Genomic DNA, 218,254 nt, shown 5'->3' with positions numbered 1-218,254 from the left:
AAACTCATGGAGATTGACTACCAAAGTCATGGAGATTGAGTGCCAAACTCATGGAGATTGGCCCCTAAAGTCAATGCTTTTGAAAAGCAAAACTTGAGAGGCTGAAATGAAAGGCCAGAAAGTCTACCTGACCAAGGGTGCGAGGTGCCTGGAGATGGCTTTACGCCAAGAATATCAAATAATTAAAAGAGAAGTGGCAAATTAACAAATTTTATTCGTAATTTTGCAACACATTATATAATAAGAAATAAACAAAAACAACCATAAAAGATGAATTTCAATAAATTCTTAAAATCATTGTTCGGCGACAAGTCAAGCCGAGACATGCGTCTGATACAACCGCTCGTGGAGACGGTGAAGAAGGCCTATCCCGACATTCAGAAGCTGAGCAACGACGAACTGCGTGCCAAGACCAAGGAGATACAGAAGTACGTACAAGACTCCGCCAAAGAACAAAAAGACAAGATTGCCGAACTGAAGAGCAAAATTGAAGAAACGGCCATCGATGAGCGTGAACCCATCTTCGAAGAGATAGACAAGTTGGAGAAAGAGGCGCTGGAGATTTACGAGAAAGCCCTGAACGAGGTGATGCCCACCGCATTCTGCATCGTCAAGGACACCGCACGGAGATTTGCCGAAAACGAGGAAACAATCGTTACCGCAACCGACTTCGACCGCGAGTTGGCCGCCGACCCTAACAAGGACTTCGTGACCATCGACGGCGACAAGGCCATCTATCATAACCATTGGACGGCGGGTGGAAACGACCTGAAATGGGAAATGGTACACTACGATGTTCAGCTCTTCGGCGGTATCGCCCTGCACCAAGGTAAGATAGCCGAGATGGCTACGGGTGAGGGTAAAACGCTGGTGGCCACCCTACCCGTGTTCCTCAACGCCTTGACGGGTAACGGTGTGCACGTTGTTACCGTGAACGACTATTTGGCCAAGCGTGACTCAGAGTGGATGGGACCGCTCTACGAGTTTAACGGCTTGAGCGTTGATTGCATCGACAAGCACCGCCCCAACTCACCAGAACGCCGCAAGGCTTATCTGGCTGACATCACTTTTGGTACCAACAACGAGTTTGGTTTCGACTACCTGCGTGACAACATGGCCGTTTCTCCAGACGACTTGGTGCAACGCGCGCACAACTACGCCATCGTCGATGAGGTAGACTCGGTGTTGATTGACGACGCTCGTACCCCATTGATTATCAGCGGCCCCGTTCCAAAAGGTGACGACCAGATGTTTGAAGAATATCAACCGCTGGTTGAACGATTGGTTGACGTGCAACGAAAACTGGCCACACAGTTCTTGGCAGAGGCCAAACAGCTGATTTCAGAGGGCCAAGCAGCCAAAGACCAGAAGAAGACTGAGGAGGGATTCCTCGCCTTATACCGTTCATACAAGTCGCTGCCGAAGAACAAGCCACTTATCAAATATCTGTCGGAAGAAGGCATCAAGGCTGGCATGCTCAAGACCGAAGAGTACTACATGCAAAACAACAACCGCGAAATGCCGAAGGCCGTGGAGCCACTGTACTTCGTGGTGGACGAGAAACTCAACAGCTGCGACCTGACAGACAAGGGTACCGAATGGCTCTCCAAACAGGTGAACGACAAAGAACTCTTCGTACTGCCTGACATCACAGCCGAACTTTCAGCACTGGAAAATGAGACTTCACTCTCTGACCAGGAGCGGTTGGACAAGAAAGACGAAATGCTGACACACTATGGTGTACAGAGTGAACGAGTACACACTTTGCAACAGCTGTTGAAGGCGTACACCATGTTCAACAAAGACGACGAGTATGTGGTAATCGACGGTGAGGTGAAAATCGTTGACGAGCAGACTGGTCGTATCATGGAAGGCCGCCGCTGGAGCGACGGACTACACCAAGCCGTTGAGGCAAAGGAACATGTGAGGGTGGAAGCTGCCACGCAGACCTTCGCCACCATCACCTTGCAGAACTACTTCCGCATGTACCACAAATTGGCTGGTATGACGGGTACCGCCTCTACCGAGGCCGGCGAGTTTTGGGATATCTACAAGTTGGACGTGGTGGAGATACCAACCAACCGTCCCGTGCAGCGCAACGACATGGACGACCGCGTATACAAGACGGCGCGTGAGAAATATGCTGCCGTGATTGAAGAGATTGAAGAAATGCGCAATAGTGGCCGTCCGTGCTTGGTAGGTACCACGTCGGTCGAGATTTCTGAGTTGCTCAGCAAGATGCTGAACATGCGAAAAATCCCACACAACGTACTGAACGCCAAGCTACACCAAAAGGAAGCCGACATCGTGGCACAGGCCGGACAATCGATAAACGGCCTTGGTGCGGTGACCATCGCCACCAATATGGCCGGTCGTGGTACCGACATCAAGCTGTCGCCCGAAGTGAAAGCGGCCGGTGGTTTGGCCATCATCGGTACCGAACGCCACGAAAGCCGCCGTGTAGACCGCCAGTTGCGAGGTCGTGCAGGCCGTCAAGGCGACCCAGGTAGTTCGGTATTCTACGTCAGTCTGGAAGATAAACTGATGCGATTGTTTGGTTCTGAGCGCATCTCCTCGGTGATGGATCGTCTGGGATTCAAGGATGGAGAGCGCATTGAGAGCCCGATGATTTCGAAAAGCATCGAGCGCGCGCAGAAGAAGGTGGAAGAGAACAACTTCGGTATTCGTAAGCATCTGCTGGAATACGATGACGTGATGAACAAGCAGCGCACCGTGATTTACGAGAAACGGCGCCACGCACTGATGGGTGAGCGTATCGGTATGGACATCGCTAACATCATTTGGGACCGTTGTGTCAACATCATCAACTCGAATGATTATGTGGGTTGCAAGGAAGACTTCTTGAAAACCTTGGCGATGGAATGTCCTTTCACCGAAGAAGAGTTCAACGCCGGCAACCCCGAAGATTTGGCCGAACGTGCTTTCCAAGATGCGATGGCGGCTTTCAAGCGTAAAACCGAACGGATACAAGCGGTTGCTTGGCCGGTTATCAAGCAGGTACAGGAGGAACAGGGCGAGCGGTTTGAGCGCATTGCCGTACCTATAACCGACGGAAAGCGTGTGTACCAGGTTTCCTGCAACCTAAAAGAAGCCTACGATACGGAAGCTAAAGACATCGTGAAACAGTTTGAGAAGAGCATCGTTCTGCATATCATTGATGAGAATTGGAAGGAGAATCTGCGACAACTGGACGAACTTCGCCACAGTGTACAGAATGCTTCGTACGAGCAGAAAGACCCACTGCTGATCTTCAAACTGGAGAGTGCGAAGCTCTGGGACAGCATGATTAACGACATGAACAACCAAACGACGAGCATCTTGATGCGCGGTCAGATTCCTGAAATGCAACAGGAGGAGGTTCGTGAGGCTGCTCCGGCACAGAGAAGTCAACGCTATAACGAGCAGAAAGATGACCTAACAGACCCCGGTCAGGCCGCAGCTGCCCATCAAGACACGCGCGAACAGGCACAACAGGTGAACCGTACGCCGTACATCAAGGACAAGATGCCACGTCCAAACGATCCTTGTCCCTGTGGAAGCGGCAAGAAATTCAAGAACTGCCACGGCAAAAATCTTCGATAAACATCAACGTATGAAAATGATAGATGGTTGGAATCGCTCACAAACACACCAGAAATGGGCGCACAACCGTCTATCATTTTTTTGATTCATTTGCACCCATGAACATTCAAATCAACAACTTAAAAAAGGCTTTTGGCGAGAAAATTGCCGTTGACATCCCCAACTTCGAGATTCATGATGGGGATATTCTCGGATTGGTAGGTAACAATGGAGCTGGAAAGACGACGCTATTCAGACTGCTGCTCGACCTGCTGAGGGCCGATGAGGGGCGGGTATTACTCACTTTCGGACACACCGACCCGCATCAGGAGCCTGCGTCAGAAACCCCAGTGGATTGCACACCGGCTGCTGAAGCTTTCACGGTAGACCCTTCCCAATCGGAAGAATGGAAACAATATACGGGCGCCTACATCGACGAGGGATTCCTCATCGACTTTCTGACACCAGAGGAGTACTTTGAATTCATTGCCAAAGTGAATCACATTGACAAGGAACGTCTTTCCACCTTCTTGGCTTCACTGTCCAAATTCATGAATGGCGAGATACTCGGTCAGAAGAAATTGATTCGCGATTTCTCAGCCGGAAACAAGCAAAAAATAGGCATCATCTCCGCTCTCATCGCACAACCAAAGCTGCTAATCCTTGATGAGCCTTTCAATTTCCTGGATCCTTCGAGTCAGAACTTCTTGAAACGATTGTTGCTGAACTATCATCAAACAACGGGAGCCACCATCCTCGTAAGCAGTCACAACCTGCAACACACGGTGGAAATATCCAATCGAGTGGCATTGATGGAGAAAGGTTCAATCATCAAGGATCTGCCCAACATACACGGACAGGCTGAAAAAGAACTGGAAGATTATTTCAATGGGACGCAGGATGCATCCGAATGAACACGAAAAATGTTGATTACATGATGCGCGAACGAACGTATGCTTGACGTAAATAAGATGCAACCCAGCAAACACAAACAATGATGACGTACATGAGTGCTAACTGCCAAACATTGATGTGAATGCCTTCAACGCTCGCTCCCGGCCAGTTTGCGAGGAAGGAAAGATAATGATTGAGCACACGGGTCATCCAAGTTAGCGCAACAGCCACGACACTTTGCAACAACGGTGCAAAGGACAAGGCGAACAAAAGACAGGAGGTATAAAGGATGAGGACGGTCAATGGGATGGCCAAGAGGTTGGTTAGGAGGAAATAACACGAAAAACGGCCGAAATAATAGGCCACCAACGGAGCCGTACCGAGTTGTGCCGCCAACGATACAGCCATCATTCCCCACAACTTTCTCACAACGGCAGACCTGACAAGGATGGCTTCAGGCATCCAACGCTCAATGGGTCGATAAAGCAACAGAATGGCCGCAACAGCCATAAAAGACAGTTGAAAGCCTACATCCCATAAGCTCAACGGATGCAGCAGCAACATCACGATGGCCGTAAGTGACAAGGCATTGAGCGACATCTTATCGCGGTTGAGCAGTGACACCAATGAATAAACGGTGAGCATGATGGCCGAACGCATGACACTTGATGACATTCCCGTTAAAAACACATAGACCCAAACGGTCAATACCACGAAAGCAAGACTGAAAACACGCCGCAACCCTCGCCCACCCAGCACCAAGACGAGCAATCCATAGATGATGCTAAGATGCAAACCAGAAAGGGCCAAGATATGCGAAGCACCCGAAATAGAAAAGATTTCCTTAGTCTGTTTGGACAAAAACGACTTTTCTCCCAACGTCATCGCAGCCAAAACGGCATAATCTTGATCATCAAAACCATGGGCAGCATAATGACTCAGCAGCTTTTCTCGCACCTTTTGCGCCTTCAAACGCAATCGTTCGAACCGAGGCATGCCTGTCAAATCAAGCTGACATTGCGCCCAATCACGGTGATAAATGAACGTTTGCGCCCGATAACCCCGTATCGCCATCCACCGTTGATAATTGAAATGACGGGCTGAAGGATAATTACGAATGGGCTGAAAGGCCGAACGAAACCTAACTCCATCACCCACCTTCAACGCCTCATAACGCCTCTCAACAGTATCGCGCAATATCGATGCCCTCACTTTTTGGTTGGATAAAGGTCCCGAAAGGACATACAAATCACACTGAACCACTTTACCTCTCACCATTGGAGTGGTCATCACGACGGCTTCAGACACATATTCTTCCTCGGGAATGGGTACAGTCAGACGGTTTTTCTGCATGGTCATGAGCAGAAAGCCAAAGCACATCACGGTGAAAAGGATGGCCACTCCCTGCGCTGTTTTCCATCGATAGCTCGCTAATACGATTAACAAGGCTGATGAAACAATGACCAGCCACAGCCATATTGGCACGAGAAACCCGAAAGAGTCGCCTGCAACAAGGCCTACAATCAATGCCAAGGCAACCCTAAAGAGGGGATAAAGTTGCAGCCAGTCACGCACTTTCATTCATCAACGCCCATCAAATTGATTCGTAGTTGTCGTCAGATTATTCATAATCATCAATCACACGATTAGTGAATTCCATCATGGGTTGAGCCACCTTAAATAACTCTGTCATGGGTTCTATCCAATCATTTCCTTCAAAGAAATCATCTTCAACCCGATGCCAGCAAGCATAATCTTTCATTCGAAGATAGTCGATGAACGCATAATCGGCAGGGAAACCCTTCGGACAAGTCTTCAACCGGCTGATTCCAAAGCCCTTGTCCGATGCCTGTTCATCACTCCACGAACCTTGATTGGCATAACCAAAGAAATGAACAAACTTGCCATTCTCCACACATCTTCGCCACTCGTCAATGTTGCCCATGATCTCATTGCGGCAAGAGGTCAAGATATGGGTGGGCAACCAATAGGCTCCGGCCGACAACAGACAATGGCCTGGCTGCACATGGATGTAGTAACCAGCATGTAACGACTTACGGCCTTTAGCACTGATGTATGCACCAAAATGTCTTTTATAGGGCGATTTGTCGGGCGAAAACCGTGTGTCACGATTAAAACGAAAGCATGCTTCCTTGGCTGTTACATGCGAAACGGAGGCATCAAACTTAGAGATGGCTGCGATAGCCTGCTCCACTCCCTCCTCAAAATCGTTGCGACAAGTCAAATATTCGTCTTTATGGGCTTGATACCAGTCACGATTGTTGTTCTTGGCAATGTGCTCTAAATATTTTAAAATGCGTTGGATGTTCATATAATCGATGTTTTGAAGATATACGATGCTAATTTCAAAGATGTTTTAGGCAAGATACAAAGATGTTTTAGGCGAGTTTCAAAGATGTTTCATGCAAGTTTGGAAGATGCCAATCGCTTAGGACAAATCTGCTCAAACTGGCACTTTTCACACTTGGGACGTTGACTTTGACAAATGTATCTGCCATGCAAAAGCAGCCAATGGTGCGCACTTGACACATCCTCTTCAGGGATATACTTCATCAATTCAAGCTCAACTTTCAAGGGAGTGTTGGCCTTTTGTGACACCAACCCCATGCGATGGCTCACTCTGTAGACGTGAGTATCAACCGCAATCTTTGCTTTTCCATACCAAACGGCTTGCACTACATTGGCCGTCTTGCGCCCTACGCCAGGCAATTTCACCAAATCGGCGGTGTTGTCTGGCACTTCTCCGCCGAAATCGCTTACTAACATTTGAGCCATCTCCACCAAATGTCGTGATTTAGCATTAGGATAACTCACGCTGCGCACATACTCCAACACCTCTTCGGGCGTTGCCTGTGCCATGGAACGTGCGTCAGGATAACGCAAAAATAAAGCCGGTGTTACCTGATTGATGCGCTTATCGGTGCATTGTGCGCTTAACAACGTGGCGACCAACAGCTGGAAAGCCGACCCAAACTCAAGCTCGGTTGTAACGATGGGCGTTGTTTTTCTGAAATAATCGAGAATATATTGATATCTTTCCTTTCGTGTCATATCACAAAAATACGAAACATTTCGCAATCCACCAAGCCCTGGAAGCGTTTTCACACACCGCAACATCAAAGTTATTCGATAAAAAAAAATGTGACCAAACTCAGGTTTCTCACCGAATTTAGTCACATTCTTCTATAATTTGATAAGCTTAATAAGCATCCCCATGTTTAATCTCTTCTTTCGTAATCTTCTTGCTATCCATGGCATGCCATACGTAAACGATATAAGCAAGGACGAATGGAATGAAGAGTGAAACAATGGCCATGGTACGCAATGTGAATTCACTACTACTACTGTTCATAATGGTCAGTGAACTCTGCAAATCAGCATTAGAAGGATAATAAGCTGTATTGTTCCAACCTGCAATGAGCAATAGAACCAAAACAACTAAGACTACGCCAATACCTGCCGGCCAAATACCTTTGATATAGGTGTTACTCAACACGGTCTTGACAATGCCGAACAGCAGCAATACCACGCCAACCAGCAACACAATAGCAAGATACCACATGTCTAACAGGTTGTATAGATACTTCATCGACTCCATAGAAATCACGCCAGTGGCTGGGTCATAGGCGAAACCATCCTTCAACAAGGTTCTAATTAAGAACGGAAGGAACAGCAACAAGAATGCACAAGTGTTATAAATAAGATGCTTACGGCTACGAGCGCGTAGCGTATCATCCGCCACATTATTAATAATGTAAAGCAAACCCAATATGCGAGCCAAGAAGAACACGGCCAAACCCAGCACTACATTCCATATATCCAGCAACGCATCCAGGCCATGACTGTAGTTAGCCCACCTGCTAATCACCGGTGCCATGCCATTAGTGATGTTAATCTTGTCGACCAAGAAGTTAGAACCGTTGAAGAATGTTGCAACGGCACCACCCACCAAAACAGGACCTAAAATACCATTGATGACCAAGCACCATTGGAAAGTCTTCACTCCCAAGATGTTTCCCAATTTGTTTTGAAATTCATAGCTCACCGCCTGAACAACAAATGAGAACAGAATAATCATCCACAACCAATATGCACCACCGAAGCTGGTACTGTAAAACAAAGGAAACGAAGCGAAGAAAGCACCGCCAAAGGTAACCAACGTCGTGAAAGTGGTTTCCCACTTGCGCCCCGTACTGTTGACAACCATCCTACGCTCATGTTCGGTCTTACCCAGATTGAACACCAAAGAGTTAGCACCTTGAACAAACATCAAGAATACCAGTAAGGCTCCTAACAAAGAAACAAGAAACCACCAGTAATGTTGTAAAAAACTATATGTAATCATTGTATTACCTTTCTTATTTATAATTCAACCTGATTTGACATTTCACTATTCTCAGGACCCTTCTTAATAGCCTTGCAAAGAATGTTAATCTCAACAGCCAACATGGCGGTGAAGAGAATCAAGAATATAAAGAAGGTGACAATAACCGAACTCGGTTTAATATCAGACACGGCAACCCATGTCGGCAACATATCCTGAATGGTCCACGGTTGACGACCAAACTCTGCCACTAACCAGCCTGATTGAGAGGCCAGGTAAGCACATGGCAACAGCACGATGCCAGAAATCAACAACCAGCGATGCTTGATGATGTCTTTCTTGTAAACGAAGAACAGCGAACAGATAAAGAACAAAATCAACAACATGCCGATGCCAACCATCACTCTGAATGCCCAGAAGTTCACCGGAATGAACGGAACAACTTGGTGGGGCGATTTTACATAGCCATAACCAAAATAAGGCATGTTGTCTTTCAGAATCTGCTTGGTGGCTTCATCCTTCTTACCTGAACGATAATCTTGCAGCGCTGCAATGGCCATCTGGCCTCGTTTCATTTTTTCTTCTACCGAGATAACCTTCGTGCCGTCTGGTTTAGTATAACCATTCAGAAGGTCATTCACGCCAGGCACATATCCATTGGGGTCTAAGGTTGCCAAGAATGACAAGCCATAAGGCACGGCCATCTTCATAGGTGGCTCTTGTTGGTTCACATAATCGGGCTGCTTAAATGGGTTAACTGCTGCAAAAACCGTCAGTCCCTGGCCGGTTCCACCATTGTAAAGAGCTTCCATCGAAGCCAGTTTCATAGGCTGTACTTTCCCTACCTGGATGGCAGAGCTATGCCCGGTAATCAATGTCAATGCCACAGCTACCAAGCCAAAGATACTACCTATCTTCATACTCTCGAGAGCCAACTTATGGTCACGCTTCTTAAGTAAGTACCAACTACTTACGGCCACTGTAAACACAGCACCGATAATCCATGAAGAGGTCACGGTATGGCAGAACTTGTCCACAGCAAAGGGCGACAAGGCCACGTCCATAAATGAGTTCATCTCAAAGCGCATGGTATCAGGATTAAACTCCTGTCCAACGGGCAACTGCATCCAAGCGTTGGCAACCAGAATCCACCAAGCAGAGATGGTTGCGCCCAACCCCGTGAGCCAGGTAGAAGCTAAGTGGAAACCAGGAGACACTTTCTTCCATCCAAAGAACATCACAGCCACGAAGGTAGCCTCCATGAAGAAAGCAATAATGCCCTCGATAGCCAACGGAGCACCGAAGATGTCGCCTACAAACCATGAGTAGTTGCTCCAGTTGGTACCAAATTCAAATTCCAAGATGATTCCCGTTGCCACACCCATGGCAAAATTAATACCAAAAAGTTTTTGCCAAAACCGTGCCGCATCCTTCCAAAAAGGGTCGCGGGTGCGATAGTAGCAAGTTTCCATAATTCCCATAACGACGGCAAGACCCAGCGTTAATGGAACAAAAAGCCAGTGATAAATGGCTGTTAAAGCGAATTGGGCACGCGACCAGTCGATCGTTTGTGCCGAAATGTCTAATAACAGATTGTGCATAATGTAATGTATTTAATGAATGTTTCGTTTAATCATCTCGGTAGATACGAATTCTGCTTCATCGCCTTTTTGGGTATTCTGCTTGATAAAATCAGGAAAGAAGAACACTTTCAGGATGGCGAACATGATGAAGAGTTTAATCAAAATGACAGCCCATAATGTTTTACCCACGGTCATGTGCTTAAAACCATCATAGTATAAATCAAAAGCTCGATAAATAAAGCTGTTTTTATTCATAGTAAAGTAGTTTTCGGGTGTAAAGGTAATAAAATATATGTAAAGTTGTACTTTTTCGTAAAAAAAATTATTCACAACGTTGGAAGAAACAAATTCAAGCCGACATGGGTGAATGATTTTTCTTGACAACAAGCCTCCAAATCCCGGTCGTATTTGCAAGTAACGTACCTTTAGCTGGCAAATACGGCAAGCACAAGACTCTTTCATACCACATTGTTACACAAACACTTACACACGCATGCACTCCATAACACTTCATAATTTAGACTTTCAGAAGCCAACAGCATAGCTTTTAAGCTGCAAAAGCCATGCTGTTGGCGGTGTATCTCCATGCTTTTAGCCCGTTAGAGCATGCAGATGACAAGACAAAAGGGTGCTTCTTGGCAGATGACGCCAAATTATTTGTGTAAAAAACCGCTTTTTCTTCCCAAATTGTTGCCTACTTGCACCCGCTGTGCCTATTGATTTTTTCCAGATAAACAGTTTTCAACAGCTGTTTTTGGGGCAAAAAGCAATGAAAATATTTGACATTTTCTTCTATTAAGCCTCTGCATCACAGCAGTGATGCAAGTTTGGCGCATACCTTTAACTCCCCATGCAGCATCCCCCTGAGCGCAAGGGGTCGCATCACATCCTACAACGAAATACAAAGCTCGAAACCCAAGAAAGCTACTTTGCAAAGTTTATTTTTCTCAAAAAACATTAAAAACAAGCCGAATGGTCATTTGCCTTTTATTTTTTTTTGCCAATCAACATTAAATATATAAATTTGCAAAAATATTAAAGTAAGTTATATTACCTATGAAGAAAAAGGTAGTCATTCCGATAATCGTTTTCATAATTTTACTTGTTGCAGGCATTGTATACCTTGCCTACAACTTGAACAAGCAGCAACAGCATAACCAGGAGATGCAAGAGTTGGCCGAACTGGACAAGCAGGAAATGGAAAACGAATATCAACGATTTGCCGATCAATATAGTGAGATGAAGACACAAATCAGCAACGATTCCATTGTGGCTCAGCTCACCAAAGAACAGGAAAAGACCGAACGACTCTTGAACGAGCTGAAGCAAGTAAAGAGCAATGACGCTCGTGAAATTGCCAGGTTGAAAAAAGAATTGGCCACCGTGCGCGCCGTCCTGCGCAGCTATGTGATGGAAATCGACTCGCTGAACCGGCTCAATCAAAACCTGACCAAGGAAAATACCCGCATCAAAGGAGAATACGAAGCAGCCAACCGACAAATAGAGGGATTGAGCACCGAAAAGGCAAACCTGTCTGAGAAGGTGGCCATCGCTGCACAGTTGGATGCCATAGGCATTAACCTATCCCTTCTTGACAAACGAGGCAAGGCAACCAGGCGAATGAAAAAGGCCAAGACCCTGCAAGTGGATTTCAGCATTGCGAAAAACGTTACCGCCACCAATGGCATGCGTACGCTGTATGTGCGCATCGTTTCACCAACGGGAAGTGTGCTGGGCGGAGCCGGTACATTCCCATACGAGAACAAGAATTTGCAGGCTACTGCCAAAAAAACCGTGGAATACGGCGGTCAGCAAACCAATGTCACAGCCTATTGGAACATAGACCAAGCCATGGTTTCGGGTATGTATCAGGTAAGTATCTTTGCAGAAGGCAACATGATAGGATCACGAAGTTTTACATTTGATTAGCAGCTGAATGAATCGATGATGAACAGACTATATACGATATTCGTTCTGATGGGCACGCTGTTGCCTGTTCATGCGCAAACAACGCTGTCACTTGACAGTTGTCGTTCAATGGCTCTGCGCAACAACAAGCAGCTGAATGTAGCCAAGCTCCAACAAGACGTGGCCAGAAACATACGAAAATCCCTGAGAACAAAATATCTGCCGAAAGTCGACGCGATAGGTGGATATCAATTTATCAGTAAGGAAATTTCACTACTCAACGACCAACAGAAAGCAGGATTTGCCAACTTGGGCACCAACATCAGCAACGGCTTGGGAGCCAATTTATCCACCATGATTGGCGGATTGGTACAACAAGGGGTTCTCTCCCCGCAAATGGCACAGCAACTGGGCTCGTTGATGGAAAACCTGGGGTCTGCCATCGGCCAAGCCGGAAACGCCATAGGCAACAGCATCAATGAAGCTTTGAAGACAGACACCCGGCAAGTATGGGCAGGAACGGTGATGGTTAAACAGCCCATCTACATGGGAGGAGCCATCATCGCAGCCAACAACATTGCAGACATCAACGAACAGATGGCCGCCAACGACCTGTCGCGACGTACACAAACCACGCTTTACGACATCGATCACGCTTACTGGCTGGTGGTGTCATTGAAACAAAAGCAAAAACTGGCCAACAGCTATCAGAATCTCGTCAAGAAGCTCAGCTCCGACGTTCATAAAATGATTGAGCAAGGTGTGGCCACACGAGCAGATGGTTTGAAAGTAGACGTGAAAGTGAACGAAGCAGACATGCAGGTGACACAGGCCGAAAACGGAGTCGCCCTCGCCAAAATGCTGCTCTGTCAATTGTGCGGACTACCCTTGGACGAGAACATCCAATTGGCTGACGAAAATGCCGAGTTGCTGACTGGGGGAATGACCATCGAGGCCGATCAGGCGATTGACATCACCACTACCCGACCGGAATTGCGCTTGCTGCAAAACGCTGTTGACATCAGCAAACAGAACACTCGGCTCATCCGGGCTGCCTATCTGCCACACGTGGCACTCACAGGTGGTTATTTCATCTCAAATCCAAACATGTTCAATGGCTTCCAGCGAAAGTTCTCGGGTGCATGGAATGTGGGAGTCATTGTTCAGGTGCCGGTGTGGAACTGGTTTGAGGGTGTTTATAAAGTGCGTGCCACCAGGACGGCCACCAGCATCGCCGAGCTCACCATGAGCGACGCACAAGAAAAGATAGAACTGCAAATCGCACAAAGCAGATTCAAGGTGAAAGAGGCCAACAAAAAACTGGCCATGGCCTTAAAGAATATCTCAAGCGCCGAAGAAAACCTGCGCAGTGCCAACTTAGGATTTAAGGAAGGGGTCATGGAATCAACGGAGGTCATGGCAGCTCAAACAGCCTGGCAGAAAGCCCAAAGCCAAAAAATAGAAGCAGAAGTAGAAGTTAAATTAGCCCAAGTAAACCTCAACAAGGCACTTGGCATCTTACAATAATAAATATCATGTCGGCAAAATCACAACATAACAACATTTTACTGGCGATCATCGGATTCGCTACAGTTGTCATTCTCGTGGCCATCATCGGTTTTTTCACCTTGGGAAAGACGCCCGAGATCGTTCAAGGCGAGATTGAAGTGTCAGAATACCGCGTTTCAAGCAAACTGCCTGGGCGCATTTTGGAATTAAGAGTCAAGGAAGGTGATTACGTCCGGGTGGGCGACACGTTGGCCATCCTGGAAGCTCCTGAGGTGAATGCACAGGAAAAGGCCGCCGAAGCCCAACAACAGGCAGCAGCAGCCATGAGCGATATGGCTGACAATGGAGCCAGGAAAGAACAGATTCAAGCTGCTTATCAATTGTGGCAACAGGCATTAGCGGCGGCAGATATCGCCCAGAAATCGTACGAACGTGTGCAAAATCTTTTTGACCAAGGGGTGATGAGTGCGCAGAAGCGCGACGAAGCCTTTGCCGGCTATAAGGCTCGCGAAGCACAAGTGAAAGCGGCCAAGAGCCAATATGACATGGCTAAGAACGGCGCTCGCGAAGAAGAGAAACGTGCTGCGAAGAAACAGGCTCAAGCTGCTGCGGGAGCCGCCAATGTGGTTCGGTCGCTACTGAGAGAAACCGTTCAGGTATCCAACGTAGAAGGTGAAATCAGCAGTGTATATCCTAAGGTTGGCGAACTGGTAGGAACAGGATCGCCCATCATGAGCATTTCCATCATGAAAGACATTTGGGGAACCTTCAACATCCGCGAAGACCAGCTCAAGGGCATGAAGGTGGGTGATACGTTCAAGGCATACGCACCAGCTTTCAACAAGGAAATCAACATGAAAGTGTTCTATATCAAGGATCAAGGATCATACGCTGTGTGGAAAGCCACCAAGACCAATGGACAATACGACTTGAAAACATTCGAGGTGAAAGCACGTCCTATCCAAAAATTCGAGGGTCTTCGTCCAGGAATGTCGATCGTCATCAAGGAGTCATAAGTGAGGTTTTCAGAATTGTGTAGATGTTGGTTCCAGTTCATTGCAGCTGAATCAGACCTGCACGAAAATCACAACACCTTCCCATGGTTCTTCACCACAACTGTCCATCACATAGGATTCATCACGTAGTTACATGTTAAAAAAAATAGTACAGATTGCCTTTCGCGAATGTGGAATATTACTACATAATCCCATTTATGGATTCTGCATGGTGATATTCCCCATCCTGGTCATCATCTTTTTTACATCCTTGATGAACGAAGGCCAACCCGTGGAGATGCCTGTCGGCGTGGTTGACTTGGACAACACGACCACCTCGCGCAAGTTGATTCGCAATCTGGACGCGTTCCAGACGACCCATGTCGTGGCACATTATCCCAACATGAACGATGCCCGGCAGGCTATCCAACGCAACGAGATTTATGCTTTTCTGCTCATCCCGAAAGGCATGACAAGCGACCTCACCAGTGCACGCCAGCCAAAAATATCTTTTTATTACAGCAGCGTGTCACTTGTGGCTGGCTCTACGCTGTACAAGGATTTGAAAACCATTACGACGCTCGGTTCGGCAGGTGTTGCTTCCGCAAAACTAACAGCCATGGGGAAGACCAATAACGAAATCAGAACGTTCCTGCAGCCCATCGCCATCGACCTGCACATGATTAACAATCCATTGGCCAACTACAATGTGTACCTCTCCACGACCATGATTCCAGGAGTGTTGCTCATCTTCATGTTTCTTATCTCTGCATATTCCATTGGCACCGAACTCAAGTTTAAAGAATCAAGGAAATGGCTATCCTTGGCCGACAACAATATTTATGTGGCCATGGCAGGAAAGATGCTGCCGCAAACCATCATCTTCCTAACCATTTTCTACGGCTTTGAATTCTACATCTACTATGTATTGGGGTTTCCTCACCCAGGCGGTATCTTTCGCATCCTATTGCTCGGACTACTCACAGTGCTGGCCGGACAAGGCTTTGGCATCTTCGCTTTTGGTCTGATACCCTCACTGCGCATGTCCATGAGTGTATGCTCACTATGGGCCGTACTGGGGTTTACGGCCAGCGGTGCCACCTACCCTGTGTTCTCCATGAGCCCGATGATTGAGGCGATGGCACAACTTTTCCCACTCAGGCACTACTACATGGTTTACCAACTGTGTATCTTTAACGGCTTTCCGCTGACAGATGCTTGGTTCAATCTCATGGCACTGTGCATCTTCATCGTACTGCCGGTATTCACTCTGCGCAACATCAAGCGAGCCATGCTCACCTATGTATATATACCTTAACAGGACGTAAGACAAACAAAGCGACCGAATAGAGTTAGAATACAAGAAACAAGCAAACATGAACGAAAGTTTCTTCCAGAGAATCAAAGAAGGCATCCAGGATATGTGTTATATCTGGGTCAAGGAGATACGCTCTTCCATAACCGATGAGGGCGTGCTGATTTTTTGCATCTTGGTGCCACTTCTCTATCCTCTCCTCTATTCTTGGGCTTACACGAACGAAGTGACGCGCGAGGTGCCGGTTGCTGTTGTTGACTTCTCCAAATCGCAACTTAGCCGTCAGTTCATTCGTTCGGTAGACGCTTCACCCGGCACCAAGATAACTTACCATGTCAACAGCTTGGACGATGCACGTGAACTGGTGGCCCGACAAGTGGTTCACGGCATCCTGTATTTCCCCGCAGATTTCTCGAATAAACTATACCGAGGGGAGCAATCTCACGTCGGCGTTTACTGCGACATGAGCCTGATGCTCACCTATAAAGCTATTTATCAAAGCACACAGGAGGTGGCCAGCATGCTGAACACCAAGCTGCAACTGCAACAGGCGGGCGGATATACCAACCGAGATGATGAGATTACGGCACAACCTCTGGCCGTAGACGAGGTTCAGATATTCAATTCGACGGGCGGATACGGCAATGCACTCATCCCCGGTGTGCTGATGATGATTATTCAGCAAACGCTGTTGTTGGGCATTGGCCTGGCTGCTGGAACGGCCAGAGAGAACAATCGCTACAAAGACCTCGTACCCATCAGTCGGCATTACAATGGCATATTCCGCATCGTCATGGGCAAATCCATGGCTTACTTCATGCTCTATGCAGTCATTGGAGCTTACCTGTCACTGATAGTGCCCAGGCTTTTCGGCTTTACCACCCTCGCTTCTGGAGCTGCACTGTTGGGTTTGCTCGTTCCATACATCCTGGCTTGCATCTTTTTCGGCATGGCCTTGTCGTGTATGGTACGCTATCGCGAGAACGTCATCCTGCTGGTTGTCTTCACATCCATCCCCCTAATATTCATGACAGGCATTTCATGGCCTCAACACAATATACCTGGAATCTGGCAAGGTGTGGCCTATCTGTTCCCATCTACCTTTGGCGTTAGGGGATTTTTGCGCATCAACGGCATGGGAGCCACGCTGGCTGACATCAAAACAGAATACCAAGTTTTGTGGGTACAGGTACTGGCCTATTTCCTTCTCACCTGTCTGGTTTACCGCTATCAAATCATCCATACTCGTCGTCATGCCCTGGAACGCATCGCACGATTGAAACAAAAAGCAAAGGAAGCCATAGAGAGAAAGGATAAACTGGCCAGCGAAAAGTCCGAATAAAGGTAAAAGGCTGTTCATCGGGCGGCCATGTCCTCCAATCTTTTCATAAATGCCGATGTCACATTTTTTAAGTCTTTCACCCCGCTTGTTTTAATAGTTTTTGCGTACCTTTGCAAATCATAGGTTGTTACGTTGACCAGCAATGAGTTTTTTGTCTACAAATAGCATAATAAGCAAAGACAGGACAGTCTATCAATAGAATACAAAATTATTATTCATCATTATATCAATGAAACAATTCAGATTAGTAGACAATGTGGTTGGATGGGTTGCCTTCCTCGTGGCTGCCATCACCTACTGTCTTACTGTAGAGCCGACAGCCAGCTTCTGGGACTGTCCAGAGTTCATCACCACAGGGTACAAACTGGAAATAGGGCATCCGCCGGGGGCACCATTCTTCATGCTTACGGCCAATCTCTTCACGCAGTTTGTCAGCGACCCTTCTAAGGTGGCCCTCATGGTCAACACGATGAGTGCGTTGCTGGGCGCCGCCGGAGTGCTGTTCCTGTTCTGGACCATCACGCACCTCACGCGCAGACTTATCCTGAAAGACTGGGACAGCCTGTCACTGGGCAAGCTCATCGCCATCGAGGCATCGGGCATGGTGGGCGCACTGATTTACTGTTTCAGCGACACGGCGTGGTTTTCGGCCGTCGAGGGCGAGGTGTATGCCTACTCATCGGCATTCACAGCTGTTGTATTCTGGCTCATCTTGAAATGGGAAGACCACGCTGACGAACCTCACAGCGACCGTTGGCTGCTGCTCATCGCCTACATGACGGGGCTATCCATCGGCGTACACCTGCTCAACCTGCTGTGCATCCCGGCCATTGTGCTGGTGTTTGTGTACCGCAAGTTCCCCGATATCGAGGTCAAGGGCTCACTTATTGCCCTGCTTGGCTCGTTTGTCATAGTGGCAGGTGTGCTGTACGGACTCATCCCAGGCATCATCACCGTGGGCGGATGGTTCGAGCTTTTCTTCGTCAACACGCTCGGCATGCCGTTCAACACGGGTACCATCGTGTACATCCTACTGCTGGTAGCCACCGTGGTATGGGCCATCTACGAGAGCTATGTGGGACAAAGCAACCGCCGCATGAATATTGCTTTCATGCTATCGGTGGGCATGTTGGGCATCCCGTTCTACGGCTATGGCTGGAGTGCGGTGTGCATCGGCGTGGTGATATTGGCCCTGCTGTGGTTCGTACTCAACTATACAAACAAGGTTGAAAAGAAGCGAGTGCCGCTCATCAGTGCGCGCATCAAGAACACTGTGCTGCTGGGACTACTGATGCTCATGATAGGTTACTCGAGCTATGCACTCATTGTGATACGTTCAGCAGCCAACCCTCCGATGGATCAGAATTCACCTGAGGATATTTTCACATTGGGAAAATACTTGAGTAGAGATCAATATGGCGACCATCCGCTACTCTACGGACAGGCTTATACCTCCCAAGTAAAGCTTGATGTGCAGGGCAACCAGTGCATACCCAGCATGAACGAGGGCGAACCCATATACGCACGGAAGGAAAAGGCAAGCAAGGACGAGAAAGACTCGTACTTCGTTGTGACACACAACTCCAAATACATCTACGCACAGAACATGCTCTTCCCGCGCATGTATTCGTCAGACCACGCCACGGCCTACGAGAGTTGGATGGGCGGAGTGGACGGTACGCAGGTGCCATACGACCGCTGTGGCGAGAACATCATGGTGAAAGTGCCAACGCAATGGGAGAACCTGCGCTTCTTCCTGAGCTACCAGTGCAACTTTATGTATTGGCGATACTTCATGTGGAACTTCGCTGGTCGCCAGAATGGCATACAAGGCAACGGCGAATTGGAACACGGTAACTGGATTTCAGGTATCCCATTGATTGACAATCCACGATTGGGCGACCAGAGTAAGCTGCCCGATGAGTTGAAAAACGACAAGGGACACAACGTATACTACATGCTGCCGCTGCTGCTGGGAATCATCGGACTGTTCTGGCAGGCATGGCGAGGCAAGCGAGGCATCCGTCAGTTCTGGGTGGTGTTCTTCCTGTTCTTCATGACAGGATTGGCCATCGTGATCTATCTGAACCAGACTCCGTTGCAGCCTCGTGAACGTGATTACGCCTACGCTGGCTCGTTCTACGCATTCGCTATATGGTGTGGCATCGGCGTGGCAGCCATCATCGACCTGCTGAAGAAGTATCTTAAACTCAACGAGACACTATTGGCTGCCATAGCAGGAATAGCCTGTTTGCTGGTACCGGTGCAGATGGCAAGCCAAAACTGGGACGACCACGACAGAAGTGGGCGGTACACCTGCCGCGACTTCGGGCAGAACTACCTCATGACCTTGCAGGATAAAGGCTACCCAATACTCTTCACCAATGGCGACAACGACACCTTCCCACTGTGGTACAACCAGGACGTAGAGGGTGTGCGGACTGATGCCAGGGTATGCAACCTGAGCTATCTGCAGACCGACTGGTATATTGACCAGATGAAGCGGCCGGCCTACGACTCGCCATCTGTACCTATCAGCTGGCCAAGATTAGACTATTGCTCAGGAACCAACGAGGCTGTGCCCATCCAGAGCGACTTGAAGAAAGAACTGGCGCAATACTACAAGGAATATCCCGAAGAGGCCAGGAAGCAATTCGGCGATGAGCCGTTCGAGCTGAAAAACATCATCAAGTACTGGATGCGGTCGAAAGATGAGGACAGGCACGTCATCCCCACCGACACGGTATATGTAACCATCGACAAAGAGGCCGTGAAGAAGAGCGGTATGATGATGGCATCCGACACCATCCCCGACAAGATGGTGATCTCACTGGCAGGCAAGCGAGCCCTGAACAAGCAAGACATGATGATGCTGGAGATGATTGCTGAATGCGGATGGACACGACCTATCTACGTCGCCACGACCGTTGCTGCCAGATACTACATGAACCTGGGCGACAACTTCGTGAGCGAAGGACTGGTGAACCGCATCACACCTTTCACCACCAACAAGCCCGGCGTGAAGAACTTCGACACCGAAAAGGCCTACAACAACCTCATGAACCGCTACAAGTACGGCGGATTGGAGAAGAAAGGCCTCTACATCGACGAAACGACTATGGGCATGTGCGTGACACATCGACGCCTATTCGCACAGTTAGTCACAGAACTACTCAAGGAAGGCAAGACCGACAAGGCCGCAAAGGCATTGGCTAAGGCCGAACGTGTGATACCTGAATACAATGTACCGATAAGCTGGAAGAGTGGTTGCCTGGACATGGCGCGTGCTTATGTGCTGCTGGGACAGAAAGCAAAGGCCAAGCATATCCTTCAAAAATTATGGAAAGACCATGTGCAATATGCAGACTGGTACCTAAGTTTGGATGGCAATAGATTCCTTGCATCACAAGAAGATTGCATGCTATACTTCCAACTCATGATGGAAGTGAACAAGATTACTTCGCTCTTCGACGCCGCATGGGCCAAGAAACAAATGGACGAATTGAACAAACGATACAACCTGTATGCGCGAAAAGGCGGTCGTACATCAGAGTGATTCATGATAAATGTTGATGCCGAGACACAAGCATGTCAGTCAGACTGGTTTGTCCCCGGCATCATTTTTTAAAGAAAAAGAAGTAAATAAAGCATGTTCATAGAGCAACCAGCCAAATGGTTACGGTGGCTATACCCTAACGCCTTGTGGCGCATGGATAAAAACGACCGTTCAGTCTACCTGACTTTCGACGACGGTCCGATACCCAGTTCCACGCCTTTCATCCTCGACACGCTGGCCCAATACAATGCCAAGGCTACATTCTTCATGGTGGGCGAGAATGTACTACGTTATCACGACCTGTACAACCGCATCGTAGAGGAAGGCCATCAAGTGGGCAATCACACTTTCAACCACATGGGGTCACTCAAACATTGGGCGCTGACCTATGGCATCAACATCCAGAAAGCCAACGAACTGATACACGCCCACCTCTTTCGCCCACCTCATGGATGGATGCGATGGTCTGCGTATTGGTGGCTGTCCAGACGCTATCAAATCGTGATGTGGGACCTCGTGACCCGCGATTACTCCAAATGGATGACGGCAGAGGACGTACTGAACAACGTGAAGAGATATGCCCGCAACGGCTCCATCATTACTTTTCACGATTCGACAAAGAGCATCGATAAGCTACGATACGCCTTACCAGAGGCATTGAGATGGCTGAAAGAACAAGGATATGAGTTCAAGACTTTCGAGTGAGCTGAAGGCTGAGGCATTAAACCTCGGCTTTTTTGCTTGCGGAATAGCACGCGCTGAAGCCGTTGACGCCACCACTGCCCAGCATGTAAGGCAGTGGATTAACGAAGGACGGCAGGCAGACATGGACTACATGCGCAACCATACCGACATGAGGCTGGATCCTCGGTTGCTCATGAAGGGCGTGAAAAGCATCGTATCGGTTGCCATGAACTACACACCCGCGCAGCATATCCCTGAGAACGAGCTGCAATTCGCCGCGTATGCTTACGGTGAGGACTATCATGACATCGTCAAGAAAAAGCTGAGACAGCTGGCATTGACATTTGATTTCAAGGAATTACGCATGCAGGATGAACAGAACAAGGAGAATGATGACACTTATTTTCGGGTTTTCTGCGACTCAGCACCGGTGTTGGAGCGTTATTGGGCCACTCGTGCAGGTCTGGGTTGGATTGGCCGTAACCACCAACTGATCATCCCAAAAGCTGGTAGCATGTTCTTCCTTGGCGAGCTGTTCTTGACCATTGAGTTAGACTATGATGAATCCATGCACAGCCGTTGCGGCAATTGTCATGCTTGCATTGATGCCTGCCCCACTGGCGCCATCACGAAAGACGGACCGCTCGACGCCAACAGATGCCTCTCCTACCAAACCATAGAGAATCGTGGAGACATCTCAAAAGACATCGCCGAGAAAATGGGAAATACGGTTTACGGCTGCGACCGTTGTCAGCAAGCATGTCCATGGAACCGCTTCTCCATACCCAACAACACACCAGAGTTGCAACCGAAGCCAGAGTTCTTGTCCATGACACGCGACAAGTGGATGCAGCTTTCAGAAGATGATTACCGCCAGTTGTTCAAAAAAAGTGCGGTAAAACGAGCAAAATACGAGGGATTGATGCGCAACATCCAAGCCATAGTTGACCTTTCGAAAGAACAAAAACAAGATCATTAAGACAGAAAGAACAATGAACTCGCAGGAAAGAAAAGAACAATTACGGAACAGCAGGCCATACCAGGCCATGAAACACATCACCATCTATCTGGACAATTACCACCTTGACGGCATCGCTGGTCTGGTTCCAGGAGGCATAGGTGACGCCGTGACTGCCTTTTTCGGCTTAACACATATCTACTTCGCCATGTTCAAGCTGCATTCAATTCCTCTCACCCTGGCAGTGCTGAACAACACTTTGCGTGACGTGCTGTTAGGACTTATTCCTTTCTACGTCGGCAATGTCATTGATTTTTTCCACCGTTCTAACAAGAAGAACATGGCGCTCATCGACGGATTCATCAACGACGACAAAGCCATCATCAAGGAAGTGAACAAACGGGCGTTGCAAGCTGCGGTCTTCCTTGTATTCTTTATCATCGCCATTGCCATGATGATTGCCCTGCTGATATGGCTGGCAAAAACACTGGGAACCATGATTTTCAGTTAAATCCCGATACAAGCATCAGGGAAAAGGTGTCCCGCATACTTAACAAAATCCCCAAGACGACGTGTTGCCTTGGGGATTTTGACGTTTAATGGTTGGCAGATGCCGACCAAGCAATACGTCTTATTGCATTTCATAAACTACATCCATGAGCTTACGACCAAGACTTTCAGCCTCTTCCATTGTCGCAGCCTCGCTGTAAACACGAATGATAGGCTCCGTGTTGCTGGCTCGCAGGTGAACCCATTTATCAGCGAAATCAATCTTGACGCCATCGATATCTGTCACTTTTTCATCCGCATACATCTCCTTGATACGATCCAAGACGGCACTGATATCAGTCTCTGGCGTCAGGTCAATACGGTTTTTCGCCATGAAATAGTTGGGGTAAGACTTGCGAAGCTCACTCACTTTACAGCCTTTATGTGCCAAAGAAGAGAGGAAGAGGGCAATTCCCACCAAGGCATCTCTGCCATAATGGCTCGCCGGATAAATCACTCCCCCATTGCCTTCACCACCGATGACGGCATTCACCTCCTTCATCTTTGTGGTAACGTTAACTTCTCCAACGGCTGAAGCCATGTACTGTCCGCCATGTTTCTCTGTTATATCGCGCAGCGCACGTGTAGAACTGAGGTTTGAAACGGTATTGCCAGGCGTATGACTCAGCACATAGTCAGCCACACTAACCAGCGTGTATTCCTCACCGAACATGGTACCATCTTCACAGATAAACGCCAAGCGGTCTACATCCGGATCAACAACGATACCCAGGTCGTAGCCTCCTTTGGACATTTCCTGCATAATACCCCCCAAATTCTTTTCTAATGGCTCTGGGTTGTGTGCGAAATCGCCCGTGGGTTCACCGTTCAGAAGCGTGTATTCAACGCCTAATTTGTTCAACAGTTTTGGCAGAATGATGCCACCCACACTGTTGATACCATCCACGGCAACCTTGAAATGAGCTTTTTTGATGGCCTCCCGATCAACTAACTTCAGTGCCAACACACTCTCAATATGGCGCTGGTCGAATGAAGAATCTTCGGTATAATGTCCCAAATGATCCACATCCGCATAGTTGAAATCTTCACTTTCAGCGATATCGAGTACCTCGTTTCCTTCCGATTTTGTCAGAAATTCGCCTTCATTGTTGAGCAATTTCAGTGCATTCCATTGTCTTGGGTTATGACTGGCGGTGATGATAATGCCCCCAGCCGCCTGTGTCATTCGCACAGCCAGTTCGGTTGTGGGCGTTGTAGCCAACCCAATGTTAATGACATCATAACCAATTCCCATCAACGTTCCACACACCACGTTCTTCACCATCTCACCTGAAATGCGCGCATCGCGCCCCACGACAATGGTATTGCTCTGCGACTTTCCACTTCTACGGATAAACGTAGCATAAGCTGATGTGAACTTAACGATGTCCAATGGGTTCAACGTGTCGCCCGAACGACCTCCAATGGTACCCCGAATTCCTGAAATTGATTTGATTAACGTCATGATGTTTCCTGTTTAATGTTAGTTTTTATATCAAGCTGTCCACAGGTTTTTCTCACCTACCTCGTTGATACGTAATGTCATACAAGCATGGATAGACACTCTGTCGCGCATAGTTATGCCCGCTGGTATGCGGAACTATCAACCGCACCTTCGCTATCTCGTCGCCTTCTTTGATGGGTCTGCCCACATGGATATAACTGAACGGAACCAGCCAACCAGCAGGAACCTCTGTTGTATTGAAAGCACTTGACATCACGCTCTCACCCTTTACAAACGAAGCCGTAAACGTTCCACTGGTATTACGAACCTTCATCTTATCCACCACGGCTGAATAAAACAGTACATCGTTCGAAAGTTGCAAGGAGTCGGTCATCAAGTTACGTTCTTTAAAACGACAAAGAACATCAACGGTCTCACCATTTTTGATTTTCTCTCCCACTCCATTTCGAATAATCTGCATATAAACGCCACTGCTGGAAATCAAGACAAACTCATTGCGTTGCACGTTTGTCGTGTAACCTTGCGCCGCAAACGTCTCTTCAGAAATGACATGCACGGCCGAATCGGCAATGTATTTGTTTATGGCACTGCGCTCCGCTGCCTTTTGATCTGCATAGGTCTTGTTGTCACGGCAAGATGCCAAAAAGCAGATGGACAACAAGGCGAATAGTGGAAATATAATTTTTTTCATCTGTTATGATATCTACAGTCTTCTGCAAAGATAGTGCGAGCCGAAGGCAATCAAGCTGGCTTGAAATTGCTGAGGCGAAGCCTATCTTCTGCAAAGATAGTTAAAGTCGGGAAAACGACAAAAGAAAAGCTTTGCTTTTATAGATTATTGACGATAGGAACAAGCTGCCGTGCGTCGGCTATTTTCGTTTTAACCGATCCTCATAATGTATGAAAGCCTGCCTAACCACCTTTTCAGCCTCGGCCAAAGAGCAATAAAGCCTACCGCCACTGGCATTGACATGCCCTCCCCCATTGAAGAATTCGGCCGCCATCTCATTGCAAGGAAAGTCATCCACCGAACGCAGGCTCACCCACACCAGGTTATCCTTACGATCGTCTTCACGCAATGAAACGGACAACTTCATGCCCTTGATGGAGAGCGGAACGTTGACCAAGCCCTCTGCATCGCCCTTCACAAAATGGAAATCGCGCATGTCACGACGGGAGATGGCAAAATAAGAAGCATGAAAATCCTCGAAGACATTTAACTTTTGCGACATCATATAGCCCCGCAACCGTATGGCCCACTGGCTATAATTGTTGTAAACATTGCGGTAAATCTTGTCCTTATCGAATCCCTTTGTCAGCAACTGACTGATGATAAAGAAGATGTCTGGACTGGACGAATTGTAGGTAAAGCCGCCCGTATCGGTCATCATACCACAATAGATGGGCACGGCACCCTGGCACGTCATCCGTTCAAAGCCACCCAACTGCCATATTATGCGGAAGATCAGTTCGCTGGTGCTACTGGCATCGGTTCTTGATATGGATAAAACCGTATCCATGTCGGCATTGGTGTGATGGTCTACCATCACCCTTTTGGCAGGACTTGCTTCCAGTACTGACTGCATTTCGTCTACCCTCCCAGTGCTGCCAAAGTCGAGACAAAACACCAAGTCGGCCTTCTGGAATAGTTGTTTCACTTCCTCCTGATGCTTGTCATAGCGTACAATACGATCGCTGTTGGGCAACCATTGCAGGAAATCGGGATAAGCATCCGGCATCACGACAGCGGGCTGTTTGCCACATTGGCTTTTCAGATAATCGCACCAAGCCAACGAAGAGCCCAGCGCATCACCGTCAGGCGACTTGTGTCCGCAGATAATAATATGTTGAGCATCAGCAATTAGTTGTCGCAACAGCTCCAACTCTTCTGGTGCTAAAATGTCTATGTTCATGTAACGAATGTACGTTGAGAATATCATCGTTTTCAAGTTGATGGCTGTTTGACACAAAGGCAATCACCCACCAACTTAAAAACGCAATAACTCAAAAACCTTAAAAACTTATAATCTCAAAAACTCATCCCTCAGAATAACTGATTAGGATATACGTCTTGGTCAATCAGCGACTGAATCCTGTCCACGGTATCTTGACGGTCTGCTGCATAAGTAACGCCAAACCACTTGCTGGTAGTGTCAAGCACCTTCACGGTAGCCGTTCCCTCATGAATCAACTTATTAACCATCAATGGGATGAAGAACTCAGCCTTGAGGTTCTCCATGTTCTTAGGATCAGAGAGAAATTCCTTGAAATAAGCATCGCTATATTTAAAATAATCGGGAGTAAAACCCCACATGTTCATTGATACGGGTGTGTTATCGTCTACAGCCACCCACTCGCCTTGCTCATCTTTGTAACATACGGCTCCGTTAACGCGCATGATTTCGGTACGTTCTACAACGGTGGTCAGGTTTCCTTGCTCGTTCTTTTCGCAAATACCGCGGGCCACGGTTCCATTCTCCGACAATGTATTGCCTACGCGGAAGCCCACCATGGCATAGTTGTTCTTTGAGCCTTCTGGAAGGTCGGCCAAGAATTTTCCCATCACCATGAACGCATCCCGATTGTAGAAGTCGTCACAGTTGATGACACAGAACGGTTCGTTAATCAAATCTTCAGCCATCATCACGGCATGGTTGGTACCCCATGGCTTTTCTCTTCCTTCAGGAACGGTAAAACCTTCCGGCAATTTGTCGATGGCCTGGAAACACACTTCGGCAGGAATATGTCCTGCATATTTAGACAACACCTTCTCTCTGAACTCGCCTTCAAAGTCTTTTCTGATGACAAATACAATTTTTCCAAAACCTGCTTTGATGGCATCATAAATAGAATAGTCCATGATGGTTTCCCCATTAGGTCCCAAACCGTCAAGTTGTTTCAATCCTCCATAACGGCTACCCATGCCGGCAGCAAGCAGTAATAATGTTGGTTTCATAATCAATTTTATTTTAATGATAATCAATGTTCAAATCAGTAGAGATTCAACAGGCGACGCCTATCTTTGCCAAAGATAGTGCGAGCCGAAGGCAGTCAAGCTCGCTTGAATTGCTGAGGCGATGCCTATCTTTGGCAAAGGTAATAAAAAACGATTAATAGCCGCAAGAAATCACATTCTTTTATCCTATGTTGAAGCTATGACCTGCTGAAATAAAACCTCTCTCCATCGCAAAACAAATCACGGACTTACAGGCAGACACATGGAAGTCCGCAAGTTCTTTATCGGCCAATTTGACACAATAAAACCGCCACATTGGCGCATCACTATACAAAGGCACACCTTTTGGACATCATGAAGCAGTTAAAGAAAAGATTAAAAAAGAAAGGAAAAAAGGACTATGACATTCGATAAATTTACAATTAAAGCACAAGAAACCGTTCAAGAGGCTGTGAACCTGGCACAAAACGCTGGGCAACAGACCATTGAACCCATTCACTTGCTGCTCGCCCTGCTGAACAAAGGGAAGGACGTGACAACGTTTATTTTTCAAAAGTTAGGCGTTAATCCTTCTCAGATAGAGGCATTGGCGCAGAGCGAGATTGAACACTTGCCCAAGGTATCGGGCGGACAACCCTACCTGAGCAATGACACCAACATAGTTTTGCAAAGGACTATGGATTTGTCCCAACGCTTTGGCGACCAGTTCGTGAGCCTAGAACCCATGTTGCTGGCTTTGCTCACGGTCAATTCTTCGGCCAGTCGTATTCTCAAGGATGCAGGCTGTACGGAAAAAGACATGACCAAAGCCATTGATGAGTTGCGACAAGGTTCGAAGGTACAGAGCCAGAGTGGCGACGAAAACTATCAGGCGCTTGATAAGTATGCCAAGAACCTGGTGCAGGAAGCTCGTGCCGGAAAGTTGGATCCCGTTATCGGACGGGATGAGGAGATACGCCGCGTGCTCCAGATATTGAGCCGCCGTACCAAGAACAACCCTATATTAATAGGTGAGCCGGGTACGGGTAAGACCGCCATTGTGGAGGGCTTGGCCGGACGTATCGTACGAGGTGACGTGCCCGAGAACTTAAAGAACAAGCAGATCTACTCACTGGACATGGGTGCATTGGTGGCCGGAGCCAAGTACAAGGGCGAGTTTGAAGAACGTCTGAAAAGCGTCATCAAGGAAGTGACTCACGCCGAGGGCGAAATCATCCTCTTTATCGACGAGATTCACACCTTGGTGGGTGCAGGTGGTGGCGAAGGTGCCATGGATGCCGCCAACATTCTGAAGCCGGCTTTGGCGCGTGGCGAATTGCGGGCCATCGGTGCCACCACGCTCAACGAATATCAGAAGTATTTCGAGAAAGACAAGGCACTGGAAAGGCGATTCCAAACCGTGATGGTGGACGAACCTGATGAGCTGAGCGCCATCTCCATCCTCCGCGGACTGAAAGAACGGTACGAGAACCACCACAAAGTGAGAATTCAGGACGACGCATGTATTGCTGCCGTAACACTGTCAGAGCGATACATCAGCAACCGATTCTTGCCAGACAAGGCCATTGACCTGATGGACGAGGCCGCAGCGAAACTGCGTATGGAACGCGACTCGGTACCGGAAGAGTTGGATGAGATTACCCGTAAGCTCAAACAATTGGAGATTGAGCGCGAAGCCATCAAGCGGGAAAACGACGAGGTGAAGATCAAACAACTGGACAAGGAAATCGCCGAACTGCACGAGGAGGAACAGTCGTTCCGGGCTAAGTGGGAAAGCGAGAAGAACTTGGTGAACAAGATACAGCAGGACAAGCAGGAGATGGAGAACCTGCGGTTTGAAGCTGACCGCGCCGAACGTGAGGGCAACTACGAACGGGTGGCCGAGATAAGGTATGGTAAGCTGAAAAGTCTGCAAGACGACATCGACAACATCAAGCTACAACTGAAGGCCACACAGGGCGGAGAAGCCATGGTGCGCGAGGAGGTGACGGCAGATGACATCGCTGAAGTGGTGAGCCGATGGACCGGCATTCCCGTCACACGCATGCTGCAAAGCGAGAAAGACAAGCTCTTGCATCTGGAAAGCGAGCTACACAAACGGGTGATTGGCCAAGATGAGGCCATCACAGCCGTGAGCGACGCGGTGCGCCGAAGCCGCGCCGGACTGCATGATCCGAAACGTCCTATCGCCTCGTTCATCTTCTTAGGAACCACTGGCGTGGGTAAGACCGAGCTGGCCAAGGTACTGGCTGAATATCTTTTCAACGACGAAAGCATGATGACGCGTATCGACATGAGCGAGTATCAGGAAAAGTTCAGTGTGTCACGGCTCATCGGAGCGCCTCCCGGATATGTAGGATATGACGAGGGTGGACAGCTGACCGAGGCCGTCAGGCGCAAGCCTTACAGCGTCATCTTGTTCGACGAGATAGAGAAGGCGCATCCAGATGTATTCAACATCCTGCTGCAAGTGCTGGACGACGGTAGGCTTACCGACAACAAGGGACGCACGGTGAACTTCAAGAACACCATCATCATCATGACCTCTAACCTGGGCAGCCAATACATCCAAGAGCAAATGGCTGGTATTGACGCACACAACCGTGAGAACAAGTTGAGAGAAACCAAGCATACTGTCATGGAAATGCTCAAAAAGACCATCCGGCCGGAGTTTCTCAACCGTATCGACGAAACCATCATGTTCTTGCCACTGACCCGGACTGAGATTGACAGCGTGGTGAAACTGCAGATGAACGCCGTGAAGAAAATGCTATCGGAACAAGGCTTTACCTTGGAATGGACACCCAATGCCATCGACTTCCTTGGCAAGGTGGGATATGATCCCGAGTTCGGTGCCCGTCCCGTGAAGCGCGCCATCCAACGCTATGTCTTGAACGATCTGTCCAAGAAACTGCTGGCCGGCGACGTAATGAACGACAAACCCATCATCATCGATGCCGATGACCATGGACTGACATTCAAAAATTAATGACCCGCGGCGGGCCTTTGTCGGCTCGACCGCATCCCACAGAGCATGCAGGGTGCGGGTACAGCTGCACAGCCGGTATGTCATAAAAACCTATCATTGGGGTATGTCCGTAAGGATGTACCCCATTTTTGTTTGACGGAGGGTGGTGGATCGCTCGCCCTAAATGTCCTATTTTTTGATTGTTTTTAGCCCCTAAAACGACCATTCAAAACTTTCAATCTAGAAAAAAACGATAGGCCTACGGGATGCACGCAGGCACTAATTTGACAAGAAAAAACACCTTTTTCACTTAAAGCAATGAGATGAGCCGGCAAGAAACATCACTTTGAGGTCCAATTTACATGCCTTTGCACGACAAAAGCATGTTAATAATCGGCTTAAAACTATGCTTTTGGCTCCCAAAGGACACCAACAACGGGCGCATCTTGGAACCAATACACACAACACACTGTATGTCAACAATATACAAAATCCTCCATATTCAGCGTATTTACGCATGGATGCAAGTTTGTTTGTCTACACGCAAATTATCAGCAGGATGGTTGTCAAAATAATTTTCAGTGTATTGATAAAAGAACAACCAATCTTAAACATTCACGTTCAGGTTGATATTGAATCTCTGTAGCCGATACGACTTGTTTGATGGATGTCATCATGTGAGCAGTACATTACCCGATTCATTGATGAAATTTTCAGAGAATTGCTTGCATACCTCAAGTATTTTGACGAATTTTGTATAAAGGTTGTGCATACGATGGTTTGAACTTAACGTTTTGAACTTCAATAAGTTGCTAAAAACTAACGACATGTGTAACTTTTTACGTATATTTATCAACTTAAATAAATTCCGCCAACGGGTTAATGGATATTATTTGAGTAAAGTCTTTGACACGAACAGTGGTCCGGAAATATATGATAATGAGGTCACTCGTAGGGGGCAGCCACATTACTACAAATATAATCATGAATATTCTGTTATATCGCGATGAAAAATATTTTAGCGTTTCTGATTGTAGGATTAGGCTTCCTTTGTTCCTGTGAAAGCAGGGATGGAGATTGGGATCCTATGGCTTGGGAGAGTAATGATGTAAGCAATATAAATAAAAACAAAAATATAGAAGTTCCACAAGCAGGCAACACTTATGTATTCACATGCAAAAATTATAAGATTTTTTGGGTATATGCTATTCAGGAAAATGGAAAACAAATTGGAGAGACCCAACTATCCATAGATTGCAAAAAATATGAAGATAACAATATATCTATCAGTATTGAGAAAAATAAAATGAATGTAACTGTTTTTCCTAATGAAGGATATCAAATCCGAAACATTTCAATAGGAGTAACCGCTGGGGATATTTTTAACTCTTTCATCTTTAAGCAAAAGGGAAAGGGTGATTTATATAGGTAGGTTCTATTAAGGGGTGTTCTATAAATTAACTTATTATTAATCAGCCAATTAGAGTCTGCTAATTTATTTTTTCATACAACCTTGTGGTGTGGGTAATACATCCTCCATGCTGTCAAGAAAGCGGTCTATCAGTTTGCTGCCGTCCTCCAAAAGGTTTGAGTCGGTCGGATAGCGAACCTCGGCATCGCAGCAGGTGGCGTCAACTCTCATCGTACCGCCATGGTCGTTGCCGTCCTCGTCCGTGCCCTCCCTCTTCGGCTTGCTTCCATCCACCTCTGCAAGCATCAAGGTAAGCATGTTGAAGAAATCATGGTCAAGACGCTTGCAGACAAGGACGAACAACTCGGGAACGAAAACCGGCTTTTCCGTGAACTTGTCAATCCTGAGAGGGACTCTTGGAGTTCAAACAAGTCGTGACTACGATATTGAGAGTAGTATTTCATTTTACGTCGTTAATATTTTAACAACCAAAGGTAGTCATTTTTGGTGAATTACACAAATAATATTAGGTATATATTATTGAATGTCAGTGGTTTATATTTATTTAGTAGACCCTACCTAATAATAAAATAAAAAAAATATTAATTTTTGTAGCATATTTCTTGGATTATTATTAACTTTACATCCGATAACAAAAAAAATGACTATTAGATTAATATTTGTATGAGTTTTAGAGCATAGTCATCTTGAGTGATTATCTTGAGGTGGCTAACGCAAAATCCGCATATTTATTAAAAATGTTAGGAAAATGAAGAAAAATGTTTTGAAAGTATTCGTGTCAGCGTTAATGGTGATGGCTGCCGTAGTGAATACAGGATGTAGCAACGAAGCCAGTCTTGCGAGCGATGTACAGCAAGAGCAGGCTGCAACAGAAGGTACAGCGCTTTCATTCAACTTTGATTTTGCTGGCTATGGCAAAGAGCAGTCAGTGGCAACCCGTGGTGTTGCAGGAGAGGCAAAGGGTCGTGTGATTGCCAGCTCTGTATCAAGTTTAGGTGATGGTCTTGAGGCTTACACAGAGGTAGTAGAGGATGCAAAGCCTCAGACACGCGCTACTTACACGTCAGCTCCAGCACAGAAGTACACTATCCTTGCTTATAATAAAGCAGATAGACAGAAGAAAGGTGAGTGGGTAGGCTCATACGATGGTTCGAAGTTTACGCCTAAGGCAGGTTTTTCTTCTGTTCAGGTGTTGCAGCCAGGTGAATACGAGTTCTTTGTCTTCAGTGAACAATTGACATACAAGGACGGTAAGATTATTATCGACATCAATAAGGGTTCTGCCAATGCACTCTTTAACAATCTGGATGTAAAAATCCTTCCACAGAAGAAGCAACAAGTTAACTTCCAACTTGAATCACCATACGCAAGAGTGAGAATGAAGATCAATGGTTTCTCAAGTCAAGCCTTTGAGGGTTCAATCAATGGTGCATTAAAGTATGATAAAGGCGGCGTTAATGGAACCTGTACTATTGATCCATCTGGGCCAACAGCTAATTATGCCAGCGTGACAGAGGCTGGTCAGCTTAAATATAAGCATTTTACTAATAATGTTGAGGGACCTCAACAGAATGGCGTTATAAAGACATCTTACATTATCACTCCAGAAGATGCAGGCGTTTACTTCTTGCCTCAGACATACTTAAATAAGTTGTCATTCCAGTTTGCTCCAGAGGCTTCTGGTACTATCTATAAGAAGCCAGTTGCTAACAAGGTGCTTCCTCTTAATCTTAAGGACGTAGAGTTGAAGAATGGAAAAAGCTATACTATCTGGCAGACTATCTATTATTCTGCAGATTATCTCTTCGAGGATGGAACAGTAGGTACATTGGTTCCTAACTTGAAACAACGCAAACCAGTAGCACTCGTAGTGGATAAGAATCGTAAGATATGTATGAGCCTTACAGAAATTAGAGAAAAGCAGTGGGCAACAAGTCCTGACGTAAAATGTAAGACTCATGAAAATCAAGACTTTGATGGTTTGAAAAATACGATTGCTAAATATGATGGGTATGCACAGACATGGAATACCAACACAACAGATGGACTTTATGGACTTCCTCGCGCCCGGTTTAAGGCGTATAACGAACGATGTCCGGCTTTTAAGGCTGTAGCTGACTTGGGGCAGGTAGGTTCAAAAAAGTTGAAGTGGTATGTACCTGGTGCTGGTGAGTGGGATTCTGCTCTTAAGTATCTTGGAGTAACTGACCCTACAAAAGACTTTGGGTATGGTGGTTCAGCAGCTCAACCGTGGGCTGGTAGCTTGGGTTATCGTCTTCAGGAGATTCTCTTCTATCAGGCAAATGGAGTTCCATTGACAGATTGGTATTGGGCTGCTAACGATTGGAAAACTGATGATCAGAAGAAGGGCGTCACAGTAATAGCTGGTTCTAAAGGTGCTCATTTCGGTGGTGCGGTAAAGACTGACCATACCAAGGTGAGACCATTTATCAACTACTAATCCTTACCAGAATACATTAAAAAAGTAGAAACTTAGAATTATATTTTATGAATAAGATAGAAGCAAAGAAAAGCTACTTAAAGCCAAGTGTAACATTGTTACACGTTGAGGCAATGAGTATAATCTGTACCAGCGTAGAGCCTGGTAAGATACAGAAAGCAGGATTTGAAGACGAAGGCGAGTTCAAGGCAGAGGATGTTGAGTGGTAAGAGGACTTAAGAAGATAGTCCCACCTCTAAAGCATCAAAACAATACGGAAAGTGTTCGTGATGGCTTTCCTATAAGCTGCAGAACGCTGACTGTTGTTTATAACTAAAGTTTCCCACCCTAATAAATAGATAGAAAAATAACAGTTTGTCGAATTTTCTTTGTAAATTAGTAATCGCTAAACAACTGATTTTAAAGACAAGACAACAAATCTGTTATGGAAACAAAATAGAGAAAATTAGTGAGATATCCAAACTTTTGAGTGTTAAAACTCGAATGAGTGATGATTTATTTCGGGTCTGCTAACTAATAGTACCCATGCAAGTTCGTGCTACGGCAAAAACTCCTGCAAGTCCATTGAATTTGACGATAATACTCTTTTTGAAGTCTCTCGACCCTGTTTTTTCAAAAAAGAAACAAAGAAGTCCCCTTAGGAACTTCATTATGTTTTTAGCGAAGAAGCAAGCTCCTATCCATGTGTCAGCCGTTTGGTCAAGTTTCGCTCGGATGTCATCATGTGAGCAGTACATTACCCAATTCATTGACGAGATTTTCAGAGAATTGCTTGCATATCTCAAGTATTTTGACGATTTTTGTATAAAGGTTGTGCATACGATGGTTTGAACTTAATGTTTTGAACATCACTAAGCTACTAAAACTAACGACATATGTAACTTTTTACGCATATTTATCAACTTAAATAAATTCCGCCAACGAGTTAAAATGAAGAAAAATATATTTTTTACGGTCGAATCAAATAATGTGCATCAATATAAGAAAGAAAAGCATGCGATTGATAATACTGCAAAAGATGAAGACGGTCGAAATTTATTACATATTGCAATAATATCAGATGCGAATAAAATTGCTCAGGATTTAATTTGTAATGGAATAGATATAAATGCAACAGACAGATATGGGCTAACGCCCCTACATTTATGTGCAGAATATGAAAACTATAGTATAGCAGAAATTCTGTTGCAAAAAGGAGCTGTTGTAGATCATGTTGATAAGTATGGCAATACTCCTCTTTGGGTAGCTGTATTTAATGAGGATTATAAGTTAGCACAACTTTTAATAAGTTATGGAGCAAATAAAGACAACAAAAATTTAAATAATAAATCACCTTTAGATTTTGCAAAGCAGACAGGAAATGAAGATATGATTAATATTTTGTCACAAGTGTCCATCAATAAATAATAAAAATCAGATGATGCATAAAACAGTAAAATATTTTGTAATTCTATTCTCTTTATATGTGCTATATTTAAGTATTGCTGTAATATTAAATGGGGTGGTTAATCTAAAATATAACGTGATGAGTATGGATGATATAAATCAAATCATTCATTATGCTCTGTTAGTAATAGTCTATGCAATAACTATTTTACTTGTATTAATACTCCCTTTTTTTATTAAAAAGAAGTAATCGGTAATGCTACAAACGGGAGTTGTCAAAATAATCATCTGATTATCAATTTATTTTTTAAAAGATTATGCGTAAAGGCAGAGATAGATTCTCTGCCTTTTGCTATATTTGTAGTCCAAAACAAAGAAGAATGAATATACGAGAACGCATCAGCACTTTGCACTCCAGATTGGAAGTGAAAAACTCAAGTTTTCAACACCAAACAAGAGTTTTATAAAATGATTGACTAATTTTGCACTTGCTGGTTGACTCTACGTGATATCATCCGCAAAGAATTTGTAAACATAAGCAAAGAAGAATACTCGCTAAATCCATTAAAACCAAATCATTGTGGTACAGCAGTACAGCGTAGTTTGCAAAAGGCAAAGATTGATACTAAGGAAACTAAAATTATTCCTGCGACATCTCAATTTTCACCTCCTATTTATAAACGTGAAGATCCTTACTTTCCATCTTCTGCATATAAAGCAATAAAGCGAAATAACCCAAAAGGATATGAAATTAGAAAAAGAAAATAAGAAAGAACTATTTCATCTTTATTGGATAATCCAAGGTATAATTTTGATGTTTGGTATAAAGGGAATAGGGAATCTACCTTTAATTGGTGGTAGTTATCTTATAACTATCACCATATTAAACGTTTTTTTTAATAATAAGTTTCTAAAAACGGTCATTATAAGCATGTATCTAATTTATTCATGTATATATATCTTGGCATCTATATATATTATGATGATGATAGATTTTAACATTATACCTCTTGCTATATTAATAATTGGATTTTTCAATTTTATTTATATTTTTATTATGAAAGATTTAGAGCCTTGACCCCCTAAGCCATACAAGGGCATATCTCAACACCCATATAAGGGTAACGGGCAATACCCTTATATGGATATTCATCATTACCTTTATATGGGTATTAAAAGCCGTAAGCAATAAACAGAAAAGAACGACGTTAAACAGTTGATAAACATTATCAATTGTAAGTTATGACAGAATTGAATGCAAAGAAAATAATAATACCAATGCCATCAGGACAGATAATTTAATTAGACGAATATTAGGGTTACCACAACGAGATGGCAGTGACCACGCAGGTGGAGCTAACGGAGGAATTGTTGACCCACAGAAATTACCACGTACCCAATAAAGTATTACAAGATGAAAGCAGCGTATTCCATAATTTTAATGCTATGTTTTTCGCTTGTGTGTAAAGCACAGGAAGATAGAGGGAACATAGCCGACTCAATGGCAATGGTCAGCAGGACTAAAGCAGATAAAGTATTGCAGCTTTTTGATACAATTGTAGCTCCCAAGCTTTTATATTCTTTGGACAATAAATATTTTTACGTCATTATTAAAAGTAATCTGTGCTATCAGGAATATTATGTGGCCTTAGACAGCTTAGGTCGAACAGATAAAATGCGCTCTGTAAAAGCAGAAACAAAAACCAGAAAGCAGAGGAAGCAACAGGAGCAATACCGGCAGTTACTATCAGAGGCAGAACCCATATTTGATTTAAGCAAGTACCACACGGATTTTATAACGAAAATGCCTGATACTAAATATACGAGTGGAAGATATTCTTATTTTGTTCTAAAGGATATTGATGGTAAAAGGTATGGCGAGTACCGATTGTTCGCAGTTACATCTCCTTTACCAATTAATGCAAGCCTATGGGCCTATTTAATTAGGCGATTATCAGATGAAGTATACAAAGACTATAAAACCAACAATTAGCGGGCAAGGAACAGCACGGGTAATGCTCCAGATTGGGAGTTGTCAGAATAACTGCCTGATAATCAACTTTGTTCTAAATAATTATGCACAAAGACAGGGATAAATTCTCTGCCTTTTGCTATATTTGTAGTCCAGAACAAAGAAAAATGAATGTACGAGAACGCGTCGGTACTTTATGCTCCAGATTGGAAGTGAAAAACTCAAGTTTTCAACACCAAACAAGAGTTTTATAAAATGATTGACTAATTTTGCACTTGTTGGTTGACTCTACGCACCATAGATGATTTTACCGAGTAGCAAATATTTATTAACTTTCCCCTCATTGATTCATTGGGAAAATTATACCATGAGATCAATGAAGGGGTAATAGAATATATTTATGAAATTATTATTAGTAGTATTATTTGTAATTTGCATGTATTCATGTGGGCTTCCATATTGTAAAAAAATAAAATTAACAAATCGTGATTTAGAATGGGTAAAACAATATACTAAAGGAGACAGTGTCTATTTCATTTTGAACGATATGAAAATTGATACGATGGTAGTCCAAGAAACTCGTGTCCTTAATCCCCAAAATACTTGTATTTTTGACACAGAGGGCTGCAACTGGCTCGAAGGCGACAATACCTTTTATGGTACGGCAATAAATATCATGACATTGAAACATAACGGCAATGATTTGGATGTATGGTTTGAAATAACAAAAAGGGAAAAGAACGGAGATTTACTATGTAATATTATTTTTGGGAGTTGGTCTTGGTCTGCTTTTCCAGGGATGAGACTTTCTCCCCAAAGCTATACAATAAAAAACAAAAGATATACTGATTGCATTGTTGTAGACGAAAAGGATATTCTTTTAAACAAGGTTGGGACTCCTATATTTAAGGTGACAAAATTGGTGTGGAGCAAACACTTTGGCCTTCTTATGTATGAGATAGACAATAGATATCGGTATTTCATAAGTAACTTATAGGTAATGCTCCAAATTTGGAGCTATCAAATTAATCATCTGATTATCAATTTATTTTTTTTAAAGATTAGGCATAGAGGCAGGGAAAGATTCTCTGCCTTTTGCTATATTTGTAGTCCAGAACAAAGAAAAATGAATATACGAGAACGCGTCGGCACTTTACGCTCCAGATTGGAAATGAAAAACTCAAGTTTTCAACACCAAACAAGAGTTTTATAAAAGGATTGACTAATTTTGCACTTGCTGGTTGACTCTACGAATATGAACAATAAAAGATATATATATTATATGCTTATAATATGCACATTATTTCTTTTTAGTTGCAATTACCGCCATAAGCAGGAAATTACTATTTTTTATTTTTGTGGTAATATAGAACCATATAGACAGTTTGATTGTACTGACCTCGATAGCATATGTAAGACCAATGAATACGATGATACAATATTTATAACCTCTACTATGTTCAAACAAATTAAAGACGATATAATAAATGCTAAACCAACTCATAATTATTCAAACTCATACACACCACTAATATATGTAAATGTTGGAAATCAGAATTTGTGTCTTAATGGAATAAATAATCAGTGTTGGATAAAACAGAGTGATAGAAAATATCACCCTTCTATTCTTAGTAATAAGACAGTGTATCTTCTAAAATGGAAATCTTTCTATTACAATTATTTGCCATATGATATTTTACAATTAGATAAGGGGATACGGCAATTTGGTATTCCTTCTGATTATAAAAAAGATCAGATAAATAAAATAATTAAAAAGAAAGAAATGTCTAAAGTCTTAGTAAGGGTAAAATAATAATGGCTGTGATTGCAAATCATCCTCTTTTATTCTATAAAAATCAATAGAAATGTAGCCTATCATACAGTTTTCCCACATTTTTATACTTCCCAAACGCAATTTTTCCTTTGGTTATACCGTGTTTCGAGAAAAAAACGCTATATTTACAGTGTAAAATATGATACCAATATCAAAAATAACACTCTAATATGATATTTGAACGTAAAATATGGGGCAGCACTTCATCGGTGAGATTAAAATAATTTTACGTTAAAAGTATTCGGAGTAACTGTGTATCAAGGAATAAATAAAGGAAAATAAAAAATCCCTAAGGTGTCGTAACTTAGGAATTTAAGCAATTAGATGATGCGGAAAGAGGGGGATTCGAACCCCCGAACCGCTTTAGGCGGTTACACGCTTTCCAGGCGTGCCTCTTCAGCCACTCGAGCACCTTTCCTTATTGTAAGCGGTGCAAAAGTAAGACTTTTATCTTGAACACGGATGGAATTCGACAAAAAGTTTCACTTTTTCACTCTGCCCATCCTTTAAAATAGCTTTACTCTTTCAATAACGCTGTGATTATAAATTGGAAGTGTTTGCTTTTTATGATTGAATCACCACCACCCCATTTGTTAAGGGCGGTTCTTTTCAAATGAGGAGGTGGAAACTTATTTTGACGGTTTGGCTTTCTTCGCTCTTCTACGTCCAAACAAATCCTTGAGATTGGTAAAGTCTTTCTTCAAAATCAAACCTACTCCTTGCGTGGTAAGACTATTGCGCGTAAAGTATCTGTCATTGGTTTGATTGTACACCTTGATGGCCAGATTGCCACTCGGCAAGAGCAGATATCGGATGTCGAAATCACCAATAAAGGTGGTCGTGGCGTTTGGGTTGTCCCTGTAACCAAACTGCCCGTTGATGAGCAGGCGGTTGTTCAGCAGTCGTCCACTGAGCAGTCCTTCATATTCGGCGTTATTGAATCCTTCGGTGCCGGTGGAGATATTGGCGCCAATGTTCCAGTTGGCGTTGTCGATGACGGTATTCAGTACGTTATTGATTTGCTGACTCAATGTTCCACTGAGGATGCTCTGCATGGCGAGGCTCGCCTGACTTTGTTGCGCCGTGCCGTCACTGCCGGCGTTGTTGTTGGTGCCTTGTGAATAGAACCGGCCTACCGCCAGCAGGTAAAGCACTTGCTGGTTCATCTCTTCTTCGCTGTTGATGAGGCTGTATACCATCTGCTTGGCATCGTTGTTCAAGGTAGGCATGTCGAGGTTGAAATCCACTCTCGGCGCCTGGGGCGTGCCTGTGATATTCATCAGACAATTGATGCGAACGTTGTTGTTGGTGAACGACCGCCCGATGTTCAAATCGGCCAAGCTCACACCATTGACGGTGTGTGTGGCGTTGAGGTTGAGTGCCGCATGATAAGGGTCGCCTCCAAAGGTGATGGTGCTGCCCTGCTGAAATAGGAAGTCCTTCTTAATGACGTTTTGAATGGTCAGTCCATAGATACCATGATCGACCACATAGTTGCCAAACATTTCAAAAGCACCCTTGTCGTAATAGTTGGCGCGCAGCACGCCGTTGCCGTTCAAGGCGATGTAGTCGCCCGTCTTGTTATCCATGAGCAGTTTGAGCGTGAGGTTGGGCGTGCAGTTGATGAGCAGGTTTAGATGTAAGTCGCCAGATACTTCGGGCAACTTTTGTGCGGCCAAATCGGTGGTATGTTGGCGTGGTGCGATACTATCTGGTTGCAGCGAATCGGTTCTTGTCGACCATCTGATGAAGTTCTGGGTACTGACCGCATCCAGGCCGGCCACATTGTACACGATTTGTGAGCCTTTTTGTGGTATGGCGTTAACGTCGATGTTTAAATCGTCACCATTGCCGGTGATGGCGCAGGTGCCATTGATGTAGGCCGTTCCATAGAAGGTATCTCCACCAAAAGTGTGCGTGTCGTAAGCCAAGAGGTTCTCTGCAGCGATGTGCAGGTCGTATCGCAGGTTGGTGAGGTTGTCGTGACGCAGGCTGCCATTGACGATGCCAATGTTCTCATTGCGGTCGTAGATGGTGTCGTTCTTGAAAACAATCTCATCGGGTGTCAGGGTAATCATGCCCCGCCTGAGCGTATAATGGGTGTTGAGGGGCGTGATGCCCAGAGAGCCGTCGGCGACAACCTGTCCGGTGAGGTTGAGATAGGACAAGTCGCCATAAAGACGCAGCAGTCCTGTTCCGCTTGCATCGACGTCTTGCATGAACGAACCACAGAAACCTTCGAGGAATTGCAAGCGTGTCTGCCGGGCTTGGATGGCCAAGTCGATGTAATGCTTGCTTGGCGAAACAAAGCCGTTAATCAAGGTTTGCCGGCCTTGGTCGTTGGCTTGGGCTTGGATGTCGATTTGCTTCAAGGGAGCGTTCCAGCTGACGTTGGCATCCAGGACTCCCATTTGTCCGATCTCGAATTCAAATGGACTGACCCGTACGTTCCCATGTCCCTGGGGGTTTCCAAAGACTCCCGATACGAATGCGCGTCCAGACAACCGTCCTCCGAATGTTACGGCATCGAATTGAAGTAGGTTCAGCACATAGTTTACGTCAATGCCCTTAAGGTCGAACACGAGGGTATCCATAGGATTTTTGGTAGCCAGACCTGCCACGATGATATGTTGGTCGTCGTGATGGATGGAGAAATGATCCACCGTGAGATGGTTCTTGCTGTACATGATGTCCGACGGTTCGATGTTCCAGATGCTGTCTTCAATCAATATCTCTGACGGATGTATGATTACGTGGGCTGCCGGCTCACCATTCTTTTTCTTGAAGAACTGTGTCGTGGTGTTCAGGGTTCCTTGAAACGGATGGGCGGCATGATTGTTAAACCACAGAGTGGTCAGAAGGTGGTCGTTGGCTGCGGAAGACCGCACGCGCCAGGTCCATCGCTTGTTCTCAGCATCCAGCTTGTTGGCTTCTGCGCTAAAGTGCAGCGTGTCGGTTGGTGTGGACAAGTGTAGGTGATTATCAAGATATCGGCTTCCGTCGTAAGTGAAGTCGGGCGCATTGACATTGATGTTCAGTTGGTTGTTGACGCTGTTGATGGTGCCACTGAGTTGCAGGGGTTGTTGCAAGGAGAGCGGGATGTCAAAAAGATAGTTTGCCCAATCGGTCTTGGTGATATCGGCATACAGGCGAACGTTAGTCCGTGGGGTGACGCGCCTTGTCATGGGCGTGAGCAGTTGGATGCCTGGAAGTTTGTCGATGATAACATTTTCGATGTTCTGTAGAATGGAATTGTAATCGAATGTGCCAACCACCAATGCGTTGCCAAAATCGCCATCGAGAGAAATGAAATGTTCTTGACGCTGGTCGTACCCTGTTTTTAACTCAAGTTTTGACAAAGAATAGGTTTGATTGGGATCGCGCATCATGACATCTGAAAGGACTATGCGGCCAATGACATCTTTCAACGAGTGACCTGACAGCTGAGAGCTTGCTTGAAGACTGACCATTCGGTTGGGCCATTTTTGTGTGAGACGCAAGGCCGAGAGGTTCACGTCTTTTGCCGTGAGGTCGAGCTCGGCTGCATAACGTGCTTGGTTTCGGTCAACCTTTCCTTGGATGTTCAATACGCCATTGACATCATTGAGTGTCGCCGTTCCATCAAAGTGATCCAAACGAGAATGTGCGTCCAATGTGCCGCGTCCGTTGATTGAAACGTTTTTGTATGGGTATCCCTTGTATTCTATTTTGGGGACATCGCCTTTGATGTTGAACACGGCTTGGCTGCCTTGTTTGCGAAATTCGTTGAGCTGAATTTTAGCAGTTAGCGCCCCCCAGTCTTGGTCGGACAACAAGGGAGCCAACTTAAAATCAAAGGTTTCCAACATTCCTTTGTAGATACCTTGAGCGGCCGTGGCATCAAACTTGATGTCGCCCAAATTAGATGAGAAGATTCCTTTGGAATAGATGTCTTTCCCCTCTCCCTGGAAATTGCCTGACAGACGGATGTAGTCAAATTTCGCCAGTGGCGTGTTCTGATATTCCTTGGGCAGATACTTTTTGACGGCTGCTTGTTGAAGGTTGAGCTTCTCCAGGTCAAGATTCCATTTTGGAGACTTGCTCCATCTTTGAATTGTTGCCTTGACGGAAAGCTCCAGTTCGTTCTTGGCAAGCAAATGGATGTTGTGTATGGACAAAGACGATGACGTTCCTGAAAGCGATGCCTGGATGTTGACAGGCGTATGGTATTCACTGAGCTTCGAAGAGATGAAAGCCAAGTCGGAGGGTGTGACGTGTGAGTTGTCGATGAGCCCATGATAGGATAGCGAGGGCATGAAGGGGGCACCATTCCTCATCCGGTAATTGGCGCGCACTTGATGTAACAACAGTTTAGAGTTTGGCAGTTCCAATTTGAAATCCTCTAAGATGGCATGGTTCGTGTTTGCCCGCAATTTTGACGAGAATGATTTTACCTGAAGCCCTGACCGTTCCTTGAAGCTCAGATTTTTCAGTTTGACATTCAACGAATCTTTTGACAATTCGCTGACAATGACATGTGCACTGACGTCTTTCAAATAGAGGTGCGCTGGTGAGAAGTGTCTTGTCTGCGGTTGGTCCAGCTGGTCGTATTTCACTGATCCGTGCCTTAACACGACAGAGGCGATGCGGATGGGCTTGGCCTGTGTTGTGGTATCTTTCGATGTCAAGGAGTCGATGACGAATTGAAAGTTGGGCTTGGCGTTTTTGCTACTTTTGTAAAGATTGGCTTGCATGCCGAACAGCTGAGCCGAGGAAATGGAAATCTCTCCGCGCGTTAGCGGAATGAAATCCAGTTTCACAGAGAACCTGGATGCTTGTAGCATGGGCTTGCCTTGTTGGTCAGTGACGTACAGACCGTCGATGATGATGCGATTGAGAAAGCCTATGTCAATGCGTTCGACCTTCACCTCGGTGCCAAGCCGCTTGGATAATAAAGATGCAACTTGCTGACCGCAGGCGTCTTGGATGGACGGTATTCGCAACAAAATGATGATTGTAAGATAAATTCCTACAATGCTCCAAATGATGATGTTGAGTATATTTTTAAACTTCTTCAGACAGCGTTCAGCTTTGTTTCATGCAAAAGTACATCATTTTTTGACACGGCTGAAATAAATGATTGCTTTTTCTTTTATAAATCAGTAAAAGTTACTAAATTTGCCAAACATTTGGATATGAACAATATCTTATACCCTCATTGGTTGGAAAAAAGTTTAATTTTATATATTCTATGGTAAATGTAATTAAGTTACGTAAGGGCTTGGACATTAATCTGAAGGGTAGAGCGAACGAACAAAAAACATCTTTAAAACAGAGTCATCAATATGCTCTTGTTCCTGACGATTTTGCCGGCGTAGTCCCTAAGCTATGTGTGCATGAAGGGGACGACGTGAAGGCTGGAGAGGCTCTTTTCGTTAACAAGAAGTTTCCAGAAGTCAAGTTCGCCTCACCGGTCAGTGGAAAAGTGAAGTCAATTGTCCGCGGTGAAAGACGTAAAGTGATGGCTGTTGTTGTGGAGGCGTCACAACAACAGGAATTTGTTGATTTTGGCAAGAAAGACGTGGGGAGTCTTTCTGGTGACGAAGTTGTAGAAGTTCTGTTACAAGCAGGTCTTTTTGGATATGTCAATCAGTTGCCTTATGCCGTTTCGACCCAACCACAGAGCAAACCTAAGGGTATTTTTGTATCTGCTTTCAGAAACATGCCTTTGGCTGGCAAGTTTGAGTTTGAGCTCAAAGGCAACGAAGAAGCTTTTCAAGCAGGTTTGACTGCGTTGTCGAAGATAGCAAAGACATACTTAAACATCCATGTCAATCAAACCGACAAGGCCTTGACACAGGCTTCTGATGTTGAGATTACGGCTTTTGACGGTCCCTGTCCCTCTGGCAATGTATGCGTGCAAATCAATCACCTGTCACCCGTGAACAAGGGTGAGGTGGTATGGACGGTCGAACCAACGGCTGTCATCTTCATGGGTCGTTTGTTCCTAACCGGTAAGGTAGATCTCACGCGGACGGTGGCCATCGCAGGCAGCAAAGTGAACAATCCTCAATATGTGGATGCTCTGGTTGGCACACCGATAGCTGACTTGTTAGCAGGACAGATAAGCGGTGAGCGCGAAGACGAACATGTGCGCATCATCAATGGCAACCCGTTGACAGGACGCAAATGTGAGTTGACCGACTTTCTCGGTGCGCACACCTCGGAAGTTTGCGTGATACCGGAAGGTGATCAGGCTGACGAATTGCTGGGATGGATCTTGCCTCGTACCAATCAGTTCTCTGTTTCACACAGTTATTTCTCGTGGCTTTCAGGAAAGGAAAAACAATACGACCTGGATGCGCGCATCAAAGGTGGAGAGCGCCACATGATTATGAGCGGCGAATACGATCGGGTGCTGCCCATGGATATTTATGGCGAATACCTCATCAAGTCGTTGATTGCAGGTGACATCGACAAGCAAGAACAGCTGGGGATATATGAAGTGTCTCCGGAAGATTTCGCCGTTGCCGAGTTCGTGGATTCTTCTAAGTTGGAACTTCAGAAGATTGTACGCAATGGCCTGGACATATTAAGAAAAGAAAACGCATAAGGACATGAGTTTAAAAAAATATTTAAATAAAATCAAGCCACACTTCGAAGAGGGCGGTAAGCTACATGCTTTCTGGAGTGTCTATGATGGTTTTGAGAGTTTCCTTTATGTTCCCAACACGACAGCCAAGACAGGGGTTCACATCCATGACGCCATCGACTCGAAGAGAATCATGAGTTTGGTGGTCATCGCTCTGCTACCTGCCTTGTTGTTTGGAATGTACAACATTGGATATCAAAATTTCGCGGCTGCTGGTGAGTTAGCCAACGCCTCTTTTTGGGAGATGTTCTTCTATGGCTTCTTGGCCGTGTTACCTAAGATCCTTGTTTCTTACATTGTTGGTCTGGGCATCGAATTCGCCTGGGCGCAGTGGAAGAAAGAAGAAATTCAGGAAGGTTATTTGGTAACGGGTATTTTGATGCCACTTATCATCCCCATCACCTGTCCGTTGTGGATGCTGGCATTGTCAGTAGCTATCGCTGTGATTTTCTGCAAAGAGATATTTGGTGGAACGGGCATGAACATTTTTAATGTGGCATTGTCTGCCCGCGCATTCCTTTTCTTTTCCTATCCTGGACAGATGACGGGTGATTCGGTATGGGTAGCCAACCATCAGATCTTTGGCTTGGGCAACACCCTACCAGATGCAACCACCATGGCTACTCCGCTTGGTGAACTGGCTCTCCATGTAGATATCCCCTACTCCATCTGTGACATGATGATAGGTTTGATACCAGGTTCCGTTGGAGAAACCAGCGTCATCGCTATCGCCATTGGTGCCTTGCTGCTGTTGGTTACAGGTATTGCTTCATGGAAAACCATGTTGAGCGTGTTTGTTAGTGGTGGTCTCATGGCTGCACTCTTCAGTGCACTCGGCATGACGTCTATAGCATGGTACGAGCATCTTATATTAGGCGGGTTCTGTTTCGGTGCCGTATTCATGGCTACCGATCCCGTGACTTCCGCACGTACAGAAAAGGGTAAATATATCTATGGAGCCCTCATCGGTGTGATGACAATCATCATCCGCGTGATGAATCCCGGTTATCCTGAAGGTATGATGTTGTCGATATTGTTTGCGAACATGTTCGCCCCATTGATTGACTATTGCGTCGTTCAGGGCAACATCAACAAGAGAATGAAACGTTTAACTGCTGATAATAAATAAGACAATGGCTGAAGAAAATAAAAAAGGATTGAATACCAATTCTAATTCCTATACGATTATATATTCAATCATTATCGTTGTTCTTGTTGCATTCCTGTTAGCTTTTGTATTCCAGGCTTTGAAACCTATGCAAGATGCTAACGTGGCATTGGACAAGAAGAAGCAGATATTAAATTCGTTGAATATTAGAGATTTGAATAATGAAGACGCTGCTGCAAAGTATCAAGAAGTTGTACTCGCTGATGAAATTATAGATGAGCAGGGTAATGTCCTTGAAAAAGGAGAACAGGGCGGAGAAAACAACGGTTTTAAACTCAATTCAGCCGACTTTAAGAATGGAAAGTTAGCACTCTTCGTTTGTAAGGTTAATGGACAGACTAAGTATGTGATTCCTGTTTATGGCATGGGACTATGGGGAGCAATCAATGGTTATGTTGCCATTAATGCAGATAAGTCGACTGTCTTCGGAACTTACTTTGACCATGAAAGTGAAACTGCTGGATTGGGAGCTGAAATTAAAGACAACCGCGCATGGCAAAACCAGTTTCAAGGTAAAAAACTATTTGCGCAAGATCCCCATCAAATCGCACTGGCTGTCAGCAAGAAGGTGGAAGACCCTTCCACACAAGTTGATGGTATAACGGGCGCTACGCTCACTTCCAACGGTGTGACCGAGATGTTGCAGACTTGTTTAGGTGCATATATGAATTTCTTGAAAGCTCATTAAATTGATTTAGTATTATGGCATTATTTTCAACACAAAATAAGAAAGTCTTTACAAGCCCTCTCAATTTGGATCATCCTATCTTGGTTCAGGTCTTGGGAATCTGTTCGGCTTTGGCAGTAACTTCACAATTAAAGCCAGCTATTGTCATGGGATTGGCAGTGACGGTTATTACTGCATTTTCAAATGTAATTATTTCGATTATTCGCAACACCATCCCAATGCGAATCCGTATCATCGTGCAGCTGGTTGTTGTGGCCGCATTGGTAACCATCGTGAGCCAAATCTTAAAGGCCTACGCGTATGATGTGAGTGTCCAACTCTCAGTATATGTGGCCTTGATCATTACCAACTGTATTTTGATGGGACGCTTGGAAGCTTTTGCTATGATGAACAAACCTTGGCCATCCTTTCTTGATGGAGTGGGAAATGGTTTAGGTTACGCAATGATTTTAGTGATTGTGGGAGCTCTTCGTGAATTATTTGGCAGAGGCACTTTATTAGGATTTACGATTATTCCATCGTCTTTCTACGACTTTGGTTATACGAATAATGGTATGATGGCCACGCCGGCAATGGCTTTGATTCTCGTTGGATGTGTCATTTGGATTCACCGTGCCTATTTCTATCAAGAAGAAAAGTAATTCATGCAATTTTAATCAATTAGAATTATTATGGAACATATCATATCATTATTTTTCAGATCGATATTTGTCGACAACATGATCTTCGCATTCTTCCTTGGAATGTGTTCATTTTTGGCCGTATCGAAGAATGTAAAGACCTCATTTGGTTTAGGCATGGCCGTGACATTCGTGCTGTTTGTCACCGTTCCGGTAGACTACTTGCTTCAAACCAAAGTTCTGGATCCGTTAGGATTAAGTTATCTGAGTTTCATTATCTTTATCGCCGTCATCGCCGGTATGACGCAATTGGTAGAAATGCTGGTCGAGAAATATAGTCCGTCACTTTATGCCTCGTTGGGAATCTTCCTTCCGCTGATTGCCGTAAACTGCGCCATCATGGGTGGTTCCATGTTCATGCAGCAACGTATCAATCTGGATCCAAGTAACACACAGTATATCGGTAATATCGCTGACGCGATTGCTTACGCTGTGGGAAGTGGACTGGGATGGACCCTTGCCATTGTCCTCATGGGGGCTATTCGTGAGAAATTACAATATAGTGATGTGCCAAAACCGCTTCAAGGTCTTGGTATCACCTTCATTACCGTAGGACTTATGGCCATTGCCATGATGTGCTTCTCTGGCTTAAAAATATAATCATCAATTATGGAATTTTCATTTATATTACAGAGCATTGCCGTATTCTTGACCGTCATTTTTTTGCTGGTCATCATACTGTTGGTCGCTAAAAAATATCTCTCGCCAAGCGGAAACGTCAATATCGTCATCAACGAAGATAAGACTCTCAGCGTTCCACAAGGTGCGTCTATCATGAGTACTCTAACTCAAAATGGAATTTACCTCCCCTCTGCATGTGGCGGAAAAGGCAGTTGTGGACAATGCAAATTACAAGTGATTGAAGGAGGAGGTGAAATCTTGGATTCAGAGCGTCCTCACTTTACAAGGAAAGAGATAAAGAATAATTGGCGTTTAGGATGTCAGTGCAAGGTGAAAGGTGACCTAAAAGTCAAAATACCTGAAACCGTTTTAGGTGTCAAAGAATGGGAATGCACCGTCATCAGCAATAAAAACGTGTCGAGCTTTATCAAAGAGTTCAAAGTGCAGTTGCCTCCTGGCGAGCACATGGACTTCATACCAGGCTCGTATGCTCAAATATCAATTCCCGCATACGATGTGATTGATTACGACAAGGATTTCGATAAGGATGATATTGGAGAAGAGTACATTGGCGCATGGAAGAAGTTCAACATTCTTTCTCTCAAGGCTCACAACCCCGAGCCTACTGTACGCGCTTACTCCATGGCTAACTATCCTGAGGAAGGCGACATCATCATGCTGACCGTGCGTATTGCCTCAACGCCATTCAAGCCACGTCCACAAGTGGGCTTCCAAGACGTTCCAACCGGTATTGCCTCTAGTTATATCTTCTCTTTGAAGCCAGGCGATAAGGTGAGGATGAGTGGACCCTACGGTGACTTCCATCCTATCTTCGACTCTAAGAAAGAGATGATTTGGGTTGGTGGTGGAGCTGGTATGGCACCATTGCGCAGTCAAATCATGTATATGTTGAAGACATTGCACACCCGCGATCGTGAAATGCATTATTTCTATGGTGCGCGCTCATTGAACGAAGCATTCTTCTTGGATGATTTCCACGAACTGGAGAAAGAATATCCCAACTTCCATTTCCATCTGGCTCTCGATCGTCCGGATCCATTGGCAGATGAAGCTGGTGTGAAGTACACAGCTGGCTTTGTTCATCAGGTGATGTATAACACCTATTTGAAAGACCATGAAGCGCCAGAAGACATCGAGTACTACATGTGTGGTCCTGGTCCGATGAGTGCAGCCGTACAAAAAATGTTGGATAGCCTTGGCGTTGATCCTGAATCTATCATGTTTGATAACTTTGGATAAGTTGAAACAAATCAACAACAACTTACATACAATTATAAAAAGTCGCTGAATATCGGCGACTTTTTTGTATTCGGTATTTCATTATTATAGCATGATTTCGTATGTGCTTCTATCGTATATTCTCAAGTAGAAATATTTCTCTCTTCCTCAAAAATCTATCGTTAACGTTTGGTGTGTCACGTTGTTTGTTTATCTTTGCATAAGTTTAATTTATTTATAATAAGTATCTTCTATGAAAAAAATTATTTTAAGTGCATGCGTTATGTTTATAACAATTGCAGCGTACGGACAGCGTGACAAAGGTACGGTTACTTTACAGCCTAAAGTAGGTTTAAACATGGCTACGCTTACAAACGATAATGATGCCGACTCAAGATTTGCGCCAGTTGTTGGTGCCGAGGTAGAAGTGCAGGCTACTGACATGGTTAGTTTCTCGGGTGGATTACTTTACTCTATGCAGGGAGCTAAGGGAAAGATAGGCAATGTAGATGGAACAGTAAAGTTAGACTATATCAATGTTCCAATTCATGCTAACGTTTATGTGGCTCATGGATTTGCCGTGAAGTTAGGTGTACAACCAGGCTTTTTAATCAACAATAAAGTCAAAGTTTCACAGAATGGTGTCAACGCAGAGGTTGATTTAGAGAAATCTCTTAAAGCTGCAGGAATTGATGCCAAACTGAATAAGGTTGATATCTCTATTCCCGTTGGTGTTTCCTACGAGTTCAGCAATATAAATATCGATGCACGATACAATTGGGGAGTAACCAAGATTATTGACGAAGACAGCAGTAAGAATAGTGTTTTCCAGATTACAGTTGGTTACAAATTTGCGCTGTAATGTGATATGAGCATGTCAAAAATATGCTCTATAATTCCGTATCTAACTATTATTTTAAGGAAAAAATGTGCCTCCTTTTGTATGGAGGTACATTTTTTGTTTGGCTAACATGTAATTGTCTAATGCGGACAAATCACTTATGAACCTCAATGGTGGAAATAGCCCACCCAGAAAGGAAAGAGCACCTGTAGAAATACGGAAAGGAAGGCCCTATAAGATAGTGAGGCATGACAAATCACTTGATTCGCATGCGAGTAGGGTAACTCAAGTTGTGCCTTCCCTTTGCTTTTCTACCAAGAAACTGTGATGCTGGTTAAGATTTGATCTCTTTTACCGTCAAATCAAGAAGATAATTGTCCAAGATTACCATCGCTGCCATTGCCTCTACAATGGGAACGGCGCGTGGAACGACACACGAATCGTGCCGACCACTGGCCTTGAAGGCAACCGGATGGCCCTCAACGTCTACCGTTTGTTGCTCCATCAAGATGGTGGCCACAGGCTTGAACGCTACGCGAAAATAGATATCTTCGCCATTGCTGGTACCTGCCTGGATGCCTCCATTGTGGTTGGTTGCAGTGCTGATGCGCCCATGGTCGTTGACAAACGGGTCATTCATCTCACTGCCTCGGTGGCTGACGCACGCAAAACCTTCGCCATATTCAAAGCCCTTAGCGGCATTGATGGATAGCATGGCAGCTCCCAGTTGCGCATGCAGCTTGTCAAACTCGGGCTCGCCCAGTCCTACGGGACATCCCTTGATGACACACGTTACGACTCCTCCCACCGTGTCACCTTCTACCTTGACCTGCCGGATGAGTTGTTCCATCTGCTTGGCTTTTTCCTCATCGGGACAGCGCACCACGTTGCTTTCGGTCTTGGACAAGTCGTATAAGCGATAATCACGTTGCAAGGCGATGTCACTCACTTGTGACACATACGCCTGAATGGTGATTCCCAACCGTCGCAACACCAGCTTAGCCAATGCACCAGCCACACATCTGCTCAAAGTGATGCGAGCCGATGAGCGTCCTCCACCACGATGATCGCGCAAACCATATTTCTGTTGATAGGTAAAGTCGGCGTGCGATGGACGATAAAGATGCTGTAGACTGTCGTAATCTTTTGAATGCTGATTGGTGTTTGTCACCATGAAAGCGATGGGTGCGCCAGTAGATTTTCCTTCATAGATACCACTCAAGAAGCTCACCTCATCAGCCTCCTTGCGATCGGTGGTGATGCTACTCTGCCCCGGCCGCCGCCGGTTAAGTTCGTTTTGCACAAACTGTACATCGATGTCGATGCCCGGCGGCATGCCATCAACAACCCCACCGACTGCCTCCCCATGGCTTTCACCAAAGGTTGTCAACGTAAAAATATGGCCAAATGTATTGCGCATCATCGTGTGTTAGGTTCGCTCTATGAAAGAAATGTTGAAAAATTTGGAGGCGTTGACCCTGGCTTAATGGCCGCAACCACATCCACCGTCATCTGAACTACCACAGCCTCCGCAACAACAGCCGCCATCACTGTGACCACCACAACCACATCCACCAGCCATTTGGTTAACCATTGCAGCAATTTCTTCGTTGGTAGCTTCGCGGTTTTCGATGACCTTTCCCTTAAAGTTGAGCGTTTTTCCAGCCAGGGGGTGATTCAAATCCACCTTCACCTGCTTGTCGTTCACCTCGAGAATGCGTCCCATGAAGCGCGTACCCTCCTCGTTTTGCAAGGGTACCACCGCTCCTTCATAGATGTTCTCTGCATCAAACGTCCCATCAACGGTGAAGACTTCCCGCTCGAGATCCAACACATGCTCTGGCTGAAAATGGCCATAAGCCTGCTCTGGAGCCAGTTGTACCTCAAACTCTTCGCCTGCCTGCAAGTTGACGAGGGCATCTTCGAATAAATCGAGTGTCAGCCCAAAGCCGCTGATAAACTGGTAAGGTTGCGCTTCTGTAGCTTCTTCAACCAACGTCATTTCTTCGTTTTCGGCAGCATGCAGTTGGTAAGACACAGCAATAAATTGATTGACTCGTTTTTTCATAAATAGTTTTTTGACTAATAGATTCATGTAGGCACACGCATCTCTGTGCTTATCTCATGTGCTGTTTATGCATCGCTAACGGCATCAAGCATGGCAGATATATCAGAGGCGCTGCCTATTTTGCGCAAAGGTAGCTAAAAATAAACGAATAATGTTTTGATTGTTCAAAAGAAAATGTGAATAAATCGTAACGCACCCATCCGCCATCGATGACCGGAAAACAACGATTATTTACTTGTGGTTGTCGATTATTTTAGCTTATTTTGCAAACAATGAAGAAATACCTGTTCATCCTATCTATATATATATGGTGTGCGGCCTCCCTGTATGGCCAGCGTACCGATTATGCAAAGATGTCTTCGCTGGTCAGGCAACTGGCTATTGAACAGACGCATCAACGACATCAAGGCGTGAGGAAATCGCCATCACCCATGAACAGGCCTCGTGTCAAACAGCCAGAACTATGCGCCTTTGTCCGAGTGACAAGTGATGCCCAACGTATTTTTAAGGAGAATGACTGTCGACCCTTGGCTCAATTCGGTGACATCTACATCGTGAGCGTGCCGTTGCAGCGGTTGGGACACCTGTCATCACTCAAGCAGGTGCAGCGCATTGAGGCAAGTCGAGGCAACTCCCTTCAGATGGATTCAGTGGCTTTTTGGCTCAACGCCAACCCAGTCTATCAGGGAGCAGACCCGCTGCCCCATGCCTTTACGGGGAAAGATGTGGTGGTAGGCGTGCAAGACGTTGGCTTTGACCTGACGCATCCCAACTTCTACGATTCAACAGCTACCCACTATCGCATCAAGCGGTTTTGGGATCAGTTGTCTGCCGACACCCTGGGCAGCACGCTCTACGTGGGTGCTGCCTATGAAGGACGTGACGCTTTGCTGGCCTACCAGCACTCGCGTGACGGACTCATACAGACACACGGCACCCATACGCTGGGCATTGCGGCCGGAAGCGGTTACGACAGCCCGTATCGGGGCATGGCCTATGAAAGCGACATCTGCCTGGTGAGCAATGCCGTGTCAGACGATAAACAGTTCATCGACTCGACTGATTACTATAAATATACCTATGCCACCGACGCCCTTGGCTTTAAGTACATCATGGACTATGCCCGAGAACGCAACCTACCCTGCGTCATTTCGTTCAGCGAAGGCTCCAACCAAGACTTCCATGGCGATGACCAACTCTACTACGCCATTCTGGACAGTTTGTCAGGCCCTGGCCGTATCATCGTAGCGTCTGCCGGAAACGAAGGAGCCAAGAAGTCGTTTTTCCGCAAACCAATAGGGAAAAAATCGGCCGGCACGTTCGTTTCCGACAGCAGAAACTCGCTTTATTTCACGCTGAAATCACCCCAACCCTTTACACTCCGCCTGACCAGCTATGGCCAGAACACCGAAACGCTGACCATACCAACGACGCAAGTGTTGGCCTGTGCCGACTCACTCTTCACCGACACCGTCACACTGGGCGGCAAAACCTATCGCCTGCGCATCATGGGCTATGCGTCCAGCTACCATTCAACAGAAACCGCATACGATGTCTTGGTGAAGACGGATGACGAGGTGGGACTGTCCATACCATTTTCATTTGAAGTAGTGGGGGTCGACTGTGAGATAGAAGCCTATCGCGGCAGTGGCAATTGGACCGATAACACCTTGGCTCCGCAACTCAACGCAGGCGAGCGAACACACAGCATCCTCTCACCTGGCAGCGCGCCATCCGTGATATGCGTGGGTGCCTCATCCTACCGAACGGCCATCACCAACTACAAAGGCGAACGACGCGTGTACGATCAGGGCACACAAGGGCAACGAGGCGAATACAGTTCGGTAGGCCCCACCTACGACGAACGCATGAAACCTGATGTATTGGCACCCGGCACAAACATCATCTCATCATACAGCAGTTATTACCTGGAGGCCAATCCCAACGCCTTTGACGTGCAGTCTGACGTTGCCCATTTCAACTTCAAGGGTCGGCAGTACGCTTGGAACAGCAATTCAGGCACCTCCATGTCAACCCCTGTCGTTGCGGGTGCCATCGCCCTGTGGCTACAAGCCAAGCCTACGTTGACGAGAGAAGAGATTATGAACGTACTGGCGCACACTTGTTCGCATACCGACCCGTCACTCACCTACCCCAACAATCAGTATGGCTACGGACAGATAGATGTCTACAAAGGTCTGCTATATATATTAGGTGTAAGTGGTATCGAAACCATCACGCAGCATCAACCCAGGGGAATCCGTTTTTCCGTACAGCATGATGGCTTGGTACAAATGCGGTTACACGATGTGGCTCCTCATCATTTCTCGGTATCTGTATACGCCGTATCAGGTGGGTTGGTAAAACAAATTTCCTTTCCAGCAGGTCAAACATCCTATTCGCTGAACTTATCAACCTTGCCAAAAGGCGTGTATGTGGTGCAGGTAAACAGCCACGCAGCATCCATGACCGGCTCAACACTCATCCGACGATGACGAAGATAGAACGTGACCAAGAAACCATCCGGTTGATGATAAACCTCTATTGTCGGCATCGCCTACACTTAAATGAGGTACCCGTAGCATACAGGCAGTTGGGCGATTATGCCTGTGAACGACTGCAACGGTGTAAGTTTGGCGAGCAAAAGCCCGCATGTAAAGACTGTCCCGTGCATTGTTACAGACCCGAGATGCGCCAAAAGGTTCGTGAGGTGATGCGCTGGGCAGGCCCTCGCATGGTATTCTATGCACCGGTTGCCACTTGTCGACATTTGATACAAATTCTTCGCTTTTCGTTTAAGGAGCATCCCCATCATTAGGTATTTAGTAAAAACCATTATTTTTAGGTATTGTCGGGTCATCAAATTGTTCATACCTTTGCATCGAACAAAAGTAAAAACGTAAAATTAAATAGAACAATCATGAAACCAACAGTAGTTATATATGGCTCATCGACAGGAACCTGTCAAGCCATCGCAGAGAAAATTGCCAAGAAATTGGGTGTTGAAGCCGTTGACGTAACCGACCTCACAGCTGACATTGTAAACAACAACGACAATCTTATTCTCGGAACATCCACTTGGGGTTCTGGCGACATGCAAGACGATTGGTACGAAGGTGTTGAGGTACTCAAAGGCGCAGGCCTGTCTGGAAAGACCGTAGCCCTGTTTGGATGCGGCGACTGCGAATCTTACTCTGACACATTTTGCAGCGGTATGTCTGAGCTATATCAAGCCGTGGAAGGCGCCAATATCATAGGTGCCGTATCAACCGACGGATACACCTTCGATGACAGTGATGCCGTGGTGGACGGAAAGTTTGTAGGACTGGCGCTTGACGACATCAACGAAGAAGACAAGACCGACGAACGCATCGACGCATGGATTAACGACATCAAGGGAAGTCTGTAAACGTGATGAAGAAACCATAACCCCGTTGGCCCGACAAGCATGAAAACCGCAGAAACCATACCAGGAGAGTTGAAGGTACTCATGAACCATATCTATGAGTACAAGAAGGGAGTGCGACAAATGGTGCTCTATACCTTCAACAAAAAATACGAGGAATTTGCGGTGAACCGATTGGAAAACCAAAACATCGACTATTTCATTCAGCCGGCGGGTAACCATACGCTAAATCTGTTTTTTGGCAGAGCAGCTTGCATCGATGCCGTTCGCCACATGATTGACAAACCGCTCAACAAGCTGACACCCGAAGAGGATTTCATCCTGGGTGCCATGTTAGGCTACGACATTCGCCTGCAATGCGAACGGTATTGTCAACGCAAATGTAAAAAATGTAATGGGACGTGCGCCGAGTGCGATACAGCTATCAAGCATGAAACCTCATAAAATTAAAATAAACTTTTTTTTAGATCTTGTTCGCTAAATAAAGTATTCATAATGTTTTTGTATAATATGTCAAAGCTGCCTGTGAAGGTGGCTTTTTCATTTTCATGCGGCATCGCAAACCGGTTCAGCACCCAGAACCGTCAATGCGGCAGCTGGTGCGCTCAGCCCTCCCCGACTTCAGTCCGGCCTCTTCAGGGTTCAGCGTCACCGTTCCGTCTTCCAAAACGAAGCACGGAATGCCCGCATATCCTTTTTTCTTAGCCTCGTCAAAGACCGGATTGTTGTCGCGTAGGCGCAAAAACTCTTTCAACAGCGAGACATGCTCACCGATGTCAATCACCTGATACCTGCTGTCGCCCTCCACCTGTCTGTCAACTGCCACGCAATCGGGGCACGACTTCATACCATAAATTTTAATCATACCGTCACTTTTTTATTTTATAAAACTATTGTCAAAACCACCTTCAATCTTTACTGAAACAGGTTTGCTTACCATGCAAATATAAGTTTTTTATCTTACAAAGTTACTACAAAAAAGTGGAATGCGGAAGAATGTAGTAATAGATTTGATTTACAGAGGTTTCATTTAAGCTGCCGATTATTTCCAACGCCACCATAATCCTTGCCGAAGCCAAGTCAAGACGTCGCTACGTTACTTGTTCGTAACCACACCATATAGGTAACAAAATGGGTGCGAATGGCAAAACAAGGCATTGTGATATAGTGAGTTACCGACAACTCACGCAACAAATCCGGTTACGGAAAAAGATTGCGTCGTTCCTCCGTGTTTTGCGTACTGACGAAGGATTCTTCACCGACTAATTTTGAACCTAAAAAAATTAAGGACGATGAAGAGTACATTTTCAGTTATCTACTACCTCAAACGTCAGGTAGTGAAAAAGGACGGGACAGTACCCGTCATGGGACGTATCACGGTGGACGGAAGCCAGACACAGTTCAGCTGCAAACTGACCGTCGATCCCAAGCTGTGGGATACCAAAGGTGGACGTGTCACGGGCAGAAGCACGGCTGCACTCGAAACGAACCGTATGCTCGACAAGATGCGCGTACGCATCAACAAGCACTATCAGGAAATCATGGAGCGTGACAACTTCGTCACTGCGGAAAAGGTGAAAAACGCCTTTCTCGGACTGGAACACCGCTACCACACGCTGTTGCAGGTGTTCCGGCAACACAACGAGGACTATGCCAAGCAGGTGGAGGCAGGCATGAAAGCCAAAGGCACGTTTGACAAGTACAAGATTGTTTACAAGCACCTGCAAGAGTTTCTCACCATCCGCTACCATGTGAAGGACATTGCCCTGAAAGAGCTTACACCCGCTTTCATTTCCGATTTTGAAATGTTCCTGCGCACGGACAAACATTGCTGCACCAACACCGTGTGGCTGTATGTCTGCCCGCTTCGGACGATGGTGTTCATCGCCATCAACAATGAGTGGCTCACGCGCGACCCGTTCCGCGAGTATGAAATCAAGAAGGAGGAAACGACCCGCAGCTTTCTGACGAAAGATGAAATCCGCCTGCTGATGGAAGGTAAGCTGAAGAATGCGAAGCAGGAACTGTATCGTGATTTATACCTGTTCTGTGCCTTCACGGGCTTGTCGTTCGCCGATATGCGCAACCTGACGGAAGAGAATATCCGCACCTACTTTGACGAACACGAGTGGATAAACATCAACCGCCAGAAGACGGGTGTGGTGTCCAACATCCGTATGCTTGACATAGCGAAGCGCATCATCGACAAATACCGTGGGCTATGCGAAAACGGCAGGATTTTCCCTGTTCCCCACTACAACACGTGCCTTGCCGGAATCCGTGCCGTCGCCAAGCGTTGCGGTATCACCAAGCATATCACATGGCATCAAAGCCGTCACACGGCAGCCACGACGGTGTTCCTCTCCAACGGCGTACCCATCGAAACGGTCAGTTCCATGCTGGGACACAAGAGCATAAAGACAACGCAGATATACGCGAAAATAACCAAAGAGAAGCTCAATCAAGACATGGAGCACCTTGCCGCAAGATTGAACCAAATCGAAGAATTTGCGGGTTGCACCATCTAAAAAAAGAGAAGCCATGAAACGTGACATAATCATTATAGAGGACAAGGCCGTCAGCGTAACCGGTAACGAGATATGGATGACCGCCGGAGAAATCGCCGGACTGTTCCACACGGGTGTCCCGACAGTGAACGCCGCCATCAAAGCCATCCTCAAAGCGGATGTGTTGAGTGACTACGAAGTATGCCGCTACATTCAGCTTGAAAACGGTCTGTATGCGGATGTTTACTCGCTTGAGATCATCATCCCCATCGCTTTCAGATTGAACACCTACTGCACGCACGTGTTCCGCACGTGGCTGGTGGGTAAAGCTCTCTCGAAAGAAAAGCGACAGGCATACGTGATGTTCATACAGAACGGGAAAGCCGGGTATTGCTGAACATACATATAGACGAAACAAAAGGAAACGGACAACTCGAAATGGGTTGTCCGTTTCCTTTTTTCGTTTTCATGCTTCTTTTATTCCAGCGGCTTGCGGTAATTCGCCTCCAACAGTTCACGCAATCCCGATTCGGGGTAAAGCACCTTTCCTCCTAAAAGGATAAAAGGCAGCACTCTGTTGTTGCGGTATTCCTGCAAGGTACGGCGGCTCACACGGAGCAGCTCCGCCACCTCTCTGTCCGTCAGGTAACGTTCCCCGTCCAGCGGCGGACGGTAACTTTCCAAAAATGTGGAGAGCCATTTAGAGCCTTTGCGCATATTCTGTACCACGGTGGCAAGCGGCTCGTTCTCCAGTGTAAAAACATCGTTGTTCTCGTTCATCATAACTTTGGATTCAGTGGGTGAATAATAAGATTACCTGCCGCCGGGATAGAGCGTGCCGATAAGCGGAATCAGCCTTCTGACTTCTTCCGGCTTGTAATAGAACCTGCGGTTTATCTGCGAGTAGCCGATAAGCCGCTTGTCGCGCAACGTCTGCAACGTGCGCGGGCTGATTCTCAACTGCCCGCAGACTTCCTCGCCCGTGAGCCACCTTTCCAGCCGCCCTCCGTCGCTCTTGCGCCTCAGGGCGGCAACCTTCTCCGAGAGGGCGTTGAAGGATGCCACCATCATCTCGAAGGTCTTTTTCTCGATAGATACAATTTCCATATTCAAAACATTTCAGATTTGCCGCAAAGGTAACGCTGTCCCCGTGAACACATATCGTTTCCCGCTGAAAGGCTGTATGTTGCGCCGTCTGTCCGGGTTACGGAGCCATTTCCGATAAAAATCTTACGTGAGACACGTAGTGAGCTGTTAAGGCCCCTTTTGTTTATTGCCGAATTTTGCCGCAGAAACCAAAAGAAAGGACTGAATATGAAAGTAATAACGATGGAAAGTTCCGCTTTCACCGTATTGACGGAACAGATAGCCGAGATAGCGGCACACGTGCGTGCCGTTTCCGGCGAAAGAAAGGAAAAATTCGCAGACAGGTTGCTCAACACCCGTGAGGCGGCGCACCTGTTGAACGTGAGTACCCGCACCCTCCAGCGTATGCGCAGCGAGCATCGCATCGGCTATGTGGTGCTGCGCGGCAAGTGCCGTTACCGCCAGTCAGAAATCGACCGCCTGCTTGCGGACTGCACCATAGTTGAGGATGCGGCAACACCTACGGAACTGAAACGCAACCATACGCTGCGCACGGGCGGCAGCAAACCCAAAGGAAGGAGGACGTGACGTATGGAACTGCTTACCCGAAACAATTTCGAGAGCTGGATGCAGAAACTGATGGAACGGCTTGACCGTCAGGACGAACTGCTGCTCTCCTTGCAGCCGTCCGGCAAAGCCCCGAACCCGATAGAACGTATCAGGATGTTCGACAACCAAGACCTCTGTATGCTGCTCCAGATCAGCAAGCGCACCTTGCAACGTTACCGCAGCATCGGCGCGTTGCCGTATAAGACGCTCGGCAAAAAGACCTATTACAGCGAGGAGGACGTGCTGACGTTCCTTTCCGGACACGTAAAGGACTTCAAAAAAGAAGATATAGCCTTCTACAAGGCTCGTATCCATAATTTCTTTCAAAAATAACCCATTAAAACATTTTTCAAATGGCAAAGAAAAAAAGCGAAAAGGACGTGCTGATAGTCCGTGACGAGAAGACGGGCGAAATCAGCGTGGTAGCCGGGCTGGATGCCGACGGTTCCCCCAAGCGTACCCCCGCGAAAGCGGAGAACGCGCAGAGTTTCCTGCAATTCGACCGCCACGGCGATGTGCTGGACAACTTCTTCAAAAACTTCTTCCGGCAGTGCAAGGAACCCAGCCGCTTCGGTTTCTACCGTGTCGCAGCAGACCAAGCCGACAAACTGATGGAGGTGATGAAAGACCTGCTGAAAGACCCCGAAGCCAACAAGGAACTGCTTGCGCCCCACAAGGTGGACACTTCCGGCTACGAAAAGCAGGTGAAGGAAGAACAGACCGCCGGAAAGACGGAGCAGACGGAACAAAAGCAGGAAGAGCAGCCCAAAGAAAACCAAAAACAGGAAGAAATGGAAAAGAAGCAGGAAAGCCCGCAACAGACGCAGGGCAGACAGGGCTACCAGCCCATCGACGAGAGCAAAATCAACTGGCAGGAGCTGGAAGAGAAATGGGGCGTGAAACATGACGACCTTGAAAAGTCCGGTGACCTTCAGAAGATGCTCAACTACGGCAAGTCCGATTTGGTGAAAGTGTCGCCCAAGTTCGGCGGCGAGGCTTTTGAACTGGATGCCCGCCTTTCCTTCAAGAAGGACGGTGAAGGCAATGTCAGCCTCGTGCCGCACTTCATCCGCAAGGAGCAGAAACTCGATGAATACAAGGAACACAAGTTTTCGGACGAAGACCGTAAGAACCTGCGCGAAACGGGCAACCTCGGCAGGGTCGTGGACATCGTGGACAGGGAAACGGGTGAAATCATCCCCTCGTTCATCAGCATAGACCGCAAGACGAATGAAATCACGGACATTCCGGCAAACAAGGTGCGCATACCGGATCGCATCGGAAAGACGGAAATCACCAAGCAGGAGCAGGATATGCTGCGTGCCGGGCTGCCCGTGCGCGACAAGCTCATCGAACGCAACGACGGCAGGAAGTTCGTCACCACACTTCAAGTGAACGTCGAGCAGCGAGGCGTGGAGTTCGTACCGGGAACCGGCAGGTCGCCGCGTACCGCCCAAACGCAGGAAGCCAAGAACAATCCCACGCAGGGACAGGCTCAGGGCATGGAAAATTCCGCAGCCCCACAGAAAGAGCAACGCCGCAACACGTGGACGAACGCCGACGGCAGCATCCGCCCCATCAGTAAATGGAGCGGCGTGAACTTCACCGACCAACAGAAAGCCGATTACGCGGCAGGCAAAGCTATCAAACTGGAGAACGTGACCGACAAGCAAGGTTTCCACGCCACGATGTACATCAAGTTCAACCCGGAGAAGGGACGTCCGTACCGCTACGACACCAACCCCGACAACGCGCAGAAGGTCGCCCCGTCCAACGAGAGCCGCACACAGGTGGCGGTGAACAGCGAAGGAAAGACCAACGAGGCGACCAAGAACCTGAAAGAGCCGTTGCAGAAAGGGCAGACCGCTCCGAAAGACGACAAACAGCAAAAGCTGCAGGAGAAGCCTCAGAAGAAAAACAACAAGGGCATGAAGATGTAACATCCCGTGTCCACCACTAAATCCAAAGTAACAATTCATAAAAAAGTAATCAGCATGAAGACAATCATTGCAGAAAAGCCATCCGTGGCACGTGAGATCGCCCGCATCGTGGGCGCGACAAAGAGAGAGGAAGGATATTTCGAGGGAGGCGGCTGTGCCGTGACATGGGCATTCGGACACCTTGTCCAGCTTGCTATGCCCGACGGCTACGGCATACGCGGCTTCGTCCGTGACAACCTGCCCGTCATCCCCGAAACCTTCACGCTCATTCCCCGTCAGGAAAAAACGGAGAAGGGTTACAAACCCGACAGCGGCGTGGTGTCGCAGATAAAAATCATCGCCCGTCTTTTCAAGGAAAGCGAGCAGATCATCGTGGCGACCGATGCAGGACGCGAAGGTGAGCTTATCTTCCGATACCTCTACCATTATATCGGATGTACTACGCCTTTCGTACGCCTGTGGATAAGCTCGCTCACCGACAAGGCTATCCGCGAGGGACTGCGCAACCTTGAAGCGGGAAGCAAGTATGACAACCTCTATCTTACTGCCAAAGCACGGAGCGAATCCGACTGGCTTGTGGGCATCAACGGCACGCAGGCACTCTCCATCGCTGCTGGACACGGCACATATTCCGTCGGACGGGTGCAGACGCCCACGTTGGCGATGGTGTGCGTACGCTATTGGGAGAACCGCCGCTTCACGGTGGAACCGTTCTGGCAGCTCCATATTGCCACTGACGGTGGCAACGGCGAAGTGGTGAAATTCTCTTCTTCTGAGAAATGGAAAGAGAAAGAGCCGGCGACGGAACTATACAATAAGGTAAAGGAAGCAGGCACAGCCACTGTCACGAAAGCAGAACGCAAGGAGAAGACGGAGGACACTCCGCTTCTGTACGACCTGACCACGCTCCAAAAGGAAGCCAACGCCAAGCACGGCTTCACGGCAGAACAGACGCTTGAAATCGCACAGAAGCTCTACGAGAAGAAACTCATCACCTATCCAAGAACAGGAAGCCGCTACATCCCAGAAGACGTGTTCGTGGAAATACCCAAGCTGCTCGCCTTCATCGGCAGCCTGCCCGAATGGAAAGGCAAAGTCAATCCGAAAGCCATGCCTACACGCCGCAGCGTGGACGGTGGCAAGGTAACGGACCACCACGCCCTGCTCGTCACGGGCGAGAAACCGCTGTTCCTCTCCAAAGAAGATAATACCGTCTATCAGATGATTGCCGGACGCATGATTGAGGCTTTCTCTGAAAAATGCGTCAAAGACACCGCCACTGTTACGGCGGAGTGTGCCGGAGCGGAGTTCGTGGCAAAAGGCAGCATCATCAAACAAGCCGGGTGGCGTGCCGTCTATGGCGAGGAAGAGAAAGAGGAAACCATCATCCCCGGCTGGCAGGAAGGCGACACGCTGACACTGAAAGCTGCCTCCATCACAGAGGGCAAGACCAAGCCTAAACCGCTGCATACCGAAGCCACCCTGCTGTCCGCTATGGAAACGGCAGGCAAGGAGATTGAGGACGATGCGCTGCGTCAGGCTTTGAAGGACTGCGGCATTGGCACGCCTGCTACCCGTGCAGCGATTATCGAAACGCTTTTCAAACGGGGATACATGGAACGCTGCAAGAAGTCGCTTGTACCTACCGAAAAGGGGCTTGCCCTCTACTCGGTCGTGAAGACGATGCGCATCGCCGACGTTGCCATGACGGGCGAATGGGAAAAGGAGCTGGCACGCATCGAGCGCGGGGAACTGCCTGCCGACACCTTCCGCAAGGAGATAGAGGCGTACACACGGGAAATCACTTCCGAACTGCTCTCGTGCGACAAGCTCTTCGGCAGCCGTGATTCCGGCTGCGCGTGTCCCAAGTGCGGCACGGGCAGGATGCGGTTCTACGGCAAGGTGGTACGTTGCGACAACACGGAGTGCGGACTGCCCGTGTTCCGGCAGAAAGCGGGACGCACCCTGTCCGATGATGAAATAAAAGACCTGCTCACTGACGGGCACACCAAGCTGCTCAAAGGCTTCAAGAGCAAGCAGGGCAAGAACTTCGATGCCATAGTCGCCTTTGACGGGGAATATAACACGACGTTCGTGTTCCCGGAAAAGAAATGCAAGTCTTCCTATCCGAAAAAAAGGAAATAATCACTAACTTTGCCACTTGTTCAGAGTAATGAATTGTTCTTCGATACCGGATTACACTCATACTTTGGATTTAGTGGTGGCACTCGGAGGGATACCGAGTGCCTTTTTCTTCCTTTTTTCAACCGATTATCCCGTTAAATATCAATCCACTAAACTTCAAAGTAATGAACAACAAGAAGAAAAACGAGGGTCAGGCCGACTTTTCCTATTACGGTCTGTACCTGCTGGACTATCTCCGCACGAACAAGTTTGAACAGGCTGATGACACTGCTTTCATACGGGAACGCGCCGACCGTGCCGCTGAAACGTATGAAAAGGCTCGGCTCGAAGGCTATCCCGCCGACGGTGCGCAGGAACTGGCTATGGACACGCTGCTGCGCGGGCTGCGTTATTCCCGTTACGCCATCCTCCGCGAAGTCGTGGAGAACGAGTTTTCCGATGAAGTGCCGGAAGAGAAGCGTGAAGCCTTTATCCATAAACTCCTGCCGCTTGTCGGCAACGTGTTCTCCGTCTATGACCTCTCGGACGACAACTTCGCCCTGTCTTCCGATTACGACCTGCTCTACACGGAGCTGACGGGGGCAACCGTCCTTTACCTGGACGAATATGGCGTTTAACCGCAAACAGAAACTGCGGGACAACATCGAGGCGATACGGACGGCATTCATCCTTGACAGGGAACAGAGAACGGCGACAACCGAAGAGCGTGCTATACTCCAAAGGTACTGCGGTTTCGGCGGTCTGAAATGTATCCTCAACCCTGCGAAGGAACTGACGGATGCCGTCCGGTGGGCGAAATCCGACCTCGAACTGTTCGCCCCGACGGTGGAGCTGCACAGGCTCATCCGTGAGAACAGCAAGGACGAAACGGAATACAAGCGGTTTGTGGATTCGCTGAAAGCGTCTGTGCTGACCGCTTTCTACACTCCCAAAGAGATAACCGACACCCTTGCGGACGTGCTGGCGGATTACAGCGTCCGCCCCGCCCGTATGCTCGAACCGTCGGCAGGTGCCGGCGTGTTCGTGGATTCCATGCTGCGGCACAGCCCGGATGCGGACGTGATGGCTTTCGAGAAGGATCTGCTCACGGGTACAATACTGCGGCATCTTTATCCCGACAAGAAAACGCGCACCTGCGGTTTTGAGAAAATCGAAAAACCGTTCAACAATTATTTCGACTTGGCGGTGTCCAACATCCCGTTCGGAGACATCGCCGTGTTCGACGCGGAGTTTGAAAAGAGTGGGTCCTTCGGCAGACGATCGGCACAGAAAGCCATCCACAACTATTTTTTCCTCAAAGGGCTGGATGCCGTGCGTGACGGCGGTATCGTGGCGTTCATCACTTCGCAAGGGGTATTGAACAGCACCAAGACCTCCGTGCGTAACGAGCTGTTCAGTCAGGCTGATCTGGTATCCGCGATACGCCTGCCCAACAACCTGTTCACGGACAACGCGGGCACGGAGGTGGGCAGTGACCTGATTGTCCTGCAAAAGAACCTCAGCAAGAAGGAAATGTCGCAGGACGAGCGGCTGATGACCGTGATACAGACGGACACGAAAACCGACCTGACCGACAACGCCTATTTCATCCACCACCCGGAACGCATCGTGCATACGATGGCGAAACTTGACACAGACCCCTACGGGAAGCCCGCTATGGTTTATCTGCACGAGGGCAAGGCAGCAGGCATCGCCGGGGATTTGCGCCGTATGCTCGACGAGGATTTCCATTACAGGCTTGCCATGCGCTTGTATTCGGGTTCAATCCGGCAGGCAGGAACGGAAGAAAAAGTTGCCGTTCAAAATAAAGTAGAGCGTCCTGCCATAAAATTGGAAACAGTATCCTCGGTGCAGACGGTGGAAACTCCGACAGAAAAGCCGCAACCCGCAGATGAAAAGCCGGAGATAGAACCGCGCCCGCAATATTCCGCAGGCGTGCAGCTCACCCTGCTTGACCTCTGGGGCATGACGGAAGAGGTCAGCCAACAGAAAACCGCCAAAAAGAAAAATACGGCGAAAAAGGGAAACCCGGCAAGGCGCACACCGTCCAAGCCAAAAACGGAGGCTGTACCGAAAGTTACGGCTGTGCCGACGGCTACCACCCCTAAGACTGTAACGGAGAACAAGGAGGCTAAAACGGAGAACACCGCCAAGCCTGCCGACCCGGACGACATCTATGCCACACTGGACTGGGATACCAATCCTCCCATCAACGGTTTCTATGAAATGATGATGGGTTTGACGCCGGAGCGTAGGAAAGAACTTCGGGAACTGGCAAGGCAGCATAACGAGAAACAAGTGGCGGAAAAGACGGAAGTGAAAGCCGTGCCGGAAACTTCCCGTGAGCAGCCACGACAGGAGGAAACACAGCCGGAGGCAGTCGCCGCACCTGCCGTTACAGATACCCCATCGGAAGCGGTGGGGACTTTCCTTTTCCCCGACATCGAAGCGGAAAAGCCGAAGGAGGAAGTCGTGGACCTTTCTCCGCGTGCCTACCACCGCACGCCGGAGATGCACCTGCGCGAAGGGTCGCTGGTGGCTAACCGGGGGCGTCATAACATCGGCTACCTGAAAGACATCACGCCATACGGGGCGACATTCCAGCCGCTCAACCTGAAAGGATACCAGAAGGAGAAGGCGTTGTTGTATGTGTCGCTGCGTGACGCCTACGAGCGTCTGTACCGTTATGAATCGCTCCGGCGCGAGGCAAATGTTCCGTGGCGAGAGCATCTGAACACCTGTTACGATGAGTTTGTCATGCGCTACGGCAACCTTAACGCCAAGCAAAACGTGAAGTTAGTGATGATGGATGCGGGCGGACGCGACATCCTTTCGCTGGAACGGACGGAGAACGGGAAGTTCGTCAAGGCGGACATCTTCGAGCATCCTGTTTCCTTCGCGGTGGAGAGCCATGCCAACGTAGGCTCTCCCGAAGAAGCCCTGTCTGCGTCGCTCAACAAATATGGTACGGTCAATCTCGACTATATGCGGGAGATAACCGACAGCACGGCGGAGGATTTGCTCACTGCCCTGCAAGGGCGCATCTACTACAATCCGCTCGTGACCGGTTACGAAATCAAAGACCGTTTCATCGCCGGAAATGTCATAGAGAAAGCGGAACGCATAGAGGCATGGATGGGTGACAATCCCGAAAATGAGCGTATGCCGGAGGTGAAGCAGGCGTTGGAGGCTCTGAAAGATGCCGAGCCGCAGCGCATCGCCTTCGAGGATCTGGACTTCAATTTCGGGGAACGCTGGATTCCGACGGGTGTCTATGCCGCCTACATGAGCCGGCTGTTCGACACGGAGGTGAAAATCGCCTATTCCGCAAGCATGGACGAGTTTTCGGTGGCGTGCGGCTACCGCACCATGAAAATCACGGACGAGTTTCTGGTGAAGGGGTATTACCGGAACTATGACGGTATGCACCTCCTAAAACACGCCCTGCACAACACCTGCCCTGACATGATGAAGTCCATCGGCAAGGACGAGCATGGCAACGACATCAAGATGCGCGACAGCGAGGGAATACAACTCGCCAACGCCAAGATTGACGAGATACGAAACGGCTTCTCCGAATGGCTCGAAGAGCAGTCGCCGCAGTTCAAGGAGCGGCTTGTGACGATGTATAACCGCAAGTTCAACTGTTTCGTGCGCCCGCGCTACGACGGCTCCCATCAGACCTTTCCCGACCTCAACCTGAAAGGGCTGGCAAGCCGGGGTATCAAGAGCGTCTATCCCTCACAGATGGATTGCGTCTGGATGTTGAAACAGAACGGCGGCGGAATTTGCGACCACGAGGTGGGAACCGGTAAGACGCTGATAATGTGCATCGCCGCACATGAGATGAAGCGTCTGAAATTGGCACACAAGCCGATGATTATCGGGCTGAAAGCCAACGTTGCGGAGATTGCAGCCACCTATCAGGCGGCATATCCCAACGCACGTATTCTGTACGCTTCGGAGAAGGACTTCTCGACCGCCAACCGTGTGCGCTTCTTCAATAATATAAAGAACAACGACTACGATTGCGTCATCATGTCGCACGACCAGTTCGGCAAGATACCGCAGTCGCCGGAGTTGCAGCAGCGCATCCTGCAAGCGGAGCTTGACACGGTGGAGGAAAACCTTGAAGTGCTGCGCCAGCAGGGAAAGAACGTGTCGCGGGCGATGCTGAAAGGATTGGAGAAGCGCAAGCACAACCTTGAAGCGAAGCTGGAGAAGGTGGAACACGCCATAAAGTCACGCACGGACGACGTGGTGGATTTCAAGCAGATGGGCATCGACCACATCTTCATAGATGAGAGCCACCAGTTCAAGAATCTGACTTTCAACACGCGCCACGACCGTGTGGCGGGATTGGGAAACAGCGAGGGAAGCCAGAAGGCACTTAACATGCTCTTTGCCATACGCACCATACAGGAGCGCACAGGAAAAGACTTGGGTGCGACCTTCCTCTCCGGCACGACTATCAGCAACTCACTGACTGAATTGTACCTGCTGTTCAAGTACCTGCGCCCGAAGGAGCTGGAACGGCAGGACATAAGGTGTTTCGACGCTTGGGCGGCGATATTTGCCAAGAAGACGACGGATTTTGAATTTAACGTGACGAACAATGTGGTCCAGAAGGAGCGTTTCCGCTACTTCATCAAAGTGCCGGAGCTTGCCGCCTTCTATAATGAAATCACGGACTACCGCACGGCGGAGGATGTGGGCGTTGACCGTCCTGCCAAGAACGAGATACTGCACCATATACCGCCCACGCCGGAACAGGAGGACTTCATACAGAAACTGATGCAGTTCGCCAAGACGGGCGATGCCACCTTGTTGGGCAGGCTGCCGCTTTCGGAAACGGAAGAAAAGGCGAAGATGCTCATCGCCACGGACTATGCCCGGAAAATGGCACTCGACATGCGCATGATAGACCCGAATTACGAAGATCATCCCGACAACAAAGCGAGTCACTGTGCCAAGATGATCGCGGAGTATTATCAAAAATACGACGCCCAGAAAGGCACGCAGTTCGTTTTCTCTGATTTGGGGACATACCAGCCGGGCGACGGGTGGAACGTCTATTCGGAAATCAAGCGCAAACTGACGGAGGACTACGGTATACCGCCAAGCGAGGTGCGCTTCATTCAGGAGTGCAAGACCGACAAGGCGCGGAAGGCGGTGATAGACGCCATGAACGCCGGGACGGTGCGTGTGCTGTTCGGCTCTACCTCTATGCTCGGAACGGGTGTGAACGCCCAGAAACGGAGTGTGGCTATCCATCATCTCGATACGCCGTGGCGACCGTCTGACCTGCAACAGCGTGACGGACGCGGAGTTAGAGCCGGAAACGAAATTGCCAAGCATTTCGCCGGGAACAACGTGGACGTAATCATCTACGCGGTGGAGAAGTCGTTGGACAGCTACAAGTTCAACCTCCTGCACTGCAAGCAGACTTTCATCAGCCAGCTCAAAAGCGGTGCTATGGGGGCGCGTACCATCGACGAGGGGGCAATGGACGAGAAATCGGGCATGAACTTTTCGGAGTATATGGCGTTGCTCTCCGGCAACACCGACCTGCTGGACAAGGCTAAACTTGAAAAGCGTATCGCATCTCTCGAAGGAGAACGCAAGTCGTTCAACAAGGGCAGACGTGATTCGGAGTTCAAGCTGGAGTCGAAGATAAGTGAGCTGCGCAACAACACGGCTTTCATTGATGCCATGACGGAGGACTGGAACCGCTTTCTTTCGGTGGTGCAGATCGACAAGGAAGGCAACCGCCTTAATATGATAAAGGTGGACGGAGTGGATTCCGCCGACGAGAAGGTTCTCGGTAAGCGTTTGCAGGAGATAGCCAAGAGCACCACTACGGGCGGGCTTTACACACAGGTCGGAGAGCTTTACGGCTTCCCGATAAAGGTGGTCAGCGAAAGGATACTCAAAGAGGGATTGGAGTTCACCGACAACCGTTTCGTGGTTGAAGGAAACTACAAGTACACCTACAACAACGGGCATCTGGCGATGGCTGACCCGGTGGCCGCCGCCCGAAACTTCCTCAACGCGATTGAGAGAATCCCCTCCATCATCGACCAGTACAAGGCGAAGAATGAGGTCTTGGAACGTGAGATACCGCAGTTGCAGGATATAGCGGGCAAGGTTTGGAAGAAGGAGGACGAGCTGAAGCAGTTGAAGTCCGAACTTGCCGCCCTCGACCGCAAGATACAGCTGGAGCTTGCTCCGCCTACACCAGAAGTCGCCGAAAAAGAGAATGATGGGCAACAGGTCAAACCGGAAATGGAAGATGTGCGGAACGGGCAGCCGCAATATCACGGAGTTACACCGCCGCAGATACGCAGTCCGGCGGATAGTATCGTTGCCAACCATGTCATAATCGGGCGTCCAGGGCTGTATGCCAAGGAGGAAACCCGGTCCAAAGGATTGAAAATATAACCTTAGGAATTTTATCTGAAGTATTAATAGGGGCTATCCCAAAAGGTCTAAAAGTAAATTTTATCCTCTCTGCAAGTATCTGCAGGATGGCAACTGCATTTTTTTCTTTTTGGGCAGCCCTTATTAAAATTTATTCTTATTTTAGGTTATATACATTCATGTCCATTTATGTAAAAAAATTCCTGCTGACCTTGTTTATGTCTTGTCAGTCACCATTTGCAAAACCATATTTGACCCTCAAAGAGGCTGAATTTGATAAGTAACTTGCTACATACTCATAATAAGGAGCTAAATAGAACACGAATGGGAAATACACAAATGCCAAACTAAAGAAGATATTGGCCAAAATAAACGCTATACCGAGAGAGAAACTTGATTTTTCAACTTCCTAAAACGGTGTTGTTTAAACATTTCTACTTATTTGTACTTGCCAGTTGAACCTACGCTTCCCTAATAAAATGTCTATGGTAAAAAGTTAAAAAATCCTCCCACTTTTGTTAGATATATTTTTTTGTGTAATTTTGTAATCGTTATGCGGCAGTAATAATATACATATTAATACGAGTTAGTAATCCTGTAGTTCTCACATGCTACGAGGAGGTATTAAAAGGTGCGTTTCGACAATGCATCTATTGTAGTATATTATTGCTTAATCCAAATGAATATTATAAATTTAGGAATTCTTGCTCACATTGATGCAGGAAAAACTTCCGTAACCGAGAATCTGCTGTTTGTCAGTGGAGCAACGGAAAAGTGCGGCTGTGTGGATAATGGTGACACCATAACGGACTCTATGGATATAGAGAAACGTAGAGGAATTACTGTTCGGGCTTCTACGACATCTATTATCTGGAATGGAGTGAAATGCAATATCATTGACACTCCGGGACACATGGATTTTATTGCGGAAGTGGAGCGGACATTCAAAATGCTTGATGGAGCAGTCCTCATCTTATCCGCAAAGGAAGGCATACAAGCGCAGACAAAGTTGCTGTTCAATACTTTACAAAAGCTGCAAATCCCGACAATTATATTTATCAATAAAATTGACCGTGCCGGTGTGAATTTGGAGCGTTTGTATCTGGATATAAAAACAAATCTGTCTCAAGATGCTCTGATTATGCAAACTGTTGTCGATGGATTGGTTTATCCGATTTGCTCCCAAACATATATACAGGAAGAATACAAAGAATTTGTATGCAACCATGACGACAATATATTAGAACGATATTTGGCGGATAGCGAAATATCACCGGCTGATTATTGGAATACGATAATCGCTCTTGTGGCAAAAGCCAAAGTCTATCCGGTACTACATGGATCAGCAATGTTCAATATCGGTATCAATGAGTTGTTGGACGCTATCTCTTCTTTTATACTTCCTCCAGCATCGGTCTCAAACAGACTTTCATCCTATCTTTATAAGATAGAGCATGACCCCAAAGGACATAAAAGAAGTTTTCTAAAAATAATTGACGGAAGTCTGAGACTTCGAGACGTTGTAAGAATCAATGATTCGGAAAAATTCATCAAGATTAAAAATCTAAAGACTATTTATCAGGGCAGAGAGATAAATGTTGATGAAGTGGGTGCCAATGATATCGCGATTGTAGAAGATATAGAAGATTTTCGAATCGGAGATTATTTAGGAGCTAAACCTTGTTTGATTCAAGGGTTATCTCATCAGCATCCCGCTCTCAAATCCTCCGTCCGACCAGACAAGCCCGAAGAGAGAAGCAAGGTGATATCCGCTCTGAATACATTGTGGATTGAAGACCCGTCTTTGTCCTTTTCCATAAACGCATATAGTGATGAATTGGAAATCTCGTTATATGGTTTGACCCAAAAGGAAATCATACAGACATTGCTGGAAGAACGATTTTCCGTAAAGGTCCATTTTGATGAGATCAAGACTATCTACAAAGAACGACCTGTAAAAAAGGTCTATAAGATTATTCAGATCGAAGTACCACCCAACCCTTATTGGGCCACAATAGGGCTGACTCTTGAACCCTTACCGTTAGGGACAGGGTTGCAGATCGAAAGTGACATCTCCTATGGTTATCTGAACCATTCTTTTCAAAATGCCGTTTTTGAAGGGATTCGTATGTCTTGCCAATCGGGATTACATGGATGGGAAGTGACAGATCTGAAAGTAACTTTTACTCAAGCCGAGTATTATAGCCCGGTAAGTACACCTGCTGATTTTAGACAGCTGACCCCTTATGTCTTCAGGCTGGCTTTGCAACAGTCAGGTGTGGACATTCTCGAACCGATGCTCTGTTTTGAGTTGCAGATACCCCAGATGGCGAGTTCCAAAGCTATTACAGATTTGCAAAAAATGATGTCTGAGATTGAAGACATCAGTTGTAATAATGAGTGGTGTCATATTAAAGGGAAAGTTCCATTAAATACAAGTAAAGACTACGCCTCAGAAGTAAGTTCGTACACTAAGGGCTTAGGCGTTTTTATGGTTAAGCCATGTGGGTATCAAATAACAAAAGGCGATTATTCTGATAATATCCGCATGAACGAAAAAGATAAACTTTTATTCATGTTCCAAAAATCAATGTCATCAAAATAATGGAGCGGTCAGGAAATTTCTATAAGGCAATACGGTTGGGATATATACTTATCTCCATTCTTATCGGATGTATGGCATATAATAGCCTCTATGAATGGCGGGAGATAGAAGCATTAGAACTTGGCAATAAAAAAATAGACGAGCTCCGAAAAGAAATAAACAATATCAATATTCAAATGATAAAATTTTCTCTATTGGGTGAAACAATACTGGAATGGAACGATAAAGATATCGAGCATTACCATGCACGGCGTATGGCAATGGACAGTATGCTCTGCCGTTTCAAGGTCACCTATCCAGCAGAGCGCATCGATAGTGTGCGCAGTCTTTTAGAGGATAAGGAACGACAGATGTTCCAGATAGTCCGGTTAATGGATGAACAACAATCTATTAACAAGAAGATAGCTAATCAAATTCCGGTTATTGTGCAGAAAAGTGTGCAGGAACAGCCCAAAAAGCCAAAACGAAAAGGTTTCTTGGGCATCTTTGGCAAAAAAGAGGAAACACAGCCAACGGAAACCACGTCCATGCTTTATTCACTCAATAGAAACGTAATCAGCGAACAGAAAGTACAGGGTCGCCAATTGTCGGAACAAGCCGACAGCCTTGCAGCTCGTAATGCAGAACTTAACAGACAACTGCAAGAATTGATTTGCCAAATAGAAGAAAAGGTACAAACCGACCTGCAAAGCCGGGAAGACGAAATAGTTGCCATGCGTGGAAAATCGTTTATGCAAGTAGGCGGTTTAATGGGATTCGTTCTTCTATTGTTGTTAATTTCCTACATCATCATACATCGTGATGCAAAAAGCATTAAACAATACAAGCACAAGACAACTGATTTGATAAGGCAACTGGAACAATCCGTACAACGGAACGAGGCACTGATAACGTCAAGGAAGAAGGCGGTGCATACTATCACCCATGAACTGCGTACACCGCTGACAGCAATAACAGGCTATGCCGGACTGATACGGAAAGAACAGTGTAAGGATAAGTCCGGGCAGTATATCCAAAACATACTGCAATCCTCCGACCGTATGCGGGATATGCTCAACACTTTGCTTGACTTCTTCCGCCTGGACAACGGCAAGGAACAGCCACGTCTGTCACCCTGCCGGATTTCTGCAATCACGCACACACTTGAAACGGAGTTCATGCCTGTTGCCGTGAACAAAGGGCTGTCCTTGTCCGTGAAGACTGGACACGATGCCATTGTATTGACCGACAAAGAGCGAATAATACAAATCGGGAATAACCTGCTGTCAAACGCTGTCAAGTTCACAGAAGAAGGCGGTGTTTCTTTGATTACTGAATATGATAATGGAGTTCTCACACTGGTCGTTGAAGATACAGGTACAGGCATGACAGAAGAGGAACAGAAACAAGCGTTCGGTGCGTTTGAACGTCTATCAAATGCCGCCGCAAAGGAGGGTTTCGGGCTTGGGCTTGCCATAATGCGTAATATTGTGTCGATGCTTGGCGGAACAATCCGTTTAGACAGCAAGAAAGGGAAAGGCAGTCGTTTCACAGTTGAAATTTCTATGCAGGAAGCTGAAGAACAGCTTGGATATACAAGCAATACACCTGTTTATCATAACAATAAATTCCATGATGTTGTCGCCATTGACAATGATGAGGTATTACTTCTGATGCTGAAAGAGATGTATTCCCAAGAAGGAATACACTGCGACACTTGCACCGATACTGCGGAACTGATGGAAATGATACGCCAGAAAGAATACAGCCTGTTGCTGACAGACTTGAATATGCCCGGTATAAACGGTTTTGAATTGCTGGAACTGTTGCGTTCGTCCAACGTGGGCAATTCACCAACAATCCCGGTGGTTGTGGCAACCGCTTCGGGCAGTTGTAACAAAGGGGAACTATTGGCAAAAGGCTTTGCCGGATGCCTGTACAAGCCGTTCTCCATATCGGAGTTGATGGAGGTTTCCGACAGGTGTGCCATAAAAGAAACACCGGACGGGAAACCGGATTTTTCAGCCTTGTTGTCCTACGGCAATGAAGCCGTTATGCTGGAAAAGTTGATGACGGAAACTGAAAAGGAGATGCAGACAATACGGGAAGCGGCAACAGAAAAAGACCTGCAAAAGCTGGATTCCCTGACACACCACCTGCGCAGCTCGTGGGAGGTGCTACGTGCCGACCAACCGCTAAATGTACTTTACAGATTGCTTCATGGCGATGTACTCCCGGATGGTGAAGCGTTAAGCCATGCCGTGACTGCCGTGCTGGATAAGGGAGCGGAAATAATACGGTTGGCAGAAGAGGAAAGGAGAAAATACGAAGATGGATAAGACAAAAATAATTGTGGTGGAAGACAACATCGTGTATTGCGAGTTTGTCTGTAACCTACTGGCACGGGAGGGATTCCGTACCGTGCAGGCTTTCCGTCTCTCAACAGCAAAGAAACTGCTGCAACAAGCGACAGAAAACGACATCATAGTTTCAGACCTGCGTCTTCCTGAAGGCGATGGTATCGACTTGTTGCGCTGGATGCGCAAAGAAGGCATGAGGCAGCCGTTCATTATCATGACCGACTACGCCGAAGTGCATACGGCAGTCGAAAGTATTAAACTCGGTTCGCTGGACTACATACCTAAGCAACTTGTAGAGGATAAACTCGTCCCTCTGCTCCGTACCATATTAAAAGAACGGAGTATCGGAAGAAACCGTATGCCTGTGTTCTCTCGTGACGGCTCGGCATTTCAAGCCATCATGAAACGAATAAGGCTGGTGGCTCCTACTGACATGAGCGTGCTGATATTCGGAGAGAACGGGACTGGTAAGGAGCATATCGCACACCAACTGCATGACAAAAGCAAACGGGCAGGAAAACCGTTCGTTGCGGTGGACTGCGGTTCACTCTCCAAAGAGCTTGCGCCATCGGCTTTCTTCGGACACGTCAAAGGAGCGTTCACAGGTGCTGACAGTGCCAAGAAAGGTTATTTTCACGAGGCGGAAGGTGGCACACTATTTTTAGACGAGGTTGGTAATCTCGCACCGGAAACCCAACAGATGTTACTCCGAGCTATACAGGAACGGAGATACCGCCCGATAGGTGATAAGACGGATAAAAGTTTCAATATCCGCATCATCGCCGCCACCAACGAAGATCTGGAGGCGGCTGTGAACGAAAAGCGATTCCGGCAAGACCTGTTATATCGTCTGCACGACTTCGAGATAACCGTCCCGCCGTTGCGCGACTGTCAGGAGGACATCATGCCACTGGCGGAATTTTTCCGTGAGGCAGCGAACAAAGAACTGGAATGCGACGTTATCGGATTTGACGGGGAAGCCCGTAAAACATTGTTGACCCATGTTTGGCCGGGCAATGTCCGTGAGCTTCGACAGAAAATCATGGGTGCGGTGTTACAGGCGCAGACCGGACTTGTCACGAAAGAACATCTGGAACTTGCCGTGACGAAACCGACTTCACCCGTCAGCTTCGCCCTGCGTAACGACGCGGAAGATAAGGAACGGATTTTGCGTGCGTTAAAGCAAGCGAACGGGAACCGCAAGGTTGCCGCCGAACTGCTCGGAATAGGACGTACAACGCTGTACAGCAAGTTGGAAGAGTATGGGTTGAAATACAAATTCAGGCAATCATAGCCGGTAATTCACTGAATTTAGCTATCTTTGCATGAACATTTGAAGGTAAACGGCGATAGGAGAGCCTTTCGCCGCCGATATATAACATAAGACCGCAAGGCGTTTCGAGCGAAAATCTGGTAAATTGACACTACGGAGACGATTGCGTGATGCTTATGCTATGCCTACGCATAGCGTGCATTCACGTACTCTCCGTAAAAGGCTTTACCAGAGCCGTCGCTTGAAAGTAGTGTGGATTGCACGCTACTTTTTTGCACCTTGCCCAACGAAAGGAAAAAGACTATGGGTAAAGTTCAGATTCTTGCCGTCCTCACGATGGACGGGTGTCATTCTTCAGAATTATATGGCAAAGCGTATGAGGATTTACGCCTTGACCGCTGCGATATTGACAAAATAAGGGAAAACGCGCTTTACCATGTCACGCCGGACTACTCCATCTCCATGTTGGACGAATGGCGGAAAGACAATACAAACATCTGCTATCTCGCAGAAGCCACTCCCGATAATTCGGACTATATCAACGGGCTGTTGCGTATGCGGGTGGTGGATGAGATTATCCTATATACCGTGCCTTTCATATCGGGAACGGGACGGCATTTTTTCAAGTCGGCACTGCCCGAAGCACGCTGGACACTCTCCTCACAAAAGAGTTATTCCAACGGTGTGTACCGGAGCATCTACACACGCATGGAAACCATGAAATAGCCGGGATGTTCCATAGAAGAACACTTTTATAATCCGTTTAATAAAGCAATGTTCTGAAAAAGAACATTTTAAGACAGCCATAATTCATGCCGGATAAAAAATATCAATTATTATTGCGCTGAAATCCAGTACGTTGTAAAGACCGTGCCGGATTTTTTGCTTTTTGGTCGCGATTTTTGCCAATACTATTCATGTGCGCATACCGAAAACAGAGTGTAAAATTTCAAAATTGACAGGACATGAATTATTTTTTATTGGCGGAAACCGATTTCTTCCGCCGGATAAACGAAGCCGGGGACTGCAATATGGAAAAAGCATACACGGCTTTCGCCACCCAAGTGATTGAACTGTGTATCGGCAGCCCGGACACGAACCGGACCATCATCGCATTGGCTTACATCGAAATCGAGTTACAGCATCATCCCGTGCATAACCTTCCCGAAGAAAAGAAGGAAATAGCCAACTATGTCAGCAAGGCTCTCTCTTTCGTAAGGAAGATGCAGAAGTTTCTTGCCGCTCCCCAAGTGCCGCCACTAATCCCTATCCAAACATCCACCGACAACACAAACGATAATACCGCCTCACCCTTGCAATGGACAGGCAACGCCATCGACCTCGTGGAGCTGATATACGGCATCAACGAGATGGGCTGTATCAACAACGGCAATATGCCGCTCAAACAGCTTGCCCCACTTCTGTACAAGATATTCGGTGTGGAATCAAAGGACTGCTACCGTTTCTACATCGACATCAAACGCCGGAAGAACGAGAGTCGCACCTATTTCCTTGACAAAATGCAGGAAAAACTGAACGAGAAGATGCTCCGTGACGAAGAGATGGAGCGCATGAGAAGATAGCAAGTATACATATACGAAAAGACAGGATGGAGCATTCCTGTCTTTTTCGTTTACATTTGATTACATGCTAATTAGTTCGATATGAAACCTTTCAACCTGCTAATGATATATTGTAAAGTATTATGTCTGGTAAATAATAGAACCATTCGTGCTATCAAAATTAATAATTACTACGAACGGTGAAAGAAGCGCTTTAAGATTGGAGTTGTAAAAATCGCCATTTCATAGTCTGTTTTTTATATAAAATTCGCCAATTAAAAAAATATGATTATCTTTGCACTATAATTTATCAAGGTATGGAGACAGTAAATAGAATACTTCAAGAGAAGATTACAGCACGAATCGCGCCTAATAAAGCAGTATTGATTTTTGGTGCTCGCCGTGTTGGTAAAACGGTAATGATGCGTAAAATTGTGGACAACTATTCAGGTAGGACGATGATGCTCAACGGCGAAGACTACGATACATTAGCACTGTTGGAGAATCGCTCAATTGCCAATTATCGGCATTTATTGGATGGTATCGATTTGCTGGCTATTGATGAGGCACAGAATATACCACAAATCGGTAGTATTCTGAAGTTGATAGTTGATGAAATACCGGGAATAAGTGTCTTGGCAAGTGGCTCATCGTCATTCGATTTACTGAATAAGACTGGTGAACCGTTGGTTGGTCGCAGTACGCAATTTCTACTTACCCCTTTTTCGCAACGGGAAATAGCGCAAATAGAAACCCCATTTGAAACTCGTCAGAATCTCGAAGCCCGTTTAATTTACGGTTCATATCCTGAAGTAGTAATGATGGAGAACTATGAACGAAAAACAGACTACCTACGCGATATTGTTGGTGCATACCTGCTTAAAGATATCTTAGCAATTGACGGCCTAAAAAATTCGAGTAAGATGCGCGATTTGCTACGATTGATAGCTTTTCAGTTGGGCAGCGAAGTTTCTTACGATGAGTTAGGTAAACAGCTCGGTATGAGCAAAACGACGGTTGAAAAATATCTTGACCTCTTGGAAAAAGTATTCGTTATATATCGTCTTGGGGCTTACTCGCGTAACCTTCGCAAGGAGGTGACAAAAGCCGGAAAGTGGTATTTCTACGATAATGGCATTCGAAATGCGATTATAGGTGCTTTTTCACCATTGGCCATTCGACAGGACGTCGGTGCATTGTGGGAGAACTACATCATCGGAGAGCGTCGTAAGGCGAATTTCAACGAAGGACTGCATAAGGAGTTCTATTTCTGGCGCACTTACGATAAGCAAGAAATAGACTTGATCGAAGAGTGTGCAGACAGTTTGACGGCTTTGGAGTTCAAATGGGGAAACAAGATGCCCAATGCTCCGAAAGTGTTTCAAGAAGCATATCCCCATGCCGAGTTCCATGTTGTAAACAGGGAGAATTATTTGGAGTTTGTATAAAAACAAAAAAATATAGAAACATGTATTTGAGTAGTTTGCATATCAGACAGTTTAGAGTATTTGATGATATTACTCTCTATTTCAAGAATGGAATAAATATTCTGATAGGAGAAAATAATTCAGGTAAGACTGCAATTATAGATGCTCTGCGCATATGTCTCGGATGTGGAAAACCAGACAATTATATCTATATTCAAGAAAGCGATTTGCACGTCAATTCCACAGTTCCAACTGAAAACAATACGACAATACAATTTGACTTGACATTTGAATTTGGAGATGCTCTGATTGAAAGAGAATGTTTCTATGATTTCATATCGCAAGATAAAGAAGATCCAGCCAAGCAAACAATACAATTACATTTGAAATTCATCCAAGAAAATAATGGGAAGAAAAAATATTTCAAACGGATGATATGGGGTGGAGATAATGAAGGACAGCAGGTTCCTTACGAATCTTTGCAAGAAATCTTTTATACATATTTAAGTCCACTAAGAGATGCTGTAAGCTGTCTACGTCCTTATTCTTACGACAATAAGACATCTCAATTATTTAATCAACTTACAAAATACAATAAAGGAGAGGAAGAGATTGAGTTAAATGAAGAAAGAAAAGATTTGCTCGCTAAAAACTTGTACCATGTTTTTGAAGATGACGCTTCGGATTGGAAACATATTCTAACAACAGGAAAAAGTAAGGTCAACGCCCATCTTGAAGGGACGGGAATAACTCGCAAACATCCTAATATAGAAATGCGTTATGTTGGGCGGAAATTTTCCGATGTGGTACGAGGTGTCGAATTAAAATGTCCGGTGTACAAAACGATCGAGGATGGTCAAGAACAAAAATATTTTGAATTGTATCAAAATGGATTGGGCGAAAATAATCTTATTTTTACGTCTGTGGTGTTAGGTGACCTTATCAATAGATGCGAAGATAATGCGCTGGAAATCTATAATGCATTGCTGGTAGAAGAACCCGAAGCACATTTGCATCCACAATATCAGAATACGTTTTTTGAATATCTGAATGAACTACAAAGCAAAGGACTTCAAGTATTTGTAACATCGCACTCTCCGACGATTACGGCGAAATCGGATGTTAATAATATTTCGGTTTTACAACGAAAACAAAACATCGTACAATCATTTTCATTTGGTAAATTAACGGAAAGTGATTATCCGGCTGAGAGCAAACGGCATCTGCGAAAGTTTTTAGATACAACAAAAGCACAGTTATTTTTTGCTAACGGTGTATTATTGGTAGAAGGTGTCGCAGAAGCGATTATTATACCAATTCTTGCTAAAAAATTTCTCTCTGAGAAAATAGACTTGTGTAAAAGTGGAATCGAATTAGTTAATATTGGAGGGGTCGCATTCAATCATTTTGGGTTATTATTCAACAATGATGATGAGAGCAAGCGACTTTTGTCAAAATGTGCGATTATTACAGACAGCGATCCCGAAGAAGATAAAGACAAATCCGACAGAGCGCAAAAAGCTAAAGATTTAGAGGGACAAAACCTGAAAGTATGTTTGGCTCCACATACCCTTGAATATGACTTGTTTGAGCAATCGGAACACAACAAGAGTATAATGCGAGATGTATATCGAAAAATGCACGCTCAAACAAATGATTTAAGAGGTGATTTTAATGCCTCTACTTTAATGAAAAAACTCAAATCTAATAAGGATAAAGCGGAATTTGCCTTACAACTCTGTGATAGATTAGAAACTGAAGTAGCGTTCGATGTACCTGATTATATAAAGGATGCTATTTTGTTTGTAGCACCCTCAGAATAAAAGTATGGATATTCAATTATCAGCACAACAACAAGCTGTTGTTGATTGTAACGAGCCGAGAATTGTCGTGAAAGCTTGTCCGGGAAGTGGAAAGACTTTCTCTGTGGCTGCGCGTATGGCAAAACTTTTACAAGAGAATAATCTATCGAGACATCAAGGAATTGCAGCCATATCTTTTACCAACACCGCATGTGAGGTTATACAAAAAGAACTTAAAGAGACATTCGGTTGTCGAAATATAGATTATCCTTCATTTATAGGGACGATTGATAGTTTTATAAATACGTACATATTTTTGCCTTATGCTCATTTAGTCATGGGATGCAATTATCGTCCTGAAATAGTAGGAACCACGTTTAACAAATGGTTCGATTATGATCCGACCCAAACAAGATATATTAGAGGTAAGCTTGGTGAACGAATAATTACATCTCGTGATGCCAACTACTATTTCGATCTCATATCGTTTGGGCTTAATGATCAATTATTGCGATTGGCCCCATATCAGGCATATCATTTCGGAAAAGCAGATTGGGATAATCCCAATAAGAAAGATGGTTCACCCAAAAAGGTTATATCTGAATTGAAAGAAATGAAATGGAAACATTTCAATGCAGGCAAGGTCAATCAGGCAGATGCAATATATTTTACATTCAGAATATTAGATAAATATCCTTCAATAGCACAAAATATTGTTCGTCGATTCCCGATTTTAATAATTGATGAAGCTCAAGACACAACAGAGTTGCAAATGGCTATAATTGATAAATTATCTCAGTGCGGAGCAGAATCTATTATGTTGATTGGGGATCCTGACCAAGCTATTTTTGAATGGAATACTGCCAATCCACATTTATTTATGGAGAAATACAATAGTCCAGATTGGCATTCATTAGATCTGTCGGAAAATAGACGTAGCTCCGAAAAAATATGTCAATTAGCTAATCATTTCTCTGGAAATGAAATGTGTTCAATAGCAAGCGACAAAGATTACACAGACGAGCCATGTATTAAAGGTCATCTCGACACTCCAGAATCAGTCAATCAAATTACGAATCATTTCATCGAAAAATGCAATGAGATGGGATTGGATGAATCTGAATATGCAGTTGTATTTCGAGGACAAAAGTTTGGCGAGACAAACTTTGGATTAGTAAACAATGATAATTCATCAAGACAGAATAGTCCGTGGATAAACGGGCATTACGGCGTTAGAGATATTGTATATGGAAAATATTTGATTGATCATGGGAAATATACTGACGGACTATCTCTTATAGAAAAAGGCTGCTATAAAATCACAAAGCGAGTTCGGTATGTTTCCTCAAGTACTATGCGAAGAGAAATAGCGGAAGTAGGGTTTAGAAGACATAGAGCAGAGATGTTTGATTTTATTCAAAAATTACCTTCAACGAATGATACACTGTCTAATTGGATTACGAAACTTCAACAAATGGGCATAAATCTAACTGTTGATTTGGGAAAGGCTAATGTCCGTATTGAATCCCTTTTTAGAACAGTAAATCATCAATTTCGGCAAGAACGACCTTACCTGAAAACAATTCATTCGGTAAAAGGTATGACATTAGAGGCTATTTTAGTATTTCTGTCTAAAAAAGCTGTCCACACGAACTATACAACGATTTTGAATAATCCTGCAAAGTATTCTGTTGACAATAATGAAGAACTCCGCATTGTGTATGTTGCATGTACACGACCTAAGAAATTGTTATGGATAGCCGTTCCATCAGACGATATTGATTGTTGGAGAAATAAATTGTTCTAAGCAAAAACAGTTGCTGACAAACAATATCGCATCATCTGTTTTTGCTTTATATTTAGCGACTTGGTAATAATCTACTTAATATTGGGCGGAACAAGTTTGACACTTTGCTCCGCCCGTTTTCATTGTACCCCGTCAGCTATGTTATTTCTGCTGTAACAGATGTTTCAGATTTTCGTCGTTGGCAATCCGTTCCAGTTCCTCCTGAACAATCTGCTTGACTTCCTCCTTGATTCGCCTGTAATTCTCCTGCACCGTTTCCTTCATGCGGTCGTTACCGTTTTCGTCCGTGAAGTCGGTAATGACGGGTATCTTCTTGTAGGCTTTTTCCTCGCGTTTCACCTTCTCTGCATCCACGACAATCTCGCAGTGAAAAATCTTCTGTTCGATACGCTCGTTGAAGTTATCGGACACAGAACCGACAAACATACCCTGCGTCAAGCCGGAAATCTTGCTTGGCGGGATAAGCGCGTCCATCTGCGTATTGATGGAGGTGGAAACATCCTGCCGGTTGATGGATATGGACTGCCGTTTCTGCAAGACCTTTCCGAAGCGTTCGGATAGCGTCTTGGCAGTTTCGCCTACCACCTGCCCGGAGAAGATATTGCCGACGGTGTTCATCACGACTTTGGCTTCCTTATCGCCATAGTCGCGTACCAACTGGCTGAAATCCTGAAAGCCCAGACACACGGCAACCTTGTTGCTTCGTGCGGTGGCGATAAGGTTGTCCAGCCCCTTGAAATATATCGTCGGTAGTTCATCTATAATAACCGACGACTTCAGCATCCCCTTCTTGTTGATGAGCTTTACGATACGGGAGTTATACAGACCGAGAGCCGCACCGTAAATATTCTGACGGTCGGGATTGTTACCCACGCACAGGATTTTCGGCTCTTCGGGATTGTTTATGTCCAGCGTAAACTCGCTGTCCGACATTACCCAATAGAGTTGCGGGGAAATCATGCGCGAGAGCGGAATCTTAGCCGACGCAATCTGTCCCATCAACTGCTCCGCAGCACCTCCGAGCCATGCGTCCATGAACGGAGAAAGGTAGTTTTCCAGTTCCGGGTAAGAGGTCAGAATCGGGAAAATATCCTCATAGCGGCGGTTCAAAAACTCAATGGCATGGGGGAACGTGCAATACTTGCCATTCCGGAAAATTTTGAGATACCAGATGATAGCCGCGAAGAGGATGATGGGCGATTCCACAAAAAAGTCGCCCTGCTTTTGCACCCAACTTTTATTTAAGTTGAGCATAATGGTGTACGCACTCTCGTAAGCGTCCGTAATGTCCTCCATGAAATCCGGGTGGATGGGATTGCAACGGTGTGAGCGTCTCGGGTCGTCGAAGTTTATCACATAGAACTTCGGTTTCACCTTGTAGCCCTCCGGGTGGTTCAGCAGATGATTGTAGGCTATCGTGGACAAGTCACTGAATTTGAAGTCGTACACATACATCGAGAAGCCCTTTTCAATCTGCTGCTTGATGAAATTATTTACCACTGCGTAGGATTTGCCGCTGCCCGGCGTACCCAATACAATGGAAGCCCTAAAGGGATTCACGACATTGATCCAGCCGTTATTCCAACGCTTTTTGTAGTAAAACCGTGTCGGCAGATTGACCGAATACTCACTTTCTATGAGCCGTGTTTCCTGCATGAAGCTCTCATTCTCGTTGTTAAACACATCGTCCATGAGATTGTGCTTCAACAGGCGGCTCATCCACAGACCGCCCATCAGCAGGCAGACATAGCCTGCGCCAACGGTCAGGATATACAGTCCCGTCACCGCCTCTATCGGCAGCGGCAATGCCAGTATCCACCAGTTGAGGAAGAACAGCACGAAGCCAACGGCAAGAGCCGTCCAAATTCGTCCCCAAGTGATTTTCTCACCCTTCACGCCCTTTGTCCCCAGACAGGACAGGGCAAGCAGGAGAACGGCAAACAGTTTAGTGTACAGGATGGAACGGAACAGCCCCGCCGTGCGGTTGAAGTTCATCAGTATTCTGTCCACCACGCCGATGTCCACACCCCAAAGCCGGATGGCTTCATAGCAGAACCAATACACGTTCATGACCACTAAAATAATACTCACGGCACGCAGAAAATCCATGATTTTCGCCAATGCCCTCAAATCGTCTTCTTGCTGTGACATACATTGATTTTTTTGATTGTTGATACTCCTGATTACGTCCCCAAGCCCTTGCGCTTCTTCTTTTTCTTCTTGCGCTGCATCGCCCGGATGAAGGCTTCCTCTTCAGCGTCCACTGCCGAACCTTCGGGGGCAAACAGGTTCATGCCACTGGAATGGCTTTCGTATTCCCCTCCGGAATATCCTTGCCTGTTCTCCGGTTCCTCCACCGGAACGGAGATCGGAATCGGCGGCTGTCCGGCATAAGGCAGCGTGAAGTGTTCCTGCAAGGCGTTGGCGGAAAGTTCCTTGCCCATGCGTGAGCCGTTCAACACGCAGCCCGTGCGGTGGTCGATGAATGTGGCTCCATAGATGCGCCCTTCCTCCGTGTAGCGCAGTACGGTGTCGATGCCCTTTCCTTTGAGGGTGGCTACAAACTTCTCCTTGTCATACGTGCCTTCCAGTACGGAAAGGACGGTGCGTTTCGTCATGTCGGCAAGTTTCCTGTCCTTAATCTCCTGCTTGGAACGGGCAAACTTCTTCTGCACGGCTTCGTAGCCCACAGACTTCCCGAACAGCGAGGACTTGAACGGATTGCCGACCTTGTTGCCCTTGTCGTCCGTGACGGAATAGACCAGCCCGTGATACTCACGTCCGCGCACATTGCCATGCGCTTCCTCCACCGTCATATTATATAAGGAAAGGAGTGCGCGGTATTCGCCCATCGTCTGGAAGCGGTACTGCCCGCTGATAGCCTTGACGATATTTCCCGCCTGCTTCTTTACGTCGCCCGCAGAGGCGTCCACCTTGTGTAGCGGCGTGTCAAGACGGCGGTTCTTGCGTTCCGCGTCGTGTAGCCCGTACTTTCGTTCCAGTTCGCGTGTTATCTGCTTGCTCCGGTAAAAATTGTTCCGGGTGTCTATGCTCCTGCCATTCTCGTCCACCCTGACCGTCACAATATGCAGATGGTGGCGGTCGATGTCCTCGTGCTTGAAAACGAGATACGGCTGGTTGCCGAAGCCCATCTTCTCCAGATACTCCCGTGCGATATTCTGAAGCTCCGTGTCCGTCAAAATATCGTCGGGATGCGGATTGAGTGAGATATGCACCACCGGTTTCTCCACCTTCGACCGAACGGGCATCAGAGCGAGAAAGTCCTCCATCGCCCTATGGATTTCCATCGTTCCCGTGCCGTCATTGTAGATGCGGTTGGTTGTCAGAAGCCGCCCTTTCGCCTCGTTGATTTTCTCCCCGTTGTAGGCAAGTGCGCCATACAACGAGTTTCCTACACTGATTTTTGCGACCATTTTTCCTGCATTTCTCTTGAAAGTTCCACAATTTTACGGCTCAGTTTCACAAGTTCTACGGTCTGTTGTTCCAGCTTGTAAAGCAACGCCATCGCCTTTTTCTCGGAAAAATGCAGCCTCAGTTCCTTCACAACTTGGTTGTAATTTGTACCTATCGCGCGGAACTGCGCATGAAAATCGGACAGTTTGGTGTAGTAATCCACCAGCGTCTTGTCCACTTTCAGCACCTTGAACGGCTGTCCGAAGAAGTGCGCCTTCAGGAAAACTGATTTGGCGTAAACGCCCGACTTCTCGAACATGGAGAGGAAACGGTTGTGTTCCTCCTCGCTGAAACGGACGGTGTAGCGGAACACCGCCGGATCGAGTTTGGGATTTCTCCCGCCTTTGTTTCTTCTTTTTTCACTCATATTACTTTGGATTTAGCGGTTTGACGGCATAAGCCGCCGCTTCGAGGCACAGACACCGCCGGTTTGAGAGGCTTCCCGACTTCGGAGGGTAAGCCCGCCCCCTGCAAGGGCAAGGCGTTTTCGTGGCTGCTCAAAATATTTTGAGCGGCTGAAAACATACCTTGCTATGTTCAGAGGAACATAAAAATCCGTCGGGGACGGATTGGGGGAATGCCTTTCAAACTCCGGGCTGCGCCACCTGCGGCGAACCCTGCCGTTCGGGTGCAAAGTTACGCCCTTAACGCGGTATCGGACAGAGGCTTGACCCGGACAATCAGTGCCAACCGGCGCAACGTGCTGCCACTTGCCGGAGAAGTGATACGGATTCAAAAATATCCTTGTTTATTTGCAGCATGATTCAAGAAACGAACGATTTGAAGATATGGAAAAAGGAACTTTCAGATACCCGGCAAACCGCTTCGGCGGATATTTGCCAAACCGAATATCCGAACCGTCGGATACCCGGTTTTCCAGTGACGCGGTGATTCACGGATTCAATGACTTCATGACGCAATGCCGTCATTCATCGGTTATCCGAATCCCGGCTTCACCATTGAAGCGGATACGTGACGAACCGCCCGGATAATGATTCACGGACGCGGATATGTATGTCACCGCTTCCGTACAGGAACAGGAAAACAATTCATCAACCATTAAAAGCAATAGAACCATGAGTAATGAAATCTTCGTTGCATTCGCAACACAAAAGGGAGGTATCGGAAAATCGACCGTCACGGCTCTTGCCGCCAGCTACCTCCACAACGTGCAAGGTCACAATGTCGCCGTCATAGATTGCGACGCCCCGCAACACAGCATCCACGGGCTGCGCGAACGCGAAACGAAACTTATCGACGAGAGCCTCTATTTCAAGGCACTCGCGTGTGACCATTTCCGCAAAATAAAAAAGAACGCCTATCCGGTCATTGCAAGCGACGCCCTCAACGCCCTTGACGATGCCGAAAGGATGCTTGCCGAAGAAGATGCGAAACCGGACATCGTGTTCTTCGATATGCCGGGAACGCTGAAAAGCAACGGTGTGGTAAAGACCCTCTCACAGATGGATTACATCTTCGCGCCCATGAGTGCCGACCGCTTTGTCGTGGAAAGCACCCTGCAATTCGCCGTGATGTTCCGTGACAACCTCATGACGACGGGGCAGGCGAAAACAAAAGGGCTGTACCTGTTCTGGACGATGGTGGACGGCAGGGAGAAGAACGGGCTGTACGACCTGTATGAAGATGTGATTGCCGAAATGGGGTTGTCGGTGTTGTCCACCCGCCTGCCCGACAGCAAGAAGTTCCGGCGTGACCTCTCGGAAGAGCGCAAGAGCGTATTCCGCTCTACCATCTTCCCGATGGATGTGTCCCTTCTGAAAGGGAGCGGTATCCGTGAGTTCTCGGAAGAAATCAGCCGTATCATCAAACCTCAATGAGCATGGGCAGCAGGAAAGTGAACACCGAAGGCATTGACGAGGAACTGTTGATAGCCTCCATCGGCAGACGCAAGCAGGACGGGACCCTGTACCGCGCACAGGAGCCGCCCGTACCTGCCCCCGAAGAAGAGAGCGTCCCGGAAACGGAACCGCCGCCCACGGCATCCCCGTCAAGGGAGAAGGTGCAGAAAGACACCGCCCGCCGCAAACGGCAGGAGGACGACTATTCCGGTCTGTTCCTTCGCCGCAACGAGATAAAGACACGCCAGTGCGTCTATATCAGCCGCGACGTACACAGCAAGATTCTTAAAATCGTGAACGACATCGCCGGACGGGAAATCTCGGTAGGCGGCTACGTGGACACCGTGCTGCGCCAACATCTGGAACAGCACAAGGAGAAAATAAACGAACTGTACAAGAAACAACGTGAAGACTTAATATGAATATGAATCAGGAAAAGAATCAGAAAAACAGAAGTCCGCACCATGACGGCGGAAGTATGCTTGCCCAAGTGCAGGCGAGTGTGGAAATCCTGTCGCCCGTGCCGGTAAGCGGCAAATGCGGCGAAAAGGACTATGAACGGCTTTTCATCCGTGAACCCGAAGTAAAGGCACGCGAGGGGAAGATGGCATACGTGCGCCCGGAGTACCACGACCGCATCATGCGCATCACCCGCGTTATCGGGCATGACAGGCTTTCGCTGTCCGCCTACATCGACCATGTGCTTACGCACCACTTCAACCAGTGCGAAGAGGCGATAAAGAGCCTTTACGCCAGGAATTACGATGCAGTATTCTAACCCTTAAAAGAGAACGCACATGAATGGAACAATAAGCATGACTGACATTCTGCTGGCCGTATCGGTCGGCTGTAACCTGTGGTTCCTGTTCCTGCTGCTCTACGACCGCATCATGGAAACGAGATTCGTCCGCTTCCTTAAAGGCATTGCCGGACTGTGGAGGTCGCTGGACGGCATGGCGGCAAAGCAGGAAACGGTACGGGAGGCATCTCCCGCAGAAACATCGGACATCATCGGCAAGAGCCGTTTCAGGATGGCATCAACCCGGACAACCGCTGCCATACCGACGCAGGAAGCCGCCACTTCGGAAAAAGGCATTGAGCTGTCGGAGGAAGAGGCTACTTTTGACGACGGAAACACGGAAACCGTGTCCCACCCGGCACAAGTCCCGGAGGAAAAACTCGATGAAACCTTCACGAGCATCCCGCCTTCGGAACTGGAGTTCGGGGAGGATGAACCGGAGGACGGAACGCCCGACACACCAAGAGCTACGGGAAGCAGTTTTGACGAGATAGACGATGCGGTCAGAGCTGCCAAGAACCCGGAAGCGACAACGGCAGAACGGGAACGTGCGGCAAAGGTCTTCTCCGATATGGAAGGAACGGAACTGTACGAGAAACTGATGTCCGGCTCGACGGAACTGAGCATCCGCATCAAGGGGCTTATCGAAGTCCGGCTGAAGAAACCGAAAAAGGAATTTACCGTACCCGACAACATTGACGAGTTCAATATTCGGGACTATGTATAACGGCTAAAAAAGAATGGAAATGAAAACGTAAGACAGCATCACACCACGCGCACGGCGGTACAAGGTACAGCCAATCCGCAACGGACACACCCAAGTCCGTAGAAACAAACGGGCAACCACTAAAACCAAAGTAAAGTAATCAAGTATCAACCGCCCGAAAAAGGACTATCCACCCTTTCAACGGCACAAAACAAGAACAGTTTATGAACAAGAACATCAGACAAAAGTTAATCATCTCTGCGGCACTTATGATTGCCGCAACCGCCTCCGCATTTGCGCAGGGAAACGGTCTGGCAGGTATCAACGAAGCCACCTCTATGGTGAGTTCGTATTTCGACCCCGGCACGAAACTTATCTATGCCATCGGCGCGGTGGTCGGGCTTATCGGCGGCGTGAAAGTCTATGGCAAGTTTTCGTCCGGCGACCCGGACACCTCGAAAACCGCTGCCTCGTGGTTCGGTGCGTGCATTTTTTTAATTGTAGCTGCGACTATCCTGCGCTCATTCTTCCTTTAATAAATAACGTATGGCTGAATACCCGATAAACAAGGGTATCGGCCGTCCGGTCGAGTTCAAGGGTCTGAAGGCTCAGTACCTCTTCATCTTCTGCGGAGGTCTGCTGGCTCTCTTCGTCCTGTTCGTCATCCTTTACATGGTCGGCATCGACCAGTGGATATGTATCGGCTTCGGCGCGGCATCGTCTTCCGTCCTCGTATGGCAGACCTTCGCGCTGAACGCCCGGTACGGCGAATACGGGCTGATGAAATTGGGAGCGGCAAGGAGCCATCCCCGATACCTTATCAACCGGCGGCGGATCACCCGATTATTCAAACGGCAACGAAAGGAAGAAACGACATGAGAAATACATCCAAAATGACAACACTGGAAAACAAGTTCCCGCTGCTGGCTGTTGAGCATGGCTGCATCATCTCCAAAGACGCCGACATCACGGTGGCTTTCGAGGTGGAACTGCCGGAGCTTTACACCGTGACGGATGCGGAGTACGAGGCGATACACGGCTGCTGGTGCAAGGCTATCAAGGTGCTGCCGGACTTCTGCGTCGTGCATAAGCAGGACTGGTTCATCAAGGAGAAATACAAGCCGGAGTTACAGAAAGACGACATGAGTTTTCTGAGCCGCTCCTTTGAACGCCATTTCAACGAGCGTCCGTACCTGAAACACACCTGCTACCTCTACCTGACCAAGACGACAAAGGAACGTAACCGGATGCAGAGCAACTTCAGTACGCTGTGCCGGGGGCATATCATCCCGAAAGAACTGGACAAGGAAACCGCCGGGAAGTTCATGGAGGCCGCCGAACAGTTCGAGCGTATCATGAACGACAGCGGCTTTGTCAGGCTGCGCCGCCTCTCCACCGATGAGATTGTAGGCACGGAGAAATCTACCGGGCTGATAGAGCGTTACTTCTCGCTCATGCCCGAAGGCGACACGACCTTGCAGGACATCGACCTCTCGGCAAAAGAAATGCGCATCGGTGACAACCGCCTGTGCCTGCACACCCTCTCCGATGCGGAGGATATGCCCGGAAAGGTGGCTACCGACATCCGCTACGAGAAACTCTCCACCGACCGCTCGGACTGCCGCCTTTCCTTCGCCTCCCCCGTGGGGCTGCTGCTCTCCTGCAACCACATCTACAACCAGTATGTGATTATCGACAACAGTGAGGAAAATTTGCAGAAGTTCGAGAAGTCCGCGAGGAATATGCAGTCGCTATCCCGATACAGCCGGAGCAACAGCATCAACCGCGAATGGATAGACCAGTACCTGAACGAAGCCCATTCCTACGGGCTGACCTCGGTACGGGCGCACTTCAACGTCATGGCGTGGAGCGATGACGCGGAGGAACTGAAGCATATAAAGAACGATGTAGGCAGCCAGCTGGCAAGCATGGAGTGCGTGCCGCGCCACAACACCATCGACTGCCCGACGCTCTACTGGGCGGCGATGCCCGGCAACGCGGCGGACTTCCCGGCGGAAGAGAGTTTCCATACCTTCATCGAGCAGGCGGTGTGCCTTTTCACGGAGGAAACCAACTACCGCAGTTCGCTCTCGCCCTTCGGTATCAAGATGGTGGACAGGCTTACGGGAAAACCGTTGCACCTCGACATCAGCGACCTGCCGATGAAGCGGGGCATCACGACCAACCGCAACAAGTTCGTGTTGGGTCCTTCGGGCAGCGGCAAATCCTTCTTTATGAACCACCTCGTGAGGCAATACTACGAGCAGGGTACGCACGTGGTACTGGTGGATACGGGAAACTCCTATCAGGGCTTGTGCGAGATGATCCGGCGCAAGACAAACGGGGCGGACGGCGTGTACTTCACCTACACGGAGGAGAAACCGATTTCGTTCAATCCGTTTTACACCGATGATTACGTGTTCGACGTGGAGAAAAAGGACAGCATCAAGACGCTGCTGCTGACACTCTGGAAGTCGGAGGACGACAAAGTTACGAAAACGGAGAGCGGCGAACTGGGCAGTGCGGTGAACGCATACATCGAGCGTATCAGGGCTGACCGGAGCATCGTCCCCTCGTTCAACACCTTCTATGAGTATATGCGCGACGACTACCGCTGCGAACTGGCGGAACGTGAGATAAAGGTGGAGAAGTCCGATTTCAACATCGACAATATGCTCACCACCATGCGGCAGTATTACCGGGGCGGACGCTACGACTTCCTGCTCAACTCCACGGAGAACATCGACCTGCTCGGCAAGCGGTTCATCGTCTTCGAGATTGATTCGATAAAGGAAAATCGCGAGCTTTTCCCGGTCGTGACCATCATTATCATGGAAGCCTTCATCAACAAGATGCGCCGATTGAAAGGCGTAAGGAAACAGCTGATAGTGGAAGAGGCTTGGAAGGCTCTCTCTTCGGCGAACATGGCTGAGTACCTGCGCTATATGTACAAAACCGTGCGCAAGTATTACGGGGAGGCAATCGTGGTGACGCAGGAGGTGGACGACATCATTTCCTCGCCCGTGGTCAAGGAGAGCATCATCAATAACTCCGACTGCAAGATACTCCTTGACCAGCGGAAGTACATGAACAAGTTTGATGCCATACAGTCCCTGTTGGGGCTTACGGAGAAAGAGAAGTCGCAGATACTCTCCATCAACATGGCAAACAACCCGTCAAGGCTCTATAAGGAAGTGTGGATAGGACTGGGCGGCACGCAGTCGGCGGTCTATGCCACCGAAGTTAGTGCTGAAGAGTATCTGGCGTACACCACCGAAGAAACTGAAAAAGTAGAGGTATACCGTCTGGCGGAGCAGCTGGGCGGCGACATCGAAGCCGCCATCCGGCAGCTTGCCGAAAGGCGGAGAAAAAAGGAGTAAGTAGAAACAGATTCATCAACTAAAAAAGAAAATGCGTATGAGTATATCAAGAACGAAAATGCTGCAAGTCAGCAAGTGTTTAATCGGACTGGCAGTCATGATGCTGCAATCCTGTGATGTAGCGGACAACCGCCGCGACCTACTTTGCGGAAACTGGGAGAGCGTGGAGGGAAAGCCCGACGTGCTTATCTACAAGGAGGGCGAAGCCTATAAGGTGACGGTGTTCAAGCGGAGCGGTCTGCGCCGTAAGCTGAAACCGGAAACCTATCTCTTGCAGGAAGAAAACGGCAACCTGTTTATGAACACCGGATTCCGTATCGACGTGTCCTACAACGAAGCGACGGACATCCTGACCTTCTCGCCCAACGGGGACTATGTGCGCGTGAACCCGAAACCGGATCATCCGATAGGCGAGCAATAAATAATGAAATCCACTAAAATCCAAAGTAACATGAGAACAAGAATAACATTAGCCATCTGCCTGTGCCTGTTTGCAGTCGGCAGGGCAAGCGCACAGTGGGCGGTGATAGACCCGTCCAACATCGCGCAGAGCATCGTGAACACCTCCAAGAACGTGGTACACACTTCCACGACCGCCCAAAATATGATAAAGAATTTTCAAGAGACGGTGAAGATTTACGAGCAGGGCAAGAAGTATTACGACGCACTCAAATCCGTGAACAATCTGGTAAAGGACGCCCGGAAGGTGCAGCAGACCATCCTGATGGTGGGTGACATCACCGACACCTATGTGACCAGCTTCCAGAGGATGATGCGTGACGACAACTTCACGGTGGAGGAACTGGGAGCCATCGCTTTCGGCTACACCAAGCTGTTGGAGGAATCCAACGACGTGCTGACGGAACTGAAGAACGTGGTGAATATCACCACGCTCTCCATGACGGACAAGGAGCGCATGGATGTGGTGGAACGCTGCTACTCCAAGATGAAGCGTTACCGCAACCTCGTGAGCTATTACACCAACAAGAACATCAGCGTGAGCTACCTGCGGGCAAAGAAGAAGAACGACCTTGACCGCATCATGGGGCTGTACGGGAACATGAACGAAAGATACTGGTAGCCTATGAATTTCGACAACCTTCACCAGATTCTGCGCTCGCTCTACGAGCAGATGATGCCGCTGTGCGGGGACATGGCGGGTGTGGCGAAAGGCATCGCCGGGTTGGGCGCATTGTTCTACGTCGCCTACCGGGTGTGGCAGTCGCTGGCGAGAGCCGAACCGATAGACGTGTTCCCCATGCTCCGCCCGTTCGCCATCGGTCTGTGCATCATGTTCTTCCCGACTGTGGTGTTGGGCACGATAAACAGCATCATGTCGCCCGTCGTGCAGGGTACGGCAAAGATGCTGGAGACGGAAACGCTGGACATGAACCGATACCGTGAGCAGAAGGACAAACTGGAATACGAGGCGATGATGCGCAACCCCGAAACCGCCTACCTTGTGTCAAACGAGGAGTTTGACAAACAGCTGGAGGAACTGGGCTGGTCGCCCGGCGACATGGTAACAATGGCGGGAATGTATATCGAACGTGGGATGTACAACATGAAGAAAGGCATCCGCGACTTCTTCCGCGAGATACTGGAACTGATGTTCCAAGCCGCCGCACTCGTGATAGATACCATCCGCACGTTCTTCCTCGTGGTGCTGGCGATACTCGGTCCGATAGCCTTCGCCATATCGGTGTGGGACGGCTTCCAAAGCACGCTCACACAGTGGATATGCCGCTACATACAGGTCTATCTGTGGCTGCCCGTATCGGATATGTTCAGCACCATACTGGCGAAGATCCAAGTGCTGATGCTGCAAAGCGACATCGAACGGATGCAGGCTGACCCGAACTTCTCGCTGGATTCGAGCGACGGGGTGTACATCGTCTTCATGATAATCGGCATCATCGGCTATTTCACCATCCCCACGGTAGCAGGCTGGATTATCCAAGCCGGAGGCATGGGAAGCTACGGTCGCAACGTGAACCAGACGGCAGGACGAGCCGGAAGCATGGCGGGCAGCGTGGCGGGTGCAACCGCAGGAAACGTGGTCGGACGTGCCGGGAAACTGCTGAAATAATCAACTGACAATTAAAAACGAATAAATAACAATGGAATTTAAGTCACTTAAAAACATCGAATCATCGTTCAGGCAGATACGCCTGTTCGGTATCGTCTTCCTCTCGCTGTGCGCCGTGATAACGGTATGGAGCGTGTGGAGTTCCTACCGCTTCGCGGAGCGGCAACGGGAAAAGATTTACGTGCTGGACAACGGCAAGTCGCTGATGCTGGCTCTCTCGCAGGACTTGTCGCAAAACCGTCCGGCGGAGGCAAGGGAACACGTGCGCCGCTTCCACGAGCTGTTCTTCACGCTCTCACCCGAAAAGAGCGCGATAGAGCATAACGTGAAACGCGCCCTGCTGCTGGCAGACAAAAGCGTGTACAACTACTATTCGGACTTCGCCGAGAAGGGGTACTACAACCGCATCATCGCCGGGAACATCAACCAAGTGCTGAAAGTGGACAGCGTGGTGTGCGACTTCAACGGCTATCCCTACCGTGCCGTGACCTACGCCACGCAGAAGATCATCCGGCAAAGCAACGTCACCGAGCGCAGCCTCGTGACGACGTGCCGCCTCTTGAACTCGTCCCGTTCGGACGACAATCCCAACGGTTTCACCATCGAGGGATTCACCATCATCGAGAACAAGGATTTACAAACCATCAAAAGGTAACGGACATGAAGAAAATCAGGAAATCATTTTGGCGTGCGTACTGGAAGCTCCACGACAAAAAGAAAATGCTGGTGGCAAGGCTCAAAGGCTATTTGGACGGCTTGCCCCCGAAGACACGCAAACGCATCGTGCTGGCGATGCTCGCCGCCTTCGCGGTGCTTGCCCTCTATACCTTCGGCAAAGCCGTCTATGACATCGGCAGGAATGACGGCAGCCGGATAGTAACAGACCATGCCGGACAGGTGGAACTGTCCGTGAAGCCGGAAAACAATCACAACGTAATACCTTATTTATATGGAACAGACGAAGAATGAACCCAAAAATGAGAACAAGGCGGCTCCCGACAACGGGAAACCCAAGAACCGACGCCAAGCTGAGAGCCATCAAGCCTGCTTGAATGGCCAAGGCGCGAAGGAGGAAGGCAAAGCCAAAGAGCGCAAGCCGCTGACCGAAGCCCAAAGGTTGAAACGTCAGAAAATGATAGTGCTGCCCGCTATGGTACTGGTATTTATCGGGGCGATGTGGCTGATATTCGCCCCATCTTCCGACAAGGAGCAGCAACCGGGGACGGGTGGTTACAATATCGAAATGCCCGATGCTGACAAGGCGAACCGCCAGATCATCGGCGACAAGGCGAAAGCCTATGAGCAGGGAGCGATGGAGGAACGGCAAGAGAACCGCAGCCGCGCCATGCAAGAACTGGGAGATATGTTCGACCGCGAGGTGGCGGAAACGGACGGTGGCAGGGACTTCGACCTTGCCAATCCCGGAAATGCGGAAGAAGCAACATCAACATCATCCGCTCCGAAAACCATCCAATCCTCCGCAGCCGCCTACCGTGACCTCAATGCCACGCTCGGCAACTTCTATGAGCAGCCGAAGAACGACAACACGGAAATGGACGAATTGTTGGAGCGTATCGCCTCGCTGGAATCGGAACTGGAGAGCGAGAAAGGCAAGGCGTCCGCTATGGATGACCAAGTGGCACTCATGGAGAAGTCCTACGAGCTGGCGGCGAAGTACATGGGCGGTCAGAACAATGGCAAGCCGGAACCGGTGCAGGCGGCAGAGCCTTATCTCGTACAGAAAACCGGAAAGAACACGGCTGCACCTGTCAGGCAGGTGACGCATCAGGTGGTATCCTCGCTCTCACAGCCGATGAGCAACGCCGAGTTTGTCGCCTCCTTCTCGCAGGAGCGCAACCGCAGTTTCAATACGGTGGTGGGGGGCACGACCGTATCGGACAAAAACACCATATCGGCGTGTATCTATGGGGCGCAGAGCGTAACCGACGGGCAAGCTGTCAAACTCCGCTTATTGGAGCCAATGGCGGTGGTAGACAGAATCATACCACGCAACGCAGTGGTGGTAGGCACGGCAAAGATACAGGGCGAACGGCTCGACATCGGAATCACGTCGTTGGAATATGACGGCACTATCATTCCGGTGGAACTCTCGGTGTATGACACGGACGGGCAGCCCGGTATCTTCATTCCGAACTCTATGGAAATGAATGCCGTCAGGGAGGTTGCCGCCAACATGGGCGGCTCGCTGGGCAGCAGCATCAATATATCCACCAACGCAGGGGCGCAGCTCGCCTCCGACTTGGGCAAGGGGCTGATACAAGGCACGAGCCAGTATATCACCAAGAAGATGCGTACCGTCAAGGTGCATCTGAAAGCCGGATACAAGGTCATGCTTTATCAGGACAGAGATTGAAAACAATAACAATCAACGACTAACAAAAACAACAACCAAATTTTATTTACCACTAAAATCCAAAGTAATGAGAAAAGTAATCATCATGTTTGCCCTCGCTATGGACATCGTAACTGCTAACGCGCAGGAGAACGTAACCGTTGGAACGGACAACGGAAGTGAACCGACGAACGAAGCGAGAGCAGAGGCAAGCTCGCTTGACTATGCCTCGCAAGGAGGAGGAAGGCAAAGCCAACAACCGACCTTGACAAAGGAGGTCTATCCGCAGAAGGAGGCGGACGGCGACCTGTATCACGGGCTGACGAAGAAGCTGACCTTCGACCGCATGGTCCCTCCGCACGGCTTGGAAGTGACCTACGACAAGACCGTCCACGTCATTTTCCCCTCGGAGGTGCGCTACGTCGATTTAGGCTCGCCCGACCTGATTGCGGGCAAAGCCGACGGAGCGGAGAATGTCATCCGCGTGAAGGCAACCGTGAGGAACTTCCCGAACGAAACCAATATGTCCGTGATAACGGAGGACGGGAGTTTCTATACCTTCAACGTGAAATATGCAGCCGAACCGCTGCTGCTCAACGTGGAGATGTGCGACTTCATCCATGACGGCGAGAAGGTGAACTGTCCGAACAACGCGCAGGAAATCTATCTGAAGGAACTGGGCAGCGAAAGCCCGATGCTGGTGCGCCTTATCATGAAGTCCATCCACAAGCAGAACAAGCGCGAGGTGAAGCACATCGGCTGCAAGCGATTCGGCATCCAGTACCTGCTGAAAGGCATCTACACGCATAATGGGTTGCTCTATTTCCACACGGAGATAAAGAACCAAAGCAACGTGCCTTTCGATGTGGACTACATCACATGGAAAATCGTGGACAAGAAGGTGGCGAAGCGTACCGCCGTACAGGAGCAGATTATCCTGCCGCTCCGTGCGCAGAATTACGCTACGCTCGTGCCTGGCAAGAAGAGCGAACGCACGGTATTCACGATGGCGAAATTCACCATCCCCGATGACAAGTGTCTCGTGGTGGAACTCAACGAGAAGAACGGAGGTCGCCACCAATCTTTCGTGATTGAGAACGAGGACTTGGTGCGTGCCAATACCATTAACGAACTTCAAGTGCGCTGACCATGAGAAAGTACATCGCAATAATCATCGCGTCGCTTGCCCTGTGTACGGGGCAGGCGCACGCCCAGCGATGCCTGCCGAAGATGCAGGGCATCGAGGTCAGGGCGAACATGGCGGACGGCTTCAATCCCGGCGGCAACGACGGCGGGTACAGTTTCGGGGCGGCTCTTTCCACCTACACGAAAAAGGGGAACAAATGGATGTTTGGCGGCGAATACCTGTTGAAGAACAACCCTTACAAGGACGGGAAGATACCCGTGGCGCAGTTCACGGCGGAGGGCGGATACTACTTCAAGATACTCTCCGATGCCCGTAAAATCGTATTCGTCTATGCAGGTGCTTCGGCTCTTGCCGGATATGAATCGGTGAACTGGGGCGAAAAGGTACTGCATGACGGCTCCATGCTCCATGACCGGGATGCCTTCATCTACGGCGGTGCGCTGACGCTCGATGTGGAGTTTTACGTGGCTGACCGTATCGCCCTGCTTGCCAATCTCCGGGAGCGTTGCCTGTGGGGTGGCGACACGAGGAAGTTTCATACGCAGTGGGGCGTGGGCATCAAGTTTATCATTAACTAACGCACTGCATGGAACGGACGGAAATCGACGCCATGAGGCAGATACCCCTTGCGGACTTCCTCGCACGGTTAGGACATGAGCCTGTCCGAAGAAGCGGCAACGAGTTGTGGTATCGTGCGCCATACCGCAATGAGCGCACGCCCTCTTTCCGTGTGAACGTGGCAAAACAGCTTTGGTACGACTTCGGAACGGGCAAGGGCGGTGACATCTTCACGCTTGCCGGGGAGTTTATCGGAAGCAACGACTTCATGGAACAAGTGAAGTTCATAGCGGAAACCGCCAATATGCCTATGCCTGTTCCCGAAGTGAGTAAACCGACTTTCCTGCCTAAACCATCAGAACCTGCCTTTGAAGGAGTGGAAGCCGTCCCTCTGCTTCGTTCTCCACTGACGGACTATCTGGCGGAACGGGGCATTTCTTACGACATAGCATCCCGGTATTGCTGCCGACTGAATTATGGAGTGCGTGGCAAGCGGTATTTCGCCGTCGGTTTCCCGAACGTGACGGGTGGATATGAGATCCGCAGCCGCTTCTTCAAAGGATGCGTGCCTCCGAAGGATGTGTCGCTGGTCAAGGCGGAAGGCTCTCCGGCTGACGTGTGTAGCGTATTTGAAGGATTCATGGACTTCCTTTCCGCTGCCACGCTCGGATTGGAAAAGGGTGACTGCCTCGTATTGAACTCTGTTGCCAACGTGGAAAAGGCAATGAAGCATTTGGACGGCTACGGGTGCATAGACTGTTATCTCGACCATGACGAAGCCGGACGGCGCACGTTGAAAACGCTGAAAGGACATTATGGGGAACGTATCTATGACCGTTCCGCTCTCTATGACAGTTGCAAGGACTTGAACGAGTATCTGCAACTGACAACCCAAAAAGAACAATAACTTAAAAATCAAATGACAATGAACATACTGAACAACAAGAACAAGAGAATATCAATCTTCAAGGCGTTGGCACTCTGCCTGTTCGCTGCCGTATCGCTCACGCTCGTGTCGTGTGACGATGACATGGACATCCAGCAATCCTATCCCTTCACGGTGGAAATCATGCCCGTACCCAACAAGGTAACGAAGGGGCAGACGGTGGAAATCCGCTGTGAACTGAAAAAGACGGGCGATTATGCCAACACCCTCTATACCATCCGGTATTTCCAGTTCGAGGGGGAAGGCACGCTGAAAATGGACAACGGCATCACGTTCCTGCCCAACGACCGCTACCTGCTCGAAAACGAGAAGTTCCGGCTGTACTACACGGCGGCGGGTGAGGAAGCGCACAACTTCATCGTGGTGGTGGAGGACAATTTCGACAACTCCTACGAGCTGGAATTTGACTTCAACAACCGTAACGTGAAGGATGACGGGGCTATCTCTGTTGTCCCCATCGGAAACTTCAAACCCCTCACACGATGATGCGTGTATTCATGGCTATCCTCTGTTCGCTTCTGGCGGTCTGTTCCGTGTCCGCACGGGATAGCCGCCATGAGGGAACGGACGGGCAGGCGGCTATCTACCGGCTGCCACCATTTGAGAGGGCGGTGCGATGTACGAAGTATTTTGAAGGCTGGCACTCGGAGAAACATCACCCGTATGTGGGATATGGACATCGGTTACAGCCGAGCGAAAGGTATTCGGCACGCACCATGACGAAGCGGCAGGCGGACGCGCTTCTGCGGAAAGACCTACGAAAGTTCTGCGCAATGTTCCGGCAGTTCGGGAAAGATAGTCTGCTCCTTGCCACGCTCGCCTACAATGTCGGTCCATACCGTCTGTTGGGGAACGGGAAAATACCCAAAAGCACGCTGATCCGGAAACTGGAGGCGGGTGACAGGAACATTTATCGGGAGTATATCGCTTTCTGCAACTACAAGGGTAAACGCCATGCCATGCTGCTCAAACGGAGAAAGGCGGAGTTTGCGCTGCTGTATATACCCTAAGTATCTAAGAAAAGCTATCATTTGTACATAAATAGAATCTCCACAAAATCCCAAGTAATTTCTAAAGTTTAGATACGACTGAATGGATTTTGTGGAGATTCTACTATGAAATAAGTTCATAAATCTATTTAATCTTCTGAAATCCCGTAAAATTTATCTCTACTTGGATGAGATACCCTTAACAGCTTATTTTCTGTATTTAAAATCCAACATACAATTTTAGTAACAGAACCATCGTGAAATACTTTCTTATGATATTCTATATTTTCGTCTTTGTTGTATCTTGAAAAATTTGAGTATTTATATATCTCCAAAAGGAAATTAGTCAAAAGTTTCCCAAAATCAGATTCATTAAAGTTCCTGAAACATTTTAGTAGAGGGTCTCTGTTTGGACGGCTTGTATCAATTGTTAGATATAAGGCTGTTCGGTGTTTCTTTGGCATCTTTAATTCAAATTTATATCTTTTTCTTTCATCATATAATTGAACAAAATCATTGGTCCTGTCTTCATGCCCCACTGTGATATTATATATTCTTTTCCAAACAGAGAAGAAAAGCATATTTATTGAATATTGATATAAAGAATCTCCTTCGGCAATAACATTTCGTATATTCTTGAATTCCAATAATGATAAAAGTGGCAGGTGTTTTAGAAGTCTAAATTTATTAATGTACTCAATAAAATTATCTCCGTAAAGGTTTGCACTATTATATCTTAGAATAAAAAGTTCACTCTCGGATAACTGAGCACGAGCGATTTTTGCATACCTAACTTTCTCCTTTTCTTCAATATTTGCTTTGTCAATAAGTTCAAACAACCGATACAATACTCTAAAATATGGTGCTAAAATAGTACTGTTGCTCAAATATAGTTGGAGATATTTCCTCTTGGCAACAATAAATGCTCTTGCATAGCTACTGTTTACATTCGAGTTGCTATGCAACTCTTCCATAAATCTATCAAAAAAGTTTGTTTCTTTTGAGTTTTCTGCTTCAAAACCAACTAAAGGCATCTTCATCAAATAATCCACCTGCGTCCTATGCAAATCTATAAGCTCAAAAAATAGCGAATTGAATCGCTGTATTTCAGATTGATTTATTTGTGACTTTTGAGAATTTGACGTTATCCTTTTTTGCTCTTCGTTTAAATCTATAGTTTGCTGACGTTGCTCTATAAAAATCTGGCATGTCACAATAACGCCTATAAAAGCTAAGATAGAACCAATGAAGCCACCAACAAAATCTCCCAATGTACCCCATAGAGCATTATCTAATACATAATTATCGTTGAAAAAATGTCTTTCTCTATTCCAGAAGAATAGCCAAGCGGACAAAAGAAAGAGGAAAAGGATAACTATAATAGTCCCCCAAAATAACTTTTTATTTGACAAAAAGTTCCATTTTTCTGAATTATTCTGTTGCATAAGAAATTATTTAGACATCATTTTTATTATTGATAGCACTTCTATAATGTAGTAAAATGGGTGTACACAAAGTATGTCCTACTTTATCCATTAAAATGCTCTAAATTTCATTTATGTGCAAAGGTACAAATTCTATTTTATATTCTACTTATTTCCATATACAGATACTTATATGGGTCTATAGACAACATACAACTATCTATGACTGTTATCGCAGATTGGGTCACAGGTTTCTTTGCTACTTTCTTTGTCCGCCATCATGCTCACTGAAAGAAAGTAGGCGGCTTTTGCCGCCCACCCACTCAAAAACGGGTGTAAAGTCCCGTTACCATCGTGAACATTTCTTCCAGCATATCACAATATATCCTCTCGTGCGTTTCGATGTCTTTCGTCTTGCACTCGAATGTCTTTTTGCTGAACGTCCTGCGGTAGAAGCGCATATTGTAGAGGTCTGCCCCTGCATCATAGATGATGTCAAGGCGGTTGGCACTCGTCTTGTTCCTCGCAAGGCTCATGCGTAAGCCGTTGCCCATGTCTATGAAGTCTTTGCTTCCCGTCATGGCGGCAAAGCGTCTGCCACCTATCTGCTCCAAAATTGTCTTTGCTATCATATTCATTCTTCTTTGGGTGCTATGTTCGGGCGGTGCGGACACCGCCCGAATGTTCAAAATTCTGTTTTCTCGGCTATGGGGGTGTTCCTTTCCAACCATGTTTTCACACACTCCATATTGTACTCGCTCGTTATGACTGCCGTGTGGGTGTCAATGGCGGTAAACCGACTGCTCTCATAGTCCTCTACCCATCCTTTAAGGGTTTCAACTCCCCACGCTTCGGCATCGTCAAAGATGCCGTCCAATTCCGTGATGGGCTTGCTGAACTTGACTATCAGCGTTTGGTAGCCTGATTCGTTCATCGCTTGTCCTCCTTTCCTCTTTTTGCCGTCAGCCACTTGTCCCGTGCGGTTCGGCACTCGTCCAACGTGGGTTTCACACAAGAGAATAATTCCCCGTCCGTGTGGCGGTAGTCGTATTGCACAAGTGTCCGCTTGCGTCTGCCGATACCCGTTTGGAACTTCTCGTATTTCTCTGTCCCTGCTTTCGTGCAGGTACTTACTCCGTTGATGGTCATTCGTGTTGCCATAATCGTTGCTTTTGATGGTTAGAAATGTACTGACAAAACTCTGTTCTGCATCACCATTTCGGGGTTACTCGTATAGCGTTGGTGCAGGTAGAAATGGTGTGAGCCGAAGCCGTAAAGGAAGAACTTGTCAAGTTCGTGCTTCTCGGAAAAGTCTTTTACACCCGCCCTTAACTGCTCCTCACTCTGACAAAAAGTGAGGAGGTTCATAAATTCAAGGAACATCGTGGGGATTTTATCGTCCCACAAGCAAACCATGCTTTCAAATCTTACGTCCATATTATTCTTTATTATAGGTTGATATTATGCTGCGTTCATCCGCTGACGGATAAGTCCGGCATTGTCCTCCACAAGCCGGATGATGCGGTCGTGGTACTCGGTATTGGAATTGCATACCCCTCTGCTCTGTACCACTTTCAGCGTTTTCAGTGACACCTCTATCGTTTCAATCCGTTTGCCGTCAATGGTGGCGGATAGGATAAGGGAGTTTGCCTTGTTGTGATAACCGCCCACACAATGGTGCATTATCCGTCCTTCCTCTTCCATTTCCTTCACGCTCTCTATGACCTTGATGCAGATAAGGCTGTCGGAGAACACAAGTCCGAAGAAGATGCCTTTGGCTTTCAGATAGTTCTTCTCGTCCTCAATCGCCTTTTGCCGTTGCTGTTCCGTCCGCTCACGTTCCCTTTGCAGATTGCGCTTTGCCACCAACTTGTCGTGTTCCGCTTTGAGGTTGGCAGGGCAGACGTATTTCGGGCTGTTCGTGTCCTTGCCGAAATGCCGCAGGAGGTCAATGGTGTCGCACCATACGGAGCCGTCCGAAATGGTGTAGCCGTTGCGGATGCAAATCTTGACGGATGCCCAATACCGTCCCATGTCAAAGGAACTGCGGATATAGTGGCGCAACATGGCGTATTGCCCTGCCTTCAAGAGTGTTTCGGTTCGGCTGTCGGAAAGGATAGCCGTGAAAAGGTCATACGGCAGTGTGTTGTGGTAGTCCCCCTTGAAACCGTTACGTTTCAATTCGGGGATGAAACGCTGTCGGGGATAGGTACACATAGGTGTTATATCGTATGCGTGAAGTCCGTTGTTCTTGCGCACCTCCATGTCGCTGTATTCAGACCATTGGTCATAATACAACATTGACATACCACGCAGTCGGGCAACGGTCGTTGTCTTTCCATCGGGTGAAATCCACCTCTGCACCACTTCATAGATGGAATACTCGGCTGCTTGCCCTGCCTTGTATCGGGACTTGACGAAGAAGAAGCGTATCACTTGGTACTGCTTGCTGGTCGTGACAATGGAGAAGTATTCGTTCTCGCTGAAAACGCTCTTTCGGGTGCGCAACGCTTCCAACTGCATACCGCAATGGGGGCAGGTACATCCGCAAATGGTGTCCGCAAGGTCGTGGTCGCTCTTCCACGAATGTCCGCACTCGGTACAGATATTCGTGCCGTCCGCCCTCTTGATTGCGTAATGCTTGAAGCAATGACGGAAAGCGTATGCCTTTTGCGTGGCGGTCAATCTCGGTAGTCGCTTGCTCAGATGTGCGACTTCCTGCTGTATCTGTGTTCTCGGTTTCATAAGCCTAAATCAAATAATGAGGGTTGTTGTACTTCTTGGACGGTCGCTTTGGTGGCGGTTCTCGGCTTGTTGCGGTTCTGCATTTCGCGCATCAATCCGTCTTGGTATTGTCGGATAGCGTTCTGTCGTGCTTCCGCCTTTTCCTCTGCGGTGAGTTCCACCACATGGTTCACGGCTATCTGACACTGGATAGGCTTGCCCACCTCTATCTCGTTCTCGTCATAGTAGTGTACGGCTTGTCCGTAAATCTCTCCGTCCGTGAAGCCGTTGCAACCGCTTTTCTGCACATAGTTCAGAATGTAGGTCACACAATCGTCTATGTTCTTGGCTGGGTTGCGGTAGTTTTTGGCAAAGAGCGCATCTTCCGCTGCACGTTGCTCCAAATACATCTGTATCGTTCTCTTGAAATGGTCTGTCGTTTTCATATCGCTGTCGGTAAGATTAAAGGGTGAATAACCAAAGGATGAAACCGAATAAGGCGATTGTGGAGAGGATAGCCACGATTATGCCTATCGCCACTCGGAACACTCCGTTTACTATCTCTCTGACGATGCCCCAAAGGATGCCGAATACCCAAAGGGCGGTACGCATGGTTAGAGCGCATATCGCAAGCCCTATGTATTGTATCATTTGTCTGAAGTCTGCCGTTGCTGTCATATCCTCGCTATTTTTCAAGTTCTACAATGTTGTCTATCCTGCCGTATAGGTATCTGCGAAGTCCGGTCTTGTCCGTTGCCTTGTATTCCGTCCAATGTCCGTATTGGCACACAATAAACGTGCGGAGTACATCAGAGAAGTCAAACCTCCAGCCTTGCAAGGGGACTGCGCTCTTGAAATAGGTGTTGCTGTTCACGTTGCGTGTAAGCCAATCCTTTTCCTCTCGGTTCATCTGTCCTCCGTTGTTCAGTTTTTCACGAAGAATGTAAACCTTACTGCCTTTCAGAGCTTCCAATGTCGGCACTTCCCAAGCCACGAATTTTGTTGCCATTGTTGTTCCCATATCTGTTCTGTTTTTGATTTTTATTTTTTTATGCGGATTCAAGAGCTGAGGGAGTTGAGTTTCAAACTATCTTATCTGCCTCTCGTTTATCCGACATTTTTTTTAATGCGTCTTTCTGTCGCATCGGTCGTTTTCGTTTCGGGTGCTTAAAAAGGTAGGGATTAGGGAATGCAAGGTTTTTCGGGAAAAATACTACCCGCAGGGCTGGAGATTTTTCCCGAAAACAGGAGGCTTGACCTTGCTTTCCCGTCAAATCCCGGAGTTACCTTTGCGCCCAGAACGGAAATGACTGCCTGATGCGGCCCACTGAAAGGCGCGAAAATGGAGGTAAACGGAAGTAGAGGCAGATTAGACAGAAAACTTCAAAAGAGAAATCCGTGAAAAAAGGAAGTCTCCCCCAAAAAAGGACATAGCCGGTAGCGTGAAACCGGGCAAACCACCTGCAAGGAAGTATGGTTCTATCTGTCTGGTCAGACGTGTCGGGGCGGGCAGATAAAATCATTCTTCCCGGTTTGCCTGCTGTGGGTGACGGGTTGTTCCATTTATGGACAAGCGGTCATACACGGCTTTCCGCTTCCGGCTCAAAGGAACAGCGAAAAAGAAAAATCATCTGAAAAACCGTAAAAGCTCCTCTTTGGCATAAGCAGAAAAGAAATGGGCCTTGCCTCATCAGTCTAAACTGTTGTTTAGGCGTGAGGCAAAGCCCTTTTCTCCGCTTATGCGATAGTTGGCACACGTTCGTTCAAAATCCTTTTGTACGATGGTGTGCCGACGAATAAAGCCGCTTTTACGGAAAAACTTGTATGAGATAGAAAAAATCAGGGAGATTCATATCAAAATCTCCCGTTTTATTGTTACTTTTGCATACGAAGAGTTCTTTGAAGGTTACGCAATGCGCAGAAGAATAATGCAGTAGATAACTAACTAAATCGTAACCTATTACTATCATGAGCGATTAACATACGTTCATTTCCAATAAAATACACTCTTTTCGTAACTTCAGGATACAAAAACAAACAAAAAACATAAAGAATAAAGCCTTAAATCTAAAGTCATAGAGATTGGGCGGCAAAGTCATTGAGTTTGGAGGTCAAAGTCATAGAGATTGGAGGGTAAAGTCATAGAGATTGAAAACAGAGAAAAATGTGCCGTCAAATTAAAAAAAACGATAAAAAAAGTTGGGGATAGACTTAAAATTTCATTATCTTTGAAACTAATAATCACTTTATCTTGGAATGTTCAGTTAACTTCCCTACTTAGACAATAAGATTGTCCACCAAGGCTCTATGTAAAATTGAAAAAAGCCGTGATGAATGTGCAAAGCAAACATATACCAAGCTAATGTGGGAATGAAGAAAGATTTGAAACTTTCAGAGCATGATGACTAAATACACATTTATAGTAATAACACTAATTTCATTTCTTTTTGCTGGTTGTACAAAAGAAGAAGACTTTGATGTAACTTACAAATTCATCAAAAAAGATACCATAACCGTATTATCACATAAAGAATACTATTTCTATCCAGGTACTTCCATCCAGTCAACGACTAAAGGATACGTTATAATAAAAAGAAACATGGAAAAGGAAATTATCCCTACCATCACTGGATTTGATAGCATCTATGAAGAGGGGTATGAATACCTCATTACTGTTAAGATATCAAGACCCAAGAAAACAATACCAGATTTATATGGTGATAGATACGAATATGTTAGTTTAGTTAGTAAAAAGAAAATTACAAACTAACCAACTAAATATAGATTGATCATCATCCGAGCCGCACAAGTCTTCTCTTGGCAGAAATATGGCAAACATTATGGAGTTGACATCTACTAAAAAGTATTTTTTCGCACATTTCTTGTGTCAATCAATTCTTTTTCTTACCTTTGCATCCGCTAAGAAACGGGCAAGTCTTTTACGGCCAGCTCCCTTTGAATCCCCCAGGGTGGGAACGCAGCAAGGGTATTAGGTTGTAGCGGCGCGATAAGAGTAGCTTGCCCACCCGCCTCTTTAGCTCAGTTGGCCAGAGCACGTGATTTGTAATCTCGGGGTCGTTGGTTCGAATCCGACAAGAGGCTCACTTATTTCAGAAATCAACGAGGGTGCATCAGAATGAAGATACACCCTCTTTTGTTTTGCGACAGATGAAACTGACGCCAGCAAAAAGTGTGATCCCAAATGCTTAGTTTGCTTGATAAAGGTAAGCGTGTAACGTGAATCTTTCATTCCTTTTTGTTATATTTGCACAAACGACTAATATCTATCAAACATGAAGAAAATCTATTTTGCAGGTTCCATCCGAGGCGGGCGTGAGGATGCCAACCTCTACAAACAAATCATCGAGTACATCCAGAGGAGTCACAAAGTTCTCACCGAACACATTGGCAACTACTCACTGTCTACCACCAGTAGGGGGCGTGAAGCGGATGAAAAAATCTACCTTCAGGACACAGAGTGGTTGAGAGTCTGCGACTTGGTCATTGCCGAGTGTACCTCACCTTCCTTGGGTGTGGGATATGAATTGGCATACGCAGAACGTTATCACAAGCCCTGTTTCATCCTTTACGACAAGAGTCGTACACATCTCTCGGCCATGCTCACGGGCAACAAGTATTATCACATTTTTGCTTACGAACGCCCTGAAGAAGTGTTTGACATACTGGATAAGATATTAGGAAACACGCCAACAGACATCTTACCAGCCAATCATCGTCAAACAACATGAACCCTGCGAACGACAATGCTCACACTTTTGCAGGCTATTACGGCATAAATATTGAAAATTTTTAACGTCTACGCCGTGGAACCGTCTATAAAATCTCTCGTGTACGTACAATATATATGAGATAAAATGCGTACTTTTGCAGATAGAATGATAAACGTACCCACACTGATTCAGCTCAAGGCGTTCGCGCGCATTGACGGACTTTGGCTGGCACTGCTATGGACAGCCAGTTTCTTGAGTATGATGTACATACCCAACAGTGCGCTGGGCAGCCTGTTGATGTTCGCCACTCCCCTTTTCATGCTATGGCGGCTCATCAAGTTTCGCAACTATGCACTCGATGGTGTCATCTCCTTCGCGCGAGGATTGGCATACGGTTGCTACTGCATCTTCTACGCTTCCCTGCTTTTTGCCTTGGTTCAAACAGCATATTTCCAGTTCTTGGATGGCGGACATTTCGTTCAAATCATGCATCAAGCACTACAAACTATGGAGAGCGTCTATCAGCAAAGCGGCGTTGACATCAAGCAAGCCAGGGAAACTGTCGACCTCATGGGTACGCTGAAACCCATCGAACTGGCCTTTGTCTTCATGACACAAAACCTCTTGCTTGGCGCCCTTCTGAGTGTCATCGTGGCCGCCATTGGTATGAAACGAGTGAAAAATCATACGAGAATATAAAGCATCAGCGGCATCCTGGCAGGACAAATATCGGAATGTCTTGATGCCAACGCCCAGATGCTTTCATGAGATACAAAACAAATTATACATAACATCAAATCCAGCATCCGCACCACAGAGCCTCAAAAGCATGTCACGATGAGTGAAAAGATGGATCACATGGTGGAAAGATGCTTGGTTATTTTTGCAGAATACTATGGACATATCTGTTGTCATCCCTCTTTTCAACGAGGAAGAATCACTACCCGAACTATACGCTTGGATTGAGCGTGTCATGCAACAAAACGCCTATTCGTACGAAGTTATCTTCGTGAACGACGGTTCTACCGACGGCTCTTGGAACGTCATCCAGCGCCTTGCCGGCCAATCAGAGCACGTGCGAGGCATCTGTTTTCGTCGTAATTATGGAAAGAGTCCGGCACTTTACTGCGGATTCAAGGAGGCCCAAGGCGACGTGGTCATCACGATGGATGCCGACCTGCAAGACTCTCCCGACGAGATTCCAGAACTGTATCGCATGATTACCGTGGATGGTTACGACTTGGTTTCGGGTTATAAGCAAAAACGTTACGACCCATTGAGCAAGACATTGCCCACGAAACTCTTCAATGCCACGGCCCGCAAGATTAGCGGCATCAAGAACTTGCACGACTTCAACTGTGGACTGAAGGCCTACAGGCGCGAGGTTGTGAAAAATATTGAGGTGTATGGCGAGATGCATCGCTACATCCCCTACCTGGCAAAGAGTGCCGGTTTCGATAAAATTGGCGAGAAGGTGGTGCATCACCAGGCGCGGAAATACGGTACATCCAAGTTTGGTTTCAACCGATTCTTCAACGGTTACCTCGACCTCATCACCCTTTGGTTCCTGTCAAACTTCGGCAAAAAGCCGATGCATGTTTTCGGTTTCCTCGGTTCGCTGATGTTCTTGGTGGGATTGATTGCCGTGATCATCCTTGGAGCAGAGAAGGTTTACGCCCTGTCGAACGGCATCCCGATGCGTTTGATCACCGACTCGCCCTACTTTTTCATCGCCCTTACCACCATGCTCATTGGCACTCAACTGTTCTTAGCGGGCTTCTTAGGCGACCTCATCAGTCGCTCTAACCCCGGTAGGAACGATTACCAGATAGAAAAAACCATACGATGCGAAAAATAATTGACGTAATTTTGATGGTATTGGCCATCACCTCGTGCTCTACAATCGATTGTCCGCTGAACAACACAGTGACCACTTCGTACAAGCTCAAAGGTGATGTTGCCAAACTGCAAGATACGCTTACCATCACCACTCCACGCACTACGAGCGGCGATACGGTGCTGCTGAACAAGGCAATCGGCATAGACAGCTTCCTATTGCCCATGAGTTACGCGCAACCCGAGGACATTCTTTACTTCAAGATGACCACTCAGCAGAACAAAAGTTTCATTGATACGCTGCGCATCACCAAGGAAGATCATCCGCATTTCGAGTCGGTTGACTGTCCACCGGCTGTCTTCCATCAAATCAAACGAGTGGATTACACCAAACATACCATCGACTCTGTGGTCATACACAATGAAAACGTGAACTACGATGCTACAAAAGCACATTTCTATATCTATTTCAAGAGCTATCTGCATTAGCCTCTTGCTCGTGACACAAGTGGCCGTTATGGCACAAAGGCGCAAGGCCATCGTCATCCAACCCAAAGATACGCTGTCCTTTTTCAGGCACATTGCCGTTTCTGGTGACCTGGTGGGACTCGCACAGATGCAGTTTTCCGACTACGGACAGTATGAAGTAGCCGCAAGAGTAAGCCTGCGCAACAAATACTTCCCCGTTGTCGAACTGGGCTATGGCCAGGCTGACAGCGAGGATCCGAGCACGCACTTGCATTACACTTCGAAAGCTCCATACGGAAGAATAGGCGTTGACTTCAACATGATGAAGAACAAAAACGACGATTACCGCCTGTATGTTGGCGTGCGATATGGTTACAGCAAGTTCAAATACTCGGTAACACATCCGGGCCTTCTCGACCCCGTTTGGAAGACACAGATTCCCTTTGAGCTGACTGACATCGACAACCAATATCATTGGATGGAAGGGGTTGTAGGCGTAGATGCCAAAATTTGGGGGCCTTTCCGTTTGGGATGGAGCGCTCGTTACAAACGACGTCTTGCCAATACCAAGAACGAAGCGGGCCATCCTTGGTACGTTCCAGGCTTTGGAAAGTACAGCGGAACGCCCCTGGGTGGAACATTCAACGTAATCATTGAATGGTAGACAAGGAATGACCAACGTGCCTCTTCCATCATCTTCCAAGGCAATGAAGAGCGAATGAGCGGCACTGGCCAGAAGAATAACAAGTTAGTTTGAACTTAATGACAGTAAAAGTATGAATGATAGGCAAAGCAATTCAAACGAAATAAACAAAGACCAGCGGAATCGCAGCAACGCTCCACTTGACGAACAGCGCAAGACCGTCCCTTCCAACCCATTGCGTTGGAAGAAGTTGCTCAAGCTGTTTTTCCTCCTTTTCCTCATTGTTGGTTCGGTCATCATCATCCGTCAACAGCAGAGCATGCCGTACCAACACAACTCAGGACAAGTCTTCGGCACCACATACAATATTACATATCAGTCGAACAAAGACTTGCACAAAGAGATATTGGCGCAACTTCACAAGGTAGACATGACCTTCTCGACCTTTGAAGAACAGTCCATCATCTCAAAAATCAACCGCAACATCCACGTTCAGCTTAACCAGATGTTCGTCGAAGTGTTCGACTTAGCCAAGCAAGTGTCGAAAGATACCAACGGAGCCTTCGATATTACCGTGGCTCCTTTGGTCAATGCATGGGGCTTTGGCTTTAAGTCTGGCATCCAACCCACCAAGCATACCATTGATAGTCTGCTGACTCTTACAGGCTATGACAAAGTAGCTGTCATGGGAAGTACCGTAAAGAAGCAAGATTCACGCATCATGCTCGACTGCTCGGGCATTGCCAAAGGCTACGGATGCGACGCCGTAGCCCAACTATTGCGGTCGAAAGACGTGAAGAATTTCATGGTGGAGATTGGGGGTGAGGTCATCACCAGCGGCAACAGCGACAAGCGATTGCCATGGAAGATTGGCGTCACCAAGCCCACAGACGATTCCACTCAGACGAACAACGAGCTGCAAACGGTGCTCAATGTCACCGACAAGGCCATGGCGACCAGCGGCAATTACCGCCGATTCTACTACAAGAACGGCAAGAAATACGCACATACTATCGATCCAAAGACAGGTTATCCCGTACAACACAACATCCTCTCGGCCACCGTCTTGGCCAACACATGCGCCAAAGCCGACGCATACGCCACGGCATTCATGGTGCTTGGACTGGATAAGACAAAAGAAGTTTTACAACGACATCCTGACCTGATGGTCTATCTGATATACACCAACGCCGACGGACGCTATGATGTTTGGTTCTCACCCTCGCTGAAAAACAAGATCAGCAAATGACCTCCTACGACAAACTCCTCACCCTTCCCCTCTTCCAAGGGCTCAGTCAGCAAGATTTATGGGCCATGGCGGAAAGCATTCCTTTTGCTTTCCTGCAACACAAGGCAGGGGATGTGATGGTGAGAGAGGACATGCCATGCCACCAGTTGACCTTTTTGTTGGATGGAACGATGAGCGTTACGACGCACGCCGATGACCATGGCTACACGCTGACGGAACCTCTGAGGGCGCCACAGGTCATCGAACCAGAACATCTCTTTGGCCTCAACCAGCATTTCATGCGCACCTACACGGCCAAAACGCCTTGCAACACGATGTCCATCAGCAAGGCCCACGTCGTACAACTCACCAACCAACTCATCGTGTTCCGCCTCAATCTGCTGAACATCATCTCCACCCAAAGCCAACGCATGCAGCGACAGCCATGGCATCCTCAACCTACTGACCTCCGTCAACGCATCATCCACTTCTTCAAAGACCGCTCGCTGCGACCCGCGGGAGAAAAGGTTTTCAAAATCAAGATGGTGAGACTGGCCGCCGAACTCAACGCCTCTCGCCTGGATATATCCATTGCTTTGAACGCCATGCAGACCGATGGTCTGGTAAAACTCACCAGAGGACACGTCACGGTGCCGGCACTGGAGCGACTAACCTAACGAACAACCGAATAAATATATACATCAATCATACACGAACATGAAAAGACTATCTCTCCTATGTTGGGCTTTGTTGCTGTTATTCACACAAGCCTTACCACAGACAGCACACCACAAGAAAGAACGCAACGTTGATATCTACGGTCGTGTGGTCGATTCTTTCACCCATCTCTGCGTGCTTGACGCCAAGATCACCATCATGAATTCCGACAGTGTGATGGTGGACACCTGCCGAACTGTCACATGGAATAAAGAAGCCATACACCCCGATGCCTACTTCTATCTACGAAAGAAGCTGAGCGAAGACACCTACATCTTCAAGATAGAGCACCCCGATTACCAAACTACGTACATCAACCACGAACTACTTTTCAAAGGTAGACAGAGCAGCATTGACTTGGATGACATGCCCATCCAGCGCAAACGCATGGAAGACAAAGAGCATACGCTGGACGAAGTGGTGGTGAAAAGCACCAAAATCAAGATGGTGATGAAAGGTGACACCTTGGTCTTCAACGCCGAAGCCTTCAACCTTCCACAGGGAAGTATGCTCGACGCGTTGATTAGGCAGCTGCCGGGAGCCACACTCAACAGCCACGGAGAGATTTTCATCAATGGGCGAAAATTAGATTATCTGACGCTCAACGGAAAAGATTTCTTCAAGAAAGACAACAAAACACTGATAGAAAACCTGCCCAGCTACACCGTCAAAGACTTGCAGGTGTTTGAGAAAAGCACCGAGAAGAGCAAAGCCTTGGGCGTGGATGTGGAGAAGAAAGACTACGTTATGGACATCCAACTAAAGAAAGAGTATGAGAAAAACTTCATCGCCAACGCCGACATAGCCGGAGGTACCAACAGCCGATACGCCACAAAGCTTTTCGGTCTGTATTTCAACCCACGGCTACAGATGTCTGTCTTCGCCAACCTCAACAACGTGAACGAAGACCGCAAGCCCGGCGAGAAAGGCGACTGGGACCCAACCAAGATGCCCTACGGACAGGTAACGCAGAAGACAGTGGGGCTGAACCTTGCTACCAGCAACGACAAAAACACCATCACCGACAACGTGTCGACCAGTGTTTCCTGGCAAAACAGCCACAATGTGAGCCAAACAGCCACCGAATCGTTCCTCAACACGGGCAACAACAGCTATTCAAGAAGCGTGTCAGAGAGCAGCTCGAAAAACTTCGAGACCCAGCTCGAACACCAATTTGAGATGAGTAAACCCTTCTGGCTACGTGTTGAGAACAGTCTCACTTACCGCAAAAGTGACAACTGGAGCATCCTACGTGCTGGCTCCTTCAAACAAGACCCGGCGCCCTGGGGCGACACCCAAGCCGTTCTTGACACCTTGTTCACCACGCCATGGAGTCGGCGAGTGCAAGACGCAGTCCTCAACAGACAGCAAAATCAAAGTCTTGGAGAAGGTTATTCGTTCCAGACATCCAATCGCCTATATGGTTCCTACCTTTTGAAATCGGGAGACAACATCTTCTTCCAAGGTTCTTTCAGCTATGACAACACCAAACGAACGGCATTCGAACAATATCGATTAGACTACCTGCAGGGTGCGACAGCCAAAGATCAACGCGACCGATACGATGACACGCCCTCGCACAGCTACGAGTATTACGCATCCGTAAACTATAGATACCAACTTCCAAGTGGCTGGACTTTCCTTCCAGAATTCTCTTTCAACCAACAAATGAAATACACCAACAACTCAAAATACCGACTGGATCAGCTGCAAGACTGGCAACAGCAAGCACACGAATTGGGAACCCTGCCCTCGTCACGCGACGCTCTTCGGCGAGCATTGGACTCCAACAACAGTTACCAAGGATATTTGAAGACACAGACACAGGAATTGTCTTTGAACATCACCTACCGTAAAGAAAGTGGCAAGAACTCATTCTATATGGGTCTCTACATCCCCGTTCAACACGAAAAACAACGTCTGGACTACAGGAGTACGGCTCTCAACACCAACATCAGTCAACAGACATGGAAGACATCATATAACCTGAACATGGGCGCCACCTACAATCAATACAGCATCTTGGCTTATGGTCACATGAGAATCGGCATGCCTGACCTGTATTCGAAAATCGACAGGCGCGACGACTCTAACCCCTTGGCGATCTCGTTGGGCAACCCAAACCTCAAAAACACCACGACCTACTTTACCATAATTCACTTTGCTGACCAACACAACAGGCGATACAAGTGGCCAACTTTGGATTTTTCGCTCAATGTGCAACAAAACGCCATCGCCAACGGCTTCACCTTCAACCCTACAACGGGCGTTTACACCTACAAACCGCAGAATGTGAAAGGCAACTGGGCTGGCACGGCAGGCATCTATTACAACTGCCCGTTAGACAGTGCAAAATACTTCACACTGGACAATAAATTGGAATACCGTTACAGTCGCAACGTAGACCTCACGGCTGTGGAGGGACATACCGAAAGCGTACTGAGCAAGGTGAACAACCACTGGACGCGAAACGAACTCTCGCTGAACTACCAAAAAGAAGGTGCCACCTGCAGTTTGGTAGGCTCTTTGGGCTGGCGCAACGTCAACAGTAGGCGGGAAAACTTCCACACCATCAACGCTTACGACTTCAACTACGGCATCGTGGGGTCTTATCATTTCGGCTTCGGACTGGAAACAGGCATGGATCTGAAGATGTTCAGCCGCAGAGGATACGACGACCCGTCGTTCAACACTGATAATTGGGTGTGCAACGCCTACCTCAGTCAGTCGTTCTGCAAGGGAAAGTTAAGCGCCAAACTCGAAGCCTACGACCTTTTCCAGCAGCTCAAGAACGTGTCGTACGAGGTCAATGGACAAGGCAAAACCGAAACACGCTTCAACACCATTCCCCATTACGTCATGCTGCACCTGATGTACAAGCTGAACATCAGCGGAAAGAAAAAATAAGCTTCGGCAAGCAATAGCACATCCGTGAAAAGTCTAAGGATGACGGGCATTAAACCTATAAAATAACAACAAAAACGGAAGCCTATTATACACTCACGCCAATCTCATTGACTTTGACCACCAAACTCATTGACTTTGACCACCAAACTCATTGACTTTGACCTCCAATCTCAATGAGTTTGGGCTTCAATCTCAATGAGTTTGGAAAAACGCCCCATGACGGTGCCTCAACCCATGGATGCGTGTCTAATATTCGTTAAATGTCCCTATAATAATAAGGTGTATCTGATATTTTTCGTACTTTTGCATCACGCATCAAGAAGAAAGTACGAGTATGGATGAAAACAACATAGAGAAAGCAAAACACGACAACGTTTTTTTCAAAGAATACGACACGCCCCATCACACCGTGCCGTTCAACCGCATTCGCTTCGAGCACTATGAGGAGGCGTTCATGGAGGGCATACGCCGCGACGACGAAATCATTGAAAAGACCATCAACGACCCCGAGGAGCCTACATTCGAGAACACCATCGCGCGCGTTGACACCTCGAAAGGCGAGCATTATTATGACTTGCTTGACCGCGTGTCAACCGTTTTCTCGTGCATGCTGTCGGCCGAAACCAATGACCAGTTGGACGAGCTGGCACAGAAACTCAGTCCCATCCTCACCAAGCATGCGAACGACGTGATGCTGAACAAGCGGTTGTTCGAGCGCGTGAAACATGTTTACGAGCATCATCGCGAGCTGACGCCCGAGGAGCAGATGCTGCTGGAGAAGTCGTACGACGGCTTCGTGCGCAGTGGCGCATTGCTCGACGACGAAGGAAAGGACCACCTGCGCAAGCTAACCGAAGAGGCTGGCGTGCTGTCGCTGCAGTTCTCGCAAAACCTCCTCAAGGAGAACAAGGCGTACACGCTGCACGTCACCGACGAGAAACAACTGGACGGACTGCCCGATACCGCACGCGAGGCTGCCGCCATGACAGCCAAAGAGCGGAATATGGACGGATGGGTGTTCACGCTCGACATACCCAGCTACTCGCCGTTCATGACCTACTCTACCCAAAGAGACCTGCGCCGCCAAATGTACATGGCACGCAACACGGTGTGCACGCACCAAAATGACGAGAACAACCTGGCCATCTGCCAACGGCTCATCAACCTGCGCCGCGAAATAGCCCAACTCTTGGGTTACGAAACGTATGCCGACTATGTGCTGAAACACCGCATGGCATCCAAGGTGGAGAATGTCTACCAGCTGCTCAATGACCTGATTGCGGCCTACAAGCCCACGGCATTGGAAGAGAAAGAGGCGCTCCGCGAGATTGCCAAGCGCCAGGAGGGAGCCGACTTTGTGATGGAACCGTGGGACACGGCCTATTACAGTCATCAACTACAGATGGAGAAATACAACCTCGACGCAGAGATGTTACGCCCTTACTTCAAGCTGGAGAACGTCATCAAGGGCGTCTTCGGACTGGCTACCCGCCTGTACGGCATCACCTTCAAGGAGAACAAAGACATCCCGGTGTATCACCCCGACGTGAAAGCCTACGAGGTATCCGACAGGGACGGCTCGTATCTGGCCGTGCTGTATGCCGACTTCTTCCCGCGCAAGGGCAAGCAGGGCGGTGCCTGGATGACCGAGTTTCAAGGTCAGTGGATAGACCGCAAGGGCAACAACGTGCGTCCTCATGCGTCGTTAGTGATGAACTTCACCAAGCCTACGGATGACAAACCGGCCCTGCTGACGCTGGGTGAGGTGGAAACTTTCCTGCATGAGTTTGGCCATTCGCTGCACGGCATGTTCGCCAACACGCGGTTTGAGAGCCTTTCGGGTACCAACGTGTGGTGGGATTTCGTGGAGCTTCCCTCGCAGTTCATGGAGAATTTCGCCGTTGAGCGCGAGTTCTTGCAGACCTTCGCCTTCCATTATAAGACGGGCGAGGTGATTCCCGACGAGCTGATCGACCGCATCGTGCGCAGTCGAAACTTCATGGCAGGCATGGCATGTCTGCGCCAGGTGAGCTTCGGACTGCTCGACATGGCCTACTACACCCAGCGCGAAGCGTTCGACGAAGACATCATCCCCTTTGAAAAGAAAGCCTGGGAGAAGGCCATCCTCGGCAAACAGCTGCCCGAGACGTGCATGACGGTGCAGTTCTCGCACATCATGGCCGGCGGCTATGCAGCGGGCTACTACAGCTACAAATGGGCCGAGGTGCTGGATGCCGACGCTTTCAGCGTGTTCAAGCGAAACGGCATCTTCGACCAAACCACCGCCCAGCGGTTCCGCGATTGCATTCTTTCCAAGGGTGGAACAGAGCATCCCATGACGCTGTACAAGCGTTTTCGCGGGCAAGAACCCACCATCGACGCCCTGTTGGAGCGCAACGGCATCAAACGACAACAGCGGGGAACCCAATTATCCTAATCAGCCAAATTGGCCTAATCAGTCCGACATCCACGATAACCCCCAAAAACAACATCGCCATGAGCAATGACAAACTTCATCAACTGGACCAACGCTACCTGCGAATGGCTCGCATCTGGGCCGAAAACTCGTACTGCCGCCGCCGACAGGTGGGTGCGTTGGTGGTGAAAGGCAACATGATCATCAGCGACGGATACAACGGTACGCCGAGCGGATTTGATAATGTGTGCGAAGACGAGAATGGGGTTACCCATCCCTACGTGCTGCATGCGGAGGCCAACGCCATCACCAAACTGGCACGAAGCTCGAACAATAGCGACGGTTCTACGCTCTACGTGACGGCCTCACCGTGCATAGAATGCGCCAAACTCATCATACAAGCGGGCATCAAGCGTGTGGTGTATGCCGAGAAATACAGACTGGAAGACGGCATCAACCTGCTGAAGAGAGCTGGCATAGAAGTGATCTATCTAAACATCAAAGACAATGAAACCAAATAAGTCGAATCGATTCGTACCTCTGCTGATGGCCCTCTGTGGCATCATCGGCATCGGAGTGGGGTCGTTCTACTCCAATCATTTCTCGGGAAACCGACTGAACATCATCAATACGGGTACCAACCGAATCAACAACCTGCTGCACATCATCGACGACCAGTATGTGGACAAGGTGAATCTTGATTCGCTTGTGGAGGATGCCATGCCGAAAATTCTCACGGGGTTGGACCCTCATAGCGTCTACATCAGTGCCAAGGACGTGCAGGCAGCCAACCAAGAATTGCAGGGATCGTTCTCGGGTGTGGGCATCGAGTTCACCATCCGCGAGGACACCATCCATGTACAAAACGTCATTCAGAACGGTCCTGCCGAGCGTGCAGGCATCTTGGCAGGCGACAAAATCGTAATGGTTGACGACAAACCCTTCGTGGGGAAAGTGGTGACCAATCAGGAAGCGATGAAACGACTCAAGGGTCCCAAGAACACAAAGGTGAAGATTGGCGTGGTGAGATATGGCGACAAAAAGCCACAATCGTTTGTTGTCACCCGTGGTGACATACCCTTGAAGAGCGTGTCGGCCACCTACATGATTGACGACAGCACAGGCTATATCCGCATCAAGAGCTTCGGTGAGACTACCTATGCCGAACTGTTGGTGGCCTTGGTGAAGCTGGGTGAGCAAGGATTCAAGAACTTGATCATTGATCTTCGCGACAACACGGGCGGCTATTTGCAGTCGGCCGTACAGATGGCCAACGAGTTTTTGCCCAAGAACAGGCTCATTGTCTACACCGAAGGACGCAAGTCGCCGCGACAGGAGTTCAGGTCAGACGGGCGAGGCAGCTACAAACAAATGCCATTGGTGGTGCTGATTAACGAAGGATCGGCATCGGCCAGTGAAATCTTTGCTGGTGCCATGCAGGACAACGACCGTGCCACCATCATCGGACGGCGTTCGTTTGGCAAGGGACTGGTGCAGAAACAGATTGAATTTTCCGACGGAAGCATGGTACGACTGACCATCGCACGTTATTACACCCCATCGGGACGCTGCATTCAGAAGCCCTACGTGCCGGGGGATGAACAAGACTATGCGCAAGATTTGCTGAGCCGTTATCAGCATGGGGAGTTCTTCTCGGAAGACTCTATCAAACATACCGGCCCGGCATACCATACCGCCAACGGGCGTACCGTATATGGTGGAGGCGGCATTACGCCAGACATTTTCGTGCCGGAAGACACCACGAACTACACCTCTTATTATAAGCAAGCCAGCATGAGCGGACTGATTTTGCAGTTTGCCTTCTCGTATACGGACGACAATCGATTGAAGCTGAACAACTTCAAGGAGATGATGGAAATGGAAGACTATCTCAAGAAGCAGAATCTGGTGGACAAATTCGCCACCTATGCCGACAAGAAGGGACTGAAACGGCGCAACTTGATGATCAAGAAGTCGTACAACTTGCTCGACCGCTACATCAACAGTCGCGTGATATACAACATGCTCAACGAGCAGGCTTGGCTGCAATACATCAACCAGGACGATGCATCCATTCGGGAAGCACTGAAAACATTCAGAAACAATGCAGCGTTCCCGAAGGCTCCTGAGCAGCAGAAAAATGGGAAAAAAGAAAACAAGAAGGTGGCCAATGCCAACCTTTTGCAACGACAACCCGAGGTAAGACGACTGCCACAAACATACAGAGCATAGGATTTTTCGTCCTAACAAGGCAATGAAAAACAGGCGACAGATGAGCAAACAGAATCTCAGACAGGAAATGCGACTACGCAAAAAGACTTACGGCAGTGAGCAATTGAGCCGGATGTCTACTTCCATCATCGAGGCTTTGCTTGCTCATCCGCGTTTAATGTCGGCTCACACCATCCTATTGTATGCGTCACTGGCCGATGAAGTGAATACACATGAACTCATCAACACGCTGTTACAGCAGGGGAAAACACTACTCCTGCCCGTCGTAGTGGATGACCACACTATGAAAATATGCCGCTATACACACGATACAAACGTAGGGCATGGATCCTTTGGCATCATGGAACCCCAAGCAGATGCGTTCACTGATTATGAGCAAATCGACCTGATATTAGTCCCTGGAATGGCCTTTGACCGGCATGGTCATCGGCTCGGTCGGGGAAAAGGCTATTACGATCGTTTTCTTTCACAAGCGAAAGACTGTTATAAAATAGGTGTATGTTTCCCGTTTCAACTGGTTGACGAAGTGCCAACCGATGAGCATGACGTGCGAATGGACGAGGTCATCACGCAAAAGTGCGCTGAGGATTAAGCACTTAGTATATCCTCACTTCGGTGATGACCAAGGCTCCCACATGCTCGTTGAGCCGCTTCACCAGTTGCGTTCGCATCATGGAAAGGTCTTGTCGCAAAGCTGGATTGAGTATTTTGACAAAGAGTGTCTGATTTTTTATAAAACGTTCACCCGTATATTCATCGATGGTTTTGCCCACAACTGTAGGCCATGCGTCAATCAGACGACGCTGCAACAAGGGCGTTTCCAATCCATTTTCGCGCAAAGTCTGCTGCAAGATGTCCGCAAGTGTCTGTACTTTTCGCCTAAACATCCTTCTCCTCCGTTTCTTTCTTGGGTGCCAAAGCATCACTACCAGTAGCGTTTTTCCCACTCGTTAACCGCTCGCTAATCTCTCCATGCACCACCTCAAACAACTTATAATCAAACGAATGGCGGCTGAGGATGCTGTCCAAATGGTCACGATTGGTGTCGGTGATGAAGATTTGTCCATAGGCATCACCCGCCACCATGTTCACAATGCGCTCTACCCGACCCGCATCAAGCTTGTCGAAGATATCGTCTAACAGGAGAAGTGGCGTGGTTGACGAGGCCGTACGCTTGAGGAAATCAAACTGAGCCAGCTTCAATGCCAGCACATAGGTCTTGTTTTGTCCCTGACTTCCCTCGCGTTTGAGCTGATAACCACCAATCATCATCTCCAAATCGTCACGATGTACCCCGTGAAGCGAATAGCCCACGGCACGGTCTTTGTGTCGGTCACGCTGGATGACATCAAGCAATGGACCACGCTGTGCATGCGAAATATATTGCAATGACACCGTTTCGTGACACCCTGAAACATGGTCATAAATCGTTTGAAACACGGGAATGAATTCACGAACGAAAGCATCGCGCTTTTCATAGATGGCCTCTCCCTGCGTTGCCATCTCCTGTTCAAGGATTTCCATCAACGCCCCATCAGGCTCTTGTTCAGCTTTCAGCAGAGCATTTCGTTGTGTCAAGGCCTTGTTGTAGCGGCCCAACAGTTCTATATACGAATAATCCAATTGCGAAATAACCATATCCAGGAAACGACGTCGAGCGTCACTTCCGCCATCAATTAAGGCGGTATCAGCCGGAGAAACAAAGATGAGCGGAATCAATCCAATGTGTTGCGACAGGCGCTTGTATTCTTTCTGATTGCGTTTGAAACGCTTTCTCGTGCCTCGCTTCATGCCACAATAGATGCGTTCTTCATCACCCATGTCGTTAAGGTACATGCCATCGAGCACAAAGAAATCACGATCATGCGTGATAACTTGCGAATCAATGGGATTGAAAGCACTGCGACAAAACGACAAGTAATACACAGCATCCAGCAAATTGGTCTTACCTTCGCCATTGTGCCCGATGAGACAATTCAACTTAGGCGAAAAAGTAAGGTCGGCTACCTGAATGTTCTTATAATTGAGTATGGATATCTTTTTGAGAATCATAGCAAACATGCCCTTGACAGACTGCTTTACAGCCGTCGGGTTCATGCAAAGTTACGTGTTTTAAGGGGGAAAAACGAAAAAAGTAAGCAATATATTTCAATATATGAGATAAATGCGTTAATTTTGCAACGCATCATAGTCGGGAAGGCACTTCACGCCTGGAACCGACGTCACTGCATATCAGAAAAAACAATAAAAAAACATCATCAATAAATGGCAAACAATCAAGTGAAGAGAGATCAGGAAAACAAAGATACTCTCACCCAATCACAGGCTTTCTTTGAGAAATACAAAAAGCCCATCATCATTGCAGTCGTAGCCCTCGTTGTCATCATTGTCGGGGCATTCCTTTACAAGGCTTACGTGTCCAAACCACGAGCTGAAAAGGCCAGTACAGAGCTGGGTAAGGGTCAACAGTACTTCAATGAAGGCGATTATGAAAAAGCACTTAACGGAGACAAGATTAAATATGGAGGCTTCCTGAAGGTCGCCAGCGACTACAGCAGCACAGATGCAGGCAACTTAGCTAACCTCTATGCTGGCCTCTGCTATGCCAACCTTGGCAAGTGGAAGGAAGCCGTTAAATACTTGAGCGAATACAATGGTGCCGATGATGCCATGGTAAGCCCGGCTGCTTTGGCCGCACTTGGCAACGCATACGCTCACCTCAACCAACTGGACAAGGCTGTAGAAAACCTGAAAAAGGCTGCCAAGAAAGCTGACAGCAAAGGTGATGACGGCGTAAACAACAGTCTGTCGCCCACTTTCTTGATGCAGGCGGCTAAGATTTTGGAAAGCCAGAACAAGAAAAGCGATGCACTGACGATGTATCAAGACATTAAGAAAACGTATGTCAACTCGGCTGTTGTACAGAGTGGAGAGATTGACAAATACATCGAACGCGCTTCACGATAACACCCATGGCAACCTCATTACACCCCTTCTCCAGCTACGATGCGTCGAAAGTGCCTGATGCCAGCAACATGTGTTTCGGCATTGTGGTGTCTGAATGGAATCCCGAAATAACGGGTGCCCTATTGGATGGATGCGTAGCTACGCTCGAGAAACATGGCACTTTGCCTGAGAATATCCATGTGAAGACGGTACCCGGCAGCTTTGAACTCATCTATGGTGCCCATCAGATGGTGCTCAATGGCGGGTATGATGCCGTCATCATCTTGGGAAGTGTCATTCGCGGAGAGACGCCCCACTTTGACTATATCTGCCAAGGTGTGACCCAGGGAATTGCTCACATCAATGCCAAAAGTGAGATACCAGTGGTCTTCGGCTTGCTGACAACCAACGATTTACAGCAAGCTCAAGACAGAAGCGGTGGCAAACTGGGCAACAAGGGAGATGAATGTGCCGTGGTAGCCATCAAAATGGCTAAGTTTTAACAAGCCAGAACAAGGCCAATCAAACAAACAGATAATATCAGCAGCGAACATTGAACAACTTCGCAGCCATAGATTTTGAAACTGCCAACAGTTGCAGAAGCAGCGTGTGCAGCGTAGGTGTGGTGATAGTAGAGAATGGGAAGATTACCGATTCGTACTATCACCTCATTCGTCCTTACCCCAATTACTACCATCCACGCAACATTGCCGTGCATGGTATTTTACCCTCAGACACGCAAGATGCGCCTACCTTCCCTGAAGTGTGGGCCGAAATAGCACCCCTCATCAAGCATCTTCCATTGGTGGCGCACAACAAAGCCTTTGACGAGAGCTGCCTGAAGGCCTGCTTCGCAACCTACGACATGGCCTATCCCAACTATCCTTTCTATTGTACGTTGATCGCTTCACGCAGAGTTTTCTGCCATCACGAATTGCCCAATCACCAGTTACACACGGTAGCGGCCCATTTGGGTTACAACTTAGTGAACCATCACCACGCCTTAGCCGATGCTGAAGCTTGCTCGGTTATCGCATTAAACATCCTCTAACGAAAGAGAAACGAAGACGAACAACGTGTGTAATAACAAGAACACACGCCCCATGCAGGTAGGACGAACGATGCTAAAAGCCAACATTTTCAAGCCATACGACGCACGCATCTATACACACTGAATACAATAAAGACAACAATAACAAAGAATTATGAAACTATTTCACCTTTTACAAGCCTACGAATTTGACGAAATCATGCCCGTCATCAATGACATGTTTCCCGGAACCAACAAGTTCCGCCCGCAGCTGAAGATGGCATACGACATGTTGCTCACCATGAAACCTGTGAACAACAGCAAGGCCATCCGCTACAAGGTCATGCCCGGCGACAAGCCCGACCACTCGTATGTGGGTGCTGAAGACAGCTGTTTCAACGCTACCTGGGAGGTTTGTCTGGGCAAGGACATATCGCGTGGGCAAGGTGTTGACTTGAATGACGCAGAATTGCTGGCCAACGCGTTGGTCAACCTCTGTCTGCAAGCCAAATATCCCAAAGAGTTCGAACAAGCACACCAGAAACTAATGCGGGGATAAGGTGCGCAAACGGCATGCGCCGAACCATCTTTCAACCAGCGTGAACAAACGCCCAAGCCTCCTTCTGACGCTTACTGAATGTTCCACCTCAACCCCACTTGCAGGTGAACGTTCAGCGGTTTGTCCTTAAAGAAGTTCTGCATTTCGCTCTTGTTGTCGATATAATATTTCACGCCAGGCTCGAAATAAGCCCCAAGATGCGGCGTAAAGTCATACTGCAAGCCCAAGGCAGCCTGGGTAGACAGCTGCAATTTGTCCTTGGGCATGTCGTGTTTGATGCCCTCTTTCACCGTTTTGGCATCCACGTTGAAGTCTACTTGCCCACCCGCAGTGACGTATGTTTTTAGTTTTTTGTTCCCCCAGACCATGAAATTCACATTCAGTGGAATTCCCACATAGTGCAAAGTTTGGCGACGGGTAAGCCTACTGTCATCAAAAACTTGAATGAAATCGGAAGACAGTTTCGTGTACACCAACCCCGATGTCAATGTCCATCGCTGGTTGAGGGCATATCCTGCCGTCAATCCAAACGACACAGGCTGGTGATGATCCGTCTCCTCGTGTGACTGAAGGGCGGTGGGCGATGCCGCCTCTGCAAAGAACAATTCAGGAGCGGCCTTTGACAAACAATAGTTAGCCACCATATCTACAGGCGTTGCAAGACCGTTACGTCCCGAATAGGCACCCACCGAATTAGCCGCATAGAGATTCATCGTTACCTTCGAACCATGGCGTGAAGCATGGATGCGCTGCCTCTCGGCAGGCAAAAATGTTTGCGATGACCTTCCAACCTCATTCTTTTGCACGGCCGATGGTTGCGGTTGTTCAGCCACTTTGTCAGTTGCTTCGGCGGATGACGCTTCCGGTTGTCCGCCTGGTTCCAAATCTTTATCCATCAAATCCTGCGGTCTGTCCGAAGGTTCTGCCTCCTTTTCCTGCACCAAAGCCATCAACGGTAGATTACTATCTGCTCCTTGCCGCACGGCCGTCAACGCCTTTTTAACACGCGATGCCACCGACTCGTGTGCTTGTTCGGCAAGCATGATCGGCTCAATCTGTTGGGTGCAGGTCTGCAAACCGACCGGTTGCTGTTCGGTTTCCGTCCGTGCCACCTCTTTTCCCATCTGTTCTTGATGGTTGAACAGCACATATCCTGCTCCGCCCATCAAAGCTAAAACGATGGCCGCCGCTGCAACATAACGCCGCCAGCTCATCACCATGGCCGGCTTCCCAGCAACTTTTTGTTGGTCAAGCGCCTGTTCAATGCCAGCCCATAAGTCATCCTTAACAGGTTCCTGATGGTCCGCCATGCGCAGTTGTATATCTTTTATCCAATCGTCTTTCTTCATATTGTCGTCGTCTTTGAATATTCTTGAATCATTTTTGCCAACAAGTTTTTCGCCCTAAAATATTGCGAAGCCGATGTACTCTCCTTGATACCCAGGTCTGATGCGATTTCACGATGGCTTTTCTCCTCAAACACAAACTGGTTGAACACCGTCCTGTAGCCAGCAGGGAGCTGCTGTATCATCTGCATCACCACACTCATGGGAATGTTTTTCACATCCACCTCTTCATCCTCATCAGCCACGTCGGGCATCTCATCCACGAATTGTAGCCGCTGGTTTTGCTTGAGATAGTTCAGCGACTCGTTGGCCACAATGCGCATCACCCACGCCTTCAGCGATCCCTCACCGCGGTAACTGAACCCGTCGATGGCTGCGAACACTTTCACAAAGCTATCCTGCAACACGTCTTGCACAGCGTCACGGTCGGCTATATACCGCAGCCCAACGGCCATGGCATAACCACTGTAACGCTCATACAACCGTCGCATGGCCGTACGTTTACCTTGAAGTATATCTTCCAAAAGACTTTTTTCAGTCTCCACTTGTTCTGGTTTTCTTCGTAGATTTAAATTGAATGGTCTGCGACGGTTTGTATTCCCTCAGCAACTCCCCGTCCAACCGAACCTCGGCCAAATGCAAAAAGGCGACGAAGGCCGTGGTCTGTTTGTCGTAAACCGCCTTGTTATTGTTCAGTTCCATGACCAATTGCACCTTGTGTGTGTGGCCCTTGGCCTTCACTGTCATCTCGACATCGTCTGGCAGGAGCGTGAAATAGCGCGAACTGGCCGAGTAAGCGGTTTCCAAATAAGACACACCATAGCTGCCACTCCGCACATCGCCCAACGCCTCAACGCCCAGTTTGCGTGCGATGGCCTGTTGCACGTCGTCGGCCAACGGTAGTGTTGAATACACTTGTTGTACGCCCATCGCTAATTCAGCCGAGCCAATATTCTGACCATTGATGCTCCATATCCCTTCAAACTGCCCGTAATATTCTGGCGACAGATGCGCTGAATCCAAGGTTCCAAGGCCCATTTCGTCCCCGTCACCAACCGCACAACTCGCGCACAGCAGACCTATCAAGAAGTAAAAAACATATTTCATCATTCTCATTTTGTCTCTTCTGCATTCCCGGCACCACCACCTTGATTTCTACCTTGAATACAGTAACCTTTTATGGTTATAACTACAAATATAAAAAATCTTGCATGGCAATCGCAAGTTTTTACCATTTATTTTGTTTCAGCTATGGTTCTTTCATTCAAAGGCAATGTCGTGGAACAACGAATAAAACCAATCAAACCAATGAACTAAACAAGATAATGAACGCAAGCGTTCTGCTAATGAAACAAATCTACTAGGCGAATCATAACAAAATGGAAATCAGCGTGTTGCACAATCGCACCGTTTCAGTTTCCAATAGCATTGACTTTGGCATCCAAAGTCATTGGGTTTGGCCCCTAAAGTCATTGGGTTTGGCATCCAAAAGCATGGAGATTGAAATTCAACCTCAATAGGCGAGGCACGGCATGGCTCAAATAAAAAAAATAAAAAAATGGCAGGGTCGATGCAAGATTTTACCACTTATTGTGTTTTGTTATAAAAAGTCAAATTAACAAACACGATGAAAGAAAAATTCTACCAGGCAAAAAGGCATTTCTTAGCAACGGCTCTGCTGCTTTTCGCCACCTCGCCTTTGTGGGCACAACAAACAGAAAGCAAGGGTTATCCGTATCAAAAATATGAGATAACATTCGCTGTGGGTATGCCTATCGAAGACGCTTCCAACTTTTTCGGCTACCCCTCTACCTCGCTGCCCAATGAAACGCCTTTGGACAAGTACCACTGGGGCAAGTACTACCTCAAGGAAGAAAACACCTCACCCATTTTCTCCATGGGTCTGCACTATCACTTCAGCAAACATTGGGCCGTGGGTTTGCAAGCCTCCTATCAAAATATGTGGCGACAATGTTACGAAACCGCAACTGGCAACCATGCCTATAGTTTCAACCTGCACCATACAGCGTTGATGGCAAGTATGAGATATTACTATGCCATTCGGGCGAAACATTGCTTTTACAGTGGCCTGTCGCTCGGCGTGGGTCAGCTGTTATACAAAAGTTATACCGACCACAACTTCACCAGTTCGTACAACATCGCAGCCGATTTTACCTTATTTGGTTTCATGATTGGCACCAAGTTGTATGGCTTTGGCGAACTGGGCTCTTATCAAATGGGAACGCTTAGGGCAGGCATGGGTTACAGATTTTAAAAACAAACACAGACTGAAAAATGAAAACAAAACTATTGACAGGCATCATGGCCATACTGGTTCTTTCGGGATGTGAAAGAAGCTTGACCGAATACAACAACAGTGACGAAAGCGCCACGATGACGAAAGCAGGATATCGGGCATACGGGTACACCGAAGAGTACCTCGAATATTTTACCGACATCATCGCTTACACGCGCATGTTCAGGGAATATGTCCGCCAAAACACCCTCGAAGGGCGTGACTCGGTGAACGCACTTTACTTCAAAAACATCAACATCGTGAAGCACAAAGCCCCCAAGAATCTGGAAGACATCTATACTTTGAAGGCCTGGAACATGCCTGGCCGCAACAACTATACCATCAGTTACACCCGCCCCGAAGGTGACACATGGAAGATTCAGGCGGTCGTTGAACACTTGGATGTAGAGCTGATTTTCTTTCTCACCATTGACAACATCTACTCGCAGCAATGGACGATAAGTGAAAGTTCGTGCCTCCCCAAGGCGCTGCTCTACATGAAGAACAGCCAAAAGACAAAGACCCGGGGGTATGATGACGAATATATCAAATACGAACCGTACGACAAAACCTTCCAAGTGACCAACAAACCGCTCACCGTAGAATGGTGGAAGACGAAGGTTGACTTATTTGTTTTTGAACTGTCGGGAAGCGGAATGCTGGAAAGTTACGCCAAACCTAAGCTGCGCATTACCTACCACTTCACCTCACCCATCACCGTAGTCACCCATGGTGCCTTTCTCGAAGACCCCAAAAATATCAAATGGGAAAATCGATGCAACCAGTTAACCACCCTTCAGATGGGGCAACTGGAACTGAACGTGGCTGACAGCATCAGCAACACCAAAGACAAATATGTCGTTCGGCTCAACAACGACAAGCTACAGATTGTCACCCCAAAGGCCAACGATGAATGGATGAGGAACTGACAAGCCATCAAGTTGTTAAGACAGCGATTGACCTACAGCCTCACGGGAATTGCAACGACCAGTTCCGTGAGGTCGGCTTTGGTTTTATGAGCCTTGACGTTGATGCCTGCTTTCAATCCGCCCAGCACTGGAAAAGCATAATGCAAGCCAATGCGTTCGTAATATTTCGATTCGTTGAACAAAGCGTTGTAGCCCATCTGGCGGTGCAAGTACCAGCCAAACGACAGGCCCAAAGACAGCCGATGATAGAACACTTCGTGCTTGGCAGCGATACCTAACGACCACGGACTATGCTTGGCAGCGTTACCTTGCCGCGCATCTAAGTCGGCTATGTGCGAGGCATAGGTTCCATAAAACCAATCAATGCCCACGCCCGATGCCCACCTGCGCGCATAACGGCACATCACGTCGGCCTGTAACGAGTAGGCTGCATACACCTTAAAATGTTCGGTACGGTAATCAGGATGCGAGGGATTGGTTCTAAATTGCGTGGTCAGCCAATCCTCCAACATGGTTTTAGCACCTACGCCTGCTGCAAAATTGAGGTACCAATAGCGTTGAAAAGGTTGATAAAAACGAGGGTGGGCGGTATTAATCAACTGTTTGTAATACGGTTCGTACACCACTCCAAGGGATGTACCCACCGCATTGGAACCTTTGTTGGGCCGATATAAAGCGCCATTGCTGTGATGGACGAATTCGATGGCGCCGCGTATGCCCCATTGATTGTTGAGATGATAGGTGGCATGCACGCCGGCACCGAAATAAATAAGCCAGTTGGTACCTATCAACTCGTTATCAATATCGTTTTGTTTATTGTACTTCAGGTGGCTGTAGCCTACGCCAAAGCTGAACGAATAGGCCGTTTCCCACCGCAAATGGCGAAAGAAAGGGCGATAAAACTTGCCGTACAGCGACACCGTGTTGCCCAAACGAGAATTGTAATCCACCTCTTTGGCCTGTCCCCATGCAGGATCTGGGTCGCGGTGCAGGCTCACCTGATTATTAAAAGTGTAACGCAAACCCAAGGTGAGCGACGGATATCCAAAGTCAGAAGCAAAGGCATCACTGTCGTCAGGCAATGCCACGCGCCCTATTTCTGCGGCCAACGAGAGGTTTGGCGTCTTCTTGATCCACCGTTCAGCGTATTGGTCCAGGGCGACTAACCTGCCTGGCATGACCTGCAAAGAATAATTATAATGGTGCAACGAGTCGGCCCGTTCGGCGCAAACATCAGTACTCATCAAGAACAACCCTACTATCAACGGCAACCCTCTCATCCATCAAACGGCTTTATCCATCACACCTACTCCAAACACTCGCTGTACATTGGCATTGGTTTGGCTTGCAATTTCTTCCTCACTCACCTGATAACACTGTGCCAACTGCCTCAGCACCAAGGCCACGAAAGCACTTTCGTTGCGCTTACCACGGTTGGGCGTGGGTGCCATGTACGGACTGTCGGTTTCCAAGACGATGCGGTTGAGCGGCACATGGATGGGCAACATCTCGCGCAGGTTGCTGCTCTTAAACGTCAACACGCCACCAATGCCCAACACAAAGCGTTGGAAGCTCAACAATTCGGCAGCCTCTTTGTCGTTGCCAGTGAAACAATGAAACACGCCACCCGGCAAGTCTTTTTCGTATTTTCGTAACAATTTCACCATTTCGTTTTGCGCCTTTCGACAGTGAATCATCAGTGGCAGCTGACATTCTACGGCCCACTTCACTTGTTCTTCAAAAGCCTCAAGTTGCTCGTGTTCGTATTCTCGGCTCCAATAATAGTCCAATCCGACCTCACCAACGGCGATACATCTTGGCTCATCGTTCGTCCCAGCCAAGTTGTCAAGCAAGTGTTGTTTCATGTTTTTCAACACGTCCTTCCAGTCAGCCCTCACCTCTTCCGGATGCAACCCTATCATGGGATGCAGCGTATCAGGATATTTACGACACACATTCATCAATTCAGGCAAATGAACAAGGTCGATGGCAGGCACGAATATCTTTTCCACACCGGCCGCTTTGGCACGCGCGATAACCTCGGGAAGGTCGTTTTGAAACTCTTCTCCATCCAAATGAGCGTGTGTGTCTATGAAAGTTGTCGTCATAAAAATTGTTATTGAATGTGACAGAAGTTGTTATAAAGTGTGACAGTCGTTGTTATAGAACGTAGAATTAGTAAAGACAAAACGTGCAGAAAAGCGCTGTTTCCACCTGTCCGGCGAACCTTTTGCATTTGTGACGCAGGCTTGTGGCAGGCCATGGGTAAGACTATTCGCCATACAGATGCTCCTCGTGTCTGCGGTAATAATACACCACGCCCAACTTCCGGCAGGCAGGAAAGCGCACTTCGGGTGGCTCATTCTCAAAATGTTTCTCTATTTGATTCCAAATATCCAACAGAACTTCATCCACCTCTGGACGTAAGAGAATGATTTCTTCCTGCGTCTTTTTAGTCTTGGCCGTCAGTGATTGCTGTTGTTCATGTGCCTCCTTGAATATGTCATGATGAGTGAACACCATGCTGATGGTAGGGTTATAGATGGGACATCCGCCTTTCTTGATTCGCTCTTTCTCTCCTTCAACCACCTTTTTCCCCCACTCTTTCAAGGCTTCTGCATTCTTGATGTCGGGCAAACTCGCTGCATTTGGCTCCAAACCGTAGAGCTGTAGCTGCTTATTCTTGATTTCTCCACGCTCAACACACATGAACAAAACTTGCAAGAAATGACTAAGATACAGGGTAGCATTACGCTGTAGCTTGCTCACCCTTCTGCTTTGTCGGGCCTGAGCCTGCTTACTAATGCGATATTGGTCGCAAGCTGTGAGCAATCTGTCGTACAACTGTTGAGCCATGTTGAGCAACTTCCAATCCACGAATCTATTCCTAACGGTATAGATATCGTTATTGTCCAGCAGCGTCTTGAGGGCTTTCAATCGTGCGGCATCAGTCTTTGGGAGTCTTCTATAGGGCAAAACAAACGAATTTTAACAGGGTAAATTGGTTACAAGTGAGGTGGATTGCAGGAGCTTCAGATGATGATTGGATTCGCCTTAGTAGGTTCTTTTCATCATTTGCTGCGCATAAGCCGTCAGTTCCCGCTTCTTTCCAGTTGGCACTTGTACCGCAGCGAGGTATTTCTTGCTCTCCTCATAGTAGGTCGCCATCTTGTCTTGTGCCAGACGATCGATGCCCATGTCGTTGTAAAGAGCCGTCACCGCATCGATTTTCTCCTGTCTGTCAAAGTCCTTGAGCTGCGTCCAACGTTCCAATTCGGCACGCTGTTGGGCGTCAGCCCGATTGAAAGCGTTGATGAGCATGTAGGTTTTCTTGTTGCTAACAATATCACCTCCGATAGCCTTGCCAAAAACTTTAGGGTCGCCATACACATCCAAAAAGTCGTCTTGCAGTTGGAATGCCAAGCCTATTTTCTCGCCAAAGCGATACAAGTTATTGGCATCTTCGGCGGAAGCATCGCCCAAGATGGCGCCAATCTTCAACGCACACGCCAGCAAGACGCTTGTTTTGAGACGAATCATCTCAATGTATTCGGCTTCTGTCACATCATTCCGCTTCTCAAAATCCATGTCGTATTGCTGTCCCTCGCCTATCTCCAGAGCCGTTTGTGTAAACACGTCGATGACCTCTTTCAACTTGTCGGTCCTGCATTGCGCCATGCGTTGGTAGGCCAGCACCAGCATTGAATCGCCACTAAGGATAGCCGTGTTGGCATCCCAACGCTTGTGAACGGTCTCATGGCCACGCCGCAGGTCGGCCTGATCCATCAAGTCATCGTGCAAGAGCGTATAGTTATGGTAGGTTTCGATGCCACAAGCGGGCATCAGAATGTCCTCCGGATGCTCCCGATACAGGTTATAAGCCAACAACATGAGCGTGGGTCGGATGCGCTTTCCACCCAGACTGAGCACATATTCTATAGGTTCGTACAGATGGCGGGGTTGCCGTTCGTCGGCCAAACTGTCGAGATGATTGTTAACCAGTTTGAGGATTTCTTGAGATGTCATCATAGATTGTTGTATTTTAATCGATTGCTAAATTTTGAATACCACCGGCACGGCCACCATGGTGCGGCACGGTTGGTTGTTGTGCACACCCGGTTTCCACCGGGGCATCATACGAATGACGCGCAATGCCTCACGATCCAGCAGGGCATTAACCGACTTTTCCAGTTTCACATCGGCAATGCTTCCGTCCTTGTTGACAATGAACGACACCACCACTCTGCCCTGTATTCTCTGACTTTGAGCCAATGGTGGATATCGCAGTTGACGCGTGAGCCACTGAATGAACGCTGATCCACCACCGGGAAACTCGGGCATTTGCTGAACAATGCGAAAGTTCAAGGGCTGTTCAGAGGCCACGGGGATGGGCGGAAGCGCCGCCGACAGCTTGGCATTCAACGCCTCGGCCTCGCCATCACCAACCAAAAGTGGACTGGTAGTGGAAGCCGATAGCTTTTCTATTTGTTGTTTCAGCGGTTGATCCACCGCCTTGATGCGTTCGCTGAAGGTCTTTTGTGGAGGTTGTACGGTCATGGTGTTAACCATCTCCTTGTCATCCATGGCGGGGTGCAATTCAATGTCTTGCACCAAATCGTCAAGCGATTGGTCAGACAAATCCATGTCTTGCGGGGCGCTATTGTATTGAAATGCCACATACAAGACCGACAGAACCAACACGAGCCCCAGCAAGAATGCCGTGGCACGATGCTCTTCTACTGTGGGGATGTCTGATTTTTGATGCTTCACGATGAGAATAATCGGACGCCGTGCAATGACTGCTGAACGACCGCAATAAACACTTCTTTTTTACGTTGTTTACCAAACGGATTAGATGTACAAAGATAACGAGTTATTTGAAAATAGTAGTATCTTTGCCAATAAATTAGGAAAAATAAATGAAAAAAGCCCTTTTCGTCCTCTTGCTCACAGCAGTTGCCACAACCACCGTCGCGCAAGAAAGTAAGAATGTGTACAACTTTCTACGTCTGCCAGCAAGTGCTCACGCCTCAGCATTGGGGGGTGAGAACATCTCATTGGTGGAAGATGACGAGGCTCTGATATTCCACAACCCGGCACTGCTGTCGACTGTGAGCGACAAAACCATCAACCTGAACTACATGAACTACATGGCCGGGGCCAACATGTTAAGCGCAGCGTTCAACAAAGTGATTAAAGAGCGTGCCTCGGCAGCCGTTTCCGCACTATACATTGACTATGGTAAGATGAAACAAACCACGGTCGAGAACCAGCAACTTGGCGAATTTTCGGCCAAAGACATCGCCTTGTCTGGCTATTTCTCGTACCTGCTCACCGACCAATTGGCCGGAGGTATCACCGCCAAGTTCATCACCTCGTACATCGGCAGCTACAACTCGCTGGCCATGGGCGTTGACCTCGGACTGAATTATTATGATGCTGAGCGCGAACTGTCGCTGTCGTTCGTGGCCAAAAACCTGGGCGGACAGCTCAAAAGCTACGACGACACCTACGAAAGCATGCCCTTAGACGTGCAACTTGGCGTAAGTAAACGACTGGTACACACGCCACTACGGTTTCACGCCACACTAGTTGACCTCACGCACTGGAACTATAAATTCGTGAATCACCTGGTGGGTGGCATCGATATCCTGCTGTCTGACCGCATCTGGGTGGGTGCTGGTTACAACTTCCGGCGTGCCGACGAGATGACCATTGCCAGCGCAGACGAGGAGAGTAACCACGGCGCAGGCTTCTCATGTGGCGCCGGCATCAATCTCAACCGCTTCAAGTTGAACCTGGCCTACGGCAAGTATCACGTTTCAAGCCAGTCGATTGTTATCAGTACAGCGTTTCAATTATGAAGAAAACTTACTACCAAGATACGTCAGTTTTTTTGTACTGAGTTTTCTGTAAATTAGCATCAAACAGGTTATTTCATGTGTCCTTTTTGACACGTTTTATCCTCTTTTCATTCAAAAGCAATGCTTTTAACACGCAAACTCAATGACTTTATCGCGCAATAGCATAGCAATAAGAGAGCAAAAGATAGCTTATTGCACGCCCAAAAAGGCACAAAAGCAATGCTTTTACCTATAAAAAGGATAAGATTCTGACAGACGACGAACCTATATCACTGATTATCAATACTTTCTATTTTTGGCGTATTTGAGAGCAACTTACCTTGCGCTGACAAATATTGAAACTATAAGGCCGAAAAAATGTAAAGTTTTCTATTTTACCCTGTATTTTATAAAATAAAATGACGGTGTTGATACCTTTATTGATATGATAAATAAAGGTGCAAGTTTGCCGCTTTAATGGTTACACACTTTTGACGTGTCTACGGTAAAACCATCTGAATGCGCAGGCTTAAACTTGCCGCGCTGCTCGAGAAAGTCGACCAACTGCGCCGCTGTCATTCCTTCTGCCGAACAAGTATAAAAGCGTTCGGCTTCTCCGAAGCGACTGATGATTGCTTTTACTAATTCTTCTTTGCTTGAATAGCTGTTTCCCTGCATCATTTGCAGGACTTCATGTCCATGAATCATTTGTGAGTTTTTGAGTTTTTGAGTTTATAAGTTGGTGAGTTTGGTGTATTGTTGCGTTTATAAGTTAATGAGTTTTTGAGTTTATAAGTTTATAAGTTGGTGAGTTTAGTCAGCGATTTTCTGCCCTTGATAATAGGTGTTGAAAGTATCTTCGGCGTAGCCATCGCCCACAACTTGGAAGGAACTAGAGCTGGCACCGTTAACTTTACGGCCCATGAAATAAACGTCAAAAGAATCTTTCGCATAGCCATCGCCTAAATACCGAAACGAATTACCGCTGGCACCAGACAGCTTGCGTCCCATATAGAACACGTTGAAAGTATCTTTTCCGTAATATCCACCCAGGTCTTGAAAGCTACGCGCCGAGGCTCCTTCTACGTTTTTGCCATTGAACAGCACGGCATGCGACATAATCATATATCCCCGTGAACGATACATAAAACCGTCATCACCATCGTACGGACGATGATAGTCATCACGTTTTAACCTGAATGTACGAGGATCAACGTACCGCAACACATCGCCAAGATAGTAAACATGATAAGCATCTTTAGCATAACCATATCCCAAATTGACAAACGAATACACATCGGCCATGGACAAAGGCGTGCCACGGTAAAGCACCACACCTTCTGCTACTTGGTAATCGGCAGGACGACGCTGCGCCTTTACTTGGACAGTGAGCGTAACGAACAGCGCAAGGGCCAAGAGGCGAAAGGCCGAACTAAATGAAATTGATTTGCTCATCTTCATAATTGTTTAAAATTAAATTTGTATATCGTTACATCCAACGAGAGCTTTGTCTATGAGAAGGACAACTGTCAAAAAGTGTCATCACTACTCCTGTTGAAGCACTTTGTCTACTTGATTCAAGAGCCATTGTTGTTGTTCATCAATCGTTAGGTTGCTGTTGTCCAGTTCGACAGCATCCTCAGCCTTGCGAAGAGGCGACACCTCACGATGAGAGTCGATGTAATCGCGCTCTTGCACGTTCTTCAATATGTCGTCATAACGAGCAGGCATGCCCTTTTGCTGTAACTCATCATAGCGACGTTGCGCACGAACTTCGGCAGAAGCCGTTACAAATATTTTGAGTTCGGCATGCGGAAACACCACCGTTCCGATGTCACGGCCATCCATCACGATGCCCTTGTCCCCACCCATGCGTTGTTGTTGAGCCACCAAGGCGGTGCGTACAAAGGGGAGAGCCGCTATCTTACTGACCCTTTCGCTCACCTGCATCGTCCTGATTTCTTGTTCTACCAACTCGTCATTCAGGTAAGTGTCGGGCTTGCCCGTCTGTTTATTGAATCGGAAAGAAATGCGAATGTCGGGCATGTCCCGTTGCAAGGATGCGGCATTCACCTCACCATCGGCTTCAAACAACTGATGGCGCAACGCATAGAGCGTCACGGCGCGGTACATAGCACCCGTGTCTACATAGACATATCCCAACTGGCGAGCCAAATTCTTGGCCATGGTACTTTTGCCACATGATGAATAGCCGTCAATGGCAATCACGATTTTCTTCATTTCTTATATAGGGTATAACGATATCTTATTTAGGGTATAACGGCCGATGCCAATGCCTCCCACAGGTTATCATTGGGCGGCAACGGAGCATCAACAACAATATTTTCTTTTGAAACGGGGTGAACAAACGTTATTCGGCGTGCCAACAGACTGATACTGCCATCGGGATTACTGCGAGGTGCACCATATTTCAGGTCGCCTTTGATAGCACATCCCATGTTGGCAAGCTGACAACGTATTTGATGATGTCGACCCGTTAGCAAATTCACCTCTATGAGATGATAACGATCCGAATGGGCAATGACACGATATTTGAGTACTGCTTTCTTCGCATTTGGCACCTCTTGCGGATGCGCATAACTCTTGTTTTGCCGCTCGTTGCGCACTAACCAATCGGTCAGCACGCCTTCTTCTGCAGGTGGTGCATTCTTTGTGATGGCCCAATACGTTTTATGCACCTGTCCATCTTTAAACATCTTGTTGAGGCGTGTCAAGGCCTTAGATGTTTTGGCGAAGACAACGAGTCCCCAAACAGGCCGGTCAAGGCGATGAACCACGCCCAAGAAAACATTTCCCGGCTTGTGGTATTTCTCCTTGATGTACTGTTTAACTGTCTCCGAAAGCGGTTCGTCCCCGGTTTTATCACCTTGAACGATTTCACCGCTCCGCTTGGAAACAATGATGATGTGATTGTCTTCGTAAAGAGGGAGCATGGAAGGATTCGTTGTTTAGTTCACGAGTTGACAAGTTGACGAGTTGACAAGCTGTTAGACCTTTTATTGATTTGCCTAATAACGAAACTATGTACTCGTCTACTTATCATTTTAGTTAACGAGTTAACAAGTTGACAAGCTGTTAGACCTTTTATTGATTTGGCCAATAACGAAACTATGTACCCGTCAACTTGTCATTTTGTTGACGAGTTAACAAGCTGTTAGATCTTACATAGACTCGTCAAGTAACAAAACTATCAACTCGTCAACTTGTGAACTCGTCAACTCGTCAACTCCTAAAAACTCTACATATTCATTCCCCCATCAACCTGGATTACCTGACCGCTGATGTAGCTTGAGAGGTCGGAAGCCAAGAACAAAGCGCAGCTGGCAATATCCTCAACCGTTCCACCACGGCGCAAAGGAATCTTATCAATCCACTCCTGACGAATCTTCTCGGGCAATGTCTGGGTCATAGCCGTATCGATAAATCCCGGTGCAATGGCATTAGCACGGATGCCTTTGGGACCCATTTCCTGTCCAACCGACTTAGCCAACGCAATCATTCCCGCCTTAGATGCAGCGTAATTAGCCTGACCGGCATTGCCATGAACACCCACCACGGAAGCCATGTTGATGATAGAACCTTGACGCTGACGCAGCATGACAGGCACGCAGGCATGGATGAAATTAAACGCGCTCTTCAAGTTGACGTTGATCACGGCGTCCCATTGAGCCTCAGTCATGCGCAACATCAAACCGTCTTTGGTGATACCGGCGTTGTTGACCAAGATGTCTATTGAACCGAAATCCTCTTTAATTTGACTAACCAATGCGGCTGTATTTTCAAAATCGGCAGCATTGCCCGCATAACCTTTCACTTGTACGCCCAGTGCGGCAAGCTCACGCTCGGTTTCTTTACCACCATGTTCTTCGTCAATCACTAAATCTGTGAATGCGATGTTGGCACCTTCTTGAGCGAATCGCATGGCGATAGCCTTTCCTATTCCACGTGCAGCACCTGTGATGAGGGCTGTTTTTCCTGTTAATATTCCCATAATTGAATGTGTTAATATTGAAGTTAATATTTGATTGTGAATTACTTGCTACTCTTTTTTGGGACTCAACTTGCCCAAAGCGCCGTAAACCACCTTAGCAACCAGTGGTTTGCTGCTCTCTTCTGTCAATCCATGTCCCAAGCGTCCGTAGATGAATGGCACCTCAAGTCCTTTAATGCAATAATGCGTGATGTCAGCCACCAGTTGAACGTTCTCGATGTCGAACTCTCCATCCTCCTTCCCTTCCGAGTAGACGCGACGGAAGAGTTCAATTTCATCTTCATCAAAATTCTTCCTCATCTTCTCCACCATCCAGATGTTACGGAAGAACTCTGCGCGCAAATTACCATTGCGCACCACCGTTTCGCGAATCATACTGAGATGGGTATAAATGAGTTCGATGATTTTATCTTGTGGCGCAATCTTCTTGTTGGCCACCTCATCCAACTTGTCACTGAGGCGTTCGAGTTCTGACTCGATGACTGCATAGAACACCGCCTCCTTGGAACTAAAATAGGTGTACAGCGTGCGTCTCCCCTTTCCAGAGGCCAACGCAATGTCATTCATGGTGGTATTGGCCACGCCATTCTTGGCAAACAATTGCCTCGCCACGTCCACCAATAACCGCCTTGTTTTTGATATTGACATCTATTTTCCTCCTTTCTTCAGGTTGATTGCACAAACCTTTTATGATGTGCAAATGTATGTTTTTTATTTTATGCGTGCAAGCATACAAGACAGAAAAAAAGGTTTTTTAAGACACCCTTTACAGGATGGGCAACCATTTTTAGTGATTTAGATTGAGTAAACCATCCAACAGGCACACAAGCGCATCCACCCCGAAAACCAATGTCTATGATATTGACATCCAAACTCATTGACTTTAACGTCCAATTGCATTGACTTTGGACGCCAAAGTCAATGCAATTGAAAACACGAAAACATACCGCATTGTCAAAGGTCTTTGAGCTATGTTTTGCGCAAAATGAAAGACAGAGGCAACATGGTTTAGACTTCCGTTGAATAGATACGCAGGATGACATCCGTATTATCCAACTGATTTCTAATCATTTAGAAGGATTATCCACCATATTTCAATAAAATTAAGAAAGAAATATTTGTTTATCTCGCCAAAAAGCCGTACCTTTGCAATCGCAAACAAGAAAACAACATCGCGGAGTGGAGCAGTTGGTAGCTCGCCAGGCTCATAACCTGGAGGTCACATGTTCGAGTCATGTCTCCGCAACTATAACGCCTGGAAGTCCTGTAAATAAGGAGTTTCAAGCGTTTTTCGTTTGGGTATGACAGGACGCATGCCGCACGTCATCATCGACAGCAATTGTGCTGAAACACGATTCGTCTATATCATAATTCAAGAAAAAGGTGTAAAATCTTATCCATCCACACCTATTATATCTTAAGTTTTTTCGTATCTTTGCAGTCATTACAACGATTATGTAGACGACAAGACGCATGGAGACATGGTTCTTGCATCACTAACATTAAATATTATGACAGTAAAAGAGGATCATAACACGGAAGAGAAGAAGAGTTTGAGTTTTGTGGAGCAACTCGTTGAAGACGACCTTGCCAAGGGTAAGAATGGCGGTCGCATTCAAACACGCTTCCCTCCAGAACCCAATGGCTATCTGCATATAGGTCACGCCAAGGCCATCTGCATGGACTTTGGCATCGCCGAAAAATACAACGGAGTGTGCAATCTTCGGTTCGACGACACCAATCCCAGCAAAGAAAACAACGAATATGTGGAGAACATCCTGCATGACATCAGCTGGTTGGGATTCAAATGGGGAAATGTTTATTATGCTTCCGACTATTTTGAGAAGCTTTGGGACTTTGCTGTGTGGATGATTAAGCAAGGAATCGCCTACATTGACGAGCAGACGTCCGAGGAGATTGCTCAGCAAAAAGGTACGCCCACCACACCTGGCACGGCCTCACCTTACCGCGACCGACCCATCGAGGAGTCGTTGGAGCTGTTCAACAAGATGAACACTCCTGAGGCTGTAGAAGGCAGCATGGTGCTTCGTGCCAAGTTAGACATGGCCAACCCGAACATGCACTTCCGCGATCCTATCATCTATCGCATCATACACATCCCACATCACAGGACTGGAACCAAATGGAACGCATACCCCATGTACGACTTCGCCCATGGACAAAGCGACTATTTCGAAGGTGTTACCCACTCCATTTGCACGCTCGAGTTTGTTCCTCACCGCCCATTATACGACCATCTTGTTGACTTTCTCAAAACAATGGATGGTTCGGATGATAACATGCAGGACAACCGTCCGCGACAGATTGAGTTCAATCGACTGAATCTCACCTACACCGTAATGAGCAAGCGCAAGCTGCACTCACTGGTAGAAGAGCGATTGGTGTCTGGATGGGACGACCCTCGTATGCCCACCCTATGCGGTATGCGTCGCCGTGGCTATTCGCCTGAAAGCATTAGGCAATTCATCAACTCCATTGGTTACACCAAGTTCGATGCCTTAAACGACGTTGCCCTGCTCGAAGCTGCCGTGCGCGATGACCTCAACAAGAGGGCATGCCGAGTGAGTGCGGTGCTCGATCCGGTGAAACTGGTCATCACCAACTATCCCGAAGGGAAATCAGAAGAGATGGAAGCCATCAACAATCCGGAGAACGAGGCCGATGGTTCACACCACATCACCTTTAGTCGAAACCTCTGGATAGAGCGTGCTGACTTCATGGAGGACGCTCCGAAGAAGTTCTTCCGCATGACCCCAGGCAAGGAAGTTAGATTGAAGAACGCTTACATCGTAAAGTGTACGGGATGCACGAAGGATGAGGAAGGCAACATTATAGAGATACAAGCAGAGTATGACCCACTGAGCAAGAGCGGCTTGGAGGGAGCCAACAGAAAGGTAAAAGGTACCTTACACTGGGTATCTGCCGACCATTGTAGACAGGCAGAGGTGCGAGAATACGACCGATTGTTCTTTGTTGAGAACCCTGGTGCAGACGAAAGGGACTTCCATGAACTACTCAATCCTGACAGTCTGCGCGTGTTCCCGAACTGTTACGTTGAAGCATACGCGGCAGACAAACAGCCGGGAGAGTATCTACAGTTCCAAAGAATTGGTTATTTCATGGCCGATCCGGACAGAACAGACGACCACTTAGTATTCAATAAGACAGTAGGACTGAAAGACACCTGGGCAAAGGTTAACAAATAACCTTGCCCTCATGGGTGTTTTTCCTTTCGTTGTACGATGGCAGAAGCATATAACTTTTTTGATAATAAGGAATTCAAGGATAACCTAAAGCGATATGAAGAGGCTCATATCCAGGGTCTTTCCATCTATTTGGATGCGGATGAATTTGCCGATATCGCAGAGTATTACCGCGGCAAAGGTCGCATAGACGACGCGCATGCGGTGCTTGACGAGGCGATAAATCTGTTTCCAGGGTCAACAACCCTATGGACTGTCAAAGCCAGAATAACGCTTCTGGAAGGCGGTGATGTCGAGCGTGCCTACGAATACATCAGTCATGTTGACGACAAGGACGACGTGGAATATACTTATACGTTAGCCGAAATCATGATTATAGATGGAAAAGCAAAGCAGGCAGACCAATTGTTGCACCGTCGATTTGAGCGGGTAGATGATGAGGAGCGGGAAGAATTCAAGCAAGATGTCGCCAACATATACGCAGATTACGAGGAGTTTGACCTCGCCAAAGAGTGGTTCGACCGACTTGAACCCAATGAAGACAACAGTTATAAAGAACTGAAAGGACGCATTGCATTGGGCACTGGCAACCTTGAAGACAGCGAGAACATCTTCCAAGAACTGATTGATGAAGATCCCTACTCAACGAGCTACTGGAACAATCTGGCAATGCTGCAATTCTTGAAGAGTAATTTCAACGACTCAATCACCAGCAGCGAGTTCTCCATTGCCATCAACCCCGATGATGCAGAAGCGATTCTTACCAAAGCAAACGGACTCTTCAGCTTGGGCAATTACGAAGAGGCACTGAATTATTTCGACCGATATAGCAAGCTGGTTCCTGATGATTTGTCGGTAGTGATGCTAAAAGGCGTTACGCTTTTACACCTCAACAAACCAGAAGAAGCACTCACACACTTCAAGAAAGCAGAGAAGATGGGGCGACATTCGGCATCCAACTTGCCAGAAATCTACCAAGAAATAGCCTTCACCCTGTCACAGCAGGGGCGCGTGGAAGAAGCGCTCGCCTACTTGGACAAGAAGGAAAAGCTACCCAATGACAACCACACTGACACCTTGCTGCTCAAAGGACACATTCTCTTGGAGAACGATTATCTGGAGAAGGCACAAGAGGTTTTTCAGGAAGCAATTAGAAGTTCAGACAATTCACCCAGCACTTTTTTACAGATAGCCATATCCGTTTACGACTGTCGATACGTTCACTTGGCATACAACCTATTCTTGTCATATTTCAAAGACATGGGCGACACCTGCCAAGACGGCTACGCATACTTTGCTCGCTGTGCCAATGAACTGGGAAAAAAGAAAGAATTTGCCCACGCCGTAAAGCTGGCTTGTGAGAGAAATCCGATGGAAGCGAAAATGGTTTTGGCCGACTTGTTTCCCGAAGGAATGAGTACTGAAGAGTATTATCCCTACCTGCTTTCAACAAATACGGATGAGAGAAAGCAAAAATAACCAGCCAAAATAGACAAAACAATGAATTGGTTTTCTTCCCTGATGGGGAATCTTAACTACTGGACAGTATTCTTGTTAATGTATATAGAGGGAACAGTCATCCCCGTTCCCTCCGAGTTGATTGTTTCACCTGCTGCCTATCATGCCGCAGCCGGTCATCTGGACGTCACGCTCGTCATCATCTTTGCCACCCTGGGTGCTGTCCTTGGGTCGGCAACCAACTATGTGGCAGCCTACTATCTGGGACGACCCATCGTCTACAGGTTTGCCAACAGCAAGTTAGGACACCTGTGTTTGCTGAACCAAGAGAAGATAGAAAAGAGCGAAAAATATTTTAATGACCATGGCGTGATAGCCACCTTGACCGGCAGATTGTTGCCCGGAATCAGGCAAGTGATATCGGTTCCCGCCGGCTTAGCCAAGATGAAGTTTTGGAAATTCTTGCTCTACACCACCATTGGGGCGGGCATTTGGAATTGTGTGCTGGCCGCCTTGGGTTGGTATTTGCACTCCATTGTACCGGAAGAACAGCTCAATGACAAGATTTTAGAGTACAACGATCATATCAAGGTGGTGATATTAAGCCTGTTTGGCTTAATGGTAGCCTATTTTGTTATCAAGCATTTCCTTAACAAACGCAAGAAAAATAAAGCCCAATCTTCCAATCCTTCCTGAAAAGAATCATCCAACCAAAATGTTTGAGGAACACAACTCCTACAGCTGACCGTATGTTAACTTTCGTTAATAGCATAATAACTGCAAGCACTTCTGTTATTGTTTGTCAATCAAAATGCCTATCTTTGCACTCACTTTAAAGAGAATCGCCGATATGGCTCAGTTGGTAGAGCAACTCATTCGTAATGAGTAGGTCCCCGGTTCGAGTCCGGGTATCGGCTCTCTTGCGGAATTAGCACATCGGTAGTGCGTGGGCTTCCCAAGCCTGAGAGGCGGGTTCGATTCCCGTATTCCGCTCAATCTTTATTTATTCTCCCCCTTATTTTTCGCTTCCTCTTCAGCACTGAAGATATATTGCATCACGACAGCATCCCGATAGGCCGCTCCATCGTAAAGCCAATCGGCCAGCCTGCACCCCTCGGTGAAGCCCAATTGTGCGAATAAAGCCAAGGCACTGCCCTTGTCAACGGCTACTACGACATAGATTTGATGCAGATGCAGCACATGTTTGGCATATTTCAACACTTCCTGTACCACCGCCTTGCCATAGCCCTTGCCACGAAACTGTTCTTGAATCACGATGCCTAATTCGGCTCTTCGATGCTGCGGAGCGAAGTTCACGATATCAACCATGCCAATCGTTTTGCCATGTTCGTTTTCAATTATCAGTCTTACTTGCTTGTCGGTATAGATGTCACCCGAGGAATGTGCAATGTAGTCGTGCAGCACATACCTGGAATAAGGAACATTAGTAGCACTGACATTCCACAATTTCACATCGTTTTCTATCTTATACAACAAGTCCAAATCTTCGGGCTCCATGGCCCTTAGCTGCGCATGTATCATGTTTTTAGCTTCGTTTTATGAGAGAATTTCCGATCCTGTAATCACCATTTTCGTTTCTGGCAGATACGTTCCGAGGCACACCTTCTCGCTTGGTTGTGAGGCAAAGATATTCAATATCTCATCAAAATTGTAGGCTTGGGTATCGTAAACCACATACACCTTGTCGGCTTGTGGCAGACTCAAAGTCAGATGGCCATCGGGATGATCGCGATAAGTGGATGTCACAAACTGCGCGCAAAGTCCTTTTCGCCGCGCAATCTCCTCACACTCGCGCATGGATTGGCTACTTCCGATGAAGACATACCGCTCCGTCTCATCTTTTTTTCTCCGAAAAAATCCCAATACCTGTTTGACCTTCGCCATCTGCATGCACACCAAAGCTGCGAGAGCTTTTGCGTAGATAGCCATCTTGATGGGCAAACCCAACAGGATGCTCATGCCGCCATAATGTTTTTTGAAGAAGATCAGCATGGCTTGATAGAATACATGCACGTAACGATAGGACGATTTTTGCGTGCTTTCTCCCTTGTAATGCAGTATTCTCAACGGAAGATACCAGTTGCGATAACCCTTCTTGAACAAGCGATAAGACAAGTCTATGTCCTCTCCATACATGAAGAAATCTTCATCGAGCAAGCCCACGTCCTCGAGTGCCTTATGCGGAACGGCGAAAAAGGCGCCGCTGACAATTTCTATCTCGGCTGGTTCATCCCAAGGCAAGTACCCCATATAGTACCGCGCAAAGCGTTTGCTCGCGGGATACCTCGAACACAATCCGCACATTTTGCAAAAGGCCGTCCATGGCGTTGGCACCCCTCTGCGCGACTCTTTCGCATCAAATCCTTGCTGGTTCATCATCCTAACGCCCACGCCACCTACGCCTTCGTGCGAATCCATCCAATCAATGAGTTGGCGCATAGTATGCTCACCGACAACCGTATCTGGATTCAGCAGCAAGACATACTCACCCTTGCTTTGCCTGATGGCAAGATTGTTGGCCCTGGCAAAGCCCAAATTATGATTACTGCTGATTAGATTCACGGTGGGGAACCTATCTGAAAGATAGTCTACCGACCCGTCTACGGAGGCATTGTCTACCACAAAAATCTCGGCATCTATATCCTTGAGCGACCTTGTTAATGAGATTAAGCACTGCTCAAGATAGTACTTTACATTGTAGTTGACGATGATGACAGACAGCTTCACTCCTTGCATGATTATTCACGGTTAAACCTTCTCGTCACCTTTTGTTTCCGTCATGCAACGATCCAAGGAGGGATAGATGAAAAACAAACTTAGAAAAACAATGACTGCCATGTAGCAAAACGCTGCATGGACGAAGAGATAATAAAACAAGACGTTAACCACCAGCAGCACGCCCAACACGTTCAAGCGCACACTGCCCCACCTTTGGAGCGCGCGTAACGCCTGAGCGTCATCGCCTTTCAGTGCCTCTGCCACCTTTTTATACTTAAACAAGCGCAACGAAAGCGGAATGCAACAGATGGTGAGTAGCTCCATAACCACCAGACAAACAAACTCTTTCTGTCCCGATCCGGCCCAAACACCTGATGGCAGGACACCCATTTCAAACAGCACCACCATCAACAAGGACAGGATGATGGGCAAAAAAAACAGAATCATCAACAGGCGTTGCACGCTTCTTATCTGGTTCATGGAATTCAATATATATCAATGTGACACCCAACCCATCTCCTCCGAGCTTGGCCGGATTTGTTTTTTGCTTATCGTTCAAACGGCGTTCTGTTCACAATCGAGCGCCCCAAAGTCACTTCGTCCGTGTACTCCAGCTCGTCACCTACGGAGATACCGCGCGCTATCACAGAGAGTTTCACGTCTAAAGGAGCCAATTTTCGCGAGATATAAAAATTGGTTGTGTCGCCTTCCATCGTCGAACTCAAGGCCAAAATCACCTCCGAAACGCCGCCTTGCTCAACCCGTTGCACCAACGACTGTATTTCCAACTGGTCGGGACCGATGCCATCCATGGGTGAGATGATGCCCCCCAGCACGTGATAAAGTCCGCGAAACTGCTGCGTGTTCTCCACCGCCATCACGTCTTGTATGTTCTCCACCACACAAATCAGCGACGTATCCCTACTTGGGTCCGAACAAATTGGACACACATCTGCATCACTGATGTTGTGACACACCCGACAGTATTTCACCTCCTGCTTCACTTTAGCGATGGCCGAGGCAAACTGTTCTACGTCACTGTTGCTTTGTCGCAGCAGGTGCAGAACCAACCTCAAGGCCGTTTTTCGCCCTATTCCGGGGAGTTTGGAGAACTCGCTGACGGCTTTTTCAAGAAGAACAGACGGATATTGTTGTTCCATTTACAGGTATACGCCTATCCCAATTCTGAAGCCGATGGTGGAAAAATCACTGTGCTTCTTGAGCGACTGATCATAGTACACGGCGGGTTCAACGGTCACCGTACGACTTAAAAAGTAAGCATAACCTACCTCTAAACCAGGCATCACATCGTTATAATTGTGGTTGGCATGAATCAACTTGCAGTTAACGCCCAGGTAGATGCCATTTTGAACAATGTAGTAACGTCCACCAACGCCTACAGAAATATAATCGGGAACCGACTCATATCCGCTGTGCTGATAGCTTAGATTGCCCAAAACCATCAAGTTGTCTTCAAAAAGATAGCCAGCATGTGCCTGAATGCCTAAATTGAGCTTGTCCAAACCGCTGTAACTCAGATTCAATCCGGTCAACGAACCGCCGATATACACCTTGTCTTGTTCAAACTGTGCGCTGGCCGTGAGGGTCATCAGCAACGCCGCAATCATTGTTAATAGCTTCTTCATTTTCATCAAAGTCTTTTATGTAAGTATATTTTCCATCTCCTCAAAAGGCTCCACTCACACCGTTTTCCCCCGCACACACAAGCCTTTCTGAACCAAGGTTGACGCTGACTTGCAGCCTGAATTGAACGCTACGGCTGGAGCAGTGATGTATTTTGCAAAAGTACATAATATATTTGAGAACCGAAAAAATATCCGTATCTTTGTCAGCATAATTCTTTTGAACGAACTGATAGGATGAAACGATTCTCATTATCCATTATATGGGCAACGCTCTCTCTTCTCGTATCCGCCCAATCTACCACCCCTTTGCTGCAAAACGCCCTATGCGCCTCGCCCAAACGCGAAGTGAGAGCCGTGTGGCTGACCACCATCGGCGGACTGGATTGGCCTAAAATCTACGCACACACCGCGTACACTAAGGAAAAACAGCAAGAAGAATTGCGAAACCTGCTCGACCAATACCAGCGTGCCGGCATCAACACTATCTTGCTACAAACCCGTATCAGGGGGACTATGATTTACCCATCCGCCCACGAACCATGGGACGGCTGCCTGTCGGGCGTGCCGGGAAAAAGTCCGGGGTACGACGCTTTGGCATTTGCCATTGACGAATGCCACCGCCGCGGCATGGAGTTGCACGCCTGGGTAGTCACCATACCACTGGGAAAATGGAACGGGTTGGGCTGCAAAACCATGAGGAGAAAGCTGCCGGCACTGGTCAGAAGGATTGGCGCAGATGGCTATATGAACCCCGAAAAGCCTCAAACCGCTGATTATCTCGCCTCCATCTGCGAAGAGATTACCCGCAACTACGACATCGACGGCATTCATCTCGACTACATCCGCTATCCCGAAAACTGGCCACTTCGCATCAACAGAGCGGAAGGCCGCCGCAACATCACCCGCATCGTGGAAGCCATTCACGCCAAAGTGAAGCGGCTTAAGTCCTGGGTGAAGATGAGTTGTTCGCCCATTGGCAAGTATGATGACCTGCCCAGATATACCAGTCGGGGATGGAATGCCTACACCAAGGTGTGCCAAGACGCCCAAGGATGGCTCAAAACGGGACTGATGGATCAGCTCTACCCCATGCTGTACTTCAAAGACAACAACTTCTTTCCCTTCGCCATCAACTGGAAAGAAGAGAGTTACGGCAAGATGATTGTTCCCGGACTGGGCATTTATTTCATGTCGCCCAGTGAGCGTAACTGGCCCATTGACGTCATCAAACAAGAGTTGAACGTTGTCAGACAATATGGTATGGGGCACGCATACTTCAGAGGAAAGTTCCTGACAGACAACACCAAGGGCATCTACGACTTCGCAGAGAACGATTTTACCCGCTATCCAGCACTCGTGCCAGCCATGACCTGGCAACACAGTACGCCGCCAATGCCGCCAACCCGCCTCCGGTTGGACAGCACCAGAGCTACGTTGAGCTGGTCGGGAGCGAAAGATCGCAGTGACGCTCCCTACCTGGTGTACAACGTTTATGCCAGTCGGCAGGCGCCCGTTGACATTCATGACGCACGCAACATCGTGGCTGCCCGCATCGCCTCAACCTCCACCCGCGTGCCTACCGCGCAAGGCATGGCGTACGCCGTGACGGCCATGGATCGCTATGGCAACGAGAGCGAACCGCTGCAAACGCACCAAAAACCCATCAAGACCACCCACTTCCCACCGGCAACGCTGTTGCCCTGTGACGGACTGCGCCTGCAACTGCCCGACAAGGGACAAACGCTGGATGCCCTGTTCGTGCTTATCGAATCGCTGCAAGGCACCATGGTCACCACCCGTGTATACCAAGGAAAGTACGCCGACGTGTCAAATCTGCCCGAGGGGATGTATGTGCTGCGCTCTATCAACAGGAAAGGCTATCGGCATCGCCTCGGCCATTTCATGGTGAAGCGGAATCCGAATTTATAGGTTTATTTCGCTTCCCCAAATCTTCCCCACAACAACTTGACCACCAATGGGTTGCAATCTCCATGACTTTACCCTTCAAAAGCATAGCTATTGAAGGCCAATATCAATGCTTTTGCAAGGCAAAGTCAATGAGATTGGAAGGCATAAGATATGACAGGCTGAAAACAGGGCACCCACATTTATGATGAGGTTGTTGCAACAAATGCTGCTAATGGTTTTAGCCAACATGCTACCTTTTCAACAAAAGAGCCGTGCAAATGTGCATGGAAAAACAGAAAAGGACGGGCCAAATGCGGAAAATTTCTTAATTTTGCAAGATGAGTTGGCAAGGAACAACGAATGAAATGTTAAAGCTTTGGCGATTAAACGCTATTTCTGTAACTTTGTACACATAACTTATACGACGGATTATGCAACCCATCTTTATCGCAGGCCCCTGCGTCATCGAATCGGAAGAACTGTTGGACACCGTTGCCCAACGACTGGTTGATATCAACCGGAAGCTCGGTACGGACATCATCTTCAAGGCTTCGTTTGACAAGGCCAACCGCACGTCTATCCATTCGTTCAGAGGTCCCGGTCTGGAAAAAGGCCTGCAAATGCTCGCCCACATCAAGGAAACCTACAAACTGCGGATTACCACGGACATTCATGAGAGCTGGCAGGCGGAACCTGTGGGTGAGGTGTGCGACATTTTGCAGATACCTGCGTTCTTGTGCAGGCAGACTGATTTGCTGATGGCGGCTGCGGCTACCGGCAAAATCGTGAACATCAAGAAGGCACAGTTTCTCAGTGGAAAGGACATGAGGCACCCCGTGGAGAAAGCTATGGAGAGCGGTGCCAAGGAGATTTGGCTCACCGAGCGCGGCAACTGCTTTGGGTACAACAACCTGGTGGTTGACTTCAGAAACATCCCCGACATGAAAGAGATTGTTAAAACGGTGATTATGGACTGCACACACTGCGTTCAAAGACCTGGTGCGGGTGAGGGAAAAACCATCGGCGACCGAAGATTCGTACCGGCTATGGCGCACGCTGCGAAGGCTTTTGGGGCAACGGGGTATTTCTTTGAGACCCATCCAAAACCGGATGAAGGACTAAGTGACGCTGCCAATATGTTGGAATTGGACAAGCTGGAACCCCTCATCACATCACTACTATAAAAGACGCACCGCATACATAATAACAGATTCATGGAAGAAAATACGAAAGAATCGCTTAAACATGTAAGAGAATATGCCTCACAGTGCATCAAGGATGAAGCGCAGGCACTGCTGGAACTGATTCCACAGCTGGATAAGAACTTTGAAAAGGCCGTTGAAATGATGTTCAACTGCAAAGGGAAAATCATCGTCACCGGCGTTGGCAAGAGTGGCAACGTAGGAGCCAAGATAGCTGCCACGCTGTCTTCAACGGGTACGCCGGCGTTCTATATCAATCCGCTGGACATCTACCATGGAGACTTGGGCGTGATGACACCCGACGATGTGGTGCTGGCCTTGAGCAACAGCGGGCAGACTGATGAGCTGCTTCGCTTTCTGCCCATGGTGCTGCACATGCGCGTACCCGTGGTATCCATCAGCGGGAATCCCCAATCGTTGCTGGCCAAATACTCGACTGCCCACATCACATGCAGCGTTAAGAAGGAGGCCTGCCCACTGAATCTGGCACCGACAAGCAGCACGACGGCCGCACTGGCCATGGGGGACGCATTGGCCATTGCCCTGATGATGGTGAGAGACTTCAAGCCAAACGACTTCGCACAGTTTCATCCAGGTGGCGAACTGGGCAAGCGGTTGCTTACAACAGCCTCGGACGTGATGCGGTCAGACAACCTGCCTGTCATCCCCAAAGAGATGCATCTGGGCGAAGCCATCATTCATGTGAGCAAAGGAAAGCTGGGATTGGGCGTCTCATTGGAGAGCGAGAGAGTGGTGGGGCTAATCACCGATGGCGACATCAGGCGAGCAATGGAGAAATGGCAAGCCCAGTTCTTCAACAAGACGGTAAGCGACATCATGACAACAAGTCCGAAAACCGTTTCACCAAACACAAAAATCACGGAGATACAAACCATCATGCACAAGTATAAAATACATACGGTACTGGTTGTTGACGGTGACGACCACTTGTTAGGAATCGTCGACCACTATTCGTGCATGATATGAGAGATGCCATTGACTGAAATTTGAGAATCCTATTAATCATTGTATGTTTCATCGCCTGCACGTCAGTTGATGCGCAGACTTCAGACTCTCTCATCGTACAAACCTTGCGAGAGAAGGGCGTGACGTTCTCACATGACAACAGTGTGACGCTGCTGATGGACGGACAAGAGAAGTTTGATGACCTGTTTCAGGCCATCAAGCAAGCCAAGAGCAGCGTGCATCTGGAGTACTTCAACTTCAGAAACGATTCCATCGCGCGACTGTTGTTCGGCATTCTGGAAGAGAAAGCGGCTGAGGGCGTGGAGGTAAGAGCCCTGTTCGACGCCTTTGGCAATTCGTCGAACAACCGTCCACTGAAGAGACATCACCTGGACTCGATACGAGCCAAAGGTGTTGAAATCTACAAATTTGACCCCATCACCTTTCCTTGGATCAACCATGTGCTGAGCCGCGACCATCGAAAGATTGCCATCATCGATGGCGAGGTGGCCTATACGGGTGGCATGAACGTGGCCGACTACTACATTAAAGGAACCAGACAGGTTGGGAAATGGAACGACATGCACTGTAGAATAGAGGGACTGGCGGTGAACGACCTGCAACGCATCTTCTTGAAGATGTGGAATAAAACGGCCAAACAAAACGTGCACGGCGCAAAATATTACAGAGGTTACCGCAACAGGGGATACATCAAAAACCTCAAACCCGACACCTGCACCACGGCAGGCAATAAGATGGTAGGCATCGTGAACCGTGAACCGCGCGTCAGTAACGAGATGATCAGGACGTTCTATGTGGGCGCTATCAATGCCGCTCAAGACAGTTTGAAAATCATCAATCCCTACTTTACACTGAATCGGAGTATCAAAAAAGCGCTGAAGAAGGCCATCAAGCGGGGCGTGAAAGTAGAAATCATGCTGTCGACCAGCAGCGACATTCCCTTAACACCCGACTGTGGGTTCTACAATGCGCACAAACTGATGAAGCATGGGGCGAACGTGTGGATGTTTACGGATGGATTCCACCATACCAAAGTGATGATGGTAGACGGTAAGTTCTGCACGGTGGGGAGCGCCAACCTCAATGCCAGGAGTCTTAATTTCGACTATGAGGAAAACGCCGTGATTGTTGATTCCTGCACCACTCGCCAGCTGGACAAGTTGTTTGATGATGACAAGAAAGAAAGTTTCCTACTCACTCCCAAGAGCTGGGATGAGTTTAGAACGCCCTGGCAGAAGCTGCGCGGATGGTTTGCTCACTTGTTAGCACCCGTATTATAAGCATTAACAGCGGTCTAAAAAGTACCATTAACCTAACAAGCGACCAACGCCAAGAAGACCTTTACCGCTTCTCCGGTGGGTATTTCCCTTAAATTTTATTGATGTCAACATACCCATGCATCACTGCATAGATGGTGAGTGCCGATACACTCTTCATCCCAAGTTTGTCCATGATGTTTTTACGATGACTGATAACCGTTGTCATGCTAATGTTCAACTGGTCAGCAATCTCCTTATTAATATATCCCTGAACGATGAGTGACAACACTTCAATCTCTCGATCGGACAGGATTTTGGCTTTCAATGTTTTCAGTGTAGATGGGAAACGCTGTCCCCTGCCATGTGCGTTTTGTTCCAACATCAACAAAGAACGCACCAACTGGTCTTCCGGCACATTGACACACAGACTGTTAAAACCAGAAAGTTGGGTTGAGGGATCCGTGGAAGCGGCCAAGACAATCGTCTTTTTTCGCCGGTCAAGGAAGAAAGAACGATGTTCCAACACGATGTTCATTGACACGAAGTAATGGAAAAAAGAGTCCACTGCACATTCCGTCAGCTCTTCAAACGAGCCGAATGTGGTTACATCCATGACCGGCATCACATTCTGCAACATCTGCTTCAATCCCAACACGGCCAGCGTGTTGGAATCAATGATGGCCAGTTGAGGACGTCCATTGATGATTTTTCCTTCCGTCATAACAGCTACAAAGTTAAATATTTTTCCTCATAATCGAAAGAATACGGGTAGCGAACATTCTTATCTGTCAGCATTTTGCCCCACACATACGACAGATGCGTTGCCTCGGCACATGCCATGTCATGCCGTAGACATGTGCTTAATGATGCTCTGGAACGATGGCAAAATAACGGACATCCGACGAAGTAAGGTTTTCCATGTAATGCTGGTGCCCCATTGGACAATAATGCACTTGTCCGGCTTGCACTCGCTCTGACTTTCCGTCAACATGACACGTCAACGTTCCTTCTAAGACATAGATAATCTCGCAATTATCAACGTGGGTATGAAGCCCACTCGAAGCACCTGGCTTGAGTGTGCTCAACATGATCTTGCACTTATCATCCGCAAAGTTGCGCGTAACAAGTGTGCCTTTACCTCCCTTGAAACCCTCTATGATCTGTTCGTCTAAATCATTGAAATCTATAACCATAATGTTCACTTACGTTTTAGTTGCACTACAAAGATAACTAAATAATGACACACCACAAAGAGATAATGTCATTTAATCTTCTTCTGCATTTCAAAGCAAAAGAGGGCATGCCGTGAAGCACACCCTCTCAAGATAAATCTTATTCTGCAACAATTACTTATTTACGAATCCAGCTCTTGTCCCAGATATTCAACTGTTTTTTCGTCTTGTAAACAGAAGGAATGCAAACAACATTCACCTTACTGTCCTTGGCAGCCTGCACATAATAGTAAATATTTTTACCTTTGTACTTGCCTGTTCGTTGATGGTTCAAGACAAAAGTGTTTGTGCCATCAGTCAATTCACCTGCACTTTTCACGCCCGAGTACTTCACGTCAATGGTCTTACCCACTGTAGCGTCCTTGATAAGGATGTAACGGTTGATGTATTTTCCGTAATCAGCCGCAAGCTGTGCAAGCGTCACTTCCATTGGTTTGGGTGCATCACCTTTGGTTACTTTGGCCAATTCGGTTTGCAACAACGTGGCTTCAGGCAGTCCGTTGAATGCATAGCCTGCGCCCCACACACGTCCATTGATGACATCACCCACAGCAAGAGTTGAATTGCCATTGTAAAGTAGCAAGCCACCAGTTGCGTCTTCGACGAAAATGTTGCTGCCATTCTTGTAGGTTACCTTCGCATCGGTGAGCACAACGTCGAAGTTCACCTGCTTTTTCTTGTCAGAGCTGGCTGATATTACGGATGAGATTCCCGCAATACCACCAGTGGTAACAGGAGTTGTGCCAAGCTGAATGATGGAAATTTTCAACACAGACTCTTCCGTACCCTTAGTACTTTTGAAAGTAAGTGTGCCCTCACGGTTTTTGCCGGTGGCATTCTCTGAAGGATTGATGGTAAATACCAAGTCACCCTTTTTATTAACTGTGTAGCCTGGCTCTATCGTCATCCAGTCGGCATTCGACTTGAAGTTCAAGCCCTCTCCTTTCTGTGTGATGATAATATTGAACGGTTTGGATTCCTTGCCGATGGTTTTATTAGTCTCTTTGCTGAGCAAGAGCGCCTTCTTCACTGAAATAAATGTCGCGTCTTTAATCTCTATAGTCGACTTATAGGTTGTCCTGGCACCTTCAACCGTGACTGAATCACCAGGAGCGATGTTGAACTTCTTCCAGTTGTTTGCACCTGATGCGTCCTTTGTACCATAGATATAGAGCTCGTTGCCCTCACCATCTACCATGTACCAGCCGCCGTATGAGGTGTTAATGATTTTGCCACACAAACCTTTCACGCGGTAGGTTTTGCTGTCAACACCCTTCAATACGTCCTTCACAGTACTTACTGGCGTAGGAGAATCGTCTACCTGAGCAACGATGATGTTCTGATATTTGTCACCGGCTTTGATGCGAATGGTGACCGAACGCGTCGCCGTTGTAGTGCCAACGGTGAAAGAGATGTCGGTAGTTCCTGCGCCACCACTCAGTTGTGACACTTTAACCCACTTGTTTTCCTTGGTTGCCATCTGACTTGTTGGCACGTTGTATTTCACGATACCCTTTTCATCATCCAGTGAATCGGCCTTTACCGGAACCATGAAGTCCATGCTCCAGTCTTCCGTAGCCGTTACGGTAATCTTCTGCGTTCCACCTTTCACGTCGAAAGCCACATAAGAAGAAGACACCTTCAAATTGCTCAAATAGGTGGGTTCATTGTCGTCCGCACAGCCTGTAAACATGGCAATGACTGCAATGAACGATGGAATGATATATTTTAGTTTCATATCCTTTTGTTTTACTGTTAGTTAAATGTATGCTTGACTTTAGTTGAACGTATACTTGATACCCACCGACATGTACCAGCACTGGCCGATAGAATAGCTCGGTGTGAACGTTTCAATATTGCCATTGATGGATTCTGGCGTAGAGAACTTAGCCACACCGTCTGTGTCAACACCCTCGTATTTGAGGATACGGGCATCCGAACCGATGGCAGGATTCAAGTATTTGGCCACGCCCCACTTTGAGTCAAAGAGGTTGAGCAGGTTCTTAATGTCGAAACTCAACTGCAAACCATGCTTTGTCTTACCTACGTTAAGTTTGAAATCGTGCTTGTAAGCGAAGTCAATGCGATGCACCCACGGAGAGTAAAGCGCATAAGCCTCTGCATATTCTCCCTGATGTTTGCTCAGATAACCATTGGCATGCACATAGTCCATGAAACGAGTTTTATCGTCTTCCGATACGAAACGGAATTGCTTGTCGGCCACTTGCTGATCGGTAGGAATGTAGATGGCGTCATAATTGTATCCGTCACCGTTCATATCATTGGTGGTCATGAACGAGTAGTTGGCTCCACCTCTCCATCCTTCATAGAACAAACTATAGTGATTACCGCTCTTGTCGTGGATGGTAGCCGATGCCACCAATCGGTCGGGCGTGTTGTATTGCGAGTTGTGCAACTTGATGTGATTCGGTCCCTCCACGGTTGGAACGTAGGTGAATGCCGACTCTGCGTTAGAACCTGGCATGCCCGTCACGCTCTTAGCCACGTTGTGAGTATAGGCAGCCATCAAGCTAACCCACTCTGCCGGTTGTACATTGGCGGTTAAGTTAGCCGTCCAACCATAGCCGCGACTGGTATTTTCCAAGACAAAAGCCTTGGTGTTGGTACGGAATCCAGTAGGATAGATAGGACGGTTGTCCACGCCATTCAATCGAGCGAACCCGCCTACAGAAGGAATACTCCAATCTGAAATGGAGGTTTCGTTGAGCGTCTTGTTGAAAATAAACTCACCCGACAAGGTGAATGGGAACGACACTGGTACTTGATAGTCGATTGCCAATGATGCCTTCCATACCTGTGGCAACTTAAAGTTTTCTGACACGGCGGCGATAGCAGATGGAACCGTTCCGTCCTCGGGTTTGATAGTAGAAGGATAGCCCAAAGAAATCAGCTTGTCATAGAGCGCTTTCTGCGTGGCCTTACCATTGGCATCAGTCACCAGTCCGCCGGCAAAGGTATCCATGTCAAATCCTCGTTTGGCTGCGTTGGCAGCGTTAATTTGTGCCTGATACTGCACCATACCACCGTTGGTAGGCATGTTGGTGAAGAACACCAGTGGCAAGTTGCCAGCAAATAGACCCGTACCGCCACGCACCTTGAGCGACTTGTTTCCCAAGACATCCCAGGTAAATCCTACACGCGGTGAGAATATCCAGTTGGCTGAAGGCCACTTTCCCGTGTCAATGCGACGCCCATCGTAATCAAGGTCATAGATAGCCTTGTTGGTAATCAAGTCGCTGTTGACGAATGAGAGGTTGTCAATGCGCAAACCGTAAACCAACTTGAAGTTGTCTTTCACCGACCATTCATCCTGTCCGTAAACAGAAATCTTGTTGCTGCGTACACGAGCGGCCGGCGCACTCTCACCGCCATAGCCGTAAGTGAGGTTCACAATCTCGGGAGCGGCACCATTGATGAAATCGTCCAGACTGCTATAGCGATAGTAGCCTGTACCATTACGCATGTAAGCATTGTCCGCCATCTTGTATTCGTAGGCCAGTCCACCGGTGATCTTATGCTTTCCAGCATAGTAAGTCAGCTCGTCCTTCACATTCCACACATCGTTATGAACGGCATTGTTCCATGTAAACAACTCGTAACCCAACGAGAGGTAAGCCTGTCCTTTTTTCAGGATATCGATGAAGGGGAATTCAGAAGAATTAGAACTACGCAAGTCGTCCAGCTTTGAATAGGTTGCCAACAACTGGTTGGAAAGATTCTCTGTCAAGCGACTGTTCAAATCGAATGAGAACGAGTGTACCAGGTTGTCCATCGAATACATGGTATTAGCATACGCCATAGATGCCTGCGACAAACGGCCTTCCGACATGCGTGTGCCGCCATCCATAGACGATGCGTTAGGCGAGCGCCAAGTCATGTTCTTGGTGTAGTTATAACGCAAGGCCAAACGGTGCTGATCTGTGATGTTCCAGTCTAAGCGTGCCAACAGTTTGGTGTTGCTGATGTCTGCGGGGAAGCTGGTGTACGAACCAGTGTTGTATCCATATTTCTGGTTCACAAAGTCAGAAACGGTCTGCAAATCCTTGGCCGTTGTGCGCGAAATATACTCTTGTACGTTGGCCACGCCGTCCTCAGAAGCTCTCCAACGGTTGGCCACCGTAGGAACCTTTTCTGTTTCACCATTCACGAAGAAAAACAACTTGTTCTTGATAATTGGGCCACCTAACGTGAAACCGTAGGTGGTCTTGCGGTCCTTCTCGCGCGCATTGGTCATTAGGAATCCTTCGACAGCATCGCCTCGCATGTTCTCATTTCTATGATAAACATACGCACTGCCCTTGAAAGCATTAGTACCCGACTTGGTAATGGCATTCACTCCACCACCGATAAAGTTGGTTTGGCGCACGTCGTAAGGGGCAATCACCACCTGCAACTCTTCAATAGCTTCGATGGAGATGGGGTTGCCACCACCGGGAAGAGATGGCGACAAGCCAAAGTTGTTATTGAAGTTGGCACCATCCACGGTGAAGTTGGCCGTACGACCATCTGTTCCGACAAAGCTCATGCCATGGCCTCCATAAGGAGAAAGACGCGTGATGTCGGTGATGCTGCGGCTCACCGTTGGCAGATTCATCATCTGCGAATTGTTGATGTTGGTCGATGCACCGGTCTTCTCTTGCGCAAACTTGGAAGCCGTTGCACTGACAATAACCTCGCCCAGCATGGCAGCATCTTCCGAAAGAGTCACGCCAAGGTTATACACCTCACCCAACTGAAGCGTGATATCCTTGTAAATCTTCGTCTGGTGTCCCACATAGCTCACCGTAACGGCATAAGGACCACCTGTACGCATACCCTGAATGTTAAAACGTCCGTTCACGTTGGTCACTGCCGAATAGGTAGTTCCAGAAGGCTCGTGTACCGCCTGGACGGTCGCACCAATGAGTTCTTCGCCGGTTCCCTCCAGGGTAACCTTACCACTCATCGCGGAAGTTGTAACCTGTGCCATCATTGATGTGCACAAACACATCATCATGGACACCAGAAAAACAATTTTTTTCTGCATTTTTGTGTTAATTTTTAATTAAAAAAGAGGCATGAAAACCCGTTATACTTATTTCACTGCAAAATTAACTAAATATTTTCATATAATCGTTACATATTGGTTACAATTTGGTTATGCATCTATCCATAGGGGATATTTTATACCGTAAGGGCATGATTTATCAGGGTTTGAAACACGGTTGGGCCTGGTAACGTGATACATTCCGCCCCAGAAAAATAAGAAACGTGCTGGCCCACGTCCCTGCGAATGTAAAATGTTTTGCTCGAAAAACGCCCCTAAAACAAGGTTTCAAAACTTGCAAAATAGAAAAAATCAATAGGCTTGCAGGATGCAAAACAGGCGATTGACAGCGTTGAAAAAACGTATTTTTGGGCAAAAACATAGAGTTGGCCGCCTTACTCACATCCTTTTGGCGGTCAATCTACATGTCGTTGCCCTCCAAAGGCATGTAGATTGACGTGTTAAAGCAATGCTTTTCATCCAAAATCCGTATTAAACGCATCTTTAAACATGCAGAAAAATAACAAACTACTGAATACCAATTGGTTACAAAAACAATCCGTGCTTGCCGTATTTGCGACGCCCATCACCGTTGCTTGCAAATAAGCCAAGGAGCGAAAGCCATGTTGTCAAGAAAATTCAGCATCATGCTGTGGCCCTCCTATCTATGAGGTCAATCCTTGCTACCATAGCATGAGCAAGCCCACCCACGATGGGAAATAACATTAAAAAAGTACATTTAATGAAGTTTAAATATTCAACAGCCCCAAACGCTATGATATTTCAATAATTATGAGTATCTTTGCAAGGTTTATTGTAGAATTTTATTCAATATTCAGATTATCAATCAGTTAGAAGTTTAGGGTATTTAGGATGAGACAATTAAAAATTCAGAAAAGCATTACCAATCGTTCAAGTGAAGCGTTAGACAAATATCTTGTAGAGATAGGCCGCGCACCCCTGATATCAATTGACGAGGAAATAGAACTCGCACAAAAGATTAAGAAGGGCGGACCAGAAGGCGAGAGAGCCAAAGACAAGCTTGTCACTGCCAACTTGCGATTCGTTGTTTCAGTAGCTAAACAATACCAGCATCAAGGACTTTCACTGACAGACTTGATTGATGAAGGCAACATTGGCCTGATTAAGGCTGCCCAGAAGTTTGACGAAACGCGTGGATTCAAATTCATTTCGTATGCCGTTTGGTGGATTCGCCAAAGCATCTTGCAAGCTATTGCAGAACAGAGCCGCATCGTCAGACTGCCCCTCAACCAGGTGGGATCGCTCAACAAGATTAATCACGAAATCAACAGGTTCGAGCAAGAGAACCACCGCCGCCCCTCCATCTCAGAGTTGTCGGATGCAACGAACATCGATGAAGACAAAATCAGTCAGAGCATGATGGCCGACGGGCACCATGTGAGTATAGATGCTCCTTTCCAAGACGGCGAAGACAACACCATGCTCGATGTGATGCCCAGCGGTGAAGACAGCAGAACCGACAAACATGTAGACCACGAGTCGATGGCGCAAGAGCTTAATGCGGTACTCAACAAGGTGTTGAAAGAACGTGAGATCATCATCATCAAGGAATGCTTCGGCATTGATCGTCCCGAGAAAGGACTGGAAGAAATTGGCGATCAGCTGGGATTAACGCGCGAACGCGTGAGACAAATTCGCGAAAAAAGTATTGCGAAGCTACGCGACAGCGGTAATGCAAAAATCCTGATGAAATATTTAGGATAGTTTTTATTGGACAAAAAATGTGGCGGCCTCAAGCATATTTCCATGCTTGGGGCCGTTTTTATATGGATGGATGTTGGGAAAATGGGTGACGAACCAACCGTCATCACCCTGCGTTAAAAAGGCATCACGTTTAGACCCGACTACTCATTGGCTACCAAATCTTCCATCACGAAAGCCTCCTTCATACCAATGCCATACTGTTGTAATAGGTCGGCATCCATCGCAAAGACATCGTGCAGCAAGGTGTTGCCGCCCGGCATCGGTCGTTCTTTATTCGTTTCCGCCACATATTGCTTGAACAAGTTGATGGCCTCTTCCATATTGGACAGAAACCATTGGCAATAACCAGCATTCAAACAATCGGTTGGCATGCGATGCTGATTGGCCAACAGGCGCGTGTAGATGGGAGCTGCCTGCTGAGGTTTCTGTTGTCGGAGATACCCCCAAGCCAACGAACGCTGGATGGACAGATTCTCGGGGTGGTCGTAATTCAACTTGAACAGCAGGCTCATCCCCTCCTCTATCTCGTCATTGTTCATCAGCGACACAGCTAAGTTCAGCTGCACATGCTCGTTCGTGGCATCCAGTTCCAACAACCTGCGGTTGTATTCAACGGCCTGCTCATAGTCTTCCAGATAAAAACCAGCAAGAGCTTTTCCACGAATGGCCTGCACGTCATCGGCATTCAGCTCCAAAACGTTCGTGTAAGCCATGTCGGCCGACCGATAATCCTTCTCCCGATAATACGCTCTGGCAGCCAGTCGCCAATACTCTATGTCTTCATTATCCATGTACGCGTCAAGCAATTGACACAGCTCTCTGTAGAAATGGTGCTTGTAAAGGAACTTTCCTACTTCCGTCATCCTATCCTTCAAGGGCGATTCACGAAAATAAGGGCACATCACGAAGAACGCACTGTTCTCCATAGCACTCGTATCAAACGGATTGTGAAAATCGTTTTTGTTGTGGTAGATGCGATAAAAACGGTACAAATCCTGCAAATACATTCGCCTGATGTAGGCAGAACTGTTTTTCTCTTCCATGCTGACCGAGGTGCCAAGGATGTCTTGACTGTTGAGCATTTCGCGCATGTTTTGAGGTATTTTGTCAATGATTGACGACAGTGCCAGCGCAAAAGAATATTTATCCGAGTCGCAGAATGGGCCACTCTCGAGCAACAACTGCATGAATTTGTTGCCACCCAGTTTGTCGTTCACCTGCCTAAGTTCAGGATGATCTTCGTAGAAAGGTACGAACCAGTTGCTCAATGTGGCGAAGAACGCAAACCGTTTCATTTGTGAGAAGCCGCCAAAATAAATATCCGACCCAGCCTTCTGCATCTTCATCATTTGGTTGAAGTTGCGTTCCATCTCCTCCATGGCCTTGTCTGCTGCCCCCGGGTTGAGCATTTCATCCACCTCATCTTCTTCTTTTTCCACGATGCCCGCACGCGAAATGCTGATGTTACTGCCTTTCATGAGGTTGGGAATGATGTCTTTTTGCAGCTTCTCGTTATCGGCATCGGCGTTCATACAGTAGAACATCTGCATTTGCAACTCCACTAATTCACGGCAGGTTTGCTCATCCTGACACAAGGTGTTGATGGCCTGTTGTATCTCGGGATAGATGTCTCCTTCGTTTTCCGGCAACGACAGCACGATGCCTACCAACGCCCGTTGCCTGAGATGTGGATCGGTTGCCTGGCGATAGACCTGCACCAACGTTTGAAACTGATGGATGTCGAACAGTTGGATGACCGACAACATCACGCCACTCAGCAACAACTGGGCGTCAATGGCGTCGATGGTAGGCGACAAAAGCAGGTCTTGGGCGAACTTAGCCGTGCTTTCATTCCATTGCGGAGACACCAGCAAGGCATGGAAAAGCTTTTTGACATATTGCTGATGACGGTCGTAAAGTTCCTGTTTTCTGGCCTTCTGCGCATCCTGAGGCTCGAGAGAAAGCAACGCTATGTCCTGCACGAACGCCTCCAATCGTTTCTTAATCACGTCAAAATCGGCATCCAGCGCCTGCACATCCATATAGGCTGCTTGGTACGAAGGATTCTCGTTGAGGAACACAGCCAATTGCACGTCAGCGTTCAGGACATACAGTGCTTTCAACAAACGGTCGTAAACTTCCTCAAACTGGGGGTCATTCAGCCCCTTGCGCATATAAGACTTCATGAGTTCGTAATCGCTCTCAATGCGACTGATGCGTGCGTCAAATGCGTGAAGTTTATCTGATTTGATAAAAGAACGAAGGCTTTTCAAGGCCTCACCCACGTTCTGTTCGGATGTAATGATATTCCTAATCTGCTGTAATTCGCTATCTGTGTATTCCAAAATACAATCTATGTTAATGATAAACTACGTCCAACGGCTACTTTACATAGCGTTGAGCTTTTTCTATATCTTTGGGTTCAGGCTTGGAAAGGTGGTTGAATTTTAGTTTTGGCAAGGCATTCACCGTTCTTTGATCGGTGTTGCAATACGAACAAATCAATGAGGAAAAGTGCTGAACACCATACTTGTCAATGGAGTCCACAGCCATGTTGTACGCACTGCTGAACGCTTTGAGCTGCGCCGTGCGATGCTTTCCTTTAATAGAATTGGTGCGGAAGGCCAACACACCCAACCGAGTGCCCGTCTTCCCGCTCTCCGTCAGCACCTGATGATGATACAATCGTGCGGTCGTTGCCTGCGGCTCAGTCAGCCACATGGCATCCATCTCGTTGTTGAGCAACATATGCAAACGTACATGCACATCATTAATCTGTACCTTATAGACCCTGGATTTTGTCTTAACCCCTTTGAGACTCTCGTCGGTGAGATAGTCGGTGCCCGAAAAACGGGTCATGGCTACCATCTTATCACCCAACTGATTGAGCTGTTTCAAGCGCGCCGTTTTATTGCTAATGAGCTGCCATTGCAGATTGGTGGCACTGAGATAATCCAGCTTGAGCCCCTTTCGTTTCAGCCGTTCCATGCGCACAAGGTCGGATATGATGCCCTCTACGCTGCCTCCGACAATAGCTGTGTCGGCATCCATCTGCGCCGTAAAGGGCTTGAGCCTGACATCCACATGCAACGTATCAAACAGTCGCAGCTCTTTGGCCACATATAATGGAAGGCAATCAAGCGTTGGCATCACGGCAATCTTTAGTGCCTCGGCATTCTCCTGACGCAACTTTTCACGTTGAGCCTTCGTCACTTGTTGACGCTCTGTTGTGGACTGTTGGCAAGCAACTAACAAGATGAGCAGCACGGCTAAAAGCAATAACTTTTTCATACCTTGCAAAATTAAACATTAATTTTGATTCTCAGAAAATTATTATTACTTTTGTCTGTCAACAATTCCACCACCATGGCAAAAGAAAAGATAGCTTATGTGTGTTCTAATTGCGGTCAGGATTCGCCCAAATGGATGGGCAAATGCCCCAATTGTGGGCAATGGAACACCTTCAAGGAGATACGCGTCAGCACTGATACGGCACCATCGACGGCCCGTTCGGTCGTCAATGCCTTCAAAGGCAACACGGAAAAGAACAAGCCATTGCGCCTGAAAGACATCTCAACGCTTGACGAACCGCGCATTGACATGCACGATGACGAGCTGAACCGCGTGCTGGGAGGCGGACTTGTTTCTGGCTCTATCACCCTTTTGGGAGGCGAGCCGGGCATCGGAAAGAGTACGCTGACGCTGCAAACGATCCTCCAAATGACAGACAAGCGGGTGCTCTACGTCAGCGGAGAGGAGAGTGCACACCAACTGAAGATGCGTGCTGAAAGACTGTCTAACGCCGAAAGTGACCATGTGGTCATCCTGTGCGAAACCTCTCTGGAACTGATTTTCGAGCAAATCAAGACTGTCAAGCCTGAACTGGTGGTGATAGACTCCATCCAAACCATTGCGACAGAGCATGTGGAAAGCTCGCCGGGCAGCATCTCGCAGGTAAGGGAATGCGCTGCTCTGCTGCTTCATTTTGCCAAAAACAGCGGCATTCCCGTCATCTTAATCGGACACATCAACAAGGAAGGTACACTGGCTGGCCCTAAAATTCTTGAGCACATCGTGGACACCGTCATTCAGTTTGAGGGCGACCAACATTATATATACCGCATCTTGCGCGCCATCAAAAACCGCTTCGGCAGCACGTCGGAACTGGGAATCTATGAAATGCAGCAAAACGGACTTAGGCAAGTGAGCAATCCATCCGAACTGTTGCTCACGCAAGATCACGACGGACTGAGCGGCATCGCCATCTCATCGGCCATAGAAGGCGTTCGTCCGTTCCTGTTGGAGACACAGGCTCTCGTCTCTTCTGCTGCGTACGGAACGCCACAACGATCGGCCACAGGCTTTGACCAGCGTAGGTTAAACATGCTTTTGGCCGTGTTGGAAAAGCGGGTGGGCTTTAAACTCATGCAGAAAGACGTGTTTCTCAACATCGCCGGTGGGCTGCGCGTCACCGATTTGGCCATGGACTTGAGCGTCATTGCCGCGGTGTTGTCCAGCAACGTGGACACACCCATCGAGAGCGGATGGTGCATGGCTGGCGAGGTAGGCCTCAGTGGAGAGGTGCGTCCCGTCAGCAGAATAGAGCAGCGTATCGCTGAAGCCGAGAAGTTGGGCTTCACACATCTCATCCTCCCAAAATACAACTTGCAGGGAATCAATCCACAACGATACCAGATAGCCCTCCACCCCGTGCGGAAAGTTGAGGAAGCCCTCCGTGCCTTGTTCGGATGACATGACACGAGGAAGGAAATAAACGGATGGTGCTGCATTGACTGACAAATACAGGCATGACAGTATAAAAAGATGCCAGAAGGACCTAACCTAACAAAAAAAAATGGAATAAATAGGTAGTAAACTGAAGCATTTTAAAAGATTAATGCTACCTTTGCAACACTTAATCAGAAAAACAACCAAAGAACCTATCTAATATTAACCAGGCAGATGATGAAACATCTGCAATTAACCTTAAACAAAATGAAGACAAGAAGTTTATTATTAGCGGTGGCATTGTGTATGTCACTTTCGGCTTTAGCCCAAAAGCTAACCTTCAAGGGGATTGTCGTAGATGACCAGGGAATTCCGGTCATTGGAGCTACCGTTATGCAGAAAGGCGTAACGGGGCAAGGAACCATCACCGATGTAGATGGTAACTTTACCATACAAGCCGACAATGACCAGCCACTCATCATCACTTACATCGGCTACCAGAAGGCTGAAGTGACACCAACAGCCAACATGAGAATTGTGTTGCATCAAGACAACAAGAGCCTCGATGAGGTCATTGTGGTTGGTTATGGAACACAGAAGAAAAGTGTGGTAACGGCTTCAATCGCCAAGATTAGCGCTAACGAATTGGACAAGACACAACCGGTGCGTATTGATGGTGCACTGAAAGGCTTGGTTTCAGGCGTGCAAGTAACAACCGCAGGTGGACAACCAGGTGCATCCAGCAAAATTCGTATCCGTGGAACTGGAACAGTCAACCACGCTGACCCTCTCTATATCGTTGACGGAATGCCGATTGAAGGGGGCATTGACTATTTGAATCCCAGTGACATACAAAGCATCGAAATATTGAAAGATGCTGCTTCAGGCGCCGTTTATGGTGCACGTGCAGCCAACGGTGTCGTGCTCGTCACAACAAAGAGTGGCAGCATAGGAAAGACCATCGTTAAATATGACTTTTCTATAGGATGGCAGAATCCATGGCGCAAGCGCAAATTACTCAATGCTGATCAATACACTACCCTGATGAAAGAAGCCGCCGGTTATGCTGGCGAGCAAAACATCGACAACATATTGAAGACCATGGGAAGTGCTGATACCAACTGGCAGGATGTATTGTACAATGACAACGCACCTGTGCAGCAACATCAATTGAGCATCAGTGGAGCTTCAGAAAAAGTGAATTACTACCTCTCTGCGGGTTATTACAAAGACGAAGGCGTCATTGGTGGCGACTACGGACGCGCCAACTACAAGCGTATGACCATTCGATCTAATACCACCTATAACCTTTTCGACCAAAGTAAACTGCGCAACTGGCTTCACACAGGTAAGATAGGTGTGAACTTGGCCTACTCACGCATCAACAATACCAACATGGAGATCAACCATCTCACAGGTGGATCTGCACTGGGCAACGCTTTGTTCCTTCCACCTCTGATGTCGGTATTTCCTGAAGATGAGGCTGCACTCAATTCGCAATATGCTGGTGAAATAGCCAAATATGGGCCTTTGGTAAGAGATAAGAAAACAGGAAAGCTACTCAACGTACCAACCAAGGACTTTAATGAAACGTCCAACCCACTGGCTTATCTCTCTCTACCAGGTGAAAAACACAACTCAGACAAGTTCGTTGCTAACTTTTGGGTAGAACTTGGAATTTGGGATAACTTGAAATTCAAAACCTCGTACGGTGTTGATCTTAGTTTCTGGGGTACTGACGGATGGAGTCTTCCTTATTATACGAATATAAATGCCCACAATGATAAATCCTCCGTTTGGAGTTCCATGAACCGCGGTAACCGCTGGCAAGTGGAAAACATCCTTACTTATGACAAACAATTGAACGATCACAACTTCTCCATTGTCCTTGGACAATCAGCCATCAAGTATGCCGGCCGTCGCATCGGAGGTTCGGCACAAGACATGATAGCCCTAAACCCTGACAAGGCTAACCTCGACTTTACCAAAGGTCTTGCTACTGATGGTAAACGTGACGCATCTGGTGGCTTGTTCGATCCACACACCTTAGCATCTTATTTTGGTAGATTCTCCTACAACTATGCCGAGCGCTATATGGCACAATTGACGGTTCGCCGAGATGGTTCTTCTAATTTCGGTCCGAACAACAAATGGGGAACTTTCCCATCTGTTTCATTGGGTTGGAATCTCACTAACGAAAAGTTCTTGGAGAAGCGTCCCGATTGGTTCAGCAATTTAAAACTACGTTTGAGTTGGGGTAAGAACGGTAATGAGGCCATTGGCCCATTTCGTTACACCGCCAATGTTGCCATGGGCAACAACTACACCTTCGGTGGTGCTGGCAACCAAGTTATTCAAAGTGGCAGCAAGCCATCAGGTACTCCTAACCCTGACTTGAAGTGGGAGGAATCTGAACAATATGATGCAGGATTGGACTTCAGTTTCTTCAACAACGCTTTGACCTTCACCGTAGATTGGTTCAAGAAAAAGACCAATGGTATGCTCAAGCCCATGAGTATTCCTTCTTACTTAGGTGAAACCAAACCATGGGGTAACGTTGGTGATATGGAAAACAGTGGTGTTGAATTTGAGTTGGGTTACAAGTTCCGCAGTGGTGATTGGGCATTCAACGTCAACGCCAATGCCAGCTACTTGAAGAACAAATTGATAAACCTTGGTAATGACACGGGTTATGAAACATCCGATAACGTTCACCAAATAGGAAATGTGAGTCGTGCAGAGAACGGACAACCCTATCCATTCTTTTTCGGTTACAAGACAGCAGGTATCTTCCAAAACAATAAACAGGTGGATGCATACGTCAACCGTGAAGGCAAGAAACTACAGCCAAACGCACAGCCGGGTGACGTTATCTATGTAGACTATAATGGCGATGGTGTAATAGACGATGCAGACAAGACCTACATTGGGAAGGGTGACCCCGACTGGACGTTCGGACTGAACTTCAATGCCAGCTGGAAAATGCTTGATTTCTCCATGTTGTGGGCTGGCTCATTGGGTAATAAAATCTTTGATGCTACTCGCCGTATCGACTTACGCTACGTCAACATGCCTGAAGAATTTATGGACCGCTGGCATGGCGAAGGTACATCCAACAAGATGCCGCGCTTTGCTTGGACAACAGCCAATGACAACACGAAGGTTTCTGACCTTTATATCAAAAACGGTTCATACGTTCGTCTAAAAAACATTCAGCTGGGTGTTACCTTACCTAAAGAGTGGACCCAAGCTGCATTCATCTCTAACCTGCGTCTCTACTTGGCAGCAGAAAATCTGATTACCATTACCAGCTACAAAGGTATGGAACCAGAGATTTACTATGATACGCAGTCAGGAATTGACCGTGGCTTCTATCCGCAGAACCGCACCATCACGATAGGTGCCAATGTAACTTTCTAAAGAAAGATAGCTTAAAACAGGAAAATAACATTGAACACAATTTAAAAGATAACAATCATGAAAGTTAAAAATATATTTTTATACGGCGTAATGGCAAGCATGACCTGCTACTTGTCTTCATGCAACGACAATTTCTTGTCGGTAGAACCCGCCAGCAGCCTGCCCATCGAAGGCTACTACAACACCAAGGCACACATTGAGGAAGCTGTTACGGCAGCGTATGCACCCTTGGCTTGGTACGATGTTTACGAAAGTTGGTGTCCTCTCTTCCTCGTCCCAGATGTCCAGGGTGACGACATTTATGTAGGCGGAGGTAGCAATACTGACCTGATGGAGATTCACATGGCATCCCAATACAAGTCAACCAGCTTGATGAACTTCAAGGGAGCATGGACAATCAGCTACATGGGTATAAACCGCTCAAACTGGGTTATCAAGGATGCTGAAGAGGCTAAGGAACTCTCTGAGGCCGAGAAGGCGGGCTATATCGCAGAAGCCAGAACCATCAGAGCCTTCTACTACCTGCAGCTTTGGAAGTTTTGGGGCAATGTACCTTATTATGTAAAAAACCTGGAATTTCCTTTCATTGCCGAACAACTCTCGGCTAATGATGTTTATAGCAAAGTGATTGCTGAACTGGAAGATGTCATCAAGTCGAACACACTCCCCATGAAGGAAACCCAGGCGCGCTGTGGACATGCCACCCAAGCTTTCGCCCAAATGCTTTTCGCTGACTTTGTGATGTACCAGAAAGACGAGAGCCGATACCAACAGGCACTGAGCTATATGGAACAAATCATTGGTAGCAACAAATATCGCCTGATGAGCGACTATGCCGGCATTTGGGAACAAAGTGGAGAATGGTGCGACGAGTCAATTTACGAAATCAATTATTGCTCCAAGGGTAGCAGACGTGATTGGGGAAATGTCAATGCCCCCGGCGGCGGGACAGGTGTTCCTGCCCTGATTGGTATTTACGGACTTACCTACAAAGCCTCCAAAGCACATTTAGCCGAAAATCCAACCTATGCACCAAAACAAGAACTGAACGGAGGCTGGGGCTTCTGCGATGTATCAAAAGAAGTTTATGACCTCTATGAACAGCAAGACCTGCGTCGAACCGGCGGCATCATCAACATGGCTGAATATGCTGCCAGCTACAAGGCCCGCACTGGTGATGAGGTAACTTATGCAGGACGCTATCAGAACACGGGAATATTCCTCCTGAAATACTTAGGACGCCCGGGAGGCAACGACGGAGCCGTGGCTTCTTCCGACTTAGGTTGGGACAACAACCAGCGTATCTATCGTTATTCAGAAACCTTGCTCAATGCAGCTGAGCTGATTCTACGCACGAATGGTGATAAAGCAAAAGCCCAGAGATATTTCGATGAGGTACGCAACCGAGCAAAAGCCTCGCATCGCATCGTCACACTTGATAACATCTTGGAAGAACGCCGACTTGAGTTTGTAGGCGAAGGCAAACGCTACTACGACCTCATTCGCTTCGGCAAAGCTGCCGAGGTGCTCAAACCTGGTGGTGGAAAGGTGCTTAACAAGGCAAAAACTGAATACGACACACAGGCTATACCCGAACGCATACAGTGGACAGAAAGTAAGAAATATTTGCCCATTCCTCAGGATGAGATTGAGGCTGCCAAGGGTACTCTGAAACAAAACCAATATTGATGCTACTGCAACATGCCCTCCAAAGGGCATGTTGTTGCAGACAGAACGAGCAATAATACCTGACAAGACTTTCGAAAGTCCAAAAGATTCTTTTCAAGTTCAATGAGCATTGGTTACATGTCACACGCAGGATAATCCACCTGAGCAGACAAAGTAATAGCCAATAACTCATACTTCGCAAGATTCCTTTTCGGCTTTCGAAAGTTTTTTTATGCCCATGCGCCAATGAGAACGCTTTAAACGTGCAACTTCACAGGCATGATTGCATGGTGGAAATACTTTCATTCAAAAAAGCAATGCTATGAAATAAGGCCAGTAACAATGGCAATTAGAAGGGCATACCCACTGCGAAATGGAAGGTGAAGTCGCGACCAAAGTTAGGATGAAGCACGGCGAAATGCTCACGCAGTGTTTCATAAGCAGGATTGATGGCCTTCATACCCATGTCGAACCGCAGGATAAAAAAGTCGAAGTTCAAGCGCAATCCCAGTCCGTAGGCCACGGCTATCTGCTTATAAAACTCGTGTAACCTGAACTGACCGCCAGGTTGTTCCTCATATTGTCGCAACGTCCAAATGTTTCCGGCATCCACAAAAGCCGCTCCATGGAACTTCCAAAACAACTTGGTGCGGTATTCTATGTTCATATCCAGCTTCATGTCACCCGTTTGGTTGATGAAGTCGATGCGCCCATCGGTACCGCGAAAGCTGCCCGGCCCCAACTCTCTGACGCTCCATCCCCTCACCGAGTTGGCTCCACCCGAGAAGTATCGCTTCTCAAAAGGCAATATTTTCGAGTTGCCATACGGATAAGCAAGCCCCAAATCAATGTGCAAAGCCAACGAGTTGTGCATATCAAAGGTAATCAAACGGGTATAGTCGAAGTCGCCTTTGATATACTGTGCGTAGGCCGTATTAAATAAGGTGTACTGTCCTTGCGCGTTTTTACGGAAGGACAGCACTTTAGAAAAGCCCTTCAAAATATTGCCGGCCGTTTCGATGTTGGCAATCATGGCATGCCGACCATTATTGAATCTCAAGCCGAACCCCATCTTCATGACCAGCAAATTCTCATAGTTATACCGCAAGATAGCATTCCTACTACTGACGTCGTCCAGGTAATCGCGCTTGAACGTATCAGAAATCCAAGGCATATAGACATAGTTGAGGTCAATCAAATCCACGCGATAGGACGAATATCGCTTCGGTTCGTTCCATCGATATCTAAACGCTGCGGACAAAACCCTACGATGAAATTCTGGACGATTCTGCAAGCTGTAACTGAAAGACAACTCCGATGATGCCGTGCTACGTCGCTGAAACGCGCTTGATAGGAAAGGAGCCAGCAAGCGGGGAAATTGCAATTTGGCCTCAGTGTTGTACTCCTGATAGTCCTGGTCGTTGTATCCCTCCAGGCCCGTGATGGCCTCAAAGGCCCCTCTTAGCTGCACCCGCAGCACCTCACTGCCACGAAAAAGGTTTCTGTTCTCGTATGTCAGCGACACGGCTGCCCCCAAATCACCGGCCGTGTTGGTGCCTTCGGGCTGAAAAGACAGCGTATGAGGCTTGTTGTGGCTCAGCTGTATGTCACAATCCAACAGCGTAGTGTCGGGCAATTCCTTAAACTTGATGTTGGTGTACCTCACGGCTTGCAACCGTGCGAAGTTGTTATACGTCGTTTGCAGATGAGCGGCCGAGAAGGGTTCTCCCGCCTTGATGGCCGTATTGTATTCAAGTATTTTGGGACGCAGATGGATACCCGACTCCTCACTGGAAGAGAATTTCACGTCACGAATGAAATACCGTGGGTGATTGGTCTCAGGTGCGTCACTGTTGGCACGGTATTTCAACAGTCTGACCACCAGGTTGATGTCGGTATTGTTGCGTGCCGAGTCGGCCTCAAAGACGATAAAATCCTTGTGAAATTTATAAAAACCGCTGTCCAACAGCAGCTTGGTTATTCGGTTACGCTCTTCGTCCAGGCGTTCCACTGTGAAGCGCGAGCCGCTCTGAAGGCCGCGAATAGCATGCTGAGGTTTGTCCAAAGCCAGTATTCGTTTGATGCGTTCGTCCGCAATGTCATATCTCACACGGTTGATACGATAAGGCTCACCGGGATGAAGCGTGTAGATGGCTTTCAGCTTTTTGCCCTTTACCTTCGTCTGCAAGTCTACGTCCGCATGCATGTATCCAGCGTTTTGCAGAGCCTTCTTCAGGTCGTTCATCGACTGGTTGGCCTGCACGGTATCAAACAGCACCGGCTCTTCGCCAATCTTTCGCAAAGTACGGTTCACCCATTTCGTGGTATCACGCCCCGAAAGCGAATAGGTTCCTAACGGAATGTTGAACAAAGAGAACCACTTGGAGTTGGCTTTCTGTCGGATATAAGGCTCCAACGAGGCAGCATCAAAGCCTTTCTGATCTGACTTGATTTCAACCTCTTGCAACAGATACTCGTTCTCCGGGATGAATTTACTCGATGAGCAACCAACCAGGAACAGCAACGTCAGAAAAGAAATCGATAATTTTACTTTCCTCAAAATGCACCTGTTTAATGATGAAAACCACAATGACACAGAACGCTGTTGAATGCTCACGCAACTGGCTCTTCTGTGTATATCATTGCAAAGGTAAGGAAAAAGATGCTAAATAAGCGGTTGAAGAATCAAGAATTTACTATCTTTGTACGGCTCTTTTATTTAAGGACAATGTTGTTGAACAACGAATGTAACAAATGAAACGAATGAACCAAACAAGACAATGAACGCAAGCGTTCTGCGAATGAAACAAATCTGCCGACATAAACATGTTGCGTGTCTTTGCCAAATTCGTTTCATTCGTTGAACGCCTGCGTTCATTGATTCCAACAGTCAGATTCGTTTCATTCGTTCAATTCGTTGTTGAAACAAAAAAAATGATTGTTTTTGACAACAAACGACCTTTTTAAATGAAAGAACCGTGTTATCTTTGTGCTTGGCTTCAATATTCCAAAGCACATCAAAACGAAGAGGATGATTAGTAAAGCAAAAATCAAATACATCAACGCGCTGCAAACAAAGAAGGGACGGTCGGCTCATGGCACGTTCGTTGCCGAGGGTCCTAAGGTGGTTCACGACCTGCTGTCGTCGTTCCAACCCGAACTCATCGTCGCCACAGAGCAATGGCTCGAACGGCACGAAGACGAGAGCTTGAGGGGCAACCAGGGCGACAGCCGACCGCAAATCATCCCGGTATCGCCCGACGAGCTGCAAAAAATCAGTCTGCTACAGCACCCGCAAGAGGTGTTGGCCGTATTTGAACAACGCCACATGCCCACTCACATCGACCCAACCCACGAGCTGGTGCTGTCACTGGATGGCATTCAAGACCCGGGTAACCTTGGCACCATCATCCGCATTGCCGACTGGTTTGGCATCAGGAATGTGATTTGCAGCGAAGACACGGCAGATGTGTACAACCCGAAAGTGGTTCAGGCCACCATGGGAAGCATCGCACACGTCGACGTCACCTACCTGAATCTCTGCGAATTTGTGGATGCGCTGCCGCCACCAACCCCTGTCTATGGCACTTTGCTTGATGGTGCGGATATCTATCAACAGACGCTCACCGCGACCGGCATCATCATCATGGGGAATGAAGGCAACGGCATCTCGAAAGACCTGCGCGCACGCGTCAACCATCCGCTGCTCATCCCCAACTTCTCCACCTTGCCCGACAAGGCCGAGAGCCTCAACGTGGCCATCGCCACGGCCATTGCGTGCAGCGAATTTAAAAGAAGAACAAAAACAACGTAAATCAATCAAACGAATATGGAAAACGATCTCTATAAAAACAGAAGCATATCGGGTTGCATCAAGGCCGGATACCTTCTTTTCTGCTCAAACGTCATGACCATCTTGCGTAAAAACTGGCTGTCGCTGCTGGTGTTCTCCGTCATTGGGGGCGCATACCTGGCCTTCGGCCTCACCAATGCCATGCACACGATGGGCAACAGCCTGCCCACGGGCAAGTTGGTCACGTTCGGTTTGCTCAACGTACTGCTGCTCTGTGCGTCGGTATGGTACATGGCTCGCACCACCACCCTGCTCAACGAGAACGGCTTTGCCTGCAACCTCAAGCGCATTGCCAAACTTCAGTTGGCCTATGTGGTTTTCATGGGCATCGTTTCCCTGCTGCTGACAGCTGCGACGCTATCCATTTCTTATGGGCAAAAACCCGCACCAGCGGCTGTCGGCACGGCCGGAATGGGCTTGCAGGCATGGCTCTTTCCGGTGGCCTGGCTCATCATTCTCATCGCCATGGCACCCTTTGCCTATTCTTCCATGAGATACATTCAGGAGAAAGAGGCCAAGTTCAAAACGCATGTGCTGGGCGGTTATCGAACCGGACTGCGCCGCATCGGGTTCATCGTTTCCACCTTTTTCTTATATGGAATCGTCATTTTTTTCCTCACCCTCATTCTCCTCATGCCGGTCTACATCCTGTTCATGGCCAGCACCCTGTCACAAATGGGCGTTCAGAATGGTGACCCAAACACCCTTCCGGCCTACTTCCCCGTGCTTACCTACGGTGTCTGCATCCTCATCTACTTTATTTGCGCCGCCTTTCTGACGGTTGGCATCTTCGTCAACTACTATGTGTATGGGTCGATAGAAGCCCGCAGACAAGCACAATCCAACAGGAAAGCCATCCAAACAGAAGCGGCCGAAGCGTAAAACGGGGATGGGCATTGACGAACAAGGACGGTGACACAGCCAAAAACCGTTACATACTGAAAACCAACCACTTAATCCTTTCATAACGAAAGCCATTCAGCCCGTCATCCAATTGCATTGAGTTTGGCTGCCAATTGCATTGAGTTTGAGTGCCAATAACATTGAGATTGACAGCCAATAGCAATGAGTTTGAAAATGCGGTGCCTTGGGGTAAGATAACCGTAGGGGCGTGATTTAATATGTTTAGAGCTTGAAGCGATGCTTGCGCTTGGCCCTGGAAGGTTTCTGGATGCTGTAAAAACCAATTCCACCCTTGGCCACACCTCTGTATTGCGCATAGCGGGCGCGAATTTTGTTAACGTAGTCAACCGTCTCTGAACCACGCATATAGCCATACTTGACGATGGGGTCACGATAGTAACGCGGGTCAGACAACTTCAAAATATATTCTGAAACGTGATTCCAACTATGCGGATTGCCACCGTTTTTCTGGGTCAATGCCATCGCATCGCGCACATGATAAGAGCCGCCATTGTAGCTGGCCAGCACGAAATACTGGCGTTCCTGCACGTTTCTCACATCCTGAAAATGGGCACTTAGCTCTTGCAAATACTTGGCTGCGGCCGCTATGTTTTGCTCCGGATCATGGATGTCGGCTAACGAAAGTCCCAGATGCGCCGCCGTTCCGGGCATGATTTGCATCAATCCCAGTGCACCGGCCCACGAACGAGCTTGCGGGTCAAAGGTAGACTCTTGATAACATTGAGCCGCCATCAAGCGCCAATCCCATCTGGCCATGGGCGCATACTGCTGAAAAAAGTGGTCATAACGGGAGATGACACCCTGCGAACGGTTCAACATGGGTGAATAAACGTGACGGGTAACGCTGCGGGTGGACAGCAAGAACGATTCTCGTTGCTTGACTTGGGCAATGAGTTTCGGACTGAACCATTTGTTCAGCGTGTCGGCAAGCGCCTCATTGTCTTTCCTTACCGCCCACTGTGTTTTCAACGAATCAGCCGATGGCCCCGAGTACAGCAAGCGTTTGTCGGTTCTGGGCAGCGGAAAAGCGATGATGTCGCCATCACCTTGCTCGAGCCTGTTGACCATCTCCGTGGTGTCCTTGCACAATTCTACCCGCAAGGAAACGCCCAACTGTCGGGCAAACTGTTCACAAAGCAAATACTGTAATCCCATGCCACGCCCACGATAGTCGTAATACGTCTCGGGTCCATTGATGGTCAGCATAATCAATTCGCCGTTTCCGATGATGTCATCCAGCGAGAAACCCTGACTCACATTGGCCGTATCGGTGCCCAAAGTGGTTCCCCAAGGCGTGCGTACCTGTTTCTTTTCATTTTCACACCCACAGAGCATCAACAACAACAGGAAGATGAACAAATGGCATGTCAATGAAAGAGGAAAGTAATTTTGGCACTTTTGCATTGGGCAAATGTACGACATTTCTTGCACATCTCCCCACATCTTATTATATTTGCATAACATTTTTAAGAACAAATAAGAAATGCCGTGTGAACGATTCACACCTTACGACGCGCAATTTCGGCACCTATACCCTTTAAATCGATGACATGATGAGAACCCTGGAACAACTGGTTAGACCCAATATTTGGGCTTTAACGCGCCATGGCAGCACGCGGTGCGAGCATGGTGGCAGCAAGGCAAACGTCTTTTTGGATGCCAACGAAAATCCATATAACAAGCCGCTTAACCGATATCCCGACCCACTGCAAAGGGAATTGAAAGAAAAGCTGAGCCAAATTAAGCAAGTGCCGGCCGGAAACATCTTCCTGAGTAACGGATGTGATGAAGCCATCGACTTGGTTTACCGCATTTTCTGCGAACCTCAGCAAGACAACGTTGTTGCCATCGAACCAACCTACGGCATGTACAAAGTGTGCGCAGACATCAACAACACGACCTACAAACCCGTGCCGCTGGATGAAAGTTTCCAGCTGTCGGCCGACAAATTGCTGGCCTCATGCGACGCATCAACAAAGGTAATTTGGCTATGCAGTCCCAACAACCCCACAGGCAACGACCTTCATAGGGACGCCATCACGGAAATCGTCCAACAATTTGACGGCATCGTGGTGCTGGACGAAGCCTACAGTGACTTCTCTTCCCAGAAGTCATTCCGCACCGAACTCGCCTCCTACCCCAACCTCATCATACTCAACACCATGAGTCTGGCGTGGGGATGTGCGGGCATCCGACTGGGAATGGCGTTCGCAAGCGAAGAAATCGTCAACCTATTTAATAAGGTGAAACAGCCCTACAACATCAGCTCGCTCACGCAAGAGCAAGCACTCAAGTCGCTGCAAGGTACCTTTGAGGTAGAAAAATGGGTCACCACCCTGCTGCAAGAAAGGCGAAGAATGGTGCAGGCTTTTGCCGTACTGCCACAGTGCGTGAAGGTGTACCCTACCTCGGCCAACTTCTTTCTGGCCAAGATGAAAAATACCCAAGCCACCTATCAATACCTATTGGACAAAGGTATTGTGGTATGCGACAGAAATCAGGTGACACTATGCCACGATTGTCTGCGGGTGACCATCGGCACGAAGACCGAAAACAACGAGCTGTTGGCGGCTCTGCGACAATGCTGAAACAACGTGCGGCAACGCAATAATCAACCAACTATTGCGTTATCAGACCAATGATGAAATTGAGAACCGTTGTAATCAGTCTGCTGTTGCTATGCGCAATGGCAGCACAAGCCCAATCATTCACCCTGCAAGGAAGAGTGGTTGACGAGCAACTCAATCCCGTGGAGTTGGCCACCGTGTCGTGTCTGCAACAGGGCAAAGCCACCGTGACCTCACTCAAAGGCGAGTTCAGCATGCAACTGATGTCGGCCGACTCAGTTGTTATCAGGTTTTCCATGATTGGCTACAAAACCAAACAGCGCGTGCTGCGCCATCCGCGAGGCAAACAAACGTTGCAGATCGTGTTGAACAGCGACGACCAGACGCTGGGCGAAGTGAAGGTGATGGGCGAGAAAATTCAGACCGGACAAACGCAAAACCTGAAGACTGAACATGCCAAAACCTTGCCTTCGGTGACGGGAAACGGCGTGGAAGAGCTCATACAGTCGCAAGCCGGCGTGTCCACGCACAACGAACTGTCATCACAATACAACGTAAGAGGGGGTGCCTTTGACGAGAATAGCGTGTACATCAACAACATAGAGATATACAGACCTTTCTTGGTAAGGTCGGGACAACAAGAGGGATTGTCGGTCATCAATCCAGACATGGTGGAGAAAATTGGTTTTTCAACCGGCGGATTCGAGGCCAAATACGGTGACAAGATGTCGTCGGCCCTCGACATTACCTACCGGCAACCCAAACCATTTGAGGCCAACGTGTCTGCCAGTTTGTTGGGAGCCAGCGCGTTCGTAGGTTTCAGAACCAAGACGGTGGCATGGAGCAACGGCCTGAGATACAAGACCAACAAATATCTGTTGGGGTCGTTGGAAACAGAGGGAGAATACAAACCCGATTTCTTAGACTACCAAACCTACCTGGTTTATACGCCGAACAAGCGTTGGAAACTGTCGTTCATCGGCAACCTATCGGACAATCACTACACGTTTACGCCAAAAAACAGGGAAACGGCTTTTGGTACCTTGCAAAACGTCAAGTCGTTCAAAGTATATTTTGATGGGCATGAAAAGGATCGGTTCAACACCTATTTCGGTTCAATCGACTTAACACGCAACTTCGGTGATTCCACGTCAGTGTCACTCTTAGCCTCGGCTTTCTCGACCAACGAACGTGAAAAATATGACATCCAGGGGCAATACTGGCTCACACAAACCGAGACAAGTGAGAACTTGGGCGTTGGAACCTACTTTCAACATGCGCGTAACTACTTGAAAGCTCATGTGGAGAACGTAAAGTTGATGGCCAAACACACATCCAAGCGACACCAGGTGGAAGGCGGACTGACATTCAAGTTTGAACACATTCAAGAGCAAGCTGCTGAATATGAGATGCGGGATTCAAGCGGATACAGCATTCCACACACGGGAAAAGACCTGTACATGATTTACTCCCTGCGTGCCAAAAACGAGCTGAACGCCCGGCGCATCGAGGCTTATCTGCAAGACACCTATCGGTTTAGCAACCGCAGCGGCAACACCCACTACACCTTGAACTACGGGGTGCGTATGAGCAGATGGAGCTTCAACAAAGAATTGGTGGTGAGTCCGCGCGCCTCACTGGGCATCATACCCGCCTTTAACGAGAACATGACCTTTCGCTTGGCGGCCGGATTGTACTATCAAACACCTTTCTACAAAGAGATAAGAGATACGACTACCGTCAACGGAACGACGTACGCAAAGTTGAACGAGAAGGCGAAGAGCCAACGTTCTATCCACCTAATCACCGCCATGGACTACCGGTTCAGAATGAACAAGCGGCCATTCAAGTTCACGGCCGAAGCCTACTTCAAGGCATTGGGCAACCTGGTACCATACAGTGTGAACAACGTCAAGGTGGTATATTATGGCGACAACATGAGTTCGGGACATGCCTTGGGGCTGGATATGAAGCTGTATGGCGAGTTTGTACCAGGAACTGATTCGTGGATAAGCCTCTCCGTGATGGACACGAAGATGAAACTCAATGGCAAGACCATTCCCATGCCTACCGACCAGCGGTACGCCGTGAACCTATTCTTCACCGATTACTTCCCCGGAACCGACCGATGGAAGATGTCATTGAAGCTGGCTTTTGCCGACGGTCTTCCCTTTGCAGCACCGCACCGCGAATTGGAACGCAACTCATTTCGCGCACCTGCGTACAGACGAGTGGACTTAGGGATGAGTTATCGACTATTGAACAATGACGACCGTCGCTCTAAATCCATCTTCAAGAACATTTGGTTGGGCATTGACGCGCTGAACCTTTTCGGCATCAGTAACGTCAATTCGTATTATTGGATTACGGATGTGACGAACCAACAATACGCCGTACCCAATTATCTGACTGGCCGATTGATCAACGGAAAGGTTATACTCGAATTCTAACAGGTGCTATCACGCAGCCATCTGCAAAACACATCATGGAAATGAATACAATGAACAGAACCCTGATAGGCATTTGTCTTTTACTGACAGCAAGCGTTTGCACTGCACAGAAGAACGAGATTTACAAAAAATCGATTGCTTCCTTGCAAGTAGTTGCAGGGGATGATTGGCTCTCACCCCCCATCACCCAGTTGGATGGTGAGCCAATAACCATCGCATTTGACGACCTCACCCACGAATATCACCGATATACTTACACCATTGAACATTGCGAAGCCGACTGGAGTACTACCACTCAGTTGTTCGCAAGCGATTATCTGGATGGCTTCGCAGAGGGGAACACCATCGATGACGTGCAAAAATCAATCAACACGAAAACGCTCTACACCCACTATCAACTGCAAATACCCAACGAAAGATGCAGACTGAAGATGAGTGGGAACTATCGTCTCACGGTCTTCGACGAAAACAACGACAACGAGAAAATCTTGTCTGCGTGCTTCATGGTCGTGGAACCTCTCGCTGGTATCCAGATGGAGGTAGTGACCAACACAGACATCGACATCAACGGAACGCATCAGCAAGTGAACATGGAGGTAAACTATAGCATGCTGCAAGTAACCGATCCGGCAACCCAAATCAAGACCATCGTGCTGCAAAACGGTCGGTGGAACAAAGAACGGTTCAACATCAAGCCGCAATACGTCATGCCCGATGCGCTGAAATGGGTACACAACAAGCAACTGATTTTTGACGGAGGCAACGAATACAGAAAGTTTGAAATGCTGGACGTGAACCATACGACCATGGGACTGGAATCTGTCAACTGGGACGGCAGCGATTATCACGCATACGTTTGGACCGATGAGCCTCGCCCAAATTACGTTTACGATGAGGATGCCAACGGGGCATTCTACATCCGCAACAGCGACAACGCAGAAAACGACACCAGCTCAGATTATCTCATCGTGCATTTCAAGTTGCGGGCACCCAGGCAGAACGGGGACGTATATCTCAACGCGACATGGACAAACGACCAACTGACACCGGAATACAAGATGCACTACAACGAGCAGGACGGCGTTTACGAGGCTGCAGTGCTGTTGAAACAGGGCTACTATTCGTACCAGTATGTGGTTGCGAAAACAGACGGAACGACCGCTCCAGTAAGCACCGAGGGGTCGTTCTATCAAACGGAAAACAAGTACCAAGCACTACTCTACTATCGCGGAACCGGCGAACGTACCGACCGGTTGGTGGGGTATCAGCAGGTACAAATTAAATGAGCGTGGCTTCCTTTTCATCGGAGGCACGATTGAAGTTGGTTTGTCTGCTAAGAGATACAAATCCCGCTGTGGACAGCAGGTGCTATCACGATGGTGCCGAGTAAGGCTTCAGATCCAAAATCTCCGAAAATCCCAGCGGTCAACACCGAACGTTGTATTGGGTGTGGGGCGTGCGAAAACCAGTGTCCGACACGTCCGTTCAGTGCGATCTATGTAGAAGGACATGAAATGCACTGTATTATCTAATCAAACTTGAACGAAACAATGACTAAACAGAACAGTTGAAACAAGAGATACTATAAAAGCAACGGTCATTGATGGTGCAACAACATATCGCAGCCATTAGAGATGTTCCACTTGTTGGGCATGATCAAGATGGCAACACCAGACAGGTACGTGATGTCAAGCTGGGACAAGGTATCAGCCAAGGCAGGTTATGGCAGAATGAGCACTTTGCATCGTGTCTTTCTCCTATGCCTTGCGCCACTTATTTGATTGATTTGTTGTCCCGATAACCTTTGTGCCTAAAAGTCATCGTTCACAATTTGTTTCCCGAAAGGAGCCAGGGCAAGACGCATCAGTCGAAAGTGCATTTTGGCCCATGGTATACCTCCGCGGTGTTTTTCATGTTTTTTGTACAATCCAAACACCAACAAATTTTGCACTTCGATTTTGAATCTTCACAAGACAGTCTGTATGCTCTACTGATGATATCAAATAAGGATACTCTGCATGATAATGGTACTGGCATGACCTATACGGCATTTTTTTAACACAAATGCTGAGCGTTTTTTCAACCAACTGGTTCGTGCGTTGAAAAAACGGCAAGCAGGAACGGTTTTTATCATCATATTGATTACCAGCGAGTTGGATTGTTTCTCAACTTAAAGTACTATGAAAAAGCAAAGCGTTTGAAGCCAAATTGCCTGTTTTATGTGCAAATCAAACCTTCTATATGATGCAATTTGGGCGGTTAAGGCATGTTAGTTGGGCAATTAAAGCATGTTGATTGCCGCTTTATTCGATATGAATGACGGAACAAGGTGATGATTTTGTGGTTTTGAACACCCAAAATAGCCTTCGTCATCATCTATTTCACGATTTTGTTTTGTCAAGAAAAATGAATCTTTTTAACAAACAAAAGGTTTGTTAACACGCAGAGGTGTCATCAGCAACCGTTCTCTCCTATTTACGCATTGAGCAGTAAATCGTTGCTTTATTCGTAAGGTCAGTGAATTTGTCACCTGTTGATTGTCCCCGAGAGCGAATCCTCTTTAGAATGGATAGCCAATGGCCAAGTGGAAACTGTTGCCATCATCGAAGCGCAGCAGGTTGTAAAAGCCCTTCTTCCCCGTATGGTAAGGAACATGCAGGCCGATACCCCAATCCACACGAATGACGAACAAGCCCAGGTCGTAGCGAACGCCCACACCGGTGCCCACTGCCATGTCGGTGAACACGCTCTTCCACTTGAGCTGTCCTCCAGGCCGCTGCGCATCGTCACCGAGCGTCCACACGTTGCCAGCATCGAGGAAAACGGCACCATAGAGATCGCCAAACAAATGGGGACGGAACTCCAGGTTGGCCACAAACTTCACGTCGCCGGTCTGCTCTATATATGACATGCGCTGGTTGCTGGGCCGATATTTGCCGGGACCAATGCTCCGTACGTTGAAAGCCCGCACGCTGTTGGCACCGCCAACGTAAAACTGTTCATAGTAAGGGGCCTTGGTAGCATTGCCGTAACTGTAAACCACACCGGCATTAAGATGACCTGCGATGGAATGATTGTCGCCAAATCGCCACAGCTTCACGAAGTCGGTTTCGAGTTTCACAAACTGGGCGTATGGATTTTTAAACAACTTCTTACTCTTGTCGTTCCACTGTTTACCGGCCGCCATGTAGCCCAGTGACAGAATGTTGGCGGCTTCGCTCACGGTAGTTCGCCAAGAGATGGGATGACGGGTGCCCATCGCACTGGTATACTGATAGGTATAACTCATCTTGGGAACGAACTGGTCGCGCATGGAAATCTGCAAATAGGGATTGTCGGCCAACAAGACCATGAACGAATCGGTGCGGCTGGTCATGTACTCGTACGACAGCGTGAGTGGACTAAACTCGTGGTACGACTGCGGTGAAGTCCAGAACTCGTATGTCAAATCGCCCGAAACAACATGCCGTTTGAAGTAGCCGGCACGGTTCAAGATGTTGTTTGACATGCGCAGAGTCGTAGATGGAACACCGTAAAACCGCCTTCTCCTCCTGGGTCGTTTCCCTGACAGCACGCGCAAACTGTCGCGCGTGTTGCGGTGAAGAGCCGACCAAAAGAGATTGCCCGGCGTGAGCATTCGTGGGATAACCAGGGAGATGTCGCCGCCATATTCGTACGAGTTCACCTTCGACGAGCTGCCTTCCGACCGATGTCCGGTCTGCCATTCGTAAGAACCATGGACGTTGATGTCCAGTTTTTCGCCTCCGCGAAAGGCGTTCAACTTGGTCAGACCCATAATCAACTCAGGCCCGAAGCGCTTCGAGGTCTTGCCTTTGGCATTGGCATTGATATAAAAATTGTAGGGTTTGTCAAACACGCAGTCGATGTCCAGGTCGAGTGTATCACAAGTTTCTGACGAATCTCTCGGGGTAAAGCGGAAGCTGTTGTAGCTGAAAAGTCCCGTGGAGTGCAGGTAGTTTGACGATGCTTCCTGGTTGGCAAGACTGTAAAGCTGTCCCGGGCGTATCTTCAAACCGCTGTAGAACACGCCGGGACGCAAGGGTGATTTACGCTGTGCGTAGCGAAGGGTGAAGCTGCGCCGCACCAACGAATCGGTGAGTTCCTCCGTAAACTGTCGCCGCAAATTCACGTTCACCCGTCCCACATACCATTTGCGGGTTACCTCTGGCTCCAAGCTATCGGCTTCTTGAAAGCGCAGCACCACCTTGCCGGGCATCTGCAAGGTGTCGGCCAGGTAAGAAGCGTCGGTGGGTTTGGCATAGTAATAGCCGTTGTTGCGCAGCAAGCGAGCCACACGTTGCCGCTCGGCTTCAAGGGCTGGCACGCTAAACGGGTCGCCTTTGCGAATCAAGGCCTCATCCTTGGTGGCTGCCACCAGACTGTCTGCCCCGGGCGTGAAGTTGATATAACTGATGGAGTCGAGCCGCCACAGGGGTCCCATGTTGACAAAATAAGCCACTTTGGCTTTCTTCGGGTTGGATTGCTGAATGATGTCATAGTCGACATTCCCTTTGAAATAGCCAAACTTCTTCAACTGTAATTCGCCTACCGACTTGCGCAGCAAGGGGTTAACCTGGCTCAATAGCTTCGGTTTCGAGCCAAATGCCTTGGTAATCCATCGGCTCACGGCACTGGTGTCTTGCGAGAAAGCGTTCCATATCCATAGGCGTATGGGGATTGGGGTGCGGTAATAACTGCTGCCGAGCAAGGAAGATGTGGGCGCAGTGGCCAATACCGACTCCAGTTCCATCTTGGTTTCATCGGCATGAGCGTTCTTCTCATAGTTGTCAAACTGAATCTTTTTCAGTCCGGTAAACAGCTGTTCGCCATCGGGAATGGCGCTGGTTGTAGAGCATGCCGTCATGATGACCGGCAGCAGAATGAGCGCAAGGATGTATTTAGTTAGTCGTTTTGATGTCATTGTTGATTGAGTCTTTTTGGACAGGACGAATGGTTGGCAAGGCCTCTTTGTCACTCTTGAAACGGAAGATATCCTTGAAATGAGCCAGCTTGCGCCGCCAAGTGAAACCAACGCCATATACCCCGATGAGTCCCTCGAGCCAGTCGTAGGTGTTGTTTTTGTAGAACAGGCGCAGATACTGACTGGCATTCTGGTTCAGGCGATACTCCAATTCAACGTTATCGAAGAACGTATCGTCACGGTTGGCCATCACCTCCTCGCCAGTGGAGACACGTCCACCGATGATTACCCGCAGCCTGTTGTTCCATAGTCGTTTGGAGAATCTGAAGTTGTAATCGGTATGCATGCCGCCACTTGCCATCATCGTGTTGTCAATGCTCATGCCCACATCCAGTCCCATGGTGCGCATAGCCGAACCGGCGATGTTGTTAATCTCGGTTTGTAAATACGAACTCAAGGCACTGTTCATCGAGAATGCCGACGGATTGGCATCGGTGAGGTACATGCCCGACACCAACATGGTGACCGCCACCTTGCCTCTTCCTTCCACAGACATGGTGTTTAGTTCGTCTTGTATAGTCATGTCGCTCGGTGAGCTGATGATGAACTCGATGCCAGGGTTGCTAAGTGTCTGCGACAGCTTCACGCCACAGTCGAAATCAACGACACGCCCGGCACCCGTACCCTCGCTCACCGTGGCCTTGACAGGTTCCGTTGCCGTGATGTTGAGCTTGGGGTTCATCGGGTCGCCATTGAACTCTATGTAACTGCCATTCTGAATATTGAAGGTCTTCAGCGGGATAACGGGCAACGAATATTTCATCTCTCCGCTGTGAAGAGTATACCGTCCCATGATCTGGATGGATTCTGCTGGGTTGTAACTCATACGCAAATCGCCACCACCCAGCAAGTCGATGTAATTGGTTTGGTCGGCATTGAGCATGCAAACGATATGTGCAGCCTCATCAATGGTCACACCCATCAGCATGTCAAAGCCAGTAAGCTTGGGTCTGCGCACCACCTCAACCGTGGAATCATTAAAGTCGGTGAACTTCACCAGTTCGTCCAATTGGTTGTCGGTGGTCAGTTCCGAATCTTTCAGCACGTAAGTCATGTCGGTGGTGCCCAGTACATTAAGCTTTCCTCTGAGACGCAAGCTCTCCACCGGCCCTTTCATCGTACCGTAAAAGTCGACGAAAGCCTTGCCGTAAGCCTCTGAACGAGGATTCTCTCGAGCATCGATTATCTCGAAATTCTCAGCTCGCATGCGGATATCAAGCATCATCCGCTCGGTGTCAGAGAAGTCGAAGGTGCCGTAAATGTTCAACGGACTGTTGTTGTTGGCGAACATTTCAAAGTTCTCAAACAATAGTTTGCTGTCCTTGATTCGAACGGGATCATTGGCAAAGCGAAGTGACACGCCGTATGGTTCGCTGAAGATATAGGACGAGTCGAGATAGATTTCACCATCCATGTGGGGCTTCCTCATCGACCCACGCACGGCAATTTCGCCCTCACCATAGCCTCGCAAGCCGAAAATACGCTTGGGAATGAAACCGTTCATCAACTGCAAGGGCAGACGTTCCAAATTGAGTGTCGCATCCAGATACCCGTGCTTGTCGTAGGTTCCCGTCATCGTTGCTACCTCCTTGTTATCACTCAGCAGCACACCATCCACGAAGTGGCTCCCTTTTGACTTCGGCATGTACACGAATTCTGAACTGAGGTTGCCCATCGGACTCTGTTCGTAGAACATGTTTTTCACCGATACGGCCGACGAAACAGACAGCTCTGTGGGAGTCTGGATGATGTGGAAGTCGCCGTTCATCGTTCCGGCTATGTCGGGTGTGTACGGTATGACGCTCAAGATGTTCTTCAGTTCTATCTTGTTGAGCGACAGGGTTACATCTTGCAGCACATCCAGATGCTCGTCATTGGAATACAACTGAACACCCGTTCCGTCCTTGGCGCGCAGCAAGATGTTGGCCGATACGCGCCGATCGTTGCCCAAGAAGAGGTAATTGTCGTTGTTCACAGCAAAATCCTTATAACCCAGTACAATCTTCGTACTGTCCAGTCGGGTTCGGATGCCACCCTTTTCCAAGTCGGCTATCAGTCCTAATGCAATGCCCAACTGGTCATGCTCGTCGTATAGTTTGGCGCGGATGTTGGTTCCTTTTTCATGCAGGGCACCATCGAAGAGGGCCTTGAAGACATATTGCGGGTTGCCTGGTGCGTTCTGTATGCGCCCATGGTAGGTGGTTCCCTCGGGATTAGAATGCAGACTCAGCCGAACGGTGTCCAACAGCACGCTGTCTACCAGCAGCTTGTCTACCTGCAACCGGCCTTCCAATCCCATGTTGGGAGACGATTCGATGTTCACCAATGCCCGCTCCATGTCACACCCATACCTGCGCATGAGGTTCACGAAGAAGTTGTCATTACCCGATTTGAGATACAGATTGGCGTTGGGAAGATTGTCCCTTAGGCGTTGCTGGTCAATGTATTTATCTTCGAACTGCCGCTTCATTTCGGCTACAAAAGCGTTGCCATGTTTCATCAACTTCTTGTAGCCTTGCTTGCTGTGCATAGACAGGTAGAAGTCACCGGTGGCCACCTCGGCATGGGTTGTGTCCCTGCGGGTCAGCACATCAAGGTTCATGGGCTGGGGCTTGTATATCCTTCCGTTGTCGTTGATGACCATATTGTCAACCGTTCCTTTCAGTTTGTAGGATTCTTTGAGGTCGGTGGCGAGTTTCAAATGACTCTTCAGCGCTATCGAAATGGTGTCATCCAACAAATGAAGGCGATGTAAATCCACATGCTGCAAATCGGTCACCACGGTGGCATTGATATTTTTCGAACGCGTCAATGCATCGAGCGTGATATCGCCTTTGATGAGTGGGTTGTTACTGTGTATCAATGCCTTGGCACGTCCATTCTTCACATGGGCATCGGCCGTCATGTGGTCAAGGTTGTAGTTTCCGTAGCTGAATTGGGTGATTCGGGCCTTAGCCGTAAGCGTAGTGCGGGGCGATAGGAAGTCGGTGCCCTGTCCATTCACGTCCACGGTACCGCTAAAGGGGGACAATCCCTGGTTGGGCAGGAAGTTCTGTAGCGGCAGACGGCGTGCGTTCAACTTGGCGGTATAGGCCATTTTGGCCACATCCAACTGGGCTTTAGCCTGCAAAGAGCCTCCTCCTTGCTGGGCAACGAAATCCGTTGTATATTGCTTGCCGTTGATTTTCAGACTGCCATCCAAACCAATTCCCTGCGGAATGTTCACCTTTTTGCGCGTTTCCTTGTCCAAAAAGGCTTTCACAAAATCAAGGTTGCCCGTCTTGGCTTTCAACTTTACGTCGGCCTTCAACCGCTTCGGATCATCGAGGTTGGCCGCATAGCCGATGGCATAGGCTTTCAAGGCCGTTGGCAGATAGATGTTCAGACCATCAAACTGCATGCGCTTTCTGTTGCCACTCACCACTCCATCGACCAATAGAGGTGCGTTGGGCCATTTTTGTTTGAATTCTTTTGGCAGGTCACCCATAAAGTGCATCAGGTCTTGCTTGCCCAATGTGGCGTGCACGTTAGCGTTCATCTTCCCACTTGTTTGCTCAGAGAAGCTGTTCAAATCCATGTCGATGTCGGCCATCAGGTTCGATTCCGACGTTTTGAGATGGGAATTTTTCAACCGAATTCGCGTGGAATCGAGCGCCACATTGCCCGAGAGATGTTGCAAATCAAGTCCGCTCTTCTCCCGAAAAGCAATCTGTCGCACGTTCATGTCCAACTTAGATGCTTGGTATTGCAATGCGTCGATGACTACGGTTATATCGCTCAGCGCCAGATGGTTATAGTCCAATCCCTTGGTGTGTGCTTTCCATTTGTTGTCATAATTCAACTTTCCGTCCGTCCAGTCCAGTTTTTTCAGTCGGTAAACACCCTCACCCAGGTCGAACGAACCCTCGCTGGCCACGGCTTTCCCCAAGTAAGCTCGTACCTGAAGCGTGTCACCAGGCATGTGAACGGTGATGTCAGAGCGTCGGATGTCCAATTGATCCAGCCCGATTTTCCAAGTTGTCTTGCTCTCTGTCGTGTCCTTCGGAACGCTGTCAGCCAGTGCCACTTGCAGCTTAGCATCTTCCAAGTTAGCCTGATTCACACGCACTGTCGAGCCGCTCAGGTCGATGCCATGGCTCACCAAGTTCAGCTTTCCGATGGTACCTTGCACCTTAGCAGCGGCAATGAGGTTGACGGTATTGAGTTTTAAGCCCTCGAACGTCAGCTCATCCACCTCCACCTGCTTGTGTAGCAAGGGCATTAGCTGCACGTCAGCCACCATGCGACGCACCGATGCCACGGTGTCTTTCACCTGCGGCAACGAGTCGTTGGGCTGGATGATGAGTACATCTTCCATGCTCAAATCCAACGGAAAAGCCAGACGCACACGGCCGATGGAAATCTCCATGCCCGTCTTCTTCGAAGCATAGTAGGTGGCCTTCTGCAGCATCCATTGCTGCACGGGGGGGATATATAGGAGTATGGCGAGCAGGGCGGATAGTGCTACTGGAACACCCAGAATGACACCTCCCCACAACAGAGCTTTCTTCATCATAAATTTTTGTTGGACAGCCTCAGCCGAACCATCAGGATGGACTGATTTTGCAAATATAAATATTTTTTATGAGAATGTTATTTTTTTTGCGGATATTTTGCGCTGTCATCCGATTCGATGCAGCTTTGCGCTGATATTTTCGTGCGGTTTTGCGCTATTATTTTTGATGCTGTTTTCCGAACCCAATCATGCAATAATCTCTTTGTGAATGGCGTAAAGGACAAAAGCATTGACTTTGGTGGGCAAACTCTTATAGATTGGCCCCCAAAAGCAATGCCTTTAGCACCCAAACTATATGAGTTTGCATGGGCGGGAGCAACCATTCCTGCATGCGCATTGCGCATCGGACAACAACAAGCGGGGATTCAAAAATGCGGCATGGAGCGTAAAGAAAGAGGCTCCCGAAACAAAATTCCGAGAGCCTCGTGTCTAACATTAAATTCATTACGGGGGACTCATCGCTGCCACCTATTCCATGTCCTCATTGACATGAGGTCGGCAACCTCCCTTGAGCGAGCACCCAAGCCGTGGCTTTCAACGGTCACGATCTGTCATTGTAGTCAATCTCCACTTAATGGAATCATCTTGATGGGACAAAGGTAGAAAAAACGATGGTATGCATCAATCCTTATTTATAAGGATTTTGTCGTTCGCAACCGTCAGGTTGCAACATCCTATGTCAACTATTCATGGCACCGCAATGGGGACAACGGCCCTTGTGCTGAATAATTTCACCACAATTGCCGCACACATAATGCGGCTGGGCGTGGCGCTTGTACTGCTGGATGGCAAACCAATAATAAGCCACAAGCAAGGGATAGCCTATATAATATAAGGTGGTAAGGCCGAAGACGATGTAGTTGACGGCACAGGTGGCCAACAATCCGCTGAGGTACATCACGGCATCGCTGAAGGGCAGCTGATGCCGAACGTCATCCACGGCCGCCAAACCCACGATGAGCATGGCCCAAACCGACAGCAGGAACACCATGAGCAGCAGCGGAACCGTGAAGGGATTGAGCGTGGGATGATAATAAAAATGCCGCCACATATCGGGTTCGAACATCTGGATGCTGGCATACAGCGTTGCCGACGAGGCTACGATGAGGCACAACAGCGTGGGATAAAACGAGTTGATGTCGCGGAAATGCACTATCCACGCCTTGTCCTTGACAAGCCGACGCATCCAATAGGCGATGGCTATCAGTGTGATAACCACCAAGAACACCAGCAAGTGGGTGTCCGAGAAGGTGGAAATAAACTGCGAGATGGGGTCGTCGGGCACCACGCGGGGCAGCATCTCCGACTCGTGAATCCACCCAATCGTGTGCTGGTCGCTGGCCAACTGCACCCAGACGGAGTCTATTGTGTCGGTGGGCAACATGCGAATGTCGGCCACCACCACATGACTGTGACGGCCCAGCACCAAGCTGTCGGTCATGAATCCGGAAAGCAATTCTTCGGGCTGTTGCTTAAGCAGCACGAGCGAATCGCTCTTGACGATGAAATTATAGTTGTTGGTATAATGGTGCTTGGAATAGAAATGCAGCGAGTCTACCTGCTCGGGGTTCAAGGGAACGAGGGCCTCGGACGCATGATTAGGTCGGTGATAACAACCACAGAGCAAGCCCAACATAGCCCACAGCACCAGGCATCGGCACAGCAGGAGCAACGGCTTGCGGCGCGTTCGCTTGTTTACGATGATTTCATTCTCCGGCATAGATATTCATTTGGCATTCGTCACACTTAAACTCCAAACGGAAGCGGCGACCGTCACCCAGTCGCAAATACAGCGGTTCTTTCCATGTGGGTTGCTTGCCACCCCGTTTTACACAATATCCCAGACTGTAACGCAGACAGTGACGGCACTGCATCACCAGTATGGAATCTTGCCGTTTTGACCCTTCATCCGCCCCTTGGCTCACCTCATAGGCATCAGCCACGTTTGACAAGCCCTCACGTTGATAGAACGATTTGGACAGCGTATTGGCGATGTTGTACAGATAGGTAAACTTACGGTATTCGGGTTGCCAAGCCAATGTGCCACTAAACTTGCGCACTGGCGGAACAGTTGGGGATATAGACGGATGTGCGGATGGCGTTTCCACATCACTGGGACGTTCCAACTCGATGGCTTGCACCACCTCGCGGCGCAGCGTTGCCAATGCGCTCGACGGGATGAAATAGGCATCGACCTGCCCTTCCAGCTCAATCACATCGGCCAAATAGGGCGTGTCGCCCAGCTTACCCAACTGTCGCAAAATATTGTCACGTTGCGGTTTCATGGCCTTTTGCTTGTCTGTCTCCAGCACCTGGCAAGTGGGTGTGATGCCCTGCCCCGTGGCCGAAAGGGCAAAACCGTTCTCGGTAACCGACAAGGTGAGCGTGATGGGAATCTTGCGCTCTGCCGTCTTCCCCTTCAACAGCTTGCTGAACGCTTCATCGCGATTGCGATACAAGGCCGCACCCGATCGCAGCTTGTCCGGCATGCGCAGTGGAAACAGCCGGTTGCCCTCTGCCCGGTTGATGCGAAAACCCTCCAACTCATGCTCATCATTGATGAAACAAAGTCCGTCGCCATTGGCAAAGCTGGCCGTTCCGGCGACATTGAACGAGCCTCGCCTGATTTCCTTCACCTTGCCTACATACTCGCCCAGCGCCTTGGGTGTGTCGGGCGAATAGATGTAAGGTTGCCTGCGATGCAGGAAATAATCGGTATATCCCCGGTTGAACGTCTTCTTCAAGTCGGGCTCAAAGTAATACGTCACCTGCCCCAACGATGCCCGACGGTAGTCATCCCCGCGTTTCTCGATGATGCGGTTCAACCGCTTCGAGTAGGCCGACACCACGTTTTTGACATACTCCACATCCTTCAGTCGGCCTTCTATCTTGAACGAACAGATGCCCGCATCGGCCATTTCTTCCAGGTGATCAATCTGACACAGGTCTTTCAGCGACAGCAAATGGCGCTGATGTTCTATCTCACGCCCTTGCGCATCAATCAAATCGAACTTCATTCTACAGAACTGTGCGCATGCACCGCGGTTGGCACTGCGCTGAAAACAATACTGCGAGGCATAGCACACCCCCGAGTAACTCACGCACAGCGCACCGTGCACGAAGCCTTCCAACTGCACGTCAGGTAGGGTTTGGTGGATGGTTTTAATCTCGGCAAGCGACAGTTCGCGCGCCAGCACAACGCGCTCGAAGCCCAGACCATGCAACCAAGCTACCTTTTCGGCCGTCCGATTGTCGGTTTGCGTACTGGCATGGAGGGCCGGTAAAGGCTTTATGTCCTTGGGCAACAGGTCGAGTACGGCCATGTCTTGCACCAACAGCGCATCGACATGCATCTCCGTCAAGGCCCGCAAGAGCGCGCGCGTGTCTTCAAGCTCGTCTTGGTAGACAATGGTGTTGACCGTGACATACACCTTGGCACCGTACTGATGGGCATAGAGGCACAACTCACGAATGTCGTCCAGCGAGTTGCCAGCCGATGCCCGCGCGCCAAACTTGGCCGCACCGATGTACACTGCGTCGGCTCCATGGTCGATGGCAGCCTTTCCACATTCCAAGTTTTTGGCCGGTGCCAGCAGTTCCAGTTTCCGCATTGCTTATCTTAAATATTCGTTCATCCAGTTTGTAAACAGCAGGTGGGCGTGCGCTCGCCAGGTAACGAGCGGTCCCTTGGCGGGGTTGTCGTCACGGTAATAATGCCGTGGCAGATCCACATCGTCGCGCTTTCCCGCATCACGATGGTACTCTTGATCCAAAGTATCGGGCGCATATTCCATGTGTCCCGTGATGAAAATCTCCTTTCCACCAGCCGTCATACACATGCTCACCCCACTCTCTTCCGACTCTGCCAACAGCGAAAGTTCAGGATGCTGGAGGATATCCTCCTTCCTAATCTCGGTATGGCGACTGTGCGGCATGCGGAACACATCATCAAACCCGCGGAAAATGGGTACTTCGGGATGCAGCACCTGTTGAGGAAAGATGCCAAACATCTTCTTAGGAAGCGCATATTTGTTGATACCTTCATGAAAATACAAGCCAGCTTGCGCCGCCCAACATATATATAAGGTGGATTTGAGCGAAGTTCTCGCCCACGAGAATATCTGCGTCAGCTCGTCCCAATAATCCACTTCTTCAAAATCCAAATGCTCCACAGGTGCGCCAGTCACGATGAGTCCATCGAACGATTGTGATGCCAATTCGTCAAAATAATGATAGTAAGCATCCATGTGAGCCGCTGGCACATGCGTTGGCGTATGCGACCTGAGCCTCATCCACGCCACTTCAATATCCAAAGGAGATGCCGACAGTAACCGCAGAATATCGGTTTCGGTCTGCAACTTGGTAGGCATCAAGTTCAATACGGCTATCTTGATAGGCTCGACCTGTCCATGCGCGGTTTCCTCTTCCCCGCGTTCCACGAGGATGTTTTCCTGTTTCAACCGCTCGATGGCTGGAAAATGTTTGGGCAAATGCAGTGGCATAACTTCTTTGAATACACTCAATTAATCATCACGAACCCCCATGATTGCGTGACGTGCAAAGATACTAAAAAGATAAAACATTCGGTTCGCCTGACATGCATTTTTAACATGTAGACAAAAAAGGAACCCTTGAAATAGCAGCGTGTAACCACAAAAGGACGGGTTATGATATATCACGCCCCTACGGATTTGTTGAATATTTTTCCTGTTTTAGGCACCTAAAACGGCACCTTGAAACTTTCAATCTGGAAAAAATCAATAGGCAGGGAGGAAGCAAACCAGAGATTGATTTGCATGAAAAAGTGAAATTTGCTGTTAGAGCATTGAGATTGCATGCGAAGAACCATCATCTTGATACCTTATTTACATGTTCTTGACAGGCAAAGACATACAGATTGCACGCTTAGAACCATGCTTTTGGAGCAAGAAAAATTGAAAAATGAATGCGTTGCAATGCAGAAAATTCGTAATTACCTGTGTAGTAATGCGATACAACATTGCCCGTTTTAGGCGTATTTGCGCCATGTGGCCAGGCCAGTTGCAAATACGCAAAATATGGAGAGGTTGGTTGTTAAGAAAAAATCAGGCAGCCTCTTCCAATAGTCCCCGTTGCCAAATGTGTGCCTGCCCGTTTGATTTCATTCCATTTACGAGTGCAAGATGGCCATTCGCAGGCGGAGGATGAGGCAAGGAATGGCCGCTTCAGTTTAGTTTTTGTTTTTCGTTTCCACGGGTTCTTCTTCAAATTCAATGTATTCGCCTTCGTCTTTTTTGAAGATTTTTTTGTTTATTTCGTCAACATCCCGATGGTCTACCACCGTTTGGGTGGTGCTTCTACGGTGCTGTTGCCGCTGAGCTGACCCTTTGGACTGCTCTCTGAACTGTCTGGCACCTTCGCGGAAAATGCTGATAAACTTTGCTGCGGAAAAGCCTACCACCAGCAAGCCGATGAGGAATATGATAAAAATTATTTTGAATATCATAGTTTCTGTTCTTTGTCGTGATTCATCTTGGTGATTTTTGACCTACCTGTCAGTAACAATCCCAAGGATATGAGGAAGTAGGATGCGATGACGATCCACCAACCTTTCAAAACGCCAAACGTTACAAGCACAACAGCGGTGAAGATGATGAAACTGTGCCGGATGGCGTTGCCCTGCCATTTAAAGTTTTTGAATTTAAGGGCGAACATAGGAATCTCGCTGACCAATAGATAACAACTCAACAGCAGCAGTACTAAAATGTATACCAGTGCGCCGGCATTGTTTTCAAGCCAGGCTGGACTTGTGACAATGAGTGATCCCCAAAACAGGGCGTTCGCTGGTGTGGGAAGCCCAATGAACGAATCGGTTTGACGCGTGTCAATATTGAATTTGGCCAACCTCAGTGCCGAGAAAGCTGCCATGAGGAAGGCCAGAAAGGGAATGAACGTGCGGTAAGGGTCGAAAGAAAAAGCCTCTGGCGTAGTGAGAAACGACGGGTAGTCGATGACCATAAGCTCGTAAAAAACCATGGTGGACGGTGCTACACCAAAGGTAACGCAATCGGCCAGCGAGTCTAATTCCTTGCCGATGGGCGATGACACCTTCAGAAAGCGGGCCGACATGCCGTCAAAAAAGTCGAATGTGGCTCCGACGAGTATGCATATCAAGGCCATCTTGGCATCGCCGGTAATAGCGAAACAAGTTGCGATGCAACCCGAAATGAGGTTGCTGCAGGTCAGTGCGTTGGGTATGTTTCTTTTGATGAAGTTGCTCATTTGTATCGTAGAGGTTCGGCAAGGTGGTGGATGCGACGTGCGTCACCCCGATTGCCGTTTCCGCTTTATTTTATTTTAGTTTTGCAATGATGGTGTGGTCACCCGTTGTTTTTTGTCCCATTTTCACGCACACTTCCGTTCCAATGGGCAGGTACACGTCCACGCGCGAACCAAATTTGATGAAGCCCAGGTGCTCGTCAATATAGCAGTCTTCGCCTTCCTTGGCGTAAGTCACAATGCGTCGGGCCATGGCTCCAGCAATTTGTCTGCAGAGAACGTCCACACCGTCGGGCGTGGTGATGATGACGTCGCTGTGTTCATTCTCCTCACTGGCTTTAGGCAGCCATGCCTTGTGGTAGTTGCCGTTTTGGTGATGAACCAGTTTCACCTTGCCGTCAACGGGAAACCAGTTGGCGTGAACGTTGAACAGGCTCATGAAGACCGAAATCATGATGCGCTTCTCGTGAAAGTACTTGTTCTCTTCCACCTCCTCGATCACCACAATTTTGCCATCAGCCGGGGCCAAGACAATCTTGTCGGTGTCCTCAGAAGGAAAATAGCGGATGGGACATTGAAAGAAATTGATGACGATGCAATATATCGTTCCGAAGATAACCGTAAAGGCATAAAATGGTATTTTAGTTTCGAACGACCGCCATAAAATCAATGCAATGGCTGCAATGGCAATGAATCCCCAAATCAGGGTGTCTGTTCCTTCGCGATGTATACGGATTTTCTTCAGTTTTTTGATTCTTTTAATCATAGTATGAAAACCGATTAGAAGTTTGTGCAAAGATAATTGTTTTTTAGAAACCGCACAAACTTTTACGCTCATTCTTTGGCTGTGTCGACCATATTGAGTATCTTTACGCTCCAAATTAAAAGAACACATGAACGATTTTGTCCACCTACACGTACACACCTATTATTCCATTCTTGATGGTCAGTCGCCCGTGAAGCGACTCGTTGACAAGGCTGTTGCCGACGGGATGCGCGGACTGGCCATCACCGACCATGGAAACATGTTTGGCATCAAGGAATTTTTCGACTATGCCAACACGGTTAACAAGCAGTTGAAGGCCGACGGCAAGCAGCCCTTCAAGCCCATTTTCGGCTGTGAGATGTACGTGGCTCGGCGCAGTAGGTTCGACAAGGTCAAGGACATGGGCGACATGAGTGGTTACCACCTCATCGTGTTGGCTAAAAACTACCGTGGCTACAAAAACCTCATCAAGCTGGTGAGCCATGCCTGGGAGGAGGGCTATTACATGCGGCCGCGTACCGACCGTGAGGAATTGGAGAAATATCATGAAGACCTCATCGTTTGTACGGCCTGCCTGGCCGGCGAAGTGCCACGCAAAATCATTGCCGGCGACATGGCCGGAGCCAGGGAAGCGGTGGAGTGGTACAAGCGAGTTTTTGGTGACGATTACTACCTGGAGATACAACGCCACGAGGTGAAAGACCCCTCCATTCGGGCCAACCGTGAGGCCTATCCCATGCAGCAGCGCGCCAATCAGGTGATTTTCAACCTGGCCAAGGAGTACGGCATTAAGGTGGTGTGCACCAATGACGTTCACTTTGTGGACAAAGAGAACGCCGAGGCCCACGATCACCTGCTGTGTCTGTCTACGGGGAAAGACCTTGACGACCCCACGCGCATGCTTTATTCCAAGCAAGAGTGGTTTAAGACACGCGAAGAGATGAACAGCATCTTCAGCGATGTGCCCGAAACGATGGCGAATACCATCGAGATTCTTAATAAGGTGGAAACCTATTCCATCAACCACGACCCCATCATGCCCAACTTCCCCATCCCCGAATCGTTTGGAAAGGAAGAGGATTGGAAACAAAAGTTTACGGAGGAAGACCTTCTTCGTGAGTTTACCACCGATGAAAATGGCGAAAATCCCATGTCGGAGGAAGACGCGCAGAAGCGGGTAGACCATCTTGGCGGCTACGAGAAGATGTATCGCATCAAGTTTGAGGCCGACTATTTGCAGCATCTTGCCTATGAGGGTGCCAAGCCATTGTATGGCGACCCGCTGCCCAAGGAGGTGGACGACCGCATACGCTTTGAGCTTCATGTGATGAAGACCATGGGTTTTCCGGGTTATTTCTTGATTGTATCCGACTTCATCCGCGCGGCCCGAGAGGAATTGGGCGTGATGGTGGGACCGGGACGTGGATCGGCAGCCGGGTCGGTTGTGGCCTACTGCTTGGGCATCACGAAGATTGATCCCCTGAAATACGACTTGCTGTTCGAGCGTTTCTTGAACCCCGACCGTATCTCTTTGCCTGATATCGACACCGACTTTGATGACGATGGCCGGGGGAAGGTGTTGAAATGGGTGATGGACAAGTATGGACACGAGAACTGTGCGCACATTATCACCTACGGCAGCATGGCGACCAAGAACTCCATCAAGGACGTGGCGCGGGTGGAAAAACTGCCGCTGGAGCGAGCAAACGCTTTGTGCAAGGCCATTCCGGACAGGCTTCCCGATAAGATGAAAATGAACCTCACCAACGCTATCAAGTGCACGCCCGAGCTGCAAATGGCCGAAGCCTCTACCGACATACGCGAGAGCAACACCATCAAGTATGCCAAAATGCTGGAGGGAACGGTGCGGGGAACGGGCATCCATGCCTGTGGTTTCATCATCTGTCGCGACCCCATCAGCGACTGGGTACCCGTGTCAACGGCCGATGACCCTGACTTTAAAGACGAAAAGACCAACTGTACGCAGTATGATGGCCATGTGATTGAGGAAACAGGACTGATCAAGATGGACTTCTTGGGGCTGAAAACCCTGTCTGAGTTGAAGGAAGCGGTAAAAAATGTGAAGCTGACGAAGAACATAGACATCGACCTCGACAAGATTCCCATTGACGACGAATTGACCTACAAACTTTACCAAGAGGGACGCACCATCGGCACATTCCAGTTTGAGTCGGCCGGCATGCAGAACTATCTGCGCCAGTTAAGTCCGACGAAGTTTGAAGATCTCATCGCCATGAACGCCCTCTACCGCCCCGGTCCCATGGACAACATCCCGTCATTCATCGCGCGTAAGAAAGGAGAGGAGGAGATTACTTATCCCATTCCGGTGATGGAGCGGTATTTGAAAGATACATACGGTATCACCGTCTATCAAGAGCAGGTGATGTTGCTCTCGCGTTTGTTGGCCAATTTCACGCGTGGTGAGAGTGACGCCCTGCGTAAGGCCATGGGTAAGAAGAAAAAAGCGATAGTAGATGCCATGAAACCCAAGTTCATCAAAGGCGGCAAGAAGAACGGATATGATGAGAACGTGTTGGACAAGATATGGGCCGACTGGGAGAAGTTCGCATCTTATGCCTTCAACAAGTCGCATGCGGCCTGCTATTCGTGGGTGGCTTTCCAAACGGCATACCTCAAGGCTCACTATCCTGCCGAGTTCATGGCGGCCATCATGAGTCGACGCAAGGACCAGATAACGGAAATATCCAAGTTGATGGACGAATGCAAGTCGCTGCGCATAGCCACGTTAGGGCCCGATGTTAACGAGAGCTATCAGAAGTTTGGTGTGAACCACAAGGGGGAAATACGCTTTGGTCTTGCCGCCATCAAGGGCATGGGCGATGCCGCCGCGACTGCCATCATCCAGGAGCGAGAGGCCAATGGACTGTACCAAGACATTTTCGATTTTGCACACCGAGTGGACTTTACTCAAGTCAACCGCAAGGCATTCGAAAGTTTGGCGCTTAGTGGTGGATTCGACAGCTTCGGCATTCCGCGAGAGAGCTACTTCACTGCCAACAACAAAGGCGAACTGTTTATTGACACGCTGGTGCGCTATGGACAGCTCTATCAGAACAAGAAATCAGAAATAGAACATTCGCTGTTTGGCGGAGTAGATGCCGTAGAGATTGCCACACCCCCCATTCCTAAACCAGAGTTGTGGAGCAACATTGAGAAACTGAATCGCGAGCATGATTTGGTGGGAATCTATCTTTCGGCCCATCCGCTGGATGAATTCAGCATCGTGTTGAAGAGCATGTGTAACACTTCGTGCACCGAACTGGGCGACAAGGCAGAGTTGGCCAAAAAGGCAGACGTGGTTTTCGCTGGCATGATTACCGATGTGAAGGACAAATTTACGAGAACCGGAAAGCCTTGCGGCTTCGTAACAATAGAAGATTTTAGTGGAACAGGCGAGATAGCTTTCTTTGGTGAGGAATGGGGAAAGTGGAAAGGCATGATGGTAGTGGGCAGTACCGTTTATCTTACCGGCAAGTGTTCGCAGCGATACCGGGACAGCAACTACTACGACTTTCGCATCAACGATGTTCAGTATCTGCAAACGGTAAGAGACAAGCAGATACACAGGCTGACCATTGTTGTGGACAGCGAGGCCATCGATGAAGTGGTGGTGAACGATATCGTGTCGATGCTGCAAGATTCGAAGGGCAACACGCAGCTGTGCTTCCAGGTAGCGGACAAGAAACATCAAACCAGTATCTTGCTTCATTCAGGGCTTCAGCAAATCAGTTTGAATCATGACCTGCTCAGATACATCGAGGGAAATCCCAATATGAATTATCTGGTGAATTAATTTGGCACGATGCTTGCATGATTCATGATAATCATTTATCTTTGTCATAAATACATATAAAAATCAAATAAAAGATGGAAGTTAAAATTACAACCGAGAATTTCGAGAGTTATAAGAATGGCGATCTGCCATTGGTAGTGGATTTATGGGCTACATGGTGCGGACCCTGTCGCATGGTAGGTCCTGTTATCTCTGAATTGGCAAACGACTATGATGGAAAAATCGTCGTAGGCAAGTGTGACGTAGAAGAGAATGACGACATCGCCATGCAGTTTGGCGTGCGCAACATCCCTACCATCCTCTTCTTCAAGGGAGGAGAACTGGTAGACAAATTCGTCGGGGCAGCCTCAAAGGCAACGCTCGATGAGAAGTTCAAGGCCCTACTGTAATAGCGGTCCAATCAATGAGGAAAGTATGGTGGATGTAAGGCATCTGCCATACTTTTCTTTTTTTATGAGGCGAAGGCTACTTCTCGTTTCATCCTTCATTCCTCATTTCTAATACCACGATGGCACCTGCCACACCCTATACCTCAAAAGACATCGTATAGAATAGGCACTGCGGTGCTATGCAGCTGGCTATGGAGCCTTGCTGACCTGCTTGTAGTCGACCTCGATAAATCCTTTGGTTCGAGCCACACCATACATATAGAGCGTCTGCTTGTGCGTGCAGCCGAGGAATTTGCTTCAGACGCAAGAGGAAATCAGACCGCTTCTGGGTAGACTCTCTCATAGCCCCCACTCTCTGCGTGATGTCACTGCTGCTGTCAGAGCTGACCTCGCACACCGGTGCGAATAACATGACTGGTCCGCTTGCCATCGGAACAGCCCTCTCGGCAGGGTTCAATCCAGTGCCAGTGGCAGTAGACGTGGCACTCTCAGCTTCGTTGGGCTTCATGCTCCCCGTCTCGACGCCACCAAACGCCATTGTTTATGCCAGCGCTACGCCCCCATCACAAAGATGATTAAGTCGGGTGTGTACATCGACTTCATCGGCATCGCCATCGTCACTATCCCCGTCGCGCTGTACTTAGTGAGTATGGTTGTGGGATAAGTGGGCTACAGGCACCGAAAAAAAGACCGTATCCTGTCATTTGACTGGAACACGTTTTTTTTTACTTGTTTATTTTTTGCCATCGAGAGCCTATGTCATCGGGATTTCATCTGGCATTCTCTCATGTCCTCACGCGATGGTGGAGAGAAACAGAACGTATCTATTTAATGCCTTTTTCTATATCTTTGATATCATTGAAACTTTTTATATAAGTTCCATTCTGAAAATAATGGTAGCTTGCATAAACAATTTCTTTTTGATTTAAACCGATTAAAGATTGATAAAATTTATCGATATATTTTGCCCTTGATTTAGTATTATATACACTTGTTTTTATCATTAAAATAGGAAAATTATTTGTGACACCTAAAAAAATGTCATCATAAATGTTTGAAATAACAAGTAAATCTGTATTGTTTTTCTTACATATATCTTCTAATGTGTTTAGAGGTAAACATAAAGAAGACTTACAAAATGGTGTATAATCATATATTATAACGTTGTTATGATTTGAAAGATATTCTTTTACTTGTTCTACAGTAACGTTATAAACATTAGTAAAATCGGATATATTATCGATTTTACCATTGTAATCAATTATTTTTTCTTTTTGTTGTTTTGATAAATGATTATAACCAGATGTTAGTCCTGATATCTGACAAGATACCAGAACCAAACAAGTTAAAAGAGAAATTGAAACGAGTTTCTTCATATCTTGATTCTACATTAAACCACAACACGACGGTGAACTCCGCTGGTACTTTACATGTTGCTTTACATCTTGATTCTACATCAAACCACAACTACGCGTCGCTCTACTTCGTCCATCTTGGGTCGCTTTATATCTTGATTCTACATCAAACCACAACAACACAGCCTACTATATTGCGTCCTATGTGTTGCTTTATATCTTGATTCTACATCAAACCACAACAATACTAAGGCTGCTTTAAAGACTACCCTGTTGCTTTATATCTTGATTCTACATCAAACCACAACCTATTACAGATGAATCAGGCCGTCAGCTTGTTGCTTTATATCTTGATTCTACATCAAACCACAACTGCCGTTTCCTCCTTCTTAGGTTCAACATGTTGCTTTATATCTTGATTCTACATCAAACCACAACGAAACAATGACAAGTGAGAGAACCAGTGCGTTGCTTTATATCTTGATTCTACATCAAACCACAACCACGGGTTATGCACGCATATTAGCGCACTGTTGCTTTATATCTTGATTCTACATCAAACCACAACCCCTCGTTCGGGGGGCAGGGGAGGCTAGTTGCTTTATATCTTGATTCTACATCAAACAACAACACCTATTCAGAAGATGAGTGGAACAAGTAAGTTGCTTTATATCTTGATTCTACATCAAACCACAACCGGTAACGATAAAACACGCATCGGCATAACATTGCTTTATATCTTGATTCTACATCAAACCACAACATATGGACAACGATGCGAATTGGTACGCCTGTTGCTTTATATCTTGATTCTACATCAAACCACAACTGCAGATATTTGCTTTAATATACCCATCTTGTTGCTTTATATCTTGATTCTACATCAAACCACAACTGTTGTTTAACTCAATGCGTTTGTCGGCGGTTGCTTTATATCTTGATTCTACATCAAACCACAACCTCCGGGAACAATCATCTTGCCGTAACTCTGTTGCTTTATATCTTGATTCTACATCAAACCACAACTGTCTTTGTGCGATTATAAGTAATTGTTTTGTTGCTTTATATCTTGATTCTACATCAAACCACAACTATTCCCTCTTTGAGGTGCAGGCAGGCTTCGTTGCTTTATATCTTGATTCTACATCAAACCACAACCTTGCATCTACAATAGCTTCAACATCTTCCGTTGCTTTATATCTTGATTCTACATCAAACCACAACCACAGGTCGTAAACAATTCTGTCTTCGTGCGTTGCTTTATATCTTGATTCTACATCAAACCACAACTTGATTTGAACATAACAGCATCCGCACCAGGTTGCTTTATATCTTGATTCTACATCAAACCACAACGGGTAGACTGTCTGAACCCGAAAGAGCTTTGTTGCTTTATATCTTGATTCTACATCAAACCACAACTGGCTCCGATACAATGACTGCCCAGTAGGGTTGCTTTATATCTTGATTCTACATCAAACCACAACTGACAAGGGCTTCACCACTGGAGGTTCTTTGTTGCTTTATATCTTGATTCTACATCAAACCACAACTTGATGTAACTATCAAACAACTCTCGACAAGTTGCTTTATATCTTGATTCTACATCAAACCACAACACTCCTCTTGCATCTGTTTTGCTTTCTTTTGTTGCTTTATATCTTGATTCTACATCAAACCACAACTTTGAGGAAGACATTGACAATGTTGTTTTTGTTGCTTTATATCTTGATTCTACATCAAACCACAACATAGCGATAGCTCCTACCTCGCTGGAGGCGTTGCTTTATATCTTGATTCTACATCAAACCACAACGATGAATATGCTACCGTTTTAGCTTATTGTGTTGCTTTATATCTTGATTCTACATCAAACCACAACATGTACTATTTAAAATATTGAATATAAGCACATTATACAAATATTTTCATACAAGAAGTAGTTCGAATATATCATCTTTACTGCAAATGTACTAAAAAAATTCTAACTGAATAGGTGTTTCTGGAGCTTTTTGTTTAATTTCACCCCACATATTGATAATCTTTGAATACTGTTTGTCTGTTACTGTTAAAATACTAACTTTACCACTTGGTGTTAAGATTGATTTAACCCTTTTGATATGAACGTTTGCGCTTTCCTGCGAACCGCAATATCTAATATAGATGCTATATTGATACATCGTAAATCCATCTTTCTCTAATTCTTTGCGAAAACGTGCAGCCTCCGTCTTATCTTTCTTTGTAACAGTGGGTAAATCGAACATTACAAACAACCACATAACATGATAAGCATTTAGCCGGTTCTCACTCATTTCAAAAGAGGCAAACTGATTTTCTTTACTTCTTTGGCATAATATTTCACAAGAGAAGCCATTGTCATGGTTAGCCCCACGCTTAAAGGACGAGTTACGTTCATAAAATATGTATCACAATAAAGTAATTTTATCAATATTCCTTTCACTTCAGTGGTAAGTGTCGTTTGTCTATTTTGGGTAAGATGGTACGCTATTTCATCAACGAACGGGCGGTAAGGCTCCATCATGTCGTCTGCTAAAGGAAAAGCGTTACTGCGGTTATGATGAAAGATGCCCAATGCAGGAAAAAGTCCTGCTGACATAATTGCGCGCGTTACTGCCGCACGTAAAATGGTATAACCATAGTTGAGCAGCGCATTTGTACCAGACTGATTTCTATCTCTTATGAAATCTTTTCCAAATAGTTGTGTCCAATATAGTTTAGCGGCAGCCCCTTCTCGATTGGTACTATCCCCACTCATTACATTATTATAATAAGGGAACAAACATTTTCCTTCTTTACCTAATTTCTCAAGAAGTTGTGCTTGATTTTTTATCTTACATTCTATTATTTGCTTCCAAAGCTGTTTATTGAGAAACGGACTTGCAGAAAGTTGATTTCTTAAAGTTTCACCTTGTGTGATGTTATTATCTAAATTAAACAACATGGATGTTGGCATACCTTTTTGATTGCAAAATACTACCGACACGTTATTTTCTGTCAATGCATTTAGAAGTGGTACACTTATTGAGACCATAGGATTGTCAACCATTAAGAAGCCTATATCTTCTATAGGAATAGTCCGTCGCTCATCAGGCAAGTCTTTCATGGTAATAACCAGTTGGTTATACCTCAGTGAAAGACTTGCTGGATGAGAAAAGACAACGCTTCGTTTCAACATATCGGCTTACTCTTTAAGCGTTACTTTACCAAGAATGTCGATAGTAAAATCTTTACCATCTACTAATATGTTGATATTTTTTTTACTATGTCTGAAAATAGGAACATAACCATTATTGTTTTTATAAGGAGTGCTAAAAATAAGCAAACCATCTTTACGAGCCTCTTGATGAAATTTAAATTTTACACGTCCATCTTTTTTAATGCCAACCACCTTGTAGAGTCTTTTAACTAAGTCTTTGGTATTATCCACTTGTATTTCGTCAGGATTTTCTTCAAACATTAACACCAGCTGCCCCATTAAAAGTTTTGTTTTAAGTGGTAATCCATATTTGGCGCTGTGAGTAGGCACTATTGACGAGAATATATTTCGGTCTTGACTTCGTTTATAATATTTGGCAGCCTCGATATAGCTTACTATTTCAAATTCTCTAACCACTTTATTTTTCACCAAACCCTCATAAATAACCAACATGTAATTATTTTCATTCACTACATGATATTGCTGTTTATATTCTTTCTTGGACAAATCTCGATGTTGTCTGATGTTGATGGGTTGCTTCACGGATTTAGCAAAGCATCTTACCTTTTTTATAAGTATGCCTTTATCCTCATTCATATAGATTGGTTCCGCTATAGCCTGCTTGAAATTTTTGTCCGCTATTGCTTCTTTAATAGTTCGCTTCACGGTTTCATCGACAATATTTTCAAGCTCTTTTGGTTTTGTAAACGAACTGAGTGGTCGCCGAACAACATATCTTATTTCTCCATCTCGCTCTATTGCGCCATAATATGTGTCAAGATGTAAACTACCTCTTGCCGTGTCACCTTGAGCCAACACCTTTCCTTTAGATGTCTGCACATACTTTTTTGTATGCTTCGGCATGTTGTTCGGTGTGTCGTGTACTACCAATAAGTTTTTATATATGTTGAGAACATCCTCTGTAAATGTAGCCCAAGGTTTTGAGAATTTAGGTTTGGAACCTCTGCCTTGCCTAAATGTTTCTTCCATGCGATAATATTCAGCCATGAGATCGTACTCTCTCTTTCCGATGCATGCAATGGTGATAGCATCCATACAATGATGAGAATGATTATCTCTACATTTCTTTTCATACTCACTTTGCAGCCCCCACATTTTACGAAACTCGGCTGTTGCCACGCCTTTTACCACATAAACATTCGACTTATTGCGACTGTCTGCTTGATGGAATAACGACTTGAGATACAACCCTGCATAACGAGAAATAAGTCCGATGCCAGTTCCCTGTCTCCTACTGAACCCTTCGGGCACTTCGGTCATGGTAAATCGCTCATACTTTCCTCGCCAATAATCGATGTCCATTTGTAGCTTATGGCGTTTTTGTATCCTTAAATCTTTCACCGCTTTATCCATTCCAGCAAATGTGCGTTGCTTGTCACGTTCTTTTATCTTCTGTTCATATTTGTTTTTCCACGGTTCAATTCTTGCCAATATCTCTTCGTGATTCGACAATTGTGCAGGTAGCTTGGCTTTCTTTATCTCTCTGTTAAACCGATTGTCACACAATGTAAGGTTCATCTGTGTGCTGTCTCCACCAACACTCTGTGGAATAGTGTGCTCTATATCAAACTTCGGATTACTCCCAATAAAGTCTGTGATACCTATTTGTTCACCTGTATATAAGCAATGGTGGTCTTGTTCCTCCCAAAGTTGAAACTTTAACACATCTGTTTGAGTTGGTTCAATGTCTTTTCCTGTTTCTTCTTTGTATAACTTCCTTATTTCATCGACATATTTTTTGTGTTGTTTGTCTTGCTCTTTTTGCCAACCTGCAATTGCTCTTCGCTTATTGGCATCATTCAATTCTCGGGCGTACTCAACATGTACTTCCGTATTTTCGTCAATGATACTTTCTTTCAACAACTGATTTACCACCCGTCTCAAGATATGAAGAGAGCGCATAGCCATGGGATTTCGGATGGCATTGGTTCGTGGCGAGCCCAATTGCAATATGCCAAATTCGTTGCGTTGCGCATGAGGGTAGGTTTCTATCATAGAAGGATGATATAGTTTGTCTGTTGCCCCTGCTGGTAACTCGAAGTTGTTGGCAAGAAAATCTTTGATCAGCATTTCAATCGTTCCTTGTACTTCACGATGTTTAGGTTGATAATTGAAAACCAGTTCACCAACATTCTCCATGATATACTTTCTGTTCTGCTCATTGTTCCATATTTCTTTACCTACTATGGTAGGAATGTTCGCAAAGAACGAAGCATGCGTATAATACATTCCCTTGCGCAAGAACGGTAAGAATTTGCGTATCGCTTTCAGGCTTAGCGCTGCAAAACTGTGACTTAGTTTTATCTTTGCAAACTTCTCTGCACTCTCCTCATCCAACTGCAACTTGTGATGAGCAAACTCTTTTAGCTTTTCAACCGATGAAAAAGAATACAACACATTCCAAACATCGTCCTCCATTTCTTGCAAACTCTTACTCCCATTCTTCTTTTGAATAAGTGTGTATGTCTCGGCTATACCTGTCTTCCAATCATCGCCAAATATGCTTTTCAACTGTGCTGTAGTAGGACATCCCGGCACGCCCTGTGTCATTCTATAATTAAACTTGTAAGCTCTTTCTTCTTTGTCATGTATCCAAGCGTAGTTTTTCTTGCCTGCCAATGCCTTGGCTATGTCTTCAAAGTCGAAATTAGGTTTTGATTTACGGAAAAACAAAGGTTCAATTTTCTCTCGCTCCTCGTAAGTTAAGGGACGTAGCTCTAAATCGTGAGGTCCTTTTACTTGAATGTTGTTGACAAAACAAAGCATTCTAAATTCTTCATAATCAGGATGCGAATCGGCACAACGCGGTTTCCCTCTTTCAAAGGTACACCTGCCTACACCGTGCCTTTGCGATTTAAGCGGTAGTTGAAAGAAGATGGCTCGTTGCAAATCTTCTATTAACTCGCTGCTTAGTTCTTGCTTTTCACAAATAGCATCAAACTCATGCTGGTAATGTTTATTACGGTCTGTGTACCTTTGTCTGATGCGCACCTTGTTACCTTGTTCATCATAGAGCTTATAAAAATAATCTCCAAGATATTCGCATCCCGCCTCTTCCATTTCTGTCGACAGCTGCGAAATTCCCGATTTCACCACTCCGTCTTCTTTATTATCTGCACTGGTGTCCAGTCGATTACTCAAAAAGCCACGCCGTTGCGTTAAATGATATAAAGCACGACCTAAGGTATATCTATCAGCCTCAACCGTTAAATCTAATTTTTCGTGCAGACATCTATGTCTATCATAATAAGGATTTTTCCCCTTTTTATCGCTTGTGCGCTGCCATAACATCAACTCATCGCTTTTAGGATATTGCTTCTGCAAATGCCACTGCCGTAAATCATCATCACTCAAATAAGGACAAAGATGATATTTCACCAACACCTTCAACACTTGTATTTTGCGTAAGCGACGTCGAAAATATTGTTTCCGTATAGCCTTATACCCCGAACGCTCGGCAGCCTTAGAAGATTCTATCCCCTTTTCAATTTTTACACCTTCTTGAAAGATAACATCACCATATTTAATAAACTCGTAACTCTGGGCATGCTCGTCCCAATCAACTACTGCCCACCCCAAACTGTTGGTGCCAGTATCCAATCCTAATATGCGTTTGTTCATAATAAATAAATTTATTTCTGTAAAATTAGAAAAAATATTTGTTAGTAACAAATATTTTGTTTACATTTGCCACATAAGATATTCTACATCTTATCACAATAAGGCTATATGCCGAAGGATGCAAGTCCTACAGCCCCTCTTCGGAGGGGCTTATTTTATTGAGGGTGTATTATACACTCGTCTTTAAACCACACTTTCTCTTATTTCATGTTTTCCATTTGCGAGTTGTTTTTCCTTGAAGACAGATTACGATAGCGCAGTCATCTAATTTTGTGGCGGATAGTTTTTCCATAACTTGCAAAAGTTACCAACTTAAGAATGTTAATATGAAGCTTTGTCTTTGGAGGCATCCTCTTGAAGCATAGATGCTATGATGTCTTTTGGATAATAGCATGGAACATCAGCCTTGGTTTCTGTTTTGAGGAACAATATCGTGTGTACTTTTTGCCCCTTCTTTACAAAGGGTAAGCGGCTGGCACGGCTTGTTAATTGCTCATAAATGCTCTGTGCCTCGTCGCGTTCTCGCCATTTACATTCTGCTACGAGGATATGCTTTTTGTCAAGCGATTCAGCCACAAGGTCGAGCTCTATCTGTTCGTAGTCATTGCTGCCATCTTCTTTTGGTATGCTGCCCCACCAGCGTGAGGCATTGCCATAGACTACACCATCAATTTCATTGCCCGTTATGAAGTTGCGACAAATCCTTTCCCATACCTGACCAACGTATGTGTTGAAGTCCTTACGGATAATATCCATTACGAGATCCTGACGATCGAGCTCAATAAGATATTTGTTGGGATTGATAAACCTGTAATAGAAGGAAAGAAAGTTATCACCAAGCCGATAAAGTCCTTTCTTGCTGCTCTTTGGATTGTCACCAAAGGGTATATCTTTCTCCACATAGCCTAAATCGGTCAGTATGCTAATGGGCTGAGAAAGGTTGGTCGCAGGCTGCTGCATACGACTGGCTATTTCCGAAATGCGATTCACCCCGTTGCCTACCGTAGTAAGTAATGAGAAAGATGTAGCCGTATCACGACGTTCATCACGAAGCAACCAAGTTGGCTCATCGTACAGCGTGCCATAGTTATTGACCAGCAGATTGCGCACCGCCACTTCCAAACTATCAAAGTCGGCACGAAGTTCCCAGTAGCGAGGCACACCACCCCAAACGGCATATTCCTCAACAGCCTGCTGGTCGGAACAATGCAGGGCTTCTTTGATATAAGGCAAACACAGTTGCTTCAGCTTTGGCTGCCAAGCACAGCGTTGATACAAGGGCGATGTTTCATTGAGTACCAATGAGTGCATCATCAGTTGGGAGGAACCACAAAGTATCAGGTTGTATTTCAGTTTTTTGCTATCCACCAATCGTTGAATGATGGAAGGCAGCGAGGGGTCGCTCTTGACAAGATAAGAAAACTCATCTAAGCAAACTGATGTGTTTTCCCCAACATATAGATTGATAGAGGTGAGTATCGTTTCCCAATCATGGTATGACACACGGTCAAAGCCGTCAAACGTAAATGAAACGGTCTTAGCAAAGGAATCTATCTGCTGCTGCGTCTGTGCTTCTTCGCTTAGATGGTACACATCCTGATCGGTCAAAACATGCTTGACGAGTTCTGACTTTCCAATACGCCGCCTGCCATAAATCACAATGAGCACAGGTCGGTTAAGGCCCAGCGTACGCTTGAACGTAGCAGTTTCTTCTATTCTATCAATAAATTCCATATCATAAATAATTATCTTTGCCAAAGATTATGTTTTACAAAGATAATATTTTAATAACTATCAACACACAAAATCACCAATAATTTTAATTCTAATCAAAATTATGTTTGCGAAAGATAATGTTTACCGAATATAATATGGGTGAAGTGAATGCTGTAAATGACACTCCTCATACAAACAATAATCCCTTTGAATAAGATTTTAGGTTTGCACATACAGCATTTAAATTAGGCGTAATGGACATTTGGTAGGCTGAAAAGCTCCAGATGTCCATTACGCCACAATTGAACGTTTCTTTTTTTATACCTTATGAATAATATATGCTTAATTCTAATTTGGATAATTTATATAATATATTCGAGAAGACACAGGTTGGAATGCACTGTGAGGCGTATTTCAACCTGTGTCTTTATCATGTAAAAAGAAATTGTATTCTGTAAGGGAAGTTATCTCGGATTAGCGTGCCATCCTGTTTTTGGGCGAGGCCAATTTTTACCTGAGCCGTGACCGCTTCCCTCCTCGTTGTATTCGTCTCCCGGTTTTCCTTTCTCATTGCACATCATAAGATTGGTGAATGGGTGTATGAATCCCATTCTCCATTGGGTCTTACGCTGGAAGGTTCCTCCTTTATGGCTGGAGAAAACGCGGGCGAAGTGCTGTGTTTTGACACCGGCAGTTTGGTGGTTGCTGCCAGCTATCATCGTCATCGAATTACGGTAATTCGTGTATTTAATACCTGCGCTCTCGCCTTGGCACGGCAGTTTCACTTGCACGTTGAACTTACTGTCCTCACCATTCCACCATGCGTCGCTCATAATGTCAGACACCTTTAGAGGCGCGTTGCCTATCCAACGGCTGGTCACGACGAGTTGGTTCTCGTTGGTGTCTTTGCGGTCGGGCCAGTTGCGCGTCTCCCATTTGTAAGCGCAACAGAGCCTGTCTCCGTATTTCGAACTTCGGAAGAAGCGTATGGCATAAGTAGTCTTGCCATCTTCCGTGGTGTAGAAATTGCTGAAAAAGCCTTGTGTATTGAGGTCTTTCATCTGTTCTGCTGCAAGATCGCCGCCGTTATCCGGAATAAGGTCTCTTACAAATAGATATCCATTTGATTCCTCGATTTCAGCATAGAGCGTCATCCATTCCAGGTACAGGTCGTTCTCGTTCTGGAACGTTCTTTCCTTTCCGGGACAGACGCAAACGTCCTTTCCCTGATCCTTCCATTTTCCATACTCTGCGGGGAATGGGAAGAGCGTGGTCAGCTCGGTGAGCGAGGGGGTGTGCCACACGTTATCCTCGGGCATTACCTTTTTGTATTGCATCGCATCCTCCCATGTATACCAAACTGTATGCCCATTTCTATTATCGGGCCAATTGTTGCTGTTGAGATAGCAATCGTTGTCCCACCATGTCTTGGGGGCGGCGATGTTGTGCTTGGCTGCGCGAGAGAGGAAGTTGAGGAAGTTGAATGCTGGGTACGGTTCCGAGTCGTGCACGTTGGCGGTGAGGGTGCGCATCTTGCCGCCATCTTTCTTGAAGTCGTGCTTGCTGATAAACGGACCTTGCGCATTGGCTTTCTTGGCTTGTTTGAGAATGTAGCCGCCTGTCCACGACCCCATCATGGTCTCAACGCCTGCCTTGTCGGTGGGCATGCCCCACATGTACCATACATCATATTCAGCTCCGCCCTCAGTGAGGTGTATCGTTTCCTTGGCTTTGCCGTTGAGGTGGAGTATGTAGTTGTCGTTGTTGTCGAAATTACGGACGATGACAGGACAGGTGCTTTCCCACCATGTGCTGATGTCTCCAGCTTTGAGTTTGCCTTTGTCTGTTATGGGGCAGAACACGCCCATAGGGTGCAGGGCGTTGGTTTTAAGAAAATAGTCGTGCGACTTGGACACATTGTCATCACGTTTCACCTTTATTTTGACAAGCGTGCCAGGCATCTTGAATTTGAAACGAGCGAACGGTGCACCATTTCTCATGGTTATTGGCTTGCTGTTGGAGACGAAGGCGATGGGCTCGTTGTTGTTTGCCATTCTTACGTTACCACCCTGTTTGGTTTCAGGACTGTTGTCGGGTACCATCTGTGGTTGGAAGCTCACGCTGTGGCGCATCGCTCCGTTGGCACCTCCTCCCACTTCTTTCTCCGTTCCACCAGCTACGGCGCACACTTCCCAGCCGTCGCCAGAGATGTTGTTGGAGGGACTGCCGAGTACCCATGTCACGGTGATGTTTTGCAATTTTCCCTCACCGTTGGGGTCGTTGAGCTGTAGGTCGTTGTTATCGCTGCGCTTGGTCTGCCACTTGTATGTGAATTTGCCGAGTTGCTGTGTGCGCTCGTTCATGATGTAGCAGGTGGCGATGAAGTCTTGTCCGTTCTTCACCTTGCCGTTGTTGTCGAGCGAGATGGCACGGGTGATGACACCGTATGTCTTGGCATTACTTGCCAGTTCGTGAACTATTTTCTGAGTCTCGCCGTCCATCTGCATGTCGCCAATGTACATGCGTATAGTTGTGGTTGGATACTTCGTCTGCCCGCTCTCCTTGTCGGGAGTAGAGGATAGGCTGTCATCGATGTCGCTGGCACACGATCCGAGCGTGAGTCCCATGATTGCGAGTGTGACGCAAAGCATGACAACCTTGCGTAGGTTATGTATAGTTGTTTTCATAGATGTCCTATTTTTTGTTTTTTCTCTTTTCATTTTGTTCTGTTCTTAGTGTCGAAAAGCCTATGTTGCTCCCTTTATCCCGTCTAACTTGGCGACAGGTTTGTAGGTGAGTCGTCAGTCTTCCCAGCTATATTTCATGTCGAAGTCTTCCTCCGAAAAATCATACCTCTTGGCATCCTCAATTTCCCCACCATCTATGGGTTCCTCTATGCTGGCTTGTATGCCCCAGTTATCCAATAGGTTGTCATCTCCGCCAATCTTTATCACCTCGCATAAAGGTGTAGTGTATGGCATTTTATGTTTTACTGTTTCTTTCATTTTGTTTTCAAATTTAGTGCTTGTTAAATGGTTAATGGCTCCCTTTGTATGTTTGTAACCCTTTCCTTCATATTGTTGTCAGTTAGGTTAATTGTTTAATATCGCCTTTATCTTCCAAAGTTGCTTCCGTCACTGTCTTGCAGTCATGTCACGACAGATGGTTATCAAGGTATCAAGAAGAGCGTGTGTAGCAGCGTACCGCACTTACGGATACGGCAATAGTCCTCTCCTCTTCTGCCTTACAATAAGAGGTAGCAGGAGACTCTCCAGCAATAGATAACCAATAAAAAGTGTTAAATAATCGGGGGGGG

Annotated in this window: 177 protein-coding genes, 5 tRNA genes, 3 pseudogenes and 1 CRISPR repeat array; of the genes and pseudogenes, 108 read left to right on the top strand and 77 right to left on the bottom strand. The window is 47.4% G+C overall.

Annotated features, from left to right (window positions below):
• The first annotated feature begins 270 nt into the window (after positions 1-270).
• Together secA and HMPREF1254_RS02065 are read left to right on the top strand one after the other, a co-directional pair.
• Positions 271-3,603: a preprotein translocase subunit SecA gene (gene secA, locus HMPREF1254_RS02070; protein ID WP_023056889.1), complete on the top strand. Its 3,333-nt coding sequence runs from the start codon at positions 271-273 to the stop codon at positions 3,601-3,603.
• Between the two features lie 98 nt (positions 3,604-3,701).
• Positions 3,702-4,496: an ATP-binding cassette domain-containing protein gene (locus HMPREF1254_RS02065; RefSeq protein ID WP_023056873.1), complete on the top strand. Its 795-nt coding sequence runs from the start codon at positions 3,702-3,704 to the stop codon at positions 4,494-4,496.
• Between the two features lie 16 nt (positions 4,497-4,512).
• On the opposite strand, the gene HMPREF1254_RS02060 is transcribed toward HMPREF1254_RS02065, so the two are convergent.
• From HMPREF1254_RS02060 to HMPREF1254_RS02035, 6 genes are all read right to left on the bottom strand, one after another.
• On the bottom strand, positions 4,513-6,057 hold the full coding sequence (locus HMPREF1254_RS02060; protein WP_023056828.1) for a ComEC/Rec2 family competence protein: 1,545 nt from the start codon (positions 6,055-6,057) through the stop codon (positions 4,513-4,515).
• 40 nt (positions 6,058-6,097) lie between these two features.
• Positions 6,098-6,808 carry a DUF2461 domain-containing protein gene (locus HMPREF1254_RS02055; RefSeq protein ID WP_023056978.1) on the bottom strand — a complete coding sequence of 237 codons (711 nt, stop codon included), beginning with the start codon at positions 6,806-6,808 and terminating at the stop codon, positions 6,098-6,100.
• Between the two features lie 89 nt (positions 6,809-6,897).
• Positions 6,898-7,548 (bottom strand): endonuclease III, encoded by a 651-nt coding sequence (gene nth / locus HMPREF1254_RS02050; protein ID WP_036890834.1) that lies wholly within the window; start codon positions 7,546-7,548, stop codon positions 6,898-6,900.
• A gap of 148 nt (positions 7,549-7,696) precedes the next feature.
• Positions 7,697-8,839, bottom strand: a complete 1,143-nt coding sequence (locus tag HMPREF1254_RS02045) for a cytochrome d ubiquinol oxidase subunit II (RefSeq protein WP_036890849.1) — start codon at positions 8,837-8,839, stop codon at positions 7,697-7,699.
• 20 nt (positions 8,840-8,859) lie between these two features.
• A complete protein-coding gene (locus HMPREF1254_RS02040; RefSeq protein ID WP_023056946.1) occupies positions 8,860-10,422 on the bottom strand; it encodes a cytochrome ubiquinol oxidase subunit I in 1,563 nt (520 codons plus the stop codon).
• A 12-nt stretch (positions 10,423-10,434) separates the two neighbouring features.
• Positions 10,435-10,659, bottom strand: coding sequence for a DUF4492 domain-containing protein (locus HMPREF1254_RS02035; RefSeq protein ID WP_023056809.1), 225 nt, complete (start codon positions 10,657-10,659; stop codon positions 10,435-10,437).
• An 801-nt stretch (positions 10,660-11,460) separates the two neighbouring features.
• Here HMPREF1254_RS02035 and HMPREF1254_RS02030 point away from each other — a divergent pair.
• The 9 genes from HMPREF1254_RS02030 (at position 11,461) to HMPREF1254_RS01990 (ending at position 23,182) form a co-directional block, all read left to right on the top strand.
• Positions 11,461-12,333: a hypothetical protein gene (locus HMPREF1254_RS02030; protein ID WP_023056989.1), complete on the top strand. Its 873-nt coding sequence runs from the start codon at positions 11,461-11,463 to the stop codon at positions 12,331-12,333.
• Positions 12,334-12,351: 18 nt separating this feature from the next.
• Entirely contained in the window at positions 12,352-13,839 is a 1,488-nt protein-coding gene (locus tag HMPREF1254_RS02025; protein ID WP_036890848.1) for a TolC family protein, read from the top strand.
• 8 nt (positions 13,840-13,847) lie between these two features.
• Positions 13,848-14,837 (top strand): HlyD family secretion protein, encoded by a 990-nt coding sequence (locus HMPREF1254_RS02020; RefSeq protein ID WP_023056986.1) that lies wholly within the window; start codon positions 13,848-13,850, stop codon positions 14,835-14,837.
• Between the two features lie 133 nt (positions 14,838-14,970).
• A complete protein-coding gene (locus HMPREF1254_RS02015) occupies positions 14,971-16,134 on the top strand; it encodes an ABC transporter permease (protein ID WP_023056890.1) in 1,164 nt (387 codons plus the stop codon).
• A gap of 58 nt (positions 16,135-16,192) precedes the next feature.
• Positions 16,193-17,473 carry an ABC transporter permease gene (locus HMPREF1254_RS02010; RefSeq protein WP_023056974.1) on the top strand — a complete coding sequence of 427 codons (1,281 nt, stop codon included), beginning with the start codon at positions 16,193-16,195 and terminating at the stop codon, positions 17,471-17,473.
• Positions 17,474-17,702: 229 nt separating this feature from the next.
• Positions 17,703-21,029, top strand: a complete 3,327-nt coding sequence (locus tag HMPREF1254_RS02005) for a DUF2723 domain-containing protein (RefSeq protein WP_023056918.1) — start codon at positions 17,703-17,705, stop codon at positions 21,027-21,029.
• Positions 21,030-21,122: 93 nt separating this feature from the next.
• On the top strand, positions 21,123-21,734 hold the full coding sequence (locus tag HMPREF1254_RS02000) for a polysaccharide deacetylase family protein (RefSeq protein ID WP_023056909.1): 612 nt from the start codon (positions 21,123-21,125) through the stop codon (positions 21,732-21,734).
• On the top strand, positions 21,712-22,692 hold the full coding sequence (queG, locus tag HMPREF1254_RS01995) for a tRNA epoxyqueuosine(34) reductase QueG (protein ID WP_023056832.1): 981 nt from the start codon (positions 21,712-21,714) through the stop codon (positions 22,690-22,692). The genes HMPREF1254_RS02000 and queG overlap by 23 nt, the downstream gene beginning before the upstream one ends.
• Positions 22,693-22,705: 13 nt before the next feature.
• Positions 22,706-23,182: a DUF4112 domain-containing protein gene (locus tag HMPREF1254_RS01990; protein WP_023056928.1), complete on the top strand. Its 477-nt coding sequence runs from the start codon at positions 22,706-22,708 to the stop codon at positions 23,180-23,182.
• A gap of 120 nt (positions 23,183-23,302) precedes the next feature.
• Here HMPREF1254_RS01990 and glmM read toward each other — a convergent pair whose 3' ends face one another.
• The 4 genes from glmM to HMPREF1254_RS01970 all read right to left on the bottom strand — a co-directional run bounded on the left by glmM (position 23,303) and on the right by HMPREF1254_RS01970 (position 27,641).
• Positions 23,303-24,685, bottom strand: coding sequence for a phosphoglucosamine mutase (gene glmM, locus HMPREF1254_RS01985; protein ID WP_023056958.1), 1,383 nt, complete (start codon positions 24,683-24,685; stop codon positions 23,303-23,305).
• 52 nt (positions 24,686-24,737) lie between these two features.
• Positions 24,738-25,376 carry a DUF4827 domain-containing protein gene (locus HMPREF1254_RS01980; protein ID WP_023056948.1) on the bottom strand — a complete coding sequence of 213 codons (639 nt, stop codon included), beginning with the start codon at positions 25,374-25,376 and terminating at the stop codon, positions 24,738-24,740.
• Positions 25,377-25,554: 178 nt separating this feature from the next.
• A complete protein-coding gene (locus HMPREF1254_RS01975) occupies positions 25,555-26,598 on the bottom strand; it encodes a DHH family phosphoesterase (protein WP_036880022.1) in 1,044 nt (347 codons plus the stop codon).
• 131 nt (positions 26,599-26,729) lie between these two features.
• On the bottom strand, positions 26,730-27,641 hold the full coding sequence (locus HMPREF1254_RS01970; protein ID WP_023056941.1) for a nucleotidyltransferase: 912 nt from the start codon (positions 27,639-27,641) through the stop codon (positions 26,730-26,732).
• A 400-nt stretch (positions 27,642-28,041) separates the two neighbouring features.
• Between HMPREF1254_RS01970 and clpB the strand changes: the two genes are divergently transcribed.
• Complete coding sequence (clpB, locus tag HMPREF1254_RS01965) at positions 28,042-30,630, top strand: ATP-dependent chaperone ClpB (protein WP_023056992.1); 2,589 nt, start codon at positions 28,042-28,044, stop codon at positions 30,628-30,630.
• Between the two features lie 664 nt (positions 30,631-31,294).
• Here the strand turns inward: clpB and HMPREF1254_RS12490 are convergent.
• Positions 31,295-31,456: pseudogene (locus HMPREF1254_RS12490) on the bottom strand (IS982 family transposase); the annotation flags it as partial.
• Positions 31,457-31,615: 159 nt separating this feature from the next.
• Between HMPREF1254_RS12490 and HMPREF1254_RS01955 the strand changes: the two are divergent.
• Positions 31,616-32,041 (top strand): hypothetical protein, encoded by a 426-nt coding sequence (locus HMPREF1254_RS01955; RefSeq protein ID WP_036880010.1) that lies wholly within the window; start codon positions 31,616-31,618, stop codon positions 32,039-32,041.
• 63 nt (positions 32,042-32,104) lie between these two features.
• Here HMPREF1254_RS01955 and HMPREF1254_RS01950 read toward each other — a convergent pair whose 3' ends face one another.
• A complete protein-coding gene (locus HMPREF1254_RS01950) occupies positions 32,105-32,338 on the bottom strand; it encodes a hypothetical protein (RefSeq protein ID WP_155945408.1) in 234 nt (77 codons plus the stop codon).
• Between the two features lie 451 nt (positions 32,339-32,789).
• On the opposite strand from HMPREF1254_RS01950, the gene HMPREF1254_RS01945 reads away from it, so the two are divergent.
• The gene (locus HMPREF1254_RS01945) at positions 32,790-34,502 is read left to right on the top strand and encodes a hypothetical protein (RefSeq protein WP_023056938.1); all 1,713 of its coding nucleotides are present in this window, start codon (positions 32,790-32,792) and stop codon (positions 34,500-34,502) included.
• Between the two features lie 732 nt (positions 34,503-35,234).
• On the opposite strand, the pseudogene HMPREF1254_RS11935 reads toward HMPREF1254_RS01945, so the two are convergent.
• Positions 35,235-35,395, bottom strand: a pseudogene (locus HMPREF1254_RS11935) (IS982 family transposase); the annotation flags it as partial.
• 37 nt (positions 35,396-35,432) lie between these two features.
• On the opposite strand from HMPREF1254_RS11935, the gene HMPREF1254_RS01935 reads away from it, so the two are divergent.
• The 5 genes from HMPREF1254_RS01935 to HMPREF1254_RS01915 all read left to right on the top strand — a co-directional run bounded on the left by HMPREF1254_RS01935 (position 35,433) and on the right by HMPREF1254_RS01915 (position 38,857).
• Positions 35,433-35,909, top strand: a complete 477-nt coding sequence (locus HMPREF1254_RS01935; protein ID WP_023056863.1) for an ankyrin repeat domain-containing protein — start codon at positions 35,433-35,435, stop codon at positions 35,907-35,909.
• A gap of 474 nt (positions 35,910-36,383) precedes the next feature.
• Positions 36,384-36,656, top strand: coding sequence for a hypothetical protein (locus HMPREF1254_RS11930; protein ID WP_155945406.1), 273 nt, complete (start codon positions 36,384-36,386; stop codon positions 36,654-36,656).
• Complete coding sequence (locus HMPREF1254_RS01925; protein ID WP_036880045.1) at positions 36,634-36,966, top strand: hypothetical protein; 333 nt, start codon at positions 36,634-36,636, stop codon at positions 36,964-36,966. Before HMPREF1254_RS11930 ends, HMPREF1254_RS01925 begins: the two co-directional genes overlap by 23 nt.
• Before the next feature lie 336 nt (positions 36,967-37,302).
• Positions 37,303-37,881: a hypothetical protein gene (locus HMPREF1254_RS01920; protein WP_231385782.1), complete on the top strand. Its 579-nt coding sequence runs from the start codon at positions 37,303-37,305 to the stop codon at positions 37,879-37,881.
• A 379-nt stretch (positions 37,882-38,260) separates the two neighbouring features.
• The gene (locus HMPREF1254_RS01915) at positions 38,261-38,857 is read left to right on the top strand and encodes a hypothetical protein (RefSeq protein WP_023056887.1); all 597 of its coding nucleotides are present in this window, start codon (positions 38,261-38,263) and stop codon (positions 38,855-38,857) included.
• A 1,167-nt stretch (positions 38,858-40,024) separates the two neighbouring features.
• Here the strand turns inward: HMPREF1254_RS01915 and HMPREF1254_RS01905 are convergent.
• Together HMPREF1254_RS01905 and HMPREF1254_RS01900 are read right to left on the bottom strand one after the other, a co-directional pair.
• Positions 40,025-40,112 (bottom strand) — tRNA-Ser (locus HMPREF1254_RS01905).
• A gap of 211 nt (positions 40,113-40,323) precedes the next feature.
• Positions 40,324-44,679 carry a translocation/assembly module TamB domain-containing protein gene (locus tag HMPREF1254_RS01900; protein ID WP_023056843.1) on the bottom strand — a complete coding sequence of 1,452 codons (4,356 nt, stop codon included), beginning with the start codon at positions 44,677-44,679 and terminating at the stop codon, positions 40,324-40,326.
• A 245-nt stretch (positions 44,680-44,924) separates the two neighbouring features.
• Between HMPREF1254_RS01900 and HMPREF1254_RS01895 the strand changes: the two genes are divergently transcribed.
• The 7 genes from HMPREF1254_RS01895 to HMPREF1254_RS01865 all read left to right on the top strand — a co-directional run bounded on the left by HMPREF1254_RS01895 (position 44,925) and on the right by HMPREF1254_RS01865 (position 51,583).
• Positions 44,925-46,286, top strand: a complete 1,362-nt coding sequence (locus HMPREF1254_RS01895; protein ID WP_036880342.1) for a Na(+)-translocating NADH-quinone reductase subunit A — start codon at positions 44,925-44,927, stop codon at positions 46,284-46,286.
• 4 nt (positions 46,287-46,290) lie between these two features.
• Complete coding sequence (locus HMPREF1254_RS01890) at positions 46,291-47,454, top strand: NADH:ubiquinone reductase (Na(+)-transporting) subunit B (RefSeq protein ID WP_023056961.1); 1,164 nt, start codon at positions 46,291-46,293, stop codon at positions 47,452-47,454.
• Positions 47,455-47,458: 4 nt separating this feature from the next.
• Positions 47,459-48,181, top strand: a complete 723-nt coding sequence (nqrC, locus tag HMPREF1254_RS01885) for an NADH:ubiquinone reductase (Na(+)-transporting) subunit C (protein WP_023056859.1) — start codon at positions 47,459-47,461, stop codon at positions 48,179-48,181.
• 14 nt (positions 48,182-48,195) lie between these two features.
• Positions 48,196-48,822 carry an NADH:ubiquinone reductase (Na(+)-transporting) subunit D gene (locus HMPREF1254_RS01880; RefSeq protein WP_023056834.1) on the top strand — a complete coding sequence of 209 codons (627 nt, stop codon included), beginning with the start codon at positions 48,196-48,198 and terminating at the stop codon, positions 48,820-48,822.
• 30 nt (positions 48,823-48,852) lie between these two features.
• On the top strand, positions 48,853-49,461 hold the full coding sequence (nqrE, locus tag HMPREF1254_RS01875; RefSeq protein ID WP_023056914.1) for an NADH:ubiquinone reductase (Na(+)-transporting) subunit E: 609 nt from the start codon (positions 48,853-48,855) through the stop codon (positions 49,459-49,461).
• Positions 49,462-49,470: 9 nt separating this feature from the next.
• Positions 49,471-50,742, top strand: a complete 1,272-nt coding sequence (nqrF, locus tag HMPREF1254_RS01870; protein WP_023056916.1) for an NADH:ubiquinone reductase (Na(+)-transporting) subunit F — start codon at positions 49,471-49,473, stop codon at positions 50,740-50,742.
• Between the two features lie 232 nt (positions 50,743-50,974).
• On the top strand, positions 50,975-51,583 hold the full coding sequence (locus tag HMPREF1254_RS01865) for a porin family protein (protein WP_023056933.1): 609 nt from the start codon (positions 50,975-50,977) through the stop codon (positions 51,581-51,583).
• A 313-nt stretch (positions 51,584-51,896) separates the two neighbouring features.
• Here the strand turns inward: HMPREF1254_RS01865 and aroC are convergent, their stop codons facing one another.
• Both aroC and HMPREF1254_RS01855 read right to left on the bottom strand, forming a co-directional pair.
• Positions 51,897-52,982 carry a chorismate synthase gene (gene aroC, locus HMPREF1254_RS01860; RefSeq protein WP_023056849.1) on the bottom strand — a complete coding sequence of 362 codons (1,086 nt, stop codon included), beginning with the start codon at positions 52,980-52,982 and terminating at the stop codon, positions 51,897-51,899.
• 63 nt (positions 52,983-53,045) lie between these two features.
• Complete coding sequence (locus tag HMPREF1254_RS01855; protein ID WP_023056907.1) at positions 53,046-53,630, bottom strand: FKBP-type peptidyl-prolyl cis-trans isomerase; 585 nt, start codon at positions 53,628-53,630, stop codon at positions 53,046-53,048.
• Positions 53,631-53,902: 272 nt separating this feature from the next.
• Here HMPREF1254_RS01855 and HMPREF1254_RS01850 point away from each other — a divergent pair, with 272 nt between their 5' ends.
• The 4 genes from HMPREF1254_RS01850 to HMPREF1254_RS01835 all read left to right on the top strand — a co-directional run bounded on the left by HMPREF1254_RS01850 (position 53,903) and on the right by HMPREF1254_RS01835 (position 57,480).
• On the top strand, positions 53,903-56,125 hold the full coding sequence (locus tag HMPREF1254_RS01850; protein ID WP_023056837.1) for a S8 family serine peptidase: 2,223 nt from the start codon (positions 53,903-53,905) through the stop codon (positions 56,123-56,125).
• On the top strand, positions 56,122-56,448 hold the full coding sequence (locus HMPREF1254_RS11605) for a nitrous oxide-stimulated promoter family protein (protein ID WP_023056949.1): 327 nt from the start codon (positions 56,122-56,124) through the stop codon (positions 56,446-56,448). The genes HMPREF1254_RS01850 and HMPREF1254_RS11605 overlap by 4 nt, the downstream gene beginning before the upstream one ends.
• Positions 56,449-56,550: 102 nt before the next feature.
• Positions 56,551-57,039: a flavodoxin FldA gene (gene fldA, locus HMPREF1254_RS01840; RefSeq protein WP_023056895.1), complete on the top strand. Its 489-nt coding sequence runs from the start codon at positions 56,551-56,553 to the stop codon at positions 57,037-57,039.
• A gap of 39 nt (positions 57,040-57,078) precedes the next feature.
• Complete coding sequence (locus tag HMPREF1254_RS01835) at positions 57,079-57,480, top strand: DUF2023 family protein (protein WP_023056991.1); 402 nt, start codon at positions 57,079-57,081, stop codon at positions 57,478-57,480.
• 124 nt (positions 57,481-57,604) lie between these two features.
• On the opposite strand, the gene HMPREF1254_RS01830 is transcribed toward HMPREF1254_RS01835, so the two are convergent.
• The gene (locus HMPREF1254_RS01830; RefSeq protein WP_023056850.1) at positions 57,605-57,901 is read right to left on the bottom strand and encodes a hypothetical protein; all 297 of its coding nucleotides are present in this window, start codon (positions 57,899-57,901) and stop codon (positions 57,605-57,607) included.
• Positions 57,902-58,328: 427 nt separating this feature from the next.
• Between HMPREF1254_RS01830 and HMPREF1254_RS01825 the strand changes: the two genes are divergently transcribed.
• On the top strand, positions 58,329-59,564 hold the full coding sequence (locus tag HMPREF1254_RS01825) for a site-specific integrase (protein ID WP_023056824.1): 1,236 nt from the start codon (positions 58,329-58,331) through the stop codon (positions 59,562-59,564).
• A gap of 13 nt (positions 59,565-59,577) precedes the next feature.
• The gene (locus HMPREF1254_RS01820; RefSeq protein WP_023056935.1) at positions 59,578-59,940 is read left to right on the top strand and encodes a hypothetical protein; all 363 of its coding nucleotides are present in this window, start codon (positions 59,578-59,580) and stop codon (positions 59,938-59,940) included.
• 80 nt (positions 59,941-60,020) lie between these two features.
• Here the strand turns inward: HMPREF1254_RS01820 and HMPREF1254_RS01815 are convergent, their stop codons facing one another.
• Together HMPREF1254_RS01815 and HMPREF1254_RS01810 are read right to left on the bottom strand one after the other, a co-directional pair.
• The gene (locus HMPREF1254_RS01815) at positions 60,021-60,326 is read right to left on the bottom strand and encodes a helix-turn-helix domain-containing protein (RefSeq protein WP_023056970.1); all 306 of its coding nucleotides are present in this window, start codon (positions 60,324-60,326) and stop codon (positions 60,021-60,023) included.
• Between the two features lie 30 nt (positions 60,327-60,356).
• On the bottom strand, positions 60,357-60,650 hold the full coding sequence (locus HMPREF1254_RS01810; protein WP_023056835.1) for a helix-turn-helix domain-containing protein: 294 nt from the start codon (positions 60,648-60,650) through the stop codon (positions 60,357-60,359).
• A gap of 159 nt (positions 60,651-60,809) precedes the next feature.
• Here HMPREF1254_RS01810 and HMPREF1254_RS01805 point away from each other — a divergent pair, with 159 nt between their 5' ends.
• From HMPREF1254_RS01805 to HMPREF1254_RS01740, 14 genes are all read left to right on the top strand, one after another.
• The gene (locus tag HMPREF1254_RS01805; protein WP_394814975.1) at positions 60,810-61,217 is read left to right on the top strand and encodes a helix-turn-helix domain-containing protein; all 408 of its coding nucleotides are present in this window, start codon (positions 60,810-60,812) and stop codon (positions 61,215-61,217) included.
• Between the two features lie 3 nt (positions 61,218-61,220).
• Complete coding sequence (locus HMPREF1254_RS01800; RefSeq protein WP_023056811.1) at positions 61,221-61,571, top strand: helix-turn-helix domain-containing protein; 351 nt, start codon at positions 61,221-61,223, stop codon at positions 61,569-61,571.
• Between the two features lie 20 nt (positions 61,572-61,591).
• Positions 61,592-63,178: a DUF3945 domain-containing protein gene (locus HMPREF1254_RS01795; RefSeq protein WP_023056831.1), complete on the top strand. Its 1,587-nt coding sequence runs from the start codon at positions 61,592-61,594 to the stop codon at positions 63,176-63,178.
• 54 nt (positions 63,179-63,232) lie between these two features.
• On the top strand, positions 63,233-65,323 hold the full coding sequence (locus tag HMPREF1254_RS01790; protein ID WP_023056934.1) for a type IA DNA topoisomerase: 2,091 nt from the start codon (positions 63,233-63,235) through the stop codon (positions 65,321-65,323).
• Positions 65,324-65,487: 164 nt separating this feature from the next.
• A complete protein-coding gene (locus HMPREF1254_RS01785) occupies positions 65,488-65,940 on the top strand; it encodes a DUF1896 domain-containing protein (RefSeq protein ID WP_023056844.1) in 453 nt (150 codons plus the stop codon).
• Positions 65,930-71,764, top strand: a complete 5,835-nt coding sequence (locus tag HMPREF1254_RS01780) for an N-6 DNA methylase (protein WP_023056880.1) — start codon at positions 65,930-65,932, stop codon at positions 71,762-71,764. The genes HMPREF1254_RS01785 and HMPREF1254_RS01780 overlap by 11 nt, the downstream gene beginning before the upstream one ends.
• 658 nt (positions 71,765-72,422) lie before the next feature.
• Positions 72,423-74,348 carry a tetracycline resistance ribosomal protection protein Tet(Q) gene (gene tet(Q) / locus HMPREF1254_RS01775; protein WP_023056813.1) on the top strand — a complete coding sequence of 642 codons (1,926 nt, stop codon included), beginning with the start codon at positions 72,423-72,425 and terminating at the stop codon, positions 74,346-74,348.
• Complete coding sequence (locus tag HMPREF1254_RS01770) at positions 74,348-76,666, top strand: hybrid sensor histidine kinase/response regulator (RefSeq protein WP_036878675.1); 2,319 nt, start codon at positions 74,348-74,350, stop codon at positions 76,664-76,666. Before tet(Q) ends, HMPREF1254_RS01770 begins: the two co-directional genes overlap by 1 nt.
• A complete protein-coding gene (locus tag HMPREF1254_RS01765) occupies positions 76,659-77,981 on the top strand; it encodes a sigma-54-dependent transcriptional regulator (RefSeq protein ID WP_023056904.1) in 1,323 nt (440 codons plus the stop codon). Before HMPREF1254_RS01770 ends, HMPREF1254_RS01765 begins: the two co-directional genes overlap by 8 nt.
• A gap of 282 nt (positions 77,982-78,263) precedes the next feature.
• Entirely contained in the window at positions 78,264-78,686 is a 423-nt protein-coding gene (locus tag HMPREF1254_RS01760) for a dihydrofolate reductase family protein (protein WP_008653350.1), read from the top strand.
• A 239-nt stretch (positions 78,687-78,925) separates the two neighbouring features.
• Entirely contained in the window at positions 78,926-79,543 is a 618-nt protein-coding gene (locus HMPREF1254_RS01755; RefSeq protein WP_032578779.1) for an RteC domain-containing protein, read from the top strand.
• A 296-nt stretch (positions 79,544-79,839) separates the two neighbouring features.
• A complete protein-coding gene (locus tag HMPREF1254_RS01750; RefSeq protein ID WP_023056866.1) occupies positions 79,840-80,970 on the top strand; it encodes an ATP-binding protein in 1,131 nt (376 codons plus the stop codon).
• Positions 80,971-80,990: 20 nt separating this feature from the next.
• Entirely contained in the window at positions 80,991-82,772 is a 1,782-nt protein-coding gene (locus tag HMPREF1254_RS01745) for an ATP-dependent nuclease (protein ID WP_023056982.1), read from the top strand.
• A 4-nt stretch (positions 82,773-82,776) separates the two neighbouring features.
• A complete protein-coding gene (locus HMPREF1254_RS01740; RefSeq protein WP_023056936.1) occupies positions 82,777-84,558 on the top strand; it encodes a UvrD-helicase domain-containing protein in 1,782 nt (593 codons plus the stop codon).
• 141 nt (positions 84,559-84,699) lie between these two features.
• Here HMPREF1254_RS01740 and mobC read toward each other — a convergent pair whose 3' ends face one another.
• The 3 genes from mobC to mobA are packed head-to-tail and all read right to left on the bottom strand — an operon-like array spanning position 84,700 to position 88,399.
• Complete coding sequence (gene mobC, locus HMPREF1254_RS01735; RefSeq protein ID WP_023056957.1) at positions 84,700-86,709, bottom strand: conjugal transfer protein MobC; 2,010 nt, start codon at positions 86,707-86,709, stop codon at positions 84,700-84,702.
• A 32-nt stretch (positions 86,710-86,741) separates the two neighbouring features.
• Positions 86,742-87,992 carry a conjugal transfer protein MobB gene (gene mobB, locus HMPREF1254_RS01730; RefSeq protein ID WP_023056867.1) on the bottom strand — a complete coding sequence of 417 codons (1,251 nt, stop codon included), beginning with the start codon at positions 87,990-87,992 and terminating at the stop codon, positions 86,742-86,744.
• Complete coding sequence (gene mobA, locus HMPREF1254_RS01725; RefSeq protein WP_023056993.1) at positions 87,971-88,399, bottom strand: conjugal transfer protein MobA; 429 nt, start codon at positions 88,397-88,399, stop codon at positions 87,971-87,973. Before mobA ends, mobB begins: the two co-directional genes overlap by 22 nt.
• A 709-nt stretch (positions 88,400-89,108) precedes the next feature.
• Between mobA and HMPREF1254_RS01720 the strand changes: the two genes are divergently transcribed.
• The 18 genes from HMPREF1254_RS01720 to HMPREF1254_RS01635 all read left to right on the top strand — a co-directional run bounded on the left by HMPREF1254_RS01720 (position 89,109) and on the right by HMPREF1254_RS01635 (position 102,879).
• The gene (locus HMPREF1254_RS01720; protein WP_005809222.1) at positions 89,109-89,870 is read left to right on the top strand and encodes a ParA family protein; all 762 of its coding nucleotides are present in this window, start codon (positions 89,109-89,111) and stop codon (positions 89,868-89,870) included.
• Positions 89,871-89,872: 2 nt separating this feature from the next.
• The gene (locus HMPREF1254_RS01715) at positions 89,873-90,313 is read left to right on the top strand and encodes a DUF3408 domain-containing protein (protein WP_008653334.1); all 441 of its coding nucleotides are present in this window, start codon (positions 89,873-89,875) and stop codon (positions 90,311-90,313) included.
• A 2-nt stretch (positions 90,314-90,315) separates the two neighbouring features.
• Positions 90,316-90,669 (top strand): DUF3408 domain-containing protein, encoded by a 354-nt coding sequence (locus HMPREF1254_RS01710; protein WP_032578905.1) that lies wholly within the window; start codon positions 90,316-90,318, stop codon positions 90,667-90,669.
• A gap of 19 nt (positions 90,670-90,688) precedes the next feature.
• Positions 90,689-91,417 (top strand): hypothetical protein, encoded by a 729-nt coding sequence (locus HMPREF1254_RS01705; RefSeq protein WP_023056858.1) that lies wholly within the window; start codon positions 90,689-90,691, stop codon positions 91,415-91,417.
• A 203-nt stretch (positions 91,418-91,620) separates the two neighbouring features.
• Positions 91,621-91,932: a DUF4134 domain-containing protein gene (locus tag HMPREF1254_RS01700; protein WP_007749042.1), complete on the top strand. Its 312-nt coding sequence runs from the start codon at positions 91,621-91,623 to the stop codon at positions 91,930-91,932.
• Positions 91,933-91,942: 10 nt separating this feature from the next.
• Positions 91,943-92,275: a DUF4133 domain-containing protein gene (locus HMPREF1254_RS01695; RefSeq protein WP_036878696.1), complete on the top strand. Its 333-nt coding sequence runs from the start codon at positions 91,943-91,945 to the stop codon at positions 92,273-92,275.
• A complete protein-coding gene (locus HMPREF1254_RS01690) occupies positions 92,272-94,776 on the top strand; it encodes a TraG family conjugative transposon ATPase (RefSeq protein ID WP_036890814.1) in 2,505 nt (834 codons plus the stop codon). The genes HMPREF1254_RS01695 and HMPREF1254_RS01690 overlap by 4 nt, the downstream gene beginning before the upstream one ends.
• A gap of 37 nt (positions 94,777-94,813) precedes the next feature.
• On the top strand, positions 94,814-95,197 hold the full coding sequence (locus tag HMPREF1254_RS01685; RefSeq protein WP_080696429.1) for a DUF3876 domain-containing protein: 384 nt from the start codon (positions 94,814-94,816) through the stop codon (positions 95,195-95,197).
• A 30-nt stretch (positions 95,198-95,227) separates the two neighbouring features.
• Positions 95,228-95,857, top strand: coding sequence for a DUF4141 domain-containing protein (locus tag HMPREF1254_RS01680; protein WP_023056944.1), 630 nt, complete (start codon positions 95,228-95,230; stop codon positions 95,855-95,857).
• A 3-nt stretch (positions 95,858-95,860) separates the two neighbouring features.
• On the top strand, positions 95,861-96,865 hold the full coding sequence (gene traJ, locus HMPREF1254_RS01675; protein ID WP_023056876.1) for a conjugative transposon protein TraJ: 1,005 nt from the start codon (positions 95,861-95,863) through the stop codon (positions 96,863-96,865).
• A 31-nt stretch (positions 96,866-96,896) separates the two neighbouring features.
• Positions 96,897-97,520: a conjugative transposon protein TraK gene (gene traK / locus HMPREF1254_RS01670; RefSeq protein ID WP_004308925.1), complete on the top strand. Its 624-nt coding sequence runs from the start codon at positions 96,897-96,899 to the stop codon at positions 97,518-97,520.
• A 5-nt stretch (positions 97,521-97,525) separates the two neighbouring features.
• Complete coding sequence (locus tag HMPREF1254_RS01665) at positions 97,526-97,834, top strand: TraL conjugative transposon family protein (RefSeq protein ID WP_023056854.1); 309 nt, start codon at positions 97,526-97,528, stop codon at positions 97,832-97,834.
• The gene (gene traM, locus HMPREF1254_RS01660) at positions 97,815-99,239 is read left to right on the top strand and encodes a conjugative transposon protein TraM (RefSeq protein ID WP_023056937.1); all 1,425 of its coding nucleotides are present in this window, start codon (positions 97,815-97,817) and stop codon (positions 99,237-99,239) included. The genes HMPREF1254_RS01665 and traM overlap by 20 nt, the downstream gene beginning before the upstream one ends.
• 67 nt (positions 99,240-99,306) lie before the next feature.
• Positions 99,307-100,365: a conjugative transposon protein TraN gene (traN, locus tag HMPREF1254_RS01655; RefSeq protein WP_023056929.1), complete on the top strand. Its 1,059-nt coding sequence runs from the start codon at positions 99,307-99,309 to the stop codon at positions 100,363-100,365.
• A gap of 2 nt (positions 100,366-100,367) precedes the next feature.
• Positions 100,368-100,943, top strand: a complete 576-nt coding sequence (locus tag HMPREF1254_RS01650; RefSeq protein WP_023056845.1) for a conjugal transfer protein TraO — start codon at positions 100,368-100,370, stop codon at positions 100,941-100,943.
• An 8-nt stretch (positions 100,944-100,951) separates the two neighbouring features.
• Positions 100,952-101,830, top strand: a complete 879-nt coding sequence (locus HMPREF1254_RS01645; RefSeq protein WP_023056870.1) for a toprim domain-containing protein — start codon at positions 100,952-100,954, stop codon at positions 101,828-101,830.
• An 18-nt stretch (positions 101,831-101,848) separates the two neighbouring features.
• Positions 101,849-102,355 carry a DUF3872 domain-containing protein gene (locus tag HMPREF1254_RS01640; protein WP_023056953.1) on the top strand — a complete coding sequence of 169 codons (507 nt, stop codon included), beginning with the start codon at positions 101,849-101,851 and terminating at the stop codon, positions 102,353-102,355.
• Positions 102,352-102,879 carry a glycoside hydrolase family protein gene (locus HMPREF1254_RS01635; RefSeq protein ID WP_032578802.1) on the top strand — a complete coding sequence of 176 codons (528 nt, stop codon included), beginning with the start codon at positions 102,352-102,354 and terminating at the stop codon, positions 102,877-102,879. Before HMPREF1254_RS01640 ends, HMPREF1254_RS01635 begins: the two co-directional genes overlap by 4 nt.
• 128 nt (positions 102,880-103,007) lie before the next feature.
• Here the strand turns inward: HMPREF1254_RS01635 and HMPREF1254_RS01630 are convergent, their stop codons facing one another.
• The 9 genes from HMPREF1254_RS01630 to HMPREF1254_RS01590 all read right to left on the bottom strand — a co-directional run bounded on the left by HMPREF1254_RS01630 (position 103,008) and on the right by HMPREF1254_RS01590 (position 108,027).
• Entirely contained in the window at positions 103,008-104,303 is a 1,296-nt protein-coding gene (locus HMPREF1254_RS01630; protein ID WP_023056840.1) for a putative phage abortive infection protein, read from the bottom strand.
• Between the two features lie 302 nt (positions 104,304-104,605).
• The gene (locus tag HMPREF1254_RS01625) at positions 104,606-104,914 is read right to left on the bottom strand and encodes a hypothetical protein (protein WP_032578910.1); all 309 of its coding nucleotides are present in this window, start codon (positions 104,912-104,914) and stop codon (positions 104,606-104,608) included.
• Positions 104,915-104,967: 53 nt separating this feature from the next.
• A complete protein-coding gene (locus tag HMPREF1254_RS01620; RefSeq protein ID WP_032578805.1) occupies positions 104,968-105,273 on the bottom strand; it encodes a DUF6956 domain-containing protein in 306 nt (101 codons plus the stop codon).
• A complete protein-coding gene (locus HMPREF1254_RS01615; RefSeq protein ID WP_023056920.1) occupies positions 105,213-105,443 on the bottom strand; it encodes a DUF3873 domain-containing protein in 231 nt (76 codons plus the stop codon). The genes HMPREF1254_RS01620 and HMPREF1254_RS01615 overlap by 61 nt, the downstream gene beginning before the upstream one ends.
• 18 nt (positions 105,444-105,461) lie before the next feature.
• Positions 105,462-105,719 carry a hypothetical protein gene (locus HMPREF1254_RS01610; protein ID WP_023056838.1) on the bottom strand — a complete coding sequence of 86 codons (258 nt, stop codon included), beginning with the start codon at positions 105,717-105,719 and terminating at the stop codon, positions 105,462-105,464.
• A gap of 24 nt (positions 105,720-105,743) precedes the next feature.
• Positions 105,744-107,027, bottom strand: a complete 1,284-nt coding sequence (locus HMPREF1254_RS01605; RefSeq protein WP_032578807.1) for a PcfJ domain-containing protein — start codon at positions 107,025-107,027, stop codon at positions 105,744-105,746.
• Entirely contained in the window at positions 107,024-107,452 is a 429-nt protein-coding gene (locus HMPREF1254_RS01600; protein ID WP_023056833.1) for a PcfK-like family protein, read from the bottom strand. Before HMPREF1254_RS01600 ends, HMPREF1254_RS01605 begins: the two co-directional genes overlap by 4 nt.
• Before the next feature lie 16 nt (positions 107,453-107,468).
• Entirely contained in the window at positions 107,469-107,684 is a 216-nt protein-coding gene (locus HMPREF1254_RS01595) for a hypothetical protein (RefSeq protein WP_023056952.1), read from the bottom strand.
• A gap of 7 nt (positions 107,685-107,691) precedes the next feature.
• Complete coding sequence (locus HMPREF1254_RS01590) at positions 107,692-108,027, bottom strand: hypothetical protein (protein WP_023056827.1); 336 nt, start codon at positions 108,025-108,027, stop codon at positions 107,692-107,694.
• 1,377 nt (positions 108,028-109,404) lie between these two features.
• Here HMPREF1254_RS01590 and HMPREF1254_RS01580 point away from each other — a divergent pair.
• From HMPREF1254_RS01580 to HMPREF1254_RS01515, 14 genes are all read left to right on the top strand, one after another.
• Positions 109,405-109,776: a hypothetical protein gene (locus HMPREF1254_RS01580; protein ID WP_036878707.1), complete on the top strand. Its 372-nt coding sequence runs from the start codon at positions 109,405-109,407 to the stop codon at positions 109,774-109,776.
• Positions 109,777-110,034: 258 nt separating this feature from the next.
• Positions 110,035-110,108, top strand: a tRNA-Thr gene (locus HMPREF1254_RS01575).
• A 191-nt stretch (positions 110,109-110,299) separates the two neighbouring features.
• A complete protein-coding gene (locus HMPREF1254_RS01570) occupies positions 110,300-110,755 on the top strand; it encodes a nucleoside 2-deoxyribosyltransferase (RefSeq protein ID WP_023056818.1) in 456 nt (151 codons plus the stop codon).
• Positions 110,756-110,902: 147 nt separating this feature from the next.
• Positions 110,903-111,436 carry a DUF4199 domain-containing protein gene (locus HMPREF1254_RS01565; RefSeq protein ID WP_023056922.1) on the top strand — a complete coding sequence of 178 codons (534 nt, stop codon included), beginning with the start codon at positions 110,903-110,905 and terminating at the stop codon, positions 111,434-111,436.
• 196 nt (positions 111,437-111,632) lie between these two features.
• Positions 111,633-112,595: a glycosyltransferase family 2 protein gene (locus tag HMPREF1254_RS01560; RefSeq protein ID WP_023056898.1), complete on the top strand. Its 963-nt coding sequence runs from the start codon at positions 111,633-111,635 to the stop codon at positions 112,593-112,595.
• On the top strand, positions 112,583-113,062 hold the full coding sequence (locus HMPREF1254_RS01555; protein ID WP_036890804.1) for a DUF6452 family protein: 480 nt from the start codon (positions 112,583-112,585) through the stop codon (positions 113,060-113,062). Before HMPREF1254_RS01560 ends, HMPREF1254_RS01555 begins: the two co-directional genes overlap by 13 nt.
• Positions 113,063-113,090: 28 nt before the next feature.
• Complete coding sequence (locus HMPREF1254_RS01550) at positions 113,091-113,705, top strand: DUF6048 family protein (protein ID WP_023056820.1); 615 nt, start codon at positions 113,091-113,093, stop codon at positions 113,703-113,705.
• 214 nt (positions 113,706-113,919) lie between these two features.
• The gene (locus tag HMPREF1254_RS01545) at positions 113,920-114,933 is read left to right on the top strand and encodes an FAD:protein FMN transferase (protein ID WP_036890842.1); all 1,014 of its coding nucleotides are present in this window, start codon (positions 113,920-113,922) and stop codon (positions 114,931-114,933) included.
• A complete protein-coding gene (locus tag HMPREF1254_RS01540; protein WP_023056885.1) occupies positions 114,930-115,589 on the top strand; it encodes a Crp/Fnr family transcriptional regulator in 660 nt (219 codons plus the stop codon). The genes HMPREF1254_RS01545 and HMPREF1254_RS01540 overlap by 4 nt, the downstream gene beginning before the upstream one ends.
• Positions 115,590-115,629: 40 nt before the next feature.
• Complete coding sequence (locus HMPREF1254_RS01535; protein ID WP_023056851.1) at positions 115,630-118,536, top strand: hypothetical protein; 2,907 nt, start codon at positions 115,630-115,632, stop codon at positions 118,534-118,536.
• A 334-nt stretch (positions 118,537-118,870) separates the two neighbouring features.
• On the top strand, positions 118,871-120,973 hold the full coding sequence (locus HMPREF1254_RS01530) for a M3 family metallopeptidase (protein ID WP_023056896.1): 2,103 nt from the start codon (positions 118,871-118,873) through the stop codon (positions 120,971-120,973).
• Between the two features lie 59 nt (positions 120,974-121,032).
• Complete coding sequence (locus tag HMPREF1254_RS01525; protein ID WP_023056973.1) at positions 121,033-121,473, top strand: deoxycytidylate deaminase; 441 nt, start codon at positions 121,033-121,035, stop codon at positions 121,471-121,473.
• Positions 121,460-123,184, top strand: a complete 1,725-nt coding sequence (locus HMPREF1254_RS01520; protein ID WP_023056901.1) for a S41 family peptidase — start codon at positions 121,460-121,462, stop codon at positions 123,182-123,184. The genes HMPREF1254_RS01525 and HMPREF1254_RS01520 overlap by 14 nt, the downstream gene beginning before the upstream one ends.
• A gap of 40 nt (positions 123,185-123,224) precedes the next feature.
• On the top strand, positions 123,225-123,776 hold the full coding sequence (locus HMPREF1254_RS01515) for a 5-formyltetrahydrofolate cyclo-ligase (protein ID WP_036890841.1): 552 nt from the start codon (positions 123,225-123,227) through the stop codon (positions 123,774-123,776).
• Between the two features lie 4 nt (positions 123,777-123,780).
• Here HMPREF1254_RS01515 and HMPREF1254_RS01510 read toward each other — a convergent pair whose 3' ends face one another.
• Positions 123,781-124,071, bottom strand: coding sequence for a DUF721 domain-containing protein (locus tag HMPREF1254_RS01510; protein WP_004348121.1), 291 nt, complete (start codon positions 124,069-124,071; stop codon positions 123,781-123,783).
• Complete coding sequence (gene recF / locus HMPREF1254_RS01505) at positions 124,064-125,236, bottom strand: DNA replication/repair protein RecF (RefSeq protein ID WP_231385785.1); 1,173 nt, start codon at positions 125,234-125,236, stop codon at positions 124,064-124,066. The genes HMPREF1254_RS01510 and recF overlap by 8 nt, the downstream gene beginning before the upstream one ends.
• A gap of 213 nt (positions 125,237-125,449) precedes the next feature.
• Here recF and HMPREF1254_RS01500 point away from each other — a divergent pair, with 213 nt between their 5' ends.
• The 4 genes from HMPREF1254_RS01500 (at position 125,450) to HMPREF1254_RS01485 (ending at position 127,719) form a co-directional block, all read left to right on the top strand.
• On the top strand, positions 125,450-126,151 hold the full coding sequence (locus HMPREF1254_RS01500; protein WP_023056821.1) for a tetratricopeptide repeat protein: 702 nt from the start codon (positions 125,450-125,452) through the stop codon (positions 126,149-126,151).
• Positions 126,152-126,156: 5 nt separating this feature from the next.
• Positions 126,157-126,633: a 6,7-dimethyl-8-ribityllumazine synthase gene (gene ribH / locus HMPREF1254_RS01495; RefSeq protein ID WP_023056924.1), complete on the top strand. Its 477-nt coding sequence runs from the start codon at positions 126,157-126,159 to the stop codon at positions 126,631-126,633.
• A gap of 50 nt (positions 126,634-126,683) precedes the next feature.
• Positions 126,684-127,181: a 3'-5' exonuclease gene (locus tag HMPREF1254_RS01490; protein WP_023056861.1), complete on the top strand. Its 498-nt coding sequence runs from the start codon at positions 126,684-126,686 to the stop codon at positions 127,179-127,181.
• Positions 127,182-127,335: 154 nt separating this feature from the next.
• Positions 127,336-127,719: a hypothetical protein gene (locus HMPREF1254_RS01485; RefSeq protein ID WP_023056902.1), complete on the top strand. Its 384-nt coding sequence runs from the start codon at positions 127,336-127,338 to the stop codon at positions 127,717-127,719.
• Positions 127,720-127,790: 71 nt separating this feature from the next.
• Here HMPREF1254_RS01485 and HMPREF1254_RS01480 read toward each other — a convergent pair whose 3' ends face one another.
• Genes HMPREF1254_RS01480 through HMPREF1254_RS01470 form a run of 3 tightly spaced genes read right to left on the bottom strand, consistent with a single transcriptional unit; the run spans position 127,791 to position 130,175 of the window.
• Complete coding sequence (locus tag HMPREF1254_RS01480; RefSeq protein WP_023056931.1) at positions 127,791-129,068, bottom strand: outer membrane beta-barrel protein; 1,278 nt, start codon at positions 129,066-129,068, stop codon at positions 127,791-127,793.
• On the bottom strand, positions 129,065-129,610 hold the full coding sequence (locus tag HMPREF1254_RS01475) for an RNA polymerase sigma factor (protein ID WP_004348113.1): 546 nt from the start codon (positions 129,608-129,610) through the stop codon (positions 129,065-129,067). Before HMPREF1254_RS01475 ends, HMPREF1254_RS01480 begins: the two co-directional genes overlap by 4 nt.
• A complete protein-coding gene (locus HMPREF1254_RS01470) occupies positions 129,600-130,175 on the bottom strand; it encodes a hypothetical protein (protein ID WP_023056917.1) in 576 nt (191 codons plus the stop codon). The genes HMPREF1254_RS01475 and HMPREF1254_RS01470 overlap by 11 nt, the downstream gene beginning before the upstream one ends.
• Before the next feature lie 517 nt (positions 130,176-130,692).
• Between HMPREF1254_RS01470 and HMPREF1254_RS01465 the strand changes: the two genes are divergently transcribed.
• On the top strand, positions 130,693-131,340 hold the full coding sequence (locus HMPREF1254_RS01465; protein ID WP_023056956.1) for a hypothetical protein: 648 nt from the start codon (positions 130,693-130,695) through the stop codon (positions 131,338-131,340).
• Positions 131,341-131,360: 20 nt separating this feature from the next.
• Positions 131,361-132,290 carry a hypothetical protein gene (locus HMPREF1254_RS01460; protein WP_023056877.1) on the top strand — a complete coding sequence of 310 codons (930 nt, stop codon included), beginning with the start codon at positions 131,361-131,363 and terminating at the stop codon, positions 132,288-132,290.
• Between the two features lie 32 nt (positions 132,291-132,322).
• On the opposite strand, the gene HMPREF1254_RS01455 is transcribed toward HMPREF1254_RS01460, so the two are convergent.
• From HMPREF1254_RS01455 to HMPREF1254_RS01435, 5 genes are all read right to left on the bottom strand, one after another.
• Positions 132,323-133,570 carry an acyloxyacyl hydrolase gene (locus HMPREF1254_RS01455; RefSeq protein ID WP_023056814.1) on the bottom strand — a complete coding sequence of 416 codons (1,248 nt, stop codon included), beginning with the start codon at positions 133,568-133,570 and terminating at the stop codon, positions 132,323-132,325.
• 3 nt (positions 133,571-133,573) lie between these two features.
• Positions 133,574-134,398, bottom strand: a complete 825-nt coding sequence (locus HMPREF1254_RS01450; RefSeq protein ID WP_023056899.1) for a TatD family hydrolase — start codon at positions 134,396-134,398, stop codon at positions 133,574-133,576.
• A 163-nt stretch (positions 134,399-134,561) separates the two neighbouring features.
• Positions 134,562-135,266 (bottom strand): hypothetical protein, encoded by a 705-nt coding sequence (locus tag HMPREF1254_RS01445; RefSeq protein WP_023056810.1) that lies wholly within the window; start codon positions 135,264-135,266, stop codon positions 134,562-134,564.
• A gap of 78 nt (positions 135,267-135,344) precedes the next feature.
• A complete protein-coding gene (locus tag HMPREF1254_RS01440; RefSeq protein WP_196806275.1) occupies positions 135,345-136,319 on the bottom strand; it encodes a polyprenyl synthetase family protein in 975 nt (324 codons plus the stop codon).
• 24 nt (positions 136,320-136,343) lie between these two features.
• On the bottom strand, positions 136,344-137,060 hold the full coding sequence (locus HMPREF1254_RS01435) for an energy transducer TonB (protein WP_023056977.1): 717 nt from the start codon (positions 137,058-137,060) through the stop codon (positions 136,344-136,346).
• A 149-nt stretch (positions 137,061-137,209) separates the two neighbouring features.
• Between HMPREF1254_RS01435 and porQ the strand changes: the two genes are divergently transcribed.
• Positions 137,210-138,154, top strand: a complete 945-nt coding sequence (porQ, locus tag HMPREF1254_RS01430; RefSeq protein ID WP_023056915.1) for a type IX secretion system protein PorQ — start codon at positions 137,210-137,212, stop codon at positions 138,152-138,154.
• A 453-nt stretch (positions 138,155-138,607) separates the two neighbouring features.
• Here the strand turns inward: porQ and HMPREF1254_RS01425 are convergent, their stop codons facing one another.
• The 6 genes from HMPREF1254_RS01425 to HMPREF1254_RS01400 form a co-directional block, all read right to left on the bottom strand.
• Entirely contained in the window at positions 138,608-138,841 is a 234-nt protein-coding gene (locus tag HMPREF1254_RS01425) for a YecH family metal-binding protein (protein ID WP_023056963.1), read from the bottom strand.
• Positions 138,842-138,946: 105 nt separating this feature from the next.
• Positions 138,947-139,588: a DKNYY domain-containing protein gene (locus HMPREF1254_RS01420; RefSeq protein WP_023056882.1), complete on the bottom strand. Its 642-nt coding sequence runs from the start codon at positions 139,586-139,588 to the stop codon at positions 138,947-138,949.
• 90 nt (positions 139,589-139,678) lie between these two features.
• Positions 139,679-140,374, bottom strand: coding sequence for a (d)CMP kinase (gene cmk, locus HMPREF1254_RS01415; protein ID WP_023056965.1), 696 nt, complete (start codon positions 140,372-140,374; stop codon positions 139,679-139,681).
• A gap of 29 nt (positions 140,375-140,403) precedes the next feature.
• Complete coding sequence (locus HMPREF1254_RS01410; protein WP_023056874.1) at positions 140,404-141,087, bottom strand: RluA family pseudouridine synthase; 684 nt, start codon at positions 141,085-141,087, stop codon at positions 140,404-140,406.
• A 305-nt stretch (positions 141,088-141,392) separates the two neighbouring features.
• Complete coding sequence (gene fabG / locus HMPREF1254_RS01405; protein WP_023056967.1) at positions 141,393-142,145, bottom strand: 3-oxoacyl-[acyl-carrier-protein] reductase; 753 nt, start codon at positions 142,143-142,145, stop codon at positions 141,393-141,395.
• Positions 142,146-142,193: 48 nt separating this feature from the next.
• Positions 142,194-142,793, bottom strand: a complete 600-nt coding sequence (locus HMPREF1254_RS01400) for a TetR/AcrR family transcriptional regulator (RefSeq protein WP_004348094.1) — start codon at positions 142,791-142,793, stop codon at positions 142,194-142,196.
• Between the two features lie 525 nt (positions 142,794-143,318).
• On the opposite strand from HMPREF1254_RS01400, the gene HMPREF1254_RS01395 reads away from it, so the two are divergent.
• The 6 genes from HMPREF1254_RS01395 (at position 143,319) to HMPREF1254_RS01370 (ending at position 147,820) form a co-directional block, all read left to right on the top strand.
• Positions 143,319-143,391, top strand: a tRNA-Met gene (locus tag HMPREF1254_RS01395).
• Between the two features lie 265 nt (positions 143,392-143,656).
• Positions 143,657-145,372 (top strand): glutamine--tRNA ligase/YqeY domain fusion protein, encoded by a 1,716-nt coding sequence (locus HMPREF1254_RS01390; RefSeq protein WP_023056972.1) that lies wholly within the window; start codon positions 143,657-143,659, stop codon positions 145,370-145,372.
• A 36-nt stretch (positions 145,373-145,408) separates the two neighbouring features.
• Positions 145,409-146,848, top strand: coding sequence for a tetratricopeptide repeat protein (locus HMPREF1254_RS01385; protein ID WP_023056864.1), 1,440 nt, complete (start codon positions 145,409-145,411; stop codon positions 146,846-146,848).
• 21 nt (positions 146,849-146,869) lie between these two features.
• Complete coding sequence (locus tag HMPREF1254_RS01380; RefSeq protein WP_023056945.1) at positions 146,870-147,523, top strand: DedA family protein; 654 nt, start codon at positions 146,870-146,872, stop codon at positions 147,521-147,523.
• Positions 147,524-147,671: 148 nt separating this feature from the next.
• Positions 147,672-147,744: transfer RNA gene (locus HMPREF1254_RS01375), tRNA-Thr, on the top strand.
• Positions 147,745-147,749: 5 nt separating this feature from the next.
• Positions 147,750-147,820: transfer RNA gene (locus HMPREF1254_RS01370), tRNA-Gly, on the top strand.
• Positions 147,821-147,826: 6 nt separating this feature from the next.
• On the opposite strand, the gene HMPREF1254_RS01365 is transcribed toward HMPREF1254_RS01370, so the two are convergent.
• The 5 genes from HMPREF1254_RS01365 to HMPREF1254_RS01345 all read right to left on the bottom strand — a co-directional run bounded on the left by HMPREF1254_RS01365 (position 147,827) and on the right by HMPREF1254_RS01345 (position 151,218).
• Entirely contained in the window at positions 147,827-148,369 is a 543-nt protein-coding gene (locus HMPREF1254_RS01365; protein ID WP_023056842.1) for a GNAT family N-acetyltransferase, read from the bottom strand.
• Between the two features lie 15 nt (positions 148,370-148,384).
• Complete coding sequence (locus HMPREF1254_RS01360; RefSeq protein WP_196806274.1) at positions 148,385-149,584, bottom strand: glycosyltransferase family 2 protein; 1,200 nt, start codon at positions 149,582-149,584, stop codon at positions 148,385-148,387.
• A gap of 12 nt (positions 149,585-149,596) precedes the next feature.
• A complete protein-coding gene (locus HMPREF1254_RS01355; RefSeq protein ID WP_036878785.1) occupies positions 149,597-150,046 on the bottom strand; it encodes a hypothetical protein in 450 nt (149 codons plus the stop codon).
• Positions 150,047-150,114: 68 nt separating this feature from the next.
• A complete protein-coding gene (gene recR / locus HMPREF1254_RS01350) occupies positions 150,115-150,726 on the bottom strand; it encodes a recombination mediator RecR (protein WP_023056932.1) in 612 nt (203 codons plus the stop codon).
• Entirely contained in the window at positions 150,727-151,218 is a 492-nt protein-coding gene (locus tag HMPREF1254_RS01345) for an outer membrane beta-barrel protein (RefSeq protein ID WP_023056879.1), read from the bottom strand.
• Positions 151,219-151,446: 228 nt separating this feature from the next.
• Here HMPREF1254_RS01345 and HMPREF1254_RS01340 point away from each other — a divergent pair, with 228 nt between their 5' ends.
• The 4 genes from HMPREF1254_RS01340 (at position 151,447) to HMPREF1254_RS01325 (ending at position 156,589) form a co-directional block, all read left to right on the top strand.
• Positions 151,447-153,141: a glycoside hydrolase family 10 protein gene (locus HMPREF1254_RS01340; protein WP_023056829.1), complete on the top strand. Its 1,695-nt coding sequence runs from the start codon at positions 151,447-151,449 to the stop codon at positions 153,139-153,141.
• Positions 153,142-153,551: 410 nt separating this feature from the next.
• The gene (kdsA, locus tag HMPREF1254_RS01335; RefSeq protein WP_023056950.1) at positions 153,552-154,304 is read left to right on the top strand and encodes a 3-deoxy-8-phosphooctulonate synthase; all 753 of its coding nucleotides are present in this window, start codon (positions 153,552-153,554) and stop codon (positions 154,302-154,304) included.
• 30 nt (positions 154,305-154,334) lie between these two features.
• Positions 154,335-155,309, top strand: a complete 975-nt coding sequence (locus HMPREF1254_RS01330; RefSeq protein WP_023056865.1) for a KpsF/GutQ family sugar-phosphate isomerase — start codon at positions 154,335-154,337, stop codon at positions 155,307-155,309.
• A gap of 20 nt (positions 155,310-155,329) precedes the next feature.
• A complete protein-coding gene (locus tag HMPREF1254_RS01325) occupies positions 155,330-156,589 on the top strand; it encodes a phospholipase D-like domain-containing protein (RefSeq protein WP_023056969.1) in 1,260 nt (419 codons plus the stop codon).
• Between the two features lie 88 nt (positions 156,590-156,677).
• Here the strand turns inward: HMPREF1254_RS01325 and HMPREF1254_RS01320 are convergent, their stop codons facing one another.
• The 4 genes from HMPREF1254_RS01320 to HMPREF1254_RS01305 all read right to left on the bottom strand — a co-directional run bounded on the left by HMPREF1254_RS01320 (position 156,678) and on the right by HMPREF1254_RS01305 (position 162,847).
• Positions 156,678-157,289: a LuxR C-terminal-related transcriptional regulator gene (locus HMPREF1254_RS01320; RefSeq protein WP_023056830.1), complete on the bottom strand. Its 612-nt coding sequence runs from the start codon at positions 157,287-157,289 to the stop codon at positions 156,678-156,680.
• A 139-nt stretch (positions 157,290-157,428) separates the two neighbouring features.
• Positions 157,429-157,761 (bottom strand): cupin domain-containing protein, encoded by a 333-nt coding sequence (locus HMPREF1254_RS01315; protein WP_023056847.1) that lies wholly within the window; start codon positions 157,759-157,761, stop codon positions 157,429-157,431.
• Between the two features lie 157 nt (positions 157,762-157,918).
• A complete protein-coding gene (locus tag HMPREF1254_RS01310) occupies positions 157,919-159,538 on the bottom strand; it encodes a BACON domain-containing protein (protein ID WP_023056857.1) in 1,620 nt (539 codons plus the stop codon).
• A gap of 39 nt (positions 159,539-159,577) precedes the next feature.
• Positions 159,578-162,847 (bottom strand): TonB-dependent receptor, encoded by a 3,270-nt coding sequence (locus tag HMPREF1254_RS01305; protein WP_023056812.1) that lies wholly within the window; start codon positions 162,845-162,847, stop codon positions 159,578-159,580.
• Positions 162,848-163,720: 873 nt separating this feature from the next.
• On the opposite strand from HMPREF1254_RS01305, the gene HMPREF1254_RS01300 reads away from it, so the two are divergent.
• Entirely contained in the window at positions 163,721-164,593 is an 873-nt protein-coding gene (locus tag HMPREF1254_RS01300) for a sigma-70 family RNA polymerase sigma factor (protein ID WP_023056962.1), read from the top strand.
• 140 nt (positions 164,594-164,733) lie between these two features.
• Here the strand turns inward: HMPREF1254_RS01300 and HMPREF1254_RS01295 are convergent, their stop codons facing one another.
• Both HMPREF1254_RS01295 and HMPREF1254_RS01290 read right to left on the bottom strand, forming a co-directional pair.
• Positions 164,734-166,938, bottom strand: coding sequence for a tetratricopeptide repeat protein (locus HMPREF1254_RS01295; RefSeq protein ID WP_023056856.1), 2,205 nt, complete (start codon positions 166,936-166,938; stop codon positions 164,734-164,736).
• Positions 166,939-166,975: 37 nt separating this feature from the next.
• The gene (locus HMPREF1254_RS01290) at positions 166,976-167,884 is read right to left on the bottom strand and encodes an ABC transporter substrate-binding protein (RefSeq protein WP_023056980.1); all 909 of its coding nucleotides are present in this window, start codon (positions 167,882-167,884) and stop codon (positions 166,976-166,978) included.
• Positions 167,885-167,959: 75 nt separating this feature from the next.
• On the opposite strand from HMPREF1254_RS01290, the gene radA reads away from it, so the two are divergent.
• The 3 genes from radA to HMPREF1254_RS01275 all read left to right on the top strand — a co-directional run bounded on the left by radA (position 167,960) and on the right by HMPREF1254_RS01275 (position 174,430).
• Positions 167,960-169,345 (top strand): DNA repair protein RadA, encoded by a 1,386-nt coding sequence (gene radA / locus HMPREF1254_RS01285; RefSeq protein ID WP_036878788.1) that lies wholly within the window; start codon positions 167,960-167,962, stop codon positions 169,343-169,345.
• A gap of 243 nt (positions 169,346-169,588) precedes the next feature.
• Positions 169,589-172,741, top strand: a complete 3,153-nt coding sequence (locus HMPREF1254_RS01280; protein ID WP_155945405.1) for a SusC/RagA family TonB-linked outer membrane protein — start codon at positions 169,589-169,591, stop codon at positions 172,739-172,741.
• Positions 172,742-172,798: 57 nt separating this feature from the next.
• Positions 172,799-174,430: a RagB/SusD family nutrient uptake outer membrane protein gene (locus HMPREF1254_RS01275; RefSeq protein WP_023056878.1), complete on the top strand. Its 1,632-nt coding sequence runs from the start codon at positions 172,799-172,801 to the stop codon at positions 174,428-174,430.
• Positions 174,431-174,758: 328 nt separating this feature from the next.
• On the opposite strand, the gene tamL (HMPREF1254_RS01270) is transcribed toward HMPREF1254_RS01275, so the two are convergent.
• Entirely contained in the window at positions 174,759-176,969 is a 2,211-nt protein-coding gene (tamL, locus tag HMPREF1254_RS01270; protein ID WP_023056816.1) for a translocation and assembly module lipoprotein TamL, read from the bottom strand.
• A gap of 471 nt (positions 176,970-177,440) precedes the next feature.
• Between tamL (HMPREF1254_RS01270) and HMPREF1254_RS01265 the strand changes: the two genes are divergently transcribed.
• Together HMPREF1254_RS01265 and HMPREF1254_RS01260 are read left to right on the top strand one after the other, a co-directional pair.
• A complete protein-coding gene (locus HMPREF1254_RS01265; protein WP_023056908.1) occupies positions 177,441-178,223 on the top strand; it encodes a TrmH family RNA methyltransferase in 783 nt (260 codons plus the stop codon).
• A gap of 15 nt (positions 178,224-178,238) precedes the next feature.
• Positions 178,239-179,144 carry a hypothetical protein gene (locus tag HMPREF1254_RS01260; RefSeq protein ID WP_023056919.1) on the top strand — a complete coding sequence of 302 codons (906 nt, stop codon included), beginning with the start codon at positions 178,239-178,241 and terminating at the stop codon, positions 179,142-179,144.
• Between the two features lie 243 nt (positions 179,145-179,387).
• Here the strand turns inward: HMPREF1254_RS01260 and HMPREF1254_RS01255 are convergent, their stop codons facing one another.
• The gene (locus tag HMPREF1254_RS01255; RefSeq protein ID WP_051331258.1) at positions 179,388-180,590 is read right to left on the bottom strand and encodes a transglycosylase SLT domain-containing protein; all 1,203 of its coding nucleotides are present in this window, start codon (positions 180,588-180,590) and stop codon (positions 179,388-179,390) included.
• Positions 180,591-180,739: 149 nt separating this feature from the next.
• Between HMPREF1254_RS01255 and hisC the strand changes: the two genes are divergently transcribed.
• The 5 genes and pseudogenes from hisC to HMPREF1254_RS12120 all read left to right on the top strand — a co-directional run bounded on the left by hisC (position 180,740) and on the right by HMPREF1254_RS12120 (position 186,004).
• Positions 180,740-181,774 (top strand): histidinol-phosphate transaminase, encoded by a 1,035-nt coding sequence (gene hisC, locus HMPREF1254_RS01250; protein WP_036878844.1) that lies wholly within the window; start codon positions 180,740-180,742, stop codon positions 181,772-181,774.
• Between the two features lie 53 nt (positions 181,775-181,827).
• Entirely contained in the window at positions 181,828-184,203 is a 2,376-nt protein-coding gene (locus HMPREF1254_RS01245) for a TonB-dependent receptor (protein WP_036878847.1), read from the top strand.
• 35 nt (positions 184,204-184,238) lie between these two features.
• Positions 184,239-185,489, top strand: coding sequence for a type IX secretion system plug protein (locus tag HMPREF1254_RS01240; RefSeq protein WP_408939366.1), 1,251 nt, complete (start codon positions 184,239-184,241; stop codon positions 185,487-185,489).
• A 78-nt stretch (positions 185,490-185,567) separates the two neighbouring features.
• A pseudogene (locus HMPREF1254_RS11575) lies at positions 185,568-185,735 on the top strand (4Fe-4S binding protein); the annotation flags it as partial.
• A 71-nt stretch (positions 185,736-185,806) separates the two neighbouring features.
• Positions 185,807-186,004 (top strand): hypothetical protein, encoded by a 198-nt coding sequence (locus HMPREF1254_RS12120; RefSeq protein WP_023056872.1) that lies wholly within the window; start codon positions 185,807-185,809, stop codon positions 186,002-186,004.
• A gap of 759 nt (positions 186,005-186,763) precedes the next feature.
• Here HMPREF1254_RS12120 and tamL (HMPREF1254_RS01230) read toward each other — a convergent pair.
• The 8 genes from tamL (HMPREF1254_RS01230) to HMPREF1254_RS01190 form a co-directional block, all read right to left on the bottom strand.
• Positions 186,764-189,145, bottom strand: a complete 2,382-nt coding sequence (tamL, locus tag HMPREF1254_RS01230; protein WP_023056886.1) for a translocation and assembly module lipoprotein TamL — start codon at positions 189,143-189,145, stop codon at positions 186,764-186,766.
• Positions 189,123-193,757, bottom strand: coding sequence for a translocation/assembly module TamB domain-containing protein (locus HMPREF1254_RS01225; RefSeq protein WP_036890794.1), 4,635 nt, complete (start codon positions 193,755-193,757; stop codon positions 189,123-189,125). The genes tamL (HMPREF1254_RS01230) and HMPREF1254_RS01225 overlap by 23 nt, the downstream gene beginning before the upstream one ends.
• 682 nt (positions 193,758-194,439) lie before the next feature.
• A complete protein-coding gene (locus tag HMPREF1254_RS01215) occupies positions 194,440-195,396 on the bottom strand; it encodes a beta-carotene 15,15'-monooxygenase (RefSeq protein WP_051331257.1) in 957 nt (318 codons plus the stop codon).
• A 70-nt stretch (positions 195,397-195,466) separates the two neighbouring features.
• Entirely contained in the window at positions 195,467-197,371 is a 1,905-nt protein-coding gene (locus HMPREF1254_RS01210) for a peptidase U32 family protein (RefSeq protein ID WP_023056964.1), read from the bottom strand.
• A gap of 3 nt (positions 197,372-197,374) precedes the next feature.
• The gene (locus HMPREF1254_RS01205; protein WP_023056884.1) at positions 197,375-198,262 is read right to left on the bottom strand and encodes a homoserine O-succinyltransferase; all 888 of its coding nucleotides are present in this window, start codon (positions 198,260-198,262) and stop codon (positions 197,375-197,377) included.
• A 707-nt stretch (positions 198,263-198,969) separates the two neighbouring features.
• Positions 198,970-199,245: a DUF4834 family protein gene (locus tag HMPREF1254_RS01200; protein ID WP_023056947.1), complete on the bottom strand. Its 276-nt coding sequence runs from the start codon at positions 199,243-199,245 to the stop codon at positions 198,970-198,972.
• On the bottom strand, positions 199,242-200,021 hold the full coding sequence (locus HMPREF1254_RS01195; protein WP_023056927.1) for a CDP-alcohol phosphatidyltransferase family protein: 780 nt from the start codon (positions 200,019-200,021) through the stop codon (positions 199,242-199,244). Before HMPREF1254_RS01195 ends, HMPREF1254_RS01200 begins: the two co-directional genes overlap by 4 nt.
• A gap of 70 nt (positions 200,022-200,091) precedes the next feature.
• Positions 200,092-200,784: a phosphatidylserine decarboxylase family protein gene (locus tag HMPREF1254_RS01190; protein ID WP_023056825.1), complete on the bottom strand. Its 693-nt coding sequence runs from the start codon at positions 200,782-200,784 to the stop codon at positions 200,092-200,094.
• Positions 200,785-200,911: 127 nt separating this feature from the next.
• Between HMPREF1254_RS01190 and dnaE the strand changes: the two genes are divergently transcribed.
• Positions 200,912-204,619: a DNA polymerase III subunit alpha gene (gene dnaE / locus HMPREF1254_RS01185; protein ID WP_023056975.1), complete on the top strand. Its 3,708-nt coding sequence runs from the start codon at positions 200,912-200,914 to the stop codon at positions 204,617-204,619.
• A gap of 74 nt (positions 204,620-204,693) precedes the next feature.
• Positions 204,694-205,008, top strand: coding sequence for a thioredoxin (gene trxA, locus HMPREF1254_RS01180; protein ID WP_023056900.1), 315 nt, complete (start codon positions 204,694-204,696; stop codon positions 205,006-205,008).
• 136 nt (positions 205,009-205,144) lie between these two features.
• Here trxA and HMPREF1254_RS12445 read toward each other — a convergent pair whose 3' ends face one another.
• The 8 genes from HMPREF1254_RS12445 to HMPREF1254_RS01140 all read right to left on the bottom strand — a co-directional run bounded on the left by HMPREF1254_RS12445 (position 205,145) and on the right by HMPREF1254_RS01140 (position 217,943).
• Positions 205,145-205,546: a hypothetical protein gene (locus HMPREF1254_RS12445; RefSeq protein WP_036890791.1), complete on the bottom strand. Its 402-nt coding sequence runs from the start codon at positions 205,544-205,546 to the stop codon at positions 205,145-205,147.
• Positions 205,547-205,832: 286 nt separating this feature from the next.
• Entirely contained in the window at positions 205,833-206,348 is a 516-nt protein-coding gene (locus tag HMPREF1254_RS11560) for a hypothetical protein (protein ID WP_036878797.1), read from the bottom strand.
• A 26-nt stretch (positions 206,349-206,374) separates the two neighbouring features.
• Positions 206,375-208,245: a CRISPR direct-repeat array (repeat unit 36 nt; unit sequence GTTGCTTTATATCTTGATTCTACATCAAACCACAAC).
• A 91-nt stretch (positions 208,246-208,336) separates the two neighbouring features.
• Positions 208,337-208,675: a CRISPR-associated endonuclease Cas2 gene (gene cas2, locus HMPREF1254_RS01165; protein ID WP_036890788.1), complete on the bottom strand. Its 339-nt coding sequence runs from the start codon at positions 208,673-208,675 to the stop codon at positions 208,337-208,339.
• The gene (gene cas1, locus HMPREF1254_RS01160) at positions 208,672-209,559 is read right to left on the bottom strand and encodes a type II CRISPR-associated endonuclease Cas1 (RefSeq protein ID WP_023056921.1); all 888 of its coding nucleotides are present in this window, start codon (positions 209,557-209,559) and stop codon (positions 208,672-208,674) included. The genes cas2 and cas1 overlap by 4 nt, the downstream gene beginning before the upstream one ends.
• Before the next feature lie 6 nt (positions 209,560-209,565).
• Positions 209,566-213,222 carry a type II CRISPR RNA-guided endonuclease Cas9 gene (cas9, locus tag HMPREF1254_RS01155; protein ID WP_023056979.1) on the bottom strand — a complete coding sequence of 1,219 codons (3,657 nt, stop codon included), beginning with the start codon at positions 213,220-213,222 and terminating at the stop codon, positions 209,566-209,568.
• Between the two features lie 321 nt (positions 213,223-213,543).
• On the bottom strand, positions 213,544-214,956 hold the full coding sequence (locus tag HMPREF1254_RS01150; RefSeq protein ID WP_036890786.1) for an ATP-binding protein: 1,413 nt from the start codon (positions 214,954-214,956) through the stop codon (positions 213,544-213,546).
• Positions 214,957-215,402: 446 nt separating this feature from the next.
• A complete protein-coding gene (locus tag HMPREF1254_RS01145; RefSeq protein WP_023056892.1) occupies positions 215,403-217,625 on the bottom strand; it encodes a hypothetical protein in 2,223 nt (740 codons plus the stop codon).
• A 114-nt stretch (positions 217,626-217,739) separates the two neighbouring features.
• Entirely contained in the window at positions 217,740-217,943 is a 204-nt protein-coding gene (locus HMPREF1254_RS01140; protein ID WP_036878815.1) for a hypothetical protein, read from the bottom strand.
• Positions 217,944-218,254 lie beyond the last annotated feature (311 nt).

This window comes from Prevotella sp. BV3P1, from assembly GCF_000479005.1.
GTDB lineage: Bacteria > Bacteroidota > Bacteroidia > Bacteroidales > Bacteroidaceae > Prevotella.
The sequence above is the reverse complement of the archived record's forward strand: the minus strand, read 5'-3'. Positions and strand labels throughout refer to the sequence as shown.

What these genes read in the sequence shown, in the direction of transcription:
- HMPREF1254_RS01765 (WP_023056904.1), top strand. Translation starts at nt 76,659, where the DNA reads ATGGATAAGACAAAAATAATTGTGGTGGAAGACAACATCGTGTATTGC.
- HMPREF1254_RS01390 (WP_023056972.1), top strand. Translation starts at nt 143,657, where the DNA reads ATGACAGTAAAAGAGGATCATAACACGGAAGAGAAGAAGAGTTTGAGT.
- HMPREF1254_RS01380 (WP_023056945.1), top strand. Translation starts at nt 146,870, where the DNA reads ATGAATTGGTTTTCTTCCCTGATGGGGAATCTTAACTACTGGACAGTA.
- HMPREF1254_RS02040 (WP_023056946.1), bottom strand. Translation starts at nt 10,422, where the DNA reads ATGCACAATCTGTTATTAGACATTTCGGCACAAACGATCGACTGGTCG.
- HMPREF1254_RS01275 (WP_023056878.1), top strand. Translation starts at nt 172,799, where the DNA reads ATGAAAGTTAAAAATATATTTTTATACGGCGTAATGGCAAGCATGACC.
- HMPREF1254_RS01140 (WP_036878815.1), bottom strand. Translation starts at nt 217,943, where the DNA reads ATGAAAGAAACAGTAAAACATAAAATGCCATACACTACACCTTTATGC.
- cas9 (WP_023056979.1), bottom strand. Translation starts at nt 213,222, where the DNA reads ATGAACAAACGCATATTAGGATTGGATACTGGCACCAACAGTTTGGGG.
- HMPREF1254_RS01990 (WP_023056928.1), top strand. Translation starts at nt 22,706, where the DNA reads ATGAACTCGCAGGAAAGAAAAGAACAATTACGGAACAGCAGGCCATAC.
- nqrF (WP_023056916.1), top strand. Translation starts at nt 49,471, where the DNA reads ATGGAATTTTCATTTATATTACAGAGCATTGCCGTATTCTTGACCGTC.
- HMPREF1254_RS01830 (WP_023056850.1), bottom strand. Translation starts at nt 57,901, where the DNA reads ATGATTAAAATTTATGGTATGAAGTCGTGCCCCGATTGCGTGGCAGTT.
- HMPREF1254_RS01525 (WP_023056973.1), top strand. Translation starts at nt 121,033, where the DNA reads ATGAGCAATGACAAACTTCATCAACTGGACCAACGCTACCTGCGAATG.
- HMPREF1254_RS01605 (WP_032578807.1), bottom strand. Translation starts at nt 107,027, where the DNA reads ATGAAACCGAGAACACAGATACAGCAGGAAGTCGCACATCTGAGCAAG.
- HMPREF1254_RS01980 (WP_023056948.1), bottom strand. Translation starts at nt 25,376, where the DNA reads ATGAAAAAAATTATATTTCCACTATTCGCCTTGTTGTCCATCTGCTTT.
- HMPREF1254_RS01945 (WP_023056938.1), top strand. Translation starts at nt 32,790, where the DNA reads ATGAAGAAAAATGTTTTGAAAGTATTCGTGTCAGCGTTAATGGTGATG.
- HMPREF1254_RS01705 (WP_023056858.1), top strand. Translation starts at nt 90,689, where the DNA reads ATGAATGGAACAATAAGCATGACTGACATTCTGCTGGCCGTATCGGTC.
- HMPREF1254_RS01785 (WP_023056844.1), top strand. Translation starts at nt 65,488, where the DNA reads ATGAACAACAAGAAGAAAAACGAGGGTCAGGCCGACTTTTCCTATTAC.
- nqrC (WP_023056859.1), top strand. Translation starts at nt 47,459, where the DNA reads ATGGCTGAAGAAAATAAAAAAGGATTGAATACCAATTCTAATTCCTAT.
- HMPREF1254_RS01815 (WP_023056970.1), bottom strand. Translation starts at nt 60,326, where the DNA reads ATGATGAACGAGAACAACGATGTTTTTACACTGGAGAACGAGCCGCTT.
- dnaE (WP_023056975.1), top strand. Translation starts at nt 200,912, where the DNA reads ATGAACGATTTTGTCCACCTACACGTACACACCTATTATTCCATTCTT.
- HMPREF1254_RS01710 (WP_032578905.1), top strand. Translation starts at nt 90,316, where the DNA reads ATGAATCAGGAAAAGAATCAGAAAAACAGAAGTCCGCACCATGACGGC.
- HMPREF1254_RS01560 (WP_023056898.1), top strand. Translation starts at nt 111,633, where the DNA reads ATGGACATATCTGTTGTCATCCCTCTTTTCAACGAGGAAGAATCACTA.
- HMPREF1254_RS11605 (WP_023056949.1), top strand. Translation starts at nt 56,122, where the DNA reads ATGACGAAGATAGAACGTGACCAAGAAACCATCCGGTTGATGATAAAC.
- HMPREF1254_RS01600 (WP_023056833.1), bottom strand. Translation starts at nt 107,452, where the DNA reads ATGAAAACGACAGACCATTTCAAGAGAACGATACAGATGTATTTGGAG.
- HMPREF1254_RS01455 (WP_023056814.1), bottom strand. Translation starts at nt 133,570, where the DNA reads ATGAGAGGGTTGCCGTTGATAGTAGGGTTGTTCTTGATGAGTACTGAT.
- tamL (WP_023056886.1), bottom strand. Translation starts at nt 189,145, where the DNA reads ATGACATCAAAACGACTAACTAAATACATCCTTGCGCTCATTCTGCTG.
- HMPREF1254_RS01760 (WP_008653350.1), top strand. Translation starts at nt 78,264, where the DNA reads ATGGGTAAAGTTCAGATTCTTGCCGTCCTCACGATGGACGGGTGTCAT.
- HMPREF1254_RS01680 (WP_023056944.1), top strand. Translation starts at nt 95,228, where the DNA reads ATGAGAACAAGAATAACATTAGCCATCTGCCTGTGCCTGTTTGCAGTC.
- HMPREF1254_RS01540 (WP_023056885.1), top strand. Translation starts at nt 114,930, where the DNA reads ATGACCTCCTACGACAAACTCCTCACCCTTCCCCTCTTCCAAGGGCTC.
- HMPREF1254_RS01255 (WP_051331258.1), bottom strand. Translation starts at nt 180,590, where the DNA reads ATGCAAAAGTGCCAAAATTACTTTCCTCTTTCATTGACATGCCATTTG.
- HMPREF1254_RS01810 (WP_023056835.1), bottom strand. Translation starts at nt 60,650, where the DNA reads ATGGAAATTGTATCTATCGAGAAAAAGACCTTCGAGATGATGGTGGCA.
- ribH (WP_023056924.1), top strand. Translation starts at nt 126,157, where the DNA reads ATGGCAACCTCATTACACCCCTTCTCCAGCTACGATGCGTCGAAAGTG.
- aroC (WP_023056849.1), bottom strand. Translation starts at nt 52,982, where the DNA reads ATGCGCAATACATTTGGCCATATTTTTACGTTGACAACCTTTGGTGAA.
- HMPREF1254_RS01640 (WP_023056953.1), top strand. Translation starts at nt 101,849, where the DNA reads ATGAACATACTGAACAACAAGAACAAGAGAATATCAATCTTCAAGGCG.
- HMPREF1254_RS01300 (WP_023056962.1), top strand. Translation starts at nt 163,721, where the DNA reads ATGAGACAATTAAAAATTCAGAAAAGCATTACCAATCGTTCAAGTGAA.
- HMPREF1254_RS01850 (WP_023056837.1), top strand. Translation starts at nt 53,903, where the DNA reads ATGAAGAAATACCTGTTCATCCTATCTATATATATATGGTGTGCGGCC.
- HMPREF1254_RS01195 (WP_023056927.1), bottom strand. Translation starts at nt 200,021, where the DNA reads ATGAGCAACTTCATCAAAAGAAACATACCCAACGCACTGACCTGCAGC.
- HMPREF1254_RS01460 (WP_023056877.1), top strand. Translation starts at nt 131,361, where the DNA reads ATGAAAACAAAACTATTGACAGGCATCATGGCCATACTGGTTCTTTCG.
- HMPREF1254_RS01210 (WP_023056964.1), bottom strand. Translation starts at nt 197,371, where the DNA reads ATGCGGAAACTGGAACTGCTGGCACCGGCCAAAAACTTGGAATGTGGA.
- clpB (WP_023056992.1), top strand. Translation starts at nt 28,042, where the DNA reads ATGACATTCGATAAATTTACAATTAAAGCACAAGAAACCGTTCAAGAG.
- HMPREF1254_RS01820 (WP_023056935.1), top strand. Translation starts at nt 59,578, where the DNA reads ATGAAACGTGACATAATCATTATAGAGGACAAGGCCGTCAGCGTAACC.
- HMPREF1254_RS01260 (WP_023056919.1), top strand. Translation starts at nt 178,239, where the DNA reads ATGGAAAACGATCTCTATAAAAACAGAAGCATATCGGGTTGCATCAAG.
- HMPREF1254_RS02025 (WP_036890848.1), top strand. Translation starts at nt 12,352, where the DNA reads ATGAACAGACTATATACGATATTCGTTCTGATGGGCACGCTGTTGCCT.
- HMPREF1254_RS01750 (WP_023056866.1), top strand. Translation starts at nt 79,840, where the DNA reads ATGGAGACAGTAAATAGAATACTTCAAGAGAAGATTACAGCACGAATC.
- HMPREF1254_RS01205 (WP_023056884.1), bottom strand. Translation starts at nt 198,262, where the DNA reads ATGCCACTGCATTTGCCCAAACATTTTCCAGCCATCGAGCGGTTGAAA.
- HMPREF1254_RS12445 (WP_036890791.1), bottom strand. Translation starts at nt 205,546, where the DNA reads ATGGCGTTTGGTGGCGTCGAGACGGGGAGCATGAAGCCCAACGAAGCT.
- secA (WP_023056889.1), top strand. Translation starts at nt 271, where the DNA reads ATGAATTTCAATAAATTCTTAAAATCATTGTTCGGCGACAAGTCAAGC.
- HMPREF1254_RS01925 (WP_036880045.1), top strand. Translation starts at nt 36,634, where the DNA reads ATGAAATTAGAAAAAGAAAATAAGAAAGAACTATTTCATCTTTATTGG.
- cmk (WP_023056965.1), bottom strand. Translation starts at nt 140,374, where the DNA reads ATGAAGAAAATCGTGATTGCCATTGACGGCTATTCATCATGTGGCAAA.
- HMPREF1254_RS01240 (WP_408939366.1), top strand. Translation starts at nt 184,239, where the DNA reads ATGGAAATGAATACAATGAACAGAACCCTGATAGGCATTTGTCTTTTA.
- HMPREF1254_RS02060 (WP_023056828.1), bottom strand. Translation starts at nt 6,057, where the DNA reads ATGAAAGTGCGTGACTGGCTGCAACTTTATCCCCTCTTTAGGGTTGCC.
- traM (WP_023056937.1), top strand. Translation starts at nt 97,815, where the DNA reads ATGGAACAGACGAAGAATGAACCCAAAAATGAGAACAAGGCGGCTCCC.
- HMPREF1254_RS01425 (WP_023056963.1), bottom strand. Translation starts at nt 138,841, where the DNA reads ATGATTCATGGACATGAAGTCCTGCAAATGATGCAGGGAAACAGCTAT.
- HMPREF1254_RS01555 (WP_036890804.1), top strand. Translation starts at nt 112,583, where the DNA reads ATGCGAAAAATAATTGACGTAATTTTGATGGTATTGGCCATCACCTCG.
- HMPREF1254_RS01410 (WP_023056874.1), bottom strand. Translation starts at nt 141,087, where the DNA reads ATGCTCCCTCTTTACGAAGACAATCACATCATCATTGTTTCCAAGCGG.
- HMPREF1254_RS01510 (WP_004348121.1), bottom strand. Translation starts at nt 124,071, where the DNA reads ATGTTTAGGCGAAAAGTACAGACACTTGCGGACATCTTGCAGCAGACT.
- HMPREF1254_RS01935 (WP_023056863.1), top strand. Translation starts at nt 35,433, where the DNA reads ATGAAGAAAAATATATTTTTTACGGTCGAATCAAATAATGTGCATCAA.
- HMPREF1254_RS01465 (WP_023056956.1), top strand. Translation starts at nt 130,693, where the DNA reads ATGAAAGAAAAATTCTACCAGGCAAAAAGGCATTTCTTAGCAACGGCT.
- HMPREF1254_RS01290 (WP_023056980.1), bottom strand. Translation starts at nt 167,884, where the DNA reads ATGAAAAAGTTATTGCTTTTAGCCGTGCTGCTCATCTTGTTAGTTGCT.
- HMPREF1254_RS01795 (WP_023056831.1), top strand. Translation starts at nt 61,592, where the DNA reads ATGGCAAAGAAAAAAAGCGAAAAGGACGTGCTGATAGTCCGTGACGAG.
- HMPREF1254_RS01745 (WP_023056982.1), top strand. Translation starts at nt 80,991, where the DNA reads ATGTATTTGAGTAGTTTGCATATCAGACAGTTTAGAGTATTTGATGAT.
- mobB (WP_023056867.1), bottom strand. Translation starts at nt 87,992, where the DNA reads ATGGTCGCAAAAATCAGTGTAGGAAACTCGTTGTATGGCGCACTTGCC.
- HMPREF1254_RS12120 (WP_023056872.1), top strand. Translation starts at nt 185,807, where the DNA reads ATGGTGCAACAACATATCGCAGCCATTAGAGATGTTCCACTTGTTGGG.
- HMPREF1254_RS01440 (WP_196806275.1), bottom strand. Translation starts at nt 136,319, where the DNA reads ATGATGACATCTCAAGAAATCCTCAAACTGGTTAACAATCATCTCGAC.
- HMPREF1254_RS01825 (WP_023056824.1), top strand. Translation starts at nt 58,329, where the DNA reads ATGAAGAGTACATTTTCAGTTATCTACTACCTCAAACGTCAGGTAGTG.
- cas1 (WP_023056921.1), bottom strand. Translation starts at nt 209,559, where the DNA reads ATGTTGAAACGAAGCGTTGTCTTTTCTCATCCAGCAAGTCTTTCACTG.
- queG (WP_023056832.1), top strand. Translation starts at nt 21,712, where the DNA reads ATGAGTTCAAGACTTTCGAGTGAGCTGAAGGCTGAGGCATTAAACCTC.
- HMPREF1254_RS01550 (WP_023056820.1), top strand. Translation starts at nt 113,091, where the DNA reads ATGGCACAAAGGCGCAAGGCCATCGTCATCCAACCCAAAGATACGCTG.
- traJ (WP_023056876.1), top strand. Translation starts at nt 95,861, where the DNA reads ATGAATTTCGACAACCTTCACCAGATTCTGCGCTCGCTCTACGAGCAG.
- HMPREF1254_RS01385 (WP_023056864.1), top strand. Translation starts at nt 145,409, where the DNA reads ATGGCAGAAGCATATAACTTTTTTGATAATAAGGAATTCAAGGATAAC.
- HMPREF1254_RS01625 (WP_032578910.1), bottom strand. Translation starts at nt 104,914, where the DNA reads ATGATAGCAAAGACAATTTTGGAGCAGATAGGTGGCAGACGCTTTGCC.
- nqrE (WP_023056914.1), top strand. Translation starts at nt 48,853, where the DNA reads ATGGAACATATCATATCATTATTTTTCAGATCGATATTTGTCGACAAC.
- HMPREF1254_RS01970 (WP_023056941.1), bottom strand. Translation starts at nt 27,641, where the DNA reads ATGAAACCAACATTATTACTGCTTGCTGCCGGCATGGGTAGCCGTTAT.
- HMPREF1254_RS01890 (WP_023056961.1), top strand. Translation starts at nt 46,291, where the DNA reads ATGAGTTTAAAAAAATATTTAAATAAAATCAAGCCACACTTCGAAGAG.
- HMPREF1254_RS01280 (WP_155945405.1), top strand. Translation starts at nt 169,589, where the DNA reads ATGAAGACAAGAAGTTTATTATTAGCGGTGGCATTGTGTATGTCACTT.
- kdsA (WP_023056950.1), top strand. Translation starts at nt 153,552, where the DNA reads ATGCAACCCATCTTTATCGCAGGCCCCTGCGTCATCGAATCGGAAGAA.
- traK (WP_004308925.1), top strand. Translation starts at nt 96,897, where the DNA reads ATGGAATTTAAGTCACTTAAAAACATCGAATCATCGTTCAGGCAGATA.
- mobC (WP_023056957.1), bottom strand. Translation starts at nt 86,709, where the DNA reads ATGTCACAGCAAGAAGACGATTTGAGGGCATTGGCGAAAATCATGGAT.
- HMPREF1254_RS01755 (WP_032578779.1), top strand. Translation starts at nt 78,926, where the DNA reads ATGAATTATTTTTTATTGGCGGAAACCGATTTCTTCCGCCGGATAAAC.
- HMPREF1254_RS01835 (WP_023056991.1), top strand. Translation starts at nt 57,079, where the DNA reads ATGAAAACCGCAGAAACCATACCAGGAGAGTTGAAGGTACTCATGAAC.
- traN (WP_023056929.1), top strand. Translation starts at nt 99,307, where the DNA reads ATGAGAAAAGTAATCATCATGTTTGCCCTCGCTATGGACATCGTAACT.
- HMPREF1254_RS01695 (WP_036878696.1), top strand. Translation starts at nt 91,943, where the DNA reads ATGGCTGAATACCCGATAAACAAGGGTATCGGCCGTCCGGTCGAGTTC.
- glmM (WP_023056958.1), bottom strand. Translation starts at nt 24,685, where the DNA reads ATGACGTTAATCAAATCAATTTCAGGAATTCGGGGTACCATTGGAGGT.
- HMPREF1254_RS01330 (WP_023056865.1), top strand. Translation starts at nt 154,335, where the DNA reads ATGGAAGAAAATACGAAAGAATCGCTTAAACATGTAAGAGAATATGCC.
- nth (WP_036890834.1), bottom strand. Translation starts at nt 7,548, where the DNA reads ATGACACGAAAGGAAAGATATCAATATATTCTCGATTATTTCAGAAAA.
- hisC (WP_036878844.1), top strand. Translation starts at nt 180,740, where the DNA reads ATGAGAACCCTGGAACAACTGGTTAGACCCAATATTTGGGCTTTAACG.
- HMPREF1254_RS01650 (WP_023056845.1), top strand. Translation starts at nt 100,368, where the DNA reads ATGAGAAAGTACATCGCAATAATCATCGCGTCGCTTGCCCTGTGTACG.
- HMPREF1254_RS01485 (WP_023056902.1), top strand. Translation starts at nt 127,336, where the DNA reads ATGAAACTATTTCACCTTTTACAAGCCTACGAATTTGACGAAATCATG.
- HMPREF1254_RS02030 (WP_023056989.1), top strand. Translation starts at nt 11,461, where the DNA reads ATGAAGAAAAAGGTAGTCATTCCGATAATCGTTTTCATAATTTTACTT.
- HMPREF1254_RS01190 (WP_023056825.1), bottom strand. Translation starts at nt 200,784, where the DNA reads ATGATTAAAAGAATCAAAAAACTGAAGAAAATCCGTATACATCGCGAA.
- HMPREF1254_RS01975 (WP_036880022.1), bottom strand. Translation starts at nt 26,598, where the DNA reads ATGAACATAGACATTTTAGCACCAGAAGAGTTGGAGCTGTTGCGACAA.
- mobA (WP_023056993.1), bottom strand. Translation starts at nt 88,399, where the DNA reads ATGAGTGAAAAAAGAAGAAACAAAGGCGGGAGAAATCCCAAACTCGAT.
- HMPREF1254_RS01215 (WP_051331257.1), bottom strand. Translation starts at nt 195,396, where the DNA reads ATGTTGGGCTTGCTCTGTGGTTGTTATCACCGACCTAATCATGCGTCC.
- trxA (WP_023056900.1), top strand. Translation starts at nt 204,694, where the DNA reads ATGGAAGTTAAAATTACAACCGAGAATTTCGAGAGTTATAAGAATGGC.
- HMPREF1254_RS01310 (WP_023056857.1), bottom strand. Translation starts at nt 159,538, where the DNA reads ATGAAACTAAAATATATCATTCCATCGTTCATTGCAGTCATTGCCATG.
- HMPREF1254_RS01920 (WP_231385782.1), top strand. Translation starts at nt 37,303, where the DNA reads ATGAAAGCAGCGTATTCCATAATTTTAATGCTATGTTTTTCGCTTGTG.
- HMPREF1254_RS01530 (WP_023056896.1), top strand. Translation starts at nt 118,871, where the DNA reads ATGGATGAAAACAACATAGAGAAAGCAAAACACGACAACGTTTTTTTC.
- HMPREF1254_RS01315 (WP_023056847.1), bottom strand. Translation starts at nt 157,761, where the DNA reads ATGGTTATAGATTTCAATGATTTAGACGAACAGATCATAGAGGGTTTC.
- HMPREF1254_RS01800 (WP_023056811.1), top strand. Translation starts at nt 61,221, where the DNA reads ATGGAACTGCTTACCCGAAACAATTTCGAGAGCTGGATGCAGAAACTG.
- HMPREF1254_RS01580 (WP_036878707.1), top strand. Translation starts at nt 109,405, where the DNA reads ATGATGACTAAATACACATTTATAGTAATAACACTAATTTCATTTCTT.
- HMPREF1254_RS02055 (WP_023056978.1), bottom strand. Translation starts at nt 6,808, where the DNA reads ATGAACATCCAACGCATTTTAAAATATTTAGAGCACATTGCCAAGAAC.
- HMPREF1254_RS01780 (WP_023056880.1), top strand. Translation starts at nt 65,930, where the DNA reads ATGGCGTTTAACCGCAAACAGAAACTGCGGGACAACATCGAGGCGATA.
- recF (WP_231385785.1), bottom strand. Translation starts at nt 125,236, where the DNA reads ATGATTCTCAAAAAGATATCCATACTCAATTATAAGAACATTCAGGTA.
- HMPREF1254_RS01665 (WP_023056854.1), top strand. Translation starts at nt 97,526, where the DNA reads ATGAAGAAAATCAGGAAATCATTTTGGCGTGCGTACTGGAAGCTCCAC.
- HMPREF1254_RS01345 (WP_023056879.1), bottom strand. Translation starts at nt 151,218, where the DNA reads ATGAAAATGAAGAAGCTATTAACAATGATTGCGGCGTTGCTGATGACC.
- HMPREF1254_RS01740 (WP_023056936.1), top strand. Translation starts at nt 82,777, where the DNA reads ATGGATATTCAATTATCAGCACAACAACAAGCTGTTGTTGATTGTAAC.
- fabG (WP_023056967.1), bottom strand. Translation starts at nt 142,145, where the DNA reads ATGGGAATATTAACAGGAAAAACAGCCCTCATCACAGGTGCTGCACGT.
- HMPREF1254_RS01915 (WP_023056887.1), top strand. Translation starts at nt 38,261, where the DNA reads ATGAAATTATTATTAGTAGTATTATTTGTAATTTGCATGTATTCATGT.
- HMPREF1254_RS01635 (WP_032578802.1), top strand. Translation starts at nt 102,352, where the DNA reads ATGATGCGTGTATTCATGGCTATCCTCTGTTCGCTTCTGGCGGTCTGT.
- HMPREF1254_RS01470 (WP_023056917.1), bottom strand. Translation starts at nt 130,175, where the DNA reads ATGATGAAATATGTTTTTTACTTCTTGATAGGTCTGCTGTGCGCGAGT.
- HMPREF1254_RS02010 (WP_023056974.1), top strand. Translation starts at nt 16,193, where the DNA reads ATGAACGAAAGTTTCTTCCAGAGAATCAAAGAAGGCATCCAGGATATG.
- HMPREF1254_RS01150 (WP_036890786.1), bottom strand. Translation starts at nt 214,956, where the DNA reads ATGGAATTTATTGATAGAATAGAAGAAACTGCTACGTTCAAGCGTACG.
- HMPREF1254_RS02020 (WP_023056986.1), top strand. Translation starts at nt 13,848, where the DNA reads ATGTCGGCAAAATCACAACATAACAACATTTTACTGGCGATCATCGGA.
- HMPREF1254_RS01895 (WP_036880342.1), top strand. Translation starts at nt 44,925, where the DNA reads ATGGTAAATGTAATTAAGTTACGTAAGGGCTTGGACATTAATCTGAAG.
- HMPREF1254_RS01145 (WP_023056892.1), bottom strand. Translation starts at nt 217,625, where the DNA reads ATGAAAACAACTATACATAACCTACGCAAGGTTGTCATGCTTTGCGTC.
- HMPREF1254_RS01570 (WP_023056818.1), top strand. Translation starts at nt 110,300, where the DNA reads ATGAAGAAAATCTATTTTGCAGGTTCCATCCGAGGCGGGCGTGAGGAT.
- HMPREF1254_RS01340 (WP_023056829.1), top strand. Translation starts at nt 151,447, where the DNA reads ATGAAACGATTCTCATTATCCATTATATGGGCAACGCTCTCTCTTCTC.
- HMPREF1254_RS02015 (WP_023056890.1), top strand. Translation starts at nt 14,971, where the DNA reads ATGTTAAAAAAAATAGTACAGATTGCCTTTCGCGAATGTGGAATATTA.
- HMPREF1254_RS01690 (WP_036890814.1), top strand. Translation starts at nt 92,272, where the DNA reads ATGAGAAATACATCCAAAATGACAACACTGGAAAACAAGTTCCCGCTG.
- HMPREF1254_RS01355 (WP_036878785.1), bottom strand. Translation starts at nt 150,046, where the DNA reads ATGAACCAGATAAGAAGCGTGCAACGCCTGTTGATGATTCTGTTTTTT.
- HMPREF1254_RS01685 (WP_080696429.1), top strand. Translation starts at nt 94,814, where the DNA reads ATGAGTATATCAAGAACGAAAATGCTGCAAGTCAGCAAGTGTTTAATC.
- HMPREF1254_RS01955 (WP_036880010.1), top strand. Translation starts at nt 31,616, where the DNA reads ATGAAAAATATTTTAGCGTTTCTGATTGTAGGATTAGGCTTCCTTTGT.
- HMPREF1254_RS01855 (WP_023056907.1), bottom strand. Translation starts at nt 53,630, where the DNA reads ATGAAAAAACGAGTCAATCAATTTATTGCTGTGTCTTACCAACTGCAT.
- HMPREF1254_RS01200 (WP_023056947.1), bottom strand. Translation starts at nt 199,245, where the DNA reads ATGATATTCAAAATAATTTTTATCATATTCCTCATCGGCTTGCTGGTG.
- HMPREF1254_RS01590 (WP_023056827.1), bottom strand. Translation starts at nt 108,027, where the DNA reads ATGGGAACAACAATGGCAACAAAATTCGTGGCTTGGGAAGTGCCGACA.
- HMPREF1254_RS01320 (WP_023056830.1), bottom strand. Translation starts at nt 157,289, where the DNA reads ATGACGGAAGGAAAAATCATCAATGGACGTCCTCAACTGGCCATCATT.
- HMPREF1254_RS01880 (WP_023056834.1), top strand. Translation starts at nt 48,196, where the DNA reads ATGGCATTATTTTCAACACAAAATAAGAAAGTCTTTACAAGCCCTCTC.
- HMPREF1254_RS01720 (WP_005809222.1), top strand. Translation starts at nt 89,109, where the DNA reads ATGAGTAATGAAATCTTCGTTGCATTCGCAACACAAAAGGGAGGTATC.
- HMPREF1254_RS01400 (WP_004348094.1), bottom strand. Translation starts at nt 142,793, where the DNA reads ATGTCAATATCAAAAACAAGGCGGTTATTGGTGGACGTGGCGAGGCAA.
- HMPREF1254_RS02005 (WP_023056918.1), top strand. Translation starts at nt 17,703, where the DNA reads ATGAAACAATTCAGATTAGTAGACAATGTGGTTGGATGGGTTGCCTTC.
- HMPREF1254_RS01500 (WP_023056821.1), top strand. Translation starts at nt 125,450, where the DNA reads ATGGCAAACAATCAAGTGAAGAGAGATCAGGAAAACAAAGATACTCTC.
- HMPREF1254_RS01535 (WP_023056851.1), top strand. Translation starts at nt 115,630, where the DNA reads ATGAAAAGACTATCTCTCCTATGTTGGGCTTTGTTGCTGTTATTCACA.
- HMPREF1254_RS01515 (WP_036890841.1), top strand. Translation starts at nt 123,225, where the DNA reads ATGAGCAAACAGAATCTCAGACAGGAAATGCGACTACGCAAAAAGACT.
- HMPREF1254_RS01790 (WP_023056934.1), top strand. Translation starts at nt 63,233, where the DNA reads ATGAAGACAATCATTGCAGAAAAGCCATCCGTGGCACGTGAGATCGCC.
- HMPREF1254_RS01450 (WP_023056899.1), bottom strand. Translation starts at nt 134,398, where the DNA reads ATGACGACAACTTTCATAGACACACACGCTCATTTGGATGGAGAAGAG.
- recR (WP_023056932.1), bottom strand. Translation starts at nt 150,726, where the DNA reads ATGGAACAACAATATCCGTCTGTTCTTCTTGAAAAAGCCGTCAGCGAG.
- HMPREF1254_RS01265 (WP_023056908.1), top strand. Translation starts at nt 177,441, where the DNA reads ATGATTAGTAAAGCAAAAATCAAATACATCAACGCGCTGCAAACAAAG.
- HMPREF1254_RS02000 (WP_023056909.1), top strand. Translation starts at nt 21,123, where the DNA reads ATGTTCATAGAGCAACCAGCCAAATGGTTACGGTGGCTATACCCTAAC.
- HMPREF1254_RS01360 (WP_196806274.1), bottom strand. Translation starts at nt 149,584, where the DNA reads ATGCAAGGAGTGAAGCTGTCTGTCATCATCGTCAACTACAATGTAAAG.
- HMPREF1254_RS01715 (WP_008653334.1), top strand. Translation starts at nt 89,873, where the DNA reads ATGGGCAGCAGGAAAGTGAACACCGAAGGCATTGACGAGGAACTGTTG.
- HMPREF1254_RS01520 (WP_023056901.1), top strand. Translation starts at nt 121,460, where the DNA reads ATGAAACCAAATAAGTCGAATCGATTCGTACCTCTGCTGATGGCCCTC.
- HMPREF1254_RS01700 (WP_007749042.1), top strand. Translation starts at nt 91,621, where the DNA reads ATGAACAAGAACATCAGACAAAAGTTAATCATCTCTGCGGCACTTATG.
- HMPREF1254_RS01770 (WP_036878675.1), top strand. Translation starts at nt 74,348, where the DNA reads ATGGAGCGGTCAGGAAATTTCTATAAGGCAATACGGTTGGGATATATA.
- HMPREF1254_RS01865 (WP_023056933.1), top strand. Translation starts at nt 50,975, where the DNA reads ATGAAAAAAATTATTTTAAGTGCATGCGTTATGTTTATAACAATTGCA.
- cas2 (WP_036890788.1), bottom strand. Translation starts at nt 208,675, where the DNA reads ATGAGTGAGAACCGGCTAAATGCTTATCATGTTATGTGGTTGTTTGTA.
- HMPREF1254_RS01245 (WP_036878847.1), top strand. Translation starts at nt 181,828, where the DNA reads ATGAAATTGAGAACCGTTGTAATCAGTCTGCTGTTGCTATGCGCAATG.
- HMPREF1254_RS01305 (WP_023056812.1), bottom strand. Translation starts at nt 162,847, where the DNA reads ATGCAGAAAAAAATTGTTTTTCTGGTGTCCATGATGATGTGTTTGTGC.
- HMPREF1254_RS01225 (WP_036890794.1), bottom strand. Translation starts at nt 193,757, where the DNA reads ATGAAGAAAGCTCTGTTGTGGGGAGGTGTCATTCTGGGTGTTCCAGTA.
- HMPREF1254_RS01565 (WP_023056922.1), top strand. Translation starts at nt 110,903, where the DNA reads ATGATAAACGTACCCACACTGATTCAGCTCAAGGCGTTCGCGCGCATT.
- HMPREF1254_RS02035 (WP_023056809.1), bottom strand. Translation starts at nt 10,659, where the DNA reads ATGAATAAAAACAGCTTTATTTATCGAGCTTTTGATTTATACTATGAT.
- HMPREF1254_RS02065 (WP_023056873.1), top strand. Translation starts at nt 3,702, where the DNA reads ATGAACATTCAAATCAACAACTTAAAAAAGGCTTTTGGCGAGAAAATT.
- HMPREF1254_RS01420 (WP_023056882.1), bottom strand. Translation starts at nt 139,588, where the DNA reads ATGAGCAAATCAATTTCATTTAGTTCGGCCTTTCGCCTCTTGGCCCTT.
- fldA (WP_023056895.1), top strand. Translation starts at nt 56,551, where the DNA reads ATGAAACCAACAGTAGTTATATATGGCTCATCGACAGGAACCTGTCAA.
- HMPREF1254_RS01645 (WP_023056870.1), top strand. Translation starts at nt 100,952, where the DNA reads ATGGAACGGACGGAAATCGACGCCATGAGGCAGATACCCCTTGCGGAC.
- HMPREF1254_RS01615 (WP_023056920.1), bottom strand. Translation starts at nt 105,443, where the DNA reads ATGGCAACACGAATGACCATCAACGGAGTAAGTACCTGCACGAAAGCA.
- HMPREF1254_RS01610 (WP_023056838.1), bottom strand. Translation starts at nt 105,719, where the DNA reads ATGGACGTAAGATTTGAAAGCATGGTTTGCTTGTGGGACGATAAAATC.
- HMPREF1254_RS01630 (WP_023056840.1), bottom strand. Translation starts at nt 104,303, where the DNA reads ATGCAACAGAATAATTCAGAAAAATGGAACTTTTTGTCAAATAAAAAG.
- HMPREF1254_RS01595 (WP_023056952.1), bottom strand. Translation starts at nt 107,684, where the DNA reads ATGACAGCAACGGCAGACTTCAGACAAATGATACAATACATAGGGCTT.
- HMPREF1254_RS01365 (WP_023056842.1), bottom strand. Translation starts at nt 148,369, where the DNA reads ATGATACATGCGCAGCTAAGGGCCATGGAGCCCGAAGATTTGGACTTG.
- radA (WP_036878788.1), top strand. Translation starts at nt 167,960, where the DNA reads ATGGCAAAAGAAAAGATAGCTTATGTGTGTTCTAATTGCGGTCAGGAT.
- porQ (WP_023056915.1), top strand. Translation starts at nt 137,210, where the DNA reads ATGAAAAAAGCCCTTTTCGTCCTCTTGCTCACAGCAGTTGCCACAACC.
- HMPREF1254_RS01480 (WP_023056931.1), bottom strand. Translation starts at nt 129,068, where the DNA reads ATGAAGAAAGACGATTGGATAAAAGATATACAACTGCGCATGGCGGAC.
- HMPREF1254_RS01950 (WP_155945408.1), bottom strand. Translation starts at nt 32,338, where the DNA reads ATGCTTACCTTGATGCTTGCAGAGGTGGATGGAAGCAAGCCGAAGAGG.